Source organism: Phycicoccus sonneratiae (assembly GCF_016887965.1).
GTDB lineage: Bacteria > Actinomycetota > Actinomycetes > Actinomycetales > Dermatophilaceae > Phycicoccus > Phycicoccus sonneratiae.
The window spans coordinates 57,431-247,857 of record NZ_JAFDVD010000005.1 but is presented as its reverse complement, the minus strand read 5'-3'; the positions used below and the strand labels follow the sequence as shown (position 1 = coordinate 247,857).

Sequence of the window (190,427 nt, the reverse complement as noted above, 5' to 3'; positions counted from 1 at the left end):
GGGCCGGGGCCGCCGCGGCGCCGGCCCCCCCCCCCCGGGGGGGGGGGGGGCGGGGGGGGGGGGCCCGGGGGGGCCCCCCCCCGCAGCGGTGGAGCGTCGCCCCGGGCACCGGGCCGGAGGGGGAGGACGGGCGACACGTCAGGGGTGTCGACCACGGCCGGTGCGGGCGTCTGCCACCGGAACCCACGGTACGAGCCCCTCGGTCACGGTGGGTCCTGCGCCGTGTCAGGACTCGGTAAGGGTTCGGTCAGGCGGGCGGCTGCTCGCGGAGCACGGCGAGCACGCGGGTGTCGATGCCGTCGCTCGAGTGCCGGTTCTCGAGGTTGACCTCGCCCATCCACGCCTCGAGGGCCGCCTCGAGCGCCGTCCCGGGCGGCCCGGCCTGACCGGCGGCGGCGAGCAGCCCCGCCACCTCCTCGCGCAGCGCGCCCTCGAGCGGCAGGACGTCCTCGGCCGTGCCGAAGTACAGGGTCGACAGACCGTGCAGGCGGGACAGCTCGAGCGGGGCGTCCGGGTGGTCGTCGACCCGCAGGTCGGCCACCACCCCGCCGGCGTCGTACCCCGCGCCCGGGGCCCGCACCAGCAGGGCGGCGCTCTGCCGTCCGCGCGCGTCGCCGCCCGCCGCGTCGCCGGCGAGGAGGACGGCGAGCAGGCGCACGTCGAGCGGCGCGCCGGCCTGCACGTGCCACGCCGACTCCATCGCCTCGACGACCTCGGGACCGGTGAGGATGTTGCCCTGGATGGCCCAGGCGGAGGTGGCGTCCGAGCTGCTCACCCCGCCGGCCCAGTGCAGGCAGGTCGACCCGGTGAAGGTCGCCGAGCCCGAGGCGCCGACGACCCCGACCTGACGGTCCTCGCGCCCGGCGTCGGCGGCCGTGGCGTCCGCCAGCGCGGAGCGGGCGTCCGCCCCGGCGGCGAGGGCGGCCTCGAGCTCGTCGAGGTAGGCGACCCGGGCCATCGCCTGGGTCGCGATCGCCGCGACCCCGGGCACGACCCGGGGCACGACCGACCCGACGGCGAGGAACTTGCTGGCGACCGCGACGCCCCAGGCGTCACCGTCCCGGGCGGCGATCGAGAAGGTCATGTCGGCGAGCCTAGGCTCACACGACGTCGAAGAGCTCGGTGTGGATCCGCGAGGACGGGATGCCCCGGTCGCTGACGATGCGGGTGGCGGCCGCGACCATCGGGCCCGGCCCGCAGATGAAGACGTCGACCACCTCGCGGGCGCGGCGCCGGGGGAAGGCGCCCTCGAGCGTCTCCTCCGTCAGCCGCCCGACGTGCCCGTCCCAGTCCGCCGGCGGCTCCTCCAGCACCTCGACCACCCGGAGGTCGAGCGCCTCCTCGAGGTGCTCGCCGTCGGCCCGGTGCAGCAGCTCGTCGGCGGTGCGGCCGGCGACGACGAGGAGCACGGGGCGCGGGTCGTGCCGGGCCGCGAGCGTCCGGAGCATGCTGAGCATCGGGGTGATGCCGACACCTCCCGCGATGAGGACGAAGCGGTCGGACCGCAGGCCGTCGAGGGTGAAGGCGCCGTGCGGGCCGTCGAGGAAGACGCGGCGGCCGGGCTTGAGACCGGCCACCAGCTCGCTGAAGTCGCCGATCCCCTTGATCGTGAACTCCTTGCGCCACGGCTCGGTCGCGGCCGAGGCGATGGTGAACGGGTGCTCCTCGAAGACGAAGGGCGAGGTGCCGATCTTCAGCCAGGCGAACTGTCCGGGACGGAACGGCACACCGCGGTGCCCGGTCGCGTGGAGCACGAGGGTGACGGCGGTCGGCGAGGCCCGGCGGACCTCGTCGACGACGTAGCGCTGCCGCGCCGTGCGCAGCGGCCGCCACACCCACCGGAAGGCCAGCGCGCCGAGCATGAGCAGAGCCAGCCCGACGAACCACGCCCTGGCCTCGGGGAAACGGGTGAGGTCCTCGAGCCACAGGACGTGCAGCGCCGTCGCGACGAGCGCGACGTTCGCGAGGAGGACGTGCGCGAGCCGCCACCCCTCGTACCGGGGACGTCGCCGGCGGCGGCTCAGGCCGAGGAGCACGAGGGCGAGCAGGGCGAGCGTCGCGGCGCTCGCCGCCCAGACCCGCGGTGGCGCGACGCGCAGGTCGAGGACCGCGAGCCCCGGGCCCGGCCGGAGCACGACGGCGACGACGTGGAGGGCGACGAGCCCGGCGGCGGTGAGGGCCAGCGCGCGGTGGCTCCGGAGCAGCCGCTCGACCCCGAGGTAGCCGGTGAGGGGCCGGAACCGGCTGGGGAGCAGGAAGGTGAGGACGAGGAGGGAGGCCGCGCCGAGGGCCGCGACGAGCGAGGTGACGCGCCACACCCCGGTGTGCACCCGGGCCGGTGTGGCCCACAGGGCCCAGAGGGGCACCGTGAGACCGACGACGACGAGCACCGACCACAGGACCGGCGCGACACGGCGCCGCACGGCACCGCCGCCGGCCACCCGGACGTCACCCCTGCGAGACCCGAGGTCCACGGCGACTCCTTCACCGAGATCCGACGGATGGAGGGTACGGACGGCCGACGCGCCGCGCCTCAAGCGCGGGTCAAGGCACCGTCAAGCCTCGCCCGACGGGGGTCGGCTGCTGATCCGGCGGCTCAGCGCCGGGCGAGCAGGAGCACCGTCTCGACGTGCCGGGTCTGGGGGAACATGTCGACCACCCGCCCCTCGACCGGTCGCAGGCCGGGCATCGCCCCGAGGTCCCGGGCGAGGGTGTCGACGTTGCAGCTGGAGTAGACGACGTGCGAGGCGGGCGAGGCCTCGAGCCGGGCCGCCAGGTCGGGCCCGATCCCACGCCGCGGCGGGTTGACGACGACGAGGCCGGGGTCGTCGGCGAGCTCGCGCGTGGCATCGCCGGCTCGGAAGGTGATGTCGAGTCCGACTGTGCGGGAGGCCATCTCGCGAGCGGAGGTGCGTGCGGCGGCGACCGCCTCCTCGGACGTCTCGACGCCGACGACCCGTCGCCCGGGCGTCGCGAGGTGCAGGGCGAAGCCGCCGACCCCGCAGTACAGGTCGGTGACGACGGACGGCTCGAGGGTGTCGGCCCAGCGCCGCGCCTGGGCGTAGAGCTCCCGGGCCACCCACGTGTTGGTCTGGAAGAAGGCCCGGGGGCCGAGGTGCAGGGTGACCTCGCCGAGGCGCATCGGGAGCAGGCCCTCGTCGGTGAGGACCACCTCGGTCTCGCCCTCGAGGACCGCCTTGTGCTCCGGGTGGACGTTGACGGTGACGACCCGCGCCGACGGCACCGCGGCCCGGACCGCCGGAAGCGCGCTCCGCACGGCCGAGAGCCCCGCCTCGCTGCGGACGACGAAGCGCACGAGCTGCTCCCCGTCGGGGGAGTGGGTGACGATGACGTGCTTGAGCTCCCCGCGGCGCGCCGGCACGTCGTACGGCTCGATGCCCAGCTCGGCGAGGACGCGGTGCAGCGGGTCGAAGGTCGCGGCGAGCCCCGGCTCGTAGAGGCCGCAGCGGCGCAGGTCCACCCCGCGGCCCCGTTCGTCGAGGATGCCGAGCGTCGGGCGTCCCGCGCGGCCGCCGACGACGAGCTTGGCCTTGTTCCGGAAGTGCGAGGCGGGGGAACGCACCGGCGGCGACCACTGCAGGGCCCCGGCGTGCGCGGCGAGGACCTCGCGGACGCGGCGCTCCTTGTCGGCGAGCTGGGTGTCGTAGGGGCTGCCCATGAGGGTGCAGGACCGGCACCGGCCCGCGTCGAAGTCGTCGCACTGCATCGCCGGACAAGGCTACGGGCACATGACGACGGCGTCGCACGACTGTCGCGCGACTGACACACAGTCGTCGGGGAACCGGTCCTGCGACCTTCCTAGGGTGCAGGCCATGCACACGAGAGCCACGACCTCTGCCATCGCCGCGAGCGCCCTCGCGCTGGGCCTCACGGCCTGCGCCACCGAGACCACGACGACCGACAGCGGCATCAACGTCATCAGCGACGGCAAGCTGACGATCTGCACCTCGCTGCCGTACGAGCCGTTCGAGTTCGAGCGCGGGAACGAGATCGTCGGGTTCGACATGGACCTCGTGAAGAAGATCGCCACCGAGAACGACCTCGAGCCGGCCATCGTCGTCACCGGTTTCGAGGGCATCCAGTCCGGCCAGGCGCTGAACTCGGGCAACTGCGACATCGCCGCCGCCGGGATGACGATCACCGAGGCCCGCGCGAACGCCATCGACTTCACGGACCCCTACTTCGACGCGACCCAGGCCCTGCTCACCAAGGACGAGGACCTCGACTCCCTCGAGAAGCTGTCCGGCAAGTCCCTCGGAGTGATGACCGGCACGACGGGGGAGAAGTACGCGACCGAGAACGCGCCGGAGGACGTCACGGTCAAGGCCTTCGAGAACCTCGGCCTGCAGACCTCGGCGGTCAAGAGCGGGCAGATCGACGCCGTCATCCAGGACAACGGCCCCCTGCTCGACTACGCGGCGAAGAACGACGACACCTTCGTCACGGCGGAGTTCGACACCGGTGAGCAGTACGGCTTCGCGGTGAAGAAGGACGCCAACCCCGAGCTCCTGGCCGCCGCGAACAAGGTCATCGCCGACTCCCGCTCCGACGGCAGCTACGACGAGATCTACGCGACCTGGTTCGGCGAGCGTCCCGCGAGCTCGTGAGCGCGCCCCCCGTCCCGACGCCCACGCCCACCCGCGAGCGGGGGGCGCGGGCGTCGGCGAGGTCCCCGCGTCGGCGTGCCGAGATCAGCCGGTACGTGCAGTACGCGGTCCTCGCGCTGGCGGCGCTGGCCGTCGGGCTGACCGCCGACTGGGCCACGCTGCGCGAGCAGTTCTTCAACGGCGAGATCCTCCCGGAGCTGTTCCCGAGGATCTTCACGACGGCGCTGCGCAACACGGTGACGTACACGGCGTGCGCCTTCCTCTTCGGGCTGGCGCTCGGCCTGGTCCTCGCGCTCATGCGCCTGTCGTCCGTCGGCCCCTACCGCTGGATCGCGACGACGTTCATCGAGTTCTTCCGCGGTGTGCCGGCGCTCATCGTCTTCATCGGCTTCTACTACGGCCTGCCGATCGCCTTCCCGGGCCGGGTGCTGCCGGGCGGCACGCTCGGCGTGGTCACCGTCGCCCTCGGTCTCGTCGGCGCGGCGTACATGGCCGAGACCATCCGGGCCGGCATCCAGGCGGTGCCGAAGGGCCAGACCGAGGCGGCGCGCTCGCTCGGGATGTCGCACACCCGGGCGATGGTCTCGATCGTCATCCCGCAGGCCTTCCGCATCATCCTGCCCCCGCTGACGAACGAGCTGATCCTGCTGACCAAGGACTCCTCGCTCGTCTACGTCATCGGGCTCAGCCTCGCCGACAGCGAGTTGACCGACTTCGGCCGGCGCAACCTCTCGCAGTACGTCAACCTCACGCCGCTCTTCGCGGTGGCGCTGAGCTACCTGATCATCACCGTCCCGCTCTCCGTCGTCGTCCGGCGCATGGAGGCCCGAGCCGACAGGGCCCGCTGATGTCCGAGATCCACGTCGACACCGACGCCCCGGCGATCGAGGTCCGGGACCTGCACAAGTCCTTCGGGCGCAACGAGGTCCTCGAGGGCGTCGACGTCCAGGTCGAGTCCGGTCAGGTGGTCTGCGTCATCGGCCCCTCCGGGTCCGGCAAGTCGACGCTCCTGCGCTGCGTCAACCGGCTCGAGGAGCCGACCTCCGGGCGGATCTTCGTCGAGGGCGTCGAGGTGACCGACCCCGACGTCGACCTCGACGAGCTGCGCAGCCGGATCGGGATGGTCTTCCAGCAGTTCAACCTCTTCCCGCACCTCACCGTGCTCGACAACCTCTGCATCGCGCAGACCAAGGTGAGGAAGCGCAGCAAGGACGAGGCGGCCGAGGTGGCCCGCGCGAACCTCGAGCGGGTCGGGCTGGCCGATCGTGAGGGCGCCTACCCCGCGCACCTCTCCGGCGGTCAGCAGCAGCGCATCGCCATCGCGCGAGCGCTGTCGATGACCCCCGACCTCATGCTCTTCGACGAGCCGACCTCGGCCCTGGACCCCGAGCTCGTCGGCGACGTCCTCGACGTCATGCGCGACCTCGCCGCCGAGGGTATGACGATGATGGTCGTCACCCACGAGATGGGCTTCGCGCGCGAAGTCGGCGACTCCCTCGTCTTCATGGACGGTGGCGTCATCGTCGAGCAGGGGGACCCCGCCGAGGTCCTCGGGAACCCGCAGGAGGAGCGCACGCAGGCCTTCCTGTCCAAGGTCCTCTGAACGGGTGCGTCGTCGGTGCCCGGCCCTAGGCTCGCGGCACCGGCGACGGGCGCCGGCGGAAGGGGACGGTCATGACCACACTCGAGGATCGCGAGGGCACGGCGTTGCTCGTCGTCGACGTCCAGAACGGCGTCGTCGCCGAGGCCCACGACCGCGAGGGCGTCGTCGGCCGCATCGGCGCACTCGTCGAGCGCGCCCGGGCCGCGGGCGTGCCGGTCGTCTGGGTGCAGCACAACAGCGACGACGAGCTCGTCACGGGGGAGGAGCCGTGGCGCATCGTCCCCGAGCTCGCCCCGGCCGAGTCCGAGGCGGTCGTCCAGAAGCGGTACGGCGACTCGTTCGAGGGCACCGACCTCGAGGAGGTGCTGGCGCGTGCGGGGGTCGGTCGGCTCGTCGTCACCGGTGCCGAGACCGACGCCTGTATCCGCTCGACGATCCACGGTGGCTTCACCCGGGGCTACGACGTCACCCTCGTCGGCGACGCCCACACGACGGGGGACAAGTCCGACTGGGGCGCACCGTCGCCCGCCGACGTCATCGCGCACACGAACCTGTACTGGCGCTACCAGGACGCACCGGGGCGCTCGGCCGGGACGGTCGAGGCCGAGGACGTCGACTTCGGCGCCTGAGCTCGCGCCGCCGGCATCACATCCGGGCCAGCTCGTGGACGACGACGCTCGTCACCATCGGGTTGGTCGCGGCGAGCGCGAGGGCCTCGTCCCGGTCCGCCGCCCGGACGACGGAGTACCCGGTGAGCGAGTCCGGGCCGAGGGGCAGCTCGGTCACGCCGTCCGGGGTCACCTCCGCTCCGCCGCTCAGCGGGTTGCCGCTGTCGACCATCCGGTCGCCGACGCTTTCGAACCACTCCATCCAGGCGCGGCCGATCTCGGGGGTGGGGGTCACGTAGCCCCGGTAGAGGAAGAGGAAGGTGGACATCGGGTCACTCCAGTCGTGCGGTGGATGGGGGTGGTGGGTCGTCCGGCCGCTCGAGGGTCTCGGCGTCGGTGCCCCACCAGGGGCTGAACCCGGAGACCCAGGACGCGACGGGTCGCAGACCGGCGCGCTCGAGGGCGAGGACGGTGCTGCGTCCGGTCTTGCGGCGTCGGACGAGGCGGGCCGCCTCGAGGACGCGGACGTGCCGGTGGATCGCCGGCAGCGTGAGACCCACCTCGGCCGCGAGGTCGCTCACGGTCGTGGGGCGCACCGCGAGGACCTCGACCATGTGCCGGCGCTGCTCGTTCGCGAGGGCGCCGAAGGCGTCATCGAGGTCGGGGGACCGCCGTTGATTGTTCACAATGTTGTTAACTATGCGCCGGGGGGACCCTCGTCCGCAAGGGGGAGGGGCGCCCGACCTGTCACCGCTCGCCGCACGTGGGGCAGGAAGGCCCGGGCGATCTCGGCGTACCCGGCGTCGTTGGGGTGGAAGAAGTCAGCGGCCAACCGGCCGCGCCAGCTGGTCGGGCCTTCGGCGCGCATGTCGACCATGACGAGCTCGCCGCGGGCGGCCGCCGCCTCGACGTGGGTGTTCGCCTGCCGGGCGGCGGTGCGCGGCTGGGGGAGCGAGGCGACGACGGCGCCACGGGGGAGGGCCTCGACCAGGCGGGCGAACTCGTCGGGCAATGCGCGGCGCCGGGCGCCGCCGGCGAAGAGGTCGTTCGACCCGACCATGACCGTCACGACGTCCGGGCCGTCGGCCTCCTCGGTGTGCGGGAGCGCGCGGAGCACCGGGACCTGCTGGTCCACGACGTCGTCGGTGCGGGCCCCGGTGGCCGAGAGGTTGACGACGACGAGCGGGTGCCCCTCGTCGGCCAGCCGCCGCGCCACCTGGTCCACCCAGCCGGCGTCCCACGCCGACGCGCCCACTCCCTGCGACATCGAGTCGCCGAGGACGACCCAGCGACGCCCGGGCGTGCGCAGGGCGCGGCGGTTGTGCGTCGTCCAGGACGAGGCGTAGGGGTCCGCGGAGGCCTGGACGCTGCGGACGCCCGGGAGCACCGTGCCGAGGAGGCGCACGCCGCGCCCCGGCCCTCGTCCGGTGCGGTTGTCGTACCCGAGGACGAACGGCTGGCTCACCCGCTCAGCCTAGGTCGGCCGGGACCGCTCCGGGGGAGGTCGAGAGAGGCCTCGGCCCACCGCTTAATGACATAATGTCGATTATCGGCGTTCCGACCCCGGCTCCGACCGGTCCACCGCAGCGGACTCCGATCCCGCCCCGGCCCCCCGGGACGGACCGCGCTCTCCATGCCACAGCGCGTAGAGCACGCCGCCGGCCCCGATGAGCACGGTGAGGACGATGACGACCCACCAGATGGCATCCATCGCTCCATCCGACCACGACGCCGGCAGGTTCAGGGGCTCGTCGACGCCCCGACGTACGCCGCGAGGTGCTCGCCGGTCAGGGTGTGCCGCCGTTCGACGAGCTCGGCGGGTGTGCCCTCGAAGACGACCTGTCCGCCGTCGTGGCCGGCGCCCGGGCCGAGGTCGACGATCCAGTCGGCGTGGGCCATGACCGCCTGGTGGTGCTCGATGACGAGGACCGACGTGCCCGTGTCGACGAGCCGGTCGAGCAGCCCGAGCAGCTGTTCGACGTCGGCGAGGTGCAGCCCGGTCGTCGGCTCGTCGAGGACGTAGACCTCGGCGTGCTCGCCCATCCGCGCCGCGAGCTTGAGCCGTTGGCGCTCACCGCCGGACAGCGTGGTGAGCGGCTGCCCGAGGGTGAGGTACCCGAGCCCGACGTCGGCGAGCCGCTGCAGCACGGCGTGGGCCGCCGGCACCCGGCTCTCGCCGCCGGCGAAGAACGCCTCGGCCTCGGTGACGGGCATCGAGAGCACCTCGGCGATGTTCCGCCCGCCGAGGGCGTACTCGAGCACCTCGGCCTGGAAGCGGCGGCCCTCGCAGTCCTCGCAGGTCGACTCGACGGTGGCCATGACCCCGAGCTCGGTGTAGACGACCCCGGCGCCGTTGCACGTGGGGCACGCCCCCTCGGAGTTCGAGCTGAACAGGGCGGGCTTGACGCCGTTCGCCTTCGCGAACGCCTTGCGGATCGGCTCCAGCAGACCGGTGTACGTGGCGGGGTTGCTGCGCCGGGACCCCTTGATGGCGCCCTGGTCGACGACGACGACGCCGTCCCGTCGGGCGACCGAGCCCATGACGAGCGAGCTCTTGCCCGAGCCGGCGACCCCGGTGACGGCGCACAGGACGCCGAGCGGCAGGTCGACGTCGACGTCGCGCAGGTTGTGCGTCGACGCGCCGCGCACCTCGAGCACCCCGGTGGGCGTCCGGACGGTGTCCTTGAGCCGCGCCCGGTCGTCGAGGTGGCGGCCCGTCACCGTGCCGCTCCCCCGCAGCCCCTCGACCGGCCCCTCGAAGCAGACCTCTCCCCCGGCCGACCCGGCGCCGGGACCGAGGTCGACGACGTGGTCGGCGATGGCGATCGTCTCGGGCTTGTGCTCGACGACGAGGACGGTGTTGCCCTTGTCGCGCAGCCGCAGCAGCAGGTCGTTCATCCGCTGGATGTCGTGGGGGTGCAGGCCGATCGTCGGCTCGTCGAAGACGTAGGTGACGTCGGTGAGCGCCGACCCGAGGTGGCGGATCATCTTCGTGCGCTGCGCCTCTCCCCCGGAGAGCGACCCGGCCGGCCGGTCGAGCGACAGGTACCCGAGGCCGATCGTCGTGAACGAGTCGAGGAGGTGCTGCAGCCCCGCGAGGAGCGGTGCGACAGAGGGCTGCTCGAGCGCGCGAACCCACTCGGCGAGGTCGCTGATCTGCATCGCACAGAGGTCGGCGATGTTCTTGCCCGCGATGCGCGAGGCCAGCACCTCGGGGCCGAGCCGGGTGCCGCCGCAGTCGGGGCAGGTCTGGAAGGTGACCGCCCGCTCGACGAACCGCCGGACGTGCGGCTGCATCGCCTCGGGGTCCTTGGAGAGCATCGACTTCTGGATGCGCGGGATGATCCCCTCGAAGGTGAGGTTGACGCCCTCGACCTTGATCTTCGTCGGCGGGGCGAAGAGCATCGTGTCGAGCTGCGTGGCGGTGAACGAGGCGATGGGCCGGTCCATCGGCAGCCCCATCCCCTCGAACAGCCGGCCGTACCAGCCGTCCATCGAGTACCCGGGCACGGTGAGCGCCCCCTCGCGCAGCGACTTCGTCTCGTCGTAGAGGGCGCTGCGGTCGATGTCGTTGACCTGGCCCATGCCCTCGCAGCGCGGGCACATGCCGCCGAGGTAGACCGCCTTGCGGACGACGTTCTTCTCGGTGCGCCCGCCCTTCTCGGTGGACATCACCCCGCTGGCGACGCGGGTCGGGACGTTGAACGAGAAGGCCGTCGGGGGGCCGACGTGGGGGTCCCCGAGACGGCTGAAGAGGATGCGCAGCATGGCGTTGGCGTCGGTGGCGGTGCCGACCGTCGAGCGCGGGTTGGCGCCCATCCGCTCCTGGTCGACGATGATCGCCGTCGTCAGGCCCTCGAGCCGGTCGACCTCGGGCCGCGCCAGGGACGGCATGAAGCCCTGGACGAAGGCGCTGTAGGTCTCGTTGATGAGCCGCTGCGACTCCGCGGCGACCGTGCCGAAGACCAGCGAGCTCTTGCCCGAGCCCGAGACCCCGGTGAACACGGTGAGCCGCCGCTTGGGCAGCTCGATGCTCACGTCCTTGAGGTTGTTCTCTCGCGCGCCCTGCACCCGGATGACGTCGTGCCGGTCGGCCTCGCTCATCGCCCCTCCCCCGCGGCCTCGACGAGCCACCGACCGTCGCGCATCAGCTCGCGGGCCGGGAGCTCGTCGGCCTCGCGCCACGCCCGCACCACCCGTGGCCGCACCCGGTACCAGGCGTAGTCCCCGTCCTCCGCGCGCGGGTCGAACCCCGTCCGCTCCGCGAACCGGTCCGCCGCGGCCGGCGGGAGGTCGCCCAGGGCCACCACCTCGACCTCGCCCTCGACGAGCGTGACGTCCCGCGTCGGCCCCAGGCCCAGCCGGGCGGTGCGCGACGCGGCGAGGTTGCGACCCGTGGGGCTCGTCGCGGGCGTGGCCAGGAGCACCGACTCGCCGTCCCAGTCGAACGACAGCGGGACGAGGTGCGGCACACCGTCGCCGGAGGCCGAGGCGACCCAGAGGTCGACGTCGTGGGCCAGCCGCCGTTCGGTGTCCCGCCGGCGGACCGCCCGGCTGCGGGGTGTGCTGTCGGGATCCGCCACGTCGCTCATGCGGTCAGGCTAGGCGGGCTGACGACGTCGGCGCTTCTCGGTTCCTGACCTCCCCCGGCCCGGCCGCCTCGTCCGGGGCCCGGCGGATCCGCACCGCCTCGACCTCGTACCGGCTGGCCGCGGACCCGCCGGCCCGGAAGAACCGACGCCGCAGGGCACCGTCGACCTCGACGCGGGCGCCCACGACGAGGCGGGCCGCGACCCGGCGCGTGCCGGGGCTCCAGCAGGCGACGTCGAGGGTGTCGACCCCGGGCCGGTCCCGTCCGCGGGCGCGCGGCCTCGGCACGGTGACCCGCAGCCCGTGGACGACGTCACCGCTCGGCAGGGTGCGCGGCTCGTCGATGGAGGTGACGCGGCCGACGAGCCGCACCCTGTTGTCCTCGTGCTCGGGCATCGGTGGACCCCCTCGTGGTCGTGGATCGGTGCGGTCCCCACCCCACCGCCGTCCGGGCGACGGGGCAACGGTCGCGGCCCCGCCTGTGGACGACCGCGCGCGACGGCCTGCCTGTGGACGACGCACCGGCCGGACGGCCCCGGACGGTTCCCGTGGTACCGGTGTGACGGGTGTGGCCGTCCGGCCGACCGGTGTCGGTCGATCGGCCACCAATTCCCCCCGAGGCGGCGCGTTCGGGCGCCGGAGTGCCTATCGTGGACGGACGCGCACGATGCAGGGCGTGCGCCGGTCCCCGCTCGTCGGGGTCCTTCGGCATGGGAATCGAGTCACGGTGCGTCGAACGGTGGTGGGGATGGTGGTCCGTCGGACCGTCATCGGCGCGCTCTCGGGAGCGGTCGGCCTCGCCCTCCTCGTCCCCGCCGCTCCCGCGTCCGCCTCGCCCCTCGAGCCGCACTCCGGCGCGGTGTCCGTCGGTGCGGAGCCGACCCCCGCCCCGACCGCCTCCCCCAGCCCCTCGCCGACCCCGAGCACCTCCGCCTCGCCGTCGCCCTCCCCGAGCGCGACCCCGAAGCCGCCCGGCCCCGACGGTGGCCACGAGGAGCCGGCCGAGCCGGCACCGGTGTCCGGTGCGGTCCTGGCCTCCCAGATCGCCGAGGCCAACCGGGTCGCCGCGCTCATCGAGAGCTCGACCTCCGAGGTCGCCGCCGAGATGCGCCGGATGGACGAGCTCTCCGACCGCTCGAACGTCGTCCTCGAGAGCCTTGCCGCCGCCACGGACACCGAGAACGCCGCGCGCCAGGAGGCCACCACCGCCCGCTCCGACCTCGTCGCCCTCGAGCAGCGGCTGGCCGTCGCCCGCGCCGTCGTCCGTGACTGGGTCTTCGACGTCTACTCCGGCGGCGGGGGCGACTCCGACATCGTCGGGATGTTCGACGCGATGCAGACCGACGACGACGAGGTCGGCAACCCGCTCGGCGACCTGTCCTACATCACCGACCAGCGCACCCGAGCGCTCCAGGAGGTCCGGGTCCTCACCGCCGAGCAGGTGCGGCTCACCGCCACCGCCGAGCAGGCCGAGACCACCGCCACCGCGGCCCGGGCCAAGATCGCGAAGACCAAGGCCGAGCTCGACACCCTGATGAACGCCCAGCGCGAGAAGATCGGCGCGCTGCGCAAGCTGCAGATGGCCGAGGTCGACAAGGCCGGACCGATCGCCGGCGCCCTCGTCGGGGCTCGCAGCGCGGCGGCGAGGTCGGCCGCCGAGCGGCTCCGGGCGGCACTCACCCTCGCCGTCGTCGAGACCGCGCACGTCGGCAAGCCGTGCACCGACGACTCCGGCGCCCACCCCAACGGCCTCTTCCCCACGAGCGCCCTCTGCCCTGTGTGGGGCGCTCCCGGCGAGCGCCTCGCCCCCCGGGCCGCCGCCGCGTTCAGCGCGATGAGCCAGGCGTACGCGGCCCAGACGGGCACCCCCCTGTGCATCACCGACTCCTACCGCTCGTACGCCGAGCAGGTCTCGGTCAAGGCCAAGCGCGGACGCTTCGCCGCCCAGCCCGGCACGAGCCGGCACGGGCTCGGTCGGGCGGTCGACCTCTGCGGCGGTGTCGACGACTTCGGGTCGGCCGCCCACCGGTGGATGCGGCAGAACGCCCCGCTGTACGGCTGGTTCCACCCGTCCTGGGCCGAGGCCGGTGGGTCGCTCCCGGAGCCGTGGCACTGGGAGTACGCGGGCTGACCGCTCCCCCACCGTCGCCCGGTCGGTGACGCGCCCGACCGAGTAGCCCGACCTACGGCGCCCGACCCCGCCGGTGTGGAACGCTTCGGCCCATGACGACGCAGTCGCAGGCCCCGGAGGCCTACGCGGAGACCGCCCGCTACCAGCGTCCCTGGTACTGGTACGACTGGGCCAACTCGGCCTTCGTCACCACCGTCGGAACGGTCCTCTTCGGCCCCTACCTCACCGAGGTCGCCACCGAGGCGGCCTGCCCGGGCCTCGCCGAGGACGCGACGTGCACGACCGACCTCTACGTCGTGCCGGCCGCGGCCGACCTGCCCGGATGGGTGTCCGGGACGGCGATGGTCGCCGCCGTCGTCCTGCTCGTCGGGCTCGTCCTCTCGCTCGTCGCGTACGCCCGCGACACGAAGCTGCCGTACCGGCCCTCGGCGCTCATCGGTCCGCTCGCCCTGGCCACGGTCGTCCTCGTGCTCACCGCGCCGCTCGACCCGGGGTCGGTGGCTCCGTACACCGTCACCCTGGCGACGATCGTCTCCGCGGTCCTCCTCGTCTTCGTCGGTGCCGTCACCGACCGCACCCCGCGGCCCGCCCGCCTGCTCGGCGTCTTCGCCTGGACCGGCTCGGCGGCCGGCATCCTCCTGTACTTCCTGTCCGGCACCAACTGGCGCTTCGGCGCCCTGATGATGATCATCGCCTCGATCAGCCTCGGTGCCTCGCTCGTCGTCTACGACGCGATCCTCTGCCGGATCGCCCACCCGGACGACCGCGACAAGGTCTCGAGCCGCGGCTGGGCGCTGGGGTACCTCGGCGGCGGGCTCCTGCTGGCCGCCAACCTCGTCATCGTCAGCAAGCCCGAGCTGATCGGCGCCACGACCGGCACGGCGGTGCGCATCAGCCTCCTCTCGGCGGGGCTCTGGTGGGCGCTGTTCACCCTCATCCCCGTCGTCGGGATGTGGAACCTGCGCGGCGCACCGCAGAGCGCCCTCGACGCCCCGCGCGCCGGCATCGTCGGCGGCAGCCTCGCCCAGCTCGGACACACCTTCCGCGACCTGCGGGCCTACCCGAACACGCTGCTCTTCCTGCTCGCCTACCTCTTCTTCAACGACGGCATCCAGACCGTCATCTCGTCGAGCAGCCTCTACGGCGCCGAGCAGTTGAAGTTCGGGCAGAGCCAGCTCATCGCGCTCATCCTGCTCGTCCAGTTCGTCGCGTTCGGCGGTGCGCTCCTCTTCGGGTGGCTGTCCTCGCGCTGGGGTGCCTGGCGGACCATCCTGCGCAGCCTCGTCGCGTGGTCGCTCATCGTCGTCGCGGCGTTCTTCCTCCCGGAGAAGGCGTTCATCCCGTTCGTCGCCCTCGGGGTGCTCATCGGCATCGTCCTCGGTGGGTCCCAGGCCCTCAGCCGGTCGCTGTTCTCGCAGCTGGTCCCCCGGTCGCGCGAGGCGGAGTTCTTCGCCTTCTACCAGGCGATGGAACGCGGCACCTCGTGGTTCGGGGCGCTGACCTTCGGCGTCGTGCACCAGCTGACGAGCTCGTACCGACCGGCGATCGTCGCGCTCATCATCTTCTTCGTCCTCGGCTACCTCGTGCTGCGGCGGGTCGACGTCCGGCAGGGCATCCTCGACGCGGGGAACGAGCTCCCGAAGGTCGTCTGACGTGCGGTGTGATACGGATCACACCCGCCCGACCCGTCCGCCGGCACGCGGAACAACGAACTCCCTGCGCACGTTCTCTCACCATTGACCCGACCGCGAGGACCCCGGTCGGGACATCAAGAACCCCCGGGAGACACCCATGGCAGAACGCAGCCTCCGCGGCAGCCGACTCGGCGCCCTGAGCATGGAGACCGACGACAACGTCGTGCCCTCCGAACGACGCATCACGACCTACCTGTGCCCCAACGGCCACACCATCGAGCTCCCCTTCTCCGTCGAGGCCGACGTGCCGCCGACGTGGGAGTGCCGGTGCGGCGGCGTGGCCAAGCTCCAGGGCGGTGGCCCGGAGCCCGAGGCCAAGCCGGTCAAGCCGCAGCGCACCCACTGGGACATGCTGCTCGAGCGGCGCTCGATCCCCGAGCTCGAGGAGCTCCTCGAGGAGCGGCTCGTGCTCCTGCGCGAGTCCCGCGGCGAGAAGACCAAGAAGAGCGCCTGACGCGCTCCCGAAGCGCCGGTCACCCCCGAGGTGGCCGGCGCTTCATCGTGTCAGTCGACGACCTCACCCTGGACGACGTCGGGCGGTCCGTCGGGCCCTCGCCCCCCTCCCCCGGTGCCACCACCGGTGCCACCCCCGCCCGGCCAGTCCCCGAACGGACCGAGGAGGCGCCGGGCGACGGCGGCCTCGAGCCACACCCGCGCGATCGGTCGGGTCAGCGGCAGGATGACGAAGAACCCGAAGAGGTCCGTGACGAACCCCGGGGTCAGCAGGAGCGTCCCCCCGACGAGGACGAGGGCGGCGTCGGCGAGCTGGCGGCTCGGCATCCGGCCGCTGCGCAGGGCCTCGCGCAGCGCCGACCAGGCGCGGCTCCCCTCGCGCCGGACGATGACCGCGCCGAGGGCCGACTCGGCGAGCAGCAGGAGGAACGTCGGCCAGCCGCCGATGGCCCGTCCGACGGCGACGATGGCCGCGACCTCGACGATCGGGACGACGACGAGCGCGACGGCCACCCAGCGCAGCACCCGACTCCGGCGGCGACGGCCGCCGGCGGCGTAGGGGGTGGCGCCGGGGCGGCTCACAGCTCGTGCCAGCGCTCGGGTCGGCGGGCCAGGTCGCGCACCTGGCGGGCGCGGTGCCGCACGCCCCAGCCGGTGATGCGGCGCAGCGACTCGGTCATGATGTCGCGGCTCATCTTCGAGGCGCCCACCTCGCGCTCGACGAAGGTGATGGGGACCTCGACGACGGTCAGTCCCGCCCGCACCGCGCGCCAGGTGAGGTCGGTCTGGAAGCAGTAGCCCTGGGACGCGACGTCCTCGAGGCCCATCCGGCGCAGCGCGTCGGCTCGGTACACCCGGAAGCCCGCGGTCGCGTCGTTGACCGGCATGCCGAGGAGGACCTTGACGTACACGTTGCCGCCGACGGAGAGCGCCTTGCGGTGCAGCGGCCAGTTGACGACCTTGCCGCCCGCCACCCACCGGGAGCCGATGACGGCGTCGGCGTGCTCCGCGGCCCCGAGCAGGGCCGGCAGGTGCTCGGGGCGGTGCGAGCCGTCGGCGTCCATCTCGACGACCGCGTCGTACCCGCGCTCGAGCGCCCAGTGGAAGCCGGCGAGGTAGGCCGCACCGAGCCCCTCCTTGCCGGCGCGGTGGAGGACGTGCACCTGCGGGTCGTCGGCGGCGAGGGCGTCGGCGACCGCGCCGGTGCCGTCCGGCGACGCGTCGTCGAGGACGACGACGTCGGCCGACGGCACGGCGGAGCGGACGCCCTGGACGGCGACGGGCAGGTTCTCGCGCTCGTTGTACGTCGGGATGAGCACGGCGACGCGCTCGAGCGGCGGGCGGGTGGTGTCAGGCAACGGGGCGGTCCTCGGGGGTGCTGGGGTCTGGCGTCACCCTACCGACCCGGCGTCGGCGCGACGCCGCCAGGACGAGCAGCGCGAGCAGGGCGGTGGCCACGACGACCGGGGCGTCCCCGAACCGGTCCGAGGGCGTCTCCTCGTTCCGCAGGACCGGCCGGCCGATTCCCTGCTCGGCCGTGAAGAGGCCCGTCTTCCCGGTGACCGTTCCGTCCGGTGCGACGAAGCCGCTGACGCCGACGGTCGAGACGTGGACGACGCTGCGGCCGTGCTCGATCGCCCGGATCCGCGAGATCGCGAACTGCTGCTCCGACTCGGCGGTGTACCCGAACGTCGCGTTGTTGGTCTGCACCATGATCAGCGAGTCACGTCCGTCGGCGGCGGCGACGCTGTCGCGCATCAAGCCGTCGTAGGCGACCTCGAAGCAGATGGTCGGGAGGGCCGCGTACGAGCCGCCGGGCGCCGGGACGTCGAACACGCCGATGGTCGAGCCGGCGACGAAGTTGCCCGCGAGGTCGGCCGCCGAGGTGAACACGCGGAAGAACGCCCGGTGCGGGATGTACTCGGCGAAGGGCACCGGGTGCAGCTTCGTGTAGCGCTGCGGCTCACCGGCGCCCGTGTAGAAGAGCGAGACGTTGGAGTTGGCGCCGACCGGTTCGGCCAGCACCGCCCCGACGACGAGCGGCACGCCGAGCCGCTCCTGCACCGCGCGGATCTCGGCGTTCGCGTCGGCGTTGCGGAAGGGGTCGATGTCGGAGGCGTTCTCGGGCCAGACCACGAGCGTGAGGTCGTCGGGGGCGCGGTCGGCGAGGGCCTCGCTGCCGCGGACGTGGTTGTCGAGCACGGCCCGGCGCTGAGCGTTGAAGTCGAGCCCGGCCTGCGGCACGTTCCCCTGGACGAAGCCGACGGCCTCGGTGCGCCCGTCCGTGGGGAGCTGGATGAACCCGGAGGCGAGCAGGAGCACGGCGACGACCAGCCCGGCGACGACCCGGCCCGGCCGGCGGGCGAGCACCCCCCAGCCGAGGGCCAGCAGGCCGGTCCCCGCGAGGGCCACCGCGAAGGAGACCCCCGGGGCGCCGAACCACCGGGCGAGGTGCGACAGCGGGCTGTCGGCCTGGCTGAACGCCAGTCGGGCCCAGGGGAACCCGCCGTACGGCGTCGTCGAGCGGGCCCACTCCTGCGCGACCCACCCCAGCGGTACGAGCATCAGCGCGGCGCGCCGGTGGCCGGCCGCGACGAGACGGCGCCCCGCCCACCCGACGACGAGCGACATCAGGCCGATGTACAACGCCTCGAGCGTGGCGAGGGCGAACCACGGCAGCTCGCCGACGTAGACGCCGGACCAGGACAGGGTGGGGACGAAGAAGGCCAGCCCGCCGACGAGCCCGAGCAGGAAGCCCCGCGGTCCCCCCGCGGTCAGGGTGGCGGCGCCGAGCAGCGCGACGCCGACCGGCGCGAGCCACCAGAGGTCGTGGTCGGGAAAGGACAGCCACAGCGCCAGACCGGCGAGGACGGCGGCGAGCAGGCTCGCCGGGAGCCGGGGCGGGGTGCGCACCGGCCCACGGTAGGTCACCCGGCTGGGGGCACGACGACGACCCCTCGGGCCGTGGTCGCGACGAGCGGCGGGTCGAGGGCGTCGGCCGCCGACTCGCCCCGCTCCGGGGCACCGCGCCCCACGACGCGGACCTCGAACTCCATCTCGCGCGACCGGGTGCCGACGCGGACGAGCCGCGCCTCGATCTCGATGACGTCCCCGGCCCGCACGGGGGCGCGGAACTGCACGTCGGAGTACGAGGCGAAGAGCCCCTCGTCGCCGTCGGTGCGGATGCACATCTCGGTGGCGACGTCGCCGAAGGCCGCGAGCGAGTACGCGCCGTCGACGAGGTTGCCGGCGTAGTGCGCGTGGCTGAACGGGACGTACCGGCGGTGCGTGACGGTGAGGCCGACCTCGGCGCGGGTCATCGCTGCTCTCCTCGGGGCTCGGGGGCGGTGCGGGGGGTGACGAGCTCGTGGACGAGGTACGAGGCCACCTCGCCGGGCGTGGTGCCGCGGCCGAACACCCGGTCGACCCCGAGAGTGGCCGCCGACCCCTCCTCGAAGCGCGGGCCGCCGACGACGAGCAGTGGGACCTCGCCGGCCGGGAAGGCCTCGCGGAAGGCGGCCGACATCGTCGTCGTGTTGTGGATGTGGGCGTCCTTCTGCGTGACGACTTGCGAGACGAGCACGGCGTCGGCGCCGACCTCGCGGGCGCTGGCGACGAGGTCGGGGACGAGGACCTGCGCGCCGAGGTTGACGACCTTCATCTCGCGGTAGTACTCCAGGCCCTTCTCCCCCGCGAACCCCTTGATGTTGAGGATCGCGTCGATGCCGACCGTGTGCGCGTCGGTGCCGATGCACGCGCCGACGACGACGAGCTTGCGGCCCAGCCGGCTGCGGATGGCCTGGTTGACCTCGGCCGAGCCGAGGAGCGGGAACTCGCGCTCGACGACCTGGACGTCCCGGACGTCGACGAGGTGGGTGACGGAGCCGTAGACGACGAAGAAGGTGAAGTGCGGGCCCATCGCCTTGGCGTGCACGAGCAGCGCCGGGCTCATCCCCATCTTCGCGGCGAGCTGGAGCGCCGCCCCCTCGGCCCGCTTGTCGTGCGGCAACGGGAGGGTGAAGGAGACCTGGACCATGCCGTCGCCGGTCGTGTCGCCGTACGGCCGCACGATGGGGCCGGGCGCCGGGGTCTCGGTGCTCATCGGGTGGCCCCTTCCTCGAGGAGGGCGGTCGCCGGGTTGTCGTAGCCGTCGGCCTTGACGACGACGCCGTCCAGGCCCTTGCCCTTGGTCGGCGGACGCTTCATCGCGCCGAACGTCCCGTCGGCGATGGCGGCCAGCAGCGGGGGGTCCCCCGCCGTGTCGGTGTCGGCCACGATCGTCTCGAGCAGGTCGACCGACTCGCCGAGCACCTGCCGGGCGCGGGTCTGGATGAGGCCGTCGCGCGGCGGGTGGAAGTCCTCGGTCAGGCCACCGGCGGCGTCCATGACGTACCGGACGTTCTGCAGGGCGAGGTCGCGGTCGGACAGCCACGGCGTGACGACGGCCTCGGTCATCATCCCGACGAGGAGGATGCCCTGCCCCGTCATCGCGCCGACGAGGTTGAAGAACCCGTCGAGGAGGTAGCCCCGGAAGACGTCGCCCGTCATGTGCTTGGTCGGCGGCATCCACTTCAGCGGCGCGTCCGGGAAGAGCTGGCGGGCGAGCAGCGCGTGGGCGAGCTCGAGGCGGAAGGAGTCCGGGACCTCGGGGTTGATCTCGAACGCGTGCCCGAGACCGAGCTGCCAGTCCTCGAGGCCCGCCTCCTTGGCGAAGTACTCGTTGAGCAGCTGGCTGACCGTGACGGTGTGCGCGGCCTCGACGGCGTCGGCGGTCGTCAGGTAGTTGTCCTCGCCGGTGTTGATGATGATTCCGGCGCGGGCGTGGACCTGGCGGCTGAAGCGCTGGTCGACGAAGGTGCGGATCGGGTTGATGTCGCGGAAGAGGATCCCGTACATCGAGTCGTTGAGCATCATGTCGAGCCGCTCGAGACCGGCCAGCGCCGCGATCTCGGGCATGCACAGCCCGGAGGCGTAGTTGGTCAGCCGGACGTAGCGGCCGAGCTCGCGGCTCGTCTCGTCGAGGGCCGCTCGCATGAGCCGGAAGTTCTCCTGGGTGGCGTAGGTGCCGGCGTAGCCCTCGCGCGTGGCGCCCTCGGGGACGAAGTCGAGCAGGCTCTGGCCGGTGGAGCGGATGACGGCGATGACGTCGGCGCCCTCGCGCGCGGCGGCCTGCGCCTGGGGGATGTCCTCGTGGATGTCGCCGGTCGCGACGATGAGGTAGATCCACGGGGTGCGGGGGGCGTCACCGACCTTCGCGACCATCCGCTCGCGGGCCCGGCGCTGGGCGTCGACGGTGCGGATGCCCTTCGCGACGGCGGAGCGGGCGGCCTTCCGGGAGGTGGTGAGGTCTCGCTTCTCGGGGAGGCGGAAGGATGCGCTGCCGCTGCTGGCCTTCTGCGCGAGGGTCAGCAGGTCGGGGGCCTCGCCGCGGCGCAGGGCGTCCCAGACGGGCGTCGTGACGCCGTGCTCGAGGCCGACCCCGTCGCGGACGGCGTCGACGAGGTGGTTGACCCACGGGGTGCCGTCGTGGTCGGCGCCGGAGAGGCCGGCGAGGCGGAGGGTGGCCCGCTCCACGGAGACGGTCGTGTGCGCCCGGGCGAGGTCGACGACGGGCTTCCCGGCCTTGCGGGCGAGGGTGCGGGCCCGGCGGACGACGGCGGGGTCGAGGTCGAGCAGGGCAGGGCGACGTGAAGACACGGCGCCAATCTAGCAATCCGGCCGCACGTCCTGTGGCATCCCGGCGTCCTGACCGGAGATCCTCGCGTCCCGGCTCCCCCGGTTGCCGGTCGTTGACGTCACCGGTTCGCTGGACGGGACGAAGTCACGGAGGCGACCGAGCGTCCGTGCACCGACCGAAGGGATGCTCATGACCACGTCCACCGCCTCCCGGACCACCCGCGGACGCCGTCGGGTCCTCGCTGCGGCCGCGGCCGGGGCCAACACCGGCGGCACCGAGGTGGGGCACGCGAGCGGTACGTACTCGCACGACACCGGGTACAAGCTCGACTTCTCGCGGACGACCTGCCTCACGAGCTGGGTCCACGGCACGTACACCTACATCGGGCTGCGCGGTGACGGCGCTCCGCAGTACGAGGCCGCCTCGGGCAACGTCTACGCCGACGAGGGCAACCACTGGGACGTCACGTACTACAGCTGCGGCTGCTGACCGTCGGTTCCGAGATCGCGGCGGGCCGCCCGACGGGAAACCCGGTCGAGCGGCCCGCCGCCGTCTGTTTCGATGGCCGGGTGACCGCCGACTCCCCCGCCGCCTCCTCCCCCGTCTCGTGGCCCCGGACCGTGGGTGACCTCGTGCTGCGGCCGCCCGAGGTGGCCGACGTCGACCCGATCATGCAGTGGCGCAACCGTCCCGACGTGACTCGATGGTTGCTGCGCACCACGGTGTCGGCCGACGACCTGCGGGAGCGCCTCATGGGCGAGCCGGACCCGCGAGACCACTCGTTCGTCGTGCTGCTCGGCGAGGAGCGGGTGGCGATGGGCTACCTCGAGGTGCGGGACGGGATGGGCCAGGACGGCGGCCGCGAGCCCGTCGGGGCGGAGGCGCTGCTGGGGTGGAACATCTCGCCCGGCCACTGGAGGCGGGGCATCGGCACGGCGATCTGCGCAGAGCTGCTCGCCATCGCGTTCGGTGAGCTGCGGGTGCGTCGCGTGGAGGCCGGCTGCTTCGCCGACAACGTCGGGTCGTGGAAGGTCATGGAGAAGTGCGGGATGCGGCGGGAGCAGCACGGGATCGAGGACTCGTGGCACGCCGAGCTCGGCTGGGTCGACGGGTTCACCTATGCGATGCTGCGGCGCGAGTGGGAGGATCAGCGGGCACGGTGAGGGGATTGCAGCCGGTCGAGGTTTGCTTCACATCCTGACTCAAACGGGTTGTCTCGCACTGGATTACCTGTGGATGATACTTCCCGTTGTCGGGGCTTCGGGGTAGGATGAGGCATGGACAGGGGGACGATCTCGAGCCGCATCGCGGCACTCCGTGAGGAGTGCGCTGCGCTGGGTCGTCAGCTCGCTGTCGCAGGCCACGGGCTGTCGGCGACGGATGCGTTCGAGGTGGCGGGTGAGCTACAAGGGCTCGCAAACGCGGCGGACGGAGCCGTCGCGGTGGCGGGCGCGTGGGGTGCCCGCGTGGAGACGACGATGCGCTCGGGGTCGTGGGAGCGGATCCACCCGGTCGGGTTCGTCGACGCGATGGCCCCGAGCGAGATGTCGCTCGCCTGCGGACTGACCGAGGGCGTGGCCGGACGCAAGGCCGCACTGGGTGCCGCGTTGGGTGAGCGGTTCCCGCTGACCCGGGAACTGCTGCTGGATGGTCGGGTCGCGGCGGTGAACGCGCAGAAGGTGGTCGACGCGTGCGCCGGGTTGGACATCGAGGCGTGCGTCCAGGTGGACGAGCAGCTGGCGCTCCGGCTGGCCTCGATGGATCCCGCTCGGGTCACGTCCGAGGCCCGGCGGGTCGCGGGCCGTGTGGCGGCGGACCAGGTCGCGGCCCACGCCGCCCTCACACTGCGCGGGCGGTGCGTGGACGTCCGGCCCGGTGTCGACGGGCTGACCGAGTGGTTCGCCTCCCTTCCCACCGCAACGAGCGCGGCGATGTGGTCCGCGGTCGAGTCGTTGGCCGGGGAGTACCGGCAGGTCGACGACACGCTCTCGGTGCCCGAGTCCCGGGCCGACGCGCTGACCGACCTGGTGTTGCGCAACGTCGGCCTCACTGCACAGGTCACCCTCGGTGTCCCGGTCGTGATCGACCGTCCCGCACCGGAACCGGGCGCCGGGGAGCGGTACCGGGTCGAGTGGGCCGACGACGACACGATCATCGACGTCACCACCGGCGAGGAGGTCCGCTACGGCGACCTCTCCCCCGCCTCCCGTGAGGAGCTCTCGTGGGTCGAGGAACCCGCCTTCGACCCCAGCGACCGGGCCGTGTTGCTCGCCGAGGTCAGCCCCGGGTTCGCGGTCTCCGGCACCCACCTGCCGAAGCTCGGCTGGGTCGAGCCCGCCACCCTGGCCAACCTTCTGCGCCTGCTGCCGATGGAGGTCTCCCGGGCCGTGCTGGAGGCCGACACCGGCACCCTCGCCAGTCTGACCACCGGCGCCTACCGCCCACCCAAGGACATGAGCGACTTCGTCAAGACCAGGGACGGCACCTGCCGCATGTGGGGCTGCTCCAGACCCGCCGTCGCCTGCGACGTCGACCACGTCAGACCCTGGCCCGACGGCACCACCTCACCGGACAACCTCGAATCGCTGTGCCGGCGCCACCACCGCTTCAAGCAGACCCAGCGCTGGCGACCCGCCCTGGACCCTGACGGCACCCTCACCTGGCACGGCCCCGACGGGCTGACCCGCACCACCGAACCCGTTCACCGGCTGCCCGGCTGACCCGTTCCTGTCGACGGGCCCGGCTGGACTGCGTGGGACGCCGGCCCCTCGGCGCCGGAACGTGCACCCGAGGGGACGCGTCACACTGTGGGCAGCGCACACGAAGGGGAGGTCCGTGGGGAGTCACTCACCCGGGGAGTCGGTGGCCCGCGACATTCCGTGGCGGCACCGGCCGCGTCGTTCGCTGTGGGACCGCAGCTTCGTGCCGAGCCGGTGGCTCCTCGCCGTCATCGTGGTCCCATTCGTCACCCTCGGCGGCGTGGTCAAGGAGTTCTGGCCGGGCAGCCGCGGGCACGGATGGTTCGACCTCGTGCTGTGGTCCGGGATCACGCTCGCCGAAACAGTCTTCCTGGTCGGCTGGCTCTGTCGTCCGGTCGTCGGGGGTCGCGCGGGCCGTCCCCTCCTGGTCCGCCTGTCGCGGCGACGTCCGCAACGCTCGATCCGTCGCCGTGGTGACGCCCTCGTCGTCGGTGCTGCGGCGGCGACCTGGCCCAGCACGGCCGCGCTGACCGTCGCGGGGCTCGGCTCCCTCACCGTCGGTCTCCTGGCGGCTCGCGCCGGCAGCCCGTCCGCGCTCGTGGCCATCCCCTTCACCGCCACCTTCGGCTACCTCCTGGCACCTCGGGTGCTGGGCGCCGGAACCCTCGAGGTCTCGACGCTCGGGATCCGGCAGCGCCTCCGGTTTCGTCGATCAGCCGCCCGGTGGGAGGACATCCGTGGCATCGACGACGGGCCCGCCGGGGACATCGTCATCACCCTGACCTCCGGAGGAACCGTCCGGCTGACGACGGCCCACCTCCCCCGGGCGCCGTGGCGCGTCTTGCTCGAGTCGTGGCGACGGGACCCGGCGCAGCTCGGGCCGCCCGGGCTGGACGAGGTGATCGCCGACCTGAGGAGTCGGCACGAGAGGTGAGCCGACAGGGCGCAGGCGGTCCCGTCGCGTGAGGGTCGCGAGCCCGAGCCCGGCCAGCGCGGCCAGGGCAGGGAGACCGAGGTAGAAGGCCGCCACCGCGTCGAAGCCCGACGCGGCCACGAGGCAGACGACGACCCCGAGGACCGTGCTCGACAGGGCCCACCGCGCCCACTCCCGGCGCCACGGCACCAGCGGGAGGACCGTCATCAGGGCGTACGGGATCCCGTACACCCCGACCCAGCCGAGCAGGTCGAACCCCGGGACCCCCGCCACGACGAGGAGCGTCGTCACCGGCCCGCCGTACAGGAGCAGGAGCTGCCACGGTCGCGGCACCCACACCGCCGCCGTGACGAGCCCGAGCAACGCCGCGACCACGAGCGCGTAGACCCCGAACACGACGATCGTCACCGGCCGGCCCCCGACGTCAGCCTCGCGCGTCGTGGAGGACGACGCCGGCGCGGACGGTGAGGAGGCACTCGGGCAGCGGCGATCCCCCGCCGAGCACGGGCAGGCCGTCGGAGTCCAGCGCATCGACCGACCACGCCGCGAAGGTCGCCGGCGACCCGACCCGCAGCTCTCCGCCCCGCGTTCCCGCCAGCTCGCGACCGCCGGTCGTGTGCGCAGCGACGGCGGCGGCGGCCGTGATGCGCTGGGCCTCGTCGCGGTGCTCGACGGCCGCGCGGATCGCCACCCACGGGGCGAACGGCGTCACCGGCGAGTCGGCTCCGAAGGCCATCCGGACGCCCGCCCTCCCGAACGACGCGAACGGGTTGGTCGCCACCCCCCGGTCGGCACCCAGCCGCTCCGCGTACATCCCCTCGCGCCCACCCCAGTACGCGTCGAAGGCCGGCTGCACGCTGGCCCCGATGCCCAGGCGCGCCATCGTCGCGATGCCGGCGGCGTCGACCATCTCGGCGTGCTCCAGCCGGGGCCGCGAGGCGCGGAGCACGTCGACGCCGACGAGCTCGGCGGCCCGCTCGAATCCCTCGAGCACCAGGTCGAGCCCGGCGTCGCCGATGACGTGGAACCCGCTCTGCACCCCGGCCAGCGCGCAGGCGGCGACGTGGTCGCGCACGGCCGTGGAGTCGCGGTAGGCCGTTCCGCGGCAGCCCGGTTCGTCCGCGTAGTCGCCACGCAGCAGGGCGGTGTGCGACCCGATGGACCCGTCGATGTTGAGGTCGCCCGCGAGCCCGACCGCCCCGTGCACCGCGGCCAGGGCGCGCGCCTGCTCCGGGTCCGTGACGCCCTCGGCCCAGTACCCGACCGTCGCGGGAAGGTGGGCCCGTCGGCCGAGGTCGAGGACGTCGGCGAAGTCCTCGGCGGAGGTGAGCAGCGGTCCCCCGCACTCGTGCACGGCGACGATGCCGAGCGCGGCGGCCGTCCGCAGCGCCGCCTCCACGTCCCGCCGACGGTCCCGCCGCGACCGCGAGGCGTCGAACGCCGCGCGGGCCGCGTTCTTGGCATCGCGCACGACGAAGCCGGAGGGCGACCAGCCGTCGAGCCCGTCCGCCCCGGACACGGCGACGAGAGCCGACGACACGACGGCCGAGTGCCCGTCGATCCGGGACGCGTAGACCACGCCGCCCCCGCTCGCCCGGTCCAGCTCGACCGCCGTCATCCGGCGCTCGAGGGTCCAGTCCTGCTCCTGCCAGCCGTGCGCGAACACCGCTGCGCCGGGCGCCTCCCGGGCCGCGGCCGCGACCAGGTCGAGCGCCTCGGTGACGGTCCTGGTCCCCGAGAGGTCCACCCCGCGCATCCCGAGCCCGGTGTGCGACACGTGCGCGTGGGCGTCGACGAAGCCCGGGAGAACGAGCGCGCCCTCGAGGTCGACCACCGCGTCGACCGCGTCGGCGTGCCCGTCCGCGCCGACGTCGTCCCCGACCCAGGCCAGCAGGCCGTCGTCACCGACGACGAACGCCGTGGCGTCGCTGCGCTCGGGGGTGCGCACGCGGCCACGACGGAAGAGGGTGGTCGGCACGGGCGCCACTCTAGGAGCACGCGGGCGTACGGTCGTGGCATGGCCCTCCCGCTCGCCATCGGCAGGTTCAACAAGCGCGTCACGAACAAGGTGATGGTCCACCTCGTCGGTCACGGGTCCTTCGCCGAGATCGAGCACACCGGCCGGCGGTCGGGCCGCACGTTCCGCAACCCGGTCAACGCGTTCCGCGACGGTGACCGGGTGACGTTCGCCCTCACCTACGGCCCGCGCGTCGACTGGTTGCGCAACACCCGGGCGGCCGGTGGCTGCCGGCTCCGCCTCGGACGGGAGTGGCTGACCCTCGGCCCGCCCGTCGACCTGCCGGAGGGCCTCGGCCGCGCGCGCGTCCCCGCCGGCCCGCGTGGTCCTCGGCCTCGCCGGCGTGCACGACTTCGTCGAGATGCCCGTCCTGGCGAGCGAGCCGGTCAGCCCTCGCTGAGCCGGCCCTCGAAGAGCCGCCGCACGTCGGCATCGCGCCGGACGAGGTCGACCGCCAGGTCGGCGTGCCCCGGCACGTAGCCGTTGCCGACGAGCATCCGGACGTCGGCGGCCAGTCCCTCGGCGCCGAGCGCCGCCGCGGCGAACGACGTCGCCATCGAGAAGTAGATGATCGTGCCGCCCTGGGCGGTGGCGAGGACGGCAGGCTGCTCGCACCCCGGCACGTCGACGCAGACGACGGTGACGTCGGCCGGTCCTCCGGCGGCCGCCACGGCCTCGGACAGCCCGAGCGGCGAGCGCGCGTCGGCCACGACGACCTCGTCGGCCAGCGACGTGCCGCGCAGCAGGTCGGCCTCCGCCTCCGTGGGCACCACGCCGATCCGCCGCCCGGCCCCGGCCTCGCGCGCCGCGGCCAGCGAGAGCGACCCCGACTTGCCGGCCCCGCCGAGCACGAGCACGGTCGGCGCGCTCCCCCGGTCCACGTGCTCGGCCACGACCCGGGACACGAGGGCCGGGGCGCCGCACACGTCCATGACCATGAGCGCGAGCTCGGGCGAGAGGTCCTCGGGGAGGCGAGCCGCGATCGAACGGCCGAAGAGCACCGCCGTGCCCGCGGCCGGCACCCGCTCGGACCGCCCGTCCCAGCGCTCGAGCGCATCCGTGATGACCAGGGGCGTCAGCGAGAGCGAGACGAGCGTCGCGACCCGGTCCCCCACGGCGAGCCCCAGCCCGGACTCCGGCCCCACCTCGGCCACGGTGCCGACGAGCATGCCGCCGGACCCGGTGACCGGGTTCTGCATCTTGCCCCGCTCGGCGACGATCGAGAGCACCTCGTCCCGCACGGCGGCGCCGTCGCCGGCGTGCTTCTCGGTGAGCTGGCGGAACGACGCGGCATCGAGGTTGAGGGTCTCGACGTCGATGCGGACCTCGTCCGGCCAGAGCTCCGGCGAGGGGTCGAGGACCCGCGCGGCCTGGGGCAGCGAGGCCCCCGCGGGCTCGACGACGCGGTGGAGTCCGACCGGTGACGACGGGGTGGTCCGCACAAGAAACTCCTCAACTTGCGACACGCGGCCGAAGGTCTTGCGGCCAAGACGTGGAAACGACGTCCTTTTGTCGCTTATCCTGCCACGCATGAGCACTTCGATCGACCAGCCCTACGCCTACCGTCGGCGCGAGCTGATTGAGCCCGACTGGACCCGACTCCCGGGGTGGCGCGACGTGACGGCCGAGGACTGGGCCAGCGCCCAGTGGCAGCGCGCCCACTGCGTCAAGAACGTCGCCCAGCTGCGCGCCGTCATGGGCGACCTCCTCGACGAGCGCTTCTACGCCGACGTCGAGCGCGACCAGGCCGAACGGGCGACGATGTCGATGCTCGTCCCGCCGCAGATGCTCAACACGATGGTCCCGGCCACCGACACCCCGATGCCGTCCGCAGGCGCCGCCTTCACCGAGGCGTTCTACGCCGACCCGGTGCGTCGCTACATGCTGCCGGTGTTCTCCGACCGCCGCACCGACTGGGCCAGCCACCCGTTCGCCACGCGCGACAGCCTCCACGAGCACGACATGTGGGCGGTCGAGGGGCTCACCCACCGCTACCCCACCAAGGTGCTCGCCGAGATGCTGCCGACGTGTCCCCAGTACTGCGGCCACTGCACGCGGATGGACCTCGTCGGCAACTCCACGCCCCAGTTCACCAAGCTCAAGCTCGCCGGGAAGCCGGTCGACCGGTACGCCGCGATGCTCGACTACCTCCAGCGCACCCCGGGCGTCCGCGACGTCGTCGTCTCCGGCGGTGACGTGGCGAACATGCCGTGGAAGAACCTCGAGGGCTTCCTCGACAAGCTGCTCGACGTCGAGAACGTCCGCGACATCCGGCTCGCCACGAAGGCCCTCATGGGCCTGCCGCAGCACTGGCTCCAGCCCGACGTCGTCGAGGGCGTCGCGCGGGTCAGCGCCAAGGCCCGCTCGCGTGGCGTCTCGCTCGCCATCCACACCCACGTCAACAACGCGGCGTCGGTGACCCCGCTCGTCGCGCAGGCCGCGAAGGCGATGCTCCAGGCCGGCGTCCGTGACGTCCGCAACCAGGGCGTCCTCATGCGCGGCGTCAACGACACCCCGGAGCAGCTGCTCGACCTGTGCTTCGCCCTCCAGGACGAGGCGAGCATCACGCCGTACTACTTCTACATGTGCGACATGATCCCGTTCTCCGAGCACTGGCGGCTCTCGCTGCGCGAGGCCCAGGAGCTGCAGCACGACATCATGGGCTACCTCCCCGGCTTCGCCACGCCACGCATCGTCTGCGACGTGCCGTTCGTCGGGAAGCGCTGGGTGCACCAGGTGCACAGCTACGACACCGAGAAGGGGATGTCGTTCTGGCGCAAGAACTACCGCACCTCCATCGAGGGTGACGACGCCGAGGCGCTGTCGCGCGAGTACGTCTACTACGACCCGATCTACACCCTCTCCGAGGCCGGCCAGGACTGGTGGCGCGCCAACACCGACGTCGAGGGGGCCCACGAGAAGGCCCTGGCCGGCGCCGGAGCCTCCCGCGCCGCCTCGGCCGCCGACCTCGTCTGACCCGCCGGTCGTAGGCTCGGCGGCATGGCCCGCCGCGCACCGTCCGGGACGCCCGCCACCGTGGCCCTCACGGCGGCGGGCGTCGCGTTCTCCCAGCACCCCTACGAGCACGACCCCGCGGCGCCGTCGTACGGCCTCGAGGCCGCGGTCGTCCTCGGGCTGCCGGCCGAGCAGGTGTTCAAGACCCTCCTCGTCGACACCGGGTCGGGGCTCGCCGTCGGCGTCGTCCCCGTGTCCGGCCAGCTCGACCTCAAGGCGATGGCGGGCGCCCTCGGCGTCAAGCGCGTGACGATGGCCGACCCCGCGGCCGCCGAGCGCTCGACCGGCTACGTCGTCGGCGGCATCTCGCCGGTCGGCCAGAAGCGCGCCCTGCCGACGGTCGTCGACGAGTCCGCCGAGCTGTACGACACCGTCTACGTCTCCGGCGGCCGGCGCGGGCTCGACCTCGGCCTCTCACCCGCCGACCTCGTCCGGCTCACCGGCGCCACCGTCGCCGACGTCGCCCGCTAGGGCCGTTCCGCCCGCCGGGGCCTCGCGCGCACGTGCATCCGCTCGCCCTGCGGGCCCATGATGCTCAGCAGCTCGACGGGGTGGTCGTCGGCGCAGCCGAACCAGTGCGGCGTGCGGGTGTCGAACTCCGCGACCTCGCCGACCGTCAGGACGACGTCGTGCTCGCCGAGGACGAGCCGCAGCCGACCGTCGAGCACGTAGATCCAGTCGTAGCCCTCGTGGGTGCGCGGGTCCGGGGTGCGGCCGTCGGGGCGCAGGACCATCTTGAAGGCCCGCGGGCCCCCGACCCGCTCGGTGAGCGGCACGACCTGCGCGTAGGGATGCTCGACGGGCTTGAGGTGCACGCGGGGGTCGCCGGTGCGCGGAGCGTCGACGAGCTCGTCCAGCGTGACGCGGTAGGTGCGGGCCAGGGCCACGAGCAGCTCGAGAGTGGCTCGGCGCGAACCGGACTCGAGCCGCGAGAGCGTGCTCGCCGAGATGCCGGTCCCGGCGGAGACCTCGGCGAGGGTCATCCGCCGCCGGGTGCGGACCGCGCGCAGCCGGGCGCCGACGGCCACGGGGTCGAGGTTTGCCACTCCGGCAACGTACCTTGCCGTTGTGGTCGACGCGGTCGCACCCTCGACCCATGACCACCGCACCCGCCTCCTCCCCCACCCGCGTCGACGCCCTCGTCGTCGGCGGCGGTGCCGCCGGGCTCTCCGCCGCCACCGTCCTCGCCCGCTCCCGGCGCGACGTCGTCGTCCTCGACACCGGCGAGCCCCGCAACGCGCCCGCGGAGGGCGTGCACACCTTCCTCGGGCACGACGGTGTCCCGCCGTTGGAGCTGCTCGCCCGCGGCCGGGCCGAGCTGGAGTCCTACGGCGGGCGCGTGGTCGAAGCCGAGGCGGTCGGCGGACACCTCGCCGACGACCGGGTCGTCGTGGAGTGTGCCGACGGATCCGTCTGGGCCGCACGGCACCTCGTCGTGACGAGTGGCGCCGTCGACGTGCTGCCGAACGTCCCGGGGCTCGAGCGGCAGTGGGGGCGCGGGGTCGTCCACTGCCCCTACTGCCACGGGTGGGAGGTGCGGGACCGGCGGGTCGTCGTGCTCGCGACCTCGCCCGCGGCCCTCCACCAGGCCGGGCTCTTCGGCCAGCTGACCGACGACCTCACGGTCCTCGTCCACGACCCGTCGGCGGTCGACGAGGCGGGTCGCGAGCGTCTCGAGGCCCTCGGCGTCACCGTGGTCGACGGACCCGCGAGCGCCCTCGTCGAGTGCGACGGGGTGCTCACCGGCGTCGAGACCCCGACCGGGGTCGTCCGCGCGGAGGCGGTCGCCGTCGCCTCCGTCGTCGAGGCCCGCTCGGCGGTCCTGGAGTCGCTCGGGGTCCCCGTCGTCGACCTGGAGATGTTCGGTCGGGTGGCGGCCCGCCACGTCGAGGTCGACCCGATGGGTCGCACGTCCGTGCCGCGGGTGTGGGCCGCCGGGAACGTCGCTGACCCGATGTCGCAGGTGGTGATGGCCGCCGCCGCCGGGACCCGCGTCGGCGCGATGGTCAACGCCGAGCTCGTGACCGAGGACCAGGAGCGCCGGCTCGCGGCCCGCTGATGCGGGCCGGTCAGCGGTGCGCGTCGGCCGCCTGCTGGATGTCGGCCACGAACCTCTCCCAGTGCGCCGCGTCACCCATCGCGTCGTGGTCGCGGCCGGCCTGCCCGTCGAGGGTCTCGCGGAGGATGTCGGCGTGGCCGGCGTGCTGGGCGGTCTCGGCGACGACCCGCACGACGAGGTGCCCGAAGGTGGTCTGCCGCGTCTCCTGCGGCCACCACGGCGGCGCGGCCGGGTGGTCGTGGGGCAGCTCGGCGAGGGCGGCGTCTGACAGCGCCCAGGCCCGGCGGTAGAGGTCGAGCACCCACTCCCGGCTCTCGTCGGCGCGGGCCCACATGTCGCCGCCCTCCCACACCGAGCCGTCCTCGTCCCACGGCAGGGTCGGCGCCGGACGCCCGACCGACTCCGACAGGTAGCCGATCTCGACGCCGGCGAGGTGCTTGACGAGCCCCAGGAGGTTGGTGCCCGTGGGGGTCAGGGGTCGCCGGACGTCGTACTCGGACAGGCCGTCGAGGGCCCGGACCATCGCGTCGCGGCCGTCCTGCAGGTACTTGTGCAGGTCGCTCGGGAGACCCGGCGGGATGCTCACTCCCACGGCGTCGAGAGGACGACCGTCGTGCGGGTCGAGACGTGGGCGGCGCCACGGATGCGGGCGATGAGCTCCTCGAGCTCGGTGGGCGTGGCGACCCGCACCTTGAGGATGTAGTTCTCGTCGCCGGCGACCGAGTGGCACTCCTCGATCTGGGTGATGCCCTGGAGCCGCTCGGGGACGTCGTCGGGGGCCGAGGGGTCGAGCGGCGTGACCGACATGAAGGCCGTCAGCTCCTGGCCGAGCGCCCGGTGGTCGACCCGGGCCGTGTACCCGGTGACGACGCCGCGCTCCTCGAGCCGGCGGACCCGCTGGTGCACCGCGGACGTCGACATGCCCAGTGCCTTGCCGAGGTCGGTGTAGCTGATCCGCCCGTCCTGGGTCAGGAGGTCGACGATCCGCCGGTCGAGGTCTTCCACCCCGTCAGCGTAGTGGGCTCGGCTGCCCCCGGGCCGTAGGCTCCCGGCATGCCGCTGGACCCGGACCGACCGCGCAAGCTCCTCCTCCTCGACTCGGCCTCGCTGTACTTCCGAGCCTTCTTCGGGGTGCCCGACCAGCGCAAGGACCCCTCGGAGCCGCCGACCAACGCGCTGCGCGGCTTCCTCGACATGATCGCCACGCTCGTCACGGCGCACCGCCCGACGCACCTCGTCGCCTGCTGGGACGACGACTGGCGGCCGCAGTGGCGGGTCGACCTCGTGCCGACCTACAAGACGCACCGGCTCACCGAGGGCTCGGACGTCGTCGAGGAGAGCCCGGACGACCTCAGCCCCCAGGTGCCGCTCATCCGGGAGGCCCTGGCCGCCGTCGGGATCGCCCGGCTCGGGGTCGCCGACCACGAGGCCGACGACGTCATCGGCACCCTCGCCACGCGCCACCACGGCGTGATGCCGGTCGACGTCGTCACCGGCGACCGCGACCTGCTCCAGCTCGTCGACGACGCCCACGACGTCCGCGTGCTGTACACGGGCAAGGGCGGTGTCCGCGAGCCGGACGTCGCGACCCAGGCCCTCCTGCAGGAGAAGTACGGCGTCCCCACCGGCGAGGCCTACCTCGAGATGTCGGTGCTGCGGGGCGACACGAGCGACGGCCTGCCGGGTGTCAAGGGGATCGGCGACAAGACCGCCGCCCAGCTCATCGCGCAGTACGGGTCGCTCGCGGCCCTGCGCGAGGCCGTCGACTCCGGGGACCCCGCGATCAAGGGCGCCCGACGCACCAACCTCGAGGCGGCCTCCGCCTACCTCGACGTCGCACCGACCGTGGTCCGTGTCGTGCGCGACGCCCGGGTGGCCGACGTCGACGTGGCCCTGCCGACGGCCGTCGCCGACCGGCTGGCCCTCGACGAGCTCGCCGCCCGGTATGGCATCGAGAACCCCGTCGGGCGGCTGCTCACCGCCCTGGGTCTGGACTGACGCGCGCTCAGTCCAGGCGGTCGGCGGCGACGACGCCACGCATCACGGCGTCGACCGCCGACCGCGCCGTGCGTCGCAGGACGGGGTCGGTGGCCGCGTCGCCCACCTGGTCGAGCAGGTCGACGAGCTGCTTGCACCGGCGGACGAAGTCACCGGCCGCCATGTCCTGCCCGCGCAGGACGTCGTCGAGCCGGCCGCCCGAGGCCCACCGGTGCACCATCCAGGCCATCCCGCCGTCGGGCAGGGTCGTCGACGGCAGGTCGTGGTCGGTCTCGAGCGCCTCGATCTGCGCCGACAACCGCTCCATCGCCCGGACCGCCTCGGCGACCTCGTCGGTCGGCATCCGGGGCGAGACGTCGGCCTCCTCGTGGCGCGGCTCGTGGACCAGCGCGGAGACGGCGGCGGCCAGCCCTGGCACGTCGAGCCGCTTCCACACGTCGTGGCGCAGGCACTCGGCGGCGAGCAGGTCCTTCTCGGTGTAGAGCCGGCGCAGCCGCTCGCCCCGCTCGGTGACGACGGACCCGGCGTCCTCGAGGTAGCCCAGCGCCTCGAGGGCCTCGCAGATGCGGTCGAAGGTGCGGGCCACGGTGTTGGTGCGGCCCTCGACCCGGCGCTGGAGGCCGGTCGTCTCGCGTCGCAGCCGCCACCACCGCTCGGCCCATCGCGCGTGCTCCTCGCGCTTCGGGCACTGGTGGCAGGGGTGCTCGCGCAGCTGGCGGCGCAGGTGGTCGACGAGGTCGGTGTCGGCGGCGGTGGGGTCGGGCCGCCCGCGACGCGACGGGGCGTCCTCGAGACCGTGGGGGGTGGCGATGCGCAGCGAGGTCGCGAGGTCGCGCCGTGCCTTCGGCGACTTGGGGTTGAAGTGCGACGGCACCTTGACGTGGGCCATCGCCTCGACCGGCTCCGGCACGTCGACGAGGGTGAGGCGGCGGAACTGCTTGTCCTCGGTGACGACTGCCGGCCCGCTCGGTGCGCCCTTGGCGGTGCGGGCCGGCTGGACCACCACCGCCCACCCGGCCCGCCGCCCGGACGGGATGCGGATGACGTCGCCGACGCGCAGCGCCTCGAGCGAGACCGCGGCCTCGGCCCGGCGGGAGGCCGCTCGCGCCTTGCGGCCGTCCTTCTCGGCGTCGGCGAGCTCGCGGCGGATGCGCGCGTACTCGCGGAAGTCGCCGAGGTCGCAGTGCATCGCCTCGGCGTAGCCGTCCAGCCCCTCTTCGTTCTTGCGCAGCTGGGTGGCGATGCCGACGACCGAGCGGTCGGCCTGGAACTGCGCGAACGAGGTCTCGAGCACCTCGCGCGCCACCTCGCGACCGACCTGGGCGACGAGGTTGACGGCCATGTTGTACGTCGGGCGGAAGCTCGAGCGCAGCGGGTAGGTACGCGTCGTCGCGAGACCGCCGACGGCCATCGGGTCCATCCCGCGCGTCCACTGGACGACGGCGTGTCCCTCGATGTCGATGCCGCGCCGCCCGGCCCGCCCGGTGAGCTGGGTGTACTCGGCCGGTGTGATGTCGACGTGCGCCTCGCCGTTGTACTTGACGAGCTTCTCGAGGACCACCGTGCGCGCGGGCATGTTGATGCCGAGCGCCAGTGTCTCGGTGGCGAACACGGCCCGGATGCGGCCCTCGGTGAACAGCTCCTCGACGATCTCGCGGAAGAGCGGGAGCATCCCGGCGTGGTGCGCCGCGAAGCCGCGCGACAGGCCCTCGACGAAGTCCCAGTACCCGAGCACGCCGAGGTCCTCGTCGGCGAGCGACTCGACCCGTTCCTCGACGTGCCGCCGGATGCGGTCGCCCTCGCGGTCGGGGACGAGCTTGGTCCCGGCGGCGAGCAGCTGGCCGACGGCGGCCTCGCACCCGACCCGGCTGAAGATGAAGGTGATGGCCGGCAGCAGGCCCTCGCGCTCGAGGTCCTCGACGACCTCGGCCCGGGTGGCCCCGCCTGCCGGACGGCTGCCGCGCGCGAACCCGCGACTCCCGGCGCCGCCGCCCGGACCGCGAGGGGGCGTGCGGTCGCGCTGGGTGCGCCCGCCCCGCTTGCCACCGGGACCGCCGGGCCCGCCCAGCCGGCGCGCGTCCTCGCCGTACCGCCCGCGCTGCTCGGCGCCCCGGATGGCGTGCAGCAGGTCCGGGTTGACCCGGTTGCCGGCGAACAGGTCGAACATCGTCGTGCCGACGAGCATGTGCTGGAACAGGGGAACCGGCCGGTGCTCGGAGACGACCACCTCGTGGTTGCCGCGCACCTCGGCGAGCCAGTCGCCGAACTCCTCGGCGTTGCTGACCGTCGCGGAGAGCGAGACCACCTGCACCGACTCGGGCAGGTGGATGATCACCTCCTCCCACACCGCGCCACGGAACCGGTCGGCGAGGTAGTGCACCTCGTCCATGACCACGAAGCCGAGCCCGGTGAGTGTCGAGGAGCCCGCGTACATCATGTTGCGGAGGACCTCGGTGGTCATGACGACGATCGGCGCCTCGCCGTTGACCGACGAGTCGCCCGTCAGGAGACCGACGTTCGCAGGGCCGTGCTGCCGGACGAGGTCGTGGTACTTCTGGTTCGAGAGGGCCTTGATCGGCGTCGTGTAGAACGCCTTGCGGCCGGTGGCCAGGGCCAGATGCACCGCGAACTCGCCGACGATCGTCTTGCCGGCGCCGGTGGGAGCGGCGACGAGGACGCCCCTGCCCTCCTCGACCGCCTCGCAGGCGCGCAGCTGGAAGTCGTCGAGCGGGAACTCGAGGGCGTCGACGAAGCGGCCGAGCTCGGTGCGCGCCCGCCGGTTCCGGGCCGCGGCAGCGGCGTACCGCTCGGCGGGACTGGGCATGGCCTCAGGCTACGTCAGGGCTCAGGCCAGCACCGACAGCGCGCCGGGCACGACCTCGAGACCGACCGGCAGCGGCGCGAACCGCTCGCCGTCGGCGTACGAGACGATGCCGCGCGCCTCCAGCCCGACGGTGCGCGCCCGGACGATCTCGACCGCCGGGTGGCTCGTGTGCCCGCCGGAGAAGACCTTCGGGAAGACGCGGAGGAACTCGGGCACCGGGAGGCGGTGCAGCACGAGCACGTCGAGCAGCCCGTCGTCGAACGCGGCGTCGGGCGTCACCTTCATGCCCCCGCCGTACGCCGGCCCGTTCCCGACCGCGACGAGCATCGCCTCGGTCTCCATCCGCTCCCCGTCGAGGGTGAGGACGTACGGGATCGGCCGGAAGACCGGCAGCTCGCGCAGGATCGCGAGGTTGTAGCGCATCGGACCCTTCGGCCAGCGCCACTGGTTGGCCCGCTCGTTGACCACGGCGTCGAACCCGGCGGCGAGCACCCCGACGAACCACCGCTCCTCCCCCGTCGGCGAAAGCGTGCGGGCCGCGTCGACCGGTCGGGTGCGTCCCTCGAGGATCCGCTCGACCGACTTCGCGGCGTCGCGCACCGGCAGGCCCAGCTCGCGGGCGATGTCGTTGCCCGTGCCGGCGGCGATGATGCCGAGCGGCAGCTCGGTCCCGGCGCAGAGGTTGGTGCCGAGGTGCACCATGCCGTCTCCCCCGGCCACGACGACGGCGTCGACGGCACGGTCCGCGACGGCGGCCCGCCCCCGCGCGAGGGCTCCGGCGGCGTCCGCGGCCGAGAGGTCGACGACGTCGACCCCCGCCGCCCGCAGCAGGGTGAGGGCCTCGAGCCCGATGCGTCGTCCGGTGTTCTTCCCCGACGTGGGGTTGACGACGAGGCCGAGGCGCATGGCGCGCACGCTAGCGGAGGCCGGCGCTCAGAGCTGGGAGGCCTCGGTGTCGTCGACGTCGAGCCACTCGGGCCGGTTGGCCGCCTTGCGCTTGTCGAGCCGCCGGCAGACGAGCCAGGCGCCGAAGTACAGGGCCGTCAGCGGGAGGGCGAAGACGAACATCGTGAACGGGTCGGCGGTGGGCGTGGCGACGGCGGCGAAGACGAAGATGAGCACCACGGCGACCCGCCAGCCCTTGATGAGCCGGGTCGCGGGCATCGCCCCGATGAGGTTGAGCCCGACGAGGATGACGGGGAAGAGGAAGCCGATGCCGAAGACGAGGATGAAGCGGGTGACGAAGGAGAAGTACATCGACGCCTGCTGGATGTTCGAGGTCCCCGCCGGCGAGAGGCCGTAGAGGATCGACAGGCTCTGCGGGAGGATCGCGTAGGCGAGGCCGCAGCCGAGCAGGAAGAGCGGCACGGTCGAGCCGACGAAGGTCAGCGAGATCCGCTTCTCCTTGCGGGTCAGCCCCGGCACGATGAACGCCCACACCTGGTAGAGCCACACCGGGCTCGAGGCGATGATGCCGACGAAGATCGACAGGCTGATGAGGTTCGACAGGGCCGAGGTCGCCTCGCCGAAGTTGATGCTCGCCTCGACCGAGGGGTTGTTCCGCGCGTACTCGTAGAACGGGTCGGTGAGCAGGGAGAAGATCTGGTCGTAGAAGATCCCCGCGACGACCGCCGCCACGACGACGGCCGCGGCGGCGAAGAACAGCCGCCGGCGGAACTCACGGAAGTGTTCCGCCAGCGTCATCCGGCCCTCGGGGTCGCGAGGGCGTCGGCGCAGCCGGGCCATGGGTCGGGTGGGCTCCGGGGTCAGGCGACCGGACCGGACTGGTTGTCCGTGCGCGGCGTCTTCTCGTGGACGGCGTTGCCGTTCGGGTCGGGGGTGACGACGTCGTCGTCGACGGGCCGGCTCTGGGTGATCGACTCACCGCGCACCGTCTCGGCGGAGGCGGAGGACTTGCCGGCCTCGTTCTCCTTCTTCATCTCGTCGACCTCGGACTTGAAGACGCGCGCCGACCGGCCGAGGCTGCGCGCGGCGTCGGGAAGACGCTTCCACCCGAAGACGACGATGACGAGCACCGCGATGATGATGATCTCGGTCGGTCCGATCCTGCCCATGTGGGTCCATCCCCTTCAGTGGTTCGCGGTCCTGGTCAGTCTACGCGTGCCCAGGGCGGCATCCGCTCGGCCCGGCGGGCCGCTCGGTCGGCGGCTCGCGCCGCCGTCTCGCGTCGATGCTCCTCGCGGAGCCTGTGAGGGTCCTGCGTGACGGCTGTGAGTGGGGCGTCGGGGTCGTGCGCCCGGTGCGCTGCCTCCTCGAGCGCTGCCACCAGCTCCCCCGCGCGGCCGAGCTCGGCGGTGAGGGCCTTCGCGCTGCGCCACGTGCGGAGGGCACGCAGCCCGACGAGCAGGCCGCCCCCCACGAGGACGACGGCCCAGAGCAGCACCCAGCCCCACCACGGCAGCACGGCTCAGCCCTCCCGGACGGCCGCATAGGCGGCGAGGGCGGCGGCCGCGCCCTCGCGGACCTCGGCGACGACGTCGGCGGGCTCCACGACGTACCCGCGCCCGCCGAGCCGCCACAGCAGCCGGCGCAGCCACGCGGTGTCGGCGGTGCGGACCCGCACGAGCTGCCCGCCCCCGTCGGCGGCCGGCACCTCCTCGACGGAGTCCACCGGGTAGTAGTCGGACACCCAGGTGGCACCCGGCAGGAGCCGGAGGGTGACGACGAGGTCGTCCGGCGCCGGCCGGAAGGTCCCTTCGGACAGGTCCCGCTCGGTGGCCTCCGGCGGCGGCGTGCCGTCGACGTCGAGGACCTCGAGGGCCTCGACCCGGTCGAGCCGGAACAGCCGGGTGTCCTCGGCGCGGTGGCACCAACCCTCGAGGTACCAGCGGCCGTCGATGCCGACGACGCGCATCGGGTCGACGTCACGCTCGGTGGCCTCGTCGCGGGCCGGCACGAGGTAGCGCAGGTGCAGCCGGCGCCGGTCGGTGATGGCCTGCCGGACCCGGGCCAGCAGGTCGGGGGCGGTCTCGTCGGCGACCTCGGCGAGCACGCGGTCGGCCGGGGCGGCGGCCTCCCCGGCGGCGGCCTCGAGCTTGGCCAGCGCGCGGTCGACGGCGTCGCGCTCGTCGAGACCCGGCACCTCGCGCAGCGCCCGGAGGCCGACGATGAGGGTGACCGCCTCGTCGACCCCGAGCCGCAGCGGCCGGGCGATGGAGTCGGCGTTGCCGACGAAGACCCGCCCGCCCTCCCAGTCGGCCTCGATGAGCTCGTCGGGCATCTGGCCGTAGCCGCAGAGGAAGAGCAGGCGCAGGTCGGCCTCTAGCTGCTCGGTGCTGACGCCGAGGTCGGCGGCGGCCTGCTGGAGGTCGATGCCCTGCCGGTTGACCAGCCAGGGGACCATCGTCAGGAGCCGGGCCAGCCGGGCGGTCGCGGTCTCGGGGGGTGCGGGAGGCATCAGGCGTCCCCTCCGCCGTGGGCGGCCAGGGCGCCGCGCAGCGACTCGACGACCGCGTCGACCAGCTCACGTGGCTGCTCGGCGACGACGTCGGCCCCGTACCCGGCGACCTCCTCGGCGAAGGCCCACAGGTCGGTGTAGTCGAGGTCGACGAGCGACCAGTCGTCGTCGACCTCGCCGACCGTGCGCGCCCGGCGGCGCAGGGCGTGCCCTGCCCCGGTGCGCACCCGCAGCACGGCCGGGCTCGGCTGCGAGGCCGGGCCGGCGAGGGTGCGGGCCATCGCGCGCGGGTCGTGGTCGGCCGGCACCTCGAACGCGCCGGGCCGGCCGGTCGCCCGCACCTGGCCCGAGATCCGGGAGAGCCGGAAGACGCGCGGGGCCTGCCGGTCCTCGTCGAACGCGTTGAGGTACCAGCGCCCGTGCCACGACACGAGCGACCACGGCTGCACGTGCCGCTCGGTGCCCTCGGCCGCCTCGGGCCGCCGGTAGGTGAAGGTGAGCGCCCGGCGGCGCACGACGGCGTCCTTGACCGCGTCGAAGGCCGGCTCGGAGGTGCGCAGCCGCGGCTCGATGCCGATGAGGGCGTCGGCGTCGCGCTCGACCCCGGCCGCCCGCAGCTTGCGCAGCGCCTGCGCCGCCGGCCCGGCGAGCGAGGCCTGCGCCCACGTCCGGCTGGCCAGGCCGAGCACCGCCAGCTCGTCGGGCTCGAACTCGATGTCGGGGAGGGCGTAGTCGCGCTGGTGGATGCGGTAGCCGGGCTCGTCCTCCCAGAGGGCGTCGATGTCCTCGGTGACGAGCGGGATGCCGAGCTCGCGCAGCTCGTCCTTGTCGCGCTCGAACATCCTCTCGAAGGACTCGACGGAGGCGGACTGGCCGTACTGCGGCACGAGCTGGCGGACCTGGGCCTTGGACAGCGGCCGGCGGGCCCAGAGCAGGACGAGCACGAGGTTGAGCAGCCGCTCGGTCTTCACCTGGGCCGCGCTCGGTGCACCTCCCCCGCTCTCGCTCGTCACCCGGGAGACGCTACCCGACGGCTACGCTGCCCCGCGTGATGCAGTGGCGTGCCGGGACCGTGGTCGAGCAGGTGCGGGCCTGGCCCGGCGCCGTCGAGCTCGCCGTCGACCTCGAGGGCAGCGGGGAGCGGGTGCGGGCGCTGGCCTACACGGCCGTCACGGGGGTCCCGGAGGTGGACGAGCGCGTGCTGCTCAACGCCTCCGCGCTGCTGCGGGGCCTCGGCACCGGCGGGCTGGCCTTCGTCGTCGCGCGCACCGACGTCCTGCCCGCCGACCCCGAGCCCGGCGACGGGCACATCGTCAAGGCCCGCTACACCCCGCTCCAGCAGATGCTCCTCGCCGTCGACGAGCAGGACAGCCCGCACCACGGCGTCCTCGCCGACGCCGACGACCTCGGCGGCCTGCCCGTCGTCGTCGCCGACCTGCACAGCGCCCTGCCGGCGGTGCTCGCCGGGGTCCGGCGGGCCCGACCCGACGCCCGGGTCGCCTATGTGATGACCGACGGCGGCGCCCTGCCCGCCGCGTTCTCGCGGGCCGTCGCCGGCCTGCGCGGGGCCGGCTGGCTCGCGGCCTGCCTCACCGTCGGCCAGGCGTTCGGGGGCGACCACGAGGCCGTCACCGTGCACACCGGGCTGCTGGCCGCCCGGCACGTCGTCGGGGCCGACGTCGTCGTCGTCGCGCAGGGCCCGGGCAACGTCGGCACCGGCACCCGCTGGGGGTACTCGGGCGTCGCGGCCGCCGAGGCGCTGCACGCCGCCGACGTCCTCGGCGGCCGGGGCATCGCCTCGCTGCGGGTCTCGGGGGCCGACGCGCGCGAGCGGCACCGCGGCGTCAGCCACCACAGCCGCACCGCCTACGGGCGGGCCCTGCTCACCCCGGCCGACGTCCCCCTGACCACCCTGCCGGACCCCGACCTCGACGCGCTCGTGCGCCGGCAGGTCGCCGACCTCGTCGCGTCTGCCCGGGCCGCGCTCACGGCCGTCGAGGTGCCGGCCGACGGACTGCTCGAGGCGCTCGAGGCCTCACCGGTCGGCCTGACGACGATGGGGCGGGGTCTTCGTGAAGACCCCGCCCCGTTCCTCGCGGCCGCGGCCGCGGGTGCTCACGCCGCGGTGCTCAGCGCACGCCCATGAGGTCGACGACGAAGATCAGCGTCTCGCCGGGGGCGATCGCCGCGCCGGCGCCGCGCTCGCCGTAGGCCTTGTGCGGCGGGATGGTCAGCTTGCGGCGGCCGCCGACCTTCATCCCGGCGATGCCCTCGTCCCAGCCGGCGATGACCATGCCGACGCCGAGGCGGAACTCCAGCGGCGCACCGCGGTTCCACGAGGCGTCGAACTCCTCGCCGGTCGAGTGGGCGACCCCGACGTAGTGGGCCGACACGGTGCTGCCGGGCGTGGCCTCGGCGCCGTCACCGACGGTGAGGTCCTCGACGACGAGGTCCGCGGGCGGCTCGTCGCCGGGGAAATCGATCTCGGGCTTGGTGGGCTCGGACATGCTGCTCCCTTGCGGTGGTGGGTCGGACTGCCGGTCAGTACGCGGCGAGGATGTCGACGGAGAAGACGAGGGTGTCGGTGCCCTTGATCTTGTCGCCGCTGCCCTGGTCGCCGTAGCCGTCGGCCGGCGGGATGACGAGGAGCACGCGGCTGCCGACCTTCTGGCCGACGAGGCCGTTGTCCCAGCCCTTGATGACCTGGCCCTGGCCGATCGCGAAGTCGAAGTACGGCTGGTCCGGGCGGCTGGCGCTGGAGTCGAAGACCTCGCCGTTGCGGTACAGGGCCCCGGTGTAGGCGACCCGGACGGTCTGGCCCTTCTTCACCTCGGCGCCCGTGCCGGCGACGAGCGGCTGGACCACGGTCTTCGTCGGGGCCTTGACGCCCTTCGGGACGGTGATGGTGGCCGGCTTGCCCTGCTCGACCTTGACGGTCGGCAGGTCCTTCTTCGGGGCGACGGCGGCACCCTCGGCCTGGTCGAGGACCTGCGTCGCACCGACGATGTCGACGACGAAGACCACCGGGTCGTCCTTGGCGATGCCCAGCTGCTGGTTGCCCGTCTCGCCGTACGCGTCGGCCGAGGTCGAGGCGATGAGGATGCGCGAGCCGACCTTCTTGCCCGGGATCTGGCTCTTGAAGGAGGCGAAGAGGTCCTGGGCGCCGAGGTCGAGGCCGACCGTGCCCTGCTTCCAGGTGCTCGTGACGGTCTTGCCGTCCTTGCCGTTGACGAGCACGGCCTGGAGGGTCACGAGGTCGTCCTTGGCCACGGCGGCGCCGTCGCCCTCGGAGAGGACCTTGGACTCGGTCCTCGCCACGGTGAGCGGCGCCTCGACCTTGACGGTCGGCTCCTTGGCCTCGGCCCCCGACACCGTGACGGCGCTCAGCGTGGACGAGGAGGGGGTGCTCGCCTCCTCCTCGCCGCAGCCGGCGAGGACGAGGGTGCCGGCGAGGACGGCGGCGGACAGCGTGGTGGTGAGGCGACGGGGCACGGGTGCGGCAACCTTCGGTCGGGGACGCCCGGGGGCGCGTGGACGACTGTCCACGATAACCGCGGACCGCCCGAACTCTGGCATCGGCGGCTGGGAGCGCGCTGGGTGCTCAGGCGGTCATGCCCTCGATGAGCCGGTCGACGCGGGCGTCCTCGGCGAGGAACGGGTCCTTGCACAGGACGGTGCGCTGGGCCTGGTCGTTGAGCTTGAGGTGCACCCAGTCGACGGTGAAGTCGCGTCGGTTGGCCTGGGCCGCGCGGATGAAGTCGCCCCGCAGCTTGGCGCGGGTGGTCTGCGGCGGTCGCACCTTGGCCTCGAAGACCTCGGGGTCGGAGACGACGCGGGTGATGCGCCCCCGCTTCTGGAGCAGGTAGAACAGCCCCCGCGAGCGGTCGATGTCGTGGTACGCGAGGTCGATCTGGGCGAGGCGAGGGTGGTCGAGGTCGAGCCCGTGGCGCGTGGCGTACTCGTCGATGAGGCGGTACTTGACGACCCAGTCGATCTCGGTGCCGACGAGCGAGAGGTCACCGGTCTCGACCGCCGTGAGCGTGCGGTCCCAGAGGTCGAGGACCCGGTGGTGCAGGTCGTCGGTGGCCCCCTCGCGGGCCACGAAATCGGCGGCCTTGGCGTGGTACTCGCGCTGGAGGTCGAGCGCGGAGAGCTCGCGGCCGTTCGCGAGGCGCACGGTGCGCCGCCCGGTGAGGTCGTGCGAGATCTCGCGGATCGCCCGGATGGGGTTCTCGAGGGTGAGGTCGCGCATGACGACGCCGGCCTCGATCATCCGCAGCACGAGGTCGGCGGACCCGACCTTGAGCATCGTCGTGGGCTCGGCCATGTTCGAGTCGCCGACGATGACGTGCAGGCGCCGGTAGTGCTCGGCGTCGGCGTGCGGCTCGTCGCGGGTGTTGATGATCGGCCGGCTGCGGGTGGTCGCCGACGACACGCCCTCCCAGATGTGGTCGGCGCGCTGGCTCAGCGCGTACGACGCCCCCTTGGACGTCGTGACGAGCTTGCCCGCGCCACACGTCAGCTGGCGGCTGATGAGGAAGGGCAGGAGCGTGTCGGAGAGGGCCTGGAACTCGCCGGCCCGGGTGACGAGGTAGTTCTCGTGGCAGCCGTAGCTGTTGCCGGCGGAGTCGGTGTTGTTCTTGAAGACGTAGATATCGCCCGCGACGCCGTCCTCGCGCAGCCGGTGCTGGGCGTCGGCGACGAGACCCTCGACGATCCGCTCCCCCGCCCGGTCGTGCGTGACGACCTGGCGCACCGAGTCGCACTCGGCGGTGGCGTACTCGGGGTGGGACCCGACGTCGAGGTAGAGCCGGCTGCCGTTGGTGAGGAAGACGTTGCTCGAGCGACCCCAGGCGACGACCTTGCGGAAGAGGTAGCGCGCGACCTCGTCGGGGGTCAGGGTGCGCTGGCCGGCGGTCGAGCACGTGATGCCGTACTCGTTCTCGATGCCGAAGATGCGTCGGGTCCCCCGGGTGCTCACGCCTCCGCGCCGCCGTCCGCGCCGCCGTCGGTCTCGGGGCGCTGGGTCTGCGGGTTCGTCGCGGCGCTGCGCGCGGAGTCGGCGTCGTCGCCCACGGGGACGTCGGCGGTCGGGTCGTCCTCGCTGAGCAGGCGGGCGAGCAGGTCGCCCTGCACCCGGCGGAAGCGGCGCCGCGGCCGGTGCCGGTCGAGGACGGCGACCTCGAGCTGCTCCGGGGCCAGGGTGCGGGGCTCGCCGCCGTTCGGGTCGGCGCCGAGGAGGCGCACCGCGAGGGCCAGGACCTCGCCGAGGTGCATCCCGGAGCGCCACGCCTCGCGCAGCCCGGCCTCGATCTGCTCGGCTCCCCCGCCCATCGCGACGAAGCCGTGCTCGTCGGCGACCGAGCCGTCGTAGGTGAGCCGGTAGACCTGGTCGCCCTCGGGCGTGGCCCCGACCTCGGCGACGACGATCTCGACCTCGTAGGGCTTGGACTCCTGGGTGAAGACGGTGCCGAGGGTCTGCGCGTAGGCGTTGGCCAGGCCCCGGGCCGTGACGTCGGAGCGGTCGTAGGAGTAGCCGCGCAGGTCGGCGTAGCGCACCCCGGCGACCCGGAGGTTCTCGAACTCGTTGTACTTGCCGACCGCGGCGAAGGCGATGCGGTCGTAGATCTCGGAGACCTTGTGCAGCGCCCGGCTCGGGTTCTCGGCGACGAACGCGATGCCGCCGTCGTACTGCAGCACGACGACCGACCGGCCGCGGGCGATCCCCTTGCGCGCGAAGTCGGCCCGGTCCTTCATCAGCTGCTCGGGCGAGACGTAGAACGGCATCCCGGCGGTCATCGGGCACCTCCCTCGGAGCGCTCCCGGATGATCGTGTCGACGACCGGCGCGATGTCGTCGTCGGGGACGAACCGGGCCCCCTCGGGGTCGACGAGCCCGACCGTGGGCCAGATGCGGCGGCCGACGTCGGGGCCGCCGGTGGCGGAGTCGTCGTCGGCGGCGTCGTAGAGCGCCTCGACGGCCACCCGCAGCGCCCCGGCGGCGTCGAGGTCGCGGCGGTAGAGCTTCTTGAGGGCACCGCGGGCGAAGAGCGAGCCCGACCCGACGCTGTGGTGGTCGTGCTCCTCGTAGCAGCCGCCCGTGACGTCGTAGGAGAAGATCCGGCCGCGCGACTCCTCGAGGTCGAACCCGGCGAACACGGGCACGACCGACAGGCCCTGCATCGCCATCCCGAGGTTGCCGCGGATCATCGAGGCCAGCCGGTTGGCCTTGCCCTCGAGGGACATCAGCGTGCCCTCGATCTTCTCGTAGTGCTCGAGCTCGACCTGGAAGAGCCGCACGAGCTCGATGGCCAGGCCCGCGGTGCCCGCGATGCCGACGAGGCTGAACTCGTCGGTGGCGAAGACCTTCTCCATGTCGCGGTTGGCGATGATGTTGCCCATCGTCGCCCGGCGGTCACCGGCCATGACGACGCCGCCGTCGAAGGTCAGCGTGACGATCGTCGTGCCGTGCGGTGCCTCGAGCGCGGCCCCGGCGGGCAGCGGGCGCCGCGACGGCAGCAGGCCGGGGTCGTGCGCGGAGAGGAACTCGGTGAACGAGGACGACCCCGGCACGAGGTAGGCCGACGGCAGGCGTCCGGAGCCGTCTCCGCGCGTCACTGGCCACCCTTCTGGACGAACCCGCGGACGAACTCCTCGGCGTTGGACTCGAGCACCCCGTCGATCTCGTCGAGGATGTCGTCGATCTCGCTGACCTGGGCCGCGGGGGCCGCGGCGGCGGGCTCGGGGGCGTCGCCGTCGTCCGGTGCGCCGTCGCGGCGCTGCGGCTTGATCTGCTCCTGACCGGCCATGGTCACCCTCCTCGGGTCGTCGTCTGTCCCGAGCCTAGTCGGACGACGGCGGCTCGGTGTCGGCGGTGGCGAGGGCGCGCAGCAGGGATGCGGCGTCGGGCGCCGACCGGACGATCTCGCCCACCCCGGCCTCGGTGCCCCGCAGCGGCTCGAGCATCGGGACGCGCTGGAGCATCCGCTGGCCGGCGACGTCGAAGATCACCGAGTCCCAGGACGCGGCGACGACGTCGTCGGGGAAGCGCGAGAGGCAGGTGCCGCGGAACCACGCGCGCGTGTCGCTCGGCGGCTCGGTGACGGCCCGCTCGACCTCGGCGTCGCTGACGAGCACCTCGAGCCGGCCGGTGGCCGCGAGCCGGTGCGCCAGACCGCGGTCGGCGCGCACGTCGGACCACTGGAGGTCGACGGCCTTGAGCCGGGGGTCACCCCAGCCGAGCGAGTCGCGCTCGCGGTAGCCCTCGAGGACGGCCAGCTTGGCGACCCAGTCGACCTCGCGCCGCGCCTCCATCGGGTCGCGGCCGAGCCTGTCGAGGACGGTCGACCACCAGTGCATGACCTCGGTCGTGTCCTCGTCCGGCGAGCCGCCGTGGCGCTCGTCGAGGAAGCGCGCGGCCCGGTCGTGGTACTCCCACAGCAGCTCGACGGCGGTCATCCGGCGGCCGTCGGCGAGCTCGAGCTTGGTCTGCAGCGTGGGGTCGTGCGAGACCTCGTGGAGGGTGGCGACCGGACGCCGCACGGTGAGGTCGGGGCCGACCGCGTCGGCCTCGATCATCGCGAGGACGAGCGAGGTCGTGCCCATCTTCAGGAGGTTCGCGACGTCGGCGTGGTTGCAGTCGCCGATGATGACGTGGAGGCGGCGGTACTTGTCGGCGACCGCGTGCGGCTCGTCGCGGGTGTTGACGATCGGCCGCTTGAGGGTCGTCTCGAGGCCGACCTCGACCTCGAAGAAGTCGCTGCGCTGGGCGATCTGGTAGCCGGGGGTGCGCGAGTCGACCCCGATGCCGACCCGTCCGCTGCCGCACATCACCTGACGGGCGACGAAGAACGGCGTGAGGTGGCGCACGACCGAGGCGAACGGCGTGGCCCGCGACATGAGGTAGTTCTCGTGGGTGCCGTAGGAGACGCCCTTGCCGTCGGCGTTGTTCTTGTAGAGGTTGACGCCGGGCGGCACGGTGGCCAGCCGCGCGACCGCCTCGCGCATGACGAGCTCGCCGGCCCGGTCCCACGTGACGGCGTCGCGCGGGGTCGTCACCTCGGGCGAGCTGTACTCCGGGTGGGCGTGGTCGACGTAGAGCCGGGCGCCGTTGGTGAGGACCACGTTGGCGAGCGTCGGGTCGTCGACCTCGTTGGTCAGCTGGCTCGGGTGCGCCTGGGCCCGGCCCATGTCGAACCCCCGCGCGTCGCGCAGCGGGGCCTCGTCGGCGTAGTCCCAGCTGGCCCGGGCCGGCCGGATGCCCCGCGAGGTGGCGTACGCGGTGACGACGTCGCCCGAGGCGACCATCGGGTTGGCCGTGGGGTCACCGGGGACGACGATGCCGTACTCGGTCTCGATCCCCATCACCCGTCGCACCGTCATGCCTCGACGATACTGAGCCGGTGCGCAGCTACCGCGGGATGTCCCCCATGACCACGCTGGTCAGCCTCGTCGCCGACCTCTCCCGGACCCGGGTCGAGAGCGCCGACATCGACGCCATCCACCGGGCGCGGGCCGGCACGATCCCCCGCACGCCGCTCCACGACGCACTCTGCGGGCGGCCGGACCCCGGGGTCGGCATCACCTTCGGCACGGCGCCCGCGCGCGACGACCACGAGATCCCCCTGCGCCTCTACCGACCGCGGGCGCTGCGGGACGCACGCACCGACGTCCCGGTCGTCCTGTGGTTCCACGGCGGCGGCTGGGTCTGGGGCAACGTCCTCGACTACGACCCGGTGTGCACCGCGATCGCCGCGGGGGTCGGCGCGGTCGTCGTGTCGGTCGACTACCGGATGGCCCCCGAGCACCGCGCCCCGGTCGCGGCCCTCGACTGCGTCGACGCGACGACGTGGGTGGCGGCGAACGGCGACGTGCTGCGGGCCGACACCTCCCGGATGGCGGTCGCCGGCGACTCGGCGGGCGGGAACCTCGCGGCGGTCGTCGCCCAGGTGATGCGCGACGCGGGGATGCCGAACCTGCGCCACCAGGCGCTCGTCTACCCGGCGACCGACCTGACGATGGCCTCGCCGTCGCTCGACGAGCACGCGCGAGGGGCGATCCTCGACCGGCGGGCCGTGGACGCCTTCCGTGACCACTACCTCTCCCCCGGTGCCGACCCGCGCGACCCGCTCGTCTCGCCGCTCTGGGGCTCGCTCGAGGGCCTGCCTCCGGCGCTCGTGCAGACCGCAGACCTCGACCCGATCCGCGACGACGGCATCCGCTACGCCGAGGCGCTCGAGGCCGCCGGCGTGCGGACCCGGTTGACCAACTACCCCCGGGTGCCCCACGGGTTCGCCTCGTTCCCGTTCGCCACCCCGGTCGGCCGGCTGCAGCGTGCGGAGCTCGTCACCGAGATCTCGCGGGCCCTCCACGGGCCGATACGCTGACGACCATGCGCGAGATCGTCGTCTTCTCCGGCTCGGCGCACCCGGAGCTGGCGCACCGCATCTGCGACGCCCTCGACGTCCCGCTCTCCGAGTCGGTCACCAGCCGGTTCAGCAACGACTGCCTCCAGGCCCAGCTGCTCGCCAACTGCCGCCAGCGCGACGTCTACATCGTGCAGCCGCTCGTGCCGCCGACCCAGGACTCCCTGATGGAGCTGCTCCTCATGGTCGACGCGGCCCGCGGCGCGTCCGCCGCGATGGTCACCGCGGTCGTCCCGCACTACGCCTACGCGCGCTCGGACAAGAAGGACGCCTCACGGATCTCGTTGGGCGGCAGGCTGGTCGCCGACCTCATCGCGACCGCCGGCGTCGACCGGGTCATCACGATGAACCTGCACGCGCCCCAGGTCCACGGGTTCTTCTCGATGCCGGTCGACCACCTCACCTCGCTCGGGGTCCTCGCCGACCACTTCCGCGAGCGTGACCTCACCGACTCCGTCGTCGTCTCCCCCGACCTCGGCAACGCCAAGGACGCGACGCAGTTCTCGCGCCTGCTCGGGCTGCCGGTCGCCGCCGGTTCCAAGAAGCGGCTCGGCGACGACCGGGTCGTCATCGACTCCATCGTCGGCGACGTCTCCGGCAAGCGGGCCATCGTCCTCGACGACGAGATCGCCACCGGCGGCAGCATCGTCGAGCTGATGGACCGCCTCGCCGAGCACGGCGTCACCGAGGCGGCCGTGGCCTGCACCCACGGGCTGTTCGCCGGGAAGGCCGTCGAGCGGCTGAGCGACCACCCGATGATCAGCGAGGTCGTCACCACCGACACGGTGCCCGCGCCGCCGGGCTGGCCGGCCCTGCGGGTGCGCTCGGTCGCGGGGCTCTTCGCCGAGGCCATCAAGCGGATCCACGAGGGCGAGTCGGTGTCCAGCCTCTTCGACGGCGTCGACCCCACCCACGCCCCGCCGCGCCAGCGTTCCCTCTTCGACGGGGTGGGGGGCCGGTGAGCCGGCTGCTGCCGGCGGTGCTCGACGTCGTGCTCGTCGTCGTCTTCGCGGCCGTCGGCCGGCGCTCGCACGCCGAGGGCCTCGACGTCGCCGGGGTGCTGCGCACCGCGCTGCCCTTCCTCGTCGGCACCGCCGCCGGCTGGCTCGTCGCGAGCATCGTCCTCGACGGTGGCCCGCGCACCCTCGGCTACGGCGCGGTCGTCGTCGCCCTGACCGTCGTCGTGGGGATGGGGCTGCGCGCCCTGGCCGCGCAGGGCACCGCCCCGAGCTTCGTCGTCGTCGCGACCGTCGTCCTCTCGGTGCTGCTGCTCGGCTGGCGGCTCGTGGCGCGCCTCGTCGGCTGAGGACGCGGCTGTCCATTCTTGGGGGAACGGGCGCGCTCCCCGGGAGGGCCGACCGGGTGCTGCTCCGGTGAAGTCTCCCGGAGACGGACGCGGAACCCACGGGTCGGCGGACAGGGGCACGACGAGGTAGGACCGTGCCCGTGACGTGGATGCTGATGCTCACGCCCAGCTCGCGCAGCGCGCAGCCGACCATCGGCAGCTCGGCCTCGCCGGTGAGGTCGACGACCGCCGTGCGTCCGTCGGGGGTTCCGGTGCCGGCGTCGAGCCGTCAGCCGACGACGCGCGGGGGTCGTTCCCGGCCACTCACGTACGCCGCGGCACGCTCGCGGACCGAGGCGTTGCTCAGCGGGACCGACTCGCTGACTCCCTCTCGGTAGGCGGCGCCGTCGAGACCGTCGGTGGCATGAAGCGCCGAGGATGTCGCCGGTAGGCGCCGGCTGCTTGAGAAAGTCGCTAGTTGCCCGATCTTGATCAGCCACAGGACACGTGGCGCACGGCCTCGTCCCTCCTCGCGCTGTGCTGGTGCGGCAAGGAGTCTGAGCGCTAGTGCGCCGCAGTTCCTCGATTCACTCGACCGAGCCACTGATCAGGCAGACTGCTCTTATGGGCGGCGTGTGGGGCGGCGACGGCGGAGTCTGGGGCGCCGGCGATGGCACCTGGGCACTAGGGGCTGACCGCCCCCCGACGCCGGTGCCGCCCAAAGGCCTTCAACTCTCCGGTTGGTGGCGCGTTGCGACGTCCGGGGCAGCCCTGGCCTTCTTTACAGTCGGAGCGTGGGCAATGGTTCGCAGCAGCCTTGACGGCCTGGGGGTGGTGGCCGCGTTCCTCGCCTCGGCCCTATTGATGGTTATCATTGCCGTTGGCATGGTTCCGGTCCGCGCGTGGGCCAAGGACATCGGATACGACTTGGGACTCGGCGAGGTTGAGCAGCATGTAGAGAAGCTCGCCGATGACAAGCCTGAGTCGGTGTCTGTTCCTGTCGAAGCGGCGGCACCTGCGCCCTTCGACCTAACGGTCCCCCTCTTTTCAGACTACGACCGCCGAGCTGAGTTGATCAGCCTCTCGCCGACGGCGGCTCTGCTCGCGCAGTTTGGAGAACTGGAAGAGCAGCTCATGGCTTACGCGCGCGAAGCGGGGCTCTCTGACCAAGACATACGGCGCCAGCCGCCACGTCAGGTCGTGCGCTCACTGGTTCAGCGCGACGCGCTATCGCAGTGGCACCTCGACATCATCGACGAGTTGGCGGCGGCACGGTTCCGCGCAGCGCATGCACCCAGCGAGTTAAGTCAGACCAGCAGGGCCCAACTTGAGCGCCTCGTCGAACGGACAGCGGAAGTGGCCAACGACATCGCCCAGCGGCGCATCCTGCGCCGAAGCAACGACGCCTCCCCGAACCTGTAGAGGCTCTAGGCGCGCCCTTCCCCCTTTGTGCGTGAATCTTTACCGAGGCCCTCTGACCTGCGAGGACACCGAGCGCGTCGCGCGCTACGGCCCCGGCGGACGCCTCCCCCGGTGGCACGCCCGGACGGCCTTTCGTAGCGTGGAACGGTCCGTGTCGACCGCGAAGGAGTCCCGCCGCCATGTGCGACGCCCACACCAGCACCCCGTCCACCGACCAGCCGCGCGTCGGCCGCCGGCTCCTCGTCCGCGGTGCGGGCGGGCTCCTCCTCGCCGGCGGCGTCGGCGTGGCCACGGCCCAGCAGGCGCTCGCCGCGACGTCGCAGAACGGCTGGCCGGCGGGGACCTCGAGCCAGGTGCCGCTCTCGTCGCTCGCCGTCGGGGCGGCGACCTTCCCGGCCGGCGTGCGCACGGGCGACGTCTACACGGTGCTCCGGTACGTCGCCCAGCAGGTGAACTCCACGGTGGAGGCGCTGTACTCCCCCGGGTGCTGGGGGCACAGCTACCGGGAGATCTCCGGCAGCACGACCCTGTCGAACCACGCGAGCGGCACGGCGATCGACGTCAACGCGCCCGACCACCCGCTCGGCGCGTCCGGCACCTTCACGTCCGCCCAGGTCTCGGCCATCCGCAGCATCCTCACGCGGTGCAACGGCGTCGTCCGCTGGGGCGGTGACTACTCGGGCCGCAAGGACGAGATGCACTTCGAGATCAACGTGCCGCCGGGCGACTCCCGGCTGGCGACCCTCGCCGCCTCCCTCGGCGGTGGCGGCGGCACGCCGGACCTGGAGCCGATCGCGTGGACGACCGTGCGCAGCGGGAGCAGCGGCTTCCGGGTGACGACGGCCCAGTACCTGCTCCGGGCGCGCGGGCAGTCGCTGACGGTCGACGGCGCGTTCGGCTCGGGCACCGACAGTGCCGTCCGGTCCTTCCAGTCCTCCCGCGGCCTGACCGCCGACGGCATCGTCGGGACGAACACCTGGACGGCGCTCGTCGTCACGGTGCAGTCCGGCTCGTCGGGTGATGCGGTGCGCGCCGTGCAGACGTGCTTGTCCGCCAAGGGTTTCGCGACGACGGTCGACGGGGCGTTCGGGTCCGGGACCGACGCGAAGGTGCGCTCGTTCCAGTCCTCGCGCAGCCTCGTCGTCGACGGAATCGTCGGGTCGGACACCTGGCAGGCGCTCGAGGCCTGACCGGTCAGCCGACCCGGCGCACGACCTCCGCGAGGAGGTCATGGGCTGCCGGGTCGGTGGTGTTGGCCATCGACGCGATGACGTGGTCGATGCCGGCCTCGCGCAGCCGTCCCAGCCGGTCGACGGCCTCCTCGACCGAGTGGCCGTGCACGCCCTCCGGCAGCGGCGACCCGGCGTCCATCGTCAGGCGGGCGAGGCAGGTCTTCGAGATCTCGTCGTACGGGCGCCCGACGTCCTCGCAGTGCCCGCGCAGGACCTCGAGCTTGCGCGGGATGCCCTCGGGGCCGAGCCCGGTGTCGAAGAGGTTGCACGCGTCGGCGTACTGCGCGACCAGTCGGAGGGTCTTCCTCTCCCCGCCGCCGCCGACCATGATCGGCGGCCGCCGCACCGGTTGCGGGTGGTTGAGCGGGCGCTCGGCCCGCACGACCCGTCCCTCGAACGGGCGGTCGTCGTCGGCGAACATCCGGTGGGCCAGCCGCAGCGTGTCCTCGAGGACCTCGAAGCGCTCACGGGTGGAGGGGAAGGGCACGCCGAGGCCGAGGTGCTCCTCCTCGTACCACCCGGCGCCGATGCCGAGCCAGGCGCGACCCCCGGAGAGGACGTCGAGGGTCGTCACCGTCTTGAGGAGGATGCCCGGGTGCCGGTAGGTGGCGCCGGTGACGAGCGTCCCGAGCTCGATCCGCTCGGTGACCGCCGCTGCGTGCGCGAGGGTCGTGTAGCCCTCGAGCATGTCGTCCTCGGGCGACCCGGCCATGGCCATCTGGAAGAAGTGGTCCATCACCCAGAGCGAGGCCAGGCCCGCCTGGTCGGCGTCGCGGGCCACCGCCCGCCACGTCGCGCCCGTGGACGCCGGAGCGCCCTCCCACGAGAACCTGCTGACCTGCAGCCCGAGCCTCATGGGCCCATCCTCACCCGGCCGGCCGTTCACCGGGGGCCGCGGGTCAGAGGTACTGGCCGGTGTTCGCGACGGTGTTGATCGACTTGCCGGGCTCGGTGCCCTCCTTGGTCTTGATGAGCGTGCGGATGTAGACGATCCGCTCGCCCTTCTTGCCGGAGATGCGGGCCCAGTCGTCGGGGTTCGTCGTGTTCGGCAGGTCCTCGTTCTCGCGGAACTCGTCGGTGCACGAGCTCAGGAGGTGCTCGACGCGCAGGCCGCGCTGGCCCGTGTCGAGGAGGTCCTTGATCGCCATCTTCTTGGCCCGGTCGACGATGTTCTGGATCATCGCGCCGGAGTTGAAGTCCTTGAAGTAGAGGATCTCCTTGTCGCCGCCGGCGTAGGTGACCTCGAGGAAGCGGTTCTCCTCCTCCTCGGAGTACATCCGCAGGACGACGGCGTCGATCATCGCCTCGAGGGTGGCGTCGTCGGAGCCGCCGTTCTGCTCGACGTCGTCGGGGTGCAGCGGCAGCCCGGCGGTGAGGTACTTCGCGAAGATGTCGCGGGCCGCCTCGGCGTCGGGGCGCTCGATCTTGATCTTCACGTCGAGCCGGCCGGGCCGGAGGATGGCGGGGTCGATCATGTCCTCGCGGTTCGAGGCGCCGATGACGATGACGTTCTCGAGGCCCTCGACGCCGTCGATCTCGGCGAGCAGCTGCGGGACGATGGTCGTCTCGACGTCGGAGGAGACACCGGAGCCTCGGGTGCGGAACAGCGACTCCATCTCGTCGAAGAAGACGACGACCGGGTAGCCCTCGGAGGACTTCTCGCGGGCCCGCTGGAAGATCAGCCGGATGTGCCGCTCGGTCTCGCCGACGTACTTGTTGAGCAGCTCGGGGCCCTTGATGTTGAGGAAGTAGGACTTGCCCGGCTCGCGGCCCTCCTTCTCGGCGACCTTGCGGGACAACGACGCCGCGACCGCCTTGGCGATCATCGTCTTGCCGCAGCCGGGCGGGCCGTAGAGCAGCACGCCCTTCGGCGGCTTCAGCTGGTGCTCGGTGTAGAGGTCGGCGTGCAGGTAGGGCAGCTCGACCGCGTCACGGATGGCCTCGATCTGGCCGGAGAGCCCGCCGATGTCCTCGTAGCCGATGTCGGGGACCTCCTCGAGGACGAGGTCGGCGACCTCGGCCTTGGGGATGCGCTCGAAGACGAAGCCCGACCGGGGCTCGAGGAGGAGGGCGTCGCCGGCCCGGATCCGCTCGCCGTCGAGCGAGGCGGCGACGCGGCAGACCCGCTCCTCGTCGGCCTGGGCGACGACGAGGACGCGGCCGTCGTCGAGCAGCTCCTTGCAGAGGACGACCTCGCCGACGGTCTCGAAGCCGTGCGCCGCGACGACGTTCATCGCCTCGTTGAGCATCACCTCGCGGCCGGGGGCCAGGTCGGTGGCCTCGATGGAGGGGCTGACAGCGACGTGCATCTTGCGGCCGCTCGTGAGGATGTCGGCCGTGCCGTCGTCGAACAGCTCGATGACGGTGCCGTAGGCGGCCGGCGGCTGGGCGAGGCGGTCGACCTCGGACTTCAGCGTGACGATCTGCTCGCGCGCGTCGCGCAGGGTGCGGACCAGGCGCTCGTTCTGCGCCGAGAGCGTGGCGGCCTGCGACCGCAGCTGGGCGAGGTCGCGCTCGAGCGAGCGGATCTGGGCCGGGCTGGCCTCACCGCGCGAGCGCAGCGCGGCGAGCTCGGCCTCGAGGGACTGGCGCTCGGCCTCCAGGCGTTCGCGCTTGCCCTCCCGGCCACGGGGCTCGTCGGTGCTCATGCTCCACCGTAACTCTCCGGGGTCACTGCGGGTCGGAGGTTCCGACCACCGAACGGTGCACCTTGCGAACCCTCTTCGCCGACGGCACGCGCTCGCCGACGTTCTCGGGGGTCCAGTCCTCCTCGGTGGCCTCCTCGCTCGTGACGTAGCCGCGCCCCGGCCGGCGCTTGCGCAGCGGAGGCGTCGTGCCCGGAGCGAGGCGGCGGGTGGTGATGAGGAAGCCGGTGTGGCCGTGCATCCGGTGCTGGGGGCGCACCGCCAGCCCCTCGAGGTGCCAGCCGCGCACGAGCGACTCCCAGGCCTGCGGCTCGGTGAACGTGCCGTGGTCGCGCATCGCCTCGGCGACCTTCGACAGCTGGGTGGCCGTCGCGACGTAGCAGATGAGCAGGCCGCCGGGAGCGAGCGCCTCGGACACGACGTCGAGGCACTCCCACGGCGCCAGCATGTCGAGGACGACGCGGTCGACGCTGCCGGGCTCGACGGCGCCGGGCAGCGCCTCGACGAGGTCGCCCACCTGCACGGTCCACGCCGGGTGGTCCTCGCCGAAGAACTCGCGGGCGTTGGCGCGGGCGATGGCGGCGAAGTCCTCGCGCCGCTCGAAGGACAGCACCCGCCCGTGCTCACCGACCGCCCGCAGCAGCGACATCGACAGCGCGCCGGAGCCGACGCCGGCCTCGACGACGACCGCGCCGGGGAAGACGTCGGCCATCATGACGATCTGGCCGGCGTCCTTCGGGTAGACGACCGCGGCCCCCCGCGGCATCGACATCACCCAGTCGGCGAGCAGCGGGCGCAGGGCGAGGTACTCGACCCCGGCGGTGTTCGTGATCGTCGAGCCGTCGGGGGCGCCGATGAGATCGTCGTGGGCGACGTGCCCGCGGTGGGTGTGGAACTGCTTGCCCGGGGCGAGGGTGATCGTGTGCAGCCGGCCCTTGGGGTCGGTCAGCTGGACGCGGTCGCCCTCGGCGAAGGGGCCGCGACGGCGATCGGCTCCGGTGGGGGTCATGGCCGGGAGTCTAGGTCCGGGCCCGGACCCGCTTCGCCGCGGCGTCGACGCCCTCGCCGGCGACGAGGCCCCACGGCGCGCCGCCGAGCGTCACGACGACGACGCCGACCCCGGTGGCGCTCATCGCCCGGAGCACCGCGCCGATCCCGGCGTCCGGACCGGTCTCGACGACGTTCTCGTCCGGGATGCGGGTGACGACCGCGCCGAGGGGCGTGGTGTCGGGCACCGACGGCGACACCGCGCGCAGGACGAGGGAGGGCACGCCGCGCTCGTCGAGGCAGACGACGAGGTCGGGGCTCGTGCGGGCGACGGACAGCGGGGTGTCGGCCGGGAGCACGACGGCCCGCTCGGCGGCGTCGCCGACGCGCACGGTGTCGAGGACCCGCTCGAGGCCGGCCCGCCGGATCGCCCCCGTCGCGCCGGTCCAGAGGATCCAGGCCATGAGCAGGCCGATGGCGACGGTCCACAGGTCGGCGCGGTCGCCGCGCAGCAGCGGGACCGCCGTGAAGAGCACGAGGACGACGACGGCCACCGCCCGCCCGATCCAGCCGGCGACGAGCATCCCGAGGTCGCGGCGCCCGGAGAGCGCCCAGACGAGGGACTGCACGGCGGCGCCGCCGTCGAGCGGCAGCCCCGGCAGCAGGTTGAAGACGGCCAGGGCGGCGTTGAGGTAACCGAAGTAGCCCGCGAAGTCGGCGGTCAGCCCCCCGGCGGTGACGGCGACGACGAATCCGACCACGGCGAGCCCGACGTTGACGAGCGGACCGGCGAGGGCGACGACCGCACTGCGCCCGGGCGTCGCGCCGGTGCCGTCGAAGGAGGTGTGCCCGCCCCAGACCGTGGCGACCACCTGGTGCACCCTGAAGCCGAGCCCGCGGGCGCTCAGCGCGTGCCCGACCTCGTGCCCGATGACCGCGACGAAGATGGAGACGACGTTGCCGACCGCGAAGGCCACCCCGGTGCCGGTGCCGCGCCACTGCCCGGCCTGGAAGCCGGTGTACGCGAAGAGGGCCGCGAGGAGCAGCCAGGTGCGGTCGAGGTAGACAGGGACGCCGGCGACCCGGCCGATGCGCAGTGCCCCCGTCGGCGCCGGAGGGGACGTGGACATGGCGCCGACCCTACGTCAGGTGCCGGACGGCATACTTGACCTCTCCCCCCACCGACGTCCCGAGAGGACACCGCACCCCCGTGAGCGCCCAGCACCGGCCCGACGCCACCGACGCCCTGACCAGCGCCCTGCGCGAGCGCGTCCTCGTGCTCGACGGCGCGATGGGGACGATGATCCAGGCGCGCCAGCTGTCCGAGGCCGACTACCGCGGCGACCGGTTCGCCGACCACCCGAGCGACCTGCGCGGCAACAACGACCTCCTCTCGCTCACCCAGCCCGACGTGATCCGCGAGATCCACGAGGCCTACCTCGAGGCCGGTGCCGACCTCGTCGAGACCAACACCTTCAACGCCCAGCGCATCTCCCTCGCCGACTACGGGATGGAGGAGCTCGCCTACGAGATGAACCTCGCCGCCGCCGGGCTCGCCCGGGCCGCGTGCGACGCCGTCGAGGAGCGCACCGGACGCCCGCGCTGGGTGCTCGGCACGCTCGGCCCGACGAACCGCACCGCCTCGATCTCCCCCGACGTCAACGACCCGGGCGCCCGCAACACGAGCTTCGACGAGCTGGCGGCGGCCTACCTCGAGCAGGCCCGCGGCCTCGTCGACGGCGGGTCCGACGTCCTCCTCGTCGAGACGATCTTCGACACCCTCAATGCCAAGGCCGCGATCTTCGCCCTCGAGACCCTCTTCGAGGAGCACGGGCGCCGCTGGCCGGTGATGATCTCCGGCACCATCACCGACGCCTCGGGGCGCACGCTCTCCGGGCAGGTCACCGAGGCCTTCTGGTACTCCGTCCGGCACGCGCGTCCGCTGGCCGTCGGCCTCAACTGCGCCCTCGGCGCGAAGGACCTGCGCCCCTACGTCGCCGAGCTCTCGCGCATCGCCGACTGCTTCGTCACCGCGCACCCCAACGCCGGGCTCCCCAACGCCTTCGGCGAGTACGACGAGGGACCCGAGGCGATGGCCGAGGTCGTCGGCGAGTTCGCCACCGCCGGGCTCGTCAACGTCGTCGGCGGCTGCTGCGGCACCACCCCGGGCCACATCGCCGCCATCGCGCAGGCGGCGGCCGGCGGCACCCCGCGCACCCCGGCCGAGGTCGCCCCGGCGCTGCGGCTGTCCGGGCTCGAGCCGCTCGTCGTCACCGACGACAGCCTGTTCGTCAACGTCGGCGAGCGCACCAACATCACCGGGTCGGCGCGCTTCCGCCGGCTCATCCAGGAGGAGGACTACCCCACCGCGCTGTCCGTGGCCCGCCAGCAGGTCGAGTCCGGCGCGCAGGTCATCGACGTCAACATGGACGAGGGGATGATCGACGGCGTCGCGGCGATGGACCGCTTCCTCAAGCTCATCGCCTCCGAGCCCGACATCTGCCGCGTGCCGGTCATGGTCGACTCGAGCAAGTGGGAGGTCATCGAGGCCGGCCTCAAGGTCACCCAGGGCAAGGCGATCATCAACTCGATCTCGATGAAGGAGGGCGTCGAGCCCTTCCTCGCGCACGCCCGGCTGGCGCGCAAGCACGGCGCCGCCGTCGTCGTCATGGCCTTCGACGAGCAGGGCCAGGCCGACTCCCTCGAGCGCCGCAAGGAGATCTGCGAGCGGGCCTACCGGCTGCTCGTCGACGAGGTCGGCTTCCCCGCCGAGGACATCATCTTCGACCCGAACATCTTCGCCGTGGCCACCGGCATCGAGGAGCACGCCGCCTACGGCACCGACTTCATCGAGGCCGCCCGCTGGATCAGCGAGAACCTGCCGCACGCGCTCGTCTCGGGCGGTGTCTCCAACGTGTCGTTCAGCTTCCGCGGCAACAACGCCGTCCGCGAGGCGATCCACGCCGTGTTCCTCTACCACGCGATCCGCGCGGGGATGGACATGGGCATCGTCAACGCGGGCGCGCTCGTCCCCTACGACACCGTCGACGAGCGGCTGCGCGACGCCATCGAGGACGTCGTGCTCAACCGGCTCGAGGACCCGCAGCAGGCCACGGAGAAGCTGCTCGAGCTCGCCGAGGAGTTCCGCTCCGACGGCGCGGCGGCCGAGGCGGCCACCGAGGAGTGGCGCGAGCTGCCGCTGCGCGAGCGGATCACCCACGCCCTCGTCAAGGGCATCGACGACCACGTGGTCGCCGACACCGAGGCGCTGCGGGTCGAGATCGACGAGGCCGGCGGGCGTCCGCTCGAGGTCATCGAGGGCCCGCTCATGGACGGGATGAACGTCGTCGGCGACCTCTTCGGCGCCGGGAAGATGTTCCTCCCCCAGGTCGTCAAGTCGGCACGCGTCATGAAGAAGGCCGTCGCCCACCTCGTGCCGTACATCGAGGCCGAGAAGGACGAGTCGGCGCGCCAGAAGGCCAAGGGCAAGGTCGTCACCGCCACGGTCAAGGGCGACGTCCACGACATCGGCAAGAACATCGTCGGGGTCGTGCTGCAGTGCAACAACTACGACGTCGTCGACCTCGGTGTCATGGTGCCCCTGCAGAAGATCCTCGACACCGCCCGTGAGGAGAAGGCCGACGTCATCGGGTTGTCCGGCCTGATCACCCCGAGCCTCGACGAGATGGTGCAGGTCGCGGCCGAGATGGAGCGCCAGGGCTTCGACCTGCCGCTGCTGCTCGGTGGCGCGACGACCTCGAAGGCGCACACGGCCGTCAAGGTCGACGAGCGCTACTCGGGGCCGGTCGTCTGGGTCAAGGACGCCTCCCGCTCCGTGCCGGTCGTCAGCCAGCTCCTCTCGGACGCCCAGCGCGCTCCCTTCGTCGAGGGCGTGTCCGAGGAGTACGCCGAGCTGCGGCGCCGGCACGCCGCGAAGTCCGGCGAGCGACCGCTGACGACCCTCGAGGAGGCCCGGGCCAACGCGCCGGCGCTCGACTGGACCGGTTACCGGCCGATGCGTCCGCACCTCCTGGCCCACCAGGAGGGCGACCAGTGGTCGCACCCCAAGGGCTCGACGTGGCGCCGGGCGGCCCACCAGTTCACCCGGGTCTGGGAGGACTACCCGGTCGCCGAGCTGCGCGAGTACATCGACTGGACACCGTTCTTCCTCGCCTGGGAGGTCCGCGGCCGCTACCCGGACGTGCTCAACAACCCGACGACGTCCGAGGTCGCGCGCAAGCTCTTCGACGACGCGCAGCGGATGCTCGACCGCATCGAGCGAGAGCGCTGGCTGCACCCGCGCGGTGTGGTCGGCATCTTTCCGGCGAGCTCGGTCGGCGACGACCTCGAGGTGTACGCCGACGAGGAGCGCGAGACCGTCCTCACGACCCTGCACGGCCTGCGCCAGCAGGGACGCCACCGCGAGGGGGTCGCCAACAAGTGCCTCTCGGACTTCGTCGCCCCGAAGGAGACGGGCATCGCCGACCACGTCGGGGCCTTCTCGGTGACCGCCGGGCTCGGGCTGGAGGACCGGCTCGCCGCGTTCAAGGACGACCTCGACGACTACTCGGCGATCATGCTCGAGGCCCTCGCCGACCGGCTCGCCGAGGCCTTCGCCGAACGGCTGCACCAGCGGGTCCGCACCGACCTCTGGGGCTACGCGTCCGACGAGCGGCTCGACAACAGCGCCCTCATCGCCGAGCGGTACCGCGGCGTGCGCCCGGCGCCGGGCTACCCCGCCTGCCCCGACCACACCGAGAAGGAGACGCTCATGGCCCTGCTCGGCGGCGAGCAGCGCACCGGCGTCAAGCTCACCGAGTCGATGGCGATGTGGCCGGGCGCATCGGTGTCCGGCTGGTACTTCTCGCACCCGGAGAGCCAGTACTTCGTCGTCGGGCGGCTGGGCCGCGACCAGGTCGAGGACTACGCGGCGCGCAAGGGCTGGGACCTCGCGACGGCCGAGCGCTGGCTCGGCCCGAACCTCGGCTACACCCCCGAGGGCTGAGGTCCGGGGTGGCGGCTCGGCGGTGTCGGCCCGGACGCCTACCGTGGGCGCCATGACCCCCGCCCTGTCCCCGAGCCGCGCAGCGGACTTCAAGCAGTGCCCGCTGCTGTTCCGCTTCCGGACGATCGACAAGCTCGAGGGTCCCCCGTCGCCGGCCGCCGCCCGCGGCACGCTCGTGCACGCCGTCCTCGAGCACCTCTTCGAGCTCCCGGCCGCCGAGCGCACGCCGGCCGCCGCCGTCGCGCTCCTCGAGCCGCGCTGGCGGGCCCTCGTCGAGGAGCGCCCCGAGCTCGGCGCGATGATCGCCGACGACGAGCAGCTGAGCGAGGAGGCGTGGTTCGCCGGGGCGCAGACCCTCGTCGAGCAGTGGTTCGACCTCGAGGACCCCACCCGGCTCGAGCCCGCGGCCCGCGAGCTGTACGTCGAGACCGAGATCGAGGGCCTGACGCTGCGCGGCTACGTCGACCGGCTCGACGTCGCCCCGGACGGCGCGATGCGCGTCGTCGACTACAAGACCGGCCGCTCCCCCAGCGAGCTGTTCGAGGCCAAGGCGCTCTTCCAGATGAAGTTCTACGCGCTCGTGCTCTGGCGCCTCCACGGCGAGGTGCCGCGGATGCTCCAGCTCGTCTACCTCGGCAACGGCGAGGTCGTGCGCTACGTCCCGGACGAGCGCGACCTGCGGGCCATCGAGCGCAACGTCCGCGCCATCTGGGACGCCGTCGTGCGCGCCGCGCAGACCGGTGACTGGCGGCCGCGCACCTCCCGGCTCTGCGACTGGTGCGACTTCCGCGAGTACTGCCCCGAGTGGGGCGGCACTCCCCCGCCGCTGCCGGAGGGCGCGGGCCTCATCGCCCTCGACCCGGTGCACTCGGGGGCGGCCTCACCCGACGACGAGTGACCCCACGGTCTCGGCGAGGCGCTGCGGCGTCATCCCGGCCAGCCCCTGCACCTGCACCGCACCGGCCATCGGCGGCACGGGCACGACGTGCGGCACCGCGAGGGTCGGCACGCCGGCCGCGACCGCCGAGCGCACCCCGGTGGGGCTGTCCTCGATGGCCACGCAGCGCGCCGGGTCGACCCCGAGCAGCCGGGCCGCCGCGTGGTACGGCTCGGGGTGCGGCTTGCCGTGCTCGACCTCGTCACCGGTGACGACCGCGTCGAACGCCCCCTCCGGCAGGGCCGTCACCACCGCGTCGGCGAGCGAGCGCCACGACATCGTCACGAGCGCGTTGGCCACCCCCTCGGCCCGCAGGGCGGCGAGCAGCTCGCGGGCGCCGGGCCGCCACGGCACGTGCTCGCGCACCTGGACGACGACCCGCCGGAGCAGCTCGTCGACGATGCGCTCGGGCTCCCAGGTGATCGGCGAGTGCTCCCGGATGAACGCCGCCGACACCATGAGGTCGTTGCCGACGAGCTGATGGGCGAACTCGTCGTCCCACGTCCCGCCGTGCTCGGCGACGATGGCGCGCTCGGCGTCGATCCAGTACGGCTCGGTGTCGACGAGCGTTCCGTCCATGTCCCAGAGGACCGCTGCGGGCAGGCTCATGAGCAGAGAGCCTATCGAGCCGTAGGGTGGGATCCTGACCCCGGAGGAGGACGCCCGTGATCGAGCTCGAGGACATCGGCGAGCTGCGCGACCCCGTGATGATCGCCGCCTTCGAGGGCTGGAACGACGCGGGCGAGGCCGCCAGCGCCGTCGTCGAGCACCTCGCCGAGGTGTGGGACGCCGACGTCGTCGCCGCGCTCGACCCCGAGGACTACTACGACTTCCAGGTCAACCGGCCCCGGGTGGTCTCCGAGGGCGGCAAGCGCCGCATCAGCTGGCGCACCACGCGCGTCCTCGTCGCCCGCGACACCTCCCTCGGGCGCGACGTCGTCCTCGTCCAGGGGGTCGAACCCTCCTTCCGCTGGCGGGCCTTCGCCGTCGAGCTCATGGAGCTCGCCGAGGCCACCGACGTCTCGATGGTCGTCACGCTCGGCGCGCTGATGGCCGACGTCGCCCACTCCCGCCCGATCCCGGTCACCGCCACCTCCGACAGCGAGGACACCCGCCACCGCCACGACCTCGAGCAGAGCGGCTACGAGGGGCCGACCGGCATCGTCGGGGTCCTCGCCGACGCCGCGTCCCAGGTGGGCATCCCGTCGGTGTCGTGCTGGGCGGCGGTTCCGCACTACGCCGGCCACTCCCCCTCGCCGAAGGCCACGCTGGCCCTCGTCGGCCGGCTCGAGGAGCTCTTCGACGCGCCCGTCGAGCACGGGGAGCTCGACGAGGACGCCCGCGCCTGGGAGCGCGGCATCAACGAGCTCGCCGAGTCCGACACCGAGGTCGCCGAGTACGTCGAGAGCCTCGAGGAGGCCCAGGACACCGCCGAGCTCCCCGAGGCGAGCGGCGACGCCATCGCCAAGGAGTTCGAGCGCTACCTGCGCCGTCGCGGCAGCGACGACACCGGCGCGGGCTGAGCGCGCCCCGCGGCCCGCGGCGGGGTCAGTAGGCCCCGAGCCCCTTGAGGATGGCCGCGCACGCGCCCGCGAGGACGATGAGGACGACGGACCCGCCGGCGAGGGCGCCGAGGACGACCCAGCGCGTGGCGCGGACGACGAGCCCGGTGACGACGAGCGCCACCGGCACGAGGACGACGAGGGCCTGTAGGGCGGTGTCGCCCGCGCTGCCCGACCCGCTCGTCAGCGTGGAGAGCAGGACGACGACCCCGATGGTCAGGGCCGGAGCACCGAAGACCCCCACGGCGACACCGATCCAGAACCGCGCGGTGCGCGACAGGCCCGGGCCGCGCGGCGGAACGGCCGGCGGGGGCGGCGGCAGCGGCGGGGTGCTCATCGCAGGACCGTCCGGACGGCGAAGACCGCCGCCAGCGCACCGAGGCCGACGAGGTAGGCGATGACCAGCCGCGTGTCACCGAGCTTGCACCGCGACCGCAGCAGCCCGGCCCGCCGGGCCGACACGTAGCCGGCCGCGCCCGTCCCGGCGAAGACGAGCACCGCGAACGGGCCGAGGAGCCAGCCGAGCAGCGAGACGGTGGCGAACACGCAGAGCCGGAGCGGGTCGTCGGGCCCGCCGTGGGGTCGCACCGGAGGGTCGACCGCGTGGCGGGGTGGCTCGACCTGCCGGGGGTCGCCGGCCGCAGGGGTGCTCACCGAGCCACCAGCGGTAGCTCACGGGCGCCGGTTGCGGTGGACAACCGGCTGCGGGACAAGGGCGCCCACGCCTGCACGGCGCAGAACGGGGCGCACTGGTGGTCGCGCGACTCCTCGTTGACGGTCGCGACGTGGACGCAGCACTGCACGAGACGCTCCTCGATCATCGTGTCCATGTCCATGAACGGCTTGACGGTGACCCGCAGCACGCGCTCGCCGAGCAGCCGCCGGAGCCGGTCGTGCCGCCCCGGCAGCCGGGAGGACGCGAGGGTGGCGAGCGTCCCGAGGCCGAGGTCGCACGCGGTGCAGAGATCGCGCCAGATGTCGGCCATCGAGGGGTGCGAGAGCGAGGACTGCTCCGAGAGCAGGTCGAGCAGGGAGGACTTGACGACCCCGCGGAGCCTCTCGGGGATGGCGTCGTCGGCGATCCGGTTGGCCAGCAGGTCGGGCTCGAGGTCGAGCCACTGCTTGAGCCGCTCGTGGCCGATGACCGACACGAGCGAGACCCAGGTGCCGGAGTCGTCGCGCAGCAGGTAGCCGACCGAGCAGCAGTGCGGGTGCGAGCAGGGCAGGGCGGTGAGGTCGCGCCACGTCACGCGGCCCCGGGTCTGCTCGTCGAGGCGCGCCAGGACCCCGGTGTGCGTCAGCCGGTCGATCGGGTCGATGCCGGTGCTGCGGCCCGATCCGAACACCGGCTGGATGCTCACGCCCCCGACGTAGGGCGTGGCCATCGCCCGGTCGATGACGGCGCCGATCTCCCCGTCGTTGACACCGAGCGCGGCGGTCATCGTCAGCGTCGTGAAGATCTCGGCCTCCGAGAGGCGCTGCAGCGCATGGTCCTTGATGCGCCGCAGGTCGGCGCCGCGGTGGTGCGCCGAGGTCTGCGCGGACTCGCCGTCGTACTGCAGGTAGACCTCGACCCGCTCGCGGTGCCGCCGCAGCAGGGCCAGGAGCTCGTCGTCCTGCGCGACGAGGAGCCCGTTGGTGTTGACGAGCACCCGCACCACGGGCCGGGCGGCCACCTCGTCGAGCAGCTCCGCGAGGTGCGGGTAGAGGGTGGGTTCGCCGCCGCTGAGCATGAGGACGTCGAGCCGGCCGTTCTCGCGCTCCAGCCGGGCGTCGACCGACGCGAGCACCTCGGCGAGGGGCGCCACCGACGCGAGGGCCGGAGCCGAGGCCGCGAAGCAGGTCGGGCACTTGAGGTTGCAGTGGTCGAGCAGGTCCTCGAGGAGGATGCACGTGTGCTGGCTCTGCATCTCGGGCAGCCCGTCGGCGTACGCGGCCGGCACCGGTGCGAAGTTGCCCGGCACGTCGGGCGCGTGCACCTTCGTCGGCGCCGTCCACTCCTCGAGGTAGCGCAGGATCTGCGGCGACTCGTCGTACATCGTGCGGACGAGCCCGTGCCGGGTGCACCCGCGCTCCAACCAGATCCGTCCGCCCCGCTCGACGAGCCACCCGGACAGCCGCACGACCTCCTCGAGCGGTCGGTCGGGGCGCTCCTCGTGGCACAGCGGGCAGAAGGCGTTGACGTAGCGGTGGATCCGGTCGCCGCGCAGCGGCATCCCCGCCCCCCGGACCGCGGTGCTCACGCGCCGACCCCCACGTCGGCGGTGGCGCGCGGCGGACCCCCGAAGACGCCGGCGTACGCGCCGCGCCGCACCTGCAGCCCGATGCGCAGCAGCACCAGCGGCACGGTGACGGCGAGGAACAGCTGGGGTCGGGTGAGCCCGTTCCAGACCACCTCGTTGCCGCGGACCTCCTCGACGAGGAACCGGAAGACGCCGTACGCGGCGACCCACCAGACGAACAGCTCGCCGGGCGGCGTGGGCCGGAACCGGAGCCAGCCCCAGATGAGCGCGAACACGACCACGTGGAAGCCGATCTCGTAGAGGAACGAGGGATGGAGCGGCACGCCCGCCGGCACGCCGAGCCGCTCGGCCGCCCCGGCGTCGAGCCGCAGGCCCCACGGGAGGCCGGTGGGCGTCCCGGGGCGTTCGGTGAGCAGGCAGCCGACCCGGCCCACGGCCATGCCGAGGGCGACCGCCGCGGCGAAGAGGTCGCCGGTGCGCAGCCGGTAGCCGCTGAGCCGCTTCCCGACGTGCACCCCGAGCCAGGCCCCGACGAGGCCGCCGAGGATGCTCCGGTTGCCATAGGCCCACTGCTCGACGAGGGTCGCGTTGGCGCGCAGGTCGAGGTGCTGCAGCCACGTCCCGAGCCGCATGAGCAGCGCCCCGCCGACGAGGGCCGCCGTGACGACGACGTAGAGCCGCTCGTCGGTGTGCCCGCGCCGCCGGGCCTCGAGGACGAAGACCCCGGCCGCCACGACGGCACCGAGCGCCACGAAGGCGTCGTGGGTGGGGACCGGCCCCAGGAGCGGCAGCATGCGGCACAGCATGCCAGCCGAGGCAGCGCTCAGAGGCGCACGCCGAGGACCGCGTCGAGGGTGCGGGCCAGGACCCCGGGGGCCGCGGCGTCCGTGCCCTCGCCCGCGAGGGTCCGCTCGCACCAGGCGTCGACGGCCTCGAGCGCCCGCAGCGTCGAGAGGTCGTCGGCGACCGCGGACCGGACGGCGGCCACCGTGTCGGTGGCGTCGACCCCGCCGTTGGTCGACAGCGCCTCGCGCCACCGGTCGAGCCGCGACTGCGCCTCGGCGAGAAGGGAGTCGGTGTACTCCCACTCGGTGCGGTAGTGCTGGGCGAGGAGGACGAGGCGGATGGCCATGGGGTCGACCCCGTCGGCGCGCAGGCGCGAGACGAGCACGAGGTTGCCCTTGGACTTGCTCATCTTCTCGCCCTGGAACCCGACCATCGCCTGGTGGACGTAGAGGCGGGCGAACACCTCCCCACCGGTGAGGGCGGTGGCCTGGACGGCACTCATCTCGTGGTGCGGGAAGACGAGGTCGCTGCCCCCGCCCTTGAGGTCGAAGGGGTGGCCGAGGTGGGCCAGCGAGATGGCGGTGCACTCGATGTGCCACCCGGGGCGGCCGGCGCCGAGCACGTCGTCGTCCCACGACGGCTCGCCGTCACGCGCCCCGCGCCAGAGCAGCGGGTCGAGCGGGTCGCGCTTGCCGGCGCGGTCGGGGTCGCCCCCGCGGTCGGCGAAGACCGACATCATCTGCTCGCGGGACCAGTGCGAGACCTCGCCGAACGCGGGCGTCTGCGCGAGGTCGAGGTAGACGTCATCACCGGGGCCCTCGCCCTCGCCCTCGGGCACCGGGACCCGGTACGCCGCACCGGACGACACGAGTCGGCGCACGGCGTCGACGATCTCGTCCATCGACTCGACGACGCCCCGGTACTCGTCCGGAGGGATGACACCGAGGGCGGTCATGTCCTCGCGGAAGAGCTCGATCTCGGCCGTCGCGAGCTCGCGCCAGTCGCGGCCGTCGCGCGCCGCCCGCTCGAGCAGCGGGTCGTCGACGTCGGTGACGTTCTGCACGTACTCGACCCGCCGCCCGGTGTCGAGCAGCGCGCGGACGACGAGGTCGAAGGTGACGTACGTGGCGGCGTGGCCGAGGTGCGTGGCGTCGTACGGGGTGATGCCGCAGACGTAGATGCGGGCGACGTCGCCGGCGTCGAGGGGGACGACCGCGTCACGGCTGGTGTCGTGGAGCCGGAGGGGCTCTCCGTGACCGGGGACGGCGGGGACGGACGGCGTGGGCCACGACTTCACCGGGCAAGCCTACGGGGCGGCACTCACAGCGCCGGCCACGGGATGGCCGGCCAGTCCCCGCGGGGCACGGGGTGGTGCGGCCAGCGCAGCAGCGACCCCACCCGGTGGACGAGCGCGTCGACCTCCTCGACGGTGAGCAGCGGCGCCAGCGCCTCGCCGAGCGACCCGTCGAGGGCCTGCGCGAGCCGCTCGAGGCGCGCGAGGTCGGCCTCGGGGATCCGCTCGCCGGCCCAGCCCCAGAGGACGGTCCGCAGCTTGGGCTCGACGCCGAGGCTCACTCCGTGGTCGCAGCCGCGCACGACGTCGCCGTCGCGGAGCAGGTGGCTGCCCTTGCGGTCGGAGTTGTTGAGGGCGGCGTCGAGGACGGCGACGGTGCGCAGCGCCGGCTCGCCGCAGTGCGCGACGACGACCGGCTGCCCGAGGGTCGACTCCCCCTCGAGGACGACGTGCCAGCCCTCCGGCACCTCGCCGGGCCCGACGACGTCGACGAGCGGCTCCTGCTCCCCCGTCGTCGGGCCGACCCACAGCTGCACCGACCCCGGCCCCAGCGGTCCGTCGCGCAGCACCGTGGGGGGCACGACGCCGAAGCCGCCGGCCTCGCTGACCAGCCAGGCGGCCCGCTCGCGCGCGACGAGCGTGCCGTCGGGGTAGTCCCAGAGCCGGCGCTCGGTGGCCTCCGGCTTGTGGATGACGAGCACCTCGTCGGCGGGGTCGCCCACGAGGCAGAGCAACGCCCCGTTGGAGGACCCCGAGATGCGCCCGACGGGCGTGAGGTCCCCCCGGGTCAGCAGCTCCTCGAGCTCAGCGCCGATATCCGTTGGCACGGGGGCAGATGTGGCCGGTGGGGTCGAGCGGCTGGCCGCAGAAGGGGCACGCCGGGCGACCGGCGGAGACGACCTTGCCGCAGCGCCGGGCGAAGGCGCGGGCGGCCGCGGGGTCGAGGACGACGCGCAGGGTGCTCACAGTGCTCTCGTCGGCCTCCTCGGGGTCCTGGTCGTGGCACTCGATGGCCAGCACGAGGCGCTCCGGGTCCCACGCGAGGCTGAGGGTGTCGACGCGGAACTCGTCCTCGATCGGGGTGGTCAGCGGGCCGGTGTCGCCGTCGCCGAGCGGCTCGGTGGCCGTGCCCTCGGCGTGCGCGTCGAGGAGGTCGTTGACCCGGTCGGCGAGCACGCTCACCTGCACCTTCTCGAGCGACACCGAGACGACGCGGCCGCCGCCGCTCGCCTGGAGGAAGAACGTGCGGCCGCCCGGCGGGCCCACGGTGCCGGCGACGAAGCGCTCCGGCGGGTCGAAGACGGTGGCTGGCATGGCTCCACCCTAGATCGAGAACCCCACGGGCAGCTCGAGGCGGTGGCGGGCCATGAGGTCGCCGTCGGCGAGCAGCGCCCGGGTGCCGCCGTCGGCGACGACCGTGCCCTCGGAGAGCACGACCGAGCGCTCGCAGAGCTCGACCGCGTAGGGCAGGTCGTGGGTGACCATGAGGATCGTCACGTCGAGGCCGCGGAGGATGTCGGCGAGCTCGCGCCGGGAGGCCGGGTCGAGGTTCGACGACGGCTCGTCGAGGACGAGGATCTCCGGGCGCATCGCGAGCACGGTGGCGATGGCCACCCGGCGGCGCTGGCCGAAGGACAGGTGGTGCGGCGCCCGGTCGGCGAGGTCGTCGACCCCGACGGCGGACAGCGCCTCGTGCACCCGCGCGTCGAGCTCGGCGCCGCGCAGGCCGAGGTTGGCCGGTCCGAAGGCGACGTCGTCGCGGACGGTCGGCATGAAGAGCTGGTCGTCGGGGTCCTGGAAGACGATGCCCACCCGCCGGCGGACCTCGAGGAGGTTCTCCTCGGTGACCGGCAGGCCGGAGACCGTCACCGAGCCCCGGCCGGGCGTGAGGACACCGTTGAGGTGGAGCACGAGCGTCGTCTTGCCGGCCCCGTTGGGCCCGAGCAGCGCGACCCGCTCCCCCGGGTGGACGTGCAGGTCGACACCGAAGAGGGCCTGGTGGCCGCCGGGGTAGGCGTAGGCGACACCGCGCAGGTCGAGGACGGGGGTGGTCACGGCACCATCATCACGGTGGCCGCCGCGACCGCCGCGACGAGGGCCGGAGCGAGGCCGGTCGCCCAGTCGCGGCGCGTGGCGGTGAGGGGGGAGGTCATCGGCATCCGGCCGGTCCAGCCGCGGCTGACCATTGCGAGGTGGACCCGCTCGCCGCGCTCGTAGCTGCGGATGAAGAGGGCCCCGGTCCCGGCGGCGAGCACCGGCCAGGCCCGCACCGACCGGGCGCTGAAGCCGCGGGAGGCGCGGGCCACCTTCATCCGGCGCAGCTGGTCGGCGACGACGTCGACGTAGCGGACCATGAAGGACGCGATGAGCACGAGCGGGTCGGGGACGCGCAGGTGCTGCAGGGCGCGGACGAGGTCGCGGGGGCGGGTGGTGACGGCGAAGGCGACCGCCGCGAGCACGCCCGTCGTGCCCTTGAGGAGCAGGGCGACGGCCGCGGTGAGCCCGGTCTGCGACACCGAGACCGGCCCGAGCTCGACCTGCGGGCCGACGGCGACGAACGGCAGGACGAGGGCGAAGACGGCGAAGGGCGTCTCGACGGCCAGCCGGGGCAGGACGTGCCGGGCGGGGACCCGGGTGGCGAGGACGAGCCCCACGGCGAGGAGGAGCAGACCGGCGAGGACGGCGTGCGCGGGCGACGGCACCGCGACGACGGCGAGCACGAACGCGACGAGCCCGATGAGCTTGACGTGGGCGGGGAGGCGGTGGAGCGGGCTGTCGCCCTCGACGTGCAGGTGCTCCCCGGGGCCGGAGCCCACTCAGTCCCGCCCGCGCGGCGCGCGCCGGCGCGCGAGCATCACGAGGCCGAACATCAGGAGGCCGGTGACGACCGCTCCGACGAGGCCCGCGAGCCCCCCGGAGAGGCGGTTGTCGGAGACCCCGCGCACGGCGTAGTCGGCGAGCGGCGAGCCGGCCGTGGCGGAGTCCTGCGCGACCCCGTCGAACCCGAGCGAGCCGGCGACGTACTCGAGGCCGTCCGGGTGGCTCGAGGCGTAGAACGAGACGACCCCGGCGATGACGAGGCAGACGGCGAGGCCGACGAGGACGAGGCGTCGGGTGCTGATGCGCGCAGCGGCGGTCGGGGCGCTCACGCGACGACCTCGGGGGTGCGCAGCTCGAGGGCCGGCATCCGTCCTCGCGCGACGTGGACGAGGTCGGGTCGGGCGGCGACGATGCTCGACACCGCGAGGAAGGTGATGGCGGCCTCCCCGAGCCCGATGAGGAGGTGCCAGCCGACCATCGCCGTGGCGAGCGAGCCGAGCGGGATGGGGGCCGCTCCCCCGACGGCGTAGAGGCCGGTGAAGGCGAGGGCGGCGACCGGCACGCTCACGGCGGCGCCCACCGCCCCGGCGACGGGGATGCTCGGGAGCCGGCGGGGCAGCACCGAGAGCACCGCCCGGGCCACGCCGTAGCCGACCCAGACCCCGACGACCCCCATGAGGAGGACGTTCGTGCCGAGCGCGGTGACGCCGCCGTCGGCGAAGAGGAAGGCCTGCACGGCGAGCACGACGGTGAGGCAGAGCGTCGCCGTCGCCGGCCCGACGAGGACGGCCGCGAGGGCGGCGCCGAGCAGGTGCCCGGAGGTGCCGGCGCCCACCGGGAAGTTGACCATCTGGGCCGCGAAGACGAACACCGCCACGAGCCCGGCCAGCGGTGCGGTGCGCTCGTCGAGCTCGCGCCGCGAGGCGCGGACGAGGGAGGCGCCGACGACGCCGGCCGCGACGACGCCCGTGGCGACCGACGTCGGTGCGTCGAGGAACCCGTCGGGGACGTGCATGGTGGCCTCCCTGGCTGCGGCGCGTTGTTGCGAAGTGTTCGCAACACCTTGCTGCACAGTATTCGCAACAAGCAGGGCGATCAACACCGGGAGCCCGAACCCCTCCGACCGGTCAGCCCGCTCCCCCACCCACCGTCGAGTCGCCCGCGTCGTGGGCGGTCGGCAGCGCGACGAGGCCGGCGAGGTCGCCGGCGTGGGTGTTGCTCGCGAGCAGGACCATGCGGTTGGACGTGACGTGCACCGCGGTCACCGAGCCGGGGTCGACCCGGACCCGTTGCAGCCCACCGATGCCCGCGCCGACCGCCTCGGCCACGACGGCCTTGATGGGGTCGCCGTGGCTGACGGCGACCCAGACCGCGGCCCGCCCGTGCTCGGCCTCGACCTCGGCGTCGAGGGCGCGCACGCCACCGACGACGCGCTCGGCCATCTGCCCGAGGGACTCCGCGCGGTGCTCGTCGGACGCGGGGAAGGTCGCCGAGGCCGGGTCGTCCTGGATGACCCGCCACAGCGGGTCCTTGGCGGCCTCGGCGAGCGGCCGGCCCGTCCATCCGCCGTAGTGGCACTCCCCCAACCGGTCGTCGGTGCTCGGGTCGAGACCGGGGAGCGCGATGGCCACCGTCTCGAGGCAGCGCTGGAGCGGGCTGCTCACGGCCCGCACGACGGTGAGGGCGGCGAGCCGCTCGGCGGTGCGCTCGGCCTGGCCGCGACCGGTGTCGGTGAGCCCGACCCCTTCGCTCCAGCCGGCGAGCACCCCGGCGGCGTTGGCCGTCGAGTGCCCGTGCCGCAGGAGCAGGACGATGGCCACGAGAGGACATGCTAGGCGCACCCGGATGCACCGCCTCCCGGGCCGGGTCGGGGATGATGGCGCCCGTGATCGTCGACCGCGCCATCTACGAGGACGGGCACCGTCGCGTGTGCGGCGACCTCTCCGACGAGCTCGACGCCCTGCGCGCCGGCGACGACCCCACCGCCTTCCTCTGGATCGGGCTCAAGGACCCGACCCAGGCCGAGTTCGACGAGGTCAACGACGAGCTCCAGCTGCACCCGCTGGCCGTCGAGGACGCGGTCAAGGGCCGGCAGCGGGCCAAGGTCGAGCTCTACGACGACACGGTCTTCGTCGTCCTCAAGCCGCTGCGGTACATCGACCGGACCTCCGACATCGAGACCGGCGAGGTGATGGTCTTCGTCGGCGACCGGTTCGTCGTCACCGTCCGCCGCGGGGAGCTGACGCCGCTCACGGGGATCCGCAAGGAGCTCGAGGCCGATGCCGAGGCGCTGCGGCACGGGCCGCTCGGGGTGCTGCACCGCGTCCTCGACCGGGTGGTCGACGGCTACGTCGAGATCGACGGGGAGGTCGAGACCGACCTCGACGAGCTCGAGACGGCCGTCTTCTCCGACGTGCGCACCGACACCGGCTCGATCTACCGCCTCAAGCGCGAGGTCCTCGAGTTCCGCCGGGCCGCCATGCCGCTCGCCGAGCCGCTGAAGATGCTCTGGTCCTCCCCTCGCTCCCCCGTGCCCGAGGGCGAGCTGCGGCTGCTCATGCGCGACGTCTCCGACCACCTCCAGGGCGTCATCGACCACGTCGAGTCCTACGACGACCTGCTCTCGGGCATCCTCTCGGCGCACCTCGCGCAGGTGTCGGTGCAGCAGAACGACGACATGCGGCGCATCTCGGCGTGGGTCGCCATCGCCGCGCTGCCGACGATGATCGCCGGCGTGTACGGCATGAACTTCGAGTACATGCCCGAGCTGTCGGCGAGCATCGACGTCGGCGGCAGTGAGTTCCGGTACGGCTACTTCGTCGTGCTGCTCGTGATGGCCGGCGCCTGCACCGTGTTGTACCGCGCCTTCAAGCGCAGCGGCTGGCTCTGAGCCGGCCGGGCGGGCCTGCGGTCAGGTGGCGCTGATCCAGCCCGCGCCGAGGGCCACCGCGAGGATGATCCCGAGCGCCACGCGGTACCAGACGAAGGGGCGCAGCGAGTTCGTCGCGACGAAGCGCAGCAGCCACGCGATCGAGGCGTAGGCGGTGACGAAGGCGACGACGATGCCGACGAGCATCTGGCCCGCCCCGAGGACCTTGAGGTCGTCCCAGGCGTCGAGCAGCTCGAAGAGGCCGGCCGCGGTGAGGGCCGGGATGGCCATGAAGAACGAGAGCTCGGTGGCGGTGACGCGGTTGATCCCGCGGACGAGCCCGGCGGAGATCGTCGCGCCCGAGCGCGAGACGCCCGGGACGAGGCTGAAGCACTGAACGAGCCCGATGACGAGCCCGTCGCGGAGCGTGAGGTCGCCCTCACCGCGCTGCGTGCCCGACGCCTCGAGGGCGTCGTGCCGGCGCTCGGCCCACCAGATGACCGCGCTCCAGAGCACCAGCGCGGCGGCCACGACCCAGAGGCTGCGCAGCGGCCCGGAGATGACGTCCTTGAGGGCGAACCCGACGAGGCCCACGGGGATCGAGCCGACGATGACGACCCAGGCCAGCCGGTAGTCGTGGCTCTCGCGGGAGGCGTTGTCGGACAACCCCTTCACCCAGGCGGCGACCAGCCGGCCGATCTTGCGCGCGAAGTAGATGAAGGTCGCGGCGATCGCGCCGATCTGGATGATCGCGGTGTACGCCGTGACCGCCTTGTCGTCGACCGGCAGGCCGAGCAGGTGCTCGGCGATGGTCAGGTGTCCCGTGGAGGAGATCGGGAGGAACTCGGTGAGTCCCTCGACGACGCCGAGGACGACGGCCTGCAGGTAGGTGAGCTCGATGGGCACCCGCCGAGCCTAGGGGGTGACCACCTCGGCCATGAGGCGCAGGGTGGCGAGGCGCTCCTCGGTCGTCCGGGCGTACGGGGCGACCGAGAGCGTGGTGACGCCGGCGTCGGCGTACCGGCCCACCCGCTCGGCGATCCGCTCCGGGGGCCCGAGGAGGGCGGTGGCGTCGGCGAGCTCCATCGGCACGGCGGCCGCGGCGTCGCGGGGGCGCCCGGCGAGGTAGAGGTCCTGGATGGTGTCGGCGGCGGCGTCGAAGCCCATCCGGCGGGCCAGCCGGTTGTAGAAGTTCTGCTCGCGGCTGCCCATCCCGCCGATGTAGAGGGCGGTGTACGGGGCGACGGCGGCGCGGGCGGCCTCGAGGTCGTCGCTGACGACGACCGGGACGGTGGCGACGGTGTCGAAGCCGTCCATCGGGTCCTCGGCGGTGCCGCGACCGGCGGCGGCGCGCGCCTCGCGGACCGAGGCGAGCTGGTCGGCGGAGTGCTCGGGCGAGAGGAAGATCGCCAGCCAGCCGTCGGCGACCTCACCGGTGAGCCGGAGGTTGCGGGGTCCGACGGCGGCGAGGTAGATCGGCAGGTCGGGGCGCGGCGGGTGGATGGTGAGGCGCAGCGACTTCCCGGGACCGTCGGGCAGCGGCAGGGTGAAGTGCTCGCCGTCGTGGGCGACGTTCTCGCGGTGCAGCGCGCTGCGGACGATGTCGACGTACTCGCGAGTGCGGCCGAGCGGGTCCTCGAAGCGCACGCCGTGCCAGCCCTCGCTGACCTGGGGGCCGGAGACCCCGAGGCCGAGGAGGAAGCGGCCACCGCTCAGGGTGTCGAGGGTGGCGGCGGTCATCGCCGTCATGGCCGGGGTGCGCGCGGGGATCTGCATGACGCCGGCGCCGAGACCGATCCGCTCGGTCTGGGCGGCGAGCCAGGCGAGGACGGTGGGGCTGTCCGAGCCGTACGCCTCGGCGACCCACACCGAGGCGTAGCCGAGCCGGTCCGCCTCCTGCACGAGCTCGAGGAGGTCCTCACCCATACCCATGCCGGCGTAGCCACCGGCCAGTCCGAGACGCATGTCCGCAGAGTATCGCACCCGGACCCGGTGGGGCTGACGAGGCGAAAAGTGTTGGACCACAGCGAAATAGGCACTGTGGATGGTGGCTCGGTGTCGGTGGTCCGGGGTAGGATGGGGGCACGAGGGGAGGGGGAGCCGATGGCCACCACAGCGACACCGCAGGACGTCGTCCGCGACGCCCGGGCAGCGCGGACGCTCGTCGCCGGGCTGCTCTCCCCCGCCGACGGCCAAGGGTCCGTCGAGGAGTGGTCCCGGGCTCTCGAGGAGCTGCAATCCCTGGCGAACGTCGTCGCCGCGGCGCAGGACTCGGTCATCGTCCGGCTCGCCGCGATCGAGCCGGACGTCGCCGAGGACGGCACCCTCGGAGAGGTCCGCAAGCCCGCCGGGCACGTCTCGCTCGATGCGCCGGCGATCGTGTCCGGGGTGCTGTGCCTGTCCGCGGTCGCCGCCGAGCGGCGGGTCCGGGACGCGGTCCGCCGGGCCGCCGACGGTCCGGAGGGCACCGACACCTGCACCGGGCTCGGGGGGCTGCACGCCGCGATGTGCGAGGGGCGGCTCGACGGGTACCGCGCCGGAGTCGTCGCGCACGAGCTGGAGGAGTGCCCGGCTGAGGTGGCCGCCACGGTCATCGCCTCCCTGTCCGGGTACTTCGCCACCGAGGACGCGACCCGGCTGCGGCGCCGGGTGCGGCGTCTCCTCGCGAAGGTCTCCCCGGACCTGCTGCGCCGGCGCGCGGTCCGGGCCCGGGCGGAGTCCTCGCTCCGTCGGTGGGTCGACGAGCCGGGTGTCGACACCTGGCTCGGGACCTTCCCCTCCGAGGAGGCCTGCCGTGCCTGGGCCGCCGTCGACGCCCTCGCCCAGCAGTACCTCGCCGACGGCACGTGCCTCGGCATCGACCGCGCCCGCGCGAAGGCGCTGACCGACCTCGTCACCGCCAAGGCCACCATCGACGTCCACGTCGTGCTCACCACCCCCGCCGATGCACCCGCTCCCGCCGCTCCCCTGCCGGCGGGCGCGGCCGGAGACCTCGTGCAAGTCTCCACCGCCTCCGTCGGGGAACCGGCGCTTGTCCGGCGTGACTGGCTCGAGGCCGCGACCGCTGCCACGAGGGTCGCCGGGCGCGACCGAACCCGCCTCCTGGCCTGCGACACGGGCACCGGCGCACCCGTCGACCCCACCGGCGAGCTGAGCACAACCGCCTACCGCCCCACCGCCCGGCTCGCCGCGTTCGTCCGGGCCAGGGACCGGCACTGTCGCTTCCCCGGCTGTAGCGTCGCCGCCCGTTTCTGCGACCTCGACCACGTCACTCCCTGGCCCACCGGCCCCACGTCAGCGCGGAACCTGGCCTGCCTCTGCCGGCGCCACCACCGCACCAAGCAACGCCCCGGCTGGCACGCCGTCCTACACCCCGACGCCTCGATGACCTGGACCGACCCCACCGGCCGCGTCCGCACCAGCCACCCACCCGACCAGCTCCACTCGGTCACCCTGTCCGACACCGGAACAGACCCACCACCACCGCCCGCCGACAACCCATCACCGGTGCTGCCGGACCGCCCGCACTCCCCCCTCGAGCACTGCCTCGAGCACCGTGGTGGAGCCGACTCGTCGCGACCGCCCTGCCGCGTCGAGATCCAGTGGCCCCGACCGGGTCGGCCCACGATCGAGGCGACAGGCCGCCACCGGTCCCACCGAACCATCGGCGGCTCCTCCAGTGGCGACCCACCCTTCTGAGGACATCCCCCGAGGACGCCTGCTCGGCGGACTCAGCCGAGCGCGCACGCGAGCGCACGGCTGACGGTCGCGAGGCGCGGACGACCATCGACGACGGGGAGGATGAGTGTGGGCACCCCCGCCGCGACCGCGCCCGCATCGGTGGCGGGCGAGTCGCCGACCATGAGGCACTCGGTCACGGGGACGCCCAGGGAGTGGGCAGCGAGCTCGAAGATGCGCGCGTCGGGCTTCACCAGTCCGACCTCGAACGACAGGACGACGGCGTCCACGAACTCGAGCAGGCCCAGTCGCTCGAGGCACGGCCTGATGTCGAGGGCGATGTTCGAGACCACCCCGACACGGGTCCCGGCCGCCGCGAGCGCAGCCAACAGCGTGGCCGCACCGTCGGTGGCCACCCAACGGGCGGGCATCGACGCGTAGAGCTCGGTCGCCAGCTCATGGCTGCAGTCCGACTCCTGCGTCAACACCTCGAGAAACGCCGCGCGGTGCTGGACGGGGTCGAGGTCCCAGCAGATGTCGGGATAGCGCGTCGAGGCCCTCGACCAGATCTCCGCCAGGACGAGGCCCACCGTGTCCTCGGACGGCCGTCGCTCCCCCACGGCGTGTCTGGCGTCGGCCAGCCAGCCGGCGACCGAGTCGGCATGGACGAGGGTGTCGTGGAAGTCGAACAGCACTGCTGGAAACATGCGCCCATGGTGTCGGACCCGGCCATCACCGCTCGGCACACCGGAGGTCAAGGGCGAAAACCCATGGCGGCGCCTGGCCCTGCACGGCACGGTGGGGCGATGACCAGCAGCGACCTCTGGGACCGGGACACCGCCGAGCGCTACGACGACGCCTGCGCCGACATGTACGCCCCGGACGTCCTCGACCCCGCGGTCGACACCCTCGCCGACCTCGCCGGTGACGGCCCGGTCCTCGAGCTCGCCATCGGCACCGGACGCGTCGCCGTCCCCCTCGCGGAACGAGGACTCGAGGTCCACGGCATCGAGCTGTCGGCACCGATGGCCGAGGTCCTGCACCGCAAGCGCCCCGACCTGCCGGTGACGGTCGGTGACATGGCCACCGCCACCGCCGGCCCACCGGGCGCCTTCTCCCTCGTCCTCGTCGTCTTCAACAGCCTCGGCAACGTGCGCACCCAGGACGAGCAGGTCGCCACCTTCGCCAACGCGGCCCGCCACCTCGCGCCGGGCGGGCGGTTCGTCGTCGAGCTCTGGGTCCCCGGCATCCGCCGCTTCCCGCCGGGCCAGGCGGCGGTCCCGTTCGACGTCAGCCCGGCCCACGTCGGCTTCGACACCTACGACATGGCCACGCAGCAGGGCACCTCCCACCACTACACGCACTCCCCGGACGGGACCGTGCGCCACGGCACGAGCAACTTCCGGTACGCCTGGCCCGCCGAGCTCGACCTCATGGCCCGGCTGGCCGGGATGTCCCTCGAGCGCCGCACGGCCGACTGGCGCGGCGCGCCGTTCACCGGGGACAGCGACGGCCATGTCTCGGTGTGGCGCAGGCCGACCGCGGGCTGACGCCGCAGCCCCGGCGGTAGGGTCGCCGGCATGCTGACCCGCCGCCTCGGGGCCACCGGCCTCACCGTGTCCCGGCTCGCCCTCGGCACGATGGCGTGGGGCACCCGGACCTCCCCCGAGGACGCCCGCGACCTGCTGACGACCTTCCGCGCGGCCGGCGGCACCCTCGTCGACACCGCACACGGGTACGCCGGCGGCCTCGCCGAGGACCTCCTCGGGGACTTCCTCGAGGGACCCGACCGCGACGAGGTCGTCGTCGTCACGAAGTCCGGCATCAGCCGGGCCACCGGCGAGCGGGTCGTCGACTGCTCGCGCCGGACGATGCTCCACCAGCTCGACCTGTCACTGCGGCGGATGCGCACCGACCACGTCGACGTCTGGCTCGCGCACACCTGGGACCCCGACACCCCGCTCGAGGAGACCGTCGGTGCCCTCGTCCACGCCTGGCAGAGCGGACGGGCGCGCTACGTCGGGGTCTCCAACCACGTCGGCTGGCAGGCCGCGCGGACGATGTCGCTCCTGGCCGAGGCCGGCGTCCCCCTCGCCGCGAACTCCGTCGAGTACTCCCTCGTCGAGCGCCGTCCCGAGCGCGAGCTCGTCGACGCCGCCGCCGCCCTCGGCTTCGGCCTGCTGCCCTGGTCGCCGCTGGGCCGCGGCGTGCTCGGCGGGCGCTACCGCGGCGGGATCGCCGCGGACTCCCGGCTCGCCTCCGAGGAGTTCTCGCGCTTCGCCGGCCGGCACGTCGGAGACCACACCCGCGGGGTCGTCGAGGCGGTCCGGACGGCCGCCGAGGGCCTCGGTGTCCCGCCCGCGGTCGTCGCCCTCGCCTGGGTGCGCGACCGCCCGGGGGTCACCGCCCCGGTCGTCGGGGCGCGGACGACCGGTCAGCTGGCCGCCCTGCTCCAGAGCGAGGACGTCGAGCTGCCGGCGCAGATCGTCGAGGCGCTCGACGAGGTGTCGGCCGACCACGCCTGAGCGGGTCGGCGAGCGGTCTCAGTCGTCCTCGTCGTCGTAGTCGTCGTCGAGCCCCGAGTAGATGCGCCGACCGTCGCCGTCCTCGTCGTCGTGGTCGTCGAGGTCCTCGTCGTCGGACCCGTCCTCGCGGTCGTCGTCGTCCTCGTCGTCGCCCGCGTACAGGTCGAGGGGCGTCATCTCGCCGTAGGCGTAGTAGAGGGCGCCGTCGTACTCCTCGAAGGCGTCCGCGAGGTCCTCGTAGGCGGCGACGACCGCGGGGTCCTCGTCGCCCCGCCGGGTGCTGCTCACCTCGAGGTGCCGCTCGAAGGCGGTGACGAGCCGGGCGAGGGCGGCACGCGGGTCAGCGGTCATGGCTCGAACGGTACCGGTCCTTGGGCAGAATGTGTCAGTGGCCGACTACGAGTACCTCGTCCTGGTGTTCGGGCGCGACGTCCAGCGCCAGGACATCCGTCGCACGCTCACCGAGCACGCCGAGTACGGCCACTGGGAGCTCGCGCGCACCCGCACCTACATGGGCGGGCTGACGCGGACCTGGTTGCGGCGGCGCATCATCCGCGCCCGGCGCAGCGTGAACGCCTGAGCCGCAGCTTCCTTCGCCCGCCCCTCAGCAGGTCTCGATGAGCCGCCCGAGCACCCGCGTGCCGAAGCGCAGCGACTCGGTCGGCACCCGCTCGTCGATGCCGTGGAACATCGGCGCGAAGTCGAGGTCGGCGGGCAGCCGCAGCGGCGCGAACCCGTAGCCGGTGATCCCGAGCAGCGACAGCGCCTTGTTGTCGGTCCCCCCGGACAGGCAGTAGGGCAGCACCTCGGCGTCGGGGTCCTCGGTGCGCAGCGCGGCGACCATCGCCTCGACGAGGTCACCCTCGAACGGGGCGTCGAGCGCGATGTCGCGGTGCAGGACCTCGACGTCGACGTGCTCGCCGGCCAGCTCGCGGATGGTGTCCATCAGGGCCTCCTCGTGCCCCGGCAGGAACCGGCAGTCGACGTTGGCCGACGCCTGCTGCGGGATGACGTTGTGCTTGTAGCCGGCGTCGAGCATCGTCACGTTGCTGGTGTCCTGCAACGTCCCCCGCACGAAGCCCTGCGCTCCGCCGAGGTGGGCCAGCAGCTCCTCGAGGTCCTCGTCGGACCACCCGGTGCCGGTCAGCTCCGAGAGCCCGTCGAGCAGCGTGCGCACGGACGGGATGTACTCGCGCGGCCACTTGTGCTCGGCGATGCGGGCGATCGCCTCGGCGAGGCGCACGATCGCGTTCTCGTCGTTGGGCACCGACCCGTGGCCCGCGCGCCCGTTGGCGGTGAGCCGCAGCCAGGCGATGCCCTTCTCGGCGGTCTGGAGCAGGTAGGTGCGCTGCTCCTCTCCGTCGCGGTCGGTGAAGGTCACGCTGTAGCCGCCGACCTCGCTGATCGCCTCGGTGACGCCCTCGAAGACCTCCGGGTGCTGCTCGACCATGAAGTGCGAGCCCTGCACGCCGCCGGCCTCCTCGTCGGCGAAGAAGACGACGACGAGGTCGCGCGGCGGCACGACACCGCGCCGGGCGATGTCCCGCACGCAGGCGAGCATCATCGCGTCCATGTCCTTCATGTCGACGGCGCCACGGCCCCAGACGCAGCCGTCGCGCTCCTCCCCCGCGAAGGGGTCGACCGACCAGTCCGCGGCGTTGGCCGGCACGACGTCGAGGTGCCCGTGGACGCAGAGGGCGCCCCGCTCGCGGTCGGCGCCGGGGATGCGCACGGCGACCGACACCCGGCCCGGGTCGGACTCGAAGGTCTGCGGCTCCAGGCCCACCTCGCGCAGCTGCTCGACGACGTACGCCGCCGCCTCGGCCTCCCCCGGCCCGCTCCCGTCGCCGTAGTTGCTCGTGTCGATGCGGATCAGCTCCTGGCAGATCCGGACGACCTCGTCCTCAGGGCGCAGCGTGTCGGTCATGGCCTCCACCGTAGACCGGCCGGTCTCACCGGTGGACGCCGCGCCCGGTCGGACGGATTTCGGTTACGGGGTGGGGACCGTGTATCGTTCCGGGTCGTCGGACGGCCTCCCCAGGGCCGCTCGCACACCACCTGTCCGGGTGGCGGAATTGGCAGACGCGCTAGCTTGAGGTGCTAGTGCCCGTATAGGGCATGGGGGTTCAAGTCCCCCCTCGGACACCGCAGTCGAAGGCCCCGAACCACACGGTTCGGGGCCTTCGTCGTCGTCGCCGGGCGCGCGGCGTCCTGGGTCAGCCCTGCGCCTCGTCGTAGGCGTCGACGGCGTCCGCGAGGTCCTGCACGAGCGGGTCGAGCCGGTCGGCGGCCTCCGGCGGGATGGCCCCCGAGTCGACGTTCGTGCCGTACTCCTCGAGCATCGAGTTGCGCACGTCGACGAGCGTGCCGGCGTCGCCGTCGCGCAGCGCCTTGTCGATGTCGCGGATCTCCTGCTGGAGGGTCTTGGCGGCGTCCTTGTCGATGCCGCCCTCCCGGTCGAGCGCGTCGACCTCGTCGGCCAGCGCGGCCGAGGCGTCCGAGACCGCCTGGGCCGGGTCGTCGGCCGTCGGCGACTCGGACGGGCTCGGTGTGGGTTCGGGTGCGGAGGTCGTGGGTGCGGGCTCGCTCGTCTCCGGTGCGGCCGAGGACGGTGCCGAGGTCGTCGGCGTGCTGCTCGGGGTCGCGGACGGGTCGTCGGACGCGCCGGGACCGAGGAACAGGTACCACCCCAGCAGCGCGACCGCCGCGAGCGCGACGAGGGCGATGACCCAGAGCGGGGCCGAGGACCCGCGCCGCGGCTCCTGGTCGTACCGCTCCGAGCGGGTCGTCGGGCCGGCGTCGAGCGGCGGTGGCGGGACCGGGGGCACCGGCGCGGTGCGCGAGAGGCGCTGGGTGGGGTCGGCCCCCGAGGCGGGGATGACGGTGGTGGCCGCGGCGGCTCCGGCGACCGCGGGTGCGGTCCGCGTGGTCAGCGACTCGACGACGGCGGCCGCCCCGACCGGACGGTCCGCGGGGTCCTTGGCCAGGAGGGCCGCGACGAGCGAGGCCAGCCACGCCGGGGTGTCGGGCCGGAGCGCGCGCACGTCCGGGGCCGGGTCGCTCGTGTGCTGCATGACCGTGGCGACGGGCGTCGCGGCGCTGAACGGCGGCCGGCCGGCGAGCAGGGCGTAGAGGACGCACCCGAGCGCGTAGAGGTCGGCGCGCCCGTCGACCCGCTGCCCGAGCGCCTGCTCGGGGGCGAGGTACTCGGCGGTGCCCATCACGGTGTTCGTCGCGGTGAGCGCCTGGCCCCCGGTGGCCTCGCCGAGCTGGGTGATGCCGAAGTCGACGACGCGCACCCGACCGTCGTCGGCGTGGACGACGTTGCCCGGCTTGATGTCGCGGTGGACGAGCCCGCGGGCGTGGGCGGCCTCGAGCGCCGAGGCCACCTGCCGCCCGACCGAGACGACCTCCTCGACCGGCAGCGGTCCGTCGGCGAGCTGCTGGGCCAGGCTCGGGCCGGGGAGCAGCTCCATGACGAGGTAGGCGGTGTCGCCCTCGACGCCGGTGTCGTGGACCGTGACGACGTTCGGGTGGCTGATGCCCGCCGTCACCTTCGCCTCGCGCTCGAACCGCGCGGCGCCGGCTTCGTCGGGGACCCGGCCGAGGTCGATGGTCTTCACGGCGACCTCACGGCCGAGGACGGTGTCGGTGGCGCGCCAGACCTCGCCCATCCCGCCGCGGCCGATCGGGTCGCCGAGGACGTAGCGCCCGGCCAGTGCTCGCTCCTCGGTGCTCATCCGTCCCAGCGTAGCCAGCCGCGCCCGGCCGACGGCCTCCGACTAGCCTGAGGTGGTGCTCGAGTCCGTCACCGCCGTCCGGTACGTCGTGCCCCTGCGTGAGGGCGGGTCGCTGCCGGGCCTGGTCGAGGCCGACGACCTCGGCACCTACGTCGTGAAGTTCACCGGCGCCGGTCAGGGCCGCAAGGTCCTCGTCGCCGAGGTGCTCGTCGGCGAGGTCGCACGCCGGCTCGGCATCCCGACCCCGCGGCTCGCCGTCGTCGACCTGCCCCCCGCGATCGCGCGGTACGAGGCCGACGAGGAGGTCCAGGACCTGCTCACCGCGAGTCCTGGTCGCAACCTCGGCGTCGACTTCCTCCCCGGCGCCTTCGGCTACGACGGCTCCCGCCCGCCGGACGCCGAGGCCGCCGCGGCCGTGCTGTGGCTCGACGCGTACACGGCGAACGTCGACCGCACGTGGGCCAACCCGAACCTCCTCGTCTGGCACGGGCGCACCTGGGCCATCGACCACGGCGCCGCCTTGTGGTTCCACCACGGCTGGCCGAGCCGGCCCCCGGACGTCGCCCGCTTCGTCGCCCAGCCGTTCGACCCCTCCGGTCACGTCCTCGCCCCCGTCGCCGGACCGCTCCCGGACGCGCACGAACGGCTCGCGCCGCTGCTCACCGAGGACGTGCTCCGCGAGGTCGTCGCCGAGGTTCCCGAAGAGTGGCTCGAGACGACGGCGAGCCTGCCCGACCTCGACGCCGTCCGCGCGGCCTACCTCGAGCACCTGGCCCAGCGGCTCGCCTCCCCGGCGGCCTGGCTCGGAGGTGCGGCATGAGCCACCCGTACCAGTACGTCGTCCTGCGCTACGTCCCGCGCGTCGACCGCGGCGAGTGCGTCAACGTCGGCGTCGTCGTGCACTCGCAGTCGGCCGGCGTCCTGCGCTGCGTCTGGCACGTCGACGACGACCGCGCCCGGGCGCTGGCCCCCGAGGCCGACCTCGACGCCCTGCGCGCCGCGCTCGAGGCGGTCGGGACGATGTGCGAGCGGCCGCCGGCCGACGTCGACGCCGCCCTGACCACCCAGGGCAAGCGGTTCGGGTGGCTCAGCGCGCCCCGCTCGACGGTCCTCCAGCCAGGACCGGTCCACGGTGGCTCCACCGCGGACCCGGAGGCCGAGGCCGAGCGGCTGCTCGAGCGCCTCGTCCGCTGACCCGTCCTCAGACCACGAGGGCCCGGGGGGCCGCGAGCACCCGCTCGAGGTCGGCCAGCGTGTACGGCTTGCTGAGGTAGGCGTCCATCCCCGTCGCGAGCAGCGCCTCCCGGTCGCCCTCGGCGGCGTTGGCGGTGAGCGCGACGACGTGCGGCTGCCGGCCACCGCGCTCCCGGAGCGCCCGGGTCGCGCCGACCCCGTCGAGGTTCGGCATGTTGACGTCCATGAGCACGACGTCGTAGTCGCGCAGCGCCGTGGCCTCGACGGCCTCGACCCCGTCGGTCGCCACATCCGCCTCGACCCCGAGCCGGCGCAGCATGTGCAGGGCCACCATGCGGTTCACCGGGTCGTCCTCGGCGAGGAGGACGGCCAGCGCACCGGCACCGTCGACGACGTGGCCGGCGTCGGCCCGCGCCGGGGTCCCGGTGCCCGCACCGGCACTCGCCACGGGGCAGGTGCGCACCGGCAGGCTGATGGTGAACACCGATCCCACTCCGGGCGTCGACCGGACGTCGAGTGCGCCACCGAGCCGGGCGGCGATCCGGGTGCAGATCGCGAGCCCGAGGCCGGTGCCGCCGTGCGTGCGCGTCGTCGACGCGTCGCCCTGGGCGAAGGGGCTGAAGATCCGCTCGAGGCGGTCGGCGGGGATGCCCATCCCGGTGTCGTGGACCTCGACGACGAGCCGGCCGCCGAGCAGGCCGTCGGCGTCGGCCGGGAGGTCGTCGGCCCGGTAGGCGGCGACGACCCGCACTCCCCCGGTGTCGGTGAACTTCAGACCGTTGCTCACGAGGTTGATGAGCACCTGGCGGAACCGGGTGACGTCGGTGCAGACGAGCTGCGGCACCTCGGCGGGTGCCTCCCACGTGAGGGTCAGCCCGGCCCGGTCGGCCTTGGGCTGGAGCATCGCGCAGACGTCGGCCAGCGTCTCCCGCACGTCCGCAGAGGTCGACTCGGTCTCGACCTTGCCGCTCTCGAGGGCGCTGAAGTCGAGGATGTCGTTGACGATCGCGAGCAGGTGGCGGCCGCTCTGGTGGGCGGTCTGCACGTACTGCCGCTGCTCGGGGGCCAGCTCGGTGTCGAGGAGCAGCTCGGTGAGCCCGAGGACGGCGTTGAGCGGCGTCCGGATCTCGTGGCTCATGCTCGCGAGGAAGCGCTGCTTGGCGTCCGCGGTCTCCTCGGCGGTCTCCTTGGCCCGGCGCAGCGCGTCCTCGGTGGCCCGCCTCTTGGTGATGTCGGTCTGGACCGCGACGAACCCGGTGACCTCGTCGTTGTCGACGATCGGCCGCACCTCGAGGGCGATCCAGTACGGCTCCCCGGCCTTGTCGTAGTTGAGGACCTCGCTCGTGAACGGCTCCCGCGCGGCGATCTTCTCGCGCATGAAGGCGACGGTCCGCTGGTCGGTGTCGGGGCCGGTGAGCAGCTCGCCCGGGCTCTCGCCCTCGACCTCGGCGAGGGTGTAGCCGGTGTGCCGGGTGAAGGCGGGGTTGACCCACTCGATGCGGGCGTCGGCGTCGGTGACGACGACGAGGTTGTCGGTCGTCTGGACGGCGACCGAGTGCCGCTGCAGCTGGGCCCGGGCCGCGCGCAGCCGCGCCGTCTGCACCAGCTGCGCCCGGCGCGCGGCGTAGAGGACGTGGACCATCCCCCCGACGAGGCCGACGAGCGCGAAGAGGGTGAAGACCAGCCCGCCGAGCAGCCACCGGGTGTTGCGGACGAGGTGGTCGGTGGCGGCGTTGGCCTCGGCGGCGTCGCGCTTGCGGACGTGCTCGGCCTCGGAGACGAGGCTGTTGTACCCGAGCTCGAGCGCGCGCACCTGGCCGGCGAGTTGCTCCTGGCGGGCGTGGGTCAGCGTCGCCGGGTCCGCGACGACGGCCCGCACCGCTGGGTCGAGGTCGGCGCGCCAGTCGGCGGCCAGGGCGCGGGACCGGTCGAGCAGCCCGGTGTCACCGAGGGTGCGGCCCTGGTAGTCGAGGGTTCCCTCCTGGATCCGCTGCCCGGCGAGCTGGCGGGCGAGGTCGATGCGGTCGGGGTGGGGGTCGCCGTCCTCGAGGGCCGCCTCGAGCCGGAGCAGCTCGCGCTGCACCTGGCTGAGAGTGCGGACGTTGCCGTCGACGAGGTCCTGGGTCAGCCGGACGTTGTCACTCAGGGCGCCGGTGGCGTTGATGGTCAGCGCGCTGAGCGCCACCGTGCCGGCGAGGGCCAGCAACGCCGGGATGACGAGCGCCACGAGGATGCGGCGCCGGCCCTCCTCGACCGCCCAGAGGCCACGCACGTCACTCGACCTCGAGGCTCTTCAGCTGCCAGATCCAGCGCGGGTCGTAGGTGACGGGGTCGAGGTCGAAGGAGTCGGTCGGGTACACCACGCGGGTCGGCCCGTAGCGCTCGACGGTCATGCGCTGGCCGTCGACGCTCGTCGCGAGCATCACGGGGTACTGGTCGACGTCGGACATCGGGATGTCCACGGCGTAGTCGTTGATGGCCGTCGTGTGGAGCGTGGTCCCGCCCGTGGCCCCGACGGTGTCGAGCAGGCTGCGCAGCAGGACGCCCCGGAAGGTCACCCGGTGGCCCTCGGCCTGCTTGTCGTCGACCGAGTACTCGACCAGACCCATCTTCTCGATGGTCGCGAGGTCGAGGTGCACGGCCTTGCCGCCGGCGAGCTCCCCGGACACCGTGAGCACGACCGTGCCGGTCGGTTCCGGGAGCGGGTCACCGGGACGCAGCGTGGGCTGGGCGACGACGGTGTAGCCGGTCGGCGAGGCCGACGGCGCGGCGCTGCCGGCCGGGCCGGAGCGGGCCGCCGCCTGACCGGACGCGCAGCCGGTGAGGGCGAGCAGGGCGACGGCGGCGGCCGCCACGAGGGCCGGTGCGGTGCGCCGGCGGGACGGGGTGGTGCTCATGCGGGGGTCCTTCTCGGGGTGGGGTGGACGGGCGCCCTACGATGACGACCCGGACGTGGTGGGAGGTGGAGGCGATGGTCGCCGGTGACGAGGGGCGCGAGCCCGACCTGTCGGGGCTCGTCGAGCAGCTGGGTGACGAGGCCCTGGCGGCCGACGTCGTCGAGGTCTACCTCGAGGCGCTCCCCGAGCGGGTCGGCGCCCTGGAGGCGGCCCGTGGGGGTCTTCGGGAGGACACGGTGCGGGCCGCGCACAGCCTGAAGTCGGCCAGTGCCCTGCTCGGGCTCGGCGACCTCTCCGCGCGCTGCGCCGCCCTCGAGGCCGCCGGCCGGGCGTCCGAGCCGGACGTCGCCGAGCTCGTCGACGCCGTGCTGGCGCGCACCGGACCGGCCGAGGTCGCGCTGCGCGACTGGCTGGCCGGCCACCGCCCGGCTCGCTGACTCGTGGGACCGCACGGCAGGCCTCAGACGCTGTAGGCCGGCTCGTGGGCGGCGACCGGCTCGAACCGGTAGCCGAAGCCGCGGACGGTGCGGATGAAGCCCTTGCGGTCGGCGTTCTCGCCGAGCTTGCGGCGCAGGTTGGCCAGGTGCACGACGATGACGTGGTCGTCCCCGACCCAGTCGCCGCCCCACACCGCGTCCATGAGCTGGGTGCGGGTGAAGGTGCGCCGCGGCGAGGCGGTCAGGGTGTCGAGGAGGTCGTACTCGATGCGGGTCAGCTCGACGACCTCGTCCTCGACGAGGACCTCGCGCGCCACGGGGTCGAGCGTCAGCCGACCGAAGGAGCGCACCTCGGGGTCGGGGCTGACCCGGGGCCGGCGGCGCATCGCCCGGATCCGTGCGGTCAGCTCGCGCGGCGAGAACGGCTTGGTGACGTAGTCGTCGGCGCCCATCGTCAGGCCGAGGACCCGGTCGAGCTCGTCGGTGCGGCCGGTGACCATGACGACGTAGCAGTCGGAGAACTCACGGATCTGCCGGCAGACCTCGATGCCGTCGAGGCCGGGCAGCGTCACGTCGAGGAGGACGAGCTCGGGGGCGTGCTTGCGGGCCGCCTCGACCCCCTGGTCGCCGGTCGTCGCGGTGACGACGCGGAACCCCTCGTTGGCGAGCAGCGTGGAGGCGATGCGGGAGAACTCGGGCGAGTCCTCGACGACGAGCGCGGTCTGGCGGGTCATGACGTCTCCTTCAGGTCTTTCCCACCGTAACCGCACCATTGACACCGTTGTCGGCACGGAAACCGAAGTATGGCCGGACGGATGACCTCTGGATCAGATGGTCGTCGCCGACGGATCAGCCGCGTGGGCGCAGCGCCCAGGCGGCGACCGCCCCGGCGGCCGCGACGTTGAGGGAGTCCACTCCCCCGGCCATCGGGATGCGCACGACGGAGTCGACCGCGGCGACCGTCCGACGGGTCAGCCCGTCGCCCTCCGTGCCGAGCACGAGGGCCAGCCGCTCCGGGGGGTCGGCCGCGAGCTCGTCGAGGCCGACGGAGTCCTTGGTCAGGGCGAGGGCGGCCACGTGGAAGCCGAGCCCCCGGAGGTCCTCGACACCGCCCGGCCACGGCTCGATGCGGGTCCACGGCACCTGGAAGACGGTGCCCATGGACACCCGGACGGCGCGCCGGTAGAGCGGGTCGGCGCACCGGGGCGTCACGAGCACGGCGTCGGTGCCGAGCGCGGCGGCGGAGCGGAAGACCGCGCCGACGTTCGTGTGGTCGACGACGTCCTCGAGGACGAGCACCCGACGGGCGTCCGCGAGCACCTCGGCGAGCGGGGGCAAGGTCGGCCGGTGCATCGCGGCCAGGGCCCCGCGGTGGAGGTGGAAGCCGGTGAGCCGCTCGATGACGTCGTGCGCCCCGACGAAGACGGGAACGCCGTCCCGCTCGGCGTCGGCGACGACGTCGGCGAGGTCGGTGAGCCAGCGCTCGGCCATGAGGTACGAACGCGGGCGGTGGCCGGCGGCGAGGGCGCGCCGGATGACCTTCTCGGACTCCGCGACGTACAGGCCGCCCTCCGGCTCGAGCCGGCGCCGCAGGGCGACGTCGGTGAGCGCCACGTAGTCCTCGAGGCGCGGGTCGCGCTCGTCGGTGATGCGCTCGACGCTCACGGGAAGGCCACCAGCTTGGTCACCGCGACGACACCGACGACGACGATGAGGGTGCGCAGCACCGGGGCCGGCAACCGGCGGCCCACCGTGGAGCCGATGACCCCGCCGAGCGTGGACCCGACGGCGATGAGGAGCACGACGAGCCAGTCGACCCGCTCGGGGGCGACGACGAGGAAGACGACCGACGCGACGGTGTTGACCACCGACGCGAGGACGTTCTTCAGCCCGTTGAGCCGCTGCAGGGACTCGCCCGACAGCGCGCCGAGGATGCCCATGAGGATGATCCCCTGCGCGGCACCGAAGTACCCGCCGTAGACCCCTGCCCCGAGCACGCCGGCCTGCATCGCGACGCGGCGCCCGGAGCCGGCGCCCTCCGCGACCTCGCGGCGACGGGCCGTCCAGGCGTTGATCCGCGGGCCGAGGGCGACGAGGAGGATGCCGACGACGATGAGCACCGGGACGATCGTCCGGAACAGGTCGGGGTCGAGGACGAGCAGGAGTCCCGCGCCCGTCACCCCGCCGAGCAGCGACATCGGCACGTAGCGGCGCAGGTCGGGGCCCATCCCCCGCAGCTCGCGCCGGTAGCCGACCGACCCGGTGATGCTGCCGGGCACCAGCCCGAGGTTGTTCGAGATGTTCGCCGTCACCGGCGGGACGCCGAGGAGCAGGAGGGTCGGGAAGGTGATGAGCGTCCCCGACCCGACGATGGTGTTGATGGTGCCCGCCCCCACGCCCGCGAGGACGACGAGCAGCGCTTCACCGACGGACACCCCGTCACCCTAGTGGCGGGTCAGGACCGCCCCGCGCCGCACCCGGTCGCCGCCGGCACGCGAGCGGGTGCCGCCGGGACGGTCGGGCCGGCCCGACGGGAGCCGGGGAGCAGCTCGGCGGCCAGCGCACCCGCCGCCAGGACCGCGACGAGGGCGGCGTAGCCGAGGACGGTCCGGGACAGCCCAATCCGCCCCGCGACGACGCCGGCGACGACGGCCGGCACCGAGAAGGCGAGGTAGCTGACCGTGTAGACCGCCGACATCAGGGCGGACCGCTCGTGCGGCTGGGCCAGCGCGCTGAGCGCCCGGAGCATCCCGAGGAAGGAGGTCCCGAAGCCCGCACCGGCCACGACGACCGCGACGGCGAGCAGCGGCAGCGAGGTCGCCGCGAGGGCGCCGGTGAAGCCGACCAGGCCGACGACGAGCACCGAGAGGCCGGCCCGCGTGAGGACCGGCGACGTCAGCCCCCGGGCGAGGAACGAGGCGAGGGCCCCGGCACCGCTGAAGGCGCCGATGACGAGCCCGGACACCGCGTGGTCGGTCACCCCGAAGCGGGTGGCGAGGACGGAGCCGCTGACCGAGAGCATCAGCCCGCCGAGCGACCAGGTCGACACCATGGCCGGGACCGAGCGGGCGAACACGCGGCGGGCGGCACCGGGCACCGCGAGCACGGGACGCAACGAGCCCAGCGCGCCGGGGCGTCGCGGTGCGGTCTCGGGCAGGCTCGGGACGGCGAGCAGCAGCCCGGCGACGACGACGGCCAGCACGGAGTAGACCGTCCGCAGCGGGAGTGGGGCGTACTGCGCGAGCACGCCGGCGAGCAGCCCGCCCACGGCCAGCCCGGCGGTGGGCGCCACGCCGTTGACGAGCGAGCCCCGCTGGGTGCCGTAGCGCTGGAGGTCGAGAAGGTAGGCGCCGAGGACCGCGGTCGCCGTGCCCGTCGCCAGCCCCTGGACCACGCGCGCGAGGAGGAGGGTCGAGGTGTCGTCGGCGGTGAGGAACAGGCCCAGGCTCCCGAGCAGCAGCACGAGGGCGGCGGCGAGGACCGGCCGACGACCGAGGTGGTCGCTGAGCCGCCCGACGACGAGCAGCGCCCAGAGGAGGGCGAGCACGTACACCGCGAAGACGACGGTGAGCGTGGCCGCCGAGAACCCGAACGCCTGCTGGTACGCGGGGTACAGGGGGCTCGGCGCGCTCGCCGCGGCGAGGACGGTGCCGAGGGTCGCACCGACGACGACGAACGCGACGGGCGGGGTGAGGCGCGGGACCATGGGTGCTCCGTTCCGGAATGGTCGAACCGTACGAGCGGTTGCAACCGGTGCACCCCATGCACTATTCCAAAGGAGTCGAACCGTTGTCCCGTCCGCGGTCACCCCGCCTCATGGAGCACCCCGACCTCGCGGGGGTCGCCCTGCCGACCGTGCTCTTCGCGCTCAGCGACCCCTCCCGCCTCGCCCTCGTGCGCGAGCTGGCCGCGGACGGCCCGCGCACGGTCGAGGAGTGCCGGGAGACCGACCCGGACGTGCCGAAGTCGACGTTCTCGCACCACCTGCGCACGCTGCGCGAGGCCGGGCTCGTCCGCAACGAGCCTTCGGGGCGCCATCGCGTCGTCACCCTGCGCCGGGCCGAGCTCGACGCCCGCTTCCCCGGCCTCCTCGAGGCCGTCCTCGAGGAGGCCTGAGGCCCCGGGGTCAGGGCTGGGCCGGCGGCGGCTCGGTGGGCGGCGCGGGAGGTGCCACGGGCTCGGTCGGCGCGGGCGGCGCGACCGGCGGCGCGGCCGGCGCCTGCCGCGGCGGGACCGCGTCGGCACCGGGAGTGATCGGCGGCTGGACCCGCGAGGCCGGCTGGGCGTGTTCCTCGGCCTCCTTGCTCGACTGCGCCGCCTGCCCGCGGGCCCGCTCGAGGGCCTCCTTCGGGTCCTCGAGAGTGGTCTCCTCGAAGGCGTTGCCGAGCATCTCGCCCGGGTCGACCCACTCGTCGTCGCCACCGTCGCCCGAGGGCTTCGTCGCGCCGAGCGCCCCGCCGATGCCGCGGAGGGCGTCGGTGAGCTCGCTGGGGATGATCCACATCTTGTTGGAGTCGCCGCGGGCGATCTGGGGCAGCACCTGGAGGTACTGGTAGGCGAGCAGCTTCTGGGTCGGCTTGCCGCGGTGGATCGCGTCGAAGACCTGCTGGATGGCGCGCGCCTGGCCCTGGGCCTCGAGGATGCGGGCCTGCGCCGAGCCCTCGGCCCGCAGGATCTGGCTCTGCTTCTCGCCCTCGGCGGTGAGGATCTGGCTGGCCTTGATGCCCTCGGCGTTGAGGATGGCGGCGCGGCGGTCGCGCTCGGCCTTCATCTGCTTCTCCATCGACTCCTGGACCGAGGCCGGCGGGTCGATGGCCTTGAGCTCGACGCGGTTGACGCGGATGCCCCACTTGCCGGTCGCCTCGTCGAGGACGCCGCGGAGCTGGCCGTTGATCTGGTCACGGCTGGTCAGCGTCTGCTCGAGGTCGAGCGAGCCGATGACGTTGCGGAGCGTCGTGACGGTCAGCTGCTCGATACCGGCGATGAAGTTCGCGATCTCGTAGACCGCCGACTTCGGGTCGATCACCTGGTAGTAGATGACCGTGTCGATCGAGACGACGAGGTTGTCGCTCGTGATGACCGGCTGCGGCGGGAACGAGACGACCTGCTCGCGCTGGTCGATGTTCGCGCGCACGATGTCGACGAACGGCACGAGGAAGTGGATGCCGCCCTCGAGGGTGCGCGAGTAGCGACCGAGGCGCTCGATGATCAGCGCCGTCTGCTGGGGCACGATCCGCACCGTGCGGACGAGCACGATGATCGCGAACAGCGCGAGCAGCAGGATGACGATGAGTGGACCGATTCCGTCCATGGTGTGCCTCTCGGTGGGCGCCCGGGTGGGGCGCGGGGTCAGGTGGTGGGGGTGGTCGGGGGGGCCGGGACGGGGACGACGATCGCCGTCGCGCCGTGGATGGCGATGACGCGGACCTGGTCACCCGGGCCGACCGGCTCGCCGCCCTCGGCCAGCCGGGCCGACCACGTCTCGCCGGCGAGCTTGATGCGGCCGTCGGTGTCGGTGACCGCCTGCAGCACCCAGGCCTCGCGGCCGACGAGCCCGGCGGCGCCGATGTGGTGGTCGGTGACGCTGTCCATGAACTTGTTCTTGAGCATCGGGCGGACGACGAGCAGCAGGAGCAGCGCGAAGACCACCGCGACGACGACCTGGAAGAAGAACGGCGCCCCGAACGCGGCGGCGACCGCCCCGGCCAGCGCTCCCCCGGCGAACATGAGGAAGACGAAGTCGACCGTCGCGACCTCGATGGCCGCGAGCACCAGTGCGATGCCGACCCAGCCGAGCCAGGCGTTGTCGGTCAGCCAGTCCATCGGCGTCCCCTTCCCTACGGTGTCGACGCTCCGACGCGGTGCGCCGGAACCCGGTTCCGCGACCGCTCAGCGGGCGCGAGCGGCATAGCGGTCTCCCCGGACCTCGAGCTCGAGGGGCATCCCGAAGGTCGCCTCGAGGTTCTCGGCGGTGAGCGTGATCTCGACCGGCCCCTGGGCGACGACGCGGCCGCCGCGCAGGAGCAGGACGTCGGTGAAGTGCGGCGGGATCTCCTCGACGTGGTGCGTCACGAGGACGAGCGCCGGGGCCGCGAGGTCGGCGGCGAGGTCGCCGAGGCGGCGCACGAGGTCCTCGCGCCCGCCGAGGTCGAGGCCCGCGGCGGGCTCGTCGAGGAGCATCAGCTCGGGGTCGGTCATCAGCGCCCGGGCGATCTGCACCCGCTTGCGCTCGCCCTCGGACAGGGTGCCGTAACGGCGGTCGGCGAGGTGGCTGGCGCCGAGGGCCTCGAGCAGCTCGGCGGCCCGGCCCTCGTCCATCCGGTCGTAGGCCTCGCGCCAGCGCCCGACGACGCCGTACGAGGCGGTGACGACGACGTCGCGCACCCGCTCGCGCGGCGGGATCCGGTCGGCGAGAGCGGCGCTGGAGAGCCCGATGCGGGGGCGGAGCTCGAAGACGTCGACCGCCCCGAGGACCTCGCCGAGGATCCCCGCGACCCCGGACGTCGGGTGCATCCGTCCCGAGGCCAGCTGGAGGAGCGTGGTCTTCCCGGCGCCGTTGGGGCCGAGCACGACCCAGCGCTGGCCCTCCTCGACCTCCCACGACACGTCGTCGAGGATGGTCGTCTCCCCACGCACGACGCTGACGCCTGCCAGGGCCAGGACGTCGCTCATGCACCCGACCCTAGTCGACGGGTCGGGGCCCGTCCGGAGGCACGCCTCAGTGCGCGCGCATCGGGCCGCCGGGACGGTCGTGGGCGTCGGCGACGACCTCCGCCATGACCGACAGGGCGATCTCGCCGGCCGAGCTGCCGCCGATCGACAGCCCCGCCGGCACGTGCAGGCGGGCCAGCTCGTCGGCGCCGAAGCCCTCGCCGCGCAGCTCGTCGACGAGGGCCGCGGAGCGCCCGCGGCTGGCCATCATCGCGACGTACCGGACCCCGGAGCGCACCGCGTCGCGGACGAGGTCGTAGGCCCCCTCGCCGTCGTGGTTGCAGACGACGAGCGCGTCGACCGGGCCGAGCGCCGCCAGTCCCCCGTCGCCGGGTGACGCCTCGAGCGCGGTGACCGACCACCCGGTGGCGGTGGCGATGGCGGTGAGCGACTGGGCGATCCGGTTGTCGAACACGACGACGAGCACGCCGAGCGGGCCGTCGACGGGCGTCGCGCCGCTGCCGAGGACGGGGTCGTGCCGGGTGTCGCTCACCGGGCGAGCACCTGCTGGTAGACCTCCATCGTCCGGTCGCCGATGGTCGCCCAGGAGAAGGCCTCGACCGCCCGCGCCCGCCCGGCGACGCCCATCCGCTCGGCCCGGTCGAGGTCGGAGACGGCGTCGGTGAGGGCGGCGGCGAGGTCGGCGACGAAGCGGTCCTCGTCGACCGGGGTGCCGGTGCCGTCCTGCACCTGCTCGATGGGCACGAGCCAGCCGGTCTCGCCGTCGACGACGACCTCGGGGATGCCTCCGGTGGCGGTGGCGACGACCGGCAGCTCGCAGGCCATCGCCTCGAGGTTGACGATGCCGAGCGGCTCGTAGACCGACGGGCACACGAAGACCGTGGCGCCGCTGAGGACGGCGACGACCTCGTCGCGCGGCAGCATCTCCGGGACCCAGACGACGCCGTCACGGTGCTCGCGCAGGCCGGCGATGAGCTCCTCGACCTCGGCCTTGATCTCCGGGGTGTCCGGAGCGCCGGCGAGAAGGACGAGCTGGACCTCCGGCGGCAGCTCGGCGGCGGCGCGCAGGAGGTAGGGCAGCCCCTTCTGGCGGGTGATCCGGCCGACGAACACGACGCTCGGGCGGTCGGGGTCGATGCCGTGCCGGCGGACGGTGTCGGGGTCGGTGCGCTTCTGCCACAGCTGGGAGTCGATGCCGTTGTGTACGACGACGACCTTGTCGGGGTCGACCTGGGGGTAGGAGCGCAGGATGTCCTCGCGCATGCCCGCGCTCACCGCGATGACGGCGGCCGCCCCCTCGTACGCCGTGCGCTCGACCCACGACGACAGCCGGTAGCCGCCGCCCAGCTGCTCGGCCTTCCACGGCCGCATCGGCTCGAGGCTGTGCGCCGACAGGACGTGCGGCACCCCCTCGAGCAGGCTGCCCACCAACCCACCGAAGTTCGCGTACCAGGTGTGCGAGTGGACGACGTCGGCGCCGGTGCACGCGGCGGCCATCGTCAGGTCGACCCCGAGGGTCGTGAGCGCCGCGTTCGCGCCCTCGAGCTCGGGGAGGTCGGGATGGCTCGTCGTGCCCTCCTCGTCCCGGGGACCCCCGAAGGCGTGGACGCGGACGTCGGAGTCGCCGCGGGCCCGCAGCGCCCGCACGAGCTCGGCGACGTGCACCCCCGCTCCCCCGTAGATGGACGGCGGGTACTCCTTGGACAGGATGTCGATGCGCACGGTTTTCACCGTAGTGGTGATCGGGGACTCCCGGCGAGGACGCGCACCCCATAGGTTGGGGCCATGGCGTACCGCAGCGGAGGTCCCAAGGTCCTGGCCATCGTCCTCGCTGGTGGTGAGGGCAAACGGCTCATGCCGCTCACCCGCGACCGGGCCAAGCCGGCCGTCCCGTTCGGGGGCATCTACCGGCTCATCGACTTCGCCCTCTCGAACGTCGTGAACTCCGGCTACCTCAAGGTCGTCGTGCTCACGCAGTACAAGTCGCACAGCCTCGACCGGCACGTCACCCGCACCTGGCGGATGAGCACGATGCTCGGCAACTACGTGGCCCCGATCCCGGCCCAGCAGCGCATCGACAAGTCCTGGTACCAGGGCAGCGCCGACGCGATATTCCAGAGCCTCAACACGATCCGGGACGAGCGGCCCGACATCGTCGTCGTCGTCGGCGCCGACCACGTGTACCGGATGGACTTCTCGCAGATGGTCGACCAGCACGTCGCGAGCGGCGCCGGCGTCACCGTCGCGGCCATCCGGCAGCCGCGCTCGACGTCGGACCAGTTCGGCGTCATCGACGTCGAGCCCGACGACCCCTCGCGCATCCGCGCCTTCCTCGAGAAGCCCACCGACCCCGACGGCCTGCCCGACTCCCCCGACGAGATCCTCGCGAGCATGGGCAACTACGTCTTCACCGCGGACGCCCTCATCGACGCCGTGACGTCGGACGCGACGACCGACGGCAGCAAGCACGACATGGGCGGCGACATCGTCCCGGCCCTCGTCGACCAGGGCGCCGCCTACGTCTACGACTTCAAGAACAACGTCGTGCCGGGTGGCACCGAGCGCGACATGGGCTACTGGCGCGACGTCGGGACGATGGACTCCTACTACGACGCCCACATGGACCTCGTCTCGATCCACCCGGTGTTCAACCTCTACAACTACGACTGGCCGATCTACACGACCTACGGTCCGTACCCGCCGGCCAAGTTCGTCCACGGGGCGCACGGGCGCTTCGGCGAGGCGCTCAACTCCGCGGTCTCCCCCGGCGTCGTCATCTCCGGGGCGCGCATCATCGGCTCGGTCGTCTCCCCGGACGTCCACGTGCACAGCTACACCGAGGTCGACGACAGCGTCCTGCTCGACGGCGTGCAGATCGGGCGCAACTGCACGGTGCGCAAGGCGATCATCGACAAGAACGTCGTCGTCCCCGACGGCACCTCGATCGGCGTCGACCGCGAGGCCGACCTCGAGCGCGGGTTCTCGGTCACCGACTCGGGCATCACCGTCGTCGGCAAGGGCCAGGAGATCAGCGGGTGAGCACGGCCGACCGCCCGGTCCGCGTCGGGGCGCAGCTGCAGCCGCAGCACGCGTCCTACGCCGACCTCCGCCGGGCCTGTGCAGAGCTCGAGGACCTCGGCGTCGACGCGATCTTCAACTGGGACCACTTCTACCCGCTGTACGGCGAGCCCGACGGCGCCCACTTCGAGTGCTGGACGATGCTCGGCGCCTGGGCCGAGGCCACCGAGCGGGTCGAGATCGGCGCCCTCGTGACGTGCAACTCCTACCGCAACCCGCAGCTGCTCGCCGACATGGCCCGCACCGTCGATCACATCAGCGCGCGCGACGGCGGTGAGGGCCGGCTGGTCCTCGGCATCGGCTCGGGCTGGTTCGAGCGCGACTACGACGAGTACGGCTACGAGTTCGGCACCGCCGGAGGACGGTTGGACGCCCTGGCCCGCGACCTCCCGCTCATCGAGGAGCGCTTGGCGAGGCTCAACCCCGCACCGACCCGGAAGATCCCGGTGCTCGTCGGCGGTGGCGGCGAGAAGAAGACGCTGCGCATCGTCGCCCGGCACGCGGACATCTGGCACGGCTTCGGGTCGCCCGAGACGATCGCCCACAAGCACGCCGTGCTCGACGACTGGTGCGCGCGGCTCGGCCGCGACCCCGCCGAGATCGAGCGCTCGTCCGGGGTCTCCCCCAAGCCCGGCCGGCTGCCCGAGGACGTCGCGGACTACGCCGCCGGCGCCGAGGCGCTCTTCGAGGTCGGCACGCGCCTCTTCACGGTGGGCCTGAACGGCCCCGACTACGACCTCGGCCCGATCCGCGACCTCGTCGCCTGGCGCGACGCCCACCACCCGTCCCGCTGAACCGAAGGGCGTACGCGGCGATGACGCTGTCGTCGGGGTCGACCGGCTGGCTGCGGGTGCTCGGTGGCGTCTTCCTCGTCGTGACCGGGCTCGCGCTGCGCAGCGAACCCGGCGCCAGCCGGGGCCCGCTCGGCACGCCCAGCGCTCCCCCGCCGCCGCCGGCCGCCGCCTGACGGTCGGGCGTCCGGGGGTCAGCCGCGGCCGAGCGCGGCGAGCACCGCGGCGACCCGCGCCTCGGGTGGACCGGCCACCTCGAGGACCGCCACGGACGGCGGGAGGACCTCGTCGTCGTCGAGCAGGTCGAGGAGGCACCCGTCCGCGGCCGCCCGCAGGTCGAGGTCCTCCTCCTCCGGCACGTACAGCCCATGCACACCGGCGAGCGGCAGCACGACGAGGAGGTCGACGCGCGCCGTCGCCCGCGCCGTCAGGGCCCGCAGCGGCTCCAGGGCCGCCGGCGACGGCGCCGGGCGCCCCAGCTCGCCCAGGGCGAGGAGGTACGCCATGAGGTCGAGCGGGCCGCGTTCGACGACGACGTCGGCGCCGGGCGCCAGCCCGAGGAGGCGCTCGGCGGCGGCCTCCAGCTGTGCGGCGAACGACGCGGCGGAGCCGAGCGGGAGGTCGTCGTCGACGAGCTCCCACGGGTCGCCGAGGATCTCGTGGTCGCCGAGGGCCGTCCCGAGGTCGGCCACCAGCGTCGACTTCCCGGTGGCGTGGGTCCCGGAGACGACGATGCGCACCCTCGCACGCTAGCCGGTCCGGTCCGCGGCCGACCGCCGTCCGGGGCACCGCCCGTGGGTAGGGTCGAGACGTGAGTTCGCCCGCGAGCAGCCCGCCGCCGCAGCCCGACCCGGAGGCCCGGACCCTCCTGGTCTCCCTCTCCGGCCCGGACCGGCCGGGGGTCACCAAGGCGGTCTTCGAGGCGGCGTCCACCGTCGGCGCCGACGTCCTCGACGTCGAGCAGGTGGTCGTCCGGGGCCACCTCGCCCTGTCGGTCCTCCTCGCCCCGGTCCACGACGAGAACGTCCTCACCGACCGGCTGACCCGGGCCGGGCAGGCGATGGGGATGCACGTCGGCCTCGTGGCCGGGCGTGGTGACAACCGGCCGCGGCGCACCGGCCGGGCCGCCGTCGTCGCGATGGCCGCCCCCCTCCAGACCCGCCACGTCGCGGCCGTGGCGGGTGCCGTCGCCCGGCACGGGGCGAACATCGACCGCATCCGGCGGCTGTCGCGCTGGCCGGTGACGACCGTCGAGCTCGACGTCTCGGGCGCCGACGTCCCGGCGCTGCGGCGCGACCTCGCGCTCGTGTCCGCCGAGACCGGCTGCGACGTGGCGGTCGCCCCGGCCGGCCTGGCCCGGCGCGGTGGCCGCCTCGTCGTCATGGACGTCGACTCGACGCTCATCCAGGACGAGGTCATCGAGCTCATCGCCGGGCACGCCGGCACCGCCGCGGAGGTCGCGGCCGTCACCGAGCGGGCGATGCGCGGCGAGCTCGACTTCGCCGAGAGCCTCCACGCCCGGGTGGCCACGCTCGCCGGCCTCCCCGCGTCCGTCCTGGACGACGTGCGGGACGCCGTGCGGCTCACCCCGGGCGCCCGAACCCTCGTCCGGACCCTCAAGTCGCTCGGCTTCACGGTGGCCCTCGTGTCCGGGGGGTTCGCCGAGGTCGTCGAGCCGATCGGGGCCGAGCTCGGGGTCGACCACGTGCGGGCCAACCGGCTCGAGGTCCGCGACGGCGTGCTGACCGGCCGCGTCGTCGGGGACGTCGTCGACCGGGCCGGCAAGGCCGACGCCCTGCGCGAGTTCGCCGCGCTCGAGGGCCTGCCGCTCTCGCGCACGGTCGCCATCGGCGACGGGGCAAACGACCTCGACATGCTCGGCGCCGCCGGCCTCGGCGTCGCGTTCAACGCCAAGCCGGTGGTCCGTGAGCAGGCCGACACCTCGGTCAACGTGCCCTACCTCGACACGGTGCTCTTCCTCCTCGGTGTCAGCCGCGAGGAGATCGAGGACGCCGAGACCGGCGAGCCCGCGGGGGCCTGAGCCTCAGGCGCCGATGGCGTGGTACCCGCCGTCGACGTGCACCATCTCGCCGGTCGTCGCCGGGAACCAGTCGGAGAGCAGCGACACGCAGGCGCGTGCGGTGGGCACGGCGTCGTTCACGTCCCAGCCGAGCGGCGCACGGCTGCCCCACGCCTCCTCGAACTGCTCGAAACCGGGGATGGACTTGGCCGCCGTCGTGCGGATCGGGCCGGCCGCGACGATGTTGCAGCGCACGCCCTTCGGGCCGAGGTCGCGGGCGAGGTACCGGTTCGTGGACTCGAACGCGGCCTTGGCCACGCCCATCCAGTCGTAGACCGGCCAGGCGAAGCGGGCGTCGAAGGTCAGCCCCACGACGCTGCCACCCTCCGACATCAGCGGCAGGGCCGCCTTGGCCAGCGCCGCGAGCGAGAAGGCGGAGACGTGGACGGCGGTCGAGACGTCCTCCCAGGTGGCCGACAGGAAGTCGAACGCCCCCTGCGGCGCGAACCCGATCGAGTGCAGGACGCCGTCGAGGTGCGGCACGTGCTCGCGCACCCGGTCGGGGAGGGCGGCGAGGTCCTCCTCGCTCGTGACGTCGAGCTCGATGACCGGGGGGGTCTGCGGGAGGCGCTTGGCGATCGCGGTCGTGATCTTCGTCGTGCGTCCGAAGGAGGTGAGCACCACCTCGGCGCCCTGCTCCTGGGCGAGCTTCGCGACGTGGAAGGCGATGGAGGAGTCCATGAGGACACCGGTGATCAGGAGCTTCTTGCCCTCGAGCAGCATGACTGGCCTTTCGGTGGTGAGGTCGGTCGTCGTGGGGTGCGGGTCAGTGGCCCATGCCGAGGCCGCCGTCGACGGGGATGACGGCGCCGGACACGTAGGCCGCCTCGGGCGAGGCGAGGAAGCGGACCACGCCGGCCACCTCGTCGGTCGTCGCGAACCGGCCGGCGGGGATGGCCGCCTTGTACGTCTTCTGGGTGTCCTCGGGCAGGGCGGCGGTCATGTCGGTCTCGATGAAGCCGGGGGCGACGACGTTGGCGGTGATGCCCCGGCCCCCGAGCTCGCGGGTGACCGAGCGGGCCAGCCCGACGAGGCCGGCCTTGCTCGCGGCGTAGTTCGCCTGCCCCGGACCGCCGTACAGCCCGACGACGCTCGAGATGAGGATGATCCGCCCGCGCCGCAGCCGGATCATCCCCTTGCTGGCGCGCCGGACGCAGCGGAAGGCACCGGTGAGGTTGGTCTCGAGGACGCTGTCGAAGTCCTCGTCGCTCATCCGCATGAGCAGGCCGTCCTTGGTGATGCCGGCGTTCGCGACGAGCACCTCGACCGGGCCGCCGAGCTTCTCCTCGGCCTCGGTGAACGCGGCGTCGACGCTCGCGGAGTCGGTGACGTCGCAGCGCACGCCCTCGAGGCCCTCCGGCGGCTCGCCGCTGCGGTGGGTGACGACGACCCGGTCCCCCGCCTGCGCGAAGGAGCGCGCGATGGCCAGGCCGATGCCTCGGTTGCCGCCGGTGACGAGGACGGTGCGGGGCTCGCTCATGCTGTCGAACCTAGTGGACTACCCGGCGGTAGGCGGACAGCCCCGGACGTATGGTGGACGGGTGCCCACGACCCGCCACCACGCGCCCGACGCCCAGTCGGTGACGACCGCGGCGGAGTCGCGCGAGGCCGACCAGCGGGCCCGTCTCAAGCACTACCTCGTGACGATGTCCGTCCGCACCGCGTGCTTCCTCCTCGCCATCGTCATCGACGAGTGGTACCGCTGGGTCTTCGCGGCCGGCGCGATCGTCCTGCCGTTCATCGCGGTCGTCGCCGCCAACGCGGTGGCCCCGCGGGTGCGTGGCCGGGCCCGGGTCGTGACGCCGACCACCGACGACACCCCGCTGCTCACCGAGCGACCCTTCGAGCAGGTGCCGAGCACGGTGAGCCGACGCGAGGACGAGCACCGGCGCTGACCCGGCCGGTCGGTCAGCCGCCGATCGCCGACATCGGGCGGTCCGGCTGCTCGAAGTCCGGGCGGTCGATGCCGTGCCCGGCCTTCTTGGCCCACATCTCCGCGACGACGAGGTCGGCGAGCTCGGCGTCGGTGGCGCCCTCGCGTATCGGACCGCGCAGGTCGACCTCCGAGCGGGCGAAGAGGCAGTTGCGCAGCTGGCCGTCGGCGGTGAGCCGGACCCGGTCGCAGGCCGCGCAGAACGGAGCGGACACGCTCGCGATGACCCCGACCGTCTCGGGGCCGCCGTCGACGTGGAACAGCTCGGCGGGGGCGCTACCGCGACCCTCGACCGGGGTGAGCCGGAACCGCTCGCCGAGGCGCTCGAGGATCTCGGCCTGGGAGACCATCCGCGAACGGTCCCAAGCGTGCTGGGCGTCGAGCGGCATCTGCTCGATGAACCGCAGCGCGTAGCCGCGGTCGAGGCACCAGCCGAGCAGGTCGGCGACGCCCTCGTCGTTGAAGCCCCGCATCGCGACGGCGTTGACCTTGACGGGCGTCAGCCCGGCGTCGGCGGCGGCCTTGAGCCCGGCCTCGACGTCCTCGAAGCGGTCGCGCCGGGTGAGGTCGCGGAACTGCTGCGGGTCGATCGTGTCGAGGCTGATGTTGACGCGGTCGAGGCCGGCCTCGGCGAGGGGCGCGGCGAGCCGGTCGAGGCCCACGCCGTTGGTCGTCATCGCGATGCGCGGACGCGGCTCGAGCCCGGCGATCCCCCGCACGACGTGGACCAGGCTGCGCCGCAGCAGCGGCTCGCCGCCGGTGAGGCGGACGTTCGTGACCCCGAGATCGACCATGACCCGCACGAGGCGCACGAGCTCGTCGTCGGTGAGCATCTCGGGCTTGGCCATCCAGTCGAGGCCCTCGGCCGGCATGCAGTACGTGCAGCGCAGGTTGCACCGGTCGGTGACCGAGACGCGCAGGTCGCGCCCGACACGGCCGAAGCGGTCGAGGAGGCGGGGCTCGGGGAGGTCGGTCATAGGGGAACAGCCTACGTCGCGTAACGTGGAACGGTGCTGCGTCGGCTGGTGTCTCCTCGCTGGCTCGGCGCGCTGGTCCTCGCGGCGCTCTTCGCCGTCGCGGCCTACCACCTCGGCTGGTGGCAGTACCACCGCCACGAGGCGAAGGTCGAGCGCAACGCCCTCCTCGACGAGCACTACCGCGCCACCCCCGTGCCGGTCGAGGACGTCGTCACCGGTGCCGGCGTGGCCCGCGACGCCGAGTGGACCCGCGTCACCGTGCGGGGCGCCTACGTCGAGGGGCCCCTGTTCGTGCGCGGCCGACCCAACGACGGCGAGGTCGGGCTCGAGGTGCTCTGGGCCCTGCGCCCCACCGACGGCGGCACCGACGTGCTCGTCGACCGCGGCTGGGTCCCGGCCTCGGACCGCGGGGCGAGCGTGCTGCCCTCGGTCGCCCCGGCACCGAGCGGTGAGGTGACGGTGATCGGGTGGGCGCGGCACGGCGAGGCCTCCCCCGGCCGGCCCCCGGCACCCGGTCAGATCGCGAACCTGTCAGTGCGCGACGCCTCCGCGGCCCTGGGGACCACGCTGCTGCCGGGCTACGTGCTGCTCCAGGGCGAGACCGCCGCCGACGGCTCCACCCCGGCGCGCCCGCAGGCCCTCGCGCCGCCGGACCGCAGCCTCGGTCCGCACCTCGCCTACGCCTACCAGTGGTGGATGGCGACGGTCGCCGGCTTCGTGCTCGTCGGCTTCGGGGTCCGCCGGGAGGAACGGCTCGCGCACCCCGAGAAGTACCCACCGAAGGAGAAGAAGGTGCGGATCTGGGACGAGGAGGACGCCTGAGGGCGGGCGTTCAGCCTCACGTGGCATCGTGCGGGAATGAGCCAGGAGCCCCGCGGGGACCGCACCGCCCTCGTCGTCGACACCCTCCTCGAGGCCTTCGAGCCCCTGATGCGCGCCGACCCGCACGGCTTCCGCACGAAGTTCCGGAAGATGGCCCGCGACCCGTTCGCGTTCTACCGCGGCTCGGCGTGCCTCTTCTACGCCGACGTGGGCGCGGGCGGCCGGTTCGCGGACTTCGACGTCCGGTGGGTCGACGACGCGTCCTCGCGGGTGTGGGTGCAGGGCGACCTGCACGCCGAGAACTTCGGCACCTACCTCGACGCCGATGGCCGGCTCGTCTTCGACGTCAACGACTTCGACGAGGCCTACCTCGGTCACTGGACGTGGGACCTCGCGCGGTTCGTGGCCAGCCTGTCGCTGATGTGCTGGCAGAAGGCGTTGCCCGAGACCGTCGTCGACGACCTCGTCGCGACCTACGTGCGGGCCTACCTCGACCAGGTCGAGCACTACCGGGAGGTCGCCGACGACACCGAGTGGGCCCTCACCCTCGAGACCGGCGAGGGAGCGGTGCTCGACGCGCTGCACCGCGCCAAGCTGACGACGCGGGTCGGGCTCCTCGAGTCGATGACGGTCGTCGAGGACTTCCGCCGGCGGTTCGCCGACGGCCCGGGGGTGCGCCGCCTCGAGCCCGACGAGGAGGATTCGGTGCGGGCGGCGTTCGACGGGTACCGGCACACCCTGCCGACGCCGCACCGGGACAGCGTGACGTTCGACGTCCTCGACGTCGTCGGGCGCTCCGGGTTCGGCATCGGCAGCGCGGGGCTGCCGGCCTACAGCGTGCTAATCGAGGGGTTCACCCAGGCGCTCGACAACGACGTCGTGCTCTCGATGAAGCAGGGCAACGTCGCGGCGCCGAGCCGCGTGGTCGACGACGAGCGCGGCGCCTCGTACTTCGAGCACCACGGTCACCGCACGGCCATCTCGCAGCGGGCCCTCCAGGCGCACGCCGACCGGTTCCTCGGCTGGACCTCGCTCGCCGGGCGCGACGGGCCGGTCGGCTTCGTCGTCAGCGAGGTCTCGCCCTACGAGGCGGACCTGTCGTGGGACGAGGTGACCGAGCCGGGGGACCTCGAGGTGCTCGTGCCGCAGCTCGGGCGTGCGACGGCGAAGATCCACTGCGTCGCCGACTCCGAGTCCGACCAGGACCTCGTGGCCGTCAGCGTCGAGGACGCGGTCGGCGCTGCGGTGGGCGGCGACGTCGACGGCCTCGTCACGACGATGCGCGAGTTCGCCCGCGAGTACTCGGAGCAGGCCCGCGAGGACCACCGGCTCTTCGTCGACGCCTTCCGCGGCGGCTCCTTCGAGCACGTCGCCCCGGCCTGAGGCCTAGCGGGGCGTCGACGTGGGGGTGTCGAGGACCTCGCCGAGCTCGTCGTCGAACTGGGTGCGGTAGAGCTCGGCGTAGAGGCCGTCGGCGGCCACGAGCTCGGCGTGGGTGCCCCGCTCGACGATGCGGCCGTCGTCGACGACGAGGATCTGGTCGGCGTGCCGGACCGTGGACAGCCGGTGCGCGATGACGAGCGCCGAGCGGTCGCGCAGGGCCTCGTCGAGGGCGCGCTGGAGGGCCTGCTCGGACTCGCTGTCGAGGTGCGCGGTGGCCTCGTCGAGGACGATGAGCCCGGGACCCTTGAGCAGCAGGCGCGCGATGGCGAGGCGCTGCTTCTCGCCACCGGACAGGCGGTGGCCGCGGTCTCCGACGACGGTGTCGAGGCCCGAGGGCAGCGAGTCGACGAGCGACCAGACCTGCGCGGCCCGCAGCGCGGCGACCATCTGCTCCTCGGTGGCGCTCGGGGCCGCGTAGTCGAGGTTGGCCCGGATCGTGTCGTGGAAGAGGTGGGCGTCCTGGGTGACGACCCCGACCGCGTCGTGGAGCGACTCGCTGCCGGCCTGCCGCAGGTCGACCCCGTTGATGCGGACGGCCCCGGTGGTGGGGTCGTAGAGCCGGGCGACGAGCGCGGTGATGGTCGTCTTGCCGGCACCGCTCGGGCCGACGAGGGCGACGAGGCTTCCGGGCTCGACCGTGAACGAGACGTCGCGCAGCACCGGCCCGCTGCCCCGGCGGTCGCCGGTGGCGGTGCTCTCGAGGGAGGCGAGCGACACCTCGTCGGCCGACGGGTAGGAGAAGCCGACGCGGTCGACCTCGACGCGCACCGGACCGGCGGGGACCGGGACGGCGTCCGGGGCCTCGGCGACGAGCGGCTCGAGGTCGAGGACCTCGAAGACGCGCTCGAAGGACACGAGTGCGGTCATGATGTCGACGCGGACGTTCGAGATGGCGGTCAGCGGGCCGTAGAGGCGGGCCAGCAGCGCGGTGAGTGCGATGAGGGTGCCGACGGTGAGCGAGCCCCCGACGGCCATGAGGCCGCCGACGCCGTAGACCATCGCCGTGGCCAGTGAGGCGACGAGCGTGAGCGCGACGAAGAACACCGACCGGTTGACCGCGATGCGGACCCCGATGTCGCGCACCCGGGCCGCCCGGGTGGCGTACTCGCCGTCCTCGACGACCGGGCGGCCGAAGAGCTTGACGAGCAGCGCCCCCGCGACGTTGAAGCGCTCGGTCATCCGGGTGCCGAGGTCGGCGTTCTGCACCATCTGCTCGTGCGCGAGGGAGGCCAGCCGGCGCCCCATGAAGCGCGCGGGCAGCAGGAAGAACGGCACCAGGAGCAGTGCGGCCAGGGTGAGCTGCCAGGAGAGCAGGGCCATGGCCCCGACGATGAGCACGAGGGTGATGGCGTTGCTGACGACGCTGGACAGCACCGAGGTGAACGCCTGCTGCGCCCCGATGACGTCGTTGCCGAGCCGGGTGACGAGGGCGCCGGTCTGGGCGCGGGTGAAGAACGCGACCGGCTGACGGAGCACGTGCGAGAAGACCTCGGTGCGCAGGTCGTAGATGAGCCCCTCCCCGATGCGCGCCGAGAACCACCGCTCGACGAGCGTGAGCACTCCCCCGACGACGGCGATGGCCGCGACGAGCAGCGACAGGCGGACGACGAGGCCGGAGTCCTTGGGGTAGATGCCGTCGTCGATGATCGACTTGAGCAGCAGCGGGGTCGCGACGACGAGGCCCGACTCGACGACGACGAGCCCGAGGAACCAGGCGATGGCCGTCTTGTACGGGCGGGCGTAACCGAGCACCCGGCGGGTGGTGCCCGGCGTCAGCCGGCGCTCCTTCACGCTGGAGTCACGGCTCAGGCTGTGCAGCGCCTGCCACCCTTGCATGCTCATCCGGTCGTCAGCTCCTCGTCGTCGTCGCTCGTCAGTCAACCACCGCGCGCCGACAGGTGTTCCGCGCGCCGTGGGCACCCCCTTGTGCGCCGTGGCGGCCGCCCGGAGGATGACCGCACCACCCCACCGACGTGCTGGAGGAACCGTGCCCGAGCCGCTGCGCCACAAGGTCCTGCTCGACGAGGACGAGATGCCGACGCGCTGGTACAACCTCGTGGCCGACCTCCCCACGCCTCCACCCCCGCCCCTGCACCCGGGCACCGGGCAGCCGGTCGGGCCCGACGACCTCGCGGCGATCTTCCCGATGGACCTCATCGCGCAGGAGGTCACGACCGACCGCTTCGTCGACATCCCGCAGGAGGTCCAGGACGTCTACCGGCTGTGGCGGCCCTCGCCGCTCTACCGGGCGCACCGGCTCGAGAAGGCGCTCGGCACCCCGGCCCACATCTGGTTCAAGTACGAGGGCGTCTCCCCGGCCGGGTCCCACAAGCCGAACACGGCCGTGCCGCAGGCGTACTACAACGCGAAGGCGGGCGTGCGGAAGCTGACCACCGAGACCGGGGCCGGCCAGTGGGGCACCTCGCTCGCGTTCGCCTGCGCCCAGTTCGACCTCGAGTGCGAGATCTGGCAGGTCCGCGCCTCGTACGACGCCAAGCCCTACCGCAAGATCATGATGGAGACCTTCGGCGGCACGGTGCACCCGAGCCCGTCCGACCTCACGGAGGCCGGCCGGACGATGCTCGCCGCCGACCCCGACTCCCCCGGCTCGCTCGGCCTGGCGATCAGCGAGGCGGTCGAGGTCGCCGCCCAGGACCCGACGGCCAACTACGCGCTCGGCTCGGTGCTCAACCACGTGCTGCTGCACCAGACGATCATCGGTGAGGAGGCGCTGCTCCAGCTGGCCAAGGTCGGCGAGGCCGTCGACCTCATCGTCGGGTGCACCGGCGGCGGCTCGAACTTCGGCGGGCTGACCTTCCCGTTCCTCCGCGAGAAGCTCGCCGCCGGCGGCACCGGCCCGGTCATCCGGGCGGTCGAGCCCGCGTCCTGTCCGTCGCTCACGCAGGGCACCTACGCCTACGACTTCGGTGACGTCGCCGGGCTGACCCCGCTGCTCAAGATGCACACCCTCGGCCACGACTTCATCCCCGACCCGATCCACGCCGGCGGCCTGCGCTACCACGGGATGAGCCCGCTCATCAGCCATCTCTACGAGGAGGGGCTCATCGAGGCGACCGCGAAGACGCAGAAGGACTGCTTCGCCGCCGGTGTCCTCTTCGCCCGCACCGAGGGCATCGTCCCGGCCCCCGAGCCCACGCACGCGATCGCCGCCGCCGTCGACGAGGCCATCCGCTGCGTCGAGACCGGCGAGGAGAAGGTCATCCTCACCGCGCTCTGCGGCCACGGCCACCTCGACCTGCCGGCCTACGACGCCTACCTGCGCGGCGACCTCGTCGACCACACGTGGGACGACACCGAGCTCCAGGAGTCGGTCGCGCGCGCCCTCACCCGGCTGCCGGCCATCCCGGGCTGAGCGTCGTCACCGGGTGAGGCTCACCCGGTCGGTGAACGTCGACCCGGCCGCGGGGCGGAACCGCGCGTCGAGCGTGCGGCTCGTGGCGTCCACCGCGAGGTACCCGAAGGCCGCGTCCTTGTTGCGGGCGCTGACCGCGGCGAAGTAGCCCGCCTCGCTGTCGGAGCGTCCGACGTCGCGCAGCTCGTGCCCGCCGGTGCCCACGGTGACGAACGTCGTTCCCCCGGAACCGGTCACGCAGCCCGAGTCGTACCGGCCGGGGACCACCGCCGGGCACGAGGGGCCGAGGGCCAGCCGCTTGGTCCGCTGGTACATGTGCTCGTGGCCGGTGACGACGAGGTCGGCCTTCTCGCGCAGCAGGAGGTTCATCAGGTCGGCGCCCGGGTCGCAGGCGTAGACCCCGACCGACAGGCAGGGCTTGTGCATCCCGACGACCACCCACGGGATGCCCGCGGCCCGTGCCGAGCGGAGGGCGTCTCGCGTCCAGGTGAAGTGCGACGTTCCCGCGGCGTAGGACCACTCCCCGGCACCGAAGTCGAGCGCCGGCGAGATCATGACGACGCGGACGAGCGGGTGCACCGCCGGGACGTCGACGTACCACTCCTGCCCGTAGCGCCCGACGAGCCCGGGGAGCCGGTTGGGCAGGCAGGCCCGGAAGGCGTCGATGTCGCCGTTCGGCCCGTGGTCCTCGTGGTTGCCGGCGACGAGCTCGACCGGGTGGTGCGGCCCGACGGCCTGCTTCACGGTGTCGCACCACGCCGGCTCGGCCCCGGCCGCCCCGTACGACAGGTCGCCGACCACGAGCGTGAACGCGTCGCCGGCGGCACCGACCGCCGACAGGACGCGCCGGGAGTCCGCCGTGGCGCCGACGTCGCCGAGGACCGAGAAGTGCAGCGTGTCCGGGCGCGGGCTGCGGACGGTGGGGACCGGCGTGGGCGACAGCGCCGGGGCCGACGTCAGCCGCGGGGCCGCCTCCGGGGTGGGGTCCCTCGTCGCCGCCGGGTTCGCGCAGGCACCGAGCGCGAGCAGGGCGACGGCCCCCACGGCGGCGGCGCGACCCCTCATGGGTGCAGTATGCGCCGCCCGCGGGCGGCCCACCGTCAGGCCAGGGTGACGAGCTCGCGGTAGTCGGCGCTGAAGAGGTCCTCGACGCCGTCGGGGAGCAGGAGGATGCGCTCGGGCTCGAGGGCGTCGACGGCGCCCTCGTCGTGGGTGACGAGGACGACGGCGCCCTCGTAGGTGCTCAGGGCGCCGAGGATCTCGTCGCGGCTGGCGGGGTCGAGGTTGTTCGTCGGCTCGTCGAGGAGCAGGACGTTCGCCGAGGAGACGACGAGCAGGGCCAGCGAGAGCCGGGTCTTCTCGCCGCCGGAGAGGACCCCGGCCGGCTTGAGGACGTCGTCGCCGCTGAAGAGGAACGAGCCGAGCACCTTGCGGACCTCGGTCTCGCCGAGGTCGGGCGCGGCCGACTTCATGTTCTCGAGCACCGTGCGCCCGACGTCGAGGTTCTCGTGCTCCTGCGCGTAGTACCCCAGCTTGAGGCCGTGGCCCGGCTCGACCTGGCCGGTGTCGGGCGCGTCGACACCGGCGAGCAGGCGCAGGAGGGTGGTCTTGCCGGCGCCGTTGAGCCCGAGCACGACGACGCGCGAGCCGCGGTCGATCGCGAGGTCGACGTCGGTGAAGACCTCGGCCGACCCGTACGAGCGGGACAGCCCGGTGGCGCGCAGCGGCGTCTTCCCGCACGGCGAGGGCTTCGGGAACCGCAGCTTCGCCACCTTGTCGTGGGCCCGCTCGGCCTCGAGGCCGCCGAGCAGTCGCTCGGCCCGGCGCTGCATGTTCTGCGCCGCAACGGTCTTCGTCGCCTTGGCCCGCATCTTGTCGGCCTGGGCCATGAGCGCCGACGCCTTCTTCTCGGCGTTGGCGCGCTCGCGCTTGCGGCGCCGCTCGTCGGTCTCGCGCTGCTGGAGGTAGGCCTTCCAGCCGAGGTTGTACTGGTCGAGCTCGGCGCGGTTGGCGTCGAGGTGGAAGACCTTGTTGACGACGACGTCGAGCAGCTCGACGTCGTGGCTGATGACGACCAGCCCCCCGCGGTAGCCCTTGAGGTGGTCGCGCAGCCAGCCGATCGAGTCGGCGTCGAGGTGGTTGGTCGGCTCGTCGAGGAGCAGGGTCTCGGCACCGGAGAAGAGGATGCGGGTCAGCTCGACGCGGCGGCGCTGGCCACCCGAGAGCGTGCCGATCTCCTGCTCGAGGAGGCGCTCCTCGAGACCGAGCGCGGCGGCGATCTGGGCGGCCTCGGACTCGGCGGCGTACCCGCCGGCGGCGGTGAACTCGGCGTCGAGCCGGGCGTAACGGCGCATCGCCTTCTCCTGCTTCTCGCCGGTCTCGGTGGCCATCGCCTGCTCGGCGGCCCGCAGGTCGCGGACGATGGTGTCGAGGCCGCGGGCCGAGAGCACGCGGTCGCGGGCGGAGACGTGGAGGTCACCGGTGCGGGGATCCTGCGGGAGGTAGCCGACCTCGCCCGTGCGGGTGATGGTCCCCGCGGCGGGCTGGGTGACGCCGGCGAGGGTCTTCGTGAGCGTCGTCTTGCCGGCCCCGTTGCGGCCGACGAGGCCGATGCGGTCGCCTGCGGCCACCCGGAAGGTCGCGTCGTCCAGGAGTAGGCGGGAGCCCGCGCGCAGCTCGACGGCGGCAGCGGTGATCACGGGAGGGTCCTTCGGGTCGGGGCGACGCGCGCGAACGGGGGCGACGATGGTGTCCGGCGGCGCGTGGTCACCCCTAGTCTAAGGCGGGCCGGGGAGCGCTCCGGCACGGCACGAGTCCGGAGGCCGCCGCATGAGCTTCAACGACAACGTCACGCTCGACACCTCGCAGGTGCGCTCCGGCGGTGGCGGGGGTCGCGGCGGGCCGGGTGGCCTGGTCGTCGGCGGCGGCATCGGCGGGATCATCCTCACGATCCTGCTCATGGTCTTCGGCATCGACCCCGGGTCACTGCCCACCGGTGGCGGCCAGCTCGACCCCGGCCAGGTGCAGGCGGGTGGCACCGAGGACGGCAGCGCCTTCGACGAGTGCAAGAGCGGCGCGGACGCCAACTCCAGCGACGTGTGCCGGGTCGTCGGCACGGTGAACTCGGTCCAGGCCTTCTGGGGCGACGAGCTCGTCCGCCACAAGCGCGAGTGGCAGCCGACCCAGACCGTCCTCTACGACGGCCAGACCCAGTCCGCCTGCGGCACCGCGAGCAACCAGGTCGGCCCGTTCTACTGCCCGCTCGACAAGCTCGTCTACATCGACGCGAGCTTCTTCGAGCTCCTGACCAGCCGGTTCGGCGCCGACGACGGAGCCCTGGCCCAGGAGTACGTCGTCGCGCACGAGTACGGGCACGCCCTCCAGGACCAGCTCGGGCTGCTCGGCCGCGCCCAGCAGGACCCGCAGGGGGCCGAGTCCGGGGCGGTCCGCACCGAGCTGATGGCCGACTGCCTCGCGGGCGTCTGGGCCAAGCACGCGAGCAGCGTGCCCGACGAGGACACCGGCACGCCGTTCCTCCGGCCGATCACCGACGCCGACATCCGCTCGGCCCTCTCGGCTGCCAAGGCCGTCGGCGACGACACCATCCAGGCGTCGGCGAGCGGGCGGGTCAACCCCGAGACGTGGACGCACGGGTCGGCGGAGGCTCGCCAGCGCTGGTTCCTCCAGGGCTACTCGACCGGCGACCTCAACCGCTGCGACACCTTCGCCGTCGCCTCGGTCGAGTGACCAATGCCCTGCGCCCGGTCAGCCCACCGCCTTGCGCACCAGCGCCGCGACGTCCTTCTCGCCGGTCTTCGTCAGGGTCGTGACCGCCCACGAGACCGGCCACATCGAGCCGGAGTCGAGCTGCGCGACGTCCTGGAACTCCAGGCTCGTGTAGCGCTGGCCGAACTTGCCAGAGTTCTTGACGGCCAGGAGGACCTTGCCGTCCTTGGCGTAGGCCGGCATGCCGTACCACGTCCGCGGCGCGAGCTCCGGTGCGGCAGTGGTGATGATCTCGTGCAGCCGGGTGCACAGCGCCCGGTCGTGGTCGGACATCTTCGCGATGGCGTCGAGCACGGCCTTGACGTCGTCCTCGGCCTTGGCCCCCTTGGCGGCGGCCCGACGCTCGGCGACGGTGGCCTTCATCGCCGCCTTCTCGGCGTCGCTGAGGACGCTCCCGGTGGTCTTCTTCGCGGCGCTCATGGCGCTCCCTCCCTCTCTCGTGGCTGTCGTGGATCCTGCTGCGCCCATCGTGCTCCCCCGGTCCCCGACGGCGCTTCTCCGAACCTGACCGACCTCCGCGGTGGACGTTCAGCGCCCTGTCGGCGAGCATCGAGGGACCGCCACCGCAGGAGGAAGCATGCGCGTCGTCTCCGTCATCCCGAACCTCAACGTCCCCGATATCGATGCGGCCGGGGGCTTCTGGGCCGAGGTCATGGGCCTGTCCACCGAGGAGATGAACCTCGGCTGGGTCGCCCGCTTCACCTCGCCCGACACCGGCGCCCACGTCCAGCTCGTCTCCGGTGACGCGACCGCGCCCGAGGACTCGGCGCTCACGGTGCGGGTCGAGGACGTCGACGCCGCCTACGCGGAGGTCCTCGCGGCCGGGGTCGAGGTCGTGCACCCGCTCGTCACCGAGGAGTGGGGCGTGCGGCGGTTCTTCGTCCGGGCCCCCGGCGGCACGGTCGTCAACATCGCCCAGCACCACGCCTGACGGCGACCCCTAGGCTCGGCCCATGGCTCCCGCTGCGCGCACGACCTACCTCCTCGTCGACGGCGAGAACATCGACGCGACGCTGGGGACCTCGATCCTCGGGCGCCGGCCGCAGCCCGCGGAGCGGCCCCGGTGGGAGCGGCTGCTGCAGTTCGCCGAGGACCGGTGGGAGCAGCCGGCGGTCGGGTTGTTCTTCCTCGCGGCCAACACCGAGCTGCCGATGACCTTCGTCCAGGCGCTGCTCGCCATCGGCTACCGCCCGGTGCCGCTGTCCGGCGGGCCGGGCGAGAAGGTCGTCGACATCGCCATCCAGCGCACGCTCGCCGAGCTGCGGGGTCGCGAGGCCGACGTCCTCCTCGTGAGCAACGACGGCGACTTCGCCGAGCAGGTCGAGGACCTGTTGGACGGGCGCCGGGTCGGGGTGGTCGGGTTCGGCGAGTTCCGCAGCAGCGCCTTCGCGGGGATGTCCGAGCGCGGGCTGGAGTTCCTCGACCTCGAGTACGACGTCGCGGCGTTCAACGAGCGGCTCCCGCGGGTGCGCATCATCCCGATCGCCGAGTTCGACCCGGCGCAGTTCCTCTGACGGGTCCGTCGCCGGTCACTCGTTCTCGGCGGATTGTCCTGCGTTGCAACATCTTTCCCTCCGCTCGACCCTTCCCTCTCGAACGCCTGTCCGGTAGGATCGGGGTACGAGGGGAGGGGGAGCCGATGACCACCACGGACACCGTCAGGGAGGCCGCACGAGCGGCGCGGGCCCTGCTCTCGGATGCGCTGGTGGGAGGGTCGCCGACGGGGTCGGTCGATGAGTGTGCGGAGCTGCTGGGTGAGCTGCAGGCGCTGCTCGACGTGGCGGCGGCGGCGCAGGACGAGGCGATCGTGGCGTTGGCGGCGGTGGAGTGCGAGTGGGCCGAGGACGGCACGGTCGTGCAGGTGCGCCGGGCCCGGGGTCACGTGGCGCTCGATGCGCCCGCGGTCGTGTCGGGGGTGCTGAACGTCTCGGCGGTGCACGCCGAACGCCGGGTGCGTGACGCGGTGCGCCGGGCGGCGGACGCGCCCGAGGGGTCGCTGGTGTGCACCGGACTGGGTGGGCTGCACGGCGCGATGCGCGCAGGACGTCTCGATGCCTACCGGGCGGGCGTCGTGGCGTACGAGCTGGAGGAGGTCCCGGCCGAGGTCGCCGAGACGGTCGTCAGTAGCCTGTCGGACTGGTTCGGCCGGGAGGACGGCACGCACCTGCGGCGCCGGGTGCGCCGGTTACTGGCGTCGATCAGCCCGGACCTGCTGCGGCAGCGCGCGGTGCGGGCGCGGGAGGCCAGTGGGCTGCGGCGGTGGGTGGACGAGCCGGGCGTGGACACCTGGCTGGGCACCTTTCCCTCCGAGGAGGCCTGCCGGGCCTGGGCCGCGATCGACGCGCTGGCCCAGCAGTACGTCACCGACGGGGTGTGCGAGCGGATCGACCGGGCCCGCGCCAAGGCCCTGACCGACCTGGTCACCCAGCAGGCCACCATCGACCTCCAGGTCGTCCTGACCACCCCCGCCGACGCTCCTGCTCGCCCCACCGGGATCGCGAGCGGAGCTGCCGGGGACCTGGTGCCGGTCGGCACCGCCCGCGCCGGGGAACCGATGCTGGTCCAGCGCGACTGGCTCGAGCGGGCGGTCGCCGCCACCACGGTCACCGGCCGTGACCGCACCGGCCGGCCTCGCCTCCAGCCCTGCGACACCGCGACCGGCGCCCCGCTCGACCCCCACGGCGAGCTGAGCACCTCCGCCTACCGGCCCGGCGCCCGACTCGTGGCGTTCGTGCGGGCCCGGGACCGGCACTGCCGCTTCCCCGGCTGCACCGTCGCCGCCCGCTTCTGCGACCTCGACCACGTCCGCACCTGGCCGCTCGGACCCACGGCCGCGACCAACCTGGCCTGCCTCTGCCGGCGCCACCACCGCCTCAAACAACGCCCCGGCTGGCGAGCCGTCCTCCACCCCGACGCCTCGATGACCTGGACCGACCCCACCGGCCGCACCCGCACCACTCATCCCCCCGACCAGCTCCACCCGATCACCCTCACCGACACCGGAACCGACCCACCCCCGACGCCGCCCGGCAACCCGAGCCTGGTGCTGCCCGACGGCCCCCACTCGGCGCTGGAGCACCACCTCGAGCACCGTGGCCCGGCCGAAGCGGCCCGCCGTGTCCACATCACCCGACCCCGCGTGCCGATGACCTGCGCGCCCGCCCCCCACGACCACGCCCCACGGCTGCCCCGCAGGCGCGACCTCACCGCCTCACCCCCCTTCTGACGGGCGGCTCCGCGACGGAGCGCGGTGCGGACGCCGGACCCGACGATCAGGCGCCGTTCGGTGGTGTGATCACCGGGAGTGTCGGCCACCGGGTGCTGGCCCACTCCGGCCAGGTGTCGTGACCCGCCGGCGGCGGTGGGACCGGACCGTACGACAGCTCCGCGTCGCTCGGGAGCTCGATGGCGGCGAGGAACCGGTCGTGGTCGGCCTCGGTCATCTCGAAGGTCGTCTCCGGAGCCTCCCGCCACCGGGCGCTCGCGCGCCGTCGGCGTTCGTCCTCGGCGGCTTGCACGAGCTCGAGGACGAACCGCGCACCGGCCGTCTCCGCGATGACGCGGATGGCGTACCGCTCGTCCGCGGACCAGCAGCCGAAGTCCAGGACGACGCTCGACCCGCCGAGGAGCACCTGGTGCGCGACCCAGATCATCCGGCCCTCGAGGACGTCCCGGCGGCCGTCGACGTCGCTGCGACCGAACAGCGGCGCCATCCAGTCGTCCGGTGTCAGCCGCAGGATGCGGTGCGTCGCGGCCAGCTCCTTGGCCCGGGTGGTCTTGCCGACGCCCGGCAGGCCGACGGTGAGGAACAGGGTCGGGCGGGCGTCCACGACCCCCACGATGCCGTCCGGGGGTGGTGGTCGGCAAACGTGGTCCGGCCGGACCGATGATTCCGGATCGGAGCGCCGGTCGGAACGGGCATGACCATGATCACGAGAGGCCTCAGCGTGTCCGTGACGGTGCCCGACCAGGACGCCGCGCTCGCCTTCTACCGCGACGTCCTCGGGTGCGAGGTCGTCGTCGACGCCGAGGCCTGGCCCGGTGCCCGGTACGTCCAGGTCGCCCCGCCCGGCTCGGACGTCGGGATCGTCCTCCTCCCACCGGACAGCGAGATCCCCCGCGCGGTCCGGCTCGGGACCGCCTCGGCGCAGGCAGCGCACGACCGGCTCCGCGCCACCGACGCGACATTGCACAACGACGAGGTGCTCCACCTCGAGGGCTCGCCGTCGATGTTCGCCTTCACCGACCCCTGGGGCAACGAGCTCGTGCTCATGGAGGAGTGAGCGGGCGCCTCACTCCTCGATGGTGACCCGGACCGCCCGCGCCCGCTCGACGGCCTTCTCCAGCACCGCGAACCGCGGGTCCGGCAGGTCGTAGAGCTCAATGCGCGCGAGGTCGCGCAACCCGCCGAGCCGGGCGTCATCGAGCACGGCCTCGGCCAGGGCCCGGTCCCCGCCGAGCACGAGTCCCCGGGCGCCGCTCCCCCGCAGCAGCCGCACGGCGTGCTCGGTGACCGCCCCGACCAGCTCGTCGGCCTGGTTGGACCGGCGCCGGGCGAAGCGCTGCTGGCTCCATCCGCCGGCGGCCGTCCGCGACTGGACGTAGCGCGTCCCCACCTTGTGCTCGGTCAACCGGTCCCCGACAGCCACCCCCACCGCGTACCCACCCCGGCGCACGAGCAGCACGGCGAGCGGGTCGGCCTCGAGCCGAGAGACCCCGACGACCCGCTGGGGACCGTCGGGGTTGTTCTCGTCGAACCGCGCCCGCCAGCGGTCGTACCGCTCGGGCGCGACCTCGACGACGCGGGTGGTCACGCTCAGATGTTGAAGCCCAGGGCGCGCAGCTGCTCGCGGCCGTCGTCGGTGATCTTGTCCGGACCCCACGGCGGCATCCAGACCCAGTTGATGCGGTGCCCGGCGACGACCCCCTCGAGGGAGGCCGCGGTCTGGTCCTCGATGACGTCGGTGAGCGGGCAGGCCGCCGAGGTGAGCGTCATGTCGATGACGGCGTGGTTCTGCGGGTCGACCGTGATGCCGTAGACGAGGCCGAGGTCGACGACGTTGATCCCGAGCTCGGGGTCGACGACGTCGCGCATGGCCTCCTCGACGTCGGCGACGTTGCTGGGGGTGGCGGTGGTCTCGCTCACTGCTTCGCTCCTTCGGCCTGGTACAGGGCATCGGTGAACGCCGACCACGAGAGGAGGGCGCACTTGACGCGGGCGGGGTACTTCGCGACGCCGGCGAGCGCCACGCCGTCGCCGATCTGCTCCTCGTCGCCGGGGTCCTCCCCCTTGCTCGTGAGCATGGCGCGCATCGCCTCGTAGGTCTCGCGGGCGTGCGCGACGGTACCGCCGGTGACCTCCTCGGCGAGGATGGACGCCGACGCGACGCTGATCGAGCAGCCCATCGAGTCGTACGAGACGTCCTCGACGACGGCGTCGTCACCGGCTCCCGAGAGGTGCACCCGCACGGTGACCTCGTCGCCGCACGTGGGGTTGACGTGGTGGCTCTCGGCGTCGAACGGTTCGCGCAGACCGTGGTTCACGGGGCGCTTCGAGTGCTCGAGGATGAGCTCCTGGTAGAGGTCCATCAGACGGGCACCTCCGTCCCGAAGATCGCCGGCACGCGGTCGAGGGCCTCGAGCAGGGCGTCGACCTCGCCGGGCGTCGTGTACGCGGCGAAGGACGCGCGCGTGCTCGCCGCGGCCCGCAGCTTGCGGTGCAGCGGCCACGCGCAGTGGTGGCCGACCCGCACCTCGACGCCACGGTCGTCGAGCACCTGCCCGACGTCGTGGGCGTGCACGCCGTCGACGACGAAGGCCACCGCTCCCCCGCGCTCGCGCAGGTCGGCGGGCCCGAGGACGCGCACCCACGGACGCTCGGCGAGGCCGCGCAGCAGCCGCTCGGTGAGCATCTGCTCGTGCGCGTGGACACGGTCGAGACCGAGGGCGGTGAGGTGGTCGCACGCCGCCGCGAGCCCGACGGCCTGGGCCGCGACGGGCACCCCGGCCTCGAACTTCTGCGGCACGGGGGCGTAGGTGGCGCCCTCCATCGTCACGGTCTCGATCATCGAGCCGCCGGTGAGGAAGACCGGCATCTCGTCGAGCAGCTCGGCGCGGCCCCACAGCACCCCGATGCCGAGGGGGCCGAACATCTTGTGCCCCGAGAAGGCGAGGAAGTCGACGCCGAGGTCGGCGACGTCGACCGGCAGGTGCGGCACCGACTGGCAGGCGTCGAGCACCGCGAGGGCCCCGACGGCGTGCGCGCGCTCGGCGAGCTCGCGGACCGGGTTGACGGTGCCGAGGACGTTCGAGACGTGCGTGAAGGCGAAGACCTTCGTGCGCTCGGTGAGCAGCTCGTCGAGGTCGGTGAGGTCGAGCCGTCCGTCCTCGGTGACCGGCACCCAGCGCAGCGTGGCGCCGGTGCGCCGGCACGCCTCCTGCCACGGGATGAGGTTGGCGTGGTGCTCCATCTCGGTGACGAGCACCTCGTCGCCCGGCCGCAGCGAGAAGCGGTCTCCACGACCGCCGCCGCCCCCGTGGGTGCCGTTGGTGAAGGCGTAGGCCACGAGGTTGAGCGCCTCGGTGGCGTTGCGGGTGAAGACGACCTCGCCCGCCGACGCCCCGATGAACCGGGCGATGGTCTCGCGGGCGGCCTCGTAGGCGTCGGTGCCCTCCTCGGAGAGCTGGTGGGCACCCCGGTGGACGGCGGCGTTCGTGTGCTCGTAGAAGCGCCGCTCGGCGTCGAGCACCTGGACCGGCTTGTGCGAGGTGGCCCCGGAGTCGAGGTAGACGAGCGGGTGCCCCCCGCGCACCGTGCGCGACAGGATCGGGAAGTCGGCCCGGAGGCGGGCCAGCTCCTCGTCGGTGAAGGGGGCGGCGGTCATCTCAGGCCCCGGCACCCGCGGCGGTGAAGCGGTCGTAGCCCTCGGCCTCGAGGCGCTCGGCGAGCTCGGGGCCGCCCTCCTCGGCGATCCGGCCGTCGACGAAGACGTGCACGAAGTCGGGCTGGATGTAGCGCAGGATGCGCGTGTAGTGCGTGATGAGCAGGACGCCGGCGCCGGTCTTGTCCTTGGCGCGGTTGACGCCCTCGGACACGACGCGCAGGGCGTCGACGTCGAGGCCGGAGTCGGTCTCGTCGAGGACGGCGAACTTCGGCTGGAGCAGCTCCATCTGGAGGATCTCGTGGCGCTTCTTCTCGCCGCCGGAGAAGCCCTCGTTGACGTTGCGCTCGGCGAACACCGGGTCCATGCGCAGGTCGGCCATCGCCTCCTTGACGTCCTTGACCCAGGTGCGCAGCTTCGGCGCCTGGCCGTCGACCGCGGTCTTCGCGGTGCGCAGGAAGTTCGAGACGGTGACGCCGGGGACCTCGACGGGGTACTGCATCGCGAGGAAGACACCGGCCCGGGCGCGCTCGTCGACGCTCATCGCGAGGACGTCCTCGCCGTCGAGGGTGACGGTGCCCGAGGTGACGGTGTACTTCGGGTGGCCGGCGATGGAGTACGCGAGGGTCGACTTGCCCGAGCCGTTCGGGCCCATGATCGCGTGGGTCTGGCCGGACTCGATGGTCAGGGTGACACCACGGAGGATCTCCTTCGTGCCCTGCTCGGTCTCGACGGTGACGTGAAGGTCCTTGATCTCAAGGGTGGACATGCGTGGGGTCAGAGCTCCTCGGACAGGGCGACGAAGACGTCGTCACCCTCGGTGCGGACGGTGTGGACGGCGATGGGGGTGATGGCGGGCGGGCCGGTGGGCTCGCCGGTGCGCAGGTCGAAGCGCGAGCCGTGCAGCCAGCACTCGAGGGTGCAGCCGTCGAGCTCGCCCTCGGACAGCGAGACGTTGGCGTGGCTGCACGTGTCGTCGACGCAGTGCACGGCGCCGTCCTCGGTGCGGACGATGGAGACGCGGCGGCCCTCGATCTCGGCGAGGGCGGCCCCGACCTCCGGCAGCTCGTCGAGCCGGCAGACGTAGGTGAAGCCCTCGGTGGTCAGCTGCTCGCTCACGCTGCGACCTCCCCGGCGAGCTCGCGCTCGATGGCCTCCATGAGGCGCTCCTGCACCTCGGGGACGCCGATGCGCGCGACGACGCTCGCGAAGAAGCCGCGGACGACGAGGCGGCGGGCGTCGTCCTCGGGGATGCCGCGCGCCATGAGGTAGAAGAGCTGCTCGTCGTCGAAACGGCCCGTGGCGGAGGCGTGCCCGGCTCCCTCGATCTCGCCGGTCTCGATCTCGAGGTTCGGCACCGAGTCGGCGCGGGCGCCGTCGGTGAGGATGAGGTTGCGGTTCAGCTCGTAGGTGTCGGTGCCCTCGGCCGCGGCGCGGATGAGGACGTCGCCGACCCACACGGTGCGGGCAGTCTCGCCCTGGAGGGCGCCCTTGTACTCGACGTTGCTGCGGCAGTGCGGCGCCTCGTGGTCGACGAAGAGCCGGTGCTCGAGGTGCTGGCCGGCGTCGGCGAAGTACACGCCGAGGCCCTCGAACGAGCCACCGGGGCCGGTGTACGAGGCGTTGGTGTTGAGCCGGACGACCCCGCCGCCGAGCGTGACGGCGATGTGCCGCACCGTGGCGTCGCGCCCGACGACGACGTCGTGCTGGGCGAGGTGGTGGGCGCTGTCGTCCCACTCCTGGACGCTGACGAGGGTGACGTCGGAGCCGTCACCCGCCAGGACGGTGAGTACCTCGGAGCAGTCGGCGGTGCCGGCGTGCTCGAGGACGACCGTGGCGCGGGCGAAGCGGCCGACCCGCACGAGGAGGTGCCCGTGGACGAGGTCGGACCCATCGCCCGAGAGGCGCAGGCGTACGGGCTCGGTGAGCTCGGCCTCGGCCGGGACGTCGACGACGGCGACACCACCGCTGCGGGCGGCGGCGACGGCGGCGGCCCGGTCCTGGGGGCGCGGCACACCGAGGGCCTGCCAGTCGGCGACCGGCATCGTGCTCAGCGTGACGCCCTCGGGCAGCTCCTCGTGCCAGTCGGCGTCGGCGCCGGCGGCCTCGTCACGGAAGAAGGGGCCGAGCCGGTCGACCGGCGTGAAGCGCCACTCCTCCTCGCGGCCGTGCGGCACGGCGAAGTCGGCGGGGTCGAAGGACGCCCGGCGCTCGGCGCGCGACTGGTCGGGGACCATCGTGGCGGCGCTGTGGGTGTGCGCGCCCTCGGTGGGGCGCTGGGGGGTCAGCAGACTCATGCAAGGTCCTCGAAGAAGCTCGGGTTCGGGGTTCGGGGTCCCCGCGAAGTACTGGAGGAGCGGAGCGGGGGAAGACTTCGTGTGGTGAACATCAGCCGACTGCTCCTTCCATCTGCAGCTCGATGAGGCGGTTCAGCTCGAGGGCGTACTCCATCGGGAGCTCCTTGGCGATCGGCTCGACGAAGCCGCGCACGATCATCGCCATCGCCTCCTCCTCGGTCATGCCCCGGGACATCAGGTAGAACATCTGGTCCTCGGACACCTTGGACACGGTCGCCTCGTGGCCCATCTGCACGTCGTCCTCGCGGATGTCGACGTACGGGTAGGTGTCGGACCGGGAGATCGTGTCGACGAGCAGGGCGTCGCAGACGACCGAGCTCTTCGAGCCGTGCGCGCCCTCCATCACCTGGACGAGACCGCGGTAGCTCGTGCGGCCGCCGCCGCGGGCCACCGACTTCGAGACGATCGAGCTGCTCGTGTTCGGGGCGGCGTGGACCATCTTCGACCCGGCGTCCTGGTGCTGGCCCTCACCCGCGAAGGCGATGGACAGCGTCTCGCCCTTGGCGTGCTCGCCGAGGAGGAAGACGGCCGGGTACTTCATCGTGACCTTGGAGCCGATGTTGCCGTCGATCCACTCCATCGTCGCGCCCTCGGCGCACGTGGCGCGCTTGGTGACGAGGTTGTAGACGTTGTTCGACCAGTTCTGGATGGTCGTGTAGCGCACGCGGGCGTTCTTCTTGACGACGATCTCGACGACGGCGCTGTGCAGCGAGTCGGACTTGTAGATCGGCGCGGTGCAGCCCTCGACGTAGTGCACGTACGAGCCCTCGTCGGCGATGATGAGCGTCCGCTCGAACTGGCCCATGTTCTCGGTGTTGATCCGGAAGTAGGCCTGGAGCGGGATGTCGACGTGGACGCCCGGCGGGACGTAGATGAACGAGCCGCCCGACCACACGGCGGTGTTGAGCGCGGCGAACTTGTTGTCGCCGGCCGGGATGACCGAGGCGAAGTACTCGCGGAAGAGGTCCTCGTGCTCGCGCAGCCCGGTGTCGGTGTCGACGAAGATGACGCCCTTCTCCTCCAGGTCCTCGCGGATCTGGTGGTAGACGACCTCGGACTCGTACTGGGCGGCGACACCGGCGACGAGGCGCTGCTTCTCGGCCTCGGGGATGCCGAGCTTGTCGTAGGTGTTCTTGATGTCCTCGGGCAGGTCCTCCCAGGAGGTCGCCTGCTTCTCGGTGGACTTCACGAAGTACTTGATGTTCTGGAAGTCGATGCCGGTGAGGTCGCTGCCCCAGGACGGCATCGGCTTCTTGTCGAACAGCCGCAGCGACTTCATCCGCAGGTCCTTCATCCACTGCGGCTCGCTCTTGCGGTCGGAGATGTCGGCGACGACCTCCGGGCCGAGACCGCGCTTCGCGGACGCACCGGCGGTGTCGGAGTCGGCCCAGCCGTACTCGTAGGTGCCGAGACCCTTGAGACCGGGGTTGAGCTCTTCGATGTGGCTCGTCATGACGAGGACCTCTCGGTGGTGGTCGGGGTGGGGACGAAGGTGGTGCAGACGTGGTCGCCGTGGGCGAGGGTCGCCAGGCGCTGGACGTGGACGCCGAGGACGCGGGAGAACGCCTCGGTCTCGGCCTCGCACAGCTCGGGGAACTCGGACGCGACGTGCTGGACGGGGCAGTGGCCCTGGCAGAGCTGCACCCCCGTCAGCGCCGTGCGGGCGCCGGGTGTTCCCACCGGGCGCGCCGAGGCCGCGTAGCCCTCGGCGTTGAGGGCGGTGACGAGGGCGTCGGCGCGGCGGGCGGTGTCGTCGCCGGCGTCGTCGAGCGCGTCGGCGATGCGGTGCTCGAGACCGGCGACCCGCTCCTCGGCGAAGGCCTGGACCGCCGCCTCGCCGCCGGTGCGGCGCAGGAAGCGCAGCGCCTGACCGGCGAGGTGGTCGTAGTCGGAGGCCAGCGCGCGGTGGCCGTCGTCGGTGAGGGTCCACGCCTTGGCCGGGCGGCCGCGCCGGCGCGGGCCTGCGGCGTCGCGCGGCTCGACGAGCCCGGCGGCGTGGAGGTTGTCGACGTGGCGCCGCACGGCGGTCTCGGTGAGGCCGAGCCGCTCGACGAGGGCCGTGATGCTGACCGGCCCCTCCTGGCTCACGACGCGCAGCACCCGGTCGCGGGTGCGCGACTCGTCGGTGTGGACGTCGGGATTAACCACACACCCATGTTAGGTAAATGCTCGGACGGCGTCCAAGGAAGGGTCGCCTAACCCGCGGTGCCGCGCTCCTCGACGTAGTCCTCGGCGCCGGGGCCGTCGATGTCGTCGTCCTCGTCGATGGGCAGGAACACCGACGGCATGCGCCGCCGCGGCGGGGCCACCGAGTCGGCGCCGAACCAGCGGTCGCGCAGCGGGGCGGTGAGCACGCCGAAGGGGGCCGTGAGCACGTAGCCGTAGGCGACGACGAGGCCGGTGAGGCCCGGCGCGACGAGGAGCCCGACGACGATGGCCACCCCGACCGCCGCCGTGCCGAGTCGGGCCCGCGGGGTGGTCGGCGCCAGGAGGTTGCGGAAGGACCGGAACCGGATGGTCATCACCATGAGGAAGGCCGGACCGACGCTGACGAGCAGGGGGAACCAGGCGCGCCACGGCCCGGTGCCGGGGCCGAAGAACGGCGAGTCGAGGGCGAAGATCGTCGCGATGACGACGCTCGCGGCACCGGGCGAGGGCAGCCCGACGAAGTAGCGCTTGTCGGCGGCGGGGTCGATCGTCACGTTGAAGCGGGCCAGCCGGAACGCCGCGCAGGACAGCCAGAGGAAGGCGACGAGCCAGGCGAGGACCGGCCAGTCGCCGAGCGCCCACGTGTGCACGAGCACGGCCGGCGCGACGCCGAAGGAGATGAGGTCGGCGAGCGAGTCGAGCTGGAGCCCGAACGGCGAGGTGGCGCCGACGAGGCGGGCCACGAAGCCGTCGGCGATGTCCATGACGATCGAGAACGCGATGAGGACCGCGGCGAGCGTGAAGTGCCCGCGGAAGGCGAGGAGCACCGAGGAGAACCCGCTGAGCAGGTTGAGCGTCGTGAAGGCGCTGGGGGCGAGGAGGCGGGCCCGCTCGCGCTTGCGCAGCTGGCGCAGCGAGACGACGTCGGCGCCGGTGGGCGAGACGAGCCGCCACCGGTCGAGGATGCGTCGTCGTCCGTTGCCGCCCGGTTCGTCGGCGCTCATCGGGCCACCCCGCTCGTCGCCGGCCAGCGCGCGAGGACGCTCTCCCCCGCGACCACCCGCTCGCCCGCGGCGACGAGCAGGTCGCACTCCGGCGGGACGAAGACGTCCATCCGGGACCCGAACTTCATGAGGCCGACCCGGGTGCCGGTGGCGAGCTCGTCGCCGACGGCCACGCGGGTGACGACCCGGCGGGCCATCAGGCCGACGATCTGGCGGAAGTGCACGCGCCGCAGCTCGCCACCGACCTCCCGCTCGACGGTGATGTCGGCCCGCTCGTTGAGGTGCGCGCTCTCGTGCGTGTAGGCGGCGAGCCACTTCCCGGGGCGCTGGACGACCTCGACGACCCGCCCGCCGTAGGGGGCGCGGTTGATGTGGACGTCGAAGGCCGAGAGGAAGATGCTCACCTGCTGCCACGCGCCGGGGGGCGCCACGCCCTCCTGGCCCGGACCCGCGTACATCACCTTGCCGTCGGCCGGGGAGAGGACGTCGTCGACGGGAACCGACCGGGAGTCCGGCGAGCGGTCGGGGTCGCGGAAGAACGCGGCGACCGCCACCGGCAGCACCCCGAGGACGGCGGCCACCCCCGGCCGTCGCAGGAGCAGGGCGAGCGCGGCGGGGACGGCGGCGACCGCGGTCGCGGGGCCGGCCTCCCGGTCGATGCGTGGCATGGCCCCCACCCTAGGATGAACGACCATGGCGCCGGCGGTCCTCGTGCACGAGCTGCGCCGCGCCTTCGCAGGTCGGGCCGCGGTCGACGGCGCGTCGTGGTCGGCGGCGGCCGGGCGGGTCACCGCCGTGCTCGGCCCCAACGGCGCCGGCAAGACGACCACCGTCGAGTGCCTCGAGGGGCTGCAGCGCCCGGACTCCGGCTCGGTGCGCGTGCTCGACTCCGACCCGTGGCGCGCCCCGGCGTCGCACCGGGCGGCGGTCGGCGTCATGCTCCAGGACGGCGGGCTTCCGACCACCGCCCGCCCGCTCCCCCTGCTGCGCCACCTCGCCGCCCTCCACGCCGACCCCTGGCCGGTCGAGGAACTCGCCGCCCGGCTCGGCATCGGCGACTTCGCCCGCACGACGGTCCGGCGGATGTCCGGGGGCCAGCGCCAGCGGGTGGCCCTCGCCGCCGCGCTCGTGGGGCGGCCCGAGGTCCTCTTCCTCGACGAGCCGACCGCCGGGCTCGACCCGCACGCCCGGCTGGACGTGTGGTCGCTGCTCCGCGCCGAGGCCGGGCGCGGGGTGTGCGTCGTCGTCACGACGCACTCCTTCGAGGAGGCCGAGCGCATCGCCGACGACGTCGTCGTGCTGGCCGCCGGGCGGGTCGTGGCCTCCGGGACGCTCGCCGAGGTCCGCGGTGCCCGCACGCTCGAGGACGTCTACTTCGAGCTGACCGCCGGGGGTGCCCGATGAGTGCCCCGGCTCCCCCGCGCACCCGCGTGCTCGCCCAGGCCCGGTTCGAGACCCGGATGCTCCTCGGCAACGGCGAGCAGCTGCTGGTGTCGGTGCTGCTGCCGGCCATCGCGCTCGTCGGCCTGACCCTGGCCTCCGTCCCCGACCTCGGCGCCGGACGCCGGGTCGACCTCGCGACGGCGGGCACCCTGGCGCTCGCCGTCCTGTCCACGGCCTTCACCGGACAGGCCATCGCCACCGGGTTCGACCGGCGCGCCGGCGTCCTCCGGCTGCTCGGCACGACGCCGCTCGGGCGCGGCGGGCTGCTCGCCGGGAAGGCCCTCGCGGTGCTCGGCGTCCTCGCCGTCCAGGTCGTCGTCCTCGGCGGCCTCGGGCTGGCCCTCGGGTGGCGACCGGTCGCGGCCGGGTTGCTCCCGGCCCTCGTCTCGCTGCTGCTCGGCACCGCGACCCTCGTCGCCCTCGCGCTGCTGCTCGCCGGCACCGTGCGCGCCGAGGCCGTCCTGGCCGTGGCCAACCTCGTCTGGGTGCTGCTCCTCGGGCTCGGGGTGCTCGTACCGACGTCGGTGCTGCCCGGGCCGTTCGCCGGTGTGGCGGCCGTGCTGCCCTCCGGTGCGCTCGGCGACGCGCTGCGGGCCTCCCTCGTCTCCGGCGAGTGGCCGTGGGGACCGTGGCTCGTGCTCGTGGGGTGGGCCGCGGCCGGCGGCGCCGCGGCGGCCCGCTGGTTCCGCTGGTCCGGGTGAGCCGTACGATTCCAGCGTGACGACGCGCACCGCGACCCCGGTCGGCACGGGCACCCGTGCCGGCTCCCGCTGGCTCGGCCCGGTGCTCCTCGCGGACCTCGTCGCGCAGGTCGGCATCGTCGTCACCGGCGGCCTCGTCCGGCTCACCGGCAGCGGGCTCGGCTGCCCCACGTGGCCCCGCTGCACCGGCGCCTCGATCACCCCGACCGTCGAGCAGGCCGAGGGCTTCCACAAGTACATCGAGTTCGGCAACCGCACCCTGACCGGCGTCCTCGCCGTCCTCGCCGTCGCGTCCGTGGTCGTCGTCTGGCGGTTCGCGCCGCGTCGGGCGATGAAGGTCGCGTCGGCGGTCGTCCTCGGCGGCGTCGTCGCCCAGGCGCTGCTCGGCGGGCTCACCGTCCTGCTCGGCCTGCACCCCGCCACCGTCGCGGCGCACTTCCTGCTCTCGATGGTCCTCGTCGTCGCCGCCGCCTACCTGTGGTTCGCCCGCGGCGAGGCCACCGTGCCGGCGCGTCCGCTCGTCCCGGACCTCGTCGTCCGGCTCGCCTGGGTCACGAGCGGTGTCGGCGCGGTCGTGCTCGCCCTCGGGACGGTCGTCACGGGGTCCGGGCCGCACTCCGGCGACGCCGACACCCCGAACCGCTTCGGGTTCGACCCGCGCACCATCTCGTGGCTGCACGCCGACGTCGTCATGCTCTTCCTCGGCCTCGTCGTCGCGACCTGGCTCGCCGCGCGGCTCACCGCCGAGGCCACCTCGGCCCCGCGGGCCTGGCTCGTCGTGCTCGGGGTCTCCCTCGCGCAGGGGCTCGTCGGGTACGTGCAGTACCTCACCGCGCTGCCCGAGGCGCTCGTGCTCGCGCACATGTTCGGCGCCGCGATGCTCGTCGTCGCCCTGACCGCCGGCGTGCTGGCGCTGCGCAGCCGGACCACCTAGTCCTCGAGGAGCCCCGCCGTCCGGGCGAGGGCCACCGCCTCGCCCCGCGACGCCGCCCCGAGCTTGGCGAGGATGTTCGACACGTGCACGCTCGCCGTCTTCGTGCTGATGAACAGGGCCCGCCCGACCTCGCCGTTGGAGCGCCCGGCGGCGACGAGGGCCAGCACCTCGGCCTCGCGCGCGGTGAGCGACGTGCTCGCCGGACGGGCGTCGAGCCGGTCGAGGGCCGCGAGCAGCGGCCGGGCGCGCAGCCGCTCGGCGACCTCGCGGGCCAGGACCACCTGCTCGCGGGCTCCCGGGTCGCCGGCCGCCGTGAGCACCTCGGCGAGGCGGGCGCGGGAGCGGGCGAGCTCGTAGGGCTCGGCGCGCTCGTCGAAGAGCGCGACGACCTCGCGCCAGGCCGCGACGAGGGGGTCGAGCGCGGCCCCGGTGCCGCCGAGCCACTCGGCCCGCAGCCCCTCGGCGCGGGCCCGGGCCACCCAGGCCTCGCCCTCGAGCGACGGCGGCGCGAGCGTGGACCCCTCGCCCCACACGGTCGCGGCGTCGGCGGCCAGCGTGCGCGCGACCTCGAGGAGCCGGCGCCGGTCGTCGGCCGGCCGGTCGCGCAGGCCGGTGGCGAGGTGCCCCACGACCGTGGCCCCGAGCCGGGCCTCGACCGCCACCCGCTCGACCGACCACAGGTCGCGGAGGAACGCGACGAGCTCGGTGTGCACCTCGAGCATCCGCTCGAGGTGCCCCTCCCGGCCGAGGACGTCGACGGCGGCCGACCCGGCCTGCACCGCGATGCGGCCGTCCTCGGACCAGAACGGGCGGGACGAGGCGAGGAGCTGCTCGGCGTCGGCCTCGCCCCGGGCCGCCGGCACGTAGCATCCCGCCGACTCGACGCCGGCGAACCCGGCCGCGGGCAGGCCGGCCGCGGCGGCGTCGGCGACGAGCCGGACGGCGAGGTCCCAGTCCCCCATCTCGTACGCGGCGGTGACCGCGAAGGCCCGGCCGTCGACCCCGAACACCGACGCCTCGAGGCCGGCCCGCCGCGCCTCGGCGTGCTCGCGCTCGAACCCCTCGAGGGCGGCGCGGAACTCGCCCTGGCGCAGGTGGATGCTCGCGAGGACGTGCAGCGCGCGCAGGAGGGCGAGGTCGGGGGTGTCGGTCCACTCGGCGATGACCGCCTCGAGCCGGCGGATCGACTCGCCCGGGTCCCCCGCCGCCTCGCCGAGCCGGACGAGCACCGAGGAGAGGTCGGCCCGGTCGACGGCGAGGTCGTGCTCGACGGCCAGCGCCATCGCCGCGTCGGCGACCTCGACCGCCTCGGCGGTGGCCCCGGCGTCGGTGAGGACCTCGGCCCGTCGGGTGAGCAGCCCGACGCGCAGCGAGACGGGGGCGTCGTCGTCGAGGAGCGAGAGGGCCTCGGCGGTGAGGGCCAGCCGGTCGACGCGCTCCTCGGTCATCCGGGACGCGAAGGCCAGCGCCCCGAGCAGCTCGGCCCGCTCGAGCGGCGCGGCGGCCGGGCCGGCGAGCCGGGCGCGCAGATGGGTCATCGCGCGCATCGGACGCCCCGCGGCGTTGGCCGCCGACGCGGCGCGCAGGGTGACGCGGTGGGCCTCGGGGTCGTCGACGTCGAGGAGGCCGAGGGCGGTCTCGAAGTGGGCGAGGGCCTCGGCGGGTCCGCCCATCCGGCGGGCGCTGTCGCCGGCGCGCACCGCGGCCGTCAGGGCGAGCTCGCGGTCGCCGGAGGCCAGCGCGTGGCGGGCGAGGTCGGCGGCGGTGCCGAGCGCGGGGTCGTCGAGGAGCGCGTCGGCGCAGGCGCGGTGCAGCTGGACCCGCTCGTGCGGCAGCAGGTCGTCGCTGACCGCCTCGGCGAGCAGCGCGTGGCGGAACTCGTAGCCGCGGTCGGCCCACGGCTCGAGGACGTGGTGCTCGAGCGCCGCGCGCAGCGCCCGACGCAGGACCGCGGCGTCCTCGCCCGCGACCCGCTCGAGGAGCGCGTGCCGCACCCGGCGGCCGATGACGGCGGCGACCCGGACGACGGACTGCGCCTCCTCGTCGAGCTGGTCGACGCGGGCGAGCAGGAGCCGGGTGAGGTCGCCGGGGTCGACGCCGCCCGCACCGGCGGCGGCGGCCAGCTCCTCGGCGAAGAAGGCGTTGCCCTCGGCCCGGCGGGCGACCTCGTCGACGACCCGGGGGGCCAGGCCCGACCCCGCGCGCCGCACGATGTGCCGCAGGTCGGTGTCGGGCAGCGGCCCGAGCTCGAGGCGGGTGAGGGTCGGCAGGCGCGACCAGACCGACAGCGCGGCCGAGAGCGGGTGCCGGCGGTGGATGTCGTCGCTGCGCCAGGTGGCGAGCAGCCCGACCCCCTCGGGTGCGCCGCGGGTGAAGAGGAGGGTGAGCAGCTCGCGGGTGGACTCGTCGGCCCAGTGGACGTCCTCGACGACGACGAGCACCGGCGCGCGGGCGCCGAGGTCGGTGAGGGCCGCGTGCACGGCCTCGACGAGGTCGGCCCGCACCGTGTCCCCTCGGGCAGCGCCGGCGAGCCGCGGCACGAGCGCCACGAGGCCGGGGTGGGCGGCGACGAGCTCGTCGACGAGGTCGCGGTCCCGCGCGTCGAGGCCGGCGAACATCTCGACGAAGGGCAGGTAGGGCAGGCTCGTCCCGACCTCGCCGACGCAGTGCCCGACGAGGACCCGGTGGCCGGCGGACCGCTCGGCGAGGCCCGAGACGAGCGCGGTCTTGCCGATGCCGGCGTCGCCCCCGAGGAGCACTGCGCCCCCGCCGTCGTCGCCCCCGAGCGCCTCACGGACGCGCGCGAGCTCGTCGGCGCGGCCGACGAGCTCGGCGTGGGGGCGGGCGGGCACGGGCCCGATCATCGCACCGGGCGCCGACGCCGGCCCGCCCACCGCCGCCGGCGCGCTCACGGGTGGCGGGGACGGCCGGCGACGCGCGGCCGCGCGAGCCGCGCGAGGACGGCCGCGACGGGGTGCACGCCGAGGGCCACGGTGGGGTGCGCCACGGCGTGGTCGCGCTCCGGGTGGTGGACGTCGACCCCGGCGAGCTCGAGGCGGCGCTCCACCTCGGCGGTGACGAACAGCTGGTCTGCGTGGATGCTCACGGCTCTCTCCTTGCGCTCCGCCGGAGGGCGGTTCCCTCCGACGTCCTCCACGGTGCGCGGCTGAGGTGGGGGGCCACATCGGGCGGCTGCCGTATCCCGCCCCCGGCCCCGGGGTCTGAGGTACCTCAGTCCTCTTCAGGTTCCACAATTGCCCTTGTGCAATTGTCCTTGTGCATCTACCGTGGGGTGATGACGAAGCCGGAGATCCGCACCCTGCGCGACGCCGCACCCCTCGCCGCCCTGGCCCACCCGTTCCGCTCCCGGATCATGGACGCGCTCAAGGTCGACGGCCCCTCGACCGCCTCGATGCTCGCGGCCCGCACCGGGCAGGCGGTGGGCAACGCGAGCCACCACCTCAAGGTGCTCGCCGAGGCCGGGCTGGTCGAGGAGGCCCCCGAGCTCGCCCGCGACCGCCGGGAGCGGTGGTGGCGGCTCGTCTCCACCGGCACCCGGTGGAGCAGCCTCGACCTCGCCGGCGACCCGGCCGCGGCCGCCGCCGCGCGCGAGGCCGAGGCCCTCCAGCTGCGCCGGCAGCTCGAACGGGTCACCGCCTGGCTGTCGAACGAGGGCACCGACCCCGCGTGGGACGACGCCGCCTTCGCCAACCAGAACTGGATGCGCCTCTCCCCCGCCGAGCTCAAGCAGGTCGCGGAGGAGACCATCGCCCTCTACCGCCGCTGGGCCGACCGCGAGGTCCCCGACGACGGCGTCGAGCGCGAACCCGTCCTCGTCTTCGCCCGGGGGTTCCCGTGCCAGCCGTGAGCACCACCTCGTCGCCCACGACCACCCCCGGCCCGGCTCCCCTGCGCCGCAACGGGTCCTTCGCCCTGCTGTGGCTCGGCGAGGGCGTCAGCGTCCTCGGGGCCATGACGACCACCGTCGTCGTGCCCCTGCTCGCGGTCACCGAGTTCGGCGCGGGCGCCGGCTGGATGGGCCTGCTCACCGCGGCGGCCTGGCTGCCCTGGCTCGTCGTCGGGCTGCCGGCCGGCGCGTGGGTCGACCGCCTCGACCCGCGCCGGGTCATGGTCGTCGCCGACCTCGTCGCGGCCCTGGCCGTCGGGTCGGTCCCCGCGGCGTTCCTCCTCGGGGTGCTCGGCCTGCCCCACCTGCTCGCCGCCGCCCTGCTCAGCGGGGCCTGCTCGGTCTTCTTCCGGACCGCCTACGGCGCCTTCGTCCCCCGGGTCGTCCGCGAGGAGGACCTCGACACCGCCAACGGGCGCCTCTACGGCACGGAGTCGGCGATGCAGGTCGCCGGGCCGGGGGTCGGCGGCCTGCTCGTCCAGCTCGTCGGGGCCGCCCTCGCCGTCGTCGCCGACGTCGTGAGCTTCCTCGTCTCGGCGGCCTGCCTGTGGCGCATCGACCCGCGGACGCTGCGGCCGGCGCCGGAGCGTCCCGCCCGGGGGCGGCTGCGCGACGAGATCGCCGACGGGGTGCGCATCGTCCGCCGCGACCCGTTCCTCCGGTTCTTCTCGCTCCAGGGCGCCGCCTCGAACTTCGCGCTCACCGGCTACGGGGCGCTGCTCGTGCTCTTCCTCGTCCGCGACCTCGACGTCGCGCCGGCCACGGTCGGCCTCCTCGTGTCGGCGGGCAGCGTCGGCGGTCTCGTCGGGGCGGCCGTGGCGTCGCCGCTGGCGCGGCGGGTCGGCACGGCCCGCGCGATGCGGTGGCTGCAGGTGCTCGGCGGTCCGACCGCCCTGCTCGTGCCCCTCGCCGGGCCGGGTGCCCGCGTGGCCCTCGTCCCGCTGGGCGTCGCGCTCGTCGGCGTGGGGGTCGTCGGGGCCAACGTCGTCCGCTCGGCGTTCCGGCAGCGCTACACGCCGGCCCACCTGCTTGGCCGGACGATGTCGGCCTCGTCGGTGCTCAACTTCGGGACGATGCCGCTCGCCGGCCTGGCCGCCGGGTGGCTGGGGACCGGCCTCGGAGTGCAGCCGACCATCCTCGTCATGACGGCGCTGCACGCCGTGGTGTCGCTGTCGCCGTACGTCGGCCCCTACCGCCGGGGCCGCGACCTGCCCGCTGGGCGGCTCGTCGAGGGATGAGGGCCGCGGCCCGCCGTCAGCGCAGGGCCAGGTGCAGCAGCGGGTCGACCGCCACCGCGAGGAAGACCAGCGTCACGTACGTGATCGAGTAGTGGAAGAGGCGCATCGGCTTGAGCGCCGTGCCGGTGAGCCCGCGCCGGGCAGCGGCCAGCAGCCGGTGCGCCTCGGCGACGAAGAGGGCGCCCGCGACGACGGCCGTCACCGTGTAGACCCAGCCCATCGAGGCCACGGGCACGAGCGCCAGCGAGGTCGCGACCATGACCCACGAGTACGCGACGACCTGCCGGCCGACGGCGACCGGGCCGCGCTCGACGGGGAGCATCGGCACCTCGGCCGTCGCGTAGTCCTCGCGGAAGGCCATCGAGAGCGGCCAGTAGTGCGGTGGAGTCCAGAAGAAGATCACGAGGAAGAGGACGAGCGCCGGCCAGCCGACCGTGCCGGTGACCGCCGACCACCCGATGAGGGTGGGCATGCAGCCGGCGACCCCGCCCCAGACGATGTTCTGCGACGTGCGCCGCTTGAGCAGCACCGTGTAGCCGACCGCGTAGAGCGCGATGGCCAGCACCGAGAGCACGGCGGAGAGGACGTTGACGACGAGGGCGAACCACACGGTGGAGGCGACGGTGAGGACGCCGCCGAAGACCATCGCCTCGGTGACGGTGACCTCGCCGGTGACCATCGGCCGCGAGCTGGTGCGGTGCATCAGCCGGTCGATGTCGCGGTCGTACACGGAGTTGAACGTGTTGGCCGCGCCGGCGCTCAGGATGCCCCCGACGAGGGTGGCGAGCACCAGCCACAGGGAGGGCACCCCGCGCTCGGCGAGGAACATCACCGGCACCGTGGTCACGAGGAGCAGCTCGATGATGCGCGGCTTGGTGAGCGCCACGAACGCGGCGACCCGGCGCCTGCGGCCGCGGGCGGCGACGGGCGCCGATGCGGCAGTCAGGGGGGAGGTGGCCACGTCGTCCTTCGCGGTCGGCCGGAACGGTGCGCCGCGATTCTAACCGCCCCCGCGCAAGACCCGAAGACCGCCCCGCACCGGGGGTCCGGTCCGGCACTAGGGTGGGGAGGACCAGCGTCACACGGCGCCCTCACCGCCGGTGGTTCCGACCGAGTTCGTCCCCGTGAGAGAGGTTTCCCTTGACCACCACCACCACCCGCAAGCGCTCCACCTCGCTGCTGGCCGGCCGCTCCCCCGAGCTCTCCCGGCCGGTCGCGAAGAAGGCGAAGTGGAGCGACGTCGACATCCGCGCCGTCGACACCGTGCGTGTCCTCGCCGCCGACGCCGTGCAGAAGACCGGGAACGGCCACCCCGGCACCGCGATGAGCCTCGCCCCCGTCGCCTACCTGCTCTTCCAGCAGGTGATGCGCCACGACCCGTCCGACCCCACGTGGCTCGGCCGCGACCGGTTCGTCCTGTCCTGCGGGCACTCCTCGCTCACCCAGTACATCCAGCTCTACCTCTCCGGCTACGGCCTCGAGCTGTCCGACCTCAGGAGCCTGCGCACGTGGGGCTCGCTGACCCCGGGCCACCCCGAGGTGCACCACACCGACGGCGTCGAGATCACCACCGGCCCGCTCGGCTCCGGCCTGGCCTCGGCCGTCGGCATGGCGATGGCCCAGCGCCGCCAGCGCGGGCTGCTGGACCCCGAGACCAAGGCCGGCCAGAGCCCGTTCGACCACCACGTGTGGGTCCTCGCCTCCGACGGCGACCTCATGGAAGGCGTTGCCTCCGAGGCCTGCTCGCTCGCCGGCCACCAGGAGCTCGGCAACCTCACGGTCGTCTACGACGCCAACCAGATCTCCATCGAGGACGACACCGACATCTCGTTCTCCGAGGACGTCGCGAAGCGCTACGAGGCCTACGGCTGGGACGTCGTCGACGTCGACTGGCGCCGCTCGAGCGACCCCGCCGGCGACGCCGACTACACCGAGGACGTCGACGCCCTGCTCTCGGCGCTCGAGAAGAGCCGCCGGGTCGGCAAGCGTCCCACCCTCATCCGCCTGCACACCGTCATCGCCTGGCCGGCCCCCTCGGCCCGCGGCACGGGCAAGTCGCACGGCTCGGCCCTCGGCGAGGACGAGGTCGCGGCGACCAAGAAGGTCCTCGGCTTCGACCCGAAGAAGACCTTCGAGGTCGACCGGGCGGTCATCACCCACACCCGCGAGGTCAAGAAGCGCGGCAAGGCCGCCCACCGCGAGTGGGACAAGGGCTACAAGGCGTGGCGCAGGGCCAACCCCGAGCGCGCCGCGCTGCTCGACCGGCTCGCCGCCGCCGAGCTGCCGAAGGACTTCGCCAAGGCGCTGCCCGTGTTCGAGGCCGACGAGAAGGGCATCGCCACCCGCGCCGCCTCCGGCAAGGTCCTCGGCGCGCTCGCCGACGTCCTCCCCGAGCTGTGGGGCGGCTCGGCCGACCTCGCCGAGTCGAACAACACGACGATGGCGGGCCAGGCGTCGTTCATCCCCACCGGCAAGCAGACCGCCGAGTGGAAGGGCGGCCCCTACGGCCGCACCCTGCACTTCGGCATCCGCGAGAACGCGATGGGCATGATCCTCAACGGGATCGCGCTCGAGGGCCTCACCCGTCCCTACGGCGGCACCTTCCTCGTCTTCTCCGACTACATGCGCCCGGCCGTCCGGCTCGCCGCGATCCAGGAGCTGCCGGTCACCTTCGTCTGGACCCACGACTCCATCGGCCTCGGTGAGGACGGCCCGACCCACCAGCCGGTCGAGCACCTCGCCTCGCTGCGGGCCATCCCCGGCCTGGCCGTCGTCCGCCCGGCCGACGCGAACGAGACGGCCGAGGCCTGGGCCGAGGTGCTCCGCCGCGGTCGGCCCGCCGGCCTCGCCCTCTCGCGCCAGGCGCTCCCGACCATCGACCGGAAGACCCACGCCAAGGCCTCGGGCGTCCGCAAGGGCGCTTACGTCCTCGTCGACGGTGGCACGAACGGCGACGAGGCCCCCGAGGTCGTCCTCGTCGCGACGGGCTCGGAGGTCGGGCTCGCCCTCGCCGCGCGCGAGCGGCTCGAGAAGGCGGGCACCCGCACCCGCGTCGTCTCGATGCCGTGCCGGGAATGGTTCGAGGAGCAGCCGCGCTCCTACCAGAACAAGGTCCTGCCCCCCGAGGTCCGGGCCCGCGTCAGCGTCGAGGCGGGTGTCGCCATGGGGTGGCACGACCTCGTCGGGGACGCCGGCCGGTGCGTCAGCCTCGAGCACTTCGGGGCCTCCGCCGACGGCGCCCGGCTGTTCCGCGAGTTCGGGTTCACGCCCGAGGCCGTCGCCAAGGCGGCCAAGGACTCGCTCAAGGCCGCCCGGTCCGCCGCCGGTGTCCCTGCGGTGAACGACACCGCGCCGCGCGCCCGCAAGGACGAGGGCACCGACGTGGGAACCCCCGAGCCGCCGAGCCGCAAGAGCGCGGCCTCGGCGAGGAAGTGAGACCCGCATGACCGCACCCCAGCCCCTCCAGGACCTCGCCGCGAACGGCGTCTCGGTCTGGCTCGACGACCTCTCCCGCGACCGGATATCCTCCGGCAACCTCCAGCAGCTCATCGACGAGCGCGGGGTCGTGGGCGTCACGACCAACCCGTCGATCTTCCAGGCCGCCCTGTCCGAGGGGCACGCCTACGACGAGCAGGTCGAGGAGCTCTCGCGCGCTGGCAAAAGCGTCGACGAGGCCGTCTTCGCCCTGACCACCCGCGACGTCCACGACGCCTGCGAGGTCATGAAGCCGGTCTTCGAGGCGACCGACGGCGAGGACGGCCGGGTCTCCATCGAGGTCGACCCCCGCTCGGCGCACGACACCGCGAAGACGGTCGAGGAGGCCAAGGCCCTCGCGGCCGAGGTCGACCAGCCGAACGTCTTCATCAAGATCCCCGCCACGGTCGAGGGGCTCCCGGCGATCAGCCAGGTCCTCGCCGAGGGGATCTCGGTCAACGTCACGCTGATCTTCAGCCTCGACCGGTACCGCGCGGTGATGAACGCCTTCCTCACCGGCCTCGAGCAGGCCCGCGAGAACGGCAAGGACCTCTCGCAGATCCGTTCCGTCGCATCGTTCTTCGTCTCGCGCGTCGACTCCGAGGTCGACAAGCGGCTCGACGCCATCGGCACGGACGAGGCGAAGGCCCTGCGCGGCAAGGCCGGCATCGCCAACGCCCGGCTGGCCTACCAGGCCTACGAGGAGGTCTTCTCGACCCCGCGCTGGGCCTCCCTCGAGGCGGCCGGCGCGCACCGGCAGCGGCCGCTCTGGGCCTCCACCGGCGTCAAGGACCCCGACTACCCGGACACGATGTACGTCACCGAGCTCGTGGCCCCCGGCACGGTCAACACCATGCCGGAGAAGACCCTCGACGCCACCGCCGACCACGGCGAGGTCACCGGCGACACCGTCACCGGCCACTACGACGACGCCGCCGAGGTCCTCGACACCCTCGAGCGGCTCGGGATCTCGTACTCCGAGGTCGTCGACCTCCTCGAGCGCGAGGGCGTCGACAAGTTCGAGAAGAGCTGGGGCGAGCTCCTCGAGGGCGTGACGCGCGAGCTGGAGAAGGCCTCGGCGTGAGCACCCTCGACGTCTCCGCCACCGGGGCGGCGGCCGAGGCCGTCGCCACGCACGTGCCGACCCTCGTCGCCGACCGCGTCGCGAGCCGGCTCTTCGCGCAGGACCACACCCTGTGGGGCGAGGCCGCCGAGGACGAGGCGTCCAAGCGCCTCTCCTGGACCGGTCTCCCCCGCAGCTCGCGCCCGCTCGTCGGCGAGGTCGCCGCGCTGCGCAGCGAGCTGGAGGAGACCGGCTACGACCGCGTCGTCCTCTGCGGGATGGGTGGCTCCTCGCTCGCCCCGGAGGTCATCTGCGCGACGGCCGGCGTGCCGATCGTCGTCCTCGACTCCTCCGACCCCGACGTCGTCCGCGGTGCGCTCACCAACCTCGACCGCACGGTCGTCGTCGTGTCGAGCAAGTCGGGCTCCACCGTCGAGACCGACAGCCAGCGGCGTGCCTTCGAGCGGGCCTTCCGTGACGCGGGCCTCGACCCGACGTCGCGGATGGTCGTCGTCACCGACCCCGGCAGCCCGCTCGACGAGCAGGCGCGCGGGGCCGGCTTCCGGGTCGTCAACGCGGACCCCGCCGTGGGCGGCCGCTACTCGGCCCTCACGGCCTTCGGGCTGGTCCCCAGCGGGCTGGCCGGCGCCGACATCGAGGCGCTGCTCGACGACGCCGAGGCGGTCGCCGACCTGCTCGCCGCCGACGACGAGGCCAACCCCGCGCTGCGCCTCGGCGCGGCGATGGCGGGCACGGACCCGTTGCGCGACAAGCTCGTGCTCGTCGACGCCGGCACCGAGAACGTCGGGTTCCCGGCGTGGGCCGAGCAGCTCATCGCCGAGTCGACCGGCAAGGAGGGCACCGGCATCCTGCCGGTCGTCGCGATCGGCTCCGAGCCGGCGCACCTCTACGCCGACGGCACCGTCGTCCGGCTCGTGGCCACCGACGCCGACGACGACGCGGGCGCTCGCGGCGACTCCGTCGTCACCGTCGCCGGCGCGCTCGGGGCGCAGCTGCTCCTCTGGGAGGCCGCCACGGCGGTCGCCGGCCGGCTCCTCGGCATCAACCCGTTCGACCAGCCCGACGTCGAGAGCGCCAAGGCCGCGGCCCGCGAGCTGCTCGACGCCGGCATCGGCGCGGGCGACGAGCCGGCCTTCACCGACGGTGCGGTCGAGGTGCGGGCGCTCGGTGGCGAGTGGCTCACCGGCACCGCCACCCTCGACACCGCGCTCGACGACCTCCTCGCCCGGCTCGACCCCGAGCACGGGTACGTCGCGGTGATGGCCTACCTCGACCGCGAGGCCGACGCCGACCTCGAGAACGTCGCCCGCGACCTCTTCGAGCGCACCGGCCGGCCGGTCACCTTCGGCTGGGGCCCGCGGTTCCTGCACTCGACTGGCCAGTACCACAAGGGCGGTCCGGCCACCGGGGTGTACGTGCAGGTGACGACGGCACCGGCCGAGGACCTCGCCGTGCCGGGTCGCGACTTCACCTTCGGCCAGTTCATTTCGGCCCAGGCGGCCGGTGACGCGAAGGTGCTCGCCGACCACGGCCGGCCCGTGCTGCGCCTCCACCTCACCGACCACAACGCCGGCCTCGCGCAGGTGCGGACCCTGCTCGGTCGAGGCGGCGCATGAGCCCGGCCCGCGTCACCGCCGACCAGAACCCGCTGCGGGACCCGCGCGACAAGCGGCTCCCCCGCATCGCGGGCCCGTGCTCGATGGTGCTCTTCGGGGTCACCGGCGACCTCGCCCGCAAGAAGCTCATGCCGGCGATCTACGACCTCGCCAACCGCGGGCTGCTGCCGCCGGGCTTCTCGCTCGTCGGGTTCGCCCGGCGCGACTGGGCCGACCAGGACTTCGGCAAGATCGTCTACGAGGCGGTCAAGGAGCGCGCCCGCACGCCCTTCCGCGAGGAGGTGTGGCGCACCCTCGCCGAGGGCATCCGGTTCGTCCCGGGCTCGTTCGACGACGACGGTGCCTTCGACCTGCTCGCCGAGACCGTGGCCGAGCTCGACGAGCAGCGCGGCACCGGCGGCAACCACGCGTTCTACCTCTCCATCCCGCCGGGGTCGTTCGCCACGGTCTGCCAGCAGCTCGAGCGCTCCGGCCTGTCCACGCCCCAGAGCGGGTCGTGGCGGCGGGTGGTCATCGAGAAGCCCTTCGGGCGCGACCTCGCGTCCGCGCGCGAGCTGAACTCGATCGTCGAGAACGTCTTCCCGGCCGACTGCGTGTTCCGCATCGACCACTACCTCGGCAAGGAGACGGTGCAGAACCTCCTCGCGCTGCGCTTCGCGAACCAGATGTTCGAGCCGGTGTGGAACGCCAACTACGTCGACCACGTGCAGATCACGATGGCCGAGGACATCGGCATCGGTGGGCGCGCGGGGTACTACGACGGCATCGGGGCCGCCCGCGACGTCATCCAGAACCACCTCCTCCAGCTGCTCGCGCTCACCGCGATGGAGGAGCCGGTCTCCTTCGACGCCCAGGGCCTGCGGCTCGAGAAGGAGAAGGTCCTCTCGGCCGTCCGCATCCCCGCCGACCTCGCCGCCGGCACGGCCCGCGGCCAGTACGCCGCGGGGTGGCAGGGCGGCGAGGAGGTCGTGGGCTACCTCGACGAGGACGGCGTCGCCGACGGCTCGCGCACCGAGACCTACGCCGCCGTGCGCCTCGACATCGACACCCGGCGCTGGGCCGGTGTGCCGTTCTACCTGCGCACCGGCAAGCGGCTCGGCAAGCGGGTCACCGAGATCGCCGTCGTCTTCAAGCAGGCCCCGCACCTGCCGTTCAAGAGCACCGCCACCGAGGAGCTCGGGCAGAACGCCGTCGTCATCCGCGTCCAGCCCGACGAGGGCGTCACGCTGCGGTTCGGGGCCAAGGTCCCGGGCGCGCAGATGGAGGTCCGCGACGTGACGATGGACTTCGGCTACGGGCGCTCCTTCACCGAGTCCTCGCCCGAGGCCTACGAACGGCTCATCCTCGACATGCTGCTCGGCGAGCCCCCGCTCTTCCCGCGGCACGAGGAGGTCGAGCTGTCCTGGCGGATCCTCGACCCCATCGAGCGCTTCTGGGAGAAGAAGGGCAAGCCCCCCGAGCAGTACGTGTCCGGCGGGTGGGGCCCCGACTCGGCCGACGAGATGATGCGCCGCGACGGCCGTGAGTGGAGGCTTCCGTGATCGTCGACCTGCCGAACACGTCCACGGCCGCCGTCTCCAAGCGGCTCGTCAAGCTGCGGGCCGACACCGGGGCGATGGCCCTCTCCCGCGTCCTCACCCTCCTCGTCGTCGTCGACGAGGCCGATGCCGAGGAGGCCATCGAGGTCGCCAACGACGCGAGCCGGCAGCACCCCTGCCGCATCATCGTCGTCGTCGCGGGCAACCGCCGCGGTGCCGCCCGGCTCGACGGCCAGATCCGGGTCGGCGGTGACGCCGGCGCCTCCGAGGTCGTCGTCCTGCGCCTCTACGGCCCGCTCGCCAAGCACGGTCGGGCGGTCGTCACACCGCTCCTCCTCGCCGACTCCCCCATCGTCGCCTGGTGGCCGGCCGAGGCCCCCAAGGACCCCGCGGCCGACCCGGTCGGCGCCATCGCCCAGCGGCGCATCACCGACGCCGCCCGCAGCACCGGCACCCCGCGCTCGGTGCTCAAGCGGCTGGCGTCCGCGTACACCCCGGGCGACACCGACCTCGCGTGGTCGCGGGTCACCCTGTGGCGCGGCCTGCTCGCCGCGGCCCTCGACCAGGCGCCCTACGAGCCGGTCACCGCGGCGATGGTCGTCGCGGCCCCGGACTCCCCCTCCGGCGAGCTGCTCGGCGGCTGGCTGGCCGCCCGGCTGCGCTGCCCGGTGTCGCTCGCCCGTTCGCGCACGGGGTCGGGCATCATCTCGGTCCGCCTCGAGCGGGCCAGCGGCACCGTCGACCTCGTGCGGCCGCTCGACGGCAACACCTCGGTCCTGCGCCAGCCCGGGCAGCCCGACCGCACGCTGGCCCTGCCGCACCGATCGGACGCCGAGTGCCTCGCCGACGAGCTGCGCCGCCTCGACCCCGACGAGGTGTACGAGGACGCGCTGCGCAAGGGCTTCGCCGCCGTGAGCACTTCGCGCCGCACCGCGGGCGAGGCGGTCCGCGACGGCGCCGCGCCGTCGCCCGCCGAGGCCGAGCGCACCGCCCAGCGGCTGCGCCGGGCGGCCCGGATGGCCGGCAGCAGCGCGATGGTCGACAAGATGCCGATGCCCGCCGACACCGCCGACTCCGAGGCCGTCCGCAAGGCCGCCGCCACCAAGCTCGCCGAGGTCAAGGAGCGTCGATCGTGAGCACGTCCACCGTCGTCGTCCACCCCTCCCGCCAGTCCCTCGCGGATGCCGCCGCGGCCCGGCTCGTCGTCGCGCTCGTCGACGCCGTGTCCGCGCGCGGGGTGGCCCACGTGTCGATGACCGGCGGCTCGATGGGCTCGGAGATCGTCCGGTCGCTCGCCGCCGAGCCGGCGCGCGCGGCCGTCGACTGGTCACGGGTCCACGTGTGGTGGGGCGACGAGCGGTATCTGCCGGCCGGCGACCCCGACCGCAACGACACCCAGAACGACGAGGCCGGGCTGTCCTCGTTGGGCCTCGACCCGGCGACGGTCCACCGCGTCCCCGGGCCCGACGCGTCGGCGTCCGCCGAGGAGGCCGCCGAGGCCTACGCCGCGACGCTGCGGTCCTCCGGTGGCGGCAGCTTCGACGTCATGGTCCTCGGGGTCGGCCCGGACGGGCACATCGCCTCGCTCTTCCCGCACCACCCGGCGGCCGGCACCGCGGGGGCCGTCACCGTCGCGGTGCACGACTCCCCCAAGCCGCCGCCGGACCGGGTGTCGCTCACCCGCGAGTGCCTCGAGCGCTCGCGCGAGGTGTGGTTCCTCGTCGCCGGTGCCGACAAGGCCGACGCCGTCCGCCGTGGGGTCGAGGGCTCACCGTTCGAGGAGACCCCGGCCGCCCACGTCCACGGCGAGGAGCGCACCCTCTGGCTCCTCGACCCCGACGCCGCCTCCGAGCTGGGCTGAGGGGCACGCCGTGGGGATCCTCGAGCGCTGGCGCCGGCGCGACGACGAGCCGGCGCACGACGTCGTCGACGGTCCCCCCGGGCCCGTCGACGACGAGCCCGTCGACGAGGTGGCCACCCGGCCGCTCACCGGCGAGGAGGAGGCCCGGCTGGAGTCCTACCGGCTGCGCTACGACAAGCACGGCATCGACCCCGCCGACCTCGCGAGCATCGCCCGGTCCTGGGAGTCGGCCCTCGACCGCGACGACGAGGCCGAGGCCGCGGAGGTCGTCACCGTCGTCGCGACCGCCGTCGGCGACCACCTCGTCGGCACCGGCTACCGCTGGGTGGTCAGCACCGACCCGTTCGGCACCGACCTGGCCGTCGAGCCGCCGCGCCGCGGCGTGCCGGTCGTCGTCCGCACGCTCGTCGCCGTGCGCTGGATGAAGCGCGAGCGCGGCTGGCTCGAGGGCGTCGTCGAGCACCTCGCCCGCACCGCCCGCCGCTGAACCCCGCACCCCGGACACACCGCGACCCCGGCCGCGGTCGGCCGGGGTCGTCCGGGTGGTGCGGCTCAGGACCTCACTGGATGAGGCCGCGGCCCCGCAGCGACTCGAGCGCCTCGTCGAGGATGGCCTGGCCGTCCTCGTCGGAGCGGCGCTCCTTCACGTAGGCGAGGTGGGTCTTGTAGGGCTCGACCTTCGGCGGGGCCGGCGGGTTGTCCCGGTCCTGGCCGGCCGGGAAGCCGCAGCGCGGGCAGTCCCAGGTCTCGGGGACGACGAGGCCCGCCTCCTCGGCGAAGCTCGGCTTGGTCTCGTGCCCGTTGGAGCACCAGAACGAGACGAAGCGACGAGGAGCGGCCTCGCCGCGCTCGGCCTCGCCCATGGGGCCCGCACCGACGCGCGAGCCGCGGATCGCGTTACCTCCAGCCATCTGCCCGTCCCCCGATCAGGCGAAGCGCTCGAGGACGCCGAGACCGACGACGCAGGTGAACCAGACGACCGCCACGCCGACCGTGATCCGGTCGAGGTTGCGCTCGGCGACCGAGGAGCCACCGAGGGAGCTGGACATCCCCCCACCGAACATGTCGGAGAGGCCGCCACCCTTGCCCTTGTGGAGCAGGATGAGGAGGGTGAGGAACAGGCCTCCGAGGACCAGGAGGACCTGGAGGCCGATGCGAACCGCGTCCACGGATGGATCCTTCGTGTGGGGGTCGGGGACAACCGGACAAGGATAACCGCTGACCGCCGCGGCCGCCGCAGCCCGTCTGGCGCGGCGGCCGCGGACGCTCAGACGGTGCCGCGGTGGTCGCGGAAGCGGCAGATCGCCGCGAACTCGCCGGGGTCGATGGAGGCGCCGCCGACGAGGGCACCGTCGACGTCCTCCTGGGCCATGATCGCCGCGACGTTGCCGGACTTCACCGACCCGCCGTAGAGGATGCGGATGCCGTCGGCGACGTCACCGGAGTACAGCTCCGCGAGCTTCGTGCGGATGGCCGCGCACACCTCCTGCGCGTCGTCCGGGGTCGCGACCTCGCCGGTGCCGATGGCCCAGATGGGCTCGTAGGCGACGACGACGGTGCGGGCCTGCTCGGCGGTGACGCCGGCCAGCCCGGCCTCCACCTGGGCGAGGACGTGCTCGACGTGCGTGCCGGCCTGGCGGACCTCGAGGCCCTCGCCGCAGCAGAAGATCGGCGTCAGCCCGTGCTTGAACGCGGCCTGCACCTTGGCGTTGACGACGTCGTCGCCCTCGTGGTGGTACTCGCGCCGCTCGCTGTGGCCCACGGTGACGTACGTGCACCCGAGCTTGGCGAGGAAGGCCCCGCTGATGTCGCCGGTGTAGGCCCCCGCGTCGTGCGGCGAGAGGTCCTGCGCCCCGAACCTCAGGTCGAGGCGGTCACCGTCGATGAGCGTCTGCACGCTGCGGATGTCGGTGAACGGCGGCAGCACGGCGACCTCGACGGCGCCGAAGTCGTGCTTGCCGTCGCGCAGCGTCCAGTCGAGCTTCTGCACGAGGTGCGTGGCCTGGAGGTGGTCCAGGTTCATCTTCCAGTTCCCCGCCATGAGCGGGGTGCGGCCCGAGGCCATCAGTTCGTTCCCTTCGTGAGGATCGCGATGCCGGGGAGCTCCTTGCCCTCGAGGTACTCGAGGGAAGCCCCGCCACCGGTGGAGATGTGGCCGAACTGGTCGTCGGTGAAACCGAGCTGGCGCACCGCCGCGGCGGAGTCGCCACCGCCGACGACGGTCAGGGCGCCGGCCGAGGTCGCGTCGACGAGCGCCTGGGCCAGGGCCTTCGTGCCGGCGGCGAACGGCGCCATCTCGAACGCACCCATCGGGCCGTTCCAGAAGACCGTGCGCGCGTCGGCGACCTTCTCGGCGTAGAGCGCGGCCGAGCGGGGCCCGATGTCGAGCCCCATCGCGTCGGCCGGGATGGAGTCCGCGTCGACGACGGCGGTCTCGGTGTCGGCGGAGAACTCCTTGCCGACGACGACGTCCACGGGCAGGACGATCTCGACGCCCTCGCGCTCGGCCCGCTCGAGGTAGCCGCGGCAGGCGTCGACGCTGTCGGCGTCGAAGAGGCTCTTCCCGATCTCGTGGCCCTGGGCCGCGAGGAAGGTGAAGAGCATCCCGCCCCCGATGAGGAGCCGGTCGGCGGTGCCCATGAGGTTGTCGATGACCGCGAGCTTGTCGGCGACCTTGGCGCCACCGAGCACGACCGCGTACGGCCGCTCGGGGTCCTCGGTGAGGCGACGGAGCACCTCGACCTCGGCCCGCACGAGCCCGCCCATCGCCGACGGCAGCCGGGTGGCGACGTCGTAGACCGACGCCTGCTTGCGGTGGACGACCCCGAAGCCGTCGGAGACGTAGGCGTCGGCGAGCCCGGCGAGGGCGTCGGCGAACTCGGCCCGGTCCTCGTCGGTCTTGGCGGTCTCGCCCGCGTTGAACCGGAGGTTCTCGAGGAGGACGACGTCTCCGTCGGCCATCCCCGCGACCGCGGCCTGCGCGCTCTCCCCCACCGTGTCGGTGGCGAAGACGACGTCGCGGCCGAGGAGCTCGGAGAGCCGCCCGACGACCGGACGCAGCGAGTACCGCTCCTCGGGAGCCCCCTTGGGGCGCCCGAGGTGGGCGCACACGACGACGCGTGCGCCCGCCCCGGACAGCTCCGAGATGGTCGGGACCGAGGCCCGGATGCGGCCGTCGTCGGTGATCGTCGTGCCGTCGAGGGGCACGTTGAGGTCGGACCGGACGAGGACGCGCTTGCCGCGCAGGTCGCCCAGCGAGGCGATGTCAGCCATCTGTGGGTCGGTCCCCCGCGCTCAGAGGCTCGCGCCGACGTGCACGACGAGGTCGATGAGGCGGTTGGAGTAGCCCCACTCGTTGTCGTACCAGCCGACGACCTTGACCTGGTTGCCGATGACCTTGGTCAGGCCCGAGTCGAAGATGCACGAGCTCGGGTCGGTGACGATGTCGGCGGAGACGATCGGGTCCTCGGTGTACTTGAGGAAGCCCTTGAGCGGGCCCTCGGCGGCCGCCTTGACGATCGCGTTGACCTCCTCGACCGTCGTCTCGCGGCCGGCCTCGAAGGTGAGGTCGGTCGCCGAGCCGGTAGGGGTCGGCACGCGCAGCGCGTAGCCGTCGAGCTTGCCCTTGAGCTCGGGCATGACGAGGCCGATGGCCTTCGCGGCGCCGGTGCTCGTCGGGATGATCGACAGGGCGGCGGCGCGGGCACGGCGCAGGTCGCGGTGCGGGCCGTCGAGGAGGTTCTGGTCCGAGGTGTACGCGTGGATCGTCGTCATGAGGCCCTTGACGATGCCGAGCTCGTCGTGGAGCGGCTTGGCCATCGGCGCGAGGCAGTTCGTCGTGCACGACGCGTTGGAGATGACGTGGTGCTTCTCCGGGTCGTAGTCGGTGTGGTTGACCCCCATGACGAAGGTGGCGTCCTCGTTGGAGGCCGGGGCCGAGATGATGACCTTCTTCGCGCCGCCGTCGATGTGGGCGTGGGCCTTCGTGGCGTCGGTGAAGATGCCGGTGGACTCGACGACGACGTCGGCGCCGGCCTCGCCCCAGGCGATGTCGGCGGGGTTGCGCTCGGCGAAGATCTTGATGGTCGTGCCGCCGACGGTGATCGAGTCGTCGGTGTACGAGACGTCGTCGGCGAGGACGCCGAGGACCGAGTCGTACTTCAGCAGGTGGGCGATGGTCTTGTTGTCCATCAGGTCGTTGGCGGCGACGATCTCGATGTCGGCCCCCGACGCCTGCACGGCGCGGAAGAAGTTGCGGCCGATGCGGCCGAAGCCGTTGATGCCTACGCGAACGGTCACTGTGCGTGCCTTCCAGTGGAGGGGGATGTGCCGTGCGGAGCCGCTCGGCACCGTGGTTCCGGCACCAACCCTAGACCCCGCCCCGATCGCCCCTGCAGCCGTCCACCGTACGGGCGAGTAACCGTTTACGCAGGGCCGCGCGTGAGACGCCGAGCGCCTCGGTCGAGGTGAAACCCGACTGTCTGCAGGTCGCCTTTCACCTCGACCCAGCGACACCCCCGGCGGTCGAGGTGAAACCCGACCGTCTGCGGGTCGCCTTTCACCTCGACCCGCGACGGCGGACGGTCAGCCCTCGAGCATGTCCGGGGTGAGCACGGCCTCGGTGTCGGGGATGCCCTCGTCCTGGGCCCGCTTGTCGGCCATCGCGAGCAGCCGGCGGATCCGGCCGGCGACGGCGTCCTTGGTCATCGGCGGGTCGGCGAGCGTGCCGAGCTCCTCGAGGGAGGCCTGCTTGTGGGTGAGCCGCAGCTCGCCGGCCTCCTTGAGGTGGTCGGGCACCTCCTCGCCGAGGATCTCCAGGGCCCGCTCGACCCGCGCCCCGGCGGCAACGGCCGCGCGCGCCGACCGGCGCAGGTTGGCGTCGTCGAAGTTGGCCAGCCGGTTGGCGGTGGCCCGCACCTCGCGGCGGATGCGGCGCTCCTCCCACGCGAGCACGGCGTCGTGGGCACCGAGCCGGGTGAGCATCGCGCCGATGGCGTCGCCGTCGCGGATGACGACGCGGTCGACGCCGCGGACCTCGCGGGCCTTGGACTGGATGCCGAGCCGGCGCGCGGCCCCGACGAGCGCGAGGGCGGCCTCCGGACCGGGGCAGGTGACCTCGAGGGCCGAGGAGCGACCCGGCTCGGTGAGCGAGCCGTGGGCGAGGAAGGCACCTCGCCAGGCGGCCTCGGCGTCGCACACCGACCCGCTGACGACCTTCGCCGGCAGGCCGCGCACCGGGCGGCCGCGGCTGTCGATGAGCCCGGTCTGCCGGGCCAGCGCCTCGCCGTCCTGGACGACCCGGACGACGTACCGGCTCCCCTTGCGCAGCCCGCCGGCCGCGAGGACGAGGACCTCGGGGGTGTGCCCGTACACCTCGGCGAGCTCGCGCCGCAGCCGCCGGGCCGCGTTCGCGGTGTCCAGCTCGGCCTCGACGACGATGCGCCCCCCGATGATGTGCAGCCCCCCGGCGAACCGCAGCATCGCCGCGACCTCGGCCTTGCGGCAACAGGGCTTGGTCACGACGTGCCGCGACAGCTCGTCCTTCACCTTCGCCGTCATCGCCATGCCGGTCATCCTGCCACGCGTCACGGGGTGGGTCGCGGGCTGTACAGGATGTCCCTCAGGGCCGCCGCGTAGCGCAGTGGGTCGTGCTGGCCGGGGGCGCTGCGGGTGCTCACCGGGACGACGTGGAGCTCGGCGCCCAGCCGGGCCGCCGCCGCCGTGAGGCCCGCCTCGTCGTCGACGGCGGCCGGGTCGGCGAGCACGCCGTCGAGCCGCAGGCCGGGCGCGAGGGCGGCGAAGGACTCGAGGTGGCGCACGGCGTCGAAGCCGGCCGTCTCGCCGGACCCGGGGTCGAGGTTGAGGACGAGCAGGCGACGCGCGCGGCTGACCTCGAGGGCCTCGCGCACCTCGGGCACCAGCAGGTGGGTCATCACCGAGGTGAACCAGGACCCGGGGCCGAGGACCACCCAGTCGGCGCTGCGGATGGCGGCGACCGACTCCGGGTAGGCGGGCGGGTCGGCCGGGACGAGGCGCACCTCCTCGACGGTGCCGGGGGTGACCGCGACCTCGGCCTGCCCCCGGACGGTCGTCAGCCCGCCGGACCCGAGGCCGCTGACGTCGGCCTCGATGTCGAGCGGCACGGCGGCCATCGGCAGCACCCGCCCCCGGGCCTGGAGCAGCCGGCCGACGAGGTCGAGCCCGGCGACCGGGTCGTCGTGCAGCTCCCAGAGCGCGACGATGAGCAGGTTGCCGAGGGCGTGCCCGCCGAGCGGGCCCTCACCGGCGAACCGGTGCTGGAGGACGTCGCGCCAGGTGTGCCCCCACTCGGAGTCGCTGCACAGGGCGGCGAGGGCCATCCGCAGGTCGCCGGGCGGCAGGACGCCGAACTCCTCGCGCAGCCGGCCGCTCGAGCCGCCGTCGTCGGCGACGGTGACGACCGCGGTGATCTCGTCGGTGACGAAGCGCAGCGCGCCGAGCGTGGCGGCGAGGCCGTGGCCGCCGCCGAGCGCGGTGACGACCGGCCCGCTCACTCGCGCCCCAGGTCGCGGTGGACGACGAAGGTCGCGATGTCGTCGCCGACGAGCCGGCGCGAGAGCGCCTCGGCCACGGCGACCGAGCGGTGCTTGCCGCCCGTGCAGCCGACGGCGACGGTCGCGTAGCGCCGGCCCTCGCGCAGGTAGCCCGCGGTGACCGGCTCCATGAGCGCCACGGTGCGGTCGACGAAGGACCCCGCCCCCTCCTGGGCCATGACGTACTCGGCGACCGGCGCGTCGACCCCGGTGAGCGGACGCAGCTCGGGGACCCAGAACGGGTTGGGCAGGAACCGCATGTCGAGGACGAAGTCGGCGTCGAGCGGCACGCCGTACTTGAACCCGAACGACATCACGGCGAGGCGCAGGCTCGGGCCGCCGGTGACGCCGACGATGGGCGTCAGCTTGCGCGCGAGCTGGTGGACGTTGAGGCCCGAGGTGTCGATGACGACGTGGGCGTCGGCCCGCAGGTCGCGCAGCAGCTCGCGCTCGGTCTGGATGCCGTCGAGCAGCCGGCCGTCGCGCTGCAGCGGGTGCGGCCGGCGGACGCTCTCGAACCGGCGCACGAGCGCCTCGTCGGTGGCGTCGAGGAACATCAGCTGCGGGTGCCAGCCGTGCTCGCGCACCGAGGCGATGTGGTCGCGCAGCTCGCCGGTGAACGGGCGGGCCCGGACGTCGACGACCGCGGCGATGCGCAGGTCCGCGGCGCCCTCCTCGCGCGCCCGCGACGCGAGCACGCCCATCGCCGGGATGAGCTGCGGCGGGAGGTTGTCGACGACGTACCAACCGTGGTCCTCGAGGACGTTGGCCGCGGTCGAGCGACCGGCCCCGCTCATGCCGGTGACGACGAGGAAGTCCGCCCTCGCCGGACGCTCCGTCGTGTCGTCGTCAGCCACCACGCGCTCCCTCGTCGACCTCGATGACCTCGCCGGTGGCGGGGTCGACCGCCGGGGTGCCCGGGTCGGCCGAACCCAACTCTGCCGCAACGACGGCCGCGAGCGCAGGCCCGATGCCCGGAACGCCCGCGAGCTCGTCGACCGAGGCGGCCCGGATCCGCTTGACCGACCCGAACTCGCGCAGCAGCGCCTTGCGCCGCTTCTCGCCGAGCCCGGGGACGGCGTCGAGGGCGCTCTGGGTCATCGCCTTGCTCCGGCGCTGGCGGTGGAAGGTGATGGCGAAGCGGTGGGCCTCGTCGCGCAGCCGCTGGAGGAGGTAGAGGCCCTCGCTCGTGCGCGGCAGGACGAGCGGGTGCTCCTCCCCCGGCACCCACACCTCCTCGAGCCGCTTGGCGAGACCGACGACCGCGACGTCGACCGCCCCGGCGTCCTCGAGCGCCCGGGCCGCTGCATTCACCTGCGGCAGACCGCCGTCGACGACGACGAGGTTCGGCGTGTACGCGAACCGGGCCGGCCGCTCGCGCCCCTCGGCGACCTCCTGCTCGCGCTCCTCCTGCTCCTTGCGGCCGCGGCGGAAGCGACGCGTGAGCACCTCGTGCATCGCCGCGGTGTCGTCGGTGGCGCCGGTCTCGTCGCCGCGGACGATGAACCGCCGGTACTCGGACTTGCGGGGCAGGCCGTCCTCGAAGACGACCATCGACCCGACGACCTGGGTGCCCTGGACGTGGCTGATGTCGAAGCACTCGATGCGCAGCGGGGCGTCGTCGAGGTCGAGGTGGTCCTGGAGCTGCTGGAGCGCCTGGCTGCGGGTCGTGAGGTCGCCGGCGCGGGCCACCTTGTGGCGGGCCAGACTCTGGGTCGCGTTGCGCGCCACCGTCTCCATGAGGGTGCGCTTGTCGCCGCGCTGCGGCACGCGGACCTCGACCCGGCTCCTGCGGATGCCCCCGAGCCACGCCTGGAGCGCCTCGGCGTCGTCGGGCAGCACGGGGACGAGCACCTCGCGCGGCACGCCCTCGCGCGACTCGCCGCCGTAGACCTGCTGCAGCAGGTGCTCGACGACCTCGGCCGTGGTCTCGGCGTCGCGCTCGGCGACCCAGCCGCGCTGGCCGCGGACCCGTCCGCCGCGTACGTGGAAGAGCTGGACGGCGACCTCGAGCTCGTCCTCGGCGAGGCCGAAGACGTCGGCGTCGGTGGCGTCCGGCAGCACGACGGCCGACTTCTCGAGGACGCGTTCGAGGGCGCCGATGTCGTCGCGGATCCGGGCCGCCCGCTCGAAGTCGAGCTCGGTGGCCGCGGCCTTCATCTCGGTGGTCATCCGGGTGAGGAACCGGCCGCTGTTGCCGGCCATGAAGTCGCAGAAGTCCTCGGCGATGTCGCGGTGGTGCGCGGCGTCGACCCGCCCGACGCACGGGGCGCTGCACTTGTCGATGTACCCGAGGAGGCAGGGCCGCCCCACCTGGCCGGCCCGCTTGAAGACGCCCGCGGAACAGGTGCGCATCGGGAACACCCGCATCGCGAGGTCGAGGGTCTCGCGGATGGCCCACGCGTGCGCGTACGGCCCGAAGTACCGGGTGCCCTTCTTCTTCGCGCCGCGCATGACCATGGCGCGCGGGAACTCCTCGCCCATCGTCACCGCGAGGTAGGGGTAGGACTTGTCGTCGCGGTACTTGACGTTGAAGCGGGGGTCGAACTCCTTGATCCACGCGTACTCGAGCTGGAGGGCCTCGACCTCGGTGGAGACGACGGTCCACTCGACGCTCGCGCCGGTGCGCACCATCGTGGCCGTGCGGTGGTGCAGGGCCGAGACGTCCTGGAAGTAGGAGGACAGCCGCGGGCGCAGGCTCTTGGCCTTCCCGACGTAGATGACCCGCCCCTCCTTGTCGCGGAAGCGGTACACCCCGGGGTCGGTGGGGATCTCGCCCGGCCGGGGGCGGTACGTCGAGGGGTCGGCCACCGCTCCACCCTAGGCCGCTCCCCCGACAGGTCGGGCCCCTACCCCGCGGCCTCCCTCATCGCCGGCGAGACGTAGAGGGTCGTCACCCGGACCCCGTCGAGCCAGGTCGTGAGCCGCTCGGCCTCGGCGTCGAGCGCCCGGCGGGCCGCGGCCGGGAGCCGGTCGAGCAGCCCGATGCGCACCCGGGCGTCCTCGCCCTGCACCCAGCACCCGACGACGCGCCCGTCCCACCAGGCCGTCGTCCCCGCGTTGCCGGCCGTGTCGACGAGGGCCGGACCGTGGCCGCCGAGGTAGGAGCCACGACCCCGCCACCCCATGACCGTGGGGTCGAGGGTCGGCAGGAGGGCGGCCCACGGGTCCGGGGCGTCGACCGGGTCGAGGTCGTCCGGCAGCAGCCAGCCCACGTCGTCGGTGCCGTCGAGGCCGACCGGCACCGCCCCGAGGTCACCCAACGCGGCGCGGACCGTCCCGAGCGTGCCGCCCAGCCACCAGCGCAGGTCGTCCTCCGTGCCGGGACCGAACGCGCGCAGCCAGCGGCCGATGATCTCGGCGTGGGCGGCGCGACCGTCGAGCGGCGCGGGCACCTCGCCGAACCACGCCTCGGCCGTGGCGTACCGCGGCTTCGACAGCCGCCAGTGGCCCGCGTTGCCCGCCCGCACGACCCGGCCCCGCGCGGTGAGCACCCAGAGCACCTGCGGGAGCACCGGGACCGAGGCGCCCCATTTCGTGCCCGGTGACCGGTCGATCGTCACGTCGAGGTGGGGCAGGGCGGCCCGCAGCTCGGGGGCGGTGAGCTCGGCGGTTCCGAGCGCGTCGACCACCTCGTCGGCGGCGGCGCCCAGCCATCCCCCGCCGTCGGTGGTCACCCCGGAGGACTCCAGGTCGCGGGCCACCCGCCGGCCGATCGAGTCGGCGACGCGTGCCGAGGGCCCGCCGAGGACCGCCGGCAGGAGGCTGCGGGGCCACGCGAAGAGGGTCTGGCGCATCGCCGTCTGCTTGACGAGGTCGCGGCGGCGGTACAGCGCGTCCTCGACGGCACCGACCGTGGTGCCCGGCACCCGGGCCCACGCCGCGAGGTGGACCGTGGCCGGCTCGGTGGCGTGCAGCCCCGCGAGGGCGTCGGCCGCGGCCACCGGGTCCGCGAACCCCGCGCCGTGGGCAAGCCCCTGACGGCGCGCCAGCCGGGCCCGCCGCTCGTCGTCGTCGACGTGGCGGGCCGGGGCCGGCTGCGCGCGGCTCAGGAGACGGAGAGGCCGTCCCCGCTGACCGTGACGGACTTGGCCGGCAGGGCCTTGGTCGCGGGGCCCTGCTTCACCTCGCCGGTGGCCGCGTCGAACTGGCTGCCGTGGCACGGGCAGGTGATGACGCCGTCGGCGACCGACCCGACCTGGCAGCCCTGGTGGGTGCACACCGAGGAGAAGGCCTTGTACTCCCCCGCGGTCGGCTGGGTGACGACGGTCTGGAGCGACTCGAAGACCTTGCCGCCGCCGACCGGGATGTCGGCGGCCTTGATGGCCTCGGACGCGGCCGAGCTCGCGGCACCGGCCGCCGAGCTCGCGGCGTCCTGGACGTCGTCGGCGGCCCCGCACGCGGCGAGCGTGCTCGCGCCGGCGACCACCGCGACACCCGCGCCCGCGGCCCGCAGCGTCTGGCGCCGGCTGAGGCAGGCGCACTCGGGAACGGACGGGGTGGTGTTCTCGGTGCTCATCGGGGTGCCTCTCGCTCCGGTGACGGGTCACCGAAAGTATCGCGGGCCCGGCTGGACGTCGCCTGTGGACACCCGGACGCTGTCCGGAGGTCCACCCGCCGTACACCCGGAGGGGTTGCGCAGGGCGAATCCGCAGGTAACAAGTCGGCACCATCCCGAGGGAGGTCCTCGGTTCCCGGCCGATCCACGGTTACTCTCCGCAGGTGCTCGCGACAGCGGGCGGGAGCGTCCGCTCCCACATCTGACACTCCCAGGAGGAAACGTGCCTCAGCGTTCCGTGGTCGCCGTTGGCGCCTCCCTGCTCGTCGCCTCGCTCGCGCTCACCGGTTGCGGTACGCGCGGCGGCGACGACGGCGGCGACACCGGCGGCGGTTCCGGCGACTCGAAGGTCGCCAAGATCGGCGTCATCGCGCCCCTCTCCGGCGACCTCGCCGCCCTCGGCAAGGGCATCGAGCACTCCGTCGACCTCGCCATCAAGCAGGCCAACGAGTCCAACGCGATCCCGGGCTGGAAGCTCGAGCTCGCCGCCGAGGACGACCAGGCCACCCCCGACGTCGGCAAGAACGCCGCGACGAAGCTGGCCTCCGACAAGGAGGTCGTCGGTGTCGTCGGCACGCTCAACAGCTCGGTCGCCCAGAGCGTCCAGCCGGTGCTCGCCGCAGCGAACATCACCCAGGTCTCCCCGGCGAACACCAACCCGTCGCTCACCCAGGGCGCCGACTTCGCCACCGCGCCGAAGCGGGCGTACCCGACCTACTTCCGCACCTGCACCACCGACTCGATCCAGGGCCCGTTCGCGGCGCGCTACCTCTTCGAGAAGGCGGGCATCAAGGAGGTCGCGACGGTCCACGACAAGAAGACCTACGGCCAGGGCCTCGTCGACGCCTTCACGAAGGAGTACACGAAGCTCGGCGGCAAGGTCGTCTCGGCGCAGACGATCAACCCGGACGACGACAAGTACGACGCCGTCATCTCGAAGATCAAGCCCTCGAACCCGAAGGCCGTCTACTACGGCGGCGAGTTCCCGCAGGCGGGTCCGTTCTCGCAGCAGATGAAGGCCGCCGGCCTGAACGTCCCGCTCATGGGCGGCGACGGCATCTTCTCCGGTGAGTACGTCAAGCTCGCGGGCTCCACGGCCACCGGCGACCTCGCCACCTCGGTCGGTGCCCCCACCGACCAGCTCGAGTCGGCCAAGTCGTTCGTCTCCGCGTACGACGCCGCCAAGTACTCCGAGCCCTACGAGGCCTACGGCGCGTACGCCTACGACGCGGCCAACGCGATCATCAACGCGCTCAAGACCTCGCTCAAGGACGCCGACTCCGCCGAGGCGGCCCGTCAGGCGACCGTCCAGGCGATGAGCTCGGTCTCGTTCGACGGCGTCACCGGCAAGGTCGCCTTCGACGAGTACGGCGACACCACCTCGCGGGTCCTCACCGTCTACCAGGTCAAGGACGGCGCGTGGGCCCCGGTCAACACGGAGGAGTTCAAGTAACCCTCGCGAGCGGCTGATGCCGTGAGCACCCCGACGGCGGGGGTGGTCGAGGAGACCACCCCCGCCGTCCGTGCTCCGCGGACCCGGCGGCCCCCGGCCACGGGCCCGACACGCCCCTGCCGTGTGGCAGGTTCCCGTGGCGCAGGTCACCCGCTACTCTCCCCCCAGCCAGCCAGCCGGTACGACACGTCCAGGAGGCCGTGGTGGAACTAGCCCAGCAGCTCGTGAACGGGCTGACCCTGGGATCGCTGTACGCCCTCATCGCGGTGGGCTACACCGTGGTCTACGGGATCATCCAGCTGATCAACTTCGCCCACGGCGAGATCTTCATGGTGGGCGCGTTCGGCGCGCTCAGCACCGCGCTCCTGTTCTTCCGCAGCTACGTCGACGAGGGCCAGGTGCTCCCGTTCTGGGCGCTCCCGGTGCTCATCCTCGGGGCGGTCGCGGCGTCGGTGGCCATCGCGGTCCTCATGGAGCGCATCGCCTACCGCCCGCTGCGCAACGCCCCCCGGCTCGCGCCCCTCATCACGGCCATCGGCATCTCGGTCTTCCTCCAGGAGGCGGTGCGCCTGCTGTACGGCAAGATCCCGGGCTTCCCGGACGCCAAGCAGAAGGTGCCGTTCCCCAAGATCGCCGTGGTGTCCGGTGACGCGTGGACGCCCTTCGGGCTGACCATCCAGCGCTCGACGATCTTCACGGTCGGTGCGCTCGTCATCTGCGCCGCCGGCCTCTTCTACTTCGTCTCGCGCACCAAAACCGGCCGCGCGATGCAGGCCGTCTCGCAGGACCCCGACACCGCCCGCCTCATGGGCATCAACGTCGACCGGATCATCGTCGTCGCGTTCGTCATCGGCGCCACGCTCGCCGCCATCGCCGGCATCGCGCAGGGCCTGCAGGTCACGAACGTCAACTTCAAGATGGGCTTCCTCGCCGGCCTCAAGGCCTTCACGGCGGCCGTCCTCGGCGGCATCGGCAACGTCTGGGGGGCGGTCCTCGGCGGCCTGACCCTCGGCATCGTCGAGGCCCTGGCCATCGGCTTCATCCCCGGCACGTTCGGCGGCAGCTCCTGGAAGGACGTCTGGGCCTTCGCCATCCTCATCCTCGTCCTCGTCTTCCGACCCCAAGGCCTCCTCGGCGCGAAGGTGGTGGACCGCGCGTGAGCACCAACACGGCTCTCCCGGACGTCCTCGACGACTCCGACGTCTCCCGGCGCGACCGGCTGCGCGAGCAGCACGGCGCCAAGGCACCGCTGCTGGCCCTCGCCGGCGGCGTCCTGCTCCTCGTCAGCGGCCTGCTCTCCTGGTCCTACGACGACCGGATCCTCGGCGACATCAGCATCCGCTTCTACCCGGCGGGCATCCAGATCTACGCGATGGTCCTCGGCCTCGTCGCCGTCGTCCTCGGGGTGCTGCTGCGGCGGCGCCCGGGCTGGCTCAACCCCGGGCGCGGTCTCGCCGCGGTCGGCTGGGGCTCGCTGGTCTTCGTCGTCGTCGCGCTCGTGACGATCGCCCGCCAGGCCGGCGGCAGCATCAACATCAACGAGGGCGGGTGGGTCGCGCTCGTCGGGGCGCTGCTCGTCTTCGCCGCCGGGTTCGTGGCGCAGCGCTTCGAGCTGAACGTCCGCACCTGGCCCCGGCTGCCCGGCTGGGCCGAGATCCTCGTCATCGTCGTGCTCATGGCCGTGCTGCTCTTCACGACGGCGTACACCCTCGGCCTCGACGACTCGTGGACCTTCGTCTGCCTGCTCGTCACCCTCCTGTCGGTGGCGATCGCCCTCGTCGGCAGCGGCTTCGGCGAGTACGTCGGGTTCGTCGGCGGCAACAACCGCCGGGTGCTGCTGCTCGCGGCCTTCCTCGTCGCGTTCCTCTTCCCGTTCACCCAGGACGGCTCGGACGCCAACATGTCGATCGCCACGCAGATCCTCATCTTCGCGGCGACCGCGCTCGGCCTGAACATCGTCGTCGGGCTCGCCGGCCTGCTCGACCTCGGGTACATCGCCTTCCTCGGCACCGGCGCCTACGTCGGCGCGATGCTCTCGCAGTCGACGTTCGCGACGATCGGGTGGAAGCCTCCGTTCCTCGTCGTCATGCTCTGTGGGATGGCCGTCGCGTCGACCTTCGGCCTGATCATCGGCTCGCCGACGCTGCGGGTCTCCGGCGACTACCTCGCCATCGTCACCCTCGGCTTCGGCGAGATCTTCCGGCTCGCGATGTTCAACCTCGACGGCACGAACGGCCCGGACCTCACGAACGGCCCCAACGGCATCCCGGCCATCCCCGACCTGAACTTCTTCGGGTGGGACTTCGGCAAGGTGCACACCGTCGCGGGCATCCCCCTCGGCCGGTTCAGCAACTACTACTTCCTGCTGCTCCTGCTCATCGCGTTCGTCATCCTCGTCTTCAGCCGCCTCAACGACAGCCGCATCGGCCGTGGCTGGGTGGCCATCCGCGAGGACGAGCGCGCGGCGGAGGCCATGGGCGTCAACGTCTTCGGCCTCAAGCTGCTCGCCTTCGCGATCGGCGCGGCCCTCGCCGGCCTCGCCGGGACGATCAAGGCGCACCAGGACACGTCGGTGACGCCGGACCAGTACATCTTCCTCGAGTCGGCCTTCCTCCTCGCGGCGGTCGTCCTCGGCGGCATGGGCACGGTGGCCGGCGTCCTCGTCGGCGCCACGATCCTCAAGCTGCTCCCCGAGAAGCTGCGCGACGCCGCCGACTACCGGCTCCTCCTCTTCGGCCTCCTCCTCGTCATCATGATGCGGTTCCGGCCCGAGGGCCTCGTGGCCAGCAAGCGCCGACAGCTCGAGTTCCACGAGGACGACGAGGAACTCGTCCAGCTCGCCCAGACCGAACACCTGGAGGAGGCGAAGTGACCGTCACCGACCCCGCCCCGGCGGCCCACGAGATCGGCGACCGGGTCGTCCTCGAGGCCGCGAACGTCACGATGCGCTTCGGCGGCCTGACCGCCGTCGGCGACGTGAGCATGCGCGTCCACGACGGCGAGATCGTCGGGCTCATCGGCCCGAACGGCGCCGGCAAGACGACCTTCTTCAACTGCCTCACGGGGATGTACATCCCCACCGAGGGACGGGTCACCCTCGCCGGCGAGCAGCTGCCGCCGAAGCCGCTCAAGGTGGTGCGCGCCGGCATGGCCCGCACCTTCCAGAACATCCGGCTCTTCGGCAACATGACCGCCCTCGAGAACGTCATGGTCGGCCGGTACTGCCGGACCTCGTCGATGGCCCTCACGTCGGTCCTGCGCGGGCCGAAGTTCCGCCGCGAGGAGTCGGCGACGCGCGAGCGGGCCCAGGAGCTGCTCGACTACGTCGGGCTCGGCAAGAGCACCGAGCTGCTGGCCCGCAACCTGCCGTACGGCGACCAGCGGCGGCTCGAGATCGCCCGGGCCCTGGCCACCGACCCGCAGATCCTGCTCCTCGACGAGCCGACCGCCGGCATGAACCCGAAGGAGACCGAGGAGACGATGCACCTGATCTTCAAGATCAGGGACAGCGGGCTCGCGGTCGTCGTCATCGAGCACGACATGCGGTTCATCTTCAACCTGTGCGACCGGGTGCTCTGCCTCGTCCGCGGCTCGGTGCTCGTCGAGGGCACCCCGGGCGAGGTCCAGTCCGACCCCCGGGTCATCGAGGCCTACATCGGCGGCGACGACGCCGACGAGGAGGAGGACGCGTGAGCGACATCCTGGAGGTCAAGGACCTCGTCGTCTCCTACGGCAAGATCAAGGCCGTCAAGGGGATCAGCTTCACGGTCGGCGAGGGCGAGGTGGTCTCGCTCATCGGCACCAACGGCGCCGGGAAGACGACCACGCTGCGCACCATCTCGGGTCTCCTGCGCCCGACGTCCGGGTCGATCCGGTTCAGGGGCCAGGACCTCACGAAGGTGGCGCCGCACGACATCGTCTCGCTCGGGCTGGCCCACTCCCCCGAGGGCCGGCGGATCTTCCCCAAGCTGAGCGTCGAGGAGAACCTCATGCTCGGCGCGTTCTCCCGCAAGGACAAGGGGATCCGCGCCGACCTCGACGCGGCCTTCGAGCTCTTCCCCATCCTCCAGGAGCGGCGCGCGCAGCCGGCCGGCACCTTCTCCGGCGGTGAGCAGCAGATGCTCGCCATGGGCCGGGCGATGATGAGCAAGCCCCAGCTGCTCATGCTCGACGAGCCGTCGATGGGGCTGTCCCCGCTGATGATGAAGCGGATCATGACGACCGTGACGACGCTCCAGGAGCAGGGCACGACGATCCTCCTCGTCGAGCAGAACGCCCAGGCCGCGCTCAAGCGGGCGACGAAGGGCTACGTGCTCGAGGTCGGCACGATCGTCCTCTCCGGTACCGGCTCGGAGCTGCTCGCGAGCGACGACGTCCGCAAGGCCTACCTGGGCGAGGACTGACCCCACCTGGGGTGGCCGGCATGACCTCCTTCCGGCACGACGAAGGCGCCCGCGCGCTGGCCCGGCTCGCCTACCGCACCCTCGAGCCGTACCACCTGGCCGCGTACTTCGGGCCGCACGTCGACGCCACCCGCGAGGAGCTCGGCATCGGCTGGCTCGGTGCCTACACGGGGATGCGCGCCGCTCCGCTGGGGTCGGTGCCGGGTGAGGTCGTCGCCGCGACGTTCCACGGCTTCCGGCCGGCCGCTGTGACCAAGGCGTGGGGGCTGGCGCTTTCGCGGCACACGCCGGGCGGGCTCGACGAGGTCCGCACGCGCTGCCTCGACCTCGGCCTGCGGGAGGCACTCGGCGACGCCGTCGACTCCCCCGGGCTCACCGACCTCGTCGCCCGGCTTCGCCCGGTGCTCGACGCCCTCGACCCCGGGGGGCGTCCGCTCGCCGCGGCGTTCGCCGCCCAGGGCTGGCCCGATGCGCCCCACCTCGCGTTGTGGCACGCGTCGGCCCTCTGGCGGGAGTGGCGCGGCGACGGCCACGTGGCGGTGCTCACCGGCGCCGGCCTGCGACCCCTCGAGGCCCTCGTCCTCTACGACGCCTGGGTGCGCGACACCCGCCCGGCCGAGGCCGGCAGCCGCGGACGACCGTTCCTCCAGCCGACCCGGAAGTGGACCGACGAGGAGTGGGCCGAGGCCATTGACGCCCTGTGCGGTGCCGGGCTGCTGGCCCGCGACACCGACGACCCCGCCCTCACCGAGGCCGGTCGCCGGCTCCGGGACCACCTCGAGGACGCCACCGACGACGCGTCTGCCGCGGCGTGGGTGGGCGTCGAGGACGCCGAGGCGCTGCTGACGGCCGTCCGCCCCTTCGCGAAGCGGGTCATCGACACCGGCTGGCTCCCGGGCACGACCGACCGCCGCTGAGGCTCAGCCCGCCTTGCGGGTGGTGGCCTTCTTCGTCGTGCGGGTCGGCTCACGCCGCGTCGAGGTGCCCTTGGCCGCCGACTTCTTCGCGGCGGCCTTCTTCGCGGGCGCCTTCTTCGCCGGGGCCTTGCTCGCCGCGGCCTTCGCCGTGCCGGACCGCTTCGGGGTGGTCGTGCGCGCCGTCTTGGCGAGCACCGGCGCGAGGAAGCGACCGGTGTGCGAGTCCTCGAGCGCGGCGACCTCCTCGGGCGTCCCCTCGGCGATGACCCGGCCGCCGCCGCTGCCGCCCTCGGGGCCGAGGTCGACGATCCAGTCCGCGCTCTTGATGACGTCGAGGTTGTGCTCGATGACGATGACCGTGTTGCCCTTGTCGACCAGGCCCTGGAGCACGCCGAGCAGCTTGCGGATGTCCTCGAAGTGCAGGCCGGTGGTCGGCTCGTCGAGGACGTACACGGTGCGACCGGTCGAGCGCTTCTGCAGCTCGGAGGCGAGCTTGACGCGCTGGGCCTCACCGCCGGACAGCGTCGGCGCCGGCTGCCCGAGCCGGACGTAGCCGAGCCCGACCTCGTTGAGCGTCGTCATGTGCCGCGCGATGGCGGGCACGGCCTTGAAGAAGTCGGCGGCCTCCTCGATCGGCATGTCGAGGACGTCGGCGATCGTCCTGCCCTTGAAGTGCACCTCGAGGGTCTCGCGGTTGTACCGCGCACCGTGGCAGACCTCGCAGGGGACGTAGACGTCCGGGAGGAAGTTCATCTCGATCTTGATCGTGCCGTCGCCGGAGCACGCGTCGCAGCGGCCGCCCTTGACGTTGAAGGAGAACCGGCCCGGCTGGTAGCCGCGGACCTTCGCCTCCTCCGTGGTGGCGAAGAGCTTGCGGATGTGGTCGAAGACACCGGTGTACGTGGCCGGGTTCGAGCGCGGGGTGCGGCCGATCGGGCTCTGGTCGACGTGGACGACCTTGTCGAGGTGGTCGAGCCCGGTGACCGACTTGTGCCGGCCGGGCACGTGCCGGGCGCCGTTGAGCTTGTTGGCCAGCACGTTGTAGAGGATGTCGTTGACGAGCGTGCTCTTGCCGGACCCGGAGACCCCGGTGACGGCGACGAGGTTGCCGAGCGGGAACCCGACGGTGACGGAGTCGAGGTTGTGCTCGGTGGCCCCGACGACGACGACCTCGCGCCCCCGCTCCTGCGGGCGCCGGACGGCCGGCGTGGGGATCTCGCGCCGACCGGACAGGTACTTGCCGGTGATCGAGTCGGGGTGCGTCAGCAGGTCGGCGACGGTGCCGGAGTGGACCACCTGCCCGCCGTGCTCGCCGGCACCCGGCCCGATGTCGATGACCCAGTCGGCGGTGGCGATGGTGTCCTCGTCGTGCTCGACGACGATGAGCGTGTTGCCGAGGTCGCGCAGCCGGGTGAGGGTCTCGATGAGCCGGTGGTTGTCGCGCTGGTGCAGCCCGATGCTCGGCTCGTCGAGGACGTAGAGCACGCCGACGAGCCCGGACCCGATCTGCGTCGCGAGCCGGATGCGCTGGGCCTCGCCGCCGCTCAGGGTGCCGGCCGGCCGGTCGAGGCTGAGGTAGTCGAGGCCGACGTCGAGGAGGAACCCGAGCCGGGCGTTGATCTCCTTGATGACCCGCTCGGCGATCTGCCGTTCGCGGCTGGTGAAGTCGACGTCCTCGAAGAAGCGGGCGGCGTCGGCGATGGCCAGCCGGGAGACCTCGGCGATGGACCGGCCGCCGATGAGCACGGCGAGCGACTCGGGCTTGAGCCGCGCGCCCTTGCAGACGGGGCAGGGCACGTCGCGCATGTAGCCCTCGTACCGCTCGCGGCTCCAGTCGGAGTCGGTCTCGGAGTGCCGGCGCTTGACGAACGGGATGGCCCCCTCGAAGCCGGTGGAGTACGAGCGCTCGCGGCCGAAGCGGTTGCGGTAGCGGACGTGCACCTTGTGGTTGCGCCCGGTGAGCAGGGCGTCGCGGACCTTCTTCGGCAGCTCGCGCCACGGGGTGTCCATCGAGAACCCCAGCTCGTCGGCGAGGGCGCCCATGACCCGCTGGAAGTAGTCGGCGGCGCCGGACGCGGTGGCCCACGGCGCGATGGCGCCCTCGGCGAGGCTGAGGTCGTCGTCGGGGACGATGAGGTCGGGGTCGACCTCGAGCTCGGTGCCGATGCCGGTGCACTCGGGACAGGCGCCGAACGGGCTGTTGAACGAGAACGAGCGCGGCTCGACCTCGTCCATCTGCAGCGGGTGGTCGTTGGGGCAGGCCATCTTCTCGGAGAACCGGCGCTCGCGGTCGGGGTGCCCCTCCTCGAGGTCGACGAACTCGACGACGAGCACCCCGCCGGCCAGGCCGAGCGCGGTCTCGACGGAGTCGGTGAGCCGGCGCTTGGCCGAGGCGTCCGCGGCGCCCTTGGCGACGAGCCGGTCGACGACGACGTCGATGGTGTGCTTGACCTGCTTCTCGAGCTTCGGCGGCTCGCTGAGGGTGACGACCTCGCCGTCGACCCGGGCGCGGGAGAAGCCCTTGGCCTGGAGCTCGGCGAAGAGGTCGACGTACTCGCCCTTGCGGGCCCGCACGACCGGGGCGAGCAGCTGGAAGCGGGTGCGGTCGGGGAGCTCGAGGAGCCGGTCGACGATCTGCTGCGGGCTCTGCCGGGTGATCGGCTCGCCGCAGACCGGGCAGTGCGGGCGGCCCGCCCGGGCGAAGAGCAGGCGGAGGTAGTCGTAGACCTCGGTGATGGTGCCGACGGTGGAGCGCGGGTTGCGGTTGGTCGACTTCTGGTCGATGGAGACCGCGGGCGAGAGCCCCTCGATGAAGTCGACGTCGGGCTTGTCCATCTGCCCGAGGAACTGCCGGGCGTACGCCGACAGCGACTCGACATAGCGCCGCTGGCCCTCCGCGAAGATCGTGTCGAAGGCCAGCGAGGACTTGCCCGACCCGGACAGACCGGTGAAGACGACGAGGGCGTCGCGGGGCAGCTCGATGCTGACGTCCTTGAGGTTGTGCTCGCGGGCACCGCGGACGACGAGGTGGTCATGACTCACGACGGCCACTCTAGGTGTCCTCACCGACAGGCCTCTCCTCGCAGGTCCGCCGTCTAGGGTCGGCGACGTGAGCACCCCCATCGGCGAGTACGCGCTCCTCGGCGACACCGAGCGCGCCGCCCTCGTGAGCCGGCACGGGGCCGTCGACTGGCTCTGCCTCCCACGTTTCGACTCCCCCGCCTGCTTCGCCTCCCTCCTCGGCACCGACGAGCACGGCCGCTGGTTCCTCGGCCCGGTCGAGGAGGCACGGGCCACCCGCACCTACCGGGGCAGCAGCTTCGTGCTCGACACCGTCCACGAGACGGCCTCGGGGCGGGTCAGGGTGACCGACCTCATGCCCTTCGGCGACGGCCGCGCCGACCTGCTCCGGGTCGTCGAGGGCCTCGACGGCGCCGTCGAGATGGACCACCAGTGGGTCGTGCGCACCGGCTACGGCAAGGTCCTGCCGTGGGTCTCGCGGGTCGAGGACGCCGACGGGCAGACCGTCATCCGGGCGGTCGCGGGGCCGGACATGCTCGTCCTGCGCGGCACGCGGCTCCCCGAGCCCGAGGACCACCACCACGCCGACCGGTTCACCGTGCGGGCCGGGGAGCGGTACGAGTTCGCGATGACCTGGGTCCCGTCGTGGTCCGGGGTGCCGGAGGCGCTCGACGTCACCTCCCGCATCGAGGACACCGTCCGGCACTTCGACGAGTGGGCCGACCGGCACGAGCACCGCGGTCCGTACCGCGACGCCGTCACCCGGTCGCTCCTCGTCCTCCGGCTGCTCACCGACGAGCTGCGCGGTGGCATCGTCGCCGCCCCGACGACGAGCCTGCCCGAGGACGTCGGCGGCGAGCGCAACTGGGACTACCGGTTCTGCTGGCTGCGCGATGCCTCGCTGACCCTCGAGGCGCTCCTCGCCTGCGGGTACGTCGACGAGACCCGGCTGTGGCGCGACTGGCTGGTGCGTGCGGTCGCCGGCGACCCGGCCGACCTCCAGATCATGTACGCCGTCGACGGCTCGCGCGAGCTGCCCGAGCGCGAGCTCGACCACCTGCCCGGCTACGAGGGGTCCCGCCCGGTGCGGGTCGGGAACGCCGCGGTCGACCAGCGGCAGAGCGACGTCCTCGGCGAGGTGATGATCGCCCTCGACGAGGCGCGTCGGCTGGGGGTGGCCGAGTCCGCGGAGTCCTGGGCGGTCCAGAAGGCGCTCGTCGACGACCTCGCCGACCACTGGGACCAGAGCGACAACGGGCTGTGGGAGATCCGCGGCGAGCCGCGGCACTTCACGCACTCGCGGGTCATGGTGTGGGCGGCCTTCGACCGGGCCGTGCGCGCCGTCGAGGAGGACGGCCACGACGGCGACGTCGAGCGCTGGCGCGCCCTGCGCGACGTCGTGCACGCCGAGGTGTGCGAGAGGGGCTACGACGCCGGACGCGGCACGTTCACCCAGCACTACGACACCCGCGAGGTCGACGCGGCGCTCCTCCTCATCCCGACCGTCGGCTTCCTCCCGGCCGACGACGAGCGGGTGCTCGGCACGGTCCGGGCGGTCGAGGAGGACCTCCTGCGCGACGGGTTCGTCCTGCGCTACCGCACCCAGAGCGGCGTCGACGGGCTGACCGGCGACGAGAACCCGTTCCTCGCGTGCTCGTTCTGGCTGGCCGAGGCCTACGCGCGCACCGGCCGGCTCGACGAGGCGCACGCCCTGATGCAGCGGCTGCTCGACGTCCGCACCGACCTCGGTCTGCTCTCGGAGGAGTACGACCCCCGCACCGGGCTCCTCCTCGGCAACTTCCCTCAGGCCTTCTCGCACCTGGCCCTCGTGCGCGCGGCCTGCGCGATCGCCGCGGGCGACGCGGCCGACGGCCGGCGGTAGCGTCGGCCCATGGCCTCCCCCGACCTGCTGTCCCTCGTCGCCGTGCACACCGACCGGCTCGTCGCGACCACCCGCGGCCTCGACGACGTCGCGGCGCCGTCGCTCTGCGAGGGCTGGACCCGCGGCCACGTCGCCAGCCACGTCGCGCGCAACGCCGACGGCCTGGTGCGCCTCGTCCGCTCGGCCGTCGACGGCACCCGCGACACGATGTACGGCAGCCGGGAGGAGCGCAACGCCGACATCGAGGCCGGTGCCGCGCGGTCGGCGTCCGAGCTCGCTGACGACCTCGAGCGCTCCGCCGAGGCGCTGGCGCCTGAGCTGGCCCGGTTGCACCCCGAGCACGCCGACCACCCGCTCGAGCGGACCCCCGGCGACATCAGGGGCCGGGCGGCGGACATCCCGCTCATGCGCGTGCGCGAGCTGACCTGGCACCACGTCGACCTCGACGCCGGGTTCGGGTTCGCCGACCTCGAGCCCGAGCTGCTCGCGCTCTTCCTCGAGGACGAGGTGGCCCGGCTCCGCGACCTCGACGACGCCCCGGACGTCACGCTCCGCAGCTCCGAGGGCGACGAGTGGACGGTGGGCGTCGGCACCGCCGAGGTCTCCGGCGACCGCGCCGCCCTGCTCGGCTGGCTGGCGCGCGGCCTCACCGACGGGGTCACCGCCGACCCGCTCCCCCGGCTCCCGGCGGGGCGGTGAGCACGGTGTCGTACACCGGCGAGGTGGTCCCCGGCGGCCCGAGCGACGTCCGCGACCTCGGCCCGCTCGTGCTCCGCAAGATGGCCGTGTCGGACATGCACAACAACGTCTACCTGCTCACGTGCGCGGCCACCGGCGAGCAGCTGATGGTCGACGCGGCCGACGACGCCGAGCGCTGCCTGGCGCTGGTCCGCGAGGGCACCGGCCGGCTCGACCACCTCGTGACCACGCACCGGCACTGGGACCACGTCCGCGCGCTCGAGGAGGTCGCCCGCAGCACCGGGGCGCGCACCTACGCGGGCGCCGACGACGCGGACGCCCTGCCGCTCACCCCGGACGTCCGTCTGCGGCACGGCGACCCGGTGCGCGTCGGTGAGCTGGTCCTCGACGTCGTGCACCTGCGCGGGCACACGCCGGGGTCGGTCGCGCTCGCGTGGGCGGCACCGGACGGCGCGACGCACCTGCTCACCGGCGACTCGCTCTTCCCCGGGGGCGTCGGCAACACCAAGCGCCCCGAGCAGAGCTTCGAGGACCTCTACCGCGACGTCACCGAGCGCGTCTTCGACGTCTACGACGACCGGACGTGGTTCTACCCCGGACACGGGAACGACGGCCGGCTCGCCGACGAGCGGCCGCACCTGGACGAGTGGCGGGACCGCGGATGGTGATGGCTAGCCTGACGCGGTGACGTCCGCCGCCGACCGGGTCCCCGCCCCGGTGCTCGTGCTCGCGGGGATCGTCTCGGTCCAGTTCGGCGGGGCGCTCGCCGCGACCCTCGTGCCGGCCGTCGGGGCCGGTGGCTCGGTCGTCATCCGACTACTCTTCGCGACCGCCCTGCTGCTGCTCGTCGTCCGGCCCCGGTGGCGCGGGCACTCGCGACGGGCGTGGACGACGGTCGCGGCGTTCGGGGTCGCGCTCGGGCTGATGAACTTCGCGTTCTACGGCTCGCTGGCGCACCTGCCCATCGGCGTCGCGGTGACCATCGAGTTCATCGGGCCGCTGTCGCTGGCGGCCGCCCTGTCGCGGCGGGTGCTCGACGGGGTCGCGGTGCTCGCGGCCGCCGGCGGCGTCGTCCTCATCTCCGAGGCCCTGGACGTGCCGCTCGCCGAGCTCGAGTGGACGGGGATCCTCTTGGCCCTCACCGCCGGTGGCTTCTGGGCGGCGTACATCGTGCTCTCCGGGCGGACCGGCGCCGAGTTCCCGAAGCTCGAGGGGCTCGCGCTGGCCATGGTCTTCGCGACCGTCGTCACCCTGCCGTTCGGCCTCGGGAGCGTCGCCTCGTGGACCCCGGAGGTGCTCGCCAAGGGCTTCGGCATCGCCGTGCTCTCGTCGGTGCTTCCGTACTCGCTCGAGCTGCTCGCCCTGCGCCGGCTGCGGGCGCAGGTCTTCGGCATCCTCCTCAGCCTCGAGCCCGCGGCCGCGGCGCTGGCCGGTCTGCTCGTCCTCGGCCAGCGGCTGCACCCGACCCAGCTGCTCGGGATGGGGCTCGTCGTGGCCGCCTCGGCCCTCGTCCTCGGGCTCGGTGCCCGCAAGGACCCCGCGGAGTCGGCGGCGACCTGAGCGGCCGGCGGCTCAGTCGTCGATCAGCTCGGGGTGGCGCCGGGTGCGCCAGAGGCTGGCGACCGTGGTGACGCCGAGGATGACGACGATCGCGCCGAGCGAGACGGCGATCGGGATCTCCGGGACGTCGACGTTCTCGCCCCCGTTGAGGAACGGCAGCTCGTTGGTGTGCAGCGCGTGGAGCAGCAGCTTGACGCCGATGAAGGCGAGCAGGACCGCGAGGCCGATGCTCAGGTAGATGAGCTTCTTGAGCAGGCCGCCGATGAGGAAGTACAGCTGGCGCAGGCCCATCAGCGCGAAGAGGTTGGCGACGAGCACGATGTACGGCTCGCGGGTCAGACCGTAGATCGCCGGGATCGAGTCGAGGGCGAAGAGCAGGTCGGTGGTGCCGAGCGCCAGGATGACGAAGAACAGCGGGGTGGCCAGGCGCTTGCCGGTCTCCTTGGAGAACAGCTTGGTGCCGTCGTAGTCCTTGGTTGCCGGGAAGCGCTTCTCCATGAACTTCATGAAGCGGTTCTCCTCGAACTCGTCGTCGTCGCTCTCCCCCTCCCGGGCGAGCTTGACGGCGGTGTAGATGAGGAAGGCGCCGAAGATGTAGAAGACCCAGCTGAAGTTGTCGATCGCGGCGGCGCCGACGGCGATGAAGATGCCCCGCAGGATGATCGCGATGACGATGCCGACCATCAGCGCGAACTGCTGGAGCTTCTCGGGCACCGCGAACTTGGCCATGATGAGCAGGAAGATGAAGAGGTTGTCGACCGAGAGCGAGTACTCGGTGAGCCACCCCGCGAAGTACTCCCCCGCCAGCTGGCCGCCGGCGAAGAGCCACATCCCGAGCCCGAAGAGGACGGCCGCGCCGACGTAGACGGCCAGCGCCAGGGACACCTCACGGGTCGAGGGCCGGTGCGGCCGGCGGGCGATCATCACGACGTCGAAGGCGAGGACGGCCGCGGCGACGCCGATCGTCACCCACCACACCCACGGGGCCAGGTCGAGGTCGGGCGTGGCCGTCGGCATCAGGGCAGGGTGCACCGCGCCAGCCTAACGGCGGGTGGACGCCTCGACGCACGGCGTCCGCACCCTCCTACGCTGGCCGGCATGGCGAGCATGCTCGAGGACCTCTCCCTGCTGACCAGCCTCCACCGACAGGTCGTCGAGGAGTCCGGACGGGCCGATCTCCTCGAGGTCACCGACGCCCTCGAGCGCCGGTGCCGCGGCGAGGAGGAGGGCGACCCGGCGGCGCTCGTCGCGGCCCTCGACCCGGACACGACGGCCCGCATCGCCCGGCTGCTCACCGTGCACCTGCACCTGACGAACCTCGCCGAGGAGCGCCACCGGGCGCGGTCGCTGCGCAGCGAGGACGGCGAGTACGGCGGCGGCGCCGACACCGGCGACATCGGGCCGGCGGTCGCGGCGGCCGGCCCGGACGCCCGTGAGCGGGTCGAGCGGATGCGCATCCACCCGGTGCTCACCGCCCACCCCACGGAGGCGCGGCGCCGGGCGGTGGCCTCGGCCCTGCGGCGCATTGCCGAGCACCTCGACGCGCACGACGACCCGGGGTCGGGACCGTCCGAGCGGGCCAGGGCACGGCGCCGGATGCTCGAGGACATCGACATCCTCCAGCGCACCTCGACGCTGCGGATCACCCGGCCGACCCCGGCCGACGAGGTGAAGACCGTCCTCACGGTGTTCCGGCAGTCGCTCATCCACGCGGTGCCGCGGTTCCAGCGGGCCGTCGAGGCCGCGTTCGGCGGCGACGTGCGCCCCGGCGAGACACCGCTTCCGCCCATCGTGCGCTTCGGCTCGTGGGTCGGCGGCGACCGCGACGGCAACCCGTTCGTCACCGCCGAGGTCACCCGCGAGACCGTGCGGGCGCACGCCGACCAGGCCCTCGAGATCCTCCACGACGCCGTCGACCGGGTGGCGCGGATGATCACCGTCGACGAGGAGTCGACGCCCCCGACCGCGGCCCTGCGCGACGCGCTCGCCAACGACGCCGCCGCCCACCCCCGGCTGCTCGCCGAGGTCACCAAGGACTCCCCCAACGAGCCGCACCGGCAGAAGCTGCTCGTCGTCGCGGCCCGGCTGGCGGCGACGCGTGACGAGCGGGCCGGCGTGGCGTACCCGGGTCCCGACGAGGCGCTCGAGGACCTCCGGCTCGTCCAGGACTCGCTCGTCGCGGCCGGTGACGCGCGCACCGCGTTCGGCGAGCTCCAGGACGTCGTCTGGATGGTGCAGACCTTCGGCTTCCACCTCGCCGAGCTCGAGGTGCGCCAGCACTCGTCGGTGCACCGGGCGGCGCTCGTCGACGTCCTCGGGATGCTGCCGGACGGTGACCGGCCGGCCGACGCGGAGGCCGCGGCGGACGACGCCGAGCTGCTCGACCGGCTCGCCGTCGACGGGTGGCCGGAGCTCGAGGGGACGCCCGAGGGCGCCACCCGCGAGGTGCTCGACACCCTGCGGGTCATGGCCTGGCTCCAGCAGCGGTGGGGCCGGCGCTCGTGCGGGCGCTACGTCGTCTCGTTCAGCCAGTCGGCGGCCGACCTCGTGGCGGTGCGGGCGCTGGCCCGTCTCGCCGTGGGCGACCGGCCGCTGTCGCTCGACGTCGTGCCGCTCTTCGAGACCGGCGCCGACCTCGACGCCGCGGACCGCACCCTCGAGGCGTGGGTGGCGCTGCCGTCGACGGCGTCGTGGCTCTCCGGGGTCGAGCGGCGGGTCGAGGTGATGCTCGGGTACTCCGACTCGGCGAAGGACGTCGGGCCGGCATCGGCCACCCTGGCGCTGCACCGGGCCCAGGTGGGGCTCGTCGCGTGGGCGGCCCGTCACTCCGTGGAGCTGACGCTCTTCCACGGCCGGGGCGGGTCGCTGGGACGCGGCGGCGGACCGCTGCACCGGGCCATCGCCGCGCAGCCGACCGGGTCGGTCGACGGGCGCTTCAAGGTCACCGAGCAGGGCGAGGTGATCTTCGCGCGCTACGCCGACGTGCGCATCGCCGAGCAGCACCTCGAGCGGGTGGCCTCGGCCGTGTTGCTCACCGACTCGCCCGCGCACGCGGCGTCGCGGGACGCGGCGCTCGGGCGGTTCGAGGAGGTCGGGTCGGCCGTCGACGCCGCGAGCCGTCGGACCTTCCGGTCGCTCGTCGAGCAGCCGGGGTTCGCCGACTTCTTCGCGATGTCCAGCCCCCTCGACCTGCTGGCCGACCTGCGGCTGGGCTCGCGTCCGTCGCGGCGGTCGGGGTCGGAGTCCGGGCGCTCGCTCGATGACCTCCGCGCCATCCCGTGGGTGTTCGCGTGGTCGATGACCCGGGTCAACCTGCCGGGGTGGTACGGGCTCGGAAGCGGGCTGGCGGCGCTGCCGTCGCTGGAGCCGGCGCGCGAGGCCTACCGGGAGTGGCCGGTGTTCGCGGCCCTCGTCGACGTCGCCGAGATGAGCCTCGCGAAGACCGACGACGAGCTGGCGGCCGGGTTCCTGCGGCTGGGCGGTCGCCCCGAGCTGGCGTCGCTCGTGCTCGAGGAGCTCGCCCTGACCCGGCGGATGGTGCTGGAGCTCCTGGGCCAGTCGGAGATGCTCGAGCGAAAGCCCCACCTGCACACCGCCGTCGGGCTGCGGCGGCCGTTCGTCGACATGCTCAGCCACCTGCTGCTGCGGGGGCTGGCGGAGTTCCGGTCGGCCGGTGAGGAGGCGGGGTCGGAGTGGCACCGGCCGCTGCTGCTGACCGTCAACGGGCTGGCCGCGGGACTCCAGAACACGGGGTGAGGTTGCACCGCATTCTGGTGCAACTTTGCTGTGCTGCAGGCGAATACCTGTGTATGTGCCTTTCCGTTGTCGGTGCTTCGAGGTAGACTGAGGCATGGACAGGGGGACGATCAGCAGGCGCATCGCGGCACTGCGCGAGGAGTGCGCGGCGCTGGGTCGTGAGCTCGCCGACAGGGGTCGGGGGCTGTCGGCGGAGGATGCGTTCGGGCTCGCGGGTGAGGCGCAGGGGCTCGCGAACGCGGCCGACTCGCTGGTGGCCGTGGCGGGCGCGTGGGGTGCGCGGGTGGAGACGACGCTGCGGGAACCGGGTCCGTGGGAGCGGGTGCACCCGCTCGGGTTCGTCGACGCGATGGCCGCGACGGAGATGTCTCTGGCCTGCGGCCTGACCGAGGGGGTCGCGGGGCGCAAGGCCGCACTCGGTGCGGCCCTGGGTGAGCGGTTCCCGGCGGTCCGCGACCTGCTCGTCTCCGGTGACGTGGCGGCGGTGACCGCGCACAAGGTCGTCGACGCGTGTGCCGGCCTCGACGCCGACGCGTGTGTCCAGGTCGATGCCGAGCTCGCGGGCCGGCTTCCCGCGATGGACCCCGCCCGCGTCACCGGGGAGGCGCGACGCGTCGCGGGACGGGTGGCCGCGGACCAGGTGGCCGCGCACGCCGCGAAGACCCGGCGGGGTCGGTGCGTGGAGACCCGGGCCGGGGTGGACGGGCTGACGGACTGGTTCGCTTCCCTGCCGACCGCGACCTCATCGGCGATGTGGTCCGCGGTCGACTCCCTCGCGGGCGAGTACCGGCAGATCGACGACACCCTCTCGGTGCCGGAGTCCCGCGCTGATGCGCTGGCCGACCTGGTCCTCCGGAACGTGACGGTGTCGGCCCAGGTCACCCTCGGGGTTCCGGTCGTCACCGACCGGCCGCCCGCCACACCCAGGGGTGGGCGGTTCCGGGTCGAGTGGGACGACGACGACACCCTGTTCGACGCGGTCACCGGTGAGGAAGTCCGCTACGGCGACCTCGACCCCGCCTCCCGGGAGGAACTCTCCTGGGTCGAGGAGCCGGCCGAGCTCGACGGCGACATCGCCCGAACCATGGCGGTCGTCTCGCCCGGGTACGCGGTCTCCGGCACCGAGATCCCCGGTCTCGGCTGGGTCGAGCCCGCCACCCTCGCCAACCTCCTGAAGCTCCTACCGATGGAGGTCTCCCGGGCCGTGCTCGAGGCCGACACCGGCACCCTCGCCAGCCTGACCACCAGTGCCTACCGCCCACCCACAGCCATCAGCGACTTCGTCAAGACCCGCGACGGCACCTGCCGCATGTGGGGCTGCACCAGACCCGCCGAACGCTGCGACCTCGACCACGCCAGACCCTGGCCCGACGGCACCACCACGGCGGACAACCTCGAGTCCCTCTGCCGACGACACCACCGCTTCAAGCAGACCCAGCGCTGGCGACCCGCCCTGTCCCCCGACGGCACCACCACCTGGCACGGCCCGAACGGCGCCACCCGCACCACCGAACCCCAGCACCGCGTGCCGGCCTGATCCGGTCGGTCGGCCAGCGGTTCCTGCGTTGACGGCCTGTCAGCCGCCGGGACCGCCGCTCGACATGGGTCCGTTGACGTCCCCGGCGTATCCCTCACCGGTGCGGTTGGTCATATTCATGTCCGGCGGCGGACCGTCACCCCGGCCGAAAGACCCTCGCCTCCGGTCGACGACCACGACGAGGACGATGACGGCGAGGATGACCCCGACGAACCACAGGACGATCTCCATGGCCGACCTCCCGCCCCCGGGCTGGTGACCGGCGGCTCCCCCCGAGTGTCCCGCTGACGGGCCGATACGTCCAGACTCCCGCCGACCAGGACCGCCGGCTCCGGGTCAGGGGCGCTTCCTCTTCGGCAGCTTGGCGACGACGAGGTCGTAGGAGGTGTCGACGGCCTCGAGCAGGACGTCCTCGGGGATGGCGCCGCCGACGACGCGTGCGACGGAGACCGCGGCTTCTTCGACGGCAACCGCGAGGCGTCGTGGACCGCGCTCGTGGGGCCGTGCCTGCAGACAGAACTTCGCCGCTACCGCGCCAACCTGGACACCATCCTGACCGAGGTGGACAGGCTCCGGGCTGGTCGCACCACCACCGTCCTCCTGACCACCCAGTACTCGGACTTCGGCGGACCGCCGGGCAACGTCTGCTGCCCACCGATCGCCACGAAGGTCGCCGCCCAAATCGAGATCGCCTTCAACGCGACCGAGTGGGAGGTGGCGACCGCACACCACGCCTCCTGCGTCGACCTCCTCCGTGCGTTCAACGGTCCCTCCGGCACCGCCTGGCCGGGTGACCTCATCGGCTCGGATGGCACGCACCCCTCCGCGGCGGGGCATCGGAGGATCGCCGCGCTCCTCCAAGCCGCCGGGGTCGCGCCGAGCCGCTAGGACGCGTCGTGCTGGAGGCTCGCCGAGGACCACGTCTCCACGTGGTCGGCGGGCCTGTGGCAGACCGCCACGGTGATGCCCGGGGTCGACGGGAAGCGGCAGATGATGACGGACCTGCGCCGCCCGGACGGCCGACTCCCCGACACCGACGGCTGGTCCGGCGGCGCGGAGTGAGGGACGATGCCCCCGTGGAGGAGATCGCGGTCAGGGCCGAGACCCAGGAGGCGGAGCGCGACGTCATCGTCGTGGTGACCCTGGAGGGCCGGTCCTGGCTGATGAACGTGCGGGCCACCCCGGCGGAGTGGCAGCGCCTCTCGGAGGTGCCCGCCGCCGACTGGCGCCGACGCCGAGCCGTCCGGCTCGGCACGGTCGCCGGGGTCGACGTGTGGTGGCACGTCTCCGACGACACCCTGTACATGACCCTCGGCGAGGACGGACCCGAGTCGGCGGACGTCGGGCTCGTGCTGCCCGTCGGCGTCCTGCGCCGCATCCTGGACGAGGTGGCCGCAGCGCGCGACGAGTCGCCCTGACCACCGGACGCCCCTGGTGCGGGGGCCGGGCAGTGCTCGTCCGGCATGCTGGTGCCCGTGGAAGGTCACCGCACGGCAGTCGTCGACTGGTCGGGCTGGGTCGGTACGGACCGGCACCACCACGTCCGGACCGCGTCGGACGTCGAGACGTTCCTCCGGTTCGTGGGCTCCATGACGGCGCGGGGCGAGGGCTACACCGAGGTGAGTCGCGGCACGGACCCGCACCCGATGCTGGCGCTGTCCGTGGCGTCGGGACGTGCGGTGATCCACCTCTTCCGGTCCCCGGAGGAGTCCGCCGTGCTGCAGGGAGACGGATGCGTCCCGCCGCGAGAGGTCGCCGAGCTCCCGATCGTGGAGGGAAGCAGCGCATTCACCGGCGACGTCATCGTCACCCTCGAGAGGGCCGTGGACGTCCTGACCGCGTTCGCTCGCGGGGCCGCGCCCGAGACGCTGGGTGCCTGGGACGAGCTGTGAGGTGCCGGCTCGCCCGGTTGCTGCTCCTGCAGGAACGACCGACGAGACCCGTGCCCCCACACCGGTCTCGCCGGTGTCCGGCGTCCCGTGCCGACGGTCAGCGTCGCTCCCGCGCCGTGTCGCCGGCGCCCGGACTCACCGGGTGGCCTCGCTCATCTGGCGCAGCTCCTTCTTGAGGTCGCCGATCTCGTCGCGGAGACGGGCCGCGAGCTCGAAGTGCAGGTCGCCGGCCGCCTGGTGCATCTGGGCGGTGAGCTCCTGGATGAGGTTGGCGAGCTCGCTGGCCGGCACGCTCTCGGCCCGCCGCGCCCCGAGCGCCACGTCGGCGGCCGCCGCGCCCCGACCGCCGCGGCCGCCGTCGGACTTGCCGCGGGAGCGCGCGCGCCCGGAGCCGAGCAGCTCCTCGGTGTCGGCGTCCTCGCGCTGGAGCATGTCGGTGATGTCGGCGATCTTCTTGCGCAGCGGCTGCGGGTCGATGCCGTGCTCGCGGTTGTAGGCCATCTGCTTCTCGCGGCGGCGGGTCGTCTCGTCGACCGCCTCGGCCATCGACGGGGTGAGCTTGTCGGCGTACATGTGCACCTGGCCCGACACGTTGCGGGCCGCGCGCCCGATCGTCTGGATGAGGGACCGGCTCGAGCGGAGGAACCCCTCCTTGTCGGCGTCGAGGATCGCGACGAGCGAGACCTCGGGCAGGTCGAGGCCCTCGCGCAGGAGGTTGATGCCGACGAGCACGTCGAACTCCCCGAGCCGCAGCTCGCGGAGCAGCTCGACGCGCCGCAGCGTGTCGATGTCGCTGTGCAGGTACCGGACCCGCACCCCCTTGTCGAGCAGGTAGTCGGTGAGGTCCTCGGCCATCTTCTTCGTGAGCGTCGTGACGAGGATGCGCTCGTTCTTCTCGGTGCGGACCCGGATCTCGTGGAGCAGGTCGTCGATCTGGCCCTTGGTCGGCTTGAGGACCACCTCGGGGTCGACGAGCCCGGTGGGCCGGATGATCTGCTCGACCACGCCGTCGGCCTTGGCCACCTCGTACGACCCGGGGGTCGCCGACAGGTAGACCGTCTGCCCGATCCGCTCGAGGAACTCCTCCCACTTCAGTGGCCGGTTGTCCATCGCCGACGGCAGCCGGAAGCCGTGCTCGACGAGCGTGCGCTTGCGCGACATGTCGCCCTCGTACATGGCCCCGATCTGCGGGACGGTGACGTGCGACTCGTCGATGACGAGGAGGAAGTCCTCGGGGAAGTAGTCGAGGAGGCAGTTCGGTGCCGACCCGGGCGAGCGGCCGTCGATGTGCATCGAGTAGTTCTCGATGCCGGAGCAGGACCCGACCTGGCGCATCATCTCGATGTCGTAGGTGGTGCGCATCCGCAGCCGCTGCGCCTCGAGCAGCTTGCCCTGCTTCTCGAAGAGCGACAGCTGGTCCTCGAGCTCCTTCTCGATGCCGGCGATGGCGCGCTCCATCCGGGCCGGCCCGGCGACGTAGTGGGTGGCCGGGAAGACGTACATCTCGTCCTCCTCGCGCACGACCTCGCCGGTGACCGGGTGCAGCGTGTAGAGCCGCTCGACCTCGTCGCCGAAGAACTCGATGCGCAGCGCGTGCTCCTCGTACACCGGGATGATCTCGACGGTGTCGCCGCGGACCCGGAAGGTGCCGCGGGTGAACGCGAGGTCGTTGCGGGTGTACTGCATCTGCACGAACCGGCGCAGCAGGTCGTCGCGGTTGACCTCGTCGCCCACCCGCAGCGGGACCATCCGCTCGACGTACTCCTGCGGCGTGCCCAGGCCGTAGATGCACGACACGGACGCGACGACGATGACGTCGCGCCGGGTGAGCAGGCTGTTGGTGGCGCTGTGCCGCAGCCGCTCGACCTCGTCGTTGATCGAGGAGTCCTTCTCGATGTAGGTGTCGGTCTGCGGGACGTAGGCCTCGGGCTGGTAGTAGTCGTAGTAGCTGACGAAGTACTCGACGGCGTTGTTCGGCAGCAGCTCGCGGAACTCGTTGGCCAGCTGCGCGGCGAGCGTCTTGTTCGGGGCCATGACGAGGGTGGGGCGCTGCACCTGCTCGACGAGCCAGGCCGTGGTGGCCGACTTGCCCGTGCCGGTGGCGCCGAGGAGGACGACGTCCTGCTCGCCGGCCTTGACGCGCTGCGCCAGCTCGGCGATGGCCTTCGGCTGGTCGCCCGCGGGCTGGAACTCGGAGACGACCTCGAACGGCGCGACGCGGCGCTGGAGCTCGGTGGTGGGGCGCATCCCCCTACGGTAGGCCGCTCCACCGACAGTCCGGGCTCTGGCCGTGCGGCGGCCCCGGTGGGAGCATCGGCCCCATGAGCGCCGAGCGGCCCGAGGGCCTCGACCCCGCCGACTGGGACGACTTCCGCGCCCTGGCGCACCGGGCCCTGGACGATCTCGTCGACCGCCTCGAGCACCGCCGCGACGAACCGGTCTGGCGGCCCCTTCCCCACGAGGTCCGCGCCTCCTTCGACGGCCCGCTCCCCCGCGAGGGCATCGGGGTCGAGGCCGCGTACGCCGAGGTGATGACCCGGGTCGCGCCCTACACGATGGGCAACGACCACGCCCGCTTCTGGGGCTGGTACATGGGCGCCGGCACGCCGGTGGGCAACCTCGCCGACCTCGTCGCCAGCGTCCTCAACCCGAACCTCGGCGGCGGCGACCACGCCCCCGTGCTCGTCGAGCAGCAGGTCGTCCGCTGGTGCGCCGAGGCGGTCGGCTACCCCACGGACGCGAGCGGCCTGCTCGTCAGCGGGGCGTCGGAGGCCAACCTCGTCGGGCTCGCCGTCGCCCGCAGCGCCGTGCTCGGCCCGGGCGTGCGCACCGACGGCCTCGCCGGCACCGGCCGGGTCGCCGTCTACGCCTCCGCCGAGGTGCACAGCTGCCACCGCAAGAGCTGCGAGGTGCTCGGGCTCGGGGAGGCCGCGCTGCGGCTCGTCCCCGTCCGCGACGACTTCACCCTCGACGTCGACGCCCTCGCCGAGGCCGTCGCGGCGGACCGGGCGGCGGGCATCCGCCCCCTCGCCGTCGTCGCCACCGCGGGCACCATCAACACCGGGGCGGTCGACGACCTCGACGCGGTCGCCGACCTGTGCGCCCGCGAGGGGCTCTGGATGCACGTCGACGGCGCCATCGGCGGCTTCCTCGGGCTGAGCGGCCGGGCCGACCTCGTCCGCGGCCTGGCCCGTGCCGACTCCGTCGCCCTCGACCTGCACAAGTGGATGCAGGCGCCGATCGACGTCGGGCTCGTCCTCGTCCGCGACGAGGCCGCGCACCGGGCGACGTTCTCCGTCGTCCCGGCCTACCTCCGCCACGCCACCCGCGGCCTGGCGGCCGGCGACGTCTGGTTCAACGAGTACGGCATCGACCTCACCCGCGGCTTCCGGGCCCTCAGGGTGTGGATGGCCCTGCTCGCCCACGGTGCCGACGCCCACGGCGCGGTGATGGACCGCACGACCGCGCTGGCGCACCGGCTCGCCGACCGGGTCGACGACCACCCGCTCCTGGAGCGGATGGCTCCCGTCGGCTGCGACATCGTCTGCTTCCGGTACCGCCCGGACGGCCTCGACGACGAGCAGCTGGACGCCGTCAACCGCGAGCTCGTGCTCCTCGTCCAGGAGAGCGGCGTCGCGATCGTCACCGAGACGGCCCTGAGCGGCCGGCTCGCGGTGCGGGTCGCGATCGGCAACCACCGCACGAGGGCCGAGGACGTCGACCTGTTCCTCGAGGCGCTCGAGCGGCTCGGCCCGCAGGCCGTCACCACAGCGACCTCCGGCGCGCGCTGACCGGCCGGGTCACCACCAGCCCTGGCGCCGCGCCCAGCGCAGCAGCCAGAGCGAGGTCCCGAGCATCGCCGCGACGACGAGCGTCAGCTCCCACCACCGCGTCGCGTCGTTGACGATCAGGTTCATCCCGAAGACGCCCGACACGGCGGCCACCGGCAGCGTGACCGCGGCGATGACGGCCAGCCGCTCGGCGGCGACGAGCATCCGGGTGTCCGTGCGCGCCCGGTAGAAGTCGGTGACGCCCTGGAGGAACTCGAGCTGGCTGTGCGTGATGCGGGCCAGCCGGTGATACTGGTCGCGCAGGTCGTCGAGCAGCGCGGCGCCACCGTCGTCCCCGCGACCCTCGAGCGTCGCCGCCCGGCCGAGGACCTCCGCGCCCTGGGAGGCCATCGTCCGCACGGTGAGCAGCGTGTGCCGCACCGTGAACAGCTCGTCGAGGAAGTCCTGCGGGCGGTCGTCGTCGGCCCGGGCCATGACCCGCTGCTCGAGGAGGCCGACCTGCTGGGCGAACTCGTTGACGATCCGCTCCTGGGCGTTGGTCAGCGCCGAGACGAGCGAGTACGCGAGCGCCAGGGGTCCGGCGGGGTGCAGCCGCCCGGCCTCGAGCCGCGCCGCGACGTCCTCGGTCTCGCGGAGGAGCTCGCCGAGCCCGACCGACGGGTTCCGCGGCCCGTGGAGGGTCACGAGGAAGCCGGGGGCGACGTAGAGGTCGAGCTCGAGGTAGTGGACGTGCCCCCGCTCCCCCGGGCACGGCCGGTGCAGCGCGAGGTAGAGCACGTCGGCGTAGTGGTGCAGCCGGGCGACGTGGTTGCGGGACAGCCCGTCGGCGGCGGCCGCGGGGTGCACGTCGAGGACGTCGGTGAGCAGGGCGGCGGTGCGCTCGTCGGGCTCGGGGACGTCGACCCAGACCCAGCCGGCGCCGGGGTCCGCGAGGAGGGCGGCCAGGTCGCCGACGTCGTGACGCGCGACGCCACCGTCGGGACCGATGCTGCGGACCGAGGAGACGGCCATGGTCGAACTCTAGCCAGCGGGTGGTCCCCCGGACCGGCCTGCGGCGGCCGGGGTCCACCGCGTGCGCGACGCCCACTCGCGGGCCCGGACGCGGGCCTGCGCGAACCAGGGCTCCTTGGCCTCGGCGTACTGCTCGGTCGTCGCGAGGGACGCGGCCAGCTCGGCCTTGTGCGCCGCGTAGGCGTCCCGCTCACCGGCCTCCGCGCGCAGCCAGTCGCGGAAGAGGAGGGCGAACTCCCAGCCCGGGGACCCGACCTCGCGGACGTGGACGTGCGCGACCCGCCCGGGGTCGGCCGAGCCGTGGAACCGCTTCGGCCACGGGCGGCCGTCGGAGCCCTGGTCGGTGGTCTCGCCCTCGACCCGCGGGAAGCCCGCCGCGGCCATCGCCTCGACGAACGCGGGCTCGTCGGCGTCGGCGAGGCTGCGCACGCCGACCTGGAGGTCCATGACGTCCTTGGCCGGCAGGCCGGGGACCGACGTCGAGCCGACGTGGTCGAGCGTGGCGGCGGCGTCGCCGACGGCGTGCCGGACCCGGGCGAGCAGCCGCTCGGCTCCGGCCGGCCACGCCGGGTCGGGTGGGCTGAGGACCGGGGCCGGCAGCCGGCTGCGGGTCCCCGTGCGCAGGTTGGCGGCGAACGGCTCGAGCCGCGCGGCCCACAGCCGGCGCACCGCCACCTCGAGCGCCTCGCGGGTGCCCTCGTTGTCGAGCCAGACGTCGGCGGCGGCGCGCCGTGCGTCGTCGTCGGCCTGCGCCCCGATGCGGGCCCGGGCGTCCGCCTCGTCCATCCCGCGGTCGGCGACCAGGCGGTGAAGGCGCGTCTCCTCCGTCGCCCCGACGACGAGCACGAGGTGGTACTCCTCCGCCATCGCCTTCTCGACGAGCAGCGGCATGTCGTGGACGAGGACGGCGTCGTCGGGGACCGCGGCGACGAGCTCGGCGGTGCGGGCCCAGATGGCCGGGTGCGTCACCGCCTCGAGGTCGCGCAGGGCGGCGGGGTCGCCGAAGACGAGGCGGCCCAGGGCCGGACGGTCGAGCGAGCCGTCCGCGGCCAGGACGTCCGGGCCGAAGCGCCGGGCGATCTCCGCGAGGGCCGGCGTGCCCGGCTCGACGACCTCGCGCGCCACGGCGTCCGCGTCGACGACGACGGCCCCCAGGGCGGCGAGGGCCCGGGCGACCGTGGACTTGCCGGACCCGATGCCCCCCGTGAGCCCGACGCGCAGCATGCCGACGACCCTAGCCCGTCCCGCGGGTCCCCGGGCCGAGCATGTGACCGGCGGGTAGCCTCCTCGCGTGACGACAGCCCCGACCGTGGCGCCCGAGGGCGGTGCCGGGACCGCCGGTGCGGCCCGGGCTGCCCGCAACCAGGCGCTCGACGGCCTGCGCGGCGTGACCATCGTCCTCGTCGTCCTCGGCCACCTCAGCGCCTTCCTCTGGCCGGAGGAGGGCATCCGCTCGGTCCCCTACCTGCGCGGCCTCGTCGGGGGCGGCGCCGTGCCGGTCTTCTTCCTCGTCAGCGGGTACATCGTCACCTCCGGCCTCCTGCGCGACCTCGACCGCGACAGCCTCGACCCGCTGCGTTTCCTCGTGCGGCGGCTCGTGCGCGTCGGCGCCCAGCTCGTCCCGCTGTGCGCGGCCGTCGCCGTCGTGGCCGCCGTCGACCCCACCGACACCGCCACCCCGGCCACGACGGTCCGCACCCTGACGAACACGCTGACGTACACGAACAACTGGCTCTACGCCCTCAACCCGCTCGGCGCCCGGGGCGACATGGGCCACCTGTGGTTCCTCTCGATCCAGCAGCAGTGGTACGTCGTGCTCCCGCTCCTCCTCCTCGCGCTGGCGGCCCGCCGGCGCCTGCTGACCGTCGTCCTCGTCGGGCTCGCCGCCGCGGCCACCACCTACCGCCTCGTCCGCGTCTCGGACCAGACGTGGTTCGCCCTCGCGGTCGACACCTTCGCCCGGGCCGACGGCCTCCTCCTCGGCGCGGCGCTGGCCGTCGCCCTGCCGTGGCTGCGCCCCCACGGCCGTCGCGCCCCGGTCGTCGGCGCGGTGGCGGCGGTCGCGCTCGTCGGCCTGCTCATGCTCAACCCCGAGCTCGGCCCGCTCGCGTTCCTCGAGGGGTGGAGCGTCGCGTTCGTCCTCGTCGCGCTCGCCCTCGTGGCGGCGGTCGTGCTCCACGAGCGGCCGAGCACCGTGACCCGTGGGCTGTCGGCCCCGTGGCTGGCCTGGCTCGGGCGCGCCTCCCTCGTCATCTACGTCTGGCACTACCCGGTGATCTTCTTCGTCGGCCGGCACGCGTCCACGTCATCGTGGCTGACCCAGACCGTCGTCGTCCTCGTCGTCGTCGCCGGGGTGACCGTGGCCTCCCACCGTTGGGTCGAGGAGCCGGTGCGCCGCTGGCTCGCCACCCACCTGCGACCCGTGCGGCGCCACGAGCCGCTGCCCGCCGCCCCGGGTGTCGCCCCGTGACCACCGCCACCCGGGCCGCCGCCACGACGCTGCACTCGGTCGCACACCGGTCCCGCCCCGTCGACGGGCTGCGGGGCCTGTCCATCGCGCTCGTGGTCCTTTACCACGCGACCGTCGTCTGGCCGCTCGACGAGCGCCCGCCGCTCGGGTCGTTCGGGTTCGTCCTCGCCGGGGGCAACGTCGCGGTCAGCACGTTCTTCGTCATCAGCGGCTACCTCGTCACCGAGCGGCTGCTCGCGAGCACCGACCGCCGCCGGTTCCTCGGGCCGCTCCTCTACCTCGAGCAGCGCACGGTGCGCATCGCCCTGCAGGTGTACGTCCTGCTCGTGGCGGTGTTCCTCACCTGGCGCCTCGACCCCACCGACACCGCGAGCGAGCGGGCCACCGTCCGCTCGCTCGTCGCGGTCGCGACCTTCTCGTTCAACACCTTCGTCCGCGACGACCCCCTCGGCGCCCGCTCGGACGTCGGCCCGCTCTACTTCCTGAGCATCGACGTGCAGTACTTCGCCGTCGCGACCGTGCTCGTCGTGCTGCTCGCGCGGTGGCGCCGCATCCTGCTCGCCATCGCCGCCGTCGGCTTCGTCGTCGTCTGCTGGTGGCGCTGGCAGGTGTACCTCGACGAGGGGTGGTACCGCGCCGCCCTCACCGCCGTGTGCCGCGTCGACGGCCTCGTCGCCGGGTCCGGGGCCGCCCTGCTCCTCCACGGCCGGCCGACCCCGGCCTGGGTGCGCCGCAACGCCACCGCGCTGGCCGGCGGCGGCTTCGCGCTGCTGCTCGCGACGCTCGTGAGCACCGCCTTCGTCGGCATCGACGGGTACTTCGGCTGGCAGGGCGTCACCGCGACCGTCGCGGCGACCCTCACCGTCGTCGGGCTGGCCAACGGAGCGGACGCCCGCAGCCTCACCCCGGTCGTGCTCTCGTGGCGGCCGCTCACCGTCCTCGGGCAGGCGTCGCTGACGGTGTTCCTCTGGCACATGCCGATCTACCAGTTCGTCCGGCGGCACACGACCGGCTGGGAGACGGTGCCGCGCCTCCTCGCGACGGTCATCCTCCTCGTCGTGGTGGTCGTCGCGGTGCACCGGCTCGTCGTGCCGGTCGTCGAGGGCGGGGTGCGACGGCTGTTCCGGAGGTTCTCGCGCTCACCCGTCCGCGAGCCGGGCGGGGAAGCCGCCGGTCGCGACGGGTGACCAGCGCGTCGGGGTGATCCGCAGCAGCGACTTGCCCTGGTCGACCATCGCCTGCCGGTACTCGTCCCAGTCCGGGTGCTCCCCCGAGATGTTCCGGAAGTACTCGACGAAGGGCTCGACGTCGTCGACCGCGTCGACGACCTCGGCGTCGCCGTCGACCTGCACCCACGCGCCCCCGAAGTCGTCGGAGAGGACGAGCACGCTGCACCGCGGGTCGCGGCGCGCGTTGCGGACCTTGGCCCGCTCGGGGTAGCTCGTGACGACGATGCGCCCCGCGTCGTCGACCCCGCCGGTGACCGGCGAGGCCTGCGGGCGACCGTCCGAGCCGCGCGTGGTCAGCAGGACCATCTGGTGGCGTGGGCGGACGAACTCGAGCAGCGCGTCGAGGTCGACGGAGGTGTTCGTGGCGACGGATCGTGGCATGGGTCCCACCCTGCCACGCCGGGGCACGCACGAGGCCCGGCCCCCGCGGGGGGACCGGGCCTCGTGGCGAACCGTGCGTCGCGGACGACGCGACGGCTCAGTTGCCGGTGAGCTTCTCGCGCAGCGCGGCGAGGGCCTCGTCGGAGGCGAGGGTGCCCTCGCTCGCCGGCGCGGCCGGACGCGCCGAGGAGCTCTCGGTGTCGGCGCTGTCCGAGCTGTACGACGTGGTCGCGGCCTCGCCGGCGGCCTCGGCGTCGGCCTTGATGGCCGCCTCGACCTGGGCGCGGTGCGCCTCCCAGCGCGAGTGCGCCTCGGCGTACTGCTTCTCCCAGGCCTCGCGCTGGGTCTCGAAGCCCTCGAGCCACTCGTTGGTCTCCGGGTCGAAGCCCTCCGGGTACTTGTAGTTCCCGGCCTCGTCGTACTCGGCGGCCATGCCGTAGAGCGTCGGGTCGAACTCGACCTGGTTGGCGCCGTCCTCGTTCGCCTGCTTGAGCGAGAGCGAGATGCGGCGACGCTCGAGGTCGATGTCGATGACCTTGACGAAGATCTCCTGGCCGACCTGGACGACCTGCTCGGGCAGCTCGACGTGGCGCTCGGCGAGCTCGGAGATGTGGACCAGGCCCTCGATGCCGTCGTCGACGCGCACGAACGCACCGAACGGGACGAGCTTGGTGACCTTGCCCGGGACGACCTGGCCGATCGCGTGGGTCCGGGCGAAGTGCTGCCACGGGTCCTCCTGCGTCGCCTTGAGCGACAGGGAGACACGCTCGCGGTCCATGTCGACGTCGAGCACCTCGACGGTGACCTCGTCGCCGACCTCGACGACCTCGGACGGGTGGTCGATGTGCTTCCAGGACAGCTCGGAGACGTGGACGAGGCCGTCGACCCCGCCGAGGTCGACGAACGCACCGAAGTTGACGATCGAGGACACGACACCCGTGCGGACCTGGCCCTTGCCGAGCTCCTTGAGGAAGGTCGTGCGGACCTCGGACTGCGTCTGCTCGAGCCACGCACGTCGCGACAGGACCACGTTGTTGCGGTTCTTGTCGAGCTCGATGATCTTGGCCTCGATCTCCTTGCCGACGTAGGGCTGGAGGTCGCGGACGCGACGCATCTCGACGAGGGAGGCCGGGAGGAAGCCGCGCAGGCCGATGTCGAGGATGAGGCCGCCCTTGACGACCTCGATGACGGTGCCGGTGACGACGCCGTCCTCCTCCTTGATCTTCTCGATCGTGCCCCAGGCGCGCTCGTACTGGGCGCGCTTCTTGGACAGGATCAGGCGACCCTCCTTGTCCTCCTTCTGGAGGACCAGGGCCTCGACCTCGTCGCCGACGGCGACGACCTCGTTGGGGTCGACGTCGTGCTTGATCGACAGCTCGCGCGAGGGGATGACGCCCTCGGTCTTGTAGCCGATGTCGAGCAGGACCTCGTCCCGGTCGACCTTGACGATGCGACCCTCGACGATGTCGCCGTCGTTGAAGTGCTTGATCGTCGCGTCGATCGCGGCGAGAAGGTCTTCCTCAGAGCCGATGTCGTTGATGGCGACCTGAGGGGCGGTCGTGTCGACCGTGCTGGCAGTCATGTAGTAGGAACTCCGATGTGGACAGATGGAATCGATGGGAAGGTACGAGCGCAGGCGTGACCCGCAGAGGTCACACGTGTGCTCGGCCAGACTACCCGCGTCCGCACGCACGGGGCAAAACGTCGCTGACCGGCCCGGACGCCGGGCACCGGCTCCCCCGGTGAGCAAGGCCGCGCGCCGGCCGGTCGGGGCCGCCGAGACCGTCGCGGCCAACCGGTCGTGGTGGGACGCCGAGGCGCCGGGGTACCACCACGAGCACGGCGCCTTCCTTGGCGACGCCGGGTTCGTCTGGGGCCCCGAGGGCTGGACCGAGGCCGAGCTCGACCTCGTCGGCGTCCGCGACGGCATGACCGTCCTCGAGATCGGCGCCGGCGGGGCCCAGTGCTCGCGCTGGCTGGCCGGCGCCCACGACGTGCGGGTCGTCGCGAGCGACCTGTCCGCCGGGATGCTCCGCACCGCCCGGGCCATCGACGCCGCGGCGGGGTCGGTGCTCCCGCTGGTCCAGTGCGACGGCGCCGCGCTCCCCCTCGCCGACGCCTCCGTCGACCGGGTCTTCACCGCCTACGGGGTCGTCCCGTTCGTGGCCGACAGCGGGGCCGTGCTCCGGGAGGCGGCACGCGTGCTGCGCCCGGGCGGCCGCTTCGTCTTCTCGACGTCGCACCCGGTGCGCTGGGCCTTCCCGGACGTCCCCGGACCCGAGGGGCTCACCGCGACGCACTCGTACTTCGACCGGACGCCCTACGTCGAGAGCGAGGCCGGGGTCGTCACGTACGTCGAGCACCACCGCACCCTCGGCGACCTCGTGCGCCAGGTGGTGGCGGCCGGGCTCGACCTCGTCGACCTCGTCGAGCCGGAGTGGCCCGAGAGGAACACCGAGGAGTGGGGCGGCTGGTCGCCGCTGCGCGGCCGGGTGCTGCCGGGGACCGCGATCCTCGTCGCCGAGAAGCGCTGACCCCGCCGGCGTCCCGCCGACGCTCAGACGAGGGCCGGGGCGCGGTCCTCGGTGTCGGTGTGCCGGCCACGGCGGGCGGTCGCCGAGAGGGCGAACCCGCCGAGCAGGGCGAGGATGCCGAGGATGCCGCCGACGAGCGGGACGGTGCGCGTGAGCAGGGCCAGCTGGGAGGAGTTGCTCTTGCCGCTCTCGATGTTGGCCGCCACCGTCTCCTCGGTGAACCCGAAGTTCAGGTCGAGGAAGGTCGAGCCGTCGTCGAGGATGCGGGTCTGGTGCTCCTGCTGGTCCATGATCGCGCCGGTGCGCGGCTCGATCCACATCGTCTTCTCGGTGTTGTACGTGCCCGCGACGCCGTCGGCGATCTCGATGGGCTGGTCCTTGACCGTCACGAGGAACTTGTACGTGGCGAGGCCGTCGACGTCCTCCTCGCCCTGGTAGACCGCGTCGACGGTGCCGCCGACGAGGCCGTCCCAGAACGGGTAGGTCTTCTGCTCGGTGTCGAACGGGAACTTGTTGACCAGGCCCTCGACGCGCTCGGCGTCGGCCGGGAGGTTCTCGAAGTCGGGCACCGACATCGCCGTGCGGCGGTCGGTGGCGAAGGTGCTGGTGCTCGCGGAGAGCAGCGTGCCGGACGGGTCGTCGGCGGCGACGCAGTCGGGGGCGTCGCCGTTCGGGTCGCGCACGAGGCAGCTGGAGTTCTGGAAGAGGATGACCTCGCCGGTGCTCAGCTCGGAGTCGGCGTGCGTGATGCTCACGGCCTTGACCGGGGTGTTCTCGAGACCGTCGGGACCCGCGACCTGGGCCTCGCCGCTGAGGCGGGTGACCGAGTCGGTGTCGAGCGGGGTCTTCTTGACCTGCCCGGATGCGTAGACGAGCGACAGGATCGCGGTCGTCACCAGGAATGCTCCGAGGAAGACGAGGAGCTTCGTCACGATTCCGCGCACTGCCTACCCTCCGTTGGGTCCGATGTCGGACAGAATGTAGCAGGACGTGACCCGCGGGTAACCTCACTCCGCGACCCCCGCGTGGCGGGTCGCCCCGCCGCACCCCCGGAAGGCCCCTCCGCATGAGCGCACCCGGCACCGTCGCCGCGCCCCGCGCGACCCGGTCGGTGGCCCTCGACTGGCTGCGGGGGGCGGCCATCGTCCTCGTCGTCCTCTCGCACATGTGGGCGCTCTGGTCGCTCGAGTCGCTCACCGGCGTCCCTCCGCTGCTGCACGTCCTCCAGAGCGGGAACATCGCGGTCACGGTCTTCCTCGTCGTCGCCGGCTTCCTCCTCGTCCGCTCGCTCGTCGGCTCCGAGGGCACCCGCGACGACGACGCCGGCCGGGTCGGGACGATCGCCGCCGCGCGGCCCGCCGTCGCGGTCCTCACCCGCGTCGTCCGGGTCGCCGCGCAGACCTACCCCCTCCTCCTCGTCGTCTGGTTCACGACCCTCGCGAGCTCACCGACCGACCTCGAGCGCACCCAGACCGAGCGCTCGGTCGCGTCGGTCTCGACCTTCGGCTGGAACATCTACCTCCAGACCCAGGCCCTGCTGGCCCGCGCCGACCTCGGCCACCTCTGGTACACCGCCGTCTACGTGCAGGTGGCGGTCGTCCTCGTGCTCGTCGTCCGCGGCCTGCGGCACCGCCGCCTCGTGCTCGCGGCGACCCTCGCCGGGCTGCTCCTCGCCTGCACCCTGTGGCGCGCGCACGTCGCGGGGGTCGAGCCGCTGACCACGGCGCTCCTGCGGACGACGACCCGGATGGACGGGATGCTCTGGGGGGCCCTCGCGGCCGTCCTCTGGCCGTGGCTCGGGCCGGTGCGCCGGCACGCGGGTACGGTCGTCAGCTGGTCGCTGGCCGCCTTCGCCGTCCTCGTCCTCTGGGTCGGCAACTCGGCGTCCTACCTCGGCTGGGGCGGCGTCGCCGCGAACCTCGCGGTCGTCGCGGTCCTCGTCGCCGCGCCCGGGCTCCCCCTCGAGGGCCGGCTGGCCCGGGTCCTCTCGTGGCGACCGGCCGTCCTCCTCGGGCGGTGGTCGCTGGCGATCTACGTCTGGCACTACCCGATCTTCTTCGCCGTGGGTGCCCGACTGCCGGGCTGGCCACCCCCGGCCAAGGCCGCCCTGGCGCTCGTCGTGCTCGCCGTCGCGGTCGTCGTGACGCTCCGCTGGGTCGAGCGGCCCGTCGAGGCCTTCCTCGAGCGGCGCTTGCGCGCCCGGCCGGCCGACCGCGAGGAGCAGGCGGCGCTGCCGCGGGCCGACGAGGCCGCGCTCAGCCCCGCCGGCGCAGCCGCTGCAGCCGGCCCA

General features: G+C 73.4%; 190 protein-coding genes and 1 tRNA gene (2 of these 191 running past the window's edge). 78 read left to right on the top strand and 113 right to left on the bottom strand.

All coding sequences use genetic code 11. The features are described 5' to 3' along the window. Window positions 1-247 precede the first annotated feature (247 nt). The 3 genes from JQN70_RS04690 to JQN70_RS04680 all read right to left on the bottom strand — a co-directional run bounded on the left by JQN70_RS04690 (window position 248) and on the right by JQN70_RS04680 (window position 3,727). Complete coding sequence (locus JQN70_RS04690; RefSeq protein ID WP_204130155.1) at window positions 248-1,084, bottom strand: DUF1028 domain-containing protein; 837 nt, start codon at window positions 1,082-1,084, stop codon at window positions 248-250. 16 nt (window positions 1,085-1,100) lie between these two features. Beyond that, window positions 1,101-2,474: a ferredoxin reductase family protein gene (locus JQN70_RS04685; RefSeq protein ID WP_204130154.1), complete on the bottom strand. Its 1,374-nt coding sequence runs from the start codon at window positions 2,472-2,474 to the stop codon at window positions 1,101-1,103. 122 nt (window positions 2,475-2,596) lie between these two features. Continuing rightward, the gene (locus JQN70_RS04680) at window positions 2,597-3,727 is read right to left on the bottom strand and encodes a methyltransferase domain-containing protein (protein WP_204130153.1); all 1,131 of its coding nucleotides are present in this window, start codon (window positions 3,725-3,727) and stop codon (window positions 2,597-2,599) included. Between the two features lie 106 nt (window positions 3,728-3,833). Here JQN70_RS04680 and JQN70_RS04675 point away from each other — a divergent pair, with 106 nt between their 5' ends. The 4 genes from JQN70_RS04675 (at window position 3,834) to JQN70_RS04660 (ending at window position 6,860) form a co-directional block, all read left to right on the top strand. Continuing rightward, window positions 3,834-4,628 (top strand): transporter substrate-binding domain-containing protein, encoded by a 795-nt coding sequence (locus JQN70_RS04675; protein ID WP_204130152.1) that lies wholly within the window; start codon window positions 3,834-3,836, stop codon window positions 4,626-4,628. Next, window positions 4,625-5,476, top strand: a complete 852-nt coding sequence (locus JQN70_RS04670) for an amino acid ABC transporter permease (RefSeq protein WP_204130151.1) — start codon at window positions 4,625-4,627, stop codon at window positions 5,474-5,476. Before JQN70_RS04675 ends, JQN70_RS04670 begins: the two co-directional genes overlap by 4 nt. Continuing rightward, entirely contained in the window at window positions 5,476-6,231 is a 756-nt protein-coding gene (locus JQN70_RS04665) for an amino acid ABC transporter ATP-binding protein (protein ID WP_204130150.1), read from the top strand. Before JQN70_RS04670 ends, JQN70_RS04665 begins: the two co-directional genes overlap by 1 nt. A gap of 71 nt (window positions 6,232-6,302) precedes the next feature. Further along, window positions 6,303-6,860 (top strand): cysteine hydrolase family protein, encoded by a 558-nt coding sequence (locus tag JQN70_RS04660; RefSeq protein WP_204130149.1) that lies wholly within the window; start codon window positions 6,303-6,305, stop codon window positions 6,858-6,860. A 16-nt stretch (window positions 6,861-6,876) separates the two neighbouring features. On the opposite strand, the gene JQN70_RS04655 is transcribed toward JQN70_RS04660, so the two are convergent. The 6 genes from JQN70_RS04655 to JQN70_RS04630 form a co-directional block, all read right to left on the bottom strand. Next, complete coding sequence (locus tag JQN70_RS04655; RefSeq protein WP_204130148.1) at window positions 6,877-7,167, bottom strand: YciI family protein; 291 nt, start codon at window positions 7,165-7,167, stop codon at window positions 6,877-6,879. A gap of 4 nt (window positions 7,168-7,171) precedes the next feature. Beyond that, entirely contained in the window at window positions 7,172-7,525 is a 354-nt protein-coding gene (locus tag JQN70_RS04650) for an ArsR/SmtB family transcription factor (RefSeq protein WP_204130147.1), read from the bottom strand. An 11-nt stretch (window positions 7,526-7,536) separates the two neighbouring features. Further along, complete coding sequence (locus JQN70_RS04645) at window positions 7,537-8,304, bottom strand: SGNH/GDSL hydrolase family protein (protein ID WP_204130146.1); 768 nt, start codon at window positions 8,302-8,304, stop codon at window positions 7,537-7,539. 275 nt (window positions 8,305-8,579) lie between these two features. Beyond that, window positions 8,580-10,943 (bottom strand): ATP-binding cassette domain-containing protein, encoded by a 2,364-nt coding sequence (locus JQN70_RS04640; protein WP_204130145.1) that lies wholly within the window; start codon window positions 10,941-10,943, stop codon window positions 8,580-8,582. Continuing rightward, window positions 10,940-11,431 (bottom strand): pyridoxamine 5'-phosphate oxidase family protein, encoded by a 492-nt coding sequence (locus tag JQN70_RS04635; protein ID WP_204130144.1) that lies wholly within the window; start codon window positions 11,429-11,431, stop codon window positions 10,940-10,942. Before JQN70_RS04635 ends, JQN70_RS04640 begins: the two co-directional genes overlap by 4 nt. Before the next feature lie 4 nt (window positions 11,432-11,435). Beyond that, window positions 11,436-11,825: a single-stranded DNA-binding protein gene (locus JQN70_RS04630; protein WP_204130143.1), complete on the bottom strand. Its 390-nt coding sequence runs from the start codon at window positions 11,823-11,825 to the stop codon at window positions 11,436-11,438. A 352-nt stretch (window positions 11,826-12,177) separates the two neighbouring features. On the opposite strand from JQN70_RS04630, the gene JQN70_RS04625 reads away from it, so the two are divergent. From JQN70_RS04625 to JQN70_RS04615, 3 genes are all read left to right on the top strand, one after another. Next, on the top strand, window positions 12,178-13,560 hold the full coding sequence (locus JQN70_RS04625; RefSeq protein ID WP_204130142.1) for a M15 family metallopeptidase: 1,383 nt from the start codon (window positions 12,178-12,180) through the stop codon (window positions 13,558-13,560). A 92-nt stretch (window positions 13,561-13,652) separates the two neighbouring features. Continuing rightward, entirely contained in the window at window positions 13,653-15,212 is a 1,560-nt protein-coding gene (locus JQN70_RS04620) for an MFS transporter (RefSeq protein WP_204130141.1), read from the top strand. A gap of 139 nt (window positions 15,213-15,351) precedes the next feature. Next, on the top strand, window positions 15,352-15,708 hold the full coding sequence (locus tag JQN70_RS04615; protein WP_204130140.1) for an RNA polymerase-binding protein RbpA: 357 nt from the start codon (window positions 15,352-15,354) through the stop codon (window positions 15,706-15,708). A gap of 50 nt (window positions 15,709-15,758) precedes the next feature. Here JQN70_RS04615 and JQN70_RS04610 read toward each other — a convergent pair whose 3' ends face one another. From JQN70_RS04610 to kamD, 6 genes are read right to left on the bottom strand one after another with little or no spacing between them, the layout of a single operon-like run. Next, complete coding sequence (locus JQN70_RS04610) at window positions 15,759-16,289, bottom strand: FxsA family protein (protein ID WP_204130139.1); 531 nt, start codon at window positions 16,287-16,289, stop codon at window positions 15,759-15,761. Further along, window positions 16,286-17,065, bottom strand: coding sequence for a polyprenol monophosphomannose synthase (locus JQN70_RS04605; RefSeq protein ID WP_204130138.1), 780 nt, complete (start codon window positions 17,063-17,065; stop codon window positions 16,286-16,288). Before JQN70_RS04605 ends, JQN70_RS04610 begins: the two co-directional genes overlap by 4 nt. Beyond that, on the bottom strand, window positions 17,058-18,620 hold the full coding sequence (gene lnt / locus JQN70_RS04600) for an apolipoprotein N-acyltransferase (protein WP_307835817.1): 1,563 nt from the start codon (window positions 18,618-18,620) through the stop codon (window positions 17,058-17,060). The genes JQN70_RS04605 and lnt overlap by 8 nt, the downstream gene beginning before the upstream one ends. A gap of 14 nt (window positions 18,621-18,634) precedes the next feature. Continuing rightward, window positions 18,635-19,027, bottom strand: coding sequence for a 3-aminobutyryl-CoA ammonia lyase (gene kal, locus JQN70_RS04595; RefSeq protein ID WP_204130136.1), 393 nt, complete (start codon window positions 19,025-19,027; stop codon window positions 18,635-18,637). Further along, window positions 19,024-19,809, bottom strand: a complete 786-nt coding sequence (gene kamE / locus JQN70_RS04590; protein ID WP_204130135.1) for a lysine 5,6-aminomutase subunit beta — start codon at window positions 19,807-19,809, stop codon at window positions 19,024-19,026. Before kamE ends, kal begins: the two co-directional genes overlap by 4 nt. Beyond that, complete coding sequence (gene kamD / locus JQN70_RS04585; protein WP_204130134.1) at window positions 19,806-21,404, bottom strand: lysine 5,6-aminomutase subunit alpha; 1,599 nt, start codon at window positions 21,402-21,404, stop codon at window positions 19,806-19,808. Before kamD ends, kamE begins: the two co-directional genes overlap by 4 nt. 169 nt (window positions 21,405-21,573) lie before the next feature. On the opposite strand from kamD, the gene JQN70_RS04580 reads away from it, so the two are divergent. From JQN70_RS04580 to JQN70_RS04570, 3 genes are all read left to right on the top strand, one after another. Further along, window positions 21,574-21,873 (top strand): hypothetical protein, encoded by a 300-nt coding sequence (locus JQN70_RS04580; protein WP_239110574.1) that lies wholly within the window; start codon window positions 21,574-21,576, stop codon window positions 21,871-21,873. An 80-nt stretch (window positions 21,874-21,953) separates the two neighbouring features. Continuing rightward, window positions 21,954-22,547 carry a GNAT family N-acetyltransferase gene (locus tag JQN70_RS04575; RefSeq protein ID WP_307835816.1) on the top strand — a complete coding sequence of 198 codons (594 nt, stop codon included), beginning with the start codon at window positions 21,954-21,956 and terminating at the stop codon, window positions 22,545-22,547. Between the two features lie 303 nt (window positions 22,548-22,850). Continuing rightward, window positions 22,851-24,104: an HNH endonuclease signature motif containing protein gene (locus JQN70_RS04570; RefSeq protein ID WP_204130133.1), complete on the top strand. Its 1,254-nt coding sequence runs from the start codon at window positions 22,851-22,853 to the stop codon at window positions 24,102-24,104. 691 nt (window positions 24,105-24,795) lie between these two features. Here the strand turns inward: JQN70_RS04570 and JQN70_RS04565 are convergent. The 3 genes from JQN70_RS04565 to kdd form a co-directional block, all read right to left on the bottom strand. Next, window positions 24,796-25,425, bottom strand: coding sequence for a hypothetical protein (locus JQN70_RS04565; RefSeq protein WP_204130132.1), 630 nt, complete (start codon window positions 25,423-25,425; stop codon window positions 24,796-24,798). A 16-nt stretch (window positions 25,426-25,441) separates the two neighbouring features. Further along, a complete protein-coding gene (locus JQN70_RS04560; RefSeq protein WP_204130131.1) occupies window positions 25,442-26,995 on the bottom strand; it encodes an amidohydrolase in 1,554 nt (517 codons plus the stop codon). Between the two features lie 425 nt (window positions 26,996-27,420). Further along, window positions 27,421-28,476, bottom strand: coding sequence for an L-erythro-3,5-diaminohexanoate dehydrogenase (gene kdd / locus JQN70_RS04555; protein ID WP_307835815.1), 1,056 nt, complete (start codon window positions 28,474-28,476; stop codon window positions 27,421-27,423). A gap of 88 nt (window positions 28,477-28,564) precedes the next feature. Between kdd and JQN70_RS04550 the strand changes: the two genes are divergently transcribed. Next, the gene (locus tag JQN70_RS04550) at window positions 28,565-30,010 is read left to right on the top strand and encodes a KamA family radical SAM protein (RefSeq protein WP_204130129.1); all 1,446 of its coding nucleotides are present in this window, start codon (window positions 28,565-28,567) and stop codon (window positions 30,008-30,010) included. A gap of 24 nt (window positions 30,011-30,034) precedes the next feature. Further along, window positions 30,035-30,520, top strand: a complete 486-nt coding sequence (ybaK, locus tag JQN70_RS04545) for a Cys-tRNA(Pro) deacylase (protein ID WP_204130128.1) — start codon at window positions 30,035-30,037, stop codon at window positions 30,518-30,520. Here the strand turns inward: ybaK and JQN70_RS04540 are convergent. Beyond that, window positions 30,517-31,095, bottom strand: coding sequence for a helix-turn-helix domain-containing protein (locus JQN70_RS04540; protein ID WP_434063742.1), 579 nt, complete (start codon window positions 31,093-31,095; stop codon window positions 30,517-30,519). The genes ybaK and JQN70_RS04540 overlap by 4 nt on opposite strands. Window positions 31,096-31,145: 50 nt before the next feature. Here JQN70_RS04540 and JQN70_RS04535 point away from each other — a divergent pair, with 50 nt between their 5' ends. Next, window positions 31,146-32,108 carry an NAD(P)/FAD-dependent oxidoreductase gene (locus JQN70_RS04535; RefSeq protein ID WP_204130127.1) on the top strand — a complete coding sequence of 321 codons (963 nt, stop codon included), beginning with the start codon at window positions 31,146-31,148 and terminating at the stop codon, window positions 32,106-32,108. Window positions 32,109-32,118: 10 nt separating this feature from the next. On the opposite strand, the gene JQN70_RS04530 is transcribed toward JQN70_RS04535, so the two are convergent. Next, on the bottom strand, window positions 32,119-32,694 hold the full coding sequence (locus JQN70_RS04530) for a DinB family protein (RefSeq protein WP_307835814.1): 576 nt from the start codon (window positions 32,692-32,694) through the stop codon (window positions 32,119-32,121). After that, window positions 32,691-33,113, bottom strand: coding sequence for an Lrp/AsnC family transcriptional regulator (locus JQN70_RS04525; protein ID WP_204130126.1), 423 nt, complete (start codon window positions 33,111-33,113; stop codon window positions 32,691-32,693). The genes JQN70_RS04530 and JQN70_RS04525 overlap by 4 nt, the downstream gene beginning before the upstream one ends. A gap of 48 nt (window positions 33,114-33,161) precedes the next feature. Between JQN70_RS04525 and JQN70_RS04520 the strand changes: the two genes are divergently transcribed. Continuing rightward, window positions 33,162-34,106, top strand: coding sequence for a 5'-3' exonuclease (locus tag JQN70_RS04520; protein ID WP_204130125.1), 945 nt, complete (start codon window positions 33,162-33,164; stop codon window positions 34,104-34,106). 7 nt (window positions 34,107-34,113) lie between these two features. Here the strand turns inward: JQN70_RS04520 and JQN70_RS04515 are convergent, their stop codons facing one another. The 7 genes from JQN70_RS04515 to JQN70_RS04485 form a co-directional block, all read right to left on the bottom strand. Continuing rightward, window positions 34,114-36,930, bottom strand: coding sequence for a DEAD/DEAH box helicase (locus JQN70_RS04515; RefSeq protein ID WP_204130124.1), 2,817 nt, complete (start codon window positions 36,928-36,930; stop codon window positions 34,114-34,116). Between the two features lie 21 nt (window positions 36,931-36,951). Further along, the gene (locus JQN70_RS04510; RefSeq protein ID WP_204130123.1) at window positions 36,952-37,836 is read right to left on the bottom strand and encodes a YegS/Rv2252/BmrU family lipid kinase; all 885 of its coding nucleotides are present in this window, start codon (window positions 37,834-37,836) and stop codon (window positions 36,952-36,954) included. A gap of 27 nt (window positions 37,837-37,863) precedes the next feature. Beyond that, on the bottom strand, window positions 37,864-38,634 hold the full coding sequence (gene tatC / locus JQN70_RS04505; RefSeq protein WP_204130122.1) for a twin-arginine translocase subunit TatC: 771 nt from the start codon (window positions 38,632-38,634) through the stop codon (window positions 37,864-37,866). A gap of 62 nt (window positions 38,635-38,696) precedes the next feature. Beyond that, window positions 38,697-39,005 (bottom strand): Sec-independent protein translocase subunit TatA, encoded by a 309-nt coding sequence (gene tatA / locus JQN70_RS04500; protein ID WP_204130121.1) that lies wholly within the window; start codon window positions 39,003-39,005, stop codon window positions 38,697-38,699. A gap of 35 nt (window positions 39,006-39,040) precedes the next feature. Then, window positions 39,041-39,355: a hypothetical protein gene (locus tag JQN70_RS04495; RefSeq protein WP_204130120.1), complete on the bottom strand. Its 315-nt coding sequence runs from the start codon at window positions 39,353-39,355 to the stop codon at window positions 39,041-39,043. 3 nt (window positions 39,356-39,358) lie between these two features. After that, window positions 39,359-40,348 (bottom strand): helix-turn-helix transcriptional regulator, encoded by a 990-nt coding sequence (locus tag JQN70_RS04490; RefSeq protein ID WP_204130119.1) that lies wholly within the window; start codon window positions 40,346-40,348, stop codon window positions 39,359-39,361. Next, window positions 40,348-41,361 (bottom strand): helix-turn-helix transcriptional regulator, encoded by a 1,014-nt coding sequence (locus JQN70_RS04485; protein WP_204130118.1) that lies wholly within the window; start codon window positions 41,359-41,361, stop codon window positions 40,348-40,350. Before JQN70_RS04485 ends, JQN70_RS04490 begins: the two co-directional genes overlap by 1 nt. 35 nt (window positions 41,362-41,396) lie before the next feature. Between JQN70_RS04485 and JQN70_RS04480 the strand changes: the two genes are divergently transcribed. Beyond that, entirely contained in the window at window positions 41,397-42,494 is a 1,098-nt protein-coding gene (locus tag JQN70_RS04480) for a DUF3866 family protein (RefSeq protein ID WP_204130117.1), read from the top strand. On the opposite strand, the gene JQN70_RS04475 is transcribed toward JQN70_RS04480, so the two are convergent. The 7 genes from JQN70_RS04475 to dop form a co-directional block, all read right to left on the bottom strand. Next, window positions 42,478-42,855 (bottom strand): FKBP-type peptidyl-prolyl cis-trans isomerase, encoded by a 378-nt coding sequence (locus JQN70_RS04475; protein WP_204130116.1) that lies wholly within the window; start codon window positions 42,853-42,855, stop codon window positions 42,478-42,480. The genes JQN70_RS04480 and JQN70_RS04475 overlap by 17 nt on opposite strands. Window positions 42,856-42,889: 34 nt before the next feature. Beyond that, entirely contained in the window at window positions 42,890-43,840 is a 951-nt protein-coding gene (locus tag JQN70_RS04470; RefSeq protein ID WP_204130115.1) for an FKBP-type peptidyl-prolyl cis-trans isomerase, read from the bottom strand. A 109-nt stretch (window positions 43,841-43,949) separates the two neighbouring features. Continuing rightward, window positions 43,950-45,329, bottom strand: a complete 1,380-nt coding sequence (pafA, locus tag JQN70_RS04465; protein ID WP_204130114.1) for a Pup--protein ligase — start codon at window positions 45,327-45,329, stop codon at window positions 43,950-43,952. Further along, on the bottom strand, window positions 45,326-46,147 hold the full coding sequence (gene prcA / locus JQN70_RS04460) for a proteasome subunit alpha (RefSeq protein WP_204130113.1): 822 nt from the start codon (window positions 46,145-46,147) through the stop codon (window positions 45,326-45,328). The genes pafA and prcA overlap by 4 nt, the downstream gene beginning before the upstream one ends. After that, window positions 46,144-46,965, bottom strand: a complete 822-nt coding sequence (gene prcB / locus JQN70_RS04455) for a proteasome subunit beta (protein WP_204130112.1) — start codon at window positions 46,963-46,965, stop codon at window positions 46,144-46,146. The genes prcA and prcB overlap by 4 nt, the downstream gene beginning before the upstream one ends. Beyond that, window positions 46,962-47,156 carry a ubiquitin-like protein Pup gene (locus tag JQN70_RS04450; protein ID WP_204130111.1) on the bottom strand — a complete coding sequence of 65 codons (195 nt, stop codon included), beginning with the start codon at window positions 47,154-47,156 and terminating at the stop codon, window positions 46,962-46,964. Before JQN70_RS04450 ends, prcB begins: the two co-directional genes overlap by 4 nt. A gap of 34 nt (window positions 47,157-47,190) precedes the next feature. After that, window positions 47,191-48,729: a depupylase/deamidase Dop gene (dop, locus tag JQN70_RS04445; RefSeq protein ID WP_239110572.1), complete on the bottom strand. Its 1,539-nt coding sequence runs from the start codon at window positions 48,727-48,729 to the stop codon at window positions 47,191-47,193. A 47-nt stretch (window positions 48,730-48,776) separates the two neighbouring features. Here dop and JQN70_RS04440 point away from each other — a divergent pair, with 47 nt between their 5' ends. From JQN70_RS04440 to JQN70_RS04420, 5 genes are all read left to right on the top strand, one after another. Next, on the top strand, window positions 48,777-49,733 hold the full coding sequence (locus tag JQN70_RS04440) for an alpha/beta hydrolase (RefSeq protein ID WP_239110571.1): 957 nt from the start codon (window positions 48,777-48,779) through the stop codon (window positions 49,731-49,733). Window positions 49,734-49,738: 5 nt separating this feature from the next. Next, window positions 49,739-50,734 (top strand): ribose-phosphate diphosphokinase, encoded by a 996-nt coding sequence (locus tag JQN70_RS04435; protein WP_204130109.1) that lies wholly within the window; start codon window positions 49,739-49,741, stop codon window positions 50,732-50,734. Continuing rightward, entirely contained in the window at window positions 50,731-51,078 is a 348-nt protein-coding gene (locus tag JQN70_RS04430) for a DUF3054 domain-containing protein (protein WP_204130108.1), read from the top strand. The genes JQN70_RS04435 and JQN70_RS04430 overlap by 4 nt, the downstream gene beginning before the upstream one ends. A gap of 780 nt (window positions 51,079-51,858) precedes the next feature. Then, entirely contained in the window at window positions 51,859-52,479 is a 621-nt protein-coding gene (locus JQN70_RS04425; protein WP_204130107.1) for a hypothetical protein, read from the top strand. Window positions 52,480-52,658: 179 nt separating this feature from the next. Next, window positions 52,659-53,669 carry a peptidoglycan-binding protein gene (locus JQN70_RS04420; protein WP_204130106.1) on the top strand — a complete coding sequence of 337 codons (1,011 nt, stop codon included), beginning with the start codon at window positions 52,659-52,661 and terminating at the stop codon, window positions 53,667-53,669. 4 nt (window positions 53,670-53,673) lie between these two features. On the opposite strand, the gene JQN70_RS04415 is transcribed toward JQN70_RS04420, so the two are convergent. From JQN70_RS04415 to JQN70_RS04400, 4 genes are read right to left on the bottom strand one after another with little or no spacing between them, the layout of a single operon-like run. Continuing rightward, window positions 53,674-54,567, bottom strand: a complete 894-nt coding sequence (locus tag JQN70_RS04415; protein WP_204130105.1) for an LLM class F420-dependent oxidoreductase — start codon at window positions 54,565-54,567, stop codon at window positions 53,674-53,676. Window positions 54,568-54,610: 43 nt separating this feature from the next. Continuing rightward, window positions 54,611-56,359, bottom strand: coding sequence for a proteasome ATPase (gene arc / locus JQN70_RS04410; RefSeq protein WP_204130104.1), 1,749 nt, complete (start codon window positions 56,357-56,359; stop codon window positions 54,611-54,613). Between the two features lie 22 nt (window positions 56,360-56,381). Next, window positions 56,382-57,365: a tRNA (adenine-N1)-methyltransferase gene (locus JQN70_RS04405; protein WP_204130103.1), complete on the bottom strand. Its 984-nt coding sequence runs from the start codon at window positions 57,363-57,365 to the stop codon at window positions 56,382-56,384. A gap of 10 nt (window positions 57,366-57,375) precedes the next feature. Next, the gene (locus JQN70_RS04400) at window positions 57,376-58,473 is read right to left on the bottom strand and encodes a site-2 protease family protein (protein WP_204130102.1); all 1,098 of its coding nucleotides are present in this window, start codon (window positions 58,471-58,473) and stop codon (window positions 57,376-57,378) included. A gap of 80 nt (window positions 58,474-58,553) precedes the next feature. On the opposite strand from JQN70_RS04400, the gene metH reads away from it, so the two are divergent. Together metH and JQN70_RS04390 are read left to right on the top strand one after the other, a co-directional pair. After that, window positions 58,554-62,348: a methionine synthase gene (gene metH / locus JQN70_RS04395; RefSeq protein ID WP_204130101.1), complete on the top strand. Its 3,795-nt coding sequence runs from the start codon at window positions 58,554-58,556 to the stop codon at window positions 62,346-62,348. A gap of 52 nt (window positions 62,349-62,400) precedes the next feature. Beyond that, window positions 62,401-63,246: a RecB family exonuclease gene (locus JQN70_RS04390; RefSeq protein ID WP_204130100.1), complete on the top strand. Its 846-nt coding sequence runs from the start codon at window positions 62,401-62,403 to the stop codon at window positions 63,244-63,246. Here the strand turns inward: JQN70_RS04390 and JQN70_RS04385 are convergent. After that, window positions 63,229-63,894, bottom strand: a complete 666-nt coding sequence (locus JQN70_RS04385; protein WP_204130099.1) for an HAD family hydrolase — start codon at window positions 63,892-63,894, stop codon at window positions 63,229-63,231. The genes JQN70_RS04390 and JQN70_RS04385 overlap by 18 nt on opposite strands. 56 nt (window positions 63,895-63,950) lie before the next feature. Between JQN70_RS04385 and JQN70_RS04380 the strand changes: the two genes are divergently transcribed. Continuing rightward, the gene (locus tag JQN70_RS04380) at window positions 63,951-64,808 is read left to right on the top strand and encodes a PAC2 family protein (RefSeq protein ID WP_204130098.1); all 858 of its coding nucleotides are present in this window, start codon (window positions 63,951-63,953) and stop codon (window positions 64,806-64,808) included. A 25-nt stretch (window positions 64,809-64,833) separates the two neighbouring features. Here the strand turns inward: JQN70_RS04380 and JQN70_RS04375 are convergent, their stop codons facing one another. From JQN70_RS04375 to JQN70_RS04320, 12 genes are all read right to left on the bottom strand, one after another. Beyond that, window positions 64,834-65,184 carry a hypothetical protein gene (locus tag JQN70_RS04375; protein WP_204130097.1) on the bottom strand — a complete coding sequence of 117 codons (351 nt, stop codon included), beginning with the start codon at window positions 65,182-65,184 and terminating at the stop codon, window positions 64,834-64,836. Next, the gene (locus tag JQN70_RS04370) at window positions 65,181-65,501 is read right to left on the bottom strand and encodes a hypothetical protein (RefSeq protein WP_204130096.1); all 321 of its coding nucleotides are present in this window, start codon (window positions 65,499-65,501) and stop codon (window positions 65,181-65,183) included. The genes JQN70_RS04375 and JQN70_RS04370 overlap by 4 nt, the downstream gene beginning before the upstream one ends. Further along, complete coding sequence (locus tag JQN70_RS04365; protein WP_307835813.1) at window positions 65,498-67,090, bottom strand: radical SAM protein; 1,593 nt, start codon at window positions 67,088-67,090, stop codon at window positions 65,498-65,500. The genes JQN70_RS04370 and JQN70_RS04365 overlap by 4 nt, the downstream gene beginning before the upstream one ends. After that, window positions 67,087-67,884, bottom strand: coding sequence for a prolipoprotein diacylglyceryl transferase (locus JQN70_RS04360; protein ID WP_204130095.1), 798 nt, complete (start codon window positions 67,882-67,884; stop codon window positions 67,087-67,089). Before JQN70_RS04360 ends, JQN70_RS04365 begins: the two co-directional genes overlap by 4 nt. 29 nt (window positions 67,885-67,913) lie before the next feature. Then, window positions 67,914-69,173, bottom strand: coding sequence for a cysteine--1-D-myo-inosityl 2-amino-2-deoxy-alpha-D-glucopyranoside ligase (mshC, locus tag JQN70_RS04355; RefSeq protein ID WP_204130094.1), 1,260 nt, complete (start codon window positions 69,171-69,173; stop codon window positions 67,914-67,916). 23 nt (window positions 69,174-69,196) lie between these two features. Next, window positions 69,197-69,997, bottom strand: a complete 801-nt coding sequence (locus tag JQN70_RS04350; protein WP_307835812.1) for an SCO1664 family protein — start codon at window positions 69,995-69,997, stop codon at window positions 69,197-69,199. Beyond that, window positions 69,975-70,484 (bottom strand): DUF3090 domain-containing protein, encoded by a 510-nt coding sequence (locus JQN70_RS04345; protein ID WP_204130093.1) that lies wholly within the window; start codon window positions 70,482-70,484, stop codon window positions 69,975-69,977. Before JQN70_RS04345 ends, JQN70_RS04350 begins: the two co-directional genes overlap by 23 nt. A 9-nt stretch (window positions 70,485-70,493) precedes the next feature. Beyond that, window positions 70,494-71,225, bottom strand: a complete 732-nt coding sequence (locus JQN70_RS04340; protein WP_204130092.1) for an energy-coupling factor ABC transporter ATP-binding protein — start codon at window positions 71,223-71,225, stop codon at window positions 70,494-70,496. Then, entirely contained in the window at window positions 71,222-71,986 is a 765-nt protein-coding gene (gene cbiQ / locus JQN70_RS04335; protein WP_204130091.1) for a cobalt ECF transporter T component CbiQ, read from the bottom strand. Before cbiQ ends, JQN70_RS04340 begins: the two co-directional genes overlap by 4 nt. Further along, the gene (locus JQN70_RS19855) at window positions 71,987-72,319 is read right to left on the bottom strand and encodes a PDGLE domain-containing protein (protein WP_204130090.1); all 333 of its coding nucleotides are present in this window, start codon (window positions 72,317-72,319) and stop codon (window positions 71,987-71,989) included. After that, the gene (locus JQN70_RS04325) at window positions 72,316-73,005 is read right to left on the bottom strand and encodes an energy-coupling factor ABC transporter permease (protein WP_204130089.1); all 690 of its coding nucleotides are present in this window, start codon (window positions 73,003-73,005) and stop codon (window positions 72,316-72,318) included. The genes JQN70_RS19855 and JQN70_RS04325 overlap by 4 nt, the downstream gene beginning before the upstream one ends. Window positions 73,006-73,117: 112 nt before the next feature. Then, window positions 73,118-73,810: an MSMEG_4193 family putative phosphomutase gene (locus JQN70_RS04320; RefSeq protein WP_204130088.1), complete on the bottom strand. Its 693-nt coding sequence runs from the start codon at window positions 73,808-73,810 to the stop codon at window positions 73,118-73,120. A 65-nt stretch (window positions 73,811-73,875) separates the two neighbouring features. Here JQN70_RS04320 and JQN70_RS04315 point away from each other — a divergent pair, with 65 nt between their 5' ends. Beyond that, window positions 73,876-74,880: a magnesium and cobalt transport protein CorA gene (locus tag JQN70_RS04315; RefSeq protein WP_204130087.1), complete on the top strand. Its 1,005-nt coding sequence runs from the start codon at window positions 73,876-73,878 to the stop codon at window positions 74,878-74,880. Window positions 74,881-74,901: 21 nt separating this feature from the next. Here the strand turns inward: JQN70_RS04315 and JQN70_RS04310 are convergent, their stop codons facing one another. Both JQN70_RS04310 and JQN70_RS04305 read right to left on the bottom strand, forming a co-directional pair. Further along, window positions 74,902-75,765 carry an undecaprenyl-diphosphate phosphatase gene (locus tag JQN70_RS04310; RefSeq protein WP_307835811.1) on the bottom strand — a complete coding sequence of 288 codons (864 nt, stop codon included), beginning with the start codon at window positions 75,763-75,765 and terminating at the stop codon, window positions 74,902-74,904. Between the two features lie 9 nt (window positions 75,766-75,774). Beyond that, entirely contained in the window at window positions 75,775-76,824 is a 1,050-nt protein-coding gene (locus JQN70_RS04305; RefSeq protein WP_204130086.1) for an LLM class F420-dependent oxidoreductase, read from the bottom strand. A 138-nt stretch (window positions 76,825-76,962) separates the two neighbouring features. On the opposite strand from JQN70_RS04305, the gene JQN70_RS04300 reads away from it, so the two are divergent. Then, complete coding sequence (locus tag JQN70_RS04300; RefSeq protein ID WP_204130085.1) at window positions 76,963-78,558, top strand: HNH endonuclease signature motif containing protein; 1,596 nt, start codon at window positions 76,963-76,965, stop codon at window positions 78,556-78,558. Window positions 78,559-78,590: 32 nt separating this feature from the next. Here JQN70_RS04300 and JQN70_RS04295 read toward each other — a convergent pair whose 3' ends face one another. Then, window positions 78,591-79,232: an HAD family hydrolase gene (locus JQN70_RS04295; protein ID WP_204130084.1), complete on the bottom strand. Its 642-nt coding sequence runs from the start codon at window positions 79,230-79,232 to the stop codon at window positions 78,591-78,593. 111 nt (window positions 79,233-79,343) lie between these two features. Here JQN70_RS04295 and JQN70_RS04290 point away from each other — a divergent pair, with 111 nt between their 5' ends. Next, window positions 79,344-80,087, top strand: a complete 744-nt coding sequence (locus JQN70_RS04290) for a class I SAM-dependent DNA methyltransferase (protein ID WP_204130083.1) — start codon at window positions 79,344-79,346, stop codon at window positions 80,085-80,087. A gap of 30 nt (window positions 80,088-80,117) precedes the next feature. Next, entirely contained in the window at window positions 80,118-81,062 is a 945-nt protein-coding gene (locus JQN70_RS04285; RefSeq protein WP_204130082.1) for an aldo/keto reductase, read from the top strand. 18 nt (window positions 81,063-81,080) lie between these two features. Here JQN70_RS04285 and JQN70_RS04280 read toward each other — a convergent pair whose 3' ends face one another. Then, entirely contained in the window at window positions 81,081-81,413 is a 333-nt protein-coding gene (locus tag JQN70_RS04280; protein ID WP_204130081.1) for a hypothetical protein, read from the bottom strand. Window positions 81,414-81,450: 37 nt separating this feature from the next. Between JQN70_RS04280 and JQN70_RS04275 the strand changes: the two genes are divergently transcribed. Continuing rightward, window positions 81,451-81,642 (top strand): DUF5703 family protein, encoded by a 192-nt coding sequence (locus JQN70_RS04275; protein ID WP_307835810.1) that lies wholly within the window; start codon window positions 81,451-81,453, stop codon window positions 81,640-81,642. Window positions 81,643-81,666: 24 nt separating this feature from the next. On the opposite strand, the gene JQN70_RS04270 is transcribed toward JQN70_RS04275, so the two are convergent. Beyond that, complete coding sequence (locus JQN70_RS04270) at window positions 81,667-82,989, bottom strand: M20/M25/M40 family metallo-hydrolase (RefSeq protein WP_204130079.1); 1,323 nt, start codon at window positions 82,987-82,989, stop codon at window positions 81,667-81,669. A gap of 133 nt (window positions 82,990-83,122) precedes the next feature. Here JQN70_RS04270 and JQN70_RS04265 point away from each other — a divergent pair. Beyond that, window positions 83,123-83,207 (top strand) — tRNA-Leu (locus JQN70_RS04265). Window positions 83,208-83,278: 71 nt separating this feature from the next. Here the strand turns inward: JQN70_RS04265 and JQN70_RS04260 are convergent. Further along, a complete protein-coding gene (locus JQN70_RS04260) occupies window positions 83,279-84,802 on the bottom strand; it encodes a serine/threonine-protein kinase (protein ID WP_204130078.1) in 1,524 nt (507 codons plus the stop codon). A 55-nt stretch (window positions 84,803-84,857) separates the two neighbouring features. Here JQN70_RS04260 and JQN70_RS04255 point away from each other — a divergent pair, with 55 nt between their 5' ends. Together JQN70_RS04255 and JQN70_RS04250 are read left to right on the top strand one after the other, a co-directional pair. After that, the gene (locus tag JQN70_RS04255; protein WP_204130077.1) at window positions 84,858-85,622 is read left to right on the top strand and encodes a HipA family kinase; all 765 of its coding nucleotides are present in this window, start codon (window positions 84,858-84,860) and stop codon (window positions 85,620-85,622) included. After that, entirely contained in the window at window positions 85,619-85,996 is a 378-nt protein-coding gene (locus tag JQN70_RS04250; protein WP_204130076.1) for a DUF3037 domain-containing protein, read from the top strand. Before JQN70_RS04255 ends, JQN70_RS04250 begins: the two co-directional genes overlap by 4 nt. 7 nt (window positions 85,997-86,003) lie before the next feature. On the opposite strand, the gene JQN70_RS04245 is transcribed toward JQN70_RS04250, so the two are convergent. Together JQN70_RS04245 and JQN70_RS04240 are read right to left on the bottom strand one after the other, a co-directional pair. Further along, window positions 86,004-88,268, bottom strand: a complete 2,265-nt coding sequence (locus JQN70_RS04245) for an ATP-binding protein (protein ID WP_204130075.1) — start codon at window positions 88,266-88,268, stop codon at window positions 86,004-86,006. A gap of 1 nt (window position 88,269) precedes the next feature. Beyond that, complete coding sequence (locus tag JQN70_RS04240; RefSeq protein WP_204130074.1) at window positions 88,270-88,893, bottom strand: putative pterin-binding protein; 624 nt, start codon at window positions 88,891-88,893, stop codon at window positions 88,270-88,272. A gap of 41 nt (window positions 88,894-88,934) precedes the next feature. Here JQN70_RS04240 and JQN70_RS04235 point away from each other — a divergent pair, with 41 nt between their 5' ends. Further along, a complete protein-coding gene (locus tag JQN70_RS04235) occupies window positions 88,935-89,330 on the top strand; it encodes an Hpt domain-containing protein (protein ID WP_204130073.1) in 396 nt (131 codons plus the stop codon). A gap of 23 nt (window positions 89,331-89,353) precedes the next feature. On the opposite strand, the gene JQN70_RS04230 is transcribed toward JQN70_RS04235, so the two are convergent. The 4 genes from JQN70_RS04230 to JQN70_RS04215 all read right to left on the bottom strand — a co-directional run bounded on the left by JQN70_RS04230 (window position 89,354) and on the right by JQN70_RS04215 (window position 93,036). Further along, window positions 89,354-90,064 (bottom strand): response regulator transcription factor, encoded by a 711-nt coding sequence (locus tag JQN70_RS04230; RefSeq protein ID WP_204130072.1) that lies wholly within the window; start codon window positions 90,062-90,064, stop codon window positions 89,354-89,356. 115 nt (window positions 90,065-90,179) lie between these two features. Continuing rightward, the gene (locus JQN70_RS04225; protein ID WP_204130071.1) at window positions 90,180-90,995 is read right to left on the bottom strand and encodes a TrmH family RNA methyltransferase; all 816 of its coding nucleotides are present in this window, start codon (window positions 90,993-90,995) and stop codon (window positions 90,180-90,182) included. Beyond that, window positions 90,992-91,765, bottom strand: a complete 774-nt coding sequence (locus JQN70_RS04220; RefSeq protein WP_204130070.1) for a sulfite exporter TauE/SafE family protein — start codon at window positions 91,763-91,765, stop codon at window positions 90,992-90,994. Before JQN70_RS04220 ends, JQN70_RS04225 begins: the two co-directional genes overlap by 4 nt. A gap of 20 nt (window positions 91,766-91,785) precedes the next feature. Beyond that, window positions 91,786-93,036 (bottom strand): MFS transporter, encoded by a 1,251-nt coding sequence (locus JQN70_RS04215; RefSeq protein WP_204130069.1) that lies wholly within the window; start codon window positions 93,034-93,036, stop codon window positions 91,786-91,788. 83 nt (window positions 93,037-93,119) lie between these two features. Here JQN70_RS04215 and JQN70_RS04210 point away from each other — a divergent pair, with 83 nt between their 5' ends. Further along, window positions 93,120-93,446 carry an ArsR/SmtB family transcription factor gene (locus JQN70_RS04210; RefSeq protein ID WP_239110569.1) on the top strand — a complete coding sequence of 109 codons (327 nt, stop codon included), beginning with the start codon at window positions 93,120-93,122 and terminating at the stop codon, window positions 93,444-93,446. 10 nt (window positions 93,447-93,456) lie between these two features. Here JQN70_RS04210 and JQN70_RS04205 read toward each other — a convergent pair whose 3' ends face one another. The 5 genes from JQN70_RS04205 to glgA all read right to left on the bottom strand — a co-directional run bounded on the left by JQN70_RS04205 (window position 93,457) and on the right by glgA (window position 97,724). Next, window positions 93,457-94,641 carry an SPFH domain-containing protein gene (locus tag JQN70_RS04205; RefSeq protein ID WP_204130067.1) on the bottom strand — a complete coding sequence of 395 codons (1,185 nt, stop codon included), beginning with the start codon at window positions 94,639-94,641 and terminating at the stop codon, window positions 93,457-93,459. 38 nt (window positions 94,642-94,679) lie between these two features. After that, a complete protein-coding gene (locus JQN70_RS04200; RefSeq protein ID WP_204130066.1) occupies window positions 94,680-95,153 on the bottom strand; it encodes an NfeD family protein in 474 nt (157 codons plus the stop codon). Window positions 95,154-95,219: 66 nt separating this feature from the next. Beyond that, window positions 95,220-96,002, bottom strand: a complete 783-nt coding sequence (locus tag JQN70_RS04195; RefSeq protein ID WP_204130065.1) for an ABC transporter ATP-binding protein — start codon at window positions 96,000-96,002, stop codon at window positions 95,220-95,222. Between the two features lie 46 nt (window positions 96,003-96,048). Then, entirely contained in the window at window positions 96,049-96,534 is a 486-nt protein-coding gene (locus tag JQN70_RS04190) for an XdhC family protein (protein WP_204130064.1), read from the bottom strand. Then, entirely contained in the window at window positions 96,531-97,724 is a 1,194-nt protein-coding gene (gene glgA / locus JQN70_RS04185) for a glycogen synthase (protein WP_204130063.1), read from the bottom strand. The genes JQN70_RS04190 and glgA overlap by 4 nt, the downstream gene beginning before the upstream one ends. A 63-nt stretch (window positions 97,725-97,787) precedes the next feature. Here glgA and glgC point away from each other — a divergent pair, with 63 nt between their 5' ends. The 3 genes from glgC to JQN70_RS04170 are packed head-to-tail and all read left to right on the top strand — an operon-like array spanning window position 97,788 to window position 100,047. Next, window positions 97,788-99,041 (top strand): glucose-1-phosphate adenylyltransferase, encoded by a 1,254-nt coding sequence (glgC, locus tag JQN70_RS04180; RefSeq protein ID WP_204130062.1) that lies wholly within the window; start codon window positions 97,788-97,790, stop codon window positions 99,039-99,041. Continuing rightward, the gene (locus tag JQN70_RS04175; protein WP_204130061.1) at window positions 99,038-99,874 is read left to right on the top strand and encodes an LLM class F420-dependent oxidoreductase; all 837 of its coding nucleotides are present in this window, start codon (window positions 99,038-99,040) and stop codon (window positions 99,872-99,874) included. Before glgC ends, JQN70_RS04175 begins: the two co-directional genes overlap by 4 nt. A 20-nt stretch (window positions 99,875-99,894) precedes the next feature. Next, window positions 99,895-100,047, top strand: a complete 153-nt coding sequence (locus JQN70_RS04170) for a hypothetical protein (RefSeq protein ID WP_204130060.1) — start codon at window positions 99,895-99,897, stop codon at window positions 100,045-100,047. A gap of 18 nt (window positions 100,048-100,065) precedes the next feature. Here the strand turns inward: JQN70_RS04170 and JQN70_RS04165 are convergent, their stop codons facing one another. Next, entirely contained in the window at window positions 100,066-100,611 is a 546-nt protein-coding gene (locus tag JQN70_RS04165; protein ID WP_204130059.1) for a DEAD/DEAH box helicase family protein, read from the bottom strand. Window positions 100,612-100,682: 71 nt separating this feature from the next. On the opposite strand from JQN70_RS04165, the gene serB reads away from it, so the two are divergent. Next, window positions 100,683-101,912, top strand: a complete 1,230-nt coding sequence (gene serB / locus JQN70_RS04160; protein ID WP_204130058.1) for a phosphoserine phosphatase SerB — start codon at window positions 100,683-100,685, stop codon at window positions 101,910-101,912. 3 nt (window positions 101,913-101,915) lie between these two features. Here serB and fabI read toward each other — a convergent pair whose 3' ends face one another. Further along, window positions 101,916-102,674, bottom strand: coding sequence for an enoyl-ACP reductase FabI (gene fabI, locus JQN70_RS04155; protein WP_204130057.1), 759 nt, complete (start codon window positions 102,672-102,674; stop codon window positions 101,916-101,918). 43 nt (window positions 102,675-102,717) lie between these two features. Further along, the gene (gene fabG / locus JQN70_RS04150) at window positions 102,718-103,431 is read right to left on the bottom strand and encodes a beta-ketoacyl-ACP reductase (protein WP_204130056.1); all 714 of its coding nucleotides are present in this window, start codon (window positions 103,429-103,431) and stop codon (window positions 102,718-102,720) included. 61 nt (window positions 103,432-103,492) lie between these two features. On the opposite strand from fabG, the gene JQN70_RS04145 reads away from it, so the two are divergent. After that, window positions 103,493-103,846, top strand: coding sequence for a DUF3099 domain-containing protein (locus JQN70_RS04145; protein WP_307835808.1), 354 nt, complete (start codon window positions 103,493-103,495; stop codon window positions 103,844-103,846). A gap of 13 nt (window positions 103,847-103,859) precedes the next feature. Here the strand turns inward: JQN70_RS04145 and moaA are convergent, their stop codons facing one another. After that, a complete protein-coding gene (gene moaA / locus JQN70_RS04140) occupies window positions 103,860-104,861 on the bottom strand; it encodes a GTP 3',8-cyclase MoaA (protein WP_204130054.1) in 1,002 nt (333 codons plus the stop codon). Between the two features lie 33 nt (window positions 104,862-104,894). Between moaA and JQN70_RS04135 the strand changes: the two genes are divergently transcribed. Both JQN70_RS04135 and JQN70_RS04130 read left to right on the top strand, forming a co-directional pair. Then, the gene (locus tag JQN70_RS04135; RefSeq protein ID WP_204130053.1) at window positions 104,895-105,683 is read left to right on the top strand and encodes an SURF1 family cytochrome oxidase biogenesis protein; all 789 of its coding nucleotides are present in this window, start codon (window positions 104,895-104,897) and stop codon (window positions 105,681-105,683) included. A gap of 36 nt (window positions 105,684-105,719) precedes the next feature. Further along, window positions 105,720-107,066, top strand: coding sequence for a DUF2252 domain-containing protein (locus JQN70_RS04130; protein ID WP_204130052.1), 1,347 nt, complete (start codon window positions 105,720-105,722; stop codon window positions 107,064-107,066). Between the two features lie 3 nt (window positions 107,067-107,069). On the opposite strand, the gene JQN70_RS04125 is transcribed toward JQN70_RS04130, so the two are convergent. Continuing rightward, entirely contained in the window at window positions 107,070-108,968 is a 1,899-nt protein-coding gene (locus tag JQN70_RS04125; protein WP_204130051.1) for an ABC transporter ATP-binding protein, read from the bottom strand. Window positions 108,969-109,113: 145 nt separating this feature from the next. Here JQN70_RS04125 and JQN70_RS04120 point away from each other — a divergent pair, with 145 nt between their 5' ends. Continuing rightward, window positions 109,114-110,499 carry a TrpB-like pyridoxal phosphate-dependent enzyme gene (locus JQN70_RS04120; protein WP_307835807.1) on the top strand — a complete coding sequence of 462 codons (1,386 nt, stop codon included), beginning with the start codon at window positions 109,114-109,116 and terminating at the stop codon, window positions 110,497-110,499. 6 nt (window positions 110,500-110,505) lie between these two features. Here JQN70_RS04120 and JQN70_RS04115 read toward each other — a convergent pair whose 3' ends face one another. Together JQN70_RS04115 and JQN70_RS04110 are read right to left on the bottom strand one after the other, a co-directional pair. Then, on the bottom strand, window positions 110,506-111,564 hold the full coding sequence (locus JQN70_RS04115) for a metallophosphoesterase (protein ID WP_204130049.1): 1,059 nt from the start codon (window positions 111,562-111,564) through the stop codon (window positions 110,506-110,508). Window positions 111,565-111,599: 35 nt separating this feature from the next. Next, on the bottom strand, window positions 111,600-113,198 hold the full coding sequence (locus JQN70_RS04110; protein ID WP_204130048.1) for an ABC-F family ATP-binding cassette domain-containing protein: 1,599 nt from the start codon (window positions 113,196-113,198) through the stop codon (window positions 111,600-111,602). A 130-nt stretch (window positions 113,199-113,328) separates the two neighbouring features. Between JQN70_RS04110 and ypfJ the strand changes: the two genes are divergently transcribed. Continuing rightward, the gene (gene ypfJ / locus JQN70_RS04105; RefSeq protein ID WP_204130047.1) at window positions 113,329-114,246 is read left to right on the top strand and encodes a KPN_02809 family neutral zinc metallopeptidase; all 918 of its coding nucleotides are present in this window, start codon (window positions 113,329-113,331) and stop codon (window positions 114,244-114,246) included. Window positions 114,247-114,264: 18 nt separating this feature from the next. On the opposite strand, the gene JQN70_RS04100 is transcribed toward ypfJ, so the two are convergent. Continuing rightward, a complete protein-coding gene (locus JQN70_RS04100; protein ID WP_204130046.1) occupies window positions 114,265-114,705 on the bottom strand; it encodes a DUF1801 domain-containing protein in 441 nt (146 codons plus the stop codon). A 157-nt stretch (window positions 114,706-114,862) separates the two neighbouring features. Between JQN70_RS04100 and JQN70_RS04095 the strand changes: the two genes are divergently transcribed. From JQN70_RS04095 to JQN70_RS04085, 3 genes are all read left to right on the top strand, one after another. Further along, a complete protein-coding gene (locus JQN70_RS04095; protein ID WP_204130045.1) occupies window positions 114,863-115,216 on the top strand; it encodes a VOC family protein in 354 nt (117 codons plus the stop codon). Window positions 115,217-115,238: 22 nt separating this feature from the next. Next, window positions 115,239-115,799 carry an NYN domain-containing protein gene (locus tag JQN70_RS04090; protein ID WP_204130044.1) on the top strand — a complete coding sequence of 187 codons (561 nt, stop codon included), beginning with the start codon at window positions 115,239-115,241 and terminating at the stop codon, window positions 115,797-115,799. A gap of 125 nt (window positions 115,800-115,924) precedes the next feature. Continuing rightward, window positions 115,925-117,511 (top strand): HNH endonuclease signature motif containing protein, encoded by a 1,587-nt coding sequence (locus tag JQN70_RS04085; protein ID WP_204130043.1) that lies wholly within the window; start codon window positions 115,925-115,927, stop codon window positions 117,509-117,511. A 46-nt stretch (window positions 117,512-117,557) separates the two neighbouring features. On the opposite strand, the gene JQN70_RS04080 is transcribed toward JQN70_RS04085, so the two are convergent. Then, window positions 117,558-118,115, bottom strand: a complete 558-nt coding sequence (locus tag JQN70_RS04080) for a P-loop nucleotide/nucleoside kinase family protein (RefSeq protein WP_204130042.1) — start codon at window positions 118,113-118,115, stop codon at window positions 117,558-117,560. A gap of 96 nt (window positions 118,116-118,211) precedes the next feature. Here JQN70_RS04080 and JQN70_RS04075 point away from each other — a divergent pair, with 96 nt between their 5' ends. Further along, window positions 118,212-118,568: a VOC family protein gene (locus JQN70_RS04075; RefSeq protein ID WP_239110568.1), complete on the top strand. Its 357-nt coding sequence runs from the start codon at window positions 118,212-118,214 to the stop codon at window positions 118,566-118,568. Between the two features lie 9 nt (window positions 118,569-118,577). Here JQN70_RS04075 and JQN70_RS04070 read toward each other — a convergent pair whose 3' ends face one another. The 11 genes from JQN70_RS04070 to JQN70_RS04020 form a co-directional block, all read right to left on the bottom strand. Next, entirely contained in the window at window positions 118,578-119,099 is a 522-nt protein-coding gene (locus JQN70_RS04070) for an acVLRF1 family peptidyl-tRNA hydrolase (RefSeq protein WP_204130040.1), read from the bottom strand. Window positions 119,100-119,101: 2 nt separating this feature from the next. Next, window positions 119,102-119,380: a metal-sulfur cluster assembly factor gene (locus tag JQN70_RS04065; RefSeq protein ID WP_239110609.1), complete on the bottom strand. Its 279-nt coding sequence runs from the start codon at window positions 119,378-119,380 to the stop codon at window positions 119,102-119,104. 47 nt (window positions 119,381-119,427) lie between these two features. Beyond that, entirely contained in the window at window positions 119,428-119,874 is a 447-nt protein-coding gene (gene sufU, locus JQN70_RS04060; RefSeq protein ID WP_204130038.1) for a Fe-S cluster assembly sulfur transfer protein SufU, read from the bottom strand. Beyond that, window positions 119,874-121,169, bottom strand: a complete 1,296-nt coding sequence (locus tag JQN70_RS04055) for a SufS family cysteine desulfurase (RefSeq protein WP_204130037.1) — start codon at window positions 121,167-121,169, stop codon at window positions 119,874-119,876. Before JQN70_RS04055 ends, sufU begins: the two co-directional genes overlap by 1 nt. A gap of 1 nt (window position 121,170) precedes the next feature. Next, window positions 121,171-121,935 carry a Fe-S cluster assembly ATPase SufC gene (sufC, locus tag JQN70_RS04050; protein WP_204130036.1) on the bottom strand — a complete coding sequence of 255 codons (765 nt, stop codon included), beginning with the start codon at window positions 121,933-121,935 and terminating at the stop codon, window positions 121,171-121,173. 8 nt (window positions 121,936-121,943) lie between these two features. Beyond that, the gene (locus JQN70_RS04045) at window positions 121,944-122,285 is read right to left on the bottom strand and encodes a non-heme iron oxygenase ferredoxin subunit (RefSeq protein ID WP_307835806.1); all 342 of its coding nucleotides are present in this window, start codon (window positions 122,283-122,285) and stop codon (window positions 121,944-121,946) included. Beyond that, a complete protein-coding gene (sufD, locus tag JQN70_RS04040) occupies window positions 122,282-123,463 on the bottom strand; it encodes a Fe-S cluster assembly protein SufD (protein WP_204130035.1) in 1,182 nt (393 codons plus the stop codon). The genes JQN70_RS04045 and sufD overlap by 4 nt, the downstream gene beginning before the upstream one ends. Window positions 123,464-123,554: 91 nt before the next feature. Further along, a complete protein-coding gene (gene sufB, locus JQN70_RS04035; protein ID WP_204130034.1) occupies window positions 123,555-124,976 on the bottom strand; it encodes a Fe-S cluster assembly protein SufB in 1,422 nt (473 codons plus the stop codon). Then, window positions 124,973-125,671, bottom strand: a complete 699-nt coding sequence (locus tag JQN70_RS04030) for a helix-turn-helix transcriptional regulator (protein WP_204130033.1) — start codon at window positions 125,669-125,671, stop codon at window positions 124,973-124,975. Before JQN70_RS04030 ends, sufB begins: the two co-directional genes overlap by 4 nt. A 47-nt stretch (window positions 125,672-125,718) precedes the next feature. Continuing rightward, on the bottom strand, window positions 125,719-126,675 hold the full coding sequence (gene pssA / locus JQN70_RS04025) for a CDP-diacylglycerol--serine O-phosphatidyltransferase (protein WP_204130032.1): 957 nt from the start codon (window positions 126,673-126,675) through the stop codon (window positions 125,719-125,721). Then, window positions 126,672-127,343: a phosphatidylserine decarboxylase gene (locus tag JQN70_RS04020; RefSeq protein WP_204130031.1), complete on the bottom strand. Its 672-nt coding sequence runs from the start codon at window positions 127,341-127,343 to the stop codon at window positions 126,672-126,674. Before JQN70_RS04020 ends, pssA begins: the two co-directional genes overlap by 4 nt. A gap of 25 nt (window positions 127,344-127,368) precedes the next feature. Between JQN70_RS04020 and JQN70_RS04015 the strand changes: the two genes are divergently transcribed. The 3 genes from JQN70_RS04015 to JQN70_RS04005 are packed head-to-tail and all read left to right on the top strand — an operon-like array spanning window position 127,369 to window position 129,753. Beyond that, a complete protein-coding gene (locus JQN70_RS04015) occupies window positions 127,369-128,079 on the top strand; it encodes an ABC transporter ATP-binding protein (protein ID WP_204130030.1) in 711 nt (236 codons plus the stop codon). Continuing rightward, on the top strand, window positions 128,076-128,819 hold the full coding sequence (locus JQN70_RS04010; RefSeq protein WP_204130029.1) for an ABC transporter permease: 744 nt from the start codon (window positions 128,076-128,078) through the stop codon (window positions 128,817-128,819). The genes JQN70_RS04015 and JQN70_RS04010 overlap by 4 nt, the downstream gene beginning before the upstream one ends. A gap of 16 nt (window positions 128,820-128,835) precedes the next feature. Next, complete coding sequence (locus JQN70_RS04005) at window positions 128,836-129,753, top strand: COX15/CtaA family protein (RefSeq protein WP_204130028.1); 918 nt, start codon at window positions 128,836-128,838, stop codon at window positions 129,751-129,753. Here JQN70_RS04005 and JQN70_RS04000 read toward each other — a convergent pair. Beyond that, complete coding sequence (locus tag JQN70_RS04000) at window positions 129,750-132,605, bottom strand: helix-turn-helix transcriptional regulator (RefSeq protein ID WP_204130027.1); 2,856 nt, start codon at window positions 132,603-132,605, stop codon at window positions 129,750-129,752. The genes JQN70_RS04005 and JQN70_RS04000 overlap by 4 nt on opposite strands. Window positions 132,606-132,661: 56 nt before the next feature. Beyond that, window positions 132,662-132,859, bottom strand: coding sequence for a hypothetical protein (locus tag JQN70_RS03995; protein ID WP_204130026.1), 198 nt, complete (start codon window positions 132,857-132,859; stop codon window positions 132,662-132,664). Between the two features lie 189 nt (window positions 132,860-133,048). Between JQN70_RS03995 and JQN70_RS03990 the strand changes: the two genes are divergently transcribed. Both JQN70_RS03990 and JQN70_RS03985 read left to right on the top strand, forming a co-directional pair. Further along, window positions 133,049-133,621, top strand: coding sequence for a winged helix-turn-helix domain-containing protein (locus JQN70_RS03990; RefSeq protein ID WP_204130025.1), 573 nt, complete (start codon window positions 133,049-133,051; stop codon window positions 133,619-133,621). Further along, window positions 133,618-134,898, top strand: a complete 1,281-nt coding sequence (locus JQN70_RS03985) for an MFS transporter (protein ID WP_204130024.1) — start codon at window positions 133,618-133,620, stop codon at window positions 134,896-134,898. Before JQN70_RS03990 ends, JQN70_RS03985 begins: the two co-directional genes overlap by 4 nt. A 16-nt stretch (window positions 134,899-134,914) precedes the next feature. On the opposite strand, the gene JQN70_RS03980 is transcribed toward JQN70_RS03985, so the two are convergent. Beyond that, entirely contained in the window at window positions 134,915-135,859 is a 945-nt protein-coding gene (locus JQN70_RS03980) for a heme o synthase (RefSeq protein ID WP_434063741.1), read from the bottom strand. 179 nt (window positions 135,860-136,038) lie between these two features. Between JQN70_RS03980 and tkt the strand changes: the two genes are divergently transcribed. Genes tkt through JQN70_RS03945 form a run of 7 tightly spaced genes read left to right on the top strand, consistent with a single transcriptional unit; the run spans window position 136,039 to window position 144,958 of the window. Then, window positions 136,039-138,333: a transketolase gene (gene tkt / locus JQN70_RS03975; protein ID WP_204130023.1), complete on the top strand. Its 2,295-nt coding sequence runs from the start codon at window positions 136,039-136,041 to the stop codon at window positions 138,331-138,333. Between the two features lie 7 nt (window positions 138,334-138,340). Then, a complete protein-coding gene (gene tal, locus JQN70_RS03970; protein ID WP_204130022.1) occupies window positions 138,341-139,456 on the top strand; it encodes a transaldolase in 1,116 nt (371 codons plus the stop codon). Further along, complete coding sequence (locus JQN70_RS03965; RefSeq protein WP_204130021.1) at window positions 139,453-141,072, top strand: glucose-6-phosphate isomerase; 1,620 nt, start codon at window positions 139,453-139,455, stop codon at window positions 141,070-141,072. The genes tal and JQN70_RS03965 overlap by 4 nt, the downstream gene beginning before the upstream one ends. Next, window positions 141,069-142,613, top strand: a complete 1,545-nt coding sequence (gene zwf / locus JQN70_RS03960; protein ID WP_204130020.1) for a glucose-6-phosphate dehydrogenase — start codon at window positions 141,069-141,071, stop codon at window positions 142,611-142,613. The genes JQN70_RS03965 and zwf overlap by 4 nt, the downstream gene beginning before the upstream one ends. Then, window positions 142,610-143,746: a glucose-6-phosphate dehydrogenase assembly protein OpcA gene (locus JQN70_RS03955; RefSeq protein WP_204130019.1), complete on the top strand. Its 1,137-nt coding sequence runs from the start codon at window positions 142,610-142,612 to the stop codon at window positions 143,744-143,746. The genes zwf and JQN70_RS03955 overlap by 4 nt, the downstream gene beginning before the upstream one ends. Then, window positions 143,743-144,471, top strand: a complete 729-nt coding sequence (gene pgl / locus JQN70_RS03950) for a 6-phosphogluconolactonase (protein WP_307835805.1) — start codon at window positions 143,743-143,745, stop codon at window positions 144,469-144,471. Before JQN70_RS03955 ends, pgl begins: the two co-directional genes overlap by 4 nt. 10 nt (window positions 144,472-144,481) lie before the next feature. Further along, window positions 144,482-144,958, top strand: a complete 477-nt coding sequence (locus tag JQN70_RS03945) for a hypothetical protein (protein ID WP_204130018.1) — start codon at window positions 144,482-144,484, stop codon at window positions 144,956-144,958. 73 nt (window positions 144,959-145,031) lie between these two features. On the opposite strand, the gene JQN70_RS03940 is transcribed toward JQN70_RS03945, so the two are convergent. The 11 genes from JQN70_RS03940 to JQN70_RS03890 form a co-directional block, all read right to left on the bottom strand. Then, entirely contained in the window at window positions 145,032-145,382 is a 351-nt protein-coding gene (locus JQN70_RS03940) for an RNA polymerase-binding protein RbpA (RefSeq protein WP_204130017.1), read from the bottom strand. Window positions 145,383-145,397: 15 nt separating this feature from the next. Next, on the bottom strand, window positions 145,398-145,640 hold the full coding sequence (secG, locus tag JQN70_RS03935) for a preprotein translocase subunit SecG (RefSeq protein WP_204130016.1): 243 nt from the start codon (window positions 145,638-145,640) through the stop codon (window positions 145,398-145,400). 98 nt (window positions 145,641-145,738) lie between these two features. Then, on the bottom strand, window positions 145,739-146,536 hold the full coding sequence (tpiA, locus tag JQN70_RS03930; RefSeq protein WP_204130015.1) for a triose-phosphate isomerase: 798 nt from the start codon (window positions 146,534-146,536) through the stop codon (window positions 145,739-145,741). Continuing rightward, complete coding sequence (locus tag JQN70_RS03925; RefSeq protein ID WP_204130014.1) at window positions 146,536-147,744, bottom strand: phosphoglycerate kinase; 1,209 nt, start codon at window positions 147,742-147,744, stop codon at window positions 146,536-146,538. The genes tpiA and JQN70_RS03925 overlap by 1 nt, the downstream gene beginning before the upstream one ends. Window positions 147,745-147,765: 21 nt before the next feature. Continuing rightward, the gene (gene gap / locus JQN70_RS03920; RefSeq protein ID WP_204130013.1) at window positions 147,766-148,770 is read right to left on the bottom strand and encodes a type I glyceraldehyde-3-phosphate dehydrogenase; all 1,005 of its coding nucleotides are present in this window, start codon (window positions 148,768-148,770) and stop codon (window positions 147,766-147,768) included. A gap of 285 nt (window positions 148,771-149,055) precedes the next feature. Next, on the bottom strand, window positions 149,056-150,036 hold the full coding sequence (whiA, locus tag JQN70_RS03915) for a DNA-binding protein WhiA (RefSeq protein WP_204130012.1): 981 nt from the start codon (window positions 150,034-150,036) through the stop codon (window positions 149,056-149,058). 20 nt (window positions 150,037-150,056) lie between these two features. Continuing rightward, the gene (locus JQN70_RS03910) at window positions 150,057-151,004 is read right to left on the bottom strand and encodes a gluconeogenesis factor YvcK family protein (RefSeq protein WP_204130011.1); all 948 of its coding nucleotides are present in this window, start codon (window positions 151,002-151,004) and stop codon (window positions 150,057-150,059) included. Next, window positions 151,001-151,903: an RNase adapter RapZ gene (gene rapZ / locus JQN70_RS03905; RefSeq protein ID WP_434063740.1), complete on the bottom strand. Its 903-nt coding sequence runs from the start codon at window positions 151,901-151,903 to the stop codon at window positions 151,001-151,003. The genes JQN70_RS03910 and rapZ overlap by 4 nt, the downstream gene beginning before the upstream one ends. Next, window positions 151,893-153,854 carry an excinuclease ABC subunit UvrC gene (gene uvrC, locus JQN70_RS03900; RefSeq protein WP_204130010.1) on the bottom strand — a complete coding sequence of 654 codons (1,962 nt, stop codon included), beginning with the start codon at window positions 153,852-153,854 and terminating at the stop codon, window positions 151,893-151,895. Before uvrC ends, rapZ begins: the two co-directional genes overlap by 11 nt. A 38-nt stretch (window positions 153,855-153,892) precedes the next feature. Then, on the bottom strand, window positions 153,893-154,987 hold the full coding sequence (locus tag JQN70_RS03895; protein ID WP_204130009.1) for a winged helix DNA-binding domain-containing protein: 1,095 nt from the start codon (window positions 154,985-154,987) through the stop codon (window positions 153,893-153,895). Window positions 154,988-155,091: 104 nt separating this feature from the next. Beyond that, the gene (locus JQN70_RS03890; RefSeq protein ID WP_204130008.1) at window positions 155,092-155,562 is read right to left on the bottom strand and encodes a Rieske (2Fe-2S) protein; all 471 of its coding nucleotides are present in this window, start codon (window positions 155,560-155,562) and stop codon (window positions 155,092-155,094) included. Between the two features lie 262 nt (window positions 155,563-155,824). On the opposite strand from JQN70_RS03890, the gene JQN70_RS03885 reads away from it, so the two are divergent. The 6 genes from JQN70_RS03885 (at window position 155,825) to JQN70_RS03860 (ending at window position 162,374) form a co-directional block, all read left to right on the top strand. Next, window positions 155,825-157,054 carry a branched-chain amino acid ABC transporter substrate-binding protein gene (locus JQN70_RS03885; protein ID WP_204130007.1) on the top strand — a complete coding sequence of 410 codons (1,230 nt, stop codon included), beginning with the start codon at window positions 155,825-155,827 and terminating at the stop codon, window positions 157,052-157,054. Between the two features lie 203 nt (window positions 157,055-157,257). Continuing rightward, window positions 157,258-158,214, top strand: a complete 957-nt coding sequence (locus tag JQN70_RS03880) for a branched-chain amino acid ABC transporter permease (RefSeq protein ID WP_307835803.1) — start codon at window positions 157,258-157,260, stop codon at window positions 158,212-158,214. Then, a complete protein-coding gene (locus JQN70_RS03875; protein WP_204130005.1) occupies window positions 158,211-159,926 on the top strand; it encodes a branched-chain amino acid ABC transporter permease in 1,716 nt (571 codons plus the stop codon). Before JQN70_RS03880 ends, JQN70_RS03875 begins: the two co-directional genes overlap by 4 nt. Beyond that, window positions 159,923-160,747: an ABC transporter ATP-binding protein gene (locus JQN70_RS03870; RefSeq protein ID WP_307835802.1), complete on the top strand. Its 825-nt coding sequence runs from the start codon at window positions 159,923-159,925 to the stop codon at window positions 160,745-160,747. Before JQN70_RS03875 ends, JQN70_RS03870 begins: the two co-directional genes overlap by 4 nt. Before the next feature lie 5 nt (window positions 160,748-160,752). Further along, entirely contained in the window at window positions 160,753-161,457 is a 705-nt protein-coding gene (locus tag JQN70_RS03865) for an ABC transporter ATP-binding protein (protein ID WP_434063743.1), read from the top strand. A gap of 20 nt (window positions 161,458-161,477) precedes the next feature. After that, window positions 161,478-162,374: an SCO6745 family protein gene (locus JQN70_RS03860; protein ID WP_204130003.1), complete on the top strand. Its 897-nt coding sequence runs from the start codon at window positions 161,478-161,480 to the stop codon at window positions 162,372-162,374. 3 nt (window positions 162,375-162,377) lie between these two features. Here JQN70_RS03860 and uvrA read toward each other — a convergent pair whose 3' ends face one another. Beyond that, window positions 162,378-165,497, bottom strand: coding sequence for an excinuclease ABC subunit UvrA (uvrA, locus tag JQN70_RS03855; RefSeq protein ID WP_204130002.1), 3,120 nt, complete (start codon window positions 165,495-165,497; stop codon window positions 162,378-162,380). Here uvrA and JQN70_RS03850 point away from each other — a divergent pair. The 4 genes from JQN70_RS03850 to JQN70_RS03835 are packed head-to-tail and all read left to right on the top strand — an operon-like array spanning window position 165,484 to window position 169,536. Continuing rightward, on the top strand, window positions 165,484-167,277 hold the full coding sequence (locus tag JQN70_RS03850; RefSeq protein ID WP_204130001.1) for a glycoside hydrolase family 15 protein: 1,794 nt from the start codon (window positions 165,484-165,486) through the stop codon (window positions 167,275-167,277). The two genes, uvrA and JQN70_RS03850, sit on opposite strands and share 14 nt — an antisense overlap. A 9-nt stretch (window positions 167,278-167,286) precedes the next feature. Then, window positions 167,287-167,976: a maleylpyruvate isomerase family mycothiol-dependent enzyme gene (locus JQN70_RS03845; protein WP_204130000.1), complete on the top strand. Its 690-nt coding sequence runs from the start codon at window positions 167,287-167,289 to the stop codon at window positions 167,974-167,976. A 5-nt stretch (window positions 167,977-167,981) separates the two neighbouring features. Continuing rightward, complete coding sequence (locus JQN70_RS03840) at window positions 167,982-168,644, top strand: MBL fold metallo-hydrolase (RefSeq protein ID WP_307835819.1); 663 nt, start codon at window positions 167,982-167,984, stop codon at window positions 168,642-168,644. Between the two features lie 16 nt (window positions 168,645-168,660). Further along, window positions 168,661-169,536 (top strand): EamA family transporter, encoded by an 876-nt coding sequence (locus JQN70_RS03835; protein WP_307835800.1) that lies wholly within the window; start codon window positions 168,661-168,663, stop codon window positions 169,534-169,536. A gap of 12 nt (window positions 169,537-169,548) precedes the next feature. Here JQN70_RS03835 and JQN70_RS03830 read toward each other — a convergent pair whose 3' ends face one another. Continuing rightward, the gene (locus tag JQN70_RS03830; protein WP_204130161.1) at window positions 169,549-170,553 is read right to left on the bottom strand and encodes a TerC family protein; all 1,005 of its coding nucleotides are present in this window, start codon (window positions 170,551-170,553) and stop codon (window positions 169,549-169,551) included. An 81-nt stretch (window positions 170,554-170,634) separates the two neighbouring features. Between JQN70_RS03830 and JQN70_RS03825 the strand changes: the two genes are divergently transcribed. Both JQN70_RS03825 and JQN70_RS03820 read left to right on the top strand, forming a co-directional pair. Then, window positions 170,635-173,292 (top strand): phosphoenolpyruvate carboxylase, encoded by a 2,658-nt coding sequence (locus tag JQN70_RS03825; protein ID WP_204129999.1) that lies wholly within the window; start codon window positions 170,635-170,637, stop codon window positions 173,290-173,292. 94 nt (window positions 173,293-173,386) lie between these two features. Next, window positions 173,387-174,829, top strand: coding sequence for an HNH endonuclease signature motif containing protein (locus JQN70_RS03820; protein WP_204129998.1), 1,443 nt, complete (start codon window positions 173,387-173,389; stop codon window positions 174,827-174,829). Window positions 174,830-174,868: 39 nt separating this feature from the next. On the opposite strand, the gene JQN70_RS03815 is transcribed toward JQN70_RS03820, so the two are convergent. Beyond that, on the bottom strand, window positions 174,869-175,060 hold the full coding sequence (locus JQN70_RS03815) for a hypothetical protein (RefSeq protein ID WP_204129997.1): 192 nt from the start codon (window positions 175,058-175,060) through the stop codon (window positions 174,869-174,871). Window positions 175,061-175,390: 330 nt separating this feature from the next. On the opposite strand from JQN70_RS03815, the gene JQN70_RS03810 reads away from it, so the two are divergent. From JQN70_RS03810 to JQN70_RS03800, 3 genes are all read left to right on the top strand, one after another. Continuing rightward, window positions 175,391-175,717 carry an SGNH/GDSL hydrolase family protein gene (locus JQN70_RS03810; protein ID WP_204129996.1) on the top strand — a complete coding sequence of 109 codons (327 nt, stop codon included), beginning with the start codon at window positions 175,391-175,393 and terminating at the stop codon, window positions 175,715-175,717. A 188-nt stretch (window positions 175,718-175,905) separates the two neighbouring features. Then, complete coding sequence (locus JQN70_RS03805) at window positions 175,906-176,247, top strand: hypothetical protein (protein WP_204129995.1); 342 nt, start codon at window positions 175,906-175,908, stop codon at window positions 176,245-176,247. 57 nt (window positions 176,248-176,304) lie between these two features. After that, the gene (locus tag JQN70_RS03800; protein WP_204129994.1) at window positions 176,305-176,721 is read left to right on the top strand and encodes a hypothetical protein; all 417 of its coding nucleotides are present in this window, start codon (window positions 176,305-176,307) and stop codon (window positions 176,719-176,721) included. Between the two features lie 135 nt (window positions 176,722-176,856). Here JQN70_RS03800 and uvrB read toward each other — a convergent pair whose 3' ends face one another. Then, a complete protein-coding gene (uvrB, locus tag JQN70_RS03795) occupies window positions 176,857-178,968 on the bottom strand; it encodes an excinuclease ABC subunit UvrB (RefSeq protein WP_204129993.1) in 2,112 nt (703 codons plus the stop codon). Window positions 178,969-179,042: 74 nt separating this feature from the next. On the opposite strand from uvrB, the gene JQN70_RS03790 reads away from it, so the two are divergent. Beyond that, complete coding sequence (locus tag JQN70_RS03790) at window positions 179,043-180,512, top strand: pyridoxal phosphate-dependent decarboxylase family protein (protein WP_204129992.1); 1,470 nt, start codon at window positions 179,043-179,045, stop codon at window positions 180,510-180,512. Window positions 180,513-180,521: 9 nt separating this feature from the next. Here JQN70_RS03790 and JQN70_RS03785 read toward each other — a convergent pair whose 3' ends face one another. Both JQN70_RS03785 and coaE read right to left on the bottom strand, forming a co-directional pair. After that, a complete protein-coding gene (locus tag JQN70_RS03785) occupies window positions 180,522-181,523 on the bottom strand; it encodes a magnesium transporter CorA family protein (RefSeq protein WP_204129991.1) in 1,002 nt (333 codons plus the stop codon). 9 nt (window positions 181,524-181,532) lie between these two features. Continuing rightward, entirely contained in the window at window positions 181,533-182,747 is a 1,215-nt protein-coding gene (coaE, locus tag JQN70_RS03780) for a dephospho-CoA kinase (RefSeq protein WP_204129990.1), read from the bottom strand. 67 nt (window positions 182,748-182,814) lie between these two features. Here coaE and JQN70_RS03775 point away from each other — a divergent pair, with 67 nt between their 5' ends. Both JQN70_RS03775 and JQN70_RS03770 read left to right on the top strand, forming a co-directional pair. Continuing rightward, on the top strand, window positions 182,815-183,993 hold the full coding sequence (locus tag JQN70_RS03775) for an acyltransferase family protein (protein WP_204129989.1): 1,179 nt from the start codon (window positions 182,815-182,817) through the stop codon (window positions 183,991-183,993). After that, the gene (locus JQN70_RS03770; protein ID WP_204129988.1) at window positions 183,990-185,180 is read left to right on the top strand and encodes an acyltransferase family protein; all 1,191 of its coding nucleotides are present in this window, start codon (window positions 183,990-183,992) and stop codon (window positions 185,178-185,180) included. The genes JQN70_RS03775 and JQN70_RS03770 overlap by 4 nt, the downstream gene beginning before the upstream one ends. On the opposite strand, the gene JQN70_RS03765 is transcribed toward JQN70_RS03770, so the two are convergent. Both JQN70_RS03765 and rpsA read right to left on the bottom strand, forming a co-directional pair. Further along, window positions 185,133-185,603, bottom strand: a complete 471-nt coding sequence (locus tag JQN70_RS03765; protein ID WP_204129987.1) for a PPOX class F420-dependent oxidoreductase — start codon at window positions 185,601-185,603, stop codon at window positions 185,133-185,135. The genes JQN70_RS03770 and JQN70_RS03765 overlap by 48 nt on opposite strands. Window positions 185,604-185,700: 97 nt before the next feature. After that, window positions 185,701-187,185 carry a 30S ribosomal protein S1 gene (gene rpsA / locus JQN70_RS03760; RefSeq protein ID WP_204129986.1) on the bottom strand — a complete coding sequence of 495 codons (1,485 nt, stop codon included), beginning with the start codon at window positions 187,183-187,185 and terminating at the stop codon, window positions 185,701-185,703. 160 nt (window positions 187,186-187,345) lie between these two features. Between rpsA and JQN70_RS03755 the strand changes: the two genes are divergently transcribed. Then, window positions 187,346-188,137, top strand: coding sequence for a class I SAM-dependent methyltransferase (locus JQN70_RS03755; RefSeq protein ID WP_307835799.1), 792 nt, complete (start codon window positions 187,346-187,348; stop codon window positions 188,135-188,137). 23 nt (window positions 188,138-188,160) lie between these two features. Here the strand turns inward: JQN70_RS03755 and pgfA are convergent, their stop codons facing one another. Further along, window positions 188,161-189,069, bottom strand: coding sequence for a cell envelope lipid trafficking protein PgfA (pgfA, locus tag JQN70_RS03750; RefSeq protein ID WP_307835818.1), 909 nt, complete (start codon window positions 189,067-189,069; stop codon window positions 188,161-188,163). 134 nt (window positions 189,070-189,203) lie between these two features. On the opposite strand from pgfA, the gene JQN70_RS03745 reads away from it, so the two are divergent. After that, window positions 189,204-190,427: the 5' portion of an acyltransferase family protein gene (locus tag JQN70_RS03745; RefSeq protein ID WP_204129983.1), read on the top strand. Its footprint extends 27 nt past the window's final position; only the first 1,224 of its 1,251 coding nucleotides appear in the window; its start codon is at window positions 189,204-189,206; its stop codon lies beyond the right edge, outside the window. Further along, window positions 190,393-190,427: the final stretch of a 2OG-Fe(II) oxygenase gene (locus JQN70_RS03740; protein WP_204129982.1), read on the bottom strand. 811 nt of this gene lie beyond the right edge of the window; the window shows 35 of its 846 coding nt (coding positions 812-846); its start codon lies off the right edge, out of view — the gene reads right to left on this strand; the stop codon is at window positions 190,393-190,395. The genes JQN70_RS03745 and JQN70_RS03740 overlap by 62 nt on opposite strands.

Bases quoted from the DNA above. Each gene is read 5' to 3' on its own strand.
- JQN70_RS04690 (WP_204130155.1), bottom strand. From the start codon at position 1,084: ATGACCTTCTCGATCGCCGCCCGGGACGGTGACGCCTGGGGCGTCGCG.
- JQN70_RS04680 (WP_204130153.1), bottom strand. From the start codon at position 3,727: ATGCAGTGCGACGACTTCGACGCGGGCCGGTGCCGGTCCTGCACCCTC.
- JQN70_RS04675 (WP_204130152.1), top strand. From the start codon at position 3,834: ATGCACACGAGAGCCACGACCTCTGCCATCGCCGCGAGCGCCCTCGCG.
- JQN70_RS04665 (WP_204130150.1), top strand. From the start codon at position 5,476: ATGTCCGAGATCCACGTCGACACCGACGCCCCGGCGATCGAGGTCCGG.
- JQN70_RS04660 (WP_204130149.1), top strand. From the start codon at position 6,303: ATGACCACACTCGAGGATCGCGAGGGCACGGCGTTGCTCGTCGTCGAC.
- JQN70_RS04655 (WP_204130148.1), bottom strand. From the start codon at position 7,167: ATGTCCACCTTCCTCTTCCTCTACCGGGGCTACGTGACCCCCACCCCC.
- JQN70_RS04640 (WP_204130145.1), bottom strand. From the start codon at position 10,943: ATGAGCGAGGCCGACCGGCACGACGTCATCCGGGTGCAGGGCGCGCGA.
- JQN70_RS04635 (WP_204130144.1), bottom strand. From the start codon at position 11,431: ATGAGCGACGTGGCGGATCCCGACAGCACACCCCGCAGCCGGGCGGTC.
- JQN70_RS04630 (WP_204130143.1), bottom strand. From the start codon at position 11,825: ATGCCCGAGCACGAGGACAACAGGGTGCGGCTCGTCGGCCGCGTCACC.
- JQN70_RS04625 (WP_204130142.1), top strand. From the start codon at position 12,178: ATGGTGGTCCGTCGGACCGTCATCGGCGCGCTCTCGGGAGCGGTCGGC.
- JQN70_RS04620 (WP_204130141.1), top strand. From the start codon at position 13,653: ATGACGACGCAGTCGCAGGCCCCGGAGGCCTACGCGGAGACCGCCCGC.
- JQN70_RS04615 (WP_204130140.1), top strand. From the start codon at position 15,352: ATGGCAGAACGCAGCCTCCGCGGCAGCCGACTCGGCGCCCTGAGCATG.
- kal (WP_204130136.1), bottom strand. From the start codon at position 19,027: ATGACCCGCGCCGAGGTCGGCCTCACCGTCACGCACCGCCGGTACGTC.
- kamE (WP_204130135.1), bottom strand. From the start codon at position 19,809: ATGAGCACCGAGACCCCGGCGCCCGGCCCCATCGTGCGGCCGTACGGC.
- JQN70_RS04580 (WP_239110574.1), top strand. From the start codon at position 21,574: ATGACCACGTCCACCGCCTCCCGGACCACCCGCGGACGCCGTCGGGTC.
- JQN70_RS04550 (WP_204130129.1), top strand. From the start codon at position 28,565: ATGAGCACTTCGATCGACCAGCCCTACGCCTACCGTCGGCGCGAGCTG.
- ybaK (WP_204130128.1), top strand. From the start codon at position 30,035: ATGGCCCGCCGCGCACCGTCCGGGACGCCCGCCACCGTGGCCCTCACG.
- JQN70_RS04535 (WP_204130127.1), top strand. From the start codon at position 31,146: ATGACCACCGCACCCGCCTCCTCCCCCACCCGCGTCGACGCCCTCGTC.
- JQN70_RS04520 (WP_204130125.1), top strand. From the start codon at position 33,162: ATGCCGCTGGACCCGGACCGACCGCGCAAGCTCCTCCTCCTCGACTCG.
- JQN70_RS04515 (WP_204130124.1), bottom strand. From the start codon at position 36,930: ATGCCCAGTCCCGCCGAGCGGTACGCCGCTGCCGCGGCCCGGAACCGG.
- JQN70_RS04510 (WP_204130123.1), bottom strand. From the start codon at position 37,836: ATGCGCCTCGGCCTCGTCGTCAACCCCACGTCGGGGAAGAACACCGGA.
- tatC (WP_204130122.1), bottom strand. From the start codon at position 38,634: ATGACGCTGGCGGAACACTTCCGTGAGTTCCGCCGGCGGCTGTTCTTC.
- tatA (WP_204130121.1), bottom strand. From the start codon at position 39,005: ATGGGCAGGATCGGACCGACCGAGATCATCATCATCGCGGTGCTCGTC.
- JQN70_RS04490 (WP_204130119.1), bottom strand. From the start codon at position 40,348: ATGCCTCCCGCACCCCCCGAGACCGCGACCGCCCGGCTGGCCCGGCTC.
- JQN70_RS04475 (WP_204130116.1), bottom strand. From the start codon at position 42,855: ATGTCCGAGCCCACCAAGCCCGAGATCGATTTCCCCGGCGACGAGCCG.
- prcA (WP_204130113.1), bottom strand. From the start codon at position 46,147: ATGACCGCCGGGATGCCGTTCTACGTCTCGCCCGAGCAGCTGATGAAG.
- JQN70_RS04450 (WP_204130111.1), bottom strand. From the start codon at position 47,156: ATGGCCGGTCAGGAGCAGATCAAGCCGCAGCGCCGCGACGGCGCACCG.
- dop (WP_239110572.1), bottom strand. From the start codon at position 48,729: ATGACGGTGCGACGGGTGATGGGGATCGAGACCGAGTACGGCATCGTC.
- JQN70_RS04440 (WP_239110571.1), top strand. From the start codon at position 48,777: ATGACCACGCTGGTCAGCCTCGTCGCCGACCTCTCCCGGACCCGGGTC.
- JQN70_RS04435 (WP_204130109.1), top strand. From the start codon at position 49,739: ATGCGCGAGATCGTCGTCTTCTCCGGCTCGGCGCACCCGGAGCTGGCG.
- JQN70_RS04425 (WP_204130107.1), top strand. From the start codon at position 51,859: ATGGTTCGCAGCAGCCTTGACGGCCTGGGGGTGGTGGCCGCGTTCCTC.
- JQN70_RS04420 (WP_204130106.1), top strand. From the start codon at position 52,659: ATGTGCGACGCCCACACCAGCACCCCGTCCACCGACCAGCCGCGCGTC.
- JQN70_RS04415 (WP_204130105.1), bottom strand. From the start codon at position 54,567: ATGAGGCTCGGGCTGCAGGTCAGCAGGTTCTCGTGGGAGGGCGCTCCG.
- arc (WP_204130104.1), bottom strand. From the start codon at position 56,359: ATGAGCACCGACGAGCCCCGTGGCCGGGAGGGCAAGCGCGAACGCCTG.
- JQN70_RS04405 (WP_204130103.1), bottom strand. From the start codon at position 57,365: ATGACCCCCACCGGAGCCGATCGCCGTCGCGGCCCCTTCGCCGAGGGC.
- JQN70_RS04400 (WP_204130102.1), bottom strand. From the start codon at position 58,473: ATGTCCACGTCCCCTCCGGCGCCGACGGGGGCACTGCGCATCGGCCGG.
- JQN70_RS04390 (WP_204130100.1), top strand. From the start codon at position 62,401: ATGACCCCCGCCCTGTCCCCGAGCCGCGCAGCGGACTTCAAGCAGTGC.
- JQN70_RS04385 (WP_204130099.1), bottom strand. From the start codon at position 63,894: ATGAGCCTGCCCGCAGCGGTCCTCTGGGACATGGACGGAACGCTCGTC.
- JQN70_RS04375 (WP_204130097.1), bottom strand. From the start codon at position 65,184: ATGAGCACCCCGCCGCTGCCGCCGCCCCCGCCGGCCGTTCCGCCGCGC.
- JQN70_RS04360 (WP_204130095.1), bottom strand. From the start codon at position 67,884: ATGCTGCCGCTCCTGGGGCCGGTCCCCACCCACGACGCCTTCGTGGCG.
- JQN70_RS04345 (WP_204130093.1), bottom strand. From the start codon at position 70,484: ATGCCAGCCACCGTCTTCGACCCGCCGGAGCGCTTCGTCGCCGGCACC.
- JQN70_RS04325 (WP_204130089.1), bottom strand. From the start codon at position 73,005: ATGCACGTCCCCGACGGGTTCCTCGACGCACCGACGTCGGTCGCCACG.
- JQN70_RS04305 (WP_204130086.1), bottom strand. From the start codon at position 76,824: ATGCGTCTCGGACTGGCCGGTGGCTACGCCGGCATGGGTATGGGTGAG.
- JQN70_RS04300 (WP_204130085.1), top strand. From the start codon at position 76,963: ATGGCCACCACAGCGACACCGCAGGACGTCGTCCGCGACGCCCGGGCA.
- JQN70_RS04290 (WP_204130083.1), top strand. From the start codon at position 79,344: ATGACCAGCAGCGACCTCTGGGACCGGGACACCGCCGAGCGCTACGAC.
- JQN70_RS04285 (WP_204130082.1), top strand. From the start codon at position 80,118: ATGCTGACCCGCCGCCTCGGGGCCACCGGCCTCACCGTGTCCCGGCTC.
- JQN70_RS04280 (WP_204130081.1), bottom strand. From the start codon at position 81,413: ATGACCGCTGACCCGCGTGCCGCCCTCGCCCGGCTCGTCACCGCCTTC.
- JQN70_RS04270 (WP_204130079.1), bottom strand. From the start codon at position 82,989: ATGACCGACACGCTGCGCCCTGAGGACGAGGTCGTCCGGATCTGCCAG.
- JQN70_RS04260 (WP_204130078.1), bottom strand. From the start codon at position 84,802: ATGAGCACCGAGGAGCGAGCACTGGCCGGGCGCTACGTCCTCGGCGAC.
- JQN70_RS04250 (WP_204130076.1), top strand. From the start codon at position 85,619: ATGAGCCACCCGTACCAGTACGTCGTCCTGCGCTACGTCCCGCGCGTC.
- JQN70_RS04240 (WP_204130074.1), bottom strand. From the start codon at position 88,893: ATGAGCACCACCCCGTCCCGCCGGCGCACCGCACCGGCCCTCGTGGCG.
- JQN70_RS04235 (WP_204130073.1), top strand. From the start codon at position 88,935: ATGACGACCCGGACGTGGTGGGAGGTGGAGGCGATGGTCGCCGGTGAC.
- JQN70_RS04230 (WP_204130072.1), bottom strand. From the start codon at position 90,064: ATGACCCGCCAGACCGCGCTCGTCGTCGAGGACTCGCCCGAGTTCTCC.
- JQN70_RS04215 (WP_204130069.1), bottom strand. From the start codon at position 93,036: ATGGTCCCGCGCCTCACCCCGCCCGTCGCGTTCGTCGTCGTCGGTGCG.
- JQN70_RS04205 (WP_204130067.1), bottom strand. From the start codon at position 94,641: ATGGACGGAATCGGTCCACTCATCGTCATCCTGCTGCTCGCGCTGTTC.
- JQN70_RS04200 (WP_204130066.1), bottom strand. From the start codon at position 95,153: ATGGACTGGCTGACCGACAACGCCTGGCTCGGCTGGGTCGGCATCGCA.
- JQN70_RS04195 (WP_204130065.1), bottom strand. From the start codon at position 96,002: ATGAGCGACGTCCTGGCCCTGGCAGGCGTCAGCGTCGTGCGTGGGGAG.
- glgC (WP_204130062.1), top strand. From the start codon at position 97,788: ATGGCGTACCGCAGCGGAGGTCCCAAGGTCCTGGCCATCGTCCTCGCT.
- JQN70_RS04170 (WP_204130060.1), top strand. From the start codon at position 99,895: ATGACGCTGTCGTCGGGGTCGACCGGCTGGCTGCGGGTGCTCGGTGGC.
- fabI (WP_204130057.1), bottom strand. From the start codon at position 102,674: ATGCTGCTCGAGGGCAAGAAGCTCCTGATCACCGGTGTCCTCATGGAC.
- fabG (WP_204130056.1), bottom strand. From the start codon at position 103,431: ATGAGCGAGCCCCGCACCGTCCTCGTCACCGGCGGCAACCGAGGCATC.
- moaA (WP_204130054.1), bottom strand. From the start codon at position 104,861: ATGACCGACCTCCCCGAGCCCCGCCTCCTCGACCGCTTCGGCCGTGTC.
- JQN70_RS04130 (WP_204130052.1), top strand. From the start codon at position 105,720: ATGAGCCAGGAGCCCCGCGGGGACCGCACCGCCCTCGTCGTCGACACC.
- JQN70_RS04125 (WP_204130051.1), bottom strand. From the start codon at position 108,968: ATGAGCATGCAAGGGTGGCAGGCGCTGCACAGCCTGAGCCGTGACTCC.
- JQN70_RS04115 (WP_204130049.1), bottom strand. From the start codon at position 111,564: ATGAGGGGTCGCGCCGCCGCCGTGGGGGCCGTCGCCCTGCTCGCGCTC.
- ypfJ (WP_204130047.1), top strand. From the start codon at position 113,329: ATGAGCTTCAACGACAACGTCACGCTCGACACCTCGCAGGTGCGCTCC.
- JQN70_RS04100 (WP_204130046.1), bottom strand. From the start codon at position 114,705: ATGAGCGCCGCGAAGAAGACCACCGGGAGCGTCCTCAGCGACGCCGAG.
- JQN70_RS04095 (WP_204130045.1), top strand. From the start codon at position 114,863: ATGCGCGTCGTCTCCGTCATCCCGAACCTCAACGTCCCCGATATCGAT.
- JQN70_RS04090 (WP_204130044.1), top strand. From the start codon at position 115,239: ATGGCTCCCGCTGCGCGCACGACCTACCTCCTCGTCGACGGCGAGAAC.
- JQN70_RS04085 (WP_204130043.1), top strand. From the start codon at position 115,925: ATGACCACCACGGACACCGTCAGGGAGGCCGCACGAGCGGCGCGGGCC.
- JQN70_RS04075 (WP_239110568.1), top strand. From the start codon at position 118,212: ATGATCACGAGAGGCCTCAGCGTGTCCGTGACGGTGCCCGACCAGGAC.
- JQN70_RS04065 (WP_239110609.1), bottom strand. From the start codon at position 119,380: ATGCGCGACGTCGTCGACCCCGAGCTCGGGATCAACGTCGTCGACCTC.
- sufU (WP_204130038.1), bottom strand. From the start codon at position 119,874: ATGGACCTCTACCAGGAGCTCATCCTCGAGCACTCGAAGCGCCCCGTG.
- JQN70_RS04055 (WP_204130037.1), bottom strand. From the start codon at position 121,169: ATGACCGCCGCCCCCTTCACCGACGAGGAGCTGGCCCGCCTCCGGGCC.
- sufC (WP_204130036.1), bottom strand. From the start codon at position 121,935: ATGTCCACCCTTGAGATCAAGGACCTTCACGTCACCGTCGAGACCGAG.
- sufD (WP_204130035.1), bottom strand. From the start codon at position 123,463: ATGAGTCTGCTGACCCCCCAGCGCCCCACCGAGGGCGCGCACACCCAC.
- sufB (WP_204130034.1), bottom strand. From the start codon at position 124,976: ATGACGAGCCACATCGAAGAGCTCAACCCCGGTCTCAAGGGTCTCGGC.
- pssA (WP_204130032.1), bottom strand. From the start codon at position 126,675: ATGAGCGCCGACGAACCGGGCGGCAACGGACGACGACGCATCCTCGAC.
- JQN70_RS04020 (WP_204130031.1), bottom strand. From the start codon at position 127,343: ATGCCACGCATCGACCGGGAGGCCGGCCCCGCGACCGCGGTCGCCGCC.
- JQN70_RS04015 (WP_204130030.1), top strand. From the start codon at position 127,369: ATGGCGCCGGCGGTCCTCGTGCACGAGCTGCGCCGCGCCTTCGCAGGT.
- JQN70_RS04010 (WP_204130029.1), top strand. From the start codon at position 128,076: ATGAGTGCCCCGGCTCCCCCGCGCACCCGCGTGCTCGCCCAGGCCCGG.
- JQN70_RS03990 (WP_204130025.1), top strand. From the start codon at position 133,049: ATGACGAAGCCGGAGATCCGCACCCTGCGCGACGCCGCACCCCTCGCC.
- tal (WP_204130022.1), top strand. From the start codon at position 138,341: ATGACCGCACCCCAGCCCCTCCAGGACCTCGCCGCGAACGGCGTCTCG.
- zwf (WP_204130020.1), top strand. From the start codon at position 141,069: ATGAGCCCGGCCCGCGTCACCGCCGACCAGAACCCGCTGCGGGACCCG.
- JQN70_RS03940 (WP_204130017.1), bottom strand. From the start codon at position 145,382: ATGGCTGGAGGTAACGCGATCCGCGGCTCGCGCGTCGGTGCGGGCCCC.
- tpiA (WP_204130015.1), bottom strand. From the start codon at position 146,536: ATGGCCTCGGGCCGCACCCCGCTCATGGCGGGGAACTGGAAGATGAAC.
- JQN70_RS03925 (WP_204130014.1), bottom strand. From the start codon at position 147,744: ATGGCTGACATCGCCTCGCTGGGCGACCTGCGCGGCAAGCGCGTCCTC.
- whiA (WP_204130012.1), bottom strand. From the start codon at position 150,036: ATGGCGATGACGGCGAAGGTGAAGGACGAGCTGTCGCGGCACGTCGTG.
- JQN70_RS03890 (WP_204130008.1), bottom strand. From the start codon at position 155,562: ATGAGCACCGAGAACACCACCCCGTCCGTTCCCGAGTGCGCCTGCCTC.
- JQN70_RS03860 (WP_204130003.1), top strand. From the start codon at position 161,478: ATGACCTCCTTCCGGCACGACGAAGGCGCCCGCGCGCTGGCCCGGCTC.
- uvrA (WP_204130002.1), bottom strand. From the start codon at position 165,497: ATGGGGGTGCTCACGTCGCCGACCCTAGACGGCGGACCTGCGAGGAGA.
- JQN70_RS03845 (WP_204130000.1), top strand. From the start codon at position 167,287: ATGGCCTCCCCCGACCTGCTGTCCCTCGTCGCCGTGCACACCGACCGG.
- JQN70_RS03830 (WP_204130161.1), bottom strand. From the start codon at position 170,553: ATGCCGACGGCCACGCCCGACCTCGACCTGGCCCCGTGGGTGTGGTGG.
- JQN70_RS03825 (WP_204129999.1), top strand. From the start codon at position 170,635: ATGGCGAGCATGCTCGAGGACCTCTCCCTGCTGACCAGCCTCCACCGA.
- JQN70_RS03820 (WP_204129998.1), top strand. From the start codon at position 173,387: ATGGACAGGGGGACGATCAGCAGGCGCATCGCGGCACTGCGCGAGGAG.
- JQN70_RS03815 (WP_204129997.1), bottom strand. From the start codon at position 175,060: ATGGAGATCGTCCTGTGGTTCGTCGGGGTCATCCTCGCCGTCATCGTC.
- uvrB (WP_204129993.1), bottom strand. From the start codon at position 178,968: ATGCGCCCCACCACCGAGCTCCAGCGCCGCGTCGCGCCGTTCGAGGTC.
- JQN70_RS03790 (WP_204129992.1), top strand. From the start codon at position 179,043: ATGAGCGCCGAGCGGCCCGAGGGCCTCGACCCCGCCGACTGGGACGAC.
- JQN70_RS03785 (WP_204129991.1), bottom strand. From the start codon at position 181,523: ATGGCCGTCTCCTCGGTCCGCAGCATCGGTCCCGACGGTGGCGTCGCG.
- coaE (WP_204129990.1), bottom strand. From the start codon at position 182,747: ATGCTGCGCGTCGGGCTCACGGGGGGCATCGGGTCCGGCAAGTCCACG.
- JQN70_RS03765 (WP_204129987.1), bottom strand. From the start codon at position 185,603: ATGCCACGATCCGTCGCCACGAACACCTCCGTCGACCTCGACGCGCTG.
- rpsA (WP_204129986.1), bottom strand. From the start codon at position 187,185: ATGACTGCCAGCACGGTCGACACGACCGCCCCTCAGGTCGCCATCAAC.